The organism is Bacillus sp. LM 4-2 (assembly GCF_000978495.1).
Taxonomy (GTDB): Bacteria; Bacillota; Bacilli; order Bacillales; family Bacillaceae; genus Bacillus; species Bacillus subtilis.
This window is the reverse complement of the sequence record NZ_CP011101.1, coordinates 3,378,529-3,609,214: the sequence shown is the minus strand read 5'-3', so window position 1 is coordinate 3,609,214 and position 230,686 is coordinate 3,378,529. Positions and strand designations below refer to the sequence as shown.

General features: G+C 42.4%; 221 protein-coding genes, 1 tRNA gene and 9 pseudogenes (2 of these 231 running past the window's edge). 168 read left to right on the top strand and 63 right to left on the bottom strand.

What is annotated here, in order from left to right:
* From bslm_RS17930 to bslm_RS17915, 4 genes are all read left to right on the top strand, one after another.
* Positions 1-491: the 3' portion of a hydrolase gene (locus bslm_RS17930; protein ID WP_003227761.1), read on the top strand. Its footprint begins 79 nt before the window's first position; only the last 491 of its 570 coding nucleotides appear in the window; its start codon lies off the left edge, out of view; it ends in the stop codon at positions 489-491.
* Positions 491-1,849 carry an MFS transporter gene (locus bslm_RS17925; RefSeq protein ID WP_046381516.1) on the top strand — a complete coding sequence of 453 codons (1,359 nt, stop codon included), beginning with the start codon at positions 491-493 and terminating at the stop codon, positions 1,847-1,849. The genes bslm_RS17930 and bslm_RS17925 overlap by 1 nt, the downstream gene beginning before the upstream one ends.
* A gap of 180 nt (positions 1,850-2,029) precedes the next feature.
* Positions 2,030-3,502, top strand: a complete 1,473-nt coding sequence (gene pucI, locus bslm_RS17920) for an allantoin permease (RefSeq protein WP_003243156.1) — start codon at positions 2,030-2,032, stop codon at positions 3,500-3,502.
* 105 nt (positions 3,503-3,607) lie between these two features.
* Positions 3,608-5,014: a right-handed parallel beta-helix repeat-containing protein gene (locus bslm_RS17915; protein WP_046381385.1), complete on the top strand. Its 1,407-nt coding sequence runs from the start codon at positions 3,608-3,610 to the stop codon at positions 5,012-5,014.
* Between the two features lie 81 nt (positions 5,015-5,095).
* Here the strand turns inward: bslm_RS17915 and bslm_RS17910 are convergent, their stop codons facing one another.
* Together bslm_RS17910 and bslm_RS17905 are read right to left on the bottom strand one after the other, a co-directional pair.
* A complete protein-coding gene (locus bslm_RS17910; RefSeq protein ID WP_014481151.1) occupies positions 5,096-6,286 on the bottom strand; it encodes an MFS transporter in 1,191 nt (396 codons plus the stop codon).
* Between the two features lie 21 nt (positions 6,287-6,307).
* Entirely contained in the window at positions 6,308-6,721 is a 414-nt protein-coding gene (locus bslm_RS17905) for a MarR family winged helix-turn-helix transcriptional regulator (protein WP_003227771.1), read from the bottom strand.
* A 224-nt stretch (positions 6,722-6,945) separates the two neighbouring features.
* Between bslm_RS17905 and bslm_RS21120 the strand changes: the two genes are divergently transcribed.
* The 5 genes from bslm_RS21120 (at position 6,946) to flhP (ending at position 10,336) form a co-directional block, all read left to right on the top strand.
* Entirely contained in the window at positions 6,946-7,056 is a 111-nt protein-coding gene (locus tag bslm_RS21120) for a protein usd (RefSeq protein WP_010886628.1), read from the top strand.
* A gap of 14 nt (positions 7,057-7,070) precedes the next feature.
* Positions 7,071-7,352, top strand: a complete 282-nt coding sequence (spoIIID, locus tag bslm_RS17900; RefSeq protein ID WP_003221804.1) for a sporulation transcriptional regulator SpoIIID — start codon at positions 7,071-7,073, stop codon at positions 7,350-7,352.
* Positions 7,353-7,517: 165 nt separating this feature from the next.
* Positions 7,518-8,519, top strand: coding sequence for a cell shape-determining protein Mbl (gene mbl / locus bslm_RS17895; protein ID WP_003227776.1), 1,002 nt, complete (start codon positions 7,518-7,520; stop codon positions 8,517-8,519).
* A gap of 162 nt (positions 8,520-8,681) precedes the next feature.
* Entirely contained in the window at positions 8,682-9,494 is an 813-nt protein-coding gene (gene flhO / locus bslm_RS17890; RefSeq protein ID WP_046381384.1) for a flagellar hook-basal body complex protein FlhO, read from the top strand.
* Positions 9,495-9,526: 32 nt separating this feature from the next.
* The gene (gene flhP, locus bslm_RS17885; protein WP_046381383.1) at positions 9,527-10,336 is read left to right on the top strand and encodes a flagellar hook-basal body complex protein FlhP; all 810 of its coding nucleotides are present in this window, start codon (positions 9,527-9,529) and stop codon (positions 10,334-10,336) included.
* Between the two features lie 22 nt (positions 10,337-10,358).
* On the opposite strand, the gene rapD is transcribed toward flhP, so the two are convergent.
* A complete protein-coding gene (gene rapD, locus bslm_RS17880) occupies positions 10,359-11,423 on the bottom strand; it encodes an aspartate phosphatase RapD (protein WP_015251038.1) in 1,065 nt (354 codons plus the stop codon).
* A 191-nt stretch (positions 11,424-11,614) separates the two neighbouring features.
* Here rapD and fabZ point away from each other — a divergent pair, with 191 nt between their 5' ends.
* Positions 11,615-12,040, top strand: coding sequence for a 3-hydroxyacyl-ACP dehydratase FabZ (gene fabZ / locus bslm_RS17875; RefSeq protein WP_003221796.1), 426 nt, complete (start codon positions 11,615-11,617; stop codon positions 12,038-12,040).
* A 72-nt stretch (positions 12,041-12,112) separates the two neighbouring features.
* On the top strand, positions 12,113-12,508 hold the full coding sequence (gene mscL / locus bslm_RS17870) for a large conductance mechanosensitive channel protein MscL (RefSeq protein ID WP_021445844.1): 396 nt from the start codon (positions 12,113-12,115) through the stop codon (positions 12,506-12,508).
* A gap of 46 nt (positions 12,509-12,554) precedes the next feature.
* On the opposite strand, the gene bslm_RS17865 is transcribed toward mscL, so the two are convergent.
* A complete protein-coding gene (locus bslm_RS17865) occupies positions 12,555-13,391 on the bottom strand; it encodes a sensor histidine kinase (RefSeq protein ID WP_046381515.1) in 837 nt (278 codons plus the stop codon).
* A 33-nt stretch (positions 13,392-13,424) separates the two neighbouring features.
* Between bslm_RS17865 and bslm_RS21885 the strand changes: the two are divergent.
* Together bslm_RS21885 and bslm_RS17860 are read left to right on the top strand one after the other, a co-directional pair.
* A pseudogene (locus bslm_RS21885) lies at positions 13,425-13,577 on the top strand (prealbumin-like fold domain-containing protein); the annotation flags it as partial.
* A gap of 83 nt (positions 13,578-13,660) precedes the next feature.
* Positions 13,661-14,035 (top strand): annotated as a pseudogene (locus tag bslm_RS17860) (class A sortase); the annotation flags it as partial.
* 139 nt (positions 14,036-14,174) lie between these two features.
* Here the strand turns inward: bslm_RS17860 and bslm_RS17855 are convergent.
* The gene (locus tag bslm_RS17855; protein WP_003227794.1) at positions 14,175-14,585 is read right to left on the bottom strand and encodes a YwpF-like family protein; all 411 of its coding nucleotides are present in this window, start codon (positions 14,583-14,585) and stop codon (positions 14,175-14,177) included.
* Positions 14,586-14,759: 174 nt separating this feature from the next.
* On the opposite strand from bslm_RS17855, the gene ywpG reads away from it, so the two are divergent.
* The 4 genes from ywpG to ywpJ all read left to right on the top strand — a co-directional run bounded on the left by ywpG (position 14,760) and on the right by ywpJ (position 17,425).
* Positions 14,760-15,143 (top strand): DynA interaction protein YwpG, encoded by a 384-nt coding sequence (ywpG, locus tag bslm_RS17850; RefSeq protein WP_014478204.1) that lies wholly within the window; start codon positions 14,760-14,762, stop codon positions 15,141-15,143.
* A gap of 76 nt (positions 15,144-15,219) precedes the next feature.
* Positions 15,220-15,561 carry a single-stranded DNA-binding protein SsbB gene (ssbB, locus tag bslm_RS17845; protein ID WP_014478203.1) on the top strand — a complete coding sequence of 114 codons (342 nt, stop codon included), beginning with the start codon at positions 15,220-15,222 and terminating at the stop codon, positions 15,559-15,561.
* Positions 15,562-15,785: 224 nt separating this feature from the next.
* Positions 15,786-16,562: a transcriptional regulator GlcR gene (gene glcR / locus bslm_RS17840; protein WP_003244075.1), complete on the top strand. Its 777-nt coding sequence runs from the start codon at positions 15,786-15,788 to the stop codon at positions 16,560-16,562.
* A gap of 5 nt (positions 16,563-16,567) precedes the next feature.
* Entirely contained in the window at positions 16,568-17,425 is an 858-nt protein-coding gene (ywpJ, locus tag bslm_RS17835) for a phosphatase YwpJ (protein ID WP_046381382.1), read from the top strand.
* A 125-nt stretch (positions 17,426-17,550) separates the two neighbouring features.
* On the opposite strand, the gene bslm_RS17830 is transcribed toward ywpJ, so the two are convergent.
* Positions 17,551-20,319 (bottom strand): DEAD/DEAH box helicase, encoded by a 2,769-nt coding sequence (locus bslm_RS17830; RefSeq protein ID WP_046381381.1) that lies wholly within the window; start codon positions 20,317-20,319, stop codon positions 17,551-17,553.
* Positions 20,306-21,916, bottom strand: a complete 1,611-nt coding sequence (locus tag bslm_RS17825) for an SWIM zinc finger family protein (RefSeq protein WP_033885050.1) — start codon at positions 21,914-21,916, stop codon at positions 20,306-20,308. Before bslm_RS17825 ends, bslm_RS17830 begins: the two co-directional genes overlap by 14 nt.
* A 203-nt stretch (positions 21,917-22,119) precedes the next feature.
* Here bslm_RS17825 and bslm_RS21110 point away from each other — a divergent pair, with 203 nt between their 5' ends.
* From bslm_RS21110 to bslm_RS17760, 15 genes and pseudogenes are all read left to right on the top strand, one after another.
* Positions 22,120-22,263 carry a YwzD family small protein gene (locus bslm_RS21110; protein ID WP_003242876.1) on the top strand — a complete coding sequence of 48 codons (144 nt, stop codon included), beginning with the start codon at positions 22,120-22,122 and terminating at the stop codon, positions 22,261-22,263.
* 232 nt (positions 22,264-22,495) lie between these two features.
* Positions 22,496-23,242: a protein-tyrosine kinase activator TkmA gene (gene tkmA, locus bslm_RS17820; RefSeq protein ID WP_003227811.1), complete on the top strand. Its 747-nt coding sequence runs from the start codon at positions 22,496-22,498 to the stop codon at positions 23,240-23,242.
* Positions 23,232-23,945 carry a tyrosine-protein kinase PtkA gene (gene ptkA / locus bslm_RS17815; RefSeq protein ID WP_046381380.1) on the top strand — a complete coding sequence of 238 codons (714 nt, stop codon included), beginning with the start codon at positions 23,232-23,234 and terminating at the stop codon, positions 23,943-23,945. The genes tkmA and ptkA overlap by 11 nt, the downstream gene beginning before the upstream one ends.
* 52 nt (positions 23,946-23,997) lie before the next feature.
* Complete coding sequence (locus bslm_RS17810) at positions 23,998-24,762, top strand: tyrosine-protein phosphatase (protein WP_033885052.1); 765 nt, start codon at positions 23,998-24,000, stop codon at positions 24,760-24,762.
* A gap of 194 nt (positions 24,763-24,956) precedes the next feature.
* Positions 24,957-26,279, top strand: coding sequence for a UDP-glucose 6-dehydrogenase UglF (gene uglF / locus bslm_RS17805; RefSeq protein ID WP_015251054.1), 1,323 nt, complete (start codon positions 24,957-24,959; stop codon positions 26,277-26,279).
* A gap of 200 nt (positions 26,280-26,479) precedes the next feature.
* Entirely contained in the window at positions 26,480-27,265 is a 786-nt protein-coding gene (locus tag bslm_RS17800) for a YwqG family protein (protein ID WP_033885053.1), read from the top strand.
* A gap of 49 nt (positions 27,266-27,314) precedes the next feature.
* A pseudogene (locus tag bslm_RS21460) lies at positions 27,315-27,437 on the top strand (hypothetical protein); the annotation flags it as partial.
* A 219-nt stretch (positions 27,438-27,656) separates the two neighbouring features.
* Positions 27,657-28,079: a YwqH-like family protein gene (locus bslm_RS17795; protein ID WP_010332155.1), complete on the top strand. Its 423-nt coding sequence runs from the start codon at positions 27,657-27,659 to the stop codon at positions 28,077-28,079.
* Between the two features lie 9 nt (positions 28,080-28,088).
* Positions 28,089-28,349, top strand: coding sequence for a YwqI/YxiC family protein (locus tag bslm_RS17790; protein WP_046381379.1), 261 nt, complete (start codon positions 28,089-28,091; stop codon positions 28,347-28,349).
* A gap of 18 nt (positions 28,350-28,367) precedes the next feature.
* The gene (locus tag bslm_RS21810) at positions 28,368-30,179 is read left to right on the top strand and encodes a ribonuclease YeeF family protein (protein WP_046381378.1); all 1,812 of its coding nucleotides are present in this window, start codon (positions 28,368-28,370) and stop codon (positions 30,177-30,179) included.
* A 7-nt stretch (positions 30,180-30,186) separates the two neighbouring features.
* Positions 30,187-30,705 carry a hypothetical protein gene (locus bslm_RS17780; protein ID WP_041334792.1) on the top strand — a complete coding sequence of 173 codons (519 nt, stop codon included), beginning with the start codon at positions 30,187-30,189 and terminating at the stop codon, positions 30,703-30,705.
* 13 nt (positions 30,706-30,718) lie between these two features.
* Positions 30,719-30,928, top strand: coding sequence for a hypothetical protein (locus bslm_RS17775; RefSeq protein WP_021480772.1), 210 nt, complete (start codon positions 30,719-30,721; stop codon positions 30,926-30,928).
* Positions 30,929-31,059: 131 nt separating this feature from the next.
* A pseudogene (locus tag bslm_RS17770) lies at positions 31,060-32,049 on the top strand (T7SS effector LXG polymorphic toxin); the annotation flags it as partial.
* 12 nt (positions 32,050-32,061) lie between these two features.
* Positions 32,062-32,415 carry a hypothetical protein gene (locus tag bslm_RS17765; RefSeq protein WP_014481129.1) on the top strand — a complete coding sequence of 118 codons (354 nt, stop codon included), beginning with the start codon at positions 32,062-32,064 and terminating at the stop codon, positions 32,413-32,415.
* Positions 32,416-32,535: 120 nt separating this feature from the next.
* Positions 32,536-33,249, top strand: coding sequence for an endonuclease V (locus tag bslm_RS17760; RefSeq protein WP_046381377.1), 714 nt, complete (start codon positions 32,536-32,538; stop codon positions 33,247-33,249).
* Between the two features lie 86 nt (positions 33,250-33,335).
* On the opposite strand, the gene bslm_RS17755 is transcribed toward bslm_RS17760, so the two are convergent.
* Positions 33,336-34,217 (bottom strand): LysR family transcriptional regulator, encoded by an 882-nt coding sequence (locus bslm_RS17755; protein WP_014481127.1) that lies wholly within the window; start codon positions 34,215-34,217, stop codon positions 33,336-33,338.
* 122 nt (positions 34,218-34,339) lie between these two features.
* On the opposite strand from bslm_RS17755, the gene bslm_RS17750 reads away from it, so the two are divergent.
* Together bslm_RS17750 and bslm_RS17745 are read left to right on the top strand one after the other, a co-directional pair.
* Entirely contained in the window at positions 34,340-34,885 is a 546-nt protein-coding gene (locus bslm_RS17750) for a flavodoxin family protein (RefSeq protein WP_032722656.1), read from the top strand.
* Positions 34,882-35,103: a hypothetical protein gene (locus tag bslm_RS17745; protein WP_032722655.1), complete on the top strand. Its 222-nt coding sequence runs from the start codon at positions 34,882-34,884 to the stop codon at positions 35,101-35,103. Before bslm_RS17750 ends, bslm_RS17745 begins: the two co-directional genes overlap by 4 nt.
* 26 nt (positions 35,104-35,129) lie before the next feature.
* Here the strand turns inward: bslm_RS17745 and chrA are convergent, their stop codons facing one another.
* The 3 genes from chrA to chrS are packed head-to-tail and all read right to left on the bottom strand — an operon-like array spanning position 35,130 to position 36,746.
* Positions 35,130-35,666, bottom strand: a complete 537-nt coding sequence (chrA, locus tag bslm_RS17740; RefSeq protein WP_014665634.1) for a chromate resistance efflux protein ChrA — start codon at positions 35,664-35,666, stop codon at positions 35,130-35,132.
* Positions 35,663-36,256, bottom strand: a complete 594-nt coding sequence (chrB, locus tag bslm_RS17735; protein ID WP_015251064.1) for a chromate efflux transporter subunit ChrB — start codon at positions 36,254-36,256, stop codon at positions 35,663-35,665. The genes chrA and chrB overlap by 4 nt, the downstream gene beginning before the upstream one ends.
* Positions 36,257-36,269: 13 nt before the next feature.
* Complete coding sequence (gene chrS, locus bslm_RS17730) at positions 36,270-36,746, bottom strand: chromate efflux transcriptional regulator ChrS (protein ID WP_014478181.1); 477 nt, start codon at positions 36,744-36,746, stop codon at positions 36,270-36,272.
* 213 nt (positions 36,747-36,959) lie between these two features.
* Here chrS and ggt point away from each other — a divergent pair, with 213 nt between their 5' ends.
* Positions 36,960-38,537 carry a gamma-glutamyltransferase gene (ggt, locus tag bslm_RS17725; protein WP_046381376.1) on the top strand — a complete coding sequence of 526 codons (1,578 nt, stop codon included), beginning with the start codon at positions 36,960-36,962 and terminating at the stop codon, positions 38,535-38,537.
* 4 nt (positions 38,538-38,541) lie between these two features.
* Here the strand turns inward: ggt and bslm_RS17720 are convergent, their stop codons facing one another.
* The 3 genes from bslm_RS17720 to cotG form a co-directional block, all read right to left on the bottom strand.
* On the bottom strand, positions 38,542-38,877 hold the full coding sequence (locus tag bslm_RS17720) for a DUF4181 domain-containing protein (protein WP_021480762.1): 336 nt from the start codon (positions 38,875-38,877) through the stop codon (positions 38,542-38,544).
* A 176-nt stretch (positions 38,878-39,053) separates the two neighbouring features.
* A complete protein-coding gene (locus bslm_RS17715; RefSeq protein ID WP_003227852.1) occupies positions 39,054-39,671 on the bottom strand; it encodes a flavin reductase family protein in 618 nt (205 codons plus the stop codon).
* A gap of 173 nt (positions 39,672-39,844) precedes the next feature.
* The gene (gene cotG, locus bslm_RS17710) at positions 39,845-40,432 is read right to left on the bottom strand and encodes a CotG/ExsB N-terminal domain-containing protein (RefSeq protein ID WP_072692783.1); all 588 of its coding nucleotides are present in this window, start codon (positions 40,430-40,432) and stop codon (positions 39,845-39,847) included.
* A 140-nt stretch (positions 40,433-40,572) separates the two neighbouring features.
* Here cotG and cotH point away from each other — a divergent pair, with 140 nt between their 5' ends.
* The 3 genes from cotH (at position 40,573) to bslm_RS17695 (ending at position 43,749) form a co-directional block, all read left to right on the top strand.
* On the top strand, positions 40,573-41,661 hold the full coding sequence (gene cotH / locus bslm_RS17705; RefSeq protein WP_015251067.1) for a spore coat protein CotH: 1,089 nt from the start codon (positions 40,573-40,575) through the stop codon (positions 41,659-41,661).
* A gap of 127 nt (positions 41,662-41,788) precedes the next feature.
* Positions 41,789-43,012 (top strand): hypothetical protein, encoded by a 1,224-nt coding sequence (locus bslm_RS17700; RefSeq protein WP_046381375.1) that lies wholly within the window; start codon positions 41,789-41,791, stop codon positions 43,010-43,012.
* A gap of 59 nt (positions 43,013-43,071) precedes the next feature.
* Positions 43,072-43,749: a DUF2642 domain-containing protein gene (locus tag bslm_RS17695; protein ID WP_003227857.1), complete on the top strand. Its 678-nt coding sequence runs from the start codon at positions 43,072-43,074 to the stop codon at positions 43,747-43,749.
* A gap of 56 nt (positions 43,750-43,805) precedes the next feature.
* Here the strand turns inward: bslm_RS17695 and bslm_RS17690 are convergent, their stop codons facing one another.
* Both bslm_RS17690 and alsR read right to left on the bottom strand, forming a co-directional pair.
* On the bottom strand, positions 43,806-45,134 hold the full coding sequence (locus bslm_RS17690) for an arsenic transporter (RefSeq protein WP_029318749.1): 1,329 nt from the start codon (positions 45,132-45,134) through the stop codon (positions 43,806-43,808).
* Between the two features lie 210 nt (positions 45,135-45,344).
* Complete coding sequence (gene alsR, locus bslm_RS17685; RefSeq protein ID WP_003227859.1) at positions 45,345-46,253, bottom strand: acetoin biosynthesis transcriptional regulator AlsR; 909 nt, start codon at positions 46,251-46,253, stop codon at positions 45,345-45,347.
* A gap of 157 nt (positions 46,254-46,410) precedes the next feature.
* Here alsR and alsS point away from each other — a divergent pair, with 157 nt between their 5' ends.
* The 3 genes from alsS (at position 46,411) to bslm_RS17670 (ending at position 49,579) form a co-directional block, all read left to right on the top strand.
* Positions 46,411-48,123 carry an acetolactate synthase AlsS gene (gene alsS / locus bslm_RS17680; protein WP_003244057.1) on the top strand — a complete coding sequence of 571 codons (1,713 nt, stop codon included), beginning with the start codon at positions 46,411-46,413 and terminating at the stop codon, positions 48,121-48,123.
* A gap of 61 nt (positions 48,124-48,184) precedes the next feature.
* Positions 48,185-48,952 carry an acetolactate decarboxylase gene (gene budA / locus bslm_RS17675; RefSeq protein WP_046381374.1) on the top strand — a complete coding sequence of 256 codons (768 nt, stop codon included), beginning with the start codon at positions 48,185-48,187 and terminating at the stop codon, positions 48,950-48,952.
* Between the two features lie 99 nt (positions 48,953-49,051).
* Positions 49,052-49,579, top strand: coding sequence for an NAD(P)H-dependent oxidoreductase (locus tag bslm_RS17670; protein ID WP_003242788.1), 528 nt, complete (start codon positions 49,052-49,054; stop codon positions 49,577-49,579).
* A 39-nt stretch (positions 49,580-49,618) separates the two neighbouring features.
* Here the strand turns inward: bslm_RS17670 and bslm_RS17665 are convergent, their stop codons facing one another.
* The 8 genes from bslm_RS17665 to bslm_RS17630 form a co-directional block, all read right to left on the bottom strand.
* A complete protein-coding gene (locus tag bslm_RS17665; protein ID WP_003227867.1) occupies positions 49,619-49,915 on the bottom strand; it encodes a DUF3892 domain-containing protein in 297 nt (98 codons plus the stop codon).
* A gap of 155 nt (positions 49,916-50,070) precedes the next feature.
* Positions 50,071-50,607 (bottom strand): SH3 domain-containing protein, encoded by a 537-nt coding sequence (locus tag bslm_RS17660; RefSeq protein WP_046381373.1) that lies wholly within the window; start codon positions 50,605-50,607, stop codon positions 50,071-50,073.
* A gap of 81 nt (positions 50,608-50,688) precedes the next feature.
* Positions 50,689-51,606: a ribose ABC transporter substrate-binding protein RbsB gene (gene rbsB, locus bslm_RS17655; protein ID WP_015714825.1), complete on the bottom strand. Its 918-nt coding sequence runs from the start codon at positions 51,604-51,606 to the stop codon at positions 50,689-50,691.
* Between the two features lie 12 nt (positions 51,607-51,618).
* The gene (gene rbsC, locus bslm_RS17650) at positions 51,619-52,587 is read right to left on the bottom strand and encodes a ribose ABC transporter permease RbsC (protein WP_046381372.1); all 969 of its coding nucleotides are present in this window, start codon (positions 52,585-52,587) and stop codon (positions 51,619-51,621) included.
* Position 52,588: 1 nt separating this feature from the next.
* Entirely contained in the window at positions 52,589-54,070 is a 1,482-nt protein-coding gene (gene rbsA, locus bslm_RS17645; protein WP_003244379.1) for a ribose ABC transporter ATP-binding protein RbsA, read from the bottom strand.
* A 15-nt stretch (positions 54,071-54,085) separates the two neighbouring features.
* Positions 54,086-54,481 (bottom strand): D-ribose pyranase, encoded by a 396-nt coding sequence (gene rbsD / locus bslm_RS17640; protein WP_003244175.1) that lies wholly within the window; start codon positions 54,479-54,481, stop codon positions 54,086-54,088.
* Positions 54,478-55,359, bottom strand: a complete 882-nt coding sequence (rbsK, locus tag bslm_RS17635; RefSeq protein WP_009968280.1) for a ribokinase — start codon at positions 55,357-55,359, stop codon at positions 54,478-54,480. Before rbsK ends, rbsD begins: the two co-directional genes overlap by 4 nt.
* Before the next feature lies 1 nt (position 55,360).
* Positions 55,361-56,341: a LacI family DNA-binding transcriptional regulator gene (locus bslm_RS17630; protein ID WP_015714821.1), complete on the bottom strand. Its 981-nt coding sequence runs from the start codon at positions 56,339-56,341 to the stop codon at positions 55,361-55,363.
* Positions 56,342-57,124: 783 nt separating this feature from the next.
* On the opposite strand from bslm_RS17630, the gene pgsB reads away from it, so the two are divergent.
* The 5 genes from pgsB to pgdS all read left to right on the top strand — a co-directional run bounded on the left by pgsB (position 57,125) and on the right by pgdS (position 61,495).
* Positions 57,125-58,306: a poly-gamma-glutamate synthase PgsB gene (gene pgsB, locus bslm_RS17625; RefSeq protein ID WP_003227883.1), complete on the top strand. Its 1,182-nt coding sequence runs from the start codon at positions 57,125-57,127 to the stop codon at positions 58,304-58,306.
* Between the two features lie 14 nt (positions 58,307-58,320).
* Complete coding sequence (pgsC, locus tag bslm_RS17620) at positions 58,321-58,770, top strand: poly-gamma-glutamate biosynthesis protein PgsC (RefSeq protein ID WP_003227889.1); 450 nt, start codon at positions 58,321-58,323, stop codon at positions 58,768-58,770.
* An 18-nt stretch (positions 58,771-58,788) separates the two neighbouring features.
* The gene (gene pgsA, locus bslm_RS17615; RefSeq protein ID WP_003243306.1) at positions 58,789-59,931 is read left to right on the top strand and encodes a capsular polyglutamate synthetase PgsA; all 1,143 of its coding nucleotides are present in this window, start codon (positions 58,789-58,791) and stop codon (positions 59,929-59,931) included.
* A gap of 14 nt (positions 59,932-59,945) precedes the next feature.
* On the top strand, positions 59,946-60,113 hold the full coding sequence (edmS, locus tag bslm_RS21100; protein WP_003227896.1) for an extrachromosomal elements maintenance protein EdmS: 168 nt from the start codon (positions 59,946-59,948) through the stop codon (positions 60,111-60,113).
* A 140-nt stretch (positions 60,114-60,253) separates the two neighbouring features.
* The gene (gene pgdS / locus bslm_RS17610) at positions 60,254-61,495 is read left to right on the top strand and encodes a gamma-DL-glutamyl hydrolase (protein ID WP_003242751.1); all 1,242 of its coding nucleotides are present in this window, start codon (positions 60,254-60,256) and stop codon (positions 61,493-61,495) included.
* A 33-nt stretch (positions 61,496-61,528) separates the two neighbouring features.
* Here pgdS and ywtE read toward each other — a convergent pair whose 3' ends face one another.
* Together ywtE and tagT are read right to left on the bottom strand one after the other, a co-directional pair.
* Complete coding sequence (ywtE, locus tag bslm_RS17605) at positions 61,529-62,389, bottom strand: 5-amino-6-(5-phospho-D-ribitylamino)uracil phosphatase YwtE (RefSeq protein ID WP_003244395.1); 861 nt, start codon at positions 62,387-62,389, stop codon at positions 61,529-61,531.
* A gap of 155 nt (positions 62,390-62,544) precedes the next feature.
* On the bottom strand, positions 62,545-63,513 hold the full coding sequence (tagT, locus tag bslm_RS17600) for a polyisoprenyl-teichoic acid--peptidoglycan teichoic acid transferase TagT (protein ID WP_003243404.1): 969 nt from the start codon (positions 63,511-63,513) through the stop codon (positions 62,545-62,547).
* 332 nt (positions 63,514-63,845) lie between these two features.
* Between tagT and bslm_RS17595 the strand changes: the two genes are divergently transcribed.
* Positions 63,846-65,219, top strand: coding sequence for a sugar porter family MFS transporter (locus tag bslm_RS17595; RefSeq protein ID WP_003243731.1), 1,374 nt, complete (start codon positions 63,846-63,848; stop codon positions 65,217-65,219).
* Between the two features lie 36 nt (positions 65,220-65,255).
* On the opposite strand, the gene gerBC is transcribed toward bslm_RS17595, so the two are convergent.
* The 3 genes from gerBC to gerBA are packed head-to-tail and all read right to left on the bottom strand — an operon-like array spanning position 65,256 to position 68,940.
* The gene (gene gerBC, locus bslm_RS17590) at positions 65,256-66,380 is read right to left on the bottom strand and encodes a spore germination protein GerBC (RefSeq protein WP_046160925.1); all 1,125 of its coding nucleotides are present in this window, start codon (positions 66,378-66,380) and stop codon (positions 65,256-65,258) included.
* Positions 66,377-67,483, bottom strand: a complete 1,107-nt coding sequence (gene gerBB, locus bslm_RS17585) for a spore germination protein GerBB (protein ID WP_046160924.1) — start codon at positions 67,481-67,483, stop codon at positions 66,377-66,379. Before gerBB ends, gerBC begins: the two co-directional genes overlap by 4 nt.
* Positions 67,484-67,488: 5 nt before the next feature.
* Positions 67,489-68,940: a spore germination protein GerBA gene (gene gerBA / locus bslm_RS17580; RefSeq protein WP_046160923.1), complete on the bottom strand. Its 1,452-nt coding sequence runs from the start codon at positions 68,938-68,940 to the stop codon at positions 67,489-67,491.
* Positions 68,941-69,204: 264 nt separating this feature from the next.
* Between gerBA and manA the strand changes: the two genes are divergently transcribed.
* On the top strand, positions 69,205-70,155 hold the full coding sequence (gene manA, locus bslm_RS17575) for a mannose-6-phosphate isomerase, class I (RefSeq protein WP_046381371.1): 951 nt from the start codon (positions 69,205-69,207) through the stop codon (positions 70,153-70,155).
* A 129-nt stretch (positions 70,156-70,284) separates the two neighbouring features.
* Positions 70,285-72,927: a beta-N-acetylglucosaminidase LytD gene (gene lytD / locus bslm_RS17570; protein WP_046381370.1), complete on the top strand. Its 2,643-nt coding sequence runs from the start codon at positions 70,285-70,287 to the stop codon at positions 72,925-72,927.
* Positions 72,928-72,986: 59 nt separating this feature from the next.
* Here lytD and bslm_RS17565 read toward each other — a convergent pair whose 3' ends face one another.
* The 3 genes from bslm_RS17565 to tagA all read right to left on the bottom strand — a co-directional run bounded on the left by bslm_RS17565 (position 72,987) and on the right by tagA (position 76,383).
* Entirely contained in the window at positions 72,987-74,315 is a 1,329-nt protein-coding gene (locus tag bslm_RS17565; RefSeq protein ID WP_033884187.1) for a phage baseplate protein, read from the bottom strand.
* 119 nt (positions 74,316-74,434) lie between these two features.
* The gene (tagB, locus tag bslm_RS17560) at positions 74,435-75,580 is read right to left on the bottom strand and encodes a teichoic acid glycerol-phosphate primase (protein WP_009968271.1); all 1,146 of its coding nucleotides are present in this window, start codon (positions 75,578-75,580) and stop codon (positions 74,435-74,437) included.
* A 32-nt stretch (positions 75,581-75,612) separates the two neighbouring features.
* Positions 75,613-76,383, bottom strand: a complete 771-nt coding sequence (gene tagA / locus bslm_RS17555) for an N-acetylglucosaminyldiphosphoundecaprenol N-acetyl-beta-D- mannosaminyltransferase (protein WP_003227919.1) — start codon at positions 76,381-76,383, stop codon at positions 75,613-75,615.
* 399 nt (positions 76,384-76,782) lie between these two features.
* On the opposite strand from tagA, the gene tagD reads away from it, so the two are divergent.
* From tagD to tagH, 5 genes are all read left to right on the top strand, one after another.
* Positions 76,783-77,172: a glycerol-3-phosphate cytidylyltransferase gene (gene tagD / locus bslm_RS17550; RefSeq protein WP_003227921.1), complete on the top strand. Its 390-nt coding sequence runs from the start codon at positions 76,783-76,785 to the stop codon at positions 77,170-77,172.
* Positions 77,173-77,332: 160 nt separating this feature from the next.
* Entirely contained in the window at positions 77,333-79,354 is a 2,022-nt protein-coding gene (gene tagE / locus bslm_RS17545; protein WP_046381369.1) for a poly(glycerol-phosphate) alpha-glucosyltransferase, read from the top strand.
* An 11-nt stretch (positions 79,355-79,365) separates the two neighbouring features.
* Positions 79,366-81,606, top strand: coding sequence for a teichoic acid poly(glycerol phosphate) polymerase (gene tagF, locus bslm_RS17540; RefSeq protein WP_038429736.1), 2,241 nt, complete (start codon positions 79,366-79,368; stop codon positions 81,604-81,606).
* A gap of 165 nt (positions 81,607-81,771) precedes the next feature.
* A complete protein-coding gene (tagG, locus tag bslm_RS17535) occupies positions 81,772-82,599 on the top strand; it encodes a teichoic acids export ABC transporter permease subunit TagG (RefSeq protein ID WP_046381368.1) in 828 nt (275 codons plus the stop codon).
* 19 nt (positions 82,600-82,618) lie between these two features.
* Complete coding sequence (tagH, locus tag bslm_RS17530) at positions 82,619-84,202, top strand: teichoic acids export ABC transporter ATP-binding subunit TagH (protein WP_046381367.1); 1,584 nt, start codon at positions 82,619-82,621, stop codon at positions 84,200-84,202.
* Between the two features lie 38 nt (positions 84,203-84,240).
* On the opposite strand, the pseudogene bslm_RS17525 reads toward tagH, so the two are convergent.
* Positions 84,241-84,880, bottom strand: a pseudogene (locus bslm_RS17525) (UTP--glucose-1-phosphate uridylyltransferase); the annotation flags it as partial.
* A 520-nt stretch (positions 84,881-85,400) separates the two neighbouring features.
* Here bslm_RS17525 and bslm_RS21455 point away from each other — a divergent pair.
* The 8 genes and pseudogenes from bslm_RS21455 to bslm_RS21880 all read left to right on the top strand — a co-directional run.
* The gene (locus tag bslm_RS21455) at positions 85,401-85,532 is read left to right on the top strand and encodes an adenylyltransferase/cytidyltransferase family protein (protein WP_128484071.1); all 132 of its coding nucleotides are present in this window, start codon (positions 85,401-85,403) and stop codon (positions 85,530-85,532) included.
* A gap of 97 nt (positions 85,533-85,629) precedes the next feature.
* Positions 85,630-85,839, top strand: coding sequence for a CDP-glycerol glycerophosphotransferase family protein (locus bslm_RS21735; RefSeq protein ID WP_306693820.1), 210 nt, complete (start codon positions 85,630-85,632; stop codon positions 85,837-85,839).
* Positions 85,840-86,233: 394 nt separating this feature from the next.
* A complete protein-coding gene (locus bslm_RS21730) occupies positions 86,234-86,611 on the top strand; it encodes a CDP-glycerol glycerophosphotransferase family protein (RefSeq protein ID WP_225510045.1) in 378 nt (125 codons plus the stop codon).
* A 161-nt stretch (positions 86,612-86,772) separates the two neighbouring features.
* A complete protein-coding gene (locus bslm_RS17515; RefSeq protein WP_033884186.1) occupies positions 86,773-88,119 on the top strand; it encodes a glycosyltransferase family 2 protein in 1,347 nt (448 codons plus the stop codon).
* Between the two features lie 43 nt (positions 88,120-88,162).
* Positions 88,163-90,847 (top strand): bifunctional glycosyltransferase/CDP-glycerol:glycerophosphate glycerophosphotransferase, encoded by a 2,685-nt coding sequence (locus bslm_RS17510; protein WP_052728189.1) that lies wholly within the window; start codon positions 88,163-88,165, stop codon positions 90,845-90,847.
* A complete protein-coding gene (locus tag bslm_RS17505; protein ID WP_046381366.1) occupies positions 90,844-91,620 on the top strand; it encodes a DUF6270 domain-containing protein in 777 nt (258 codons plus the stop codon). The genes bslm_RS17510 and bslm_RS17505 overlap by 4 nt, the downstream gene beginning before the upstream one ends.
* A 134-nt stretch (positions 91,621-91,754) precedes the next feature.
* Positions 91,755-91,994: pseudogene (locus tag bslm_RS21725) on the top strand (Teichoic acid translocation permease TagG); the annotation flags it as partial.
* A gap of 3 nt (positions 91,995-91,997) precedes the next feature.
* A pseudogene (locus tag bslm_RS21880) lies at positions 91,998-92,072 on the top strand (hypothetical protein); the annotation flags it as partial.
* A gap of 38 nt (positions 92,073-92,110) precedes the next feature.
* Here bslm_RS21880 and galU read toward each other — a convergent pair.
* Positions 92,111-92,989, bottom strand: coding sequence for a UTP--glucose-1-phosphate uridylyltransferase GalU (gene galU / locus bslm_RS17500; protein ID WP_003227944.1), 879 nt, complete (start codon positions 92,987-92,989; stop codon positions 92,111-92,113).
* A 245-nt stretch (positions 92,990-93,234) separates the two neighbouring features.
* Between galU and wecB the strand changes: the two genes are divergently transcribed.
* The gene (wecB, locus tag bslm_RS17495; RefSeq protein WP_003243178.1) at positions 93,235-94,377 is read left to right on the top strand and encodes a non-hydrolyzing UDP-N-acetylglucosamine 2-epimerase; all 1,143 of its coding nucleotides are present in this window, start codon (positions 93,235-93,237) and stop codon (positions 94,375-94,377) included.
* A gap of 39 nt (positions 94,378-94,416) precedes the next feature.
* Here the strand turns inward: wecB and tagU are convergent, their stop codons facing one another.
* Positions 94,417-95,337, bottom strand: a complete 921-nt coding sequence (gene tagU, locus bslm_RS17490) for a polyisoprenyl-teichoic acid--peptidoglycan teichoic acid transferase TagU (RefSeq protein ID WP_003227949.1) — start codon at positions 95,335-95,337, stop codon at positions 94,417-94,419.
* Positions 95,338-95,520: 183 nt separating this feature from the next.
* Between tagU and lytA the strand changes: the two genes are divergently transcribed.
* The 12 genes from lytA to bslm_RS17430 all read left to right on the top strand — a co-directional run bounded on the left by lytA (position 95,521) and on the right by bslm_RS17430 (position 109,990).
* Entirely contained in the window at positions 95,521-95,829 is a 309-nt protein-coding gene (gene lytA / locus bslm_RS17485; protein WP_003242772.1) for a membrane-bound protein LytA, read from the top strand.
* Positions 95,830-95,852: 23 nt separating this feature from the next.
* Positions 95,853-97,970 carry a SpoIID/LytB domain-containing protein gene (locus bslm_RS17480; protein ID WP_003243620.1) on the top strand — a complete coding sequence of 706 codons (2,118 nt, stop codon included), beginning with the start codon at positions 95,853-95,855 and terminating at the stop codon, positions 97,968-97,970.
* A 38-nt stretch (positions 97,971-98,008) separates the two neighbouring features.
* Positions 98,009-99,499, top strand: coding sequence for an N-acetylmuramoyl-L-alanine amidase LytC (gene lytC, locus bslm_RS17475; RefSeq protein WP_003242758.1), 1,491 nt, complete (start codon positions 98,009-98,011; stop codon positions 99,497-99,499).
* Positions 99,500-99,725: 226 nt separating this feature from the next.
* Positions 99,726-100,385, top strand: a complete 660-nt coding sequence (locus bslm_RS17470; protein WP_046381365.1) for a sugar transferase — start codon at positions 99,726-99,728, stop codon at positions 100,383-100,385.
* Between the two features lie 55 nt (positions 100,386-100,440).
* Positions 100,441-101,892, top strand: coding sequence for a teichuronic acid biosynthesis protein TuaB (gene tuaB / locus bslm_RS17465; protein WP_046381511.1), 1,452 nt, complete (start codon positions 100,441-100,443; stop codon positions 101,890-101,892).
* Positions 101,889-103,058: a teichuronic acid biosynthesis protein TuaC gene (gene tuaC / locus bslm_RS17460; protein WP_038427949.1), complete on the top strand. Its 1,170-nt coding sequence runs from the start codon at positions 101,889-101,891 to the stop codon at positions 103,056-103,058. The genes tuaB and tuaC overlap by 4 nt, the downstream gene beginning before the upstream one ends.
* A 61-nt stretch (positions 103,059-103,119) precedes the next feature.
* Positions 103,120-104,505, top strand: a complete 1,386-nt coding sequence (gene tuaD / locus bslm_RS17455) for a UDP-glucose 6-dehydrogenase TuaD (protein WP_033884207.1) — start codon at positions 103,120-103,122, stop codon at positions 104,503-104,505.
* Positions 104,506-104,589: 84 nt separating this feature from the next.
* Positions 104,590-106,056 carry a teichuronic acid biosynthesis protein TuaE gene (tuaE, locus tag bslm_RS17450; RefSeq protein ID WP_010886625.1) on the top strand — a complete coding sequence of 489 codons (1,467 nt, stop codon included), beginning with the start codon at positions 104,590-104,592 and terminating at the stop codon, positions 106,054-106,056.
* Between the two features lie 28 nt (positions 106,057-106,084).
* Positions 106,085-106,765, top strand: a complete 681-nt coding sequence (gene tuaF, locus bslm_RS17445) for a teichuronic acid biosynthesis protein TuaF (RefSeq protein ID WP_003243110.1) — start codon at positions 106,085-106,087, stop codon at positions 106,763-106,765.
* A 23-nt stretch (positions 106,766-106,788) separates the two neighbouring features.
* A complete protein-coding gene (gene tuaG, locus bslm_RS17440) occupies positions 106,789-107,547 on the top strand; it encodes a teichuronic acid biosynthesis protein TuaG (RefSeq protein ID WP_003242619.1) in 759 nt (252 codons plus the stop codon).
* A 28-nt stretch (positions 107,548-107,575) separates the two neighbouring features.
* On the top strand, positions 107,576-108,769 hold the full coding sequence (gene tuaH, locus bslm_RS17435) for a teichuronic acid biosynthesis protein TuaH (RefSeq protein WP_003243252.1): 1,194 nt from the start codon (positions 107,576-107,578) through the stop codon (positions 108,767-108,769).
* A gap of 144 nt (positions 108,770-108,913) precedes the next feature.
* A complete protein-coding gene (locus tag bslm_RS17430) occupies positions 108,914-109,990 on the top strand; it encodes an MraY family glycosyltransferase (protein ID WP_003227975.1) in 1,077 nt (358 codons plus the stop codon).
* Positions 109,991-110,062: 72 nt separating this feature from the next.
* Here bslm_RS17430 and tagV read toward each other — a convergent pair whose 3' ends face one another.
* Positions 110,063-111,238 carry a polyisoprenyl-teichoic acid--peptidoglycan teichoic acid transferase TagV gene (gene tagV, locus bslm_RS17425; protein ID WP_003244117.1) on the bottom strand — a complete coding sequence of 392 codons (1,176 nt, stop codon included), beginning with the start codon at positions 111,236-111,238 and terminating at the stop codon, positions 110,063-110,065.
* Positions 111,238-111,891, bottom strand: coding sequence for a YigZ family protein (locus tag bslm_RS17420; protein WP_003227979.1), 654 nt, complete (start codon positions 111,889-111,891; stop codon positions 111,238-111,240). Before bslm_RS17420 ends, tagV begins: the two co-directional genes overlap by 1 nt.
* A 216-nt stretch (positions 111,892-112,107) precedes the next feature.
* Between bslm_RS17420 and degS the strand changes: the two genes are divergently transcribed.
* From degS to minJ, 30 genes are all read left to right on the top strand, one after another.
* Positions 112,108-113,265, top strand: a complete 1,158-nt coding sequence (degS, locus tag bslm_RS17415; protein ID WP_003227983.1) for a two-component sensor histidine kinase DegS — start codon at positions 112,108-112,110, stop codon at positions 113,263-113,265.
* A gap of 82 nt (positions 113,266-113,347) precedes the next feature.
* Complete coding sequence (gene degU / locus bslm_RS17410; protein WP_003219701.1) at positions 113,348-114,037, top strand: two-component system response regulator DegU; 690 nt, start codon at positions 113,348-113,350, stop codon at positions 114,035-114,037.
* A 97-nt stretch (positions 114,038-114,134) separates the two neighbouring features.
* Positions 114,135-114,980, top strand: coding sequence for a DegV family protein (locus bslm_RS17405; RefSeq protein ID WP_003244125.1), 846 nt, complete (start codon positions 114,135-114,137; stop codon positions 114,978-114,980).
* A 105-nt stretch (positions 114,981-115,085) separates the two neighbouring features.
* The gene (gene comFA, locus bslm_RS17400) at positions 115,086-116,477 is read left to right on the top strand and encodes an ATP-dependent helicase ComFA (protein ID WP_003243962.1); all 1,392 of its coding nucleotides are present in this window, start codon (positions 115,086-115,088) and stop codon (positions 116,475-116,477) included.
* Positions 116,478-116,536: 59 nt separating this feature from the next.
* On the top strand, positions 116,537-116,833 hold the full coding sequence (comFB, locus tag bslm_RS17395; RefSeq protein ID WP_003227989.1) for a late competence protein ComFB: 297 nt from the start codon (positions 116,537-116,539) through the stop codon (positions 116,831-116,833).
* On the top strand, positions 116,797-117,519 hold the full coding sequence (gene comFC / locus bslm_RS17390; RefSeq protein WP_003227991.1) for a comF operon protein ComFC: 723 nt from the start codon (positions 116,797-116,799) through the stop codon (positions 117,517-117,519). Before comFB ends, comFC begins: the two co-directional genes overlap by 37 nt.
* A gap of 73 nt (positions 117,520-117,592) precedes the next feature.
* A complete protein-coding gene (locus tag bslm_RS17385; RefSeq protein WP_003227995.1) occupies positions 117,593-118,012 on the top strand; it encodes a TIGR03826 family flagellar region protein in 420 nt (139 codons plus the stop codon).
* A gap of 80 nt (positions 118,013-118,092) precedes the next feature.
* Positions 118,093-118,359: a flagellar biosynthesis anti-sigma factor FlgM gene (flgM, locus tag bslm_RS17380; RefSeq protein ID WP_003227997.1), complete on the top strand. Its 267-nt coding sequence runs from the start codon at positions 118,093-118,095 to the stop codon at positions 118,357-118,359.
* Positions 118,360-118,374: 15 nt separating this feature from the next.
* Positions 118,375-118,857, top strand: coding sequence for a flagellar protein FlgN (gene flgN, locus bslm_RS17375; protein ID WP_003227999.1), 483 nt, complete (start codon positions 118,375-118,377; stop codon positions 118,855-118,857).
* A gap of 18 nt (positions 118,858-118,875) precedes the next feature.
* Positions 118,876-120,399, top strand: a complete 1,524-nt coding sequence (gene flgK, locus bslm_RS17370; protein ID WP_003228001.1) for a flagellar hook-associated protein FlgK — start codon at positions 118,876-118,878, stop codon at positions 120,397-120,399.
* Positions 120,400-120,409: 10 nt separating this feature from the next.
* Positions 120,410-121,306, top strand: coding sequence for a flagellar hook-associated protein FlgL (gene flgL / locus bslm_RS17365; protein ID WP_003228004.1), 897 nt, complete (start codon positions 120,410-120,412; stop codon positions 121,304-121,306).
* Between the two features lie 46 nt (positions 121,307-121,352).
* Positions 121,353-121,928, top strand: a complete 576-nt coding sequence (locus bslm_RS17360) for a DUF6470 family protein (protein ID WP_003243053.1) — start codon at positions 121,353-121,355, stop codon at positions 121,926-121,928.
* Positions 121,929-121,948: 20 nt separating this feature from the next.
* Entirely contained in the window at positions 121,949-122,380 is a 432-nt protein-coding gene (gene fliW / locus bslm_RS17355) for a flagellar assembly protein FliW (protein ID WP_003228007.1), read from the top strand.
* Positions 122,374-122,598 (top strand): carbon storage regulator CsrA, encoded by a 225-nt coding sequence (gene csrA, locus bslm_RS17350; protein WP_003219727.1) that lies wholly within the window; start codon positions 122,374-122,376, stop codon positions 122,596-122,598. Before fliW ends, csrA begins: the two co-directional genes overlap by 7 nt.
* 144 nt (positions 122,599-122,742) lie before the next feature.
* Entirely contained in the window at positions 122,743-123,657 is a 915-nt protein-coding gene (gene hag / locus bslm_RS17345) for a flagellin Hag (protein WP_003228021.1), read from the top strand.
* A 232-nt stretch (positions 123,658-123,889) separates the two neighbouring features.
* On the top strand, positions 123,890-124,219 hold the full coding sequence (gene flaG, locus bslm_RS17340; RefSeq protein WP_009968250.1) for a flagellar protein FlaG: 330 nt from the start codon (positions 123,890-123,892) through the stop codon (positions 124,217-124,219).
* Between the two features lie 17 nt (positions 124,220-124,236).
* Positions 124,237-125,733 carry a flagellar hook-associated protein 2 gene (locus bslm_RS17335; RefSeq protein WP_046381364.1) on the top strand — a complete coding sequence of 499 codons (1,497 nt, stop codon included), beginning with the start codon at positions 124,237-124,239 and terminating at the stop codon, positions 125,731-125,733.
* Positions 125,734-125,754: 21 nt separating this feature from the next.
* Positions 125,755-126,156 carry a flagellar export chaperone FliS gene (gene fliS, locus bslm_RS17330; protein WP_003243747.1) on the top strand — a complete coding sequence of 134 codons (402 nt, stop codon included), beginning with the start codon at positions 125,755-125,757 and terminating at the stop codon, positions 126,154-126,156.
* Positions 126,153-126,494 (top strand): flagella biosynthesis regulatory protein FliT, encoded by a 342-nt coding sequence (fliT, locus tag bslm_RS17325; RefSeq protein WP_046381363.1) that lies wholly within the window; start codon positions 126,153-126,155, stop codon positions 126,492-126,494. The genes fliS and fliT overlap by 4 nt, the downstream gene beginning before the upstream one ends.
* A 9-nt stretch (positions 126,495-126,503) precedes the next feature.
* On the top strand, positions 126,504-126,881 hold the full coding sequence (locus bslm_RS17320; RefSeq protein ID WP_003244377.1) for a DUF8042 domain-containing protein: 378 nt from the start codon (positions 126,504-126,506) through the stop codon (positions 126,879-126,881).
* Positions 126,882-127,071: 190 nt separating this feature from the next.
* A complete protein-coding gene (gene hpf / locus bslm_RS17315) occupies positions 127,072-127,641 on the top strand; it encodes a ribosome hibernation promotion factor (protein WP_003228031.1) in 570 nt (189 codons plus the stop codon).
* A gap of 167 nt (positions 127,642-127,808) precedes the next feature.
* Positions 127,809-130,334 (top strand): preprotein translocase subunit SecA, encoded by a 2,526-nt coding sequence (gene secA / locus bslm_RS17310; protein WP_003228033.1) that lies wholly within the window; start codon positions 127,809-127,811, stop codon positions 130,332-130,334.
* A 69-nt stretch (positions 130,335-130,403) separates the two neighbouring features.
* Positions 130,404-131,505, top strand: a protein-coding gene (gene prfB / locus bslm_RS17305; RefSeq protein ID WP_010886623.1) for a peptide chain release factor 2 whose coding sequence is annotated in 2 segments (ribosomal slippage) — positions 130,404-130,475 and positions 130,477-131,505 — 1,101 coding nt in all. Because the reading frame shifts where the segments join, the coding sequence is not laid out codon by codon here.
* 165 nt (positions 131,506-131,670) lie between these two features.
* Positions 131,671-132,516: a YitT family protein gene (locus bslm_RS17300; protein ID WP_003242677.1), complete on the top strand. Its 846-nt coding sequence runs from the start codon at positions 131,671-131,673 to the stop codon at positions 132,514-132,516.
* A 48-nt stretch (positions 132,517-132,564) separates the two neighbouring features.
* Positions 132,565-132,903, top strand: a complete 339-nt coding sequence (gene cccB, locus bslm_RS17295) for a cytochrome c551 (RefSeq protein WP_003242725.1) — start codon at positions 132,565-132,567, stop codon at positions 132,901-132,903.
* Positions 132,904-133,136: 233 nt separating this feature from the next.
* Positions 133,137-133,823 (top strand): cell division ATP-binding protein FtsE, encoded by a 687-nt coding sequence (ftsE, locus tag bslm_RS17290; RefSeq protein WP_003228039.1) that lies wholly within the window; start codon positions 133,137-133,139, stop codon positions 133,821-133,823.
* Positions 133,816-134,706 (top strand): permease-like cell division protein FtsX, encoded by an 891-nt coding sequence (ftsX, locus tag bslm_RS17285; protein ID WP_009968247.1) that lies wholly within the window; start codon positions 133,816-133,818, stop codon positions 134,704-134,706. Before ftsE ends, ftsX begins: the two co-directional genes overlap by 8 nt.
* A gap of 139 nt (positions 134,707-134,845) precedes the next feature.
* Positions 134,846-136,288 carry a carboxy-terminal processing protease CtpB gene (gene ctpB / locus bslm_RS17280; RefSeq protein ID WP_003228041.1) on the top strand — a complete coding sequence of 481 codons (1,443 nt, stop codon included), beginning with the start codon at positions 134,846-134,848 and terminating at the stop codon, positions 136,286-136,288.
* A gap of 383 nt (positions 136,289-136,671) precedes the next feature.
* Positions 136,672-137,025, top strand: a complete 354-nt coding sequence (gene swrA / locus bslm_RS17275) for a swarming motility protein SwrAA (RefSeq protein WP_015251121.1) — start codon at positions 136,672-136,674, stop codon at positions 137,023-137,025.
* A 78-nt stretch (positions 137,026-137,103) separates the two neighbouring features.
* Entirely contained in the window at positions 137,104-138,297 is a 1,194-nt protein-coding gene (gene minJ / locus bslm_RS17270; RefSeq protein ID WP_003242631.1) for a cell division topological determinant MinJ, read from the top strand.
* Positions 138,298-138,344: 47 nt separating this feature from the next.
* Here the strand turns inward: minJ and bslm_RS17265 are convergent, their stop codons facing one another.
* The 3 genes from bslm_RS17265 to bslm_RS17255 all read right to left on the bottom strand — a co-directional run bounded on the left by bslm_RS17265 (position 138,345) and on the right by bslm_RS17255 (position 142,850).
* Complete coding sequence (locus bslm_RS17265; protein WP_003242625.1) at positions 138,345-139,679, bottom strand: MFS transporter; 1,335 nt, start codon at positions 139,677-139,679, stop codon at positions 138,345-138,347.
* A gap of 30 nt (positions 139,680-139,709) precedes the next feature.
* Positions 139,710-140,279, bottom strand: a complete 570-nt coding sequence (locus bslm_RS17260) for a TetR/AcrR family transcriptional regulator (protein WP_003244088.1) — start codon at positions 140,277-140,279, stop codon at positions 139,710-139,712.
* Between the two features lie 75 nt (positions 140,280-140,354).
* The gene (locus bslm_RS17255; protein ID WP_003243243.1) at positions 140,355-142,850 is read right to left on the bottom strand and encodes a PEP/pyruvate-binding domain-containing protein; all 2,496 of its coding nucleotides are present in this window, start codon (positions 142,848-142,850) and stop codon (positions 140,355-140,357) included.
* Between the two features lie 446 nt (positions 142,851-143,296).
* On the opposite strand from bslm_RS17255, the gene bslm_RS17250 reads away from it, so the two are divergent.
* The 4 genes and pseudogenes from bslm_RS17250 to bslm_RS17235 all read left to right on the top strand — a co-directional run.
* Complete coding sequence (locus bslm_RS17250; protein ID WP_003228053.1) at positions 143,297-143,527, top strand: CsbA family protein; 231 nt, start codon at positions 143,297-143,299, stop codon at positions 143,525-143,527.
* A 185-nt stretch (positions 143,528-143,712) separates the two neighbouring features.
* Positions 143,713-145,698 (top strand): excinuclease ABC subunit UvrB, encoded by a 1,986-nt coding sequence (gene uvrB / locus bslm_RS17245; protein WP_003243787.1) that lies wholly within the window; start codon positions 143,713-143,715, stop codon positions 145,696-145,698.
* Between the two features lie 7 nt (positions 145,699-145,705).
* On the top strand, positions 145,706-148,579 hold the full coding sequence (gene uvrA / locus bslm_RS17240; protein ID WP_003228057.1) for an excinuclease ABC subunit UvrA: 2,874 nt from the start codon (positions 145,706-145,708) through the stop codon (positions 148,577-148,579).
* A 92-nt stretch (positions 148,580-148,671) separates the two neighbouring features.
* Positions 148,672-149,223, top strand: a pseudogene (locus bslm_RS17235) (flagellin); the annotation flags it as partial.
* A 198-nt stretch (positions 149,224-149,421) separates the two neighbouring features.
* On the opposite strand, the gene bslm_RS17230 reads toward bslm_RS17235, so the two are convergent.
* Positions 149,422-149,652: a hypothetical protein gene (locus bslm_RS17230; protein WP_003228059.1), complete on the bottom strand. Its 231-nt coding sequence runs from the start codon at positions 149,650-149,652 to the stop codon at positions 149,422-149,424.
* A gap of 217 nt (positions 149,653-149,869) precedes the next feature.
* On the opposite strand from bslm_RS17230, the gene yvlA reads away from it, so the two are divergent.
* The 4 genes from yvlA to bslm_RS17210 are packed head-to-tail and all read left to right on the top strand — an operon-like array spanning position 149,870 to position 151,881.
* Positions 149,870-150,196, top strand: a complete 327-nt coding sequence (gene yvlA / locus bslm_RS17225; protein ID WP_003244375.1) for a protein YvlA — start codon at positions 149,870-149,872, stop codon at positions 150,194-150,196.
* Between the two features lie 24 nt (positions 150,197-150,220).
* Positions 150,221-151,318 (top strand): DUF4097 family beta strand repeat-containing protein, encoded by a 1,098-nt coding sequence (locus bslm_RS17220; protein WP_029725982.1) that lies wholly within the window; start codon positions 150,221-150,223, stop codon positions 151,316-151,318.
* 4 nt (positions 151,319-151,322) lie between these two features.
* Positions 151,323-151,520 (top strand): PspC domain-containing protein, encoded by a 198-nt coding sequence (locus tag bslm_RS17215; RefSeq protein ID WP_003228065.1) that lies wholly within the window; start codon positions 151,323-151,325, stop codon positions 151,518-151,520.
* Position 151,521: 1 nt separating this feature from the next.
* A complete protein-coding gene (locus bslm_RS17210; RefSeq protein WP_003228066.1) occupies positions 151,522-151,881 on the top strand; it encodes a phage holin family protein in 360 nt (119 codons plus the stop codon).
* Between the two features lie 27 nt (positions 151,882-151,908).
* Here the strand turns inward: bslm_RS17210 and bslm_RS17205 are convergent, their stop codons facing one another.
* The gene (locus bslm_RS17205) at positions 151,909-153,120 is read right to left on the bottom strand and encodes an MFS transporter (protein ID WP_046381362.1); all 1,212 of its coding nucleotides are present in this window, start codon (positions 153,118-153,120) and stop codon (positions 151,909-151,911) included.
* Positions 153,121-153,140: 20 nt separating this feature from the next.
* Positions 153,141-153,650 (bottom strand): pulcherriminic acid biosynthesis transcriptional regulator PchR, encoded by a 510-nt coding sequence (gene pchR, locus bslm_RS17200; protein WP_003228073.1) that lies wholly within the window; start codon positions 153,648-153,650, stop codon positions 153,141-153,143.
* A 425-nt stretch (positions 153,651-154,075) separates the two neighbouring features.
* On the opposite strand from pchR, the gene pchC reads away from it, so the two are divergent.
* Together pchC and cypX are read left to right on the top strand one after the other, a co-directional pair.
* The gene (gene pchC / locus bslm_RS17195; protein WP_003242712.1) at positions 154,076-154,822 is read left to right on the top strand and encodes a cyclo(L-leucyl-L-leucyl) synthase; all 747 of its coding nucleotides are present in this window, start codon (positions 154,076-154,078) and stop codon (positions 154,820-154,822) included.
* 15 nt (positions 154,823-154,837) lie between these two features.
* The gene (gene cypX, locus bslm_RS17190; protein WP_003244436.1) at positions 154,838-156,055 is read left to right on the top strand and encodes a pulcherriminic acid synthase; all 1,218 of its coding nucleotides are present in this window, start codon (positions 154,838-154,840) and stop codon (positions 156,053-156,055) included.
* Between the two features lie 40 nt (positions 156,056-156,095).
* Here the strand turns inward: cypX and bslm_RS17185 are convergent, their stop codons facing one another.
* Complete coding sequence (locus bslm_RS17185) at positions 156,096-156,569, bottom strand: MarR family transcriptional regulator (RefSeq protein ID WP_003228083.1); 474 nt, start codon at positions 156,567-156,569, stop codon at positions 156,096-156,098.
* A 164-nt stretch (positions 156,570-156,733) separates the two neighbouring features.
* On the opposite strand from bslm_RS17185, the gene bslm_RS17180 reads away from it, so the two are divergent.
* Positions 156,734-160,603: a lamin tail domain-containing metallophosphoesterase family protein gene (locus tag bslm_RS17180; protein ID WP_003228085.1), complete on the top strand. Its 3,870-nt coding sequence runs from the start codon at positions 156,734-156,736 to the stop codon at positions 160,601-160,603.
* A 19-nt stretch (positions 160,604-160,622) separates the two neighbouring features.
* On the opposite strand, the gene nagR is transcribed toward bslm_RS17180, so the two are convergent.
* Genes nagR through nagA form a run of 3 tightly spaced genes read right to left on the bottom strand, consistent with a single transcriptional unit; the run spans position 160,623 to position 163,287 of the window.
* Positions 160,623-161,354 carry an N-acetylglucosamine utilization transcriptional regulator NagR gene (gene nagR, locus bslm_RS17175; RefSeq protein WP_014478108.1) on the bottom strand — a complete coding sequence of 244 codons (732 nt, stop codon included), beginning with the start codon at positions 161,352-161,354 and terminating at the stop codon, positions 160,623-160,625.
* Between the two features lie 17 nt (positions 161,355-161,371).
* Positions 161,372-162,100 (bottom strand): glucosamine-6-phosphate deaminase, encoded by a 729-nt coding sequence (nagB, locus tag bslm_RS17170; RefSeq protein WP_029318335.1) that lies wholly within the window; start codon positions 162,098-162,100, stop codon positions 161,372-161,374.
* On the bottom strand, positions 162,097-163,287 hold the full coding sequence (nagA, locus tag bslm_RS17165; protein ID WP_014481023.1) for an N-acetylglucosamine-6-phosphate deacetylase: 1,191 nt from the start codon (positions 163,285-163,287) through the stop codon (positions 162,097-162,099). Before nagA ends, nagB begins: the two co-directional genes overlap by 4 nt.
* Positions 163,288-163,468: 181 nt before the next feature.
* Here nagA and hprK point away from each other — a divergent pair, with 181 nt between their 5' ends.
* The 5 genes from hprK to hprF are packed head-to-tail and all read left to right on the top strand — an operon-like array spanning position 163,469 to position 167,355.
* Complete coding sequence (gene hprK / locus bslm_RS17160) at positions 163,469-164,401, top strand: HPr(Ser) kinase/phosphatase (RefSeq protein WP_003228097.1); 933 nt, start codon at positions 163,469-163,471, stop codon at positions 164,399-164,401.
* 13 nt (positions 164,402-164,414) lie between these two features.
* Positions 164,415-165,224, top strand: coding sequence for a prolipoprotein diacylglyceryl transferase (gene lgt, locus bslm_RS17155; protein ID WP_014478105.1), 810 nt, complete (start codon positions 164,415-164,417; stop codon positions 165,222-165,224).
* 23 nt (positions 165,225-165,247) lie between these two features.
* Entirely contained in the window at positions 165,248-166,186 is a 939-nt protein-coding gene (locus bslm_RS17150) for a nucleoside recognition domain-containing protein (protein WP_041333296.1), read from the top strand.
* Positions 166,183-166,833 (top strand): pyrophosphatase PpaX, encoded by a 651-nt coding sequence (ppaX, locus tag bslm_RS17145; RefSeq protein WP_015251133.1) that lies wholly within the window; start codon positions 166,183-166,185, stop codon positions 166,831-166,833. Before bslm_RS17150 ends, ppaX begins: the two co-directional genes overlap by 4 nt.
* 3 nt (positions 166,834-166,836) lie before the next feature.
* Entirely contained in the window at positions 166,837-167,355 is a 519-nt protein-coding gene (gene hprF / locus bslm_RS17140) for a heptaprenylglyceryl phosphate O-acetyltransferase (protein ID WP_046381361.1), read from the top strand.
* Positions 167,356-167,374: 19 nt separating this feature from the next.
* Here the strand turns inward: hprF and pelC are convergent, their stop codons facing one another.
* Positions 167,375-168,040 carry a pectate/pectin lyase PelC gene (gene pelC, locus bslm_RS17135; protein ID WP_015251135.1) on the bottom strand — a complete coding sequence of 222 codons (666 nt, stop codon included), beginning with the start codon at positions 168,038-168,040 and terminating at the stop codon, positions 167,375-167,377.
* 240 nt (positions 168,041-168,280) lie between these two features.
* Entirely contained in the window at positions 168,281-169,033 is a 753-nt protein-coding gene (locus bslm_RS17130) for a C39 family peptidase (RefSeq protein WP_015251136.1), read from the bottom strand.
* Positions 169,034-169,283: 250 nt separating this feature from the next.
* Here bslm_RS17130 and bslm_RS17125 point away from each other — a divergent pair, with 250 nt between their 5' ends.
* From bslm_RS17125 to bslm_RS17025, 21 genes are all read left to right on the top strand, one after another.
* Positions 169,284-170,459, top strand: coding sequence for an ATP phosphoribosyltransferase regulatory subunit (locus bslm_RS17125; protein WP_003228111.1), 1,176 nt, complete (start codon positions 169,284-169,286; stop codon positions 170,457-170,459).
* Positions 170,452-171,093 (top strand): ATP phosphoribosyltransferase, encoded by a 642-nt coding sequence (gene hisG, locus bslm_RS17120; RefSeq protein ID WP_015251138.1) that lies wholly within the window; start codon positions 170,452-170,454, stop codon positions 171,091-171,093. The genes bslm_RS17125 and hisG overlap by 8 nt, the downstream gene beginning before the upstream one ends.
* Positions 171,090-172,373, top strand: coding sequence for a histidinol dehydrogenase (gene hisD / locus bslm_RS17115; RefSeq protein WP_046381360.1), 1,284 nt, complete (start codon positions 171,090-171,092; stop codon positions 172,371-172,373). The genes hisG and hisD overlap by 4 nt, the downstream gene beginning before the upstream one ends.
* Positions 172,370-172,954: an imidazoleglycerol-phosphate dehydratase HisB gene (hisB, locus tag bslm_RS17110; RefSeq protein WP_015714780.1), complete on the top strand. Its 585-nt coding sequence runs from the start codon at positions 172,370-172,372 to the stop codon at positions 172,952-172,954. The genes hisD and hisB overlap by 4 nt, the downstream gene beginning before the upstream one ends.
* Positions 172,955-173,593 carry an imidazole glycerol phosphate synthase subunit HisH gene (gene hisH / locus bslm_RS17105; protein ID WP_046381359.1) on the top strand — a complete coding sequence of 213 codons (639 nt, stop codon included), beginning with the start codon at positions 172,955-172,957 and terminating at the stop codon, positions 173,591-173,593.
* Positions 173,590-174,327 carry a 1-(5-phosphoribosyl)-5-[(5-phosphoribosylamino)methylideneamino]imidazole-4-carboxamide isomerase gene (gene hisA, locus bslm_RS17100; protein ID WP_017695280.1) on the top strand — a complete coding sequence of 246 codons (738 nt, stop codon included), beginning with the start codon at positions 173,590-173,592 and terminating at the stop codon, positions 174,325-174,327. The genes hisH and hisA overlap by 4 nt, the downstream gene beginning before the upstream one ends.
* A complete protein-coding gene (hisF, locus tag bslm_RS17095; protein ID WP_015384749.1) occupies positions 174,324-175,082 on the top strand; it encodes an imidazole glycerol phosphate synthase subunit HisF in 759 nt (252 codons plus the stop codon). Before hisA ends, hisF begins: the two co-directional genes overlap by 4 nt.
* On the top strand, positions 175,079-175,708 hold the full coding sequence (hisIE, locus tag bslm_RS17090; RefSeq protein ID WP_003243045.1) for a bifunctional phosphoribosyl-AMP cyclohydrolase/phosphoribosyl-ATP diphosphatase HisIE: 630 nt from the start codon (positions 175,079-175,081) through the stop codon (positions 175,706-175,708). Before hisF ends, hisIE begins: the two co-directional genes overlap by 4 nt.
* 244 nt (positions 175,709-175,952) lie before the next feature.
* Complete coding sequence (locus bslm_RS17085; protein WP_032722597.1) at positions 175,953-176,669, top strand: hypothetical protein; 717 nt, start codon at positions 175,953-175,955, stop codon at positions 176,667-176,669.
* 1 nt (position 176,670) lies between these two features.
* Complete coding sequence (locus tag bslm_RS17080) at positions 176,671-178,578, top strand: DUF6792 domain-containing protein (RefSeq protein ID WP_032722595.1); 1,908 nt, start codon at positions 176,671-176,673, stop codon at positions 178,576-178,578.
* A gap of 14 nt (positions 178,579-178,592) precedes the next feature.
* Positions 178,593-178,946, top strand: coding sequence for a hypothetical protein (locus tag bslm_RS17075; RefSeq protein WP_032722593.1), 354 nt, complete (start codon positions 178,593-178,595; stop codon positions 178,944-178,946).
* A 164-nt stretch (positions 178,947-179,110) separates the two neighbouring features.
* Positions 179,111-180,880 (top strand): multidrug resistance ABC transporter ATP-binding protein/permease BmrA, encoded by a 1,770-nt coding sequence (gene bmrA / locus bslm_RS17070; RefSeq protein ID WP_032722591.1) that lies wholly within the window; start codon positions 179,111-179,113, stop codon positions 180,878-180,880.
* Positions 180,881-181,005: 125 nt separating this feature from the next.
* Positions 181,006-182,460, top strand: a complete 1,455-nt coding sequence (locus tag bslm_RS17065) for a tetratricopeptide repeat protein (RefSeq protein WP_003242799.1) — start codon at positions 181,006-181,008, stop codon at positions 182,458-182,460.
* 380 nt (positions 182,461-182,840) lie between these two features.
* Complete coding sequence (cwlO, locus tag bslm_RS17060; protein WP_009968231.1) at positions 182,841-184,262, top strand: peptidoglycan DL-endopeptidase CwlO; 1,422 nt, start codon at positions 182,841-182,843, stop codon at positions 184,260-184,262.
* Positions 184,263-184,467: 205 nt separating this feature from the next.
* The gene (trxB, locus tag bslm_RS17055; RefSeq protein ID WP_003243021.1) at positions 184,468-185,418 is read left to right on the top strand and encodes a thioredoxin-disulfide reductase; all 951 of its coding nucleotides are present in this window, start codon (positions 184,468-184,470) and stop codon (positions 185,416-185,418) included.
* Positions 185,419-185,735: 317 nt separating this feature from the next.
* Entirely contained in the window at positions 185,736-186,212 is a 477-nt protein-coding gene (locus bslm_RS17050) for an 8-oxo-dGTP diphosphatase (protein ID WP_010886622.1), read from the top strand.
* Between the two features lie 24 nt (positions 186,213-186,236).
* Positions 186,237-187,124, top strand: a complete 888-nt coding sequence (rapZ, locus tag bslm_RS17045; protein ID WP_003243903.1) for an RNase adapter RapZ — start codon at positions 186,237-186,239, stop codon at positions 187,122-187,124.
* Position 187,125: 1 nt separating this feature from the next.
* Positions 187,126-188,079 carry a gluconeogenesis morphogenetic factor gene (gene mgfK, locus bslm_RS17040; RefSeq protein ID WP_003244450.1) on the top strand — a complete coding sequence of 318 codons (954 nt, stop codon included), beginning with the start codon at positions 187,126-187,128 and terminating at the stop codon, positions 188,077-188,079.
* A 22-nt stretch (positions 188,080-188,101) separates the two neighbouring features.
* Complete coding sequence (gene whiA / locus bslm_RS17035) at positions 188,102-189,052, top strand: DNA-binding protein WhiA (RefSeq protein WP_003243775.1); 951 nt, start codon at positions 188,102-188,104, stop codon at positions 189,050-189,052.
* A 23-nt stretch (positions 189,053-189,075) separates the two neighbouring features.
* Positions 189,076-189,333: an HPr family phosphocarrier protein gene (locus tag bslm_RS17030; RefSeq protein ID WP_003219835.1), complete on the top strand. Its 258-nt coding sequence runs from the start codon at positions 189,076-189,078 to the stop codon at positions 189,331-189,333.
* On the top strand, positions 189,334-190,098 hold the full coding sequence (locus bslm_RS17025; RefSeq protein WP_009968228.1) for an arylamine N-acetyltransferase family protein: 765 nt from the start codon (positions 189,334-189,336) through the stop codon (positions 190,096-190,098). It abuts the gene before it with no gap.
* Positions 190,099-190,133: 35 nt separating this feature from the next.
* On the opposite strand, the gene bslm_RS17020 is transcribed toward bslm_RS17025, so the two are convergent.
* Positions 190,134-190,343: a lipoprotein gene (locus tag bslm_RS17020; RefSeq protein ID WP_003243327.1), complete on the bottom strand. Its 210-nt coding sequence runs from the start codon at positions 190,341-190,343 to the stop codon at positions 190,134-190,136.
* A 146-nt stretch (positions 190,344-190,489) separates the two neighbouring features.
* Here bslm_RS17020 and psdR point away from each other — a divergent pair, with 146 nt between their 5' ends.
* The 4 genes from psdR (at position 190,490) to psdB (ending at position 195,044) form a co-directional block, all read left to right on the top strand.
* On the top strand, positions 190,490-191,203 hold the full coding sequence (gene psdR / locus bslm_RS17015; RefSeq protein WP_003244535.1) for a two-component system response regulator PsdR: 714 nt from the start codon (positions 190,490-190,492) through the stop codon (positions 191,201-191,203).
* The gene (psdS, locus tag bslm_RS17010) at positions 191,197-192,267 is read left to right on the top strand and encodes a two-component sensor histidine kinase PsdS (RefSeq protein ID WP_046381357.1); all 1,071 of its coding nucleotides are present in this window, start codon (positions 191,197-191,199) and stop codon (positions 192,265-192,267) included. Before psdR ends, psdS begins: the two co-directional genes overlap by 7 nt.
* A gap of 82 nt (positions 192,268-192,349) precedes the next feature.
* The gene (psdA, locus tag bslm_RS17005; RefSeq protein WP_003228167.1) at positions 192,350-193,129 is read left to right on the top strand and encodes a lantibiotic ABC transporter ATP-binding protein PsdA; all 780 of its coding nucleotides are present in this window, start codon (positions 192,350-192,352) and stop codon (positions 193,127-193,129) included.
* Positions 193,104-195,044: a lantibiotic ABC transporter permease PsdB gene (psdB, locus tag bslm_RS17000; RefSeq protein WP_029725972.1), complete on the top strand. Its 1,941-nt coding sequence runs from the start codon at positions 193,104-193,106 to the stop codon at positions 195,042-195,044. The genes psdA and psdB overlap by 26 nt, the downstream gene beginning before the upstream one ends.
* Before the next feature lie 37 nt (positions 195,045-195,081).
* On the opposite strand, the gene bslm_RS16995 is transcribed toward psdB, so the two are convergent.
* Positions 195,082-196,059, bottom strand: coding sequence for a 2-hydroxyacid dehydrogenase (locus bslm_RS16995; RefSeq protein ID WP_015251153.1), 978 nt, complete (start codon positions 196,057-196,059; stop codon positions 195,082-195,084).
* A 382-nt stretch (positions 196,060-196,441) separates the two neighbouring features.
* Between bslm_RS16995 and bslm_RS16990 the strand changes: the two genes are divergently transcribed.
* Both bslm_RS16990 and bslm_RS16985 read left to right on the top strand, forming a co-directional pair.
* Positions 196,442-197,035, top strand: coding sequence for a beta-class carbonic anhydrase (locus bslm_RS16990; protein WP_010886620.1), 594 nt, complete (start codon positions 196,442-196,444; stop codon positions 197,033-197,035).
* 18 nt (positions 197,036-197,053) lie between these two features.
* Entirely contained in the window at positions 197,054-198,646 is a 1,593-nt protein-coding gene (locus tag bslm_RS16985; protein ID WP_003228175.1) for a SulP family inorganic anion transporter, read from the top strand.
* Positions 198,647-198,672: 26 nt separating this feature from the next.
* Here the strand turns inward: bslm_RS16985 and bslm_RS16980 are convergent, their stop codons facing one another.
* A complete protein-coding gene (locus bslm_RS16980; RefSeq protein ID WP_015714766.1) occupies positions 198,673-198,993 on the bottom strand; it encodes a MazG nucleotide pyrophosphohydrolase domain-containing protein in 321 nt (106 codons plus the stop codon).
* A gap of 116 nt (positions 198,994-199,109) precedes the next feature.
* Between bslm_RS16980 and bslm_RS16975 the strand changes: the two genes are divergently transcribed.
* From bslm_RS16975 to pgmB, 10 genes are all read left to right on the top strand, one after another.
* Positions 199,110-199,685 (top strand): LOG family protein, encoded by a 576-nt coding sequence (locus bslm_RS16975; RefSeq protein WP_003228180.1) that lies wholly within the window; start codon positions 199,110-199,112, stop codon positions 199,683-199,685.
* Positions 199,686-199,891: 206 nt separating this feature from the next.
* Complete coding sequence (locus bslm_RS16970) at positions 199,892-200,842, top strand: LacI family DNA-binding transcriptional regulator (protein WP_046381356.1); 951 nt, start codon at positions 199,892-199,894, stop codon at positions 200,840-200,842.
* A gap of 112 nt (positions 200,843-200,954) precedes the next feature.
* The gene (gene mdxD, locus bslm_RS16965) at positions 200,955-202,724 is read left to right on the top strand and encodes a maltogenic alpha-amylase (RefSeq protein WP_003228195.1); all 1,770 of its coding nucleotides are present in this window, start codon (positions 200,955-200,957) and stop codon (positions 202,722-202,724) included.
* A gap of 95 nt (positions 202,725-202,819) precedes the next feature.
* Positions 202,820-204,073 (top strand): maltodextrin ABC transporter substrate-binding protein MdxE, encoded by a 1,254-nt coding sequence (mdxE, locus tag bslm_RS16960; protein ID WP_003228199.1) that lies wholly within the window; start codon positions 202,820-202,822, stop codon positions 204,071-204,073.
* Between the two features lie 41 nt (positions 204,074-204,114).
* Entirely contained in the window at positions 204,115-205,422 is a 1,308-nt protein-coding gene (mdxF, locus tag bslm_RS16955; RefSeq protein ID WP_003228201.1) for a maltodextrin ABC transporter permease MdxF, read from the top strand.
* Positions 205,423-206,259 carry a maltodextrin ABC transporter permease MdxG gene (gene mdxG / locus bslm_RS16950; protein WP_003228203.1) on the top strand — a complete coding sequence of 279 codons (837 nt, stop codon included), beginning with the start codon at positions 205,423-205,425 and terminating at the stop codon, positions 206,257-206,259.
* Positions 206,260-206,263: 4 nt separating this feature from the next.
* A complete protein-coding gene (locus bslm_RS16945; protein WP_003228205.1) occupies positions 206,264-207,148 on the top strand; it encodes a DUF1189 domain-containing protein in 885 nt (294 codons plus the stop codon).
* Positions 207,126-209,399: a maltose phosphorylase gene (gene mdxK, locus bslm_RS16940; RefSeq protein WP_019712404.1), complete on the top strand. Its 2,274-nt coding sequence runs from the start codon at positions 207,126-207,128 to the stop codon at positions 209,397-209,399. Before bslm_RS16945 ends, mdxK begins: the two co-directional genes overlap by 23 nt.
* A complete protein-coding gene (malL, locus tag bslm_RS16935) occupies positions 209,392-211,077 on the top strand; it encodes an oligo-1,6-glucosidase (RefSeq protein ID WP_003243333.1) in 1,686 nt (561 codons plus the stop codon). The genes mdxK and malL overlap by 8 nt, the downstream gene beginning before the upstream one ends.
* The gene (pgmB, locus tag bslm_RS16930; RefSeq protein WP_003228210.1) at positions 211,074-211,754 is read left to right on the top strand and encodes a beta-phosphoglucomutase; all 681 of its coding nucleotides are present in this window, start codon (positions 211,074-211,076) and stop codon (positions 211,752-211,754) included. The genes malL and pgmB overlap by 4 nt, the downstream gene beginning before the upstream one ends.
* Positions 211,755-211,800: 46 nt before the next feature.
* On the opposite strand, the gene clpP is transcribed toward pgmB, so the two are convergent.
* On the bottom strand, positions 211,801-212,394 hold the full coding sequence (clpP, locus tag bslm_RS16925; RefSeq protein ID WP_003228214.1) for an ATP-dependent Clp endopeptidase proteolytic subunit ClpP: 594 nt from the start codon (positions 212,392-212,394) through the stop codon (positions 211,801-211,803).
* Between the two features lie 269 nt (positions 212,395-212,663).
* Here clpP and bslm_RS16920 point away from each other — a divergent pair.
* Positions 212,664-212,739, top strand: a tRNA-Arg gene (locus tag bslm_RS16920).
* 283 nt (positions 212,740-213,022) lie between these two features.
* Here the strand turns inward: bslm_RS16920 and cotR are convergent.
* Complete coding sequence (gene cotR / locus bslm_RS16915; RefSeq protein ID WP_015251166.1) at positions 213,023-213,985, bottom strand: sporulation hydrolase CotR; 963 nt, start codon at positions 213,983-213,985, stop codon at positions 213,023-213,025.
* 355 nt (positions 213,986-214,340) lie between these two features.
* Here cotR and bslm_RS16910 point away from each other — a divergent pair, with 355 nt between their 5' ends.
* The gene (locus bslm_RS16910; protein ID WP_003228217.1) at positions 214,341-215,684 is read left to right on the top strand and encodes an FAD-binding oxidoreductase; all 1,344 of its coding nucleotides are present in this window, start codon (positions 214,341-214,343) and stop codon (positions 215,682-215,684) included.
* A gap of 251 nt (positions 215,685-215,935) precedes the next feature.
* A complete protein-coding gene (locus bslm_RS16905) occupies positions 215,936-216,448 on the top strand; it encodes a DUF3231 family protein (RefSeq protein ID WP_003243249.1) in 513 nt (170 codons plus the stop codon).
* A 35-nt stretch (positions 216,449-216,483) separates the two neighbouring features.
* Here the strand turns inward: bslm_RS16905 and bslm_RS16900 are convergent, their stop codons facing one another.
* The 6 genes from bslm_RS16900 to sacB all read right to left on the bottom strand — a co-directional run bounded on the left by bslm_RS16900 (position 216,484) and on the right by sacB (position 222,614).
* A complete protein-coding gene (locus tag bslm_RS16900; RefSeq protein WP_003228222.1) occupies positions 216,484-216,804 on the bottom strand; it encodes a QacE family quaternary ammonium compound efflux SMR transporter in 321 nt (106 codons plus the stop codon).
* The gene (locus bslm_RS16895; RefSeq protein WP_014480966.1) at positions 216,804-217,139 is read right to left on the bottom strand and encodes an SMR family transporter; all 336 of its coding nucleotides are present in this window, start codon (positions 217,137-217,139) and stop codon (positions 216,804-216,806) included. The genes bslm_RS16900 and bslm_RS16895 overlap by 1 nt, the downstream gene beginning before the upstream one ends.
* Before the next feature lie 81 nt (positions 217,140-217,220).
* Complete coding sequence (locus bslm_RS16890) at positions 217,221-217,805, bottom strand: TetR/AcrR family transcriptional regulator (RefSeq protein ID WP_003244443.1); 585 nt, start codon at positions 217,803-217,805, stop codon at positions 217,221-217,223.
* A gap of 94 nt (positions 217,806-217,899) precedes the next feature.
* Entirely contained in the window at positions 217,900-219,462 is a 1,563-nt protein-coding gene (gene aspP, locus bslm_RS16885) for an aspartate/proton symporter AspP (protein WP_046381355.1), read from the bottom strand.
* A gap of 106 nt (positions 219,463-219,568) precedes the next feature.
* Positions 219,569-221,119 (bottom strand): 2,6-beta-fructan 6-levanbiohydrolase, encoded by a 1,551-nt coding sequence (gene levB / locus bslm_RS16880; protein WP_046381354.1) that lies wholly within the window; start codon positions 221,117-221,119, stop codon positions 219,569-219,571.
* Between the two features lie 73 nt (positions 221,120-221,192).
* The gene (gene sacB, locus bslm_RS16875) at positions 221,193-222,614 is read right to left on the bottom strand and encodes a levansucrase (protein ID WP_001022105.1); all 1,422 of its coding nucleotides are present in this window, start codon (positions 222,612-222,614) and stop codon (positions 221,193-221,195) included.
* 537 nt (positions 222,615-223,151) lie between these two features.
* Between sacB and bslm_RS16870 the strand changes: the two genes are divergently transcribed.
* From bslm_RS16870 to padC, 4 genes are all read left to right on the top strand, one after another.
* Complete coding sequence (locus bslm_RS16870) at positions 223,152-224,507, top strand: serine hydrolase (RefSeq protein ID WP_046381353.1); 1,356 nt, start codon at positions 223,152-223,154, stop codon at positions 224,505-224,507.
* Positions 224,508-224,522: 15 nt separating this feature from the next.
* Entirely contained in the window at positions 224,523-225,206 is a 684-nt protein-coding gene (racX, locus tag bslm_RS16865) for a broad specificity amino-acid racemase RacX (protein ID WP_046381352.1), read from the top strand.
* A gap of 132 nt (positions 225,207-225,338) precedes the next feature.
* Entirely contained in the window at positions 225,339-225,794 is a 456-nt protein-coding gene (locus bslm_RS16860) for a DUF3237 domain-containing protein (protein ID WP_046381351.1), read from the top strand.
* A gap of 22 nt (positions 225,795-225,816) precedes the next feature.
* Positions 225,817-226,302, top strand: a complete 486-nt coding sequence (padC, locus tag bslm_RS16855) for a phenolic acid decarboxylase (protein ID WP_003228238.1) — start codon at positions 225,817-225,819, stop codon at positions 226,300-226,302.
* A 26-nt stretch (positions 226,303-226,328) separates the two neighbouring features.
* Here padC and bslm_RS16850 read toward each other — a convergent pair whose 3' ends face one another.
* The 3 genes and pseudogenes from bslm_RS16850 to slrR form a co-directional block, all read right to left on the bottom strand.
* A complete protein-coding gene (locus bslm_RS16850; protein ID WP_003228241.1) occupies positions 226,329-226,520 on the bottom strand; it encodes a hypothetical protein in 192 nt (63 codons plus the stop codon).
* Between the two features lie 2 nt (positions 226,521-226,522).
* Positions 226,523-227,991, bottom strand: a pseudogene (gene pnbA, locus bslm_RS16845) (para-nitrobenzyl esterase).
* 74 nt (positions 227,992-228,065) lie between these two features.
* On the bottom strand, positions 228,066-228,524 hold the full coding sequence (gene slrR / locus bslm_RS16840; RefSeq protein ID WP_003228245.1) for an HTH-type transcriptional regulator SlrR: 459 nt from the start codon (positions 228,522-228,524) through the stop codon (positions 228,066-228,068).
* A 245-nt stretch (positions 228,525-228,769) separates the two neighbouring features.
* On the opposite strand from slrR, the gene bslm_RS16835 reads away from it, so the two are divergent.
* From bslm_RS16835 to bslm_RS16825, 3 genes are all read left to right on the top strand, one after another.
* Positions 228,770-229,474, top strand: coding sequence for a YveK family protein (locus bslm_RS16835; protein WP_003228247.1), 705 nt, complete (start codon positions 228,770-228,772; stop codon positions 229,472-229,474).
* A gap of 5 nt (positions 229,475-229,479) precedes the next feature.
* Positions 229,480-230,163: a protein tyrosine kinase EpsB gene (epsB, locus tag bslm_RS16830; RefSeq protein ID WP_003228249.1), complete on the top strand. Its 684-nt coding sequence runs from the start codon at positions 229,480-229,482 to the stop codon at positions 230,161-230,163.
* Between the two features lie 234 nt (positions 230,164-230,397).
* A protein-coding gene (locus bslm_RS16825; protein ID WP_186302388.1) for a polysaccharide biosynthesis protein crosses the window boundary here: on the top strand, positions 230,398-230,686 show its beginning. The gene runs 1,532 nt beyond the window's last position; the window shows 289 of its 1,821 coding nt (coding positions 1-289); its start codon is at positions 230,398-230,400; the stop codon falls past the right edge of the window.

The following is a 230,686-nucleotide window of genomic DNA, read 5'->3' as shown; positions in this document are numbered from 1 at the left end:
ATCAAAGCGGCCAGGTTGTCCCGAACGCGAAAAAGCTCGTAGATGAATTTCGGAAACATAACGGGTTCATCAGCTTTGTAAATGTAGCCTTTCATGATGGAGCGGACGCCCTGAAGCCGCAAACGGATGAGCCTGCGCAGGGAGGTTCAGGGGAAATGCCGGCGGACTGGGCCGAATTTGTTCCGGAAATCGGTGTGCAGGATGGCGATTATACTGTGACAAAACGGCAATGGGGTGCTTTTTTTGGCACAGATTTAGACTTGCAGCTGAGACGTCGCGGCATTGATACGATTGTATTGTGCGGCATCGCAACGAATATCGGGGTGGAAAGCACAGCACGGGAGGCATTTCAGCTTGGCTATCAGCAGATTTTTATTACAGATGCCATGTCCACATTTAGCGATGAAGAGCATGAAGCCACACTGCGCTTTATTTTCCCGAGAATCGGTAAATCGCGGACAACGGAAGAGTTTCTGGAACAAGTGAAATGATGTTATCGAAAAAAAGCCGAGCTGTTTTTTTAACAGCTGTGGCTTCGGGAACAATGCTGAATCCGCTGAACTCGTCTATGATCTCTCTTGCGCTCCATAGCATCCAGCATGAGTTTCACCTCTCGTTTACAACGGTTTCCTGGCTGATTTCCTCGTTTTACTTGGCGAGTGCCGTAGCGCAGCCCGTAACGGGAAAGCTCGGTGATTTGATTGGGCGGAAACGCTTGTTTTTATTCGGGCTTATTCTTGTTGCGGTTTCTGCCATCGGGGCGCCGTTTGCGCCGACGTTTATGACATTATTGGTCATGCGGCTGTTTCAATCGGTGGGGAGCAGTGCGATTTATCCGTCAGGTGTCGGCTTGATTCGGAATCATATTCATGAGCGCCAAGCTTCAGCCTTGGCTGTACTCTCTATTTTTGCGTCCGCCATGACGGCGCTGGGGCCGACAGCCGGCGGGTTTTTGATTGTATGGGGAGGCTGGCCGGCGATCTTTATCGTTAATTTGCCGTTTATTATCCTCAGCTTCTTATTGGGCCTGTATATGTTCCCGAAAGATCAGAAAAAAGGGGCAGGAATCAAAACCATTATTCGGCAGCTCGATATTCTTGGAATTGTTTTATTTGCCGGGGGAATCATTTTCCTTCTATCCTTTTTGCTGTCGTTCAGCACGTCGCCGCATGCGGTTGAAGGTGTGCTTGGCTTGCTTCTGCTCTGTGCGTTTGTCTGGCGCGAGCTGAAAACGGATAAGCCGTTTATTGATGTCCGTCTGTTTAAAACACAGCGAAACCTGTCAGCCGTGTATGTTCAGTTTATTTTATTGAATGTTTTCTTCTATTGTTTATTTTTTGGTTTGCCAAGTTACTTTCAGGATGAAATGCATCTTTCTGTTCAAACGAGCGGCCTGTTTATGCTGTTTATGTCTGGAATGAGCATCGTTGTGTCACCTCTAACCGGCAAATGGATCGACCGATCTGGTGTCGTCAAGCCGATCTTTGCGGGAGCGCTTTTGATGACGGCTGGAGCCGTGCTCTTAACCATCTTTTTTATCAATGTCCAGACCATCGGTAAAGGCCTCATTCTGTCGCTCTTGGGTATAGGCTACGGACTGGGCAATGTCGCGCTTCAGGCAGCGATGCTGGAAACGAGTCCTTCCAACATGGTAGGAACGACTTCAGGCCTGTTTCAAACCTGCCGTTACCTAGGATCGATTTTGTCTTCGGTGATCCTTGGCATTCTTTTTGGTGAAGAAATCACGGCAGCCCATTTTGATATGATGGGAATCATTATGATCATAGCGGGCGGAGCAAGCCTGTTAATGGCTGTGAGGTTTGCTGCATTAATGAAAACTGCATCTTGAGAAAGAGACGGGCTCTGAGGTCTGTCTCTTTTTCTTGTTTAAGCTGTTCAAATACAAACGGGAAAATTGTATATCATAGCCAGTGTTATTGTCTGACTTTTCAATTATATTAAGTGACATCTAATGTCAAAAAACATAACATGTGACGACATATAGACAATATGGAAAGGGGAGCCGGCTATGAAATTAAAAGAGAGTCAGCAGCAATCCAACAGGCTGAGCAATGAAGATCTGGTGCCTTTGGGACAGGAAAAACGGACATGGAAAGCTATGAACTTTGCCTCCATTTGGATGGGATGTATACATAACATACCGACCTACGCGACGGTGGGGGGATTAATTGCGATCGGCCTTTCGCCTTGGCAGGTGCTGGCGATCATTATTACGGCATCACTTATCCTATTTGGCGCTCTTGCCTTAAACGGCCATGCGGGGACAAAATACGGGCTGCCGTTTCCCGTGATCATTCGGGCTTCTTACGGGATATACGGCGCGAATATCCCCGCGCTTCTAAGGGCGTTTACAGCTATCATGTGGCTTGGCATCCAGACATTTGCGGGTAGCACGGCACTGAACATTTTGCTTTTGAATATGTGGCCAGGCTGGGGAGAAATTGGCGGCGAGTGGAACATTCTCGGCATTCACTTGTCCGGTTTGCTTTCCTTTGTATTCTTTTGGGCAATTCATTTACTTGTATTGCATCACGGCATGGAGTCGATTAAACGTTTTGAGGTGTGGGCAGGGCCTTTAGTGTATCTGGTATTTGGCGGCATGGTATGGTGGGCCGTTGATATTGCTGGAGGATTGGGCCCGATATACTCTCAACCAGGAAAGTTTCATACGTTTTCAGAAACATTCTGGCCGTTTGCTGCCGGAGTTACTGGCATCATCGGCATCTGGGCGACATTGATCTTAAATATACCTGATTTTACACGGTTTGCTGAAACACAAAAAGAGCAAATCAAAGGACAATTTTACGGCTTGCCGGGAACGTTTGCGCTGTTCGCATTCGCCAGTATTACGGTGACCTCCGGCTCGCAGGTCGCGTTCGGAGAGCCGATTTGGGATGTTGTCGATATTTTGGCGCGGTTTGATAACCCTTATGTCATCGTCTTGTCCGTGATCACGCTCTGCATCGCCACGATCTCTGTAAATGTCGCGGCGAACATCGTATCGCCCGCTTATGATATAGCGAATGCCCTGCCGAAATATATCAATTTCAAACGTGGCAGCTTTATCACAGCGTTGCTCGCTTTATTTACGGTTCCATGGAAGCTGATGGAGAGCGCGACAAGCGTGTATGCGTTTCTTGGCTTAATAGGCGGCATGCTTGGACCGGTGGCAGGCGTGATGATGGCCGACTATTTTATCATTCGCAAACGTGAGCTCTCGGTAGATGACCTGTATTCCGAAACAGGACGGTATGTGTATTGGAAGGGCTACAATTACCGTGCGTTTGCAGCCACAATGTTAGGAGCGCTGATTTCGCTGATTGGCATGTATGTTCCTGTATTGAAGAGCTTATACGATATTTCTTGGTTTGTAGGTGTGCTGATTTCCTTTCTTTTCTACATTGTTCTGATGCGTGTTCACCCGCCTGCATCATTGGCAATTGAAACAGTTGAACATGCGCAGGTCCGCCAGGCTGAATAAGATCTATTTAGACGGTATATTTTCATATTTTTGAAATGGTTTTCCATAAATAGAACATTTATAATGGTTTTAGAAATCTATTCTAAAACGAAATGGGAATCGAAAATGAGAAAATGGTATTTTATTCTTTTGGCGGGTGTTTTAACGTCTGTCATCCTCGCTTTCGTTTATGATAAGACAAAAGCGAATGAGGAAGGATCTGGGGATTATCTGTATGTTTCGCCAAATGGCAGTGATCAAAATGAAGGAACAAAAGAAAAGCCGTTTCGTACATTGGCACACGCATCTGAGAAGGCTGCTGCCGGCACAACTGTCATGATTCGGGAGGGCACGTATCATGAGACCCTTGATGTAAAGCACAGCGGTACGGACGGAAAGCCTATCACATTCCGAAACTATGAAAATGAAAACGTCGTGATTAGCGGTGAATCCGTTGCGAACGCTGAATATGAAACACCGCTTATTCGTATTCACGATAAACATGACATTGCCATCAGCGGTTTAACAATTCAAGATCTTTCTGTTTCATCTGAGGAAGCAACTGCTATAGGGATTTATGTATCAGGGTCCAGCAGTCATATCGCCATTAAGGATAATCACATCCGGGGGATTAAGACAACAGCGGATGAAGGAAATGCTCACGGAATCGCAGTTTATGGGACTGGCAGCATGAAAGACATCCGAATCGAGGACAATACAGTTGAGAAACTGACGCTTGGAGCGAGTGAAGCAGTTGTGCTGAACGGTAATATCGACGGCTTCACAGTTGCAGGCAATGTGGTCCGCAACAATAATAACATCGGGATTGATCTAATTGGTTATGAGGGAACCGCGGATAAAAACGATTACGTGCGAAACGGAGTCGTAGAAAACAATACAGTTTATCAAAACTCGACTTACGGCAATCCTGCTTATGGAGATGAATACTCAGCGGGCGGGATTTATGTCGATGGAGGACACGATATCGACATTAAGAACAACACAGTTTACGATAACGATATTGGGATTGAAGCAACGTCTGAACACAAAGGAAAGTATGCAAATGCCATTCAGATCACAGACAACAAAGTGTACAACAATGCGTACACCGGTATTTCAATCGGAGGATATGACAAAAAGCGGGGCGGCACCAGCAATTCTCTGATTGCCCGCAATATTATGTACCGGAATGACACAAAGGGACTGTACGGCGGACAGCTGCTGCTGCAGTACGATACGAAAAACAACACAATTGAAAAGAATATATTGACGGCCGGTGATTCCAGATTATTTATCGGAAACGATTTTACAGAAAATGAAGGAAATACGGTCAATCATAACGTGTACCACAAGGAAGCGGATCAAGACGGCATATGGATGTGGAAAAAGAAAGAATATGATTCATTTTCGTCGTATCGAAAAGCAACAAAAAACGATCAGCAATCCATATATGCCGATCCGATGTTTCGTGATGAAGCGTCCTATGATTTTTCGTTAGATCCTGATTCACCTGCGCGGCCTGTCATTGAATAATTGCTATAAGCGGCGTTCTCTTAGAGAGCGCCGTTTTTTATATGCAAAAAAGACTGCCGGGATTTCCCGGCAGCCTGAAATTTATTCTGCAATAGACACTTTTCCTTCAGCCTCTGCAGTTTTTTTCTGGCTCCACGTATAGAGAAGCAGAGCAATTAAAACGAACAGCCCCGCTGTTAAATAAATGGCAGAGAAGCCGGCAGATGCTACAAACAATCCGAATACATACGATCCTACAGCAATTCCGCTGTCAAAGAAGGTAAAGAACGTTGCCGTTGCAAAACCGGAGCGGTGAGCCGGAGATTTCTGAATCGCCAATGTTTGCATGCAAGGAACGATTGATCCGTAGCCAAGACCGATAACCGCCCCTGAAAGCAGAAGCATTAAGCCGCTATGTGTGAAGGACAGCATGCAGAGTCCAACAGAGAAAATCAGGATTGATGGGTAAATGACAATGCCCGGTCCGACTTTGTCGAACAATTTCCCTGTGAACGGGCGCGCAATCATCATTGTCACCGCAAAGCAAACAAAGAAATATCCGCTGATATCCGAAAGGTCAACTGATTTGGCGAATACAGACAGATATGATGTGACTGTTGAATAACAGAAAGAAATAAACAAACCGACCGTCGCAATTTTGAGTGCGCCCTTTTCAAACATATCCGAGAACGCAAAACGGAATACAGTCGTGCCGCTGTCCTTACTTTGCGGCACTTTTATCAAGAACGAAACAAGTAAGCCCGCAACCATAAACAGCGCAAAGGCTGTAAAGAATACAGGAAAGCTTACCACTCTCATCAAATTCAGGCCAAGGAAAGGCCCGATCGCCATAGCGAGGTTCATAGACATGGCAAAGTATCCAAGCCCTTCACCGCGCCGTTTGGCTGGAATAATATCAGCGGCAATTGCACCTGTAACAGTCGTTAAAATGCTGAACCAAATCCCTTGGAAGAACCGCAATCCGAGCAGCAGGGAAAAGTTATGAATCGGCATATACAGAAAAGATGATAGGGCGAAGAGCGCCATTGATACAATCGCCATTCTTTTCTTCCCGAAACGCTCAACGATGGCTCCGGAGAAAGGCCGTGTAATGATCGCAGACAGAAGGAACAGGCTGATTAAAAGCCCGCCTTGTGATTCTGTGCCGCCAAGCTCTTGCAGCGTATAGATCGGCAATACAGTTAAAAATGTATAAAAGAACACAAACACAAATAAATTGACAAGCAGGACCATAATAAAATCCTTGGTCCATATCGCATCCGCTTTTTTCAAATGTATGTCACTTCCTTATTTTCATTGTTGTAAAAACATGCGGAATAAATGAGAAAAAGCTTCTTTATCTTCATCCCGGAAATCAGCAAGCAGCTCTTCCTCGAATTTCAGCATTTTCACATTGATTTCTTCATATTTTTTCTCGGCTTCTTTTGTGAGGACAACAAGTTTTTCCCGTTTGTCTTCACCTTGCCGTCTCTGAACCCAGCCGTTCTCCTCCAGGCGTTTGATCGTCCGAGTCACAGTCGGCGCTTCTACATTTAAATAGGACCAAATCTCTTTTTGAGTCATTGGTCCGATCGTACGCAAACAATATAAAACTGACCATTGAGATGAATAAAGGCCGAATGGCTCTAGCTGTTCATTGGCTTTCTTGGCAATCAGGCGGGCGCTTTGGTTGATTTGATGAATGAGGTGTCTGTTGACGTAGGACATGTCGGTCTCCTTCTAAAAAACTTACCTAAGTAACTAATTGCTTATTTCATTTTACAGGAGCGATCAATAGTTGTAAAGATGAAAATTTAGTGACGCGAAATAGTTTGCTGAATCTGAAAAAGTTCGTTTCACCCCTTGTCCTTATTGAGTTTTTAGCATATTCCCAAAAGAATGCTAATACACTGTTACAAACCTAACAAAGAGAGTGTTTGAGGTGAGGGATCGTGGGCATATTTCACAAACTTACTTTTAAAACCATACAACGAAGAAGCGGCATAATGAACGACTCTTTACAGAATACGGATCTCATTTCACACTTCTCACATCCATTTTAGGGAGGTCGAGTGGTGTGCACGATTACATCAAAGAGCGAACAATCAAGATAGGGAAGTACATCGTGGAGACAAAGAAAACCGTTCGTGTCATTGCGAAGGAATTTGGTGTTTCCAAAAGTACAGTACACAAGGATTTAACAGAGCGTCTGCCTGAAATTAACCCCGACTTGGCAAACGAAGTGAAAGAAATACTCGATTATCATAAATCCATCAGGCATTTAAGAGGAGGAGAAGCGACAAAGCTCAAATATAAAAAAGATGAAATTCTCGAAGGAGAGCCTGTTCAGCAATCGTAATCACCTGGCATTGCCTTCTTGAAATCGTTCATAAAACATCCGCAAAAAATTGTAAAGAACTTATTGTGCTTCCAACTTTTTTTCTATATTTTATGATAATATATATAATTAGGGCACAATGTGGATATTTACTGTGAAACAGATTTTCAAGGAGGATATAAATAGATGTTTGCAAGGGATATTGGTATTGACCTCGGTACTGCAAATGTACTGATCCATGTTAAAGGTAAAGGAATTGTTCTGAATGAACCTTCCGTTGTTGCACTTGATAAAAACAGCGGCAAAGTGCTGGCGGTTGGCGAAGAGGCAAGACGAATGGTTGGACGTACACCTGGGAATATTGTTGCGATTCGCCCGCTGAAAGACGGAGTTATTGCTGACTTTGAAGTAACAGAAGCAATGCTGAAACATTTTATTAACAAGCTGAATGTAAAAGGCCTGTTCTCAAAGCCGCGCATGCTCATTTGCTGCCCGACGAATATTACATCCGTTGAGCAAAAAGCAATTAAAGAAGCTGCAGAAAAAAGCGGCGGGAAACATGTGTACCTTGAAGAAGAACCTAAAGTTGCCGCTATCGGCGCGGGTATGGAAATATTCCAGCCAAGCGGTAACATGGTTGTAGACATCGGAGGCGGGACGACGGATATCGCGGTTATTTCAATGGGCGATATTGTCACCTCCTCTTCTATTAAAATGGCTGGGGACAAGTTTGACATGGAAATCTTAAATTATATCAAACGCGAGTACAAGCTGCTGATCGGCGAACGTACTGCGGAGGATATTAAGATTAAAGTCGCAACTGTTTTCCCAGACGCACGTCACGAGGAAATTTCCATTCGCGGACGGGACATGGTTTCCGGTCTTCCAAGAACAATTACAGTAAACAGTAAAGAAGTTGAAGAAGCCCTTCGTGAATCTGTCGCTGTTATTGTTCAGGCTGCGAAACAAGTGCTCGAAAGAACACCGCCTGAACTTTCTGCTGATATTATTGACCGCGGCGTTATTATTACCGGCGGAGGCGCGCTCTTAAACGGCCTTGACCAGCTGCTTGCTGAAGAGCTGAAGGTACCGGTCCTCGTTGCTGAAAATCCTATGGATTGCGTAGCCATCGGCACAGGTGTCATGCTTGATAATATGGACAAGCTTCCTAAACGCAAACTAAGCTGATTTCACAAACCTCATTCTGAAAAAGAATGAGGTTTTTTTATGAAAAAGCCTTCACGAAAAGATGTTAAATGACGATAATAGGATAAAATACTGAGTTTTTATTATAGAACGAACGTTCCTATATGACAACTGGAAAAAATGCCATTTTTAGAGGTGGGAAATTTGTTAAAAGGATTATATACAGCAACATCCGCAATGATTGCCCAGCAGCGAAGAACGGAAATGCTTTCAAATAATATTGCTAACGCAAATACATCAGGATATAAAGCTGATCAAGGCTCTATGCGCGCGTTCCCTGAGATGCTGCTTAGCAGAATAGAATCAAAATCTCCGGCCGGGACATCAAGGACGGAAATCGGTTCCGTGAATACCGGAGTATATATGCAGGAGCTCAAGCCTCTCTTTACACAGGGAAGCCTGAAGTCCACAGACCAGCCTACAGACATTGCATTGATCGAAAATCAAGTTCCGATCAATGCGGAAACCAATGAAAAAGCTGCTCTTTTTTATCCGGTTCAAACAGCGGATGGAATTCGTTATTCAAAAAGCAGCACATTTTCACTAAATGAGAACAATCAGCTGACGATCAACGGACGCCCTATTTTATCGACGGATCGCCAGCCAATCACTGTTGATAATGAGAATTTCACTGTGTCTGAAAACGGTACTGTGACAACGAACGGACGCACAGCCGGCCAGATTGATGTCAGAATGGCGGAAGATGTCCGCAATCTCAAACGGGACGGAAATGATTTGTACAGCACGGCGGACGGTAATGATCTGCCAAGCGCAGCCGGAAATAATCAGGTATCCTATTCATTAAAACAAGGCGTCTCAGAGCTTTCAAACGTGGATGTGACAAGCGCCTATACAGAAATGACTGAAGCGTACAGATCGTTTGAGGCGAATCAGAAGGTTATTCAGGCTTACGATAAAAGTATGGATAAAGCAGCAAATGAAATTGGAAAAATTTAAGATAACGGAAGAAAAAACGGGGGACATCAACTATGCTCAGGTCAATGCTAACGGCATCAACAACCTTAAACCAGCTGCAGCAGCAGATTGACACAATCAGCAGCAACCTTTCAAACAGCAACACAACCGGCTATAAGGCAAAAGATACGAATTTTTCTGAGCTTGTCAGACAGCAATTCGATCAGGTTGATGAAAAAAACGAGGAAGTGGCAAAAGCCCGAAAAACGCCGCCCGGCTTGCGCCTTGGCGTCGGAGCGATGATGAATTCACGCCTGGTCTCTGATCAAGGAAGCATTCAGAAGACCGATCGCGATCTGGATATCGCATTTACGTCTCCATACCAGTATCTTCAGGTAAATGTAAATGGAAACCGCCAGTATACGAGAGACGGAGCATTATATTTAACGCCTTCAGCCAATAATGCCAACCAGCTGCAGCTCGTCACTGGAAATGGGTATCCCGTACTTGATGAGAACGGCAATACAGTGAACATCGACAGCTCAATGAAGAATATCACCATCAATAAGAACGGCACCTTAACCGCATCTGACGGAAACGCGGTTCAGCGGTTTAATCTTGGCGTTGTCCAAGTGAATAACCCTCAAGAGCTGAAATCCGAAGGGAATAACCTTTTCTCTATTGATAATGCGGCAGCTTTTGAAGAGCTGAACGGCGCTAATAGACAAAACATCGGCATGCAGCAGGGCTCACTTGAGATGTCCAATGTCGATATTTCAGAACAAATGACAGATTTGATTACGTCCCAGCGTTCATATCAGCTGAACAGCAGAACGATCACAATGGGAGATCAAATGCTCGGTTTAATCAATTCAGTCAGATAATAAGAAAATGGGCGTTTTTCAATCAGCCGCGCATGATAAAAAAAGCGGCTTTTTCGAAATCGTCCTTTTTTTTGTAGTATTCCGTAATATCTTCTAACAGCACTTCTAAATCCACCCACGCCTCGATTTTTTCTAATTCAAGCACATATTCGAGCAGCTGCTCATAGGGATCTTCCACTGAGGTGTAGAGGGCTTCAAGCGTTTTTAATTTTAAATAAATGGTTTGAATGTCTACCTTTTCAGATAATTCTTTTCCTTTTTGAAGGACGGCTTTAGCTTCTGTGATGTTTCCTGTTTTAAAAAGCGCTCTGACAGACTCGTACACACAATGAAGATATGAGACTGGTGAATTCATTTCAAATTCTTGATTCTTTAATACTTTCCTAAAGTAAAGAAGCGCTTCCTGGTCTTTTTTCTCGGTCGCTTTTAAAAAGCCAAGGTTATAATAAGCATGGCATAGCAGGTTTTCGTCATGTAGTTGCTGGGTTTTCTTAATGATTTCTTTGAAAAGCTGTTCAGCTTTTTCATAGCGTTCTTGATCAATATAATTCACGGCGAGCAAAAGTTTACAGGTGATTACCTTTTTGATATAGCCGAATTGGTGCAAATAGATGTGTAATGCTTTTTTGACGTATTGGACGGAAAGCGGCGGTGATTTCATCAAGTAATAGGCGCCGGCGGTTTGATAATATAAATCAGCGGCTTCAAACGTATTGTGAATGGCGGCCAGGTACTGTTCAGCTTTTTTAAAATGATGTACTGCATGTTTCGGAGCTGTTTTTACCATCTCATATAACCCAGAGAAAAAATACAGATAATATTTCAATTCATCATCCATTTTGTCTTCCAGGCCATATAGGTCATCGAACAATGAATCGAGTCCGTTCTGGTTTTCAAAAAGCAGCTGATGGCGGGCCTGAAACAATTGATAACGCATCCAAAGTTTTGTGTTCTTTTTGATCTTCGGAAGGTGCTGGTCAATTTTCTCTTTCAGTGTGCAAACGTGATTCATTTTGCGTTTGCTCATTGCGGAATACCACTCGTCTAACATGTTTAGCATTCTTTTTTCAATAAACTTCGAAATCATTTTCCTACCTCTTTGCTATTGGTAAAATCTATAATTATCATATCATAACTTTTGACGGCTCTCATTGACAGTTGGTTACATTTTAGCGCGGTTGAAAAAGAGATTAATTCATAATATACTTTTCAAATGTACAGATTGGATCTTTGATGATTGCTATACATACTAATGCAGATGAAGGAGATGTCAAGACAATGCTTGATACTCAGCAAATTAAAGAAATTATTCCTCACCGTTATCCGTTTTTGCTTGTGGATCGGATTACGGAAGTTGAAGAGGGCAAACGGGCAAAAGGCTATAAAAATGTAACCGCTAATGAAGAGTTCTTTAACGGACATTTTCCTCAGTACCCGGTTATGCCCGGCGTATTAATCGTAGAAGCACTCGCTCAAGTCGGAGCTGTTGCGATGTTGATTAAAGAAGAAAACCGCGGCAGACTGGCTTTTTTTGCAGGCATTGATAACTGCCGCTTTAAAAAACAAGTCAAGCCTGGTGACCAGCTTCACCTTGAGGTTGAAATCATTCGTGCCCGCGGCACAATCGGGCGCGGAAAAGGCGTTGCCACAGTTGATGGCGAAGTCGTTTGCGAAGTAGAACTGACTTTTGCCCTCGGAGAATAATTGAAAAAAGGCAGATGGCCAGCGGCACATTTGTCTTTTTTTCTTTACAAATATAGAAAAGCAGGTGATTGTATGTGGAATGAATTTAAAGCCTTTGCCATGCGGGGGAATATCGTAGACCTTGCGATTGGTGTTGTGATAGGCGGCGCTTTCGGAAAGATCGTCACATCTCTAGTAAATGATATCATTATGCCTTTGGTCGGTTTGCTGCTGGGAGGGCTTGACTTTTCAGGCCTGTCGTTTACGTTTGGCGATGCTGTAGTGAAGTATGGCAGCTTTATACAGACGATTGTGAACTTCTTAATTATATCGTTCTCCATTTTTATCGTCATTCGGACTTTGAATGGGTTAAGGCGCAAAAAAGAAGCAGCAGAAGAAGAGGCTGCGGAGGAAGCGGTGGATGCGCAGGAGGAGCTGCTGAAAGAAATCAGAGACCTGCTGAAGCAGCAAGCAAAGTCGCCGGAATAAAAAAGATGCCGTTAGAAACGGCGTCTTTTTTTATCTCAATTTTCGTTTAGGTTCGTTCTGTGTCCTTTAGTTCTTTAGGGCTTCCTGTTGTTTCAGCGAGATGAATGAGCATTGAGACAGAGGTGCCTGCATCCGGAGTGCTGCTGATCATCAACTCGCTTCCGCAAAAATGTTTCAGCCGCTGATTGATATTTTTCAATCCGACGCTGCGATCAAAATCCGTTGATAAGAGATCTATTTGTTTTTCCGGAGTTATCCCGGGACCGTTATCCTCTACTTTGATGTGATACTCATTTTTGCTTTGTTTTTTAGCTGTCAGTTTGATCCATCCTCCGCCTCTTTTCTTGCTGACACCATGAAGAACGGCATTTTCCACCAAGGGCTGAATCATTAAAGGCGGAAGGATAAAGTCAATGTCTTCATCTATATCGAAAAGAACCTCAAGCCGATTACCGAATCGCGTCTTTTCTATAGAAAGATAGGAATTGATAATCGAAAGCTCATGTCTGAAGGAACTGATGGCTGATGTATTTTGAAAGTCAAAACTCATTCTTAAATAGTTGGTAAATTCCTCTGTTACCTCCCGGGCCTTTTCAATATCCAAATGAGTGAGAGAAATAATCGTGTTTAATACATTATAAAGAAAATGAGGCTTGATTTGCGACTGGAGAAACGCCATTTCCATTCTAGTTGCTTGATTTGCTGTATGTTTCATCATGATCAGGTTTTGAATACGCACCATAAATTCAGAGTAATGATAAGGTTTTTGCAAAATGTCATTCGCTCCGGCATGAAAAGCCTTGTATTTGTCATGGCCGATAATGGCAGCTGTAATGATCAGAACCGGAAGATCCACCATGCTGAATCGTTCGCGAATTTTCATACAGACTTCGAAACCAGTCATATCCGGCATCATAAAGTCACAGCTTCAGGCCTTGCACCGGGACAATACGCTTTTGTTGAAACGAAAGCGCCAGCCGGTTATGTGCTGAACACTGAGAAAATAGAGTTTGAGATTTCTGATTCCTCTGAAGGAAAGCCTGAAGCTACAGATGCCGGGATCGCCATTAAAGCATTCCAGTCAAGTGGAGAACGTCGAAAGCTCGTGAAATATACTTATTTTTACTTCACAATCAAGGCGGCTGATAACAATTAAAAGTGTCGCTTCCGATCGTAAAAGGCACAACCAATGAAAATCTTTTGATAGGGGCGGCAACAATGCGCCCGGATCAAAAAATGGGTGAGGGAAATTATCCGTTGGCGGGCCATCATTTGAAGCAAAAGAATCTTCTGTTCGGACCTCTGGAAAACATAAAAACAGGTGCCCAAATTGTCATCACGGATTTTAAAAAGGATTATATCTATTCTGTAACATCTAAAGACATCATATCGGAAATGGATGCAGATGTAGTTGAAGAGACAAACAAAAAAGAGATTACGTTAATCACATGTGACAAGGCGGTCAAAACTGAAGGGCGCCTTGTTGTGAAAGGGAAATTGGTTGATTCTTTTGGCCATACAAATTAAATATGCAAGAGAGAAAGCACGAAAAGAAAAGCTGCCGTTCAAAACGGCAGCTTTTTTCATGCAGAACATATCTATTCAAAATGTCTATTGTGATGCTCTTCGGTTCTGTGTCTGTTTTGGGGAACATGCCCCCTCATATTTATAACTTTTGTTTAAATGCCTCAATGAGTTTTGTTCCTGTATAGCCCTCTTTTACAAGGGACTCGAGAATGGTTTCAGTGCCCTGCTGTTTTCTTGTGACCATTTGTCCATAGAGTAAAACCTGGATGCTTTCTTCCAGCTTGACGATATTTTTCACTGCTGCTGTCAGCTGGGCGGGGCGATTGCTTTTTTTCGTGATCGTTACAAATACTTTGGCTTCAGATTGGCTGTTTTGAAGCTGTTCAAAAAAAGACAGATGTTCTTTCTGTACAAGCGCCTCAATCAGCCAGTGATTTTCACCGTCTTCTTTATTTATAATCAGTCCGTCAATAAGGGGAAACTGTTCAATTGATTGTTCTTCCTTGTCCACTCGTTCCACATTTAGGTCAACCAGTTTAAAGGTTTTCATTTCTTCTCACCCCGATTACTTCCAAAGTTTTCTTGCCCTCCATTATAACATAAACGTTTTCGAGGAAAAAATCCTGCAATGCTGGGGCTAAAGAATTTTGTATGAGCGAAACATTTAATAATTTCTATTTTTTCATTATACTGTAACTGACTATGGATTACGGAGAGATGTGGTATGAATCAATTTCGTTTAAAAGAAATTTATATTGACGGCGCTCCTTCTGAAAGCCATTTGATTCAAAAGGAAGTAACATATATGTTAAGCCGTAAAGAAGTGTTTGAGGTTCATCTGAACAAAAAAGGAAGAATAAGTTTTTTATACGAAACACAAGATGGCATGGAGCAGTATAAAATCAAGCTGTCAATGCCGGAAAAAAAATTGAGCTTTCAGTGGTTTGCGTGGGATGGCTCTTCCTATGTGCGCATGAATACGCAAAACTGGCTGACAAAGCAAATCTTTTTCCGTTTTTTAAAAAGTACATATTTCTTCAAAGGAAAAAAGCAAAAGATGTTTTTAGCTGAAGGAAAAATGAAAACGAAAGATAAAAACAGAGGCTGAAAGCCATTTTTAAGCGTTTTTCTTTTCTTGTTGCATCATTTACAATACATACAACCGCAAGGAGAGGAGGAATCGCATGTTCAATCAGGTCATGCTTGTCGGACGTCTTACAAAAGATCCTGATCTTCGCTACACTTCAGCCGGTGCGGCAGTTGCACATGTTACGCTCGCGGTGAACCGCAGCTTCAAGAATGCTTCAGGTGAAATCGAAGCTGATTACGTCAATTGCACACTTTGGAGAAAAACAGCTGAAAACACGGCGTTGTATTGCCAAAAAGGTTCTCTCGTCGGCGTAAGCGGACGGATTCAGACAAGAAGCTATGAAAACGCGGAAGGCGTTAACGTGTATGTAACAGAAGTGTTGGCTGACACTGTTCGTTTTATGGACCCTAAACCCCGGGAAAAAGCTGCTGATTGACACCCCCTGTTCCTCCCGTTATCTATCCATTCACCATTATCCGAATCTTCGCATCATCCCCTCAAAATTGACCAGTCGACCAGACTGGTTCTTTCTTTTTGTCCACTTAGGAAAAATTGGTTCTCTCGACGCATTTTTACTTAAAATCACTTATTAATGTTGAATAAAATTAAACAAAAACTTATAATTACTTATAAATGATTGCTGAGAAAAGGAATGAGGGCGTGTACCAAGAAGAAAGATTAGTAGCGATTTTGGATTTTTTAAAACAGCATAACCGAATTACAACGGAGCAGATCTGTACGCTCCTGCAAGTGTCAAGGGATACAGCGCGACGAGATCTTGTGAAACTTGAGGAACAGAATGCCATCATCCGCACAAGAGGCGGCGCCATTTTGCCGACTGTGCATCAGAAAATTCAAAGCTATTCCGGCCGCCTGAAAACAGTGTCTGAGGAAAAAAATAAGATCGGCAGGCTTGCAGCATCGCTTATTCATGATGGTGACCGGGTGATTTTAGACGCCTCTACAACTGTTCAGGCATGTGCAAAGCACTTGAATGCGGTTGATTGTACGGTAATCACCAATTCGATTAATCTTGCGGATGTGCTGTCCGATAAAGAGGGAATTGAAATTTATCTGCTGGGAGGCAAGCTGGAAAAGGAGCACCGCTTTCTGTACGGGTCCTCTGTGATTGAAAAGCTCTCAAGCTACCATGTTGATAAAGCGCTGATTGGTGTGGTCGGCATTTCCGAACATGGCATTACAATTGCGCATGAAGAGGATGGCATGGTGAAGCGGAAAATGATACAGCAGGCAAAGCAGGTCATCGCGCTTGCAGATCATTCGAAGCTGGGCAGCACCAGTTTTTATCAGTATGCGGAGCTGAATGAAATCGACCTTTTGATTACAGACAGGCTTCCGAATCAGGCATTTTGTGACTTGCTTGACCGAAACGGCGTTGAGCTTCTCGTGACAGAGCAGGATGAAGGAAAGGACTGACAAACGTGAAATTAATTGCGATTGATTTAGATGGAACCTTACTCAACAGCAAGCATCAGGTAAGCTTGGAAAATGAAAACGCACTGCGGCAGGCGCAGCTGGACGGCATTGAAGTGGTGGTGTCAACTGGGCGCGCTCATTTTGACGTCATGTCAATCTTTGAACCGCTGGGGATCAAAACATGGGTCATCAGTGCAAACGGCGCCGTCATTCACGATCCCGACGGCAGGCTTTATCATCACGAAACGATTGATAAGAAACGGGCGTATGACATTCTCTCATGGCTTGAGTCGGAAAACTATTATTATGAGGTATTCACAGGTTCAGCGATTTATACGCCGCAAAACGGCAGAGAACTTCTTGATGTTGAGCTGGACAGATTCAGAAGCGCAAATCCGGAAGCGGATCTTTCTGTCCTTAAGCAGGCGGCCGAGGTGCAATACAGCCAATCGGGCTTTGCTTACATTAACTCTTTTCAAGAGCTGTTTGAAGTCAATCAGCCAATCGATTTTTACAATATTCTCGGCTTTTCTTTCTTCAAAGAAAAGCTTGAGGCAGGCTGGAAAAGATATGAGCATGCCGAAGATTTGACGCTTGTCAGTTCGGCTGAGCACAACTTTGAGCTTTCTTCCCGCAAAGCTTCCAAGGGGCAGGCGCTGAAGAGGCTTGCAAAACAGCTGAATATTCCGCTCGAGGAAACCGCTGCTGTAGGTGACAGTTTAAATGACAAATCGATGCTGGAGGCTGCGGGAAAAGGTGTAGCGATGGGCAATGCCCGGGAAGACATCAAATCGATAGCCGATGCTGTCACCTTAACCAATGACGAACATGGTGTCGCACATATGATGAAACATTTGTTGTAAGTATATGTGCTGCCACAAAAGCGCATCCTGTTGATAACCGGCGTAACGGGTTTTTTGGAAATTCGGCGTGACGGCTATGAACGGAAAAAAGCTGGCTCTTTCAGAGCCAGCTTTTTTAGTCATGATTATTGCGCTGTAGCGCTTAATGTAAACAGTTCTTCGAGCTCCTGTGTGGAAAGCTCGGTAATCCAGTTTTCACTTTGGATAATTTGATCGTTCAGGGTTTGCTTGGATTCAAGCATGACATCAATTTTTTCTTCGATTGTTCCCGTCGTAATCATTTTATGAACGTGGACAAAGCGCTCCTGGCCTATGCGGTATGCACGGTCAGTCGCTTGATTTTCAACCGCCGGGTTCCACCATCTGTCATAATGGATGACGTGATTGGCGGCGGTCAAATTAAGTCCGGTGCCTCCAGCTTTGAGTGAGAGAATCAGTGTCGGATATTCTTTCCTTTGAAATTTCTCAACGAGTGTATCCCGCTCTTGCTTGGAGAGACTCCCATTTAAAAATTGCACAGGTTCCCCGAACGTTTTTTCAAGCAGCCGCTTCATCATGTTCCCCATCTGAATGTATTGCGTGAAAATCAGGCAGCTTTCGTTTTGGGCGCGGATCGCTGTCATCAGTTCCAGCAATTTTTCGAGCTTGACTGATCTGCCGGCCAGCAGCTCGGTTTGCTCTTCCTTTAAATAAAGCGCGGGATGATCGCATATTTGCTTGAGCCGTCCAAGCATGCTGAGGATCAGCGCTTTTCGCTGCATGCCGGTCAGGGATGTCATATGGTCAAAAGTGTCTTTGACGAGCTGCTCATAAAGGGATGCCTGCTCGGCTGACAGCGGGATAAATTCTTTTTCTTCCAGCTTCTCAGGAAGATTAAGCGCGACCTCTTCATCCCGTTTCGTCCGGCGGAGAAGGAATGGCCGGATTAATTGCTGAAGCTGTCCGATTCTCTTTTCGTCCCGGTCTTTTTCGATCGGCAGCACATAGCGTTTATGGAAGCCGGTCAAACTGCCGAGGTAGCCTTTATTCATGAAGTCAAAAATAGACCACAGCTCCGTCAGTCGGTTTTCCATCGGCGTGCCGCTCAGCGCGATATGGTGGAGCCCCTTCAGCTTCCTGATTGCGCGTGATTGCTTCGTATGCGCGTTTTTAATATTTTGCGCTTCATCAAGGCAGATCGTGTTCCATGTCACAGAAGAAAGCTCTTCAGTATCGGCATGTGACAGTCCATATGAAGTGAGCACCACGTCTGCGTTTTCATAATGCGCGGCGAAATCATCACCCTTTGGCCGGCGCGGCCCATAATGGAGCGCGACAGACAGATCAGGGGCAAAGGTTTGAAGCTCCCGCTGCCAGTTGCCAAGTACGGATGTCGGCGCAATAATCAAATGAGGCGTTTTTTGCCGGCCTATTTCCTTCACGTGAAGGAAATAGGCAATCATTTGAATCGTTTTCCCAAGCCCCATATCGTCAGCCAGACAGGCGCCAAAACCGCTTTCCCGCAGAAACAGCAGCCAGTTCATGCCGTATTTCTGATAAGGGCGGAGCGTTCCTTTGAAAGAAGGACTGACTTCGTGCTCCGGCAGGTTTTCCGCGGCAGTGAGCTTTCGAATCAGTGACCTGAGCTGTTTAGACAGATCAAACTGAATGCCGGCGAAAGCGGATGTATCAATCAGATCCGAATCCTCAAGTCCGCCCTCCTGCTGATCCATTAGCTCGCGCGCCAGAATATCAGACATGTGGAGTCCCTCTGATTCTGCTTTTTCCATCAGGCGTTTCATCTGTTTGATAAACTGCGGATCGATTTTAACCCATTGCCCGCGGATATTAACAAGGCGCCTGTTGCTGGCGACAAGCTCATTAAATTCAGCCTCAGTCAGTTCAATTCCATTTGTCGCAAACCGCCAGTTGAAATCAAGCAGTGCATTCATGCCGACAAATGACTCGCCGCGCGGGGAGGACGACACCTTTGCTTTCAGCATCATGTTGCTGTCTCTGACAATCTGCCACCAGGACGGCAGGAGGATTTCTACCCCCATATCGACAAGCGTCTCACTTGCTTCTGACAGGAAGATCCAGGCTTCTTCCTCCGAGATCAGCGTTGTCCCGGAATCAAACGACAGCCACGGAACCGTTCTGTGAAAGCGGTCCTGCTCACGCGCGATTTTATCGCTGTACGCCTGCCACGATTTTTTGAGGCTCTTCAGTCCGTCAAAGAATTCTACAGCACCGCTCTTTTTATCGCGTAAAAACATCTCGATCTTCCATTCGTCTCCGTCAAAGTCCGGTTCATTTAAGCGCAAGCCGACAGTAAATGGAGATTGATCGTCAATCCAGCCAATGCCTTCCAGAAAATCCTCTTCATCAAGAAAATGGCCGCGGAATGTCGTAACCGCAGGCGATTTCTCCTTGATATGTTCCCATTTCTCCCGCAGGTCATCGTCGTACTGGATGTAATCCTGTACGGCAGCGGAAAACCATTCCGCAGTAAAGCCTTCCAGTATATTGTCGCGGTCCTTCCAGCGAAAAACACCGTTTGTCCATGCTTCATAGTCAGGCATAAAATCGCCGTCTGCGATAAATTCATAGATGGTCGATGCCGCCTCGATCAGCGGCTCCGTTTCTTCTGTAAGCTGCACGGAGCTGAATGAGTTGAACGAGTTTTTGCCGAGAAGCTCTACAGTCATCCATGGCGATAGCAGGACAGCAGTCGTCCCGATGAAGCTGACATCCTCTAGAAAGGTCCCGTAAAATGAGGATTCATGCCATTGGAACAAATGTTTTTTCATATGGCTGTAGGGAAGAGGCTGCTCATTTTCATCAAAGGCTGAGAGCGTAAATGACCCATCTTCCATTTGTTCGACGTGGATGAGAATTTCTTTAAGACTCGCCATCAATCAACTTTCCTTTCTGCAGTTCTTCTTGAAGCGCACGCAGGCGCTTGTAATGCGAGCTCAGCAGCTGAATATACCGCTCCCACACCTTTTGCTTTTTCGCTTTTTTGTACAGGGTGCGCAATTTTTTCAAATACCGGGCGGCTTCCTTGTACGAGCTGCGGTTCTTCTGATCAATGAAAAAAGCCACTTCTCTATGGTAAGCCGGTATAAGCGCCTCAGGGTCGCTCGCTGCAATTTCCTTGAGCATCATTTTATCCATTTCATTGATGGAAAAGCCGACAAGGCTATGAATTTCAATCCACTCGGCATAGCGTTTTTTTTCATATAAATGATGGCTGTATTCTGTGAACGTATACGGCAGACAGCCCGCGGCAAAGCGCTCAAACAGCGCTTGATCATTGGTTTGCTGCACATAGGCATTCAACAGAAGGAACAGCTCGCCGATCACATCGCGAATCTCTTTAAACGGCTTATCCAGCTTCGTATAACCCATCGCAATTGGCTCAATTTGCTGGTACCATGTTTTAAGCCGTTTCCAGTCCTTCTTGGCAGTCATTTCACTCAGCCATTGGAACGTATAAGGGAGCGCTTCCGGCGGGAATTGATCCGCTTCCGCAAAAATAACGTCATCATTCTTTTGCAGGAATTCCAAATGCAGGCGCCCGAATTGCAATTCGGGAGAAAAACGCCGTCCTGCTTCTTTTTTCAATATCTCCTGTTCGCGTGCCACCCATTTTGGCCGCGACAGCAGCGCACTCCAAATTTCACCGAAGACGCGGATGCGTTCATATTGGAAAATTTCTTCTTTCAACAGCAAATGTCGGATAACATCCGGTGTTTTATCCAAAAACGGATCAAGCGCAAAAGACAGCGCGTATGTTTTTAATTTATCAATAGAGCTGTAGATTGTATCCATCAGCTGTTCAACGTACGGATTGAGGGAATAAAAATCTTGTTCGGGGTTCAGCTTGCCTGCTTCAATCAATGTGAACATGCGAAGCCAAACCGCAATTGCGGAATGAATTTGGTACAGGCTTTTCAGCTCCGGCTTGTTCGGCGCATGTTTTTTTAATGCGGACAGGTAGCCGTAATAGAGGCCCTGCATGTTTTGGCTGCCTTCTGGCGTACGTGCCTGCCAGAGAGAAAACTCTGAATCAAAAAAAGCAAGCCAGCTTGAAAGCGATTCTTCATTAGGCAGCACCTTTTCCTGAAACTGGCGGCGGACGAGCTCTTTGCTTTCCTCAAGCTTTTCCCTCTCCAGCCAATACTCTGTAAAAGTACCCACTCGCTCGAACATTGCATATACATATAAAAACACAGCCAGCATATGGCGGCAGATTCTTCCGGACGGACATGAACAGCCGCTTTTGACTATGACAAACAAGTTCAATGTGACCCGCACAGGCACAACATCCTGCACGTAAGCCGTAACTTCCGTCGGACTCACTGCTTGTAAACGATAGACTGAATCCTGCCGATATAAAATAAGGGCTTTTTTGATCAGCTGAACATTTTCCTCATTGTAAGGAAGAAGTTCTTTTAACTGTTCAGCAGATGCCAGCACATCGTCTTTGGAAATCATATTCTGAAGCATGATTATCGCTCCTAACCGAGTCACGTAATAAAAAGATCCAATTTCTCTATTATATCGCAACACATCGGCCTTAAAAAGTTTTTCCTAAAAAAGGACATAAAAAATGGGATGTGTCGAATGATGTATTAGAGATTGCAAATTGATAACCAGCATCATATAATAATCGTGTTTTCAACTTAATGGAAGCTGAAAGGAAAAAAAAGATGAGTGAAAAGAAATTGAATCAAGAAGAATTTCTGAAAATTTTGATGCATGCACATGAAATTGGTGAGCAGTCATCTGAGATGACGACGAAGGAAATGCTTGAAAATTTGATTTCTCATATTAAAAATGGATATGCAACATAAAAATCCCGCACGCCTTTAGCGGGATTTTTTTATGCGAGGTTACGTGACTGCACGAATAAGAGAAAATGAGACAGCGCTGTCAACACAGTAAATATAGCGCTTACATAAAAAAGAGTAACATTTCGTTTTGTAAAAAATGTCGAATTATGTCACGTGAAAAGCTGGAGAAATGCGGTTTCAACGTTGTATAATCGTAAATGGAAAAGGATGTTATAAGAGATTTGGAGGTATCATGGGAGAATCTACTAGCTTAAAAGAGATATTATCAACGTTAACAAAACGCATACTTTTGATTATGATTGTAACCGCAGCTGCCACTGCTGCCGGCGGACTCATTAGTTTCTTCGCACTTACACCCATCTATGAAAATTCAACTCAGATTCTGGTCAACCAATCGAAAAATGAACGAAAAGAAGTCCAATTTAACGATGTCCAAACCAATCTTCAGTTAATCAATACGTACAATGTCATCATTAAGAGCCCTGCCATCTTAGATGAAGTCATTAAAGAAATGGGCCTGTCGATGACATCCCAAGAACTGAATGACAAAATTACCGTATCCAGCGAACAGGACTCCCAAGTGGTCAACATATCAGTCAGGGATGAAAACGCGGAAACAGCGGCTCATATTGCCAATACTATAGCATCTGTTTTTCAAGACAAAATCACATCCATTATGAATGTTGACAATGTCAGCATTCTGTCAAAAGCCGAGGTTTCAGAACATCCGTCCCCTGTATCGCCAAAGCCGCTACTAAACATTGCCATCGCGTTTGCGGCCGGATTGGCGGGAAGCATCGGACTGGCCTTCCTGCTTGAGCATTTGGATAATACGATCAAATCGGAAGAGCAGCTCGAATCCTTGCTGGACATACCTGTTTTAGGGACAGTTTCCACCATTGCGAATGAGCAGAAAACAGCAAAGACCTTACAGGGTTTCCAATCTGAAAAAACGGGGAGTGGACATTTTGGCGCTTAGAAAAAGCAGAGACTCGCGGATGCGGAGAAATGTCATTGCAATGACAGAGCCGAAATCCTTGAACTCTGAACAATATCGGACGATTCGCACGAATATAGAATTTGCTTCAGTGGACCGGCAAATGAAATCAGTCATGATTACATCGGCTTGTCCGGGGGAAGGAAAATCAACAACGGCCGCCAACCTGGCTGTCGTATTCGCCCAACAGGGAAAAAAAGTGCTCCTGATTGATGCTGATTTGCGAAAACCAACAGTACATACGGCTTTTTTTCTTGAAAATACGGTTGGCTTAACATCTGTTTTATTAAAGAAAAGCTCTATGGAGCAGGCTGTACAAGCATCGAATGAAAAACATCTTGACGTGCTGACGAGCGGCCCGATCCCGCCAAACCCGGCCGAGCTTCTCTCCTCGAAGTGGATGAAGGAGCTTGCATACGAAGCGTGTGCGGCATATGATATGGTCATTTTTGATACGCCGCCTATTCTTGCCGTAGCAGATGCACAGATTTTAGGCAACGTGGCAGACGGTTCTGTTCTGGTTATTTCAAGCGGGAAAACAGAAAAAGAACAAGCCGCAAAAGCGAAAGAGGCGCTTGAAACGTGCAAAAGCAAGCTCCTTGGGGCGATTATGAACGGCAAAAAGCTTTCGAAGCACTCTGAATACGGATATTACGGAAACAAGGACAATTTCATGCAAAAATAAATAACGTGCATCATGCCCGTTATTTATTTTTGCGAAAAAAGGGGGCTAGGACATGATCGATATTCACTGTCACATTCTTCCCGCAATGGATGACGGGGCAGGTGATTCGGCCGACAGCATAGAAATGGCAAGAGCCGCTGTTCGTCAGGGAATCCGGACGATCATTGCGACACCTCATCATAACAACGGTGTGTATAAAAACGAGCCAGCCGCAGTCAGAGAAGCAGCAGATCAGTTAAACAAACGTTTAATCAAAGAAGACATTCCTTTACATGTGCTTCCGGGACAGGAAATCAGAATCTACGGCGAGGTGGAACAAGACCTTGCCAAACGTCAGCTGCTTTCGCTGAATGATACAAAATACATCTTGATTGAGTTTCCGTTTGATCACGTTCCCCGATATGCGGAGCAGCTTTTTTATGATTTGCAGCTGAAAGGATATATTCCGGTTATCGCCCATCCTGAACGCAACAGGGAAATTCGCGAAAACCCGTCCTTGCTGTATCATCTTGTAGAAAAAGGAGCAGCATCTCAGATTACTTCAGGAAGTCTTGCGGGGACCTTCGGAAAGCAGCTGAAAGCATTTTCTCTCCGGCTAGTTGAAGCCAATTTGATCCATTTCGTAGCCTCAGATGCCCATAATGTGAAAACGAGAAATTTTCACACTCAAGAGGCTCTTTATGTTCTAGAAAAAGAATTCGGCTCGGAACCTCCTTATATGCTGAGGGAAAATGCAGAGCTTCTCCTGCGGAATCAGACCATCTTCAGACAGCCTCCGCAACCGGTCAAAAGAAGAAAATTGTTTGGTCTTTTTTAACAGCCGATTCTCATTTCACCACTTTCTTTTTGAGAGCGATATAATAGTGTATTGTATGATTGAATCACATTTCAGAAATCTGTACAGGCTGTACCCGACAGGCTATGCGGGAGATCATTCGCATTCATGATAGGATGTTCTCATACGATATTACGGAAGCTGCAAAGCAGCAATTTAACTGTTGGAGGGAAACAATGAATATAACAGTCATCGGAACAGGCTATGTCGGTCTTGTGACAGGTGTTTCTCTTTCTGAGATTGGACATCATGTAACCTGCATTGATATTGACGCTCACAAGATTGATGAAATGAGAAAGGGCATTTCCCCCATATTTGAACCAGGTCTTGAAGAGCTGATGAGAAAAAATACAGCTGATGGACGGCTGAACTTTGAAACGAGCTATGAGAAAGGCTTGGCACAGGCAGACATCATTTTTATAGCGGTCGGCACACCACAGAAAAGCGACGGGCACGCCAATCTGGAGCAAATTACAGATGCGGCCAAACGCATCGCAAAGCATGTCAAACGAGATACAGTCGTGGTAACGAAAAGCACAGTGCCCGTTGGGACAAACGATTTGATTAATGGACTGATCACTGAACATCTAGCGGAGCCTGTCAGTATTTCGGTCGCATCCAATCCAGAATTTTTGCGTGAGGGGTCGGCGATCTATGATACCTTTCATGGTGACAGGATCGTGATCGGGACGGCCGATGAGAAAACAGCAAATACGCTGGAGGAGCTTTTCCGTCCTTTTCAAATCCCGATATACCAAACGGATATCAGAAGCGCCGAGATGATCAAATATGCCTCAAATGCTTTTCTGGCCACTAAGATCAGTTTTATAAACGAAATTTCGAATATATGTGAAAAGGTCGGCGCCGATATTGAAGCAGTCGCGTACGGGATGGGACAGGATAAGCGGATCGGGAGCCAGTTTTTGAAAGCGGGCATAGGCTACGGCGGCTCTTGTTTTCCAAAGGACACAAACGCCCTCGTGCAAATTGCCGGCAATGTCGAGCATGATTTTGAACTGCTGAAATCGGTTATCAAAGTCAACAACAATCAGCAGGCGATGCTGGTTGATAAAGCGCTGAACAGGCTCGGCGGGGTGACGGGAAAAACGATTGCCCTTTTAGGCCTGTCATTTAAACCGAATACCGACGATATGAGAGAAGCGCCGTCAATTGTTATTGCAGACCGTCTCGCTGCGCTCGACGCCCGTATCAGAGCCTACGATCCCATTGCAGTTGGTCATGCAAAGCATGTTCTCCCGCAAGCTGTTGAATATAAAGAGACGATCGAGGAAGCTGTCAAAGGTTCTGACGCCGTCATGATTTTAACCGACTGGGCTGACATTAAACAATTTCCGTTAGCGGCTTATCGGGATTTGATGGAATCGCCGCTCATATTTGACGGCAGAAACTGCTACACATTGGATGAAGCTGCGGCTTCAGGAGTGGAGTATTATTCTGTCGGTCGGAAGGCGGTTGTTCCGTCAGGTGCAATTCAATAGATGAAAAAGAAAGGCTGGTTGCGTACCAGTCTTTTTTTTCATCTATTGCGGGGTGCTGAATACATTTGCTACTATTTAACTATTGTTTGGAAAATTATACAGAAGTAGGGCTTCTTTAAACAATCGTTTGAAAAACATTAGAAGAAACGAAGAAAACCAGAAAATAAAACCTTGGAGATGCCGGAAAAGGAGAGAATCTGATGAATCATCTGCCCGAAAAAATGAGACCGTACCGCGACTTGCTGGAGAAATCAGCGAAAGAATACGTGAAACTGAATGTGAGAAAAGGGAAAACAGGACGATATGACAGCAAAATTGCCGGTGATCCCTATTTCCCCAAGCATGAAACATACCCGACTGATGAAAATGGACAGCCGATGAAGCTTCTGGCACAGATTAATTTCTCACACATTCCCCAGCTTGACGGCTACCCTTCTTCAGGTATCCTGCAGTTCTACATTTCTGTTCATGATGACGTCTATGGATTGAATTTTGACGATCGATGTGAACAAAAGAATTTCAGAGTGATCTATTTTGAAAATATCATAGAAAACGAAGACGAGCTTGTTTCTGATTTTTCATTTATCGGCACAGGCGAATGTGATTTTCCGATTTTATCAGAAGCGGCAGTCGAGCCTGTGAAATCTTCGGAATGGGTGCTGCCTACAGATTTTCAATTTGAGCATTATACGGGCATGGAAACAATGGAGTTCTTTGGTCAGTTCGGCGAGGATGAAGAAGACATTTATAATGAACTGGCTGAAAACGGATTTGGCCATAAAATCGGCGGATACGCTTCTTTTACCCAGCATGATCCACGGGAATACGCATATAAAGAACACACCATCATGCTTTTACAAATTGATTCAGACGATGATATCGATTCAATGTGGGGAGACGTCGGCATCGCCAATTTTTTCATCACACCTGACGATCTAAGGAAAAAAGACTTTTCAAACGTTCTGTACAACTGGGACTGCAGCTAATACAAGCTTTTGATCCAAAGGGTCAGAAGCGGGGAATAATAGAAGCCAAATGACAAAATCAGACGTGGCCGACCAGATGAAGAACATAAACATGAACAATAAGCTCAGCGCCGAAAGAGGCAGATCAACAACATCTGCCTCTTTCAAGTGCCTTTATAACTATGACATTAGGTATTTCTATTTGATAAAACGCTTTTATTAACTGTATAACGAACAAAAACAAGATCAAATACCTACATTTCAAGAGCGTTATATGCCTAAATTAAGCCATTTACCCTATTTAAGCCGCCTTCTGGCTATTTTAAAATATAATATATGGAAATAAAGTATGGAAAAGTCTATCTTCATCAGCCCCTCCATACGACTTTTTGAGTATTAAGAGGTGATTCAGATGGGTTATGAAAGTATGCTAGCGGATATCAAAAGTTCGCTCAACGGAAAAATTTCCGACGTGGAAGACAAGATCGAAAAGCTGAAAAAAGCAAAAAAGGACATAGACACGCTGCAAGAAGAGGCAATCACTGAAATCAAAGAAATTGTAAAACCAGAATTGGGCAAGCATTGGACGGGAACAAAAGCCGATGATTTCGACAAGGGAAGAGAAGAGGCGAAATCGGAAGCATCTAAGATTGTGAATGATAAATATAACGAGTATATGGCTTCGATTCAAAGCAAAATATTCTGGCTTGAGACAGAGAAATTTGAGCTTAATTTGACAAAAAGTGCAGCGAATGCCGCAGGCGACCTTCTTGCTAAAGGAGAAGATTTCGTAGAAGAAGCAGGAAGACAAATTAGTAAACTAAAATGGTGGTGATCTTTTTTTATGTCAGAAATTAAGCTGAAGTACGACACAGTCATCAAAACATTAGATTCTGTCAAAGATGCGCTTGCTGACGTATCAATCAGCGCCGCAGGATCCAACGGAAAAAACAGCCTCGATTATACGAAAAAATACCATGAGCGTGAGGAGAACATCAAAACCATGCTCGGAGATTACAAAAAAGCGGTACAGAAAAATATCGAGGATACAAAGGATAACGTAGATTCACTCAAAGAGCAGGACGAGGCGATAGCGGTAAAATAGAACAGAAAGGGCTGTGCGATGAGTAAAGTATTTGAATCAAAATCTTTAATCGAAGAAGCGAAGAGCAGAAAAAAGCAATATGAGACGCTTGAGGAGCAGCTGAATACGCTGAAAAAAGCGTTTCAGGGAGTTGCAGATTTAGGCGATAATTTTAAAGGAAAAGGCGCGGACAATATTAAAGATTTCTTTCAGGGACAGGCGGAAATCGTCGAAAGCTGGCTGACGCTTGTCTCTGCTCAAATTGCATTTTTAAACGGCATTTCAGGCGATATTAAAGATCAAGAACTGAATGATTCATATGTGGAAACTTCATTTTTGGATCATGAGCTGCCCAATGGAGACCTGAAAGCCTCAGAGATAGTCTCCGCTCATAAAGAAGAAATCGATTCTATTTTGTCAGGCATCAGCGATATTATTGATCTCGACATGTACACGCTTGACGAGTATGCAGATAAGATGGGCGATGCCCAAAAAGTCAGACGTGACACGATCACAGCTGTCGATAAGCTTGATGAATCCCTGACCACTGAATATCAAAATTTAGAATCTCTGGACAACGCAGTGCTCACCAAATATTCCGTTCTCATGCAGGCCACCAGCAACGGGAAGAGCGCTTCTCCTATGTACTATGACAAAAAAGCCTTCCACAGCAATGAAGTCTACAAAAGCGTCATTGAAGTAGAAAATCAAGGAACAACCTATATCGATGCAAAAACCCAGCAAGCAGAAGCAAGACGGCTCCAGGAAAAAGCCGAGGAAGAAGCAAACAAACCGTGGTACGAAAAAACATGGGATGGAGTTTGCAACTTTACTGGAGAAGTCACTGGCTATTATGATTATAAAAGAGCAACTGAAGGCGTTGATCCGGTTACCGGAGAAAAACTCTCCACCGCAGAACGTGTGACAGCAGGAGCTATGGCCGCAGCCGGATTTATACCAGTCGTCGGCTGGGCAGGCCGCGCCTTCAAAGGCGGAAAAGCCATCTACAAAACCGGAAAAGCTGCTATCGCGGCTGAACACGCTTTAGATGCCTACAAAACAGGCAAATCCTTAGACATTCTCAAAATGACAGAAATGGGCGCATACGGCCTTGTTGCGTCAAACGGATTCTCAGAAGCCGTCACGGGACGGGATATGTTTGGAAACAAAGTGTCTGAAGAGAAGCGGAAAACGGGTGCGCTGGAAGCGGCATTGAGTTTGGTTGGTGCTGGTGCATTGGCGAAGTCGGTTGACAATACGCTATCGATGGGAAGAAATCTTGATAAGAGTTATTCTTTTTCTAAAATTAAGCAAAGTGGTCATATAAATAAAGAACAGATTGTTACTTCGACTGGCCATACATTTGACTTAAAGCCAGAGAAGAAACAATTATATACGAAGAAAGTAAATAATGATAAGTTACAATCAAGTAAAAAATCTGTCGATCCTGTCGAACAATCAGTAAGTTATTACAGAGTTCAAGGAGGAGGAGCGGGAAATAAAACAAGTCAGTATAGAATTAAAGTAAATAGTGATGGAAGCATTGCTATTCCTATTAAAAATGCTGATTTAAACATAAGTGCTTACAATTTAGAACACGCTAAATATTATCGAGATGTAGCAAGACCAGGCGGAGAAATTGTAGAATTTAAGGTACCTAAAGAGATTGATGATTTAATCAAGGAGACAGTAATTGATCAGTATGGATATACTAAAAACCCTCGTAACCAGGGGAGAACTGCTCCAAAGCTTGTTGATCCTACGACACCGGGAGTTAGTTATGAACTTCCGGCGGAACCATGGATAGAGTGGTTAGAGGAATATGGGCATTCAGCCAAAAAAATAGAATGAGAAAGTGGTGTTTTCGTTGTTATTAAAACCGGAGTATGCCCAAAATATAATAGTCGGGGTAAAGACTTCTTCTCAATTCTCATGGTATCTAACAGAAAGAGATGTTTGGATACTAGATATCATGAAATATAAAGAAGCCTATGAAAAAAACGGGTTTAGTTTTGATATGGACTTTGCTCTTTCTCTAAGAAATAACATTTCAGTTGTAAATGAAGATAATTATCGTCTTTATTTAAAAGAATATACTGACTATATTATCCCGTCTTCAGAATTAAAGAAGTTAGTTGAACATCAGGATTATGAAAGTACTATTCTAGAATTAAGGCCATCATTATATATAGACTTTAATCAAAAAATGCTTCTTTCGCTGTATCCTGAGTTATTACCTTTTGAAAATTATGTTCCTAATAATTGGACAGGGGTTCGGGAAGACTTTACTAGTTATATTCCTGAAGAGGATAGATACTGGATTTTTGATGAAGTAAATTATATAGACAAAGTTTTTAATGAGAAAGAAAGAGAGTAAAGGAGAAAATAAAATGTCAAAAGATGATAGCTTGGTAATAATAAATGAAAGTTTTAAAAAGGAGGGTAGTGAAGAAGATATAGAAGGATTAACAATAATGATTGATGGGGTTATAAAGCAGGTTTTTAATAAAATAAGAAATGAAAGAAATTATAACAGTAATAATGAAGTTATGAGAGATATTATATTTGAAGGAATTAATAGTATTGTTAAAAAATCTTAAGGCATTATTAAAAACAAATAAACGCTTCGAGTTGGTTTGATTTTCTACCTTGATTGGCACTGAAGCCTTTCAAGGTTTTTTTATTAGTTTGTTGTCCACTGTTTTATATAGCGTAAATAAGTATAGGCTTTGAACGCGTCACAGTCGGCACCATGGCAGCCGTGGGATTTATACCAGTCGTCGGCTGGGCAGGCCGCGCCTTCAAAGGCGGAAAAGCCATCTACAAAACCGGAAAAGCTGCTATCGCGGCTGAACACGCTTTAGACGCCTACAAAACAGGCAAATCCTTAGACATTCTCAAAATGACAGAAATGGGTGCATACGGCCTTGTTGCGTCAAACGGATTCTCAGAAGCCGTCACGGGACGGGATATGTTTGGAAACAAAGTGTCTGAGGAGAAGCGGAAGCAGGGGGCGCTGGAAGCTGTGCTGAGTTTGGTTGGAGCCGGTGCACTGGCGAAACATATTGATAAAGGCATCCCGCTTGCAACCCATTCAAAAGTCCAAAAAGCAAACAAAACACTAGAGAAAGTAAAACAATTCAAAGTCCCAACAAACGTCCGCGTGTACGCAGAACGCCCTGTAACTCCGGATGGCTTTACATTCGGAATCCCGACAGTACGTGTCGATGTGGAAAAGACGGCTGTTAAGGATCTTGGGATTGTGAAGATGGTTAGTGATGGCGGTCGTAAGGGAAGCTCTCATAGTCCTAACATTTCTAAAAATCACGATAAAGTAGCACACGATGGATATTATGGTCGTAAAGAATTTAGAACGATGCTTAATAATGCTTCGTTTACTCCGCATGGCCATAAACATGTTAAGGCTAAAACACCTGAAGAAGCAAAACGTTTTAGTATGACAGGTAAAAAAGCTGCTCAGTACTTACCAGATGTGAATAACAAAGCTTTAGAAAAAGAGGCACTTCTAAAAGGTCATATTATTGATAATGGAAATAACAACTATTATTTCATTTATGATGCAGGAAAAACAGTCGGTTATGATCTAGGTACACCAACAAGCTGGATTAGAGCGGAGTTTTCTGGTGGTGAATATCATGGTCATCCGATTGCTGGAAGTCGATTAGATAAGTATTTAAAACAACTTGGTATTGATAAGTAATAGGAGGCTTTTATGAGAAAGATAAAAAAAATGCCAGAAATAAGTTTACAACCCTTAAGGATTCCAAAAGGATGGACCATAAATCAAAACAGTTTTAGAGAAATTGATCCGAAAAACCTAGCACCAGACGATGAAAAATGGTTGTTTTTTTCACAAGATTTAATGCAATTAACATACTCTCGTAAAAATTACTTACTTGATTTAGGTTGGTATCCAGATGCGGATGCTAATGGATTTTATCAACTAGTTATGATGCAAAATGAGGATTGGGATCAACCCATATATGAATTTCAGACAAATAGCCATATTGAAATAGTTAAAAATATAGAATTTATATTAAACAAAGTTACGAATAATGAAATGTAGTTAAACATTTAATTAGAACTATTAATAAAGTTTGCAGAACCTGGAGTTGTAAGTTTTCAAAGTAAAAATGAATACAAAGAAAAACAGACACTAGTTAACAGGAGGTAGGATTGATTTTAGATGCATGTTAAACAAATACATTCTTTCAACCTAAACAGAGAAGAATTTGTAAAAACACAACAATCCCTTATCCATAAAATCAACCTATCCACCTCCATCAACCTAGACTCCATCAACACCTGCGCAGGCGTCGATCTCGCCTATTGGGAGCAGAACGGAGAACCATACGGAGTGTGCAGTATTATCGTGATTGACGCTGATACAAAAGAAGTCATTGAAAAAGTGCATAGTATGGGGAAAATCAGCGTACCGTATGTTTCCGGTTTTCTTGCGTTTCGTGAGCTGCCTTTGATCATCGAGGCGGCGAAAAAGCTGGAGACGGAGCCGGATGTCTTCTTGTTTGATGGCAACGGATATCTGCATTACAACCATATGGGCGTTGCCACCCATGCGGCTTTTTTTCTGGGTAAGCCGACGATTGGGATAGCGAAAACCTATCTCAAAATCAAAGGCTGCGATTTCGTGACGCCTGAAAATGAAGTAGGAGCATACACCGATATTATCATTGACGGTGAGGTATATGGACGGGCGCTGCGGACGCGGCGGGATGTTAAGCCTATTTTCTTGTCTTGCGGAAATAACATTGATTTAGACAGCAGCTATCAGATCACCATGAGCTTGATCAATCAAGAAAGCAGATTGCCAATCCCTGTCCGCCTGGCTGACCTTGAAACGCATGTTTTGCGAACGTTTTATCAGAAAAATCACATGTAACACTTGGGGCTCTAAGTCATCAAGTGTTTTTTTGTATGTGTGTGCTTTCCTGGTCTCAAAAACCTTGTCGTCCTTGTGGAGAGGTTTTATTTGAATGTTTTCCGTGTCAAATCGATAAAAGCCTTTAATGGCGCAGACATCCATTTGTCCTTATGCCATGCTAATTGAGTGAAAACGGGGCAATCACTCTGCCAATTGAGTTCTTTCATCCGGCCTGCTGCAATATCATCTTTTACTGTCATTTCAGGCAAGATTCCAATCCCAAGTCCGGCCATCACGCATTGTTTGATGGCTTCTATGCTGACGAATTCCAATTTGTTAGGATAGACACCGGAGTCATGCAAATTGTTCTCAAAGAGCGTGCGGTACGAGCAGCCGTCCTCTGTCAGCAGAAGAGTTTCGTTTTGAAGATCCTTCAATGTTACTGGTAAATCCGCAGGAAAAGGATGGTCATTAGCAGCCACCATTTTGATCTCATCCTGAATCAAAGATTCAACGTGCAGTGCGTCTTCCATCCGGTTTACATCCAAGATGAAGGTGATATCAAGCTGGCCCTGTAAGAGCTGTTCTTTCGCTTGTTCATTGGAGATATATGGTTTGAATATGAGCTTTACTTGGGGAAAAGCCTGTTTAAATTCTTTTATGATAGGGGGCAGGCGGTATGTGCACTGGCTTTCTGTCGCCCCGATTTTTAAGGTTCCGGTTGTTTCTCTTACTTGATTTGCGGCCATTTTCGCTTCTTCTGTTAACGCAATGATCTTCTGTGCATAAGATTTGAACGTTTTTCCTGCTTCTGTCAAGATAAGCCGCTTGCCGAGCCGTTCAAATAAAGGCGTCCCAATTTCTTCTTCAAGTGATTTGATCTGAGAGGTAACGCTTGATTGTGCATAATTAAGCATTTTGGCGGTTAGGGTGAAGTTTACATGTTCTGCCGCCGTAATAAAGGTGATCAGCTGCTTCAATTCCACTTGTTCTCTTCCTTTCTAAATCGGTTTTAGCGATTGGATTAATCGAAATAATCATCTGTCTTGATTGATGAATCCATTATAAGATGAAGAAAATCATTCGTAAACAAAGGAGCAGATGCATCATGAAAATTGCGGTTATTAACGGCGGAACTCGGTCTGGCGGAAATACGGATGTTCTTGCGGAGAAGGCTGTTCAAGGATTCGATGCGGAGCACATTTATTTGCAGAAATATCGAATTCAGCCAATTGAAGATCTGCGTCACGCCCAAGGCGGCTTTCGTCCTGTTCAAGATGACTACGATTCTATCATTGAACGGATATTGCAGTGCCATATTCTTGTATTCGCCACCCCAATTTATTGGTTTGGCATGTCAGGGACATTAAAGCTGTTTATTGATCGCTGGTCACAGACGTTGAGAGATCCGAGATTTCCTGATTTTAAACAGCAAATGTCAGTGAAACAGGCATATGTAATAGCAGTGGGCGGAGACAATCCAAAAATAAAAGGGCTGCCGCTGATTCAGCAATTCGAACATATTTTTCATTTTATGGGAATGTCCTTTAAAGGCTATGTGCTGGGAGAAGGCAATCGTCCAGGCGATATTCTTCGTGATCATCAGGCGCTGTCCGCTGCGGGCCGCTTACTGAAAAGAAGCGATGCGATATGAAGTTTTTGCTGTCGGTCATTGCTGGCTTGCTGATTCTTGCACTCTATTTATTTTGGAAGGTCCAGCCTCCTGTTTGGATACAAGTTGAAACCAATTCGTCCGAGTTGAAGCAATCTGTGAGAATGGCAGGAACCACGCTGCAAGTCAAGCACATCATCAAGAGTGACGCAGGAGAAGAAACAGCTGTCATATCAAACGGCATTTCTGGGCCAAAATAAAAAAGCACCTGTCCAGGTGCTTTTTTCTATAAATGAGGGATCACAAGGCCCCCATATAAAAACGCCGCGATAATCAAAAATGCCGGATGCATTTTGAATTTTGTCATGGCAAGGAGCGAAATTCCCGCAATCACGATCGATTGGATCCAGCCGATCGCTTTGATGCCATCTGCGCCGATTTGCCAGGTAAGAATGAGCATCATGACCGCGATGACAGGCTGGACGGACAGCGTCATGCCTTTGATGACAGGTGATTGGCGGAAGCGCTGGATGATGCGCAGCAGGACGATCAATGCGAGCGCCGACGGTACGACGGTTGCGATCAGGGCAATTAGGAAGCCGGGCCACCCGCCTGCGCTGTAGCCGACATACGCAGCGATTTTCGTGGCGATCGGGCCCGGCAAAGCGTTCGCAAGTGCGAGCATATTTGAGAATTGATCGTTTGAGAGCCAGCTGTATCTGTTTACAACTTCTTCAAACATTAGCGGGATAGACGCAGGTCCGCCGCCATATCCCAGTAGGTTTGCGATAAAAAACGCCATAAATAAATAGATCGATATCATGAGGCTGACATTCCTTTATCTTTTGAATGTTTATTTGTGATTTTGTCTTTCAGTTTAAAATGAAACGCCCCGTACGCTAAGAAAATGATAATGACCAGGCCGGGATTAATCTGTAAAGTTTGCAGGCCGATAAAAGCGATGATAAAAAACAGGATGCCGGTAACCCAGCCGAAACCTTTAAGCGCTTTTTGGCCAAACTCGTACGCCATGATTCCGAGCATTACCGCAATTACCGGCGTGACGGCACCGATCATACCTGCAACAATTGCTGAATGGCTTAACACATTTACAGCCGCAAACAAGCCCACCATCGCAAGACATGTAGGCAGAATGTGGGCGAGGGTCGCCACAACTGCACCTAATGTGCCTTTTAGCTTAAAGCCCAGATAAGCAGCCATTTTGGTGGCAATCGGTCCGGGAAGCGCATTAGCGATTGCTAATATTTCTCCGAATTCATCATCGTCAATCCATTTATATTTATTGACCGCTTCATGGCGGATCAGCGGAATCACGGAAGGTCCGCCGCCGAACCCTAATATGCCGGTGCGAACCATTGCGGCCGTCATATCCCGATAAGGATGGTTTTTCATTCGTTTCTCTCCTTTACAGCTTCATTCCCATACGGCTTTTGTATCGTTTGATCAGCATCTGGCAATCAACACTGACGACGCCTCGCAATGGATACAGCCGTTTTGTTAAGAATTCTTCCATTTCTTGATCGTTGGCAAAGATCCCATGCATATGCAGCTTGCTCGGGCCTGTCATGTGATAAAGGCTGGTGACCGCAGGCTCTTCCTCAAGCTTAAGAGCGACCTCTTCTAAAAATTGCGGTTCTACCTCGACATTGAAAAACACGGAAACATGAATGCCGATTTTAGCGGGATTGATGACAGCGGTGAATTTTTCAATAACACCGGCTTCAATTAATTGGTTGATACGGGCCTGGACGGCGACCCGTGACAAATCGACTCTTTTGCCAAGATCCGTATAAGAAATTCTGCCTTCTTCATGCAAAATCGTGAGAATTTGTTTATCAGTCTCATCAAGTACAAGGTTGGGGATTTGATATTCATGACTCAATTGCTCCACCTGCTTTCGTAGCCTTTTAGCAATCATTTTATCATAAAAGTTACGTATCGAAATAATAATTTTTTATTTGTTTTCGAAATGAATGCAAAAATATCTTGTTATTTGCGAAAAGTAGAAAGTTCGTCAGTTTTTCTGCCGGATCAGTAGATGTGAAAAATCAGGCTCCCTATACTGAAGAAAATTTCTTAAAAAAGGGGACTTGTGATGAACAAATCTGTCATCGGTACAAAGCAAATGATCGTCAGTCCGCATTACCTCGCTTCTCAAGCCGGAAACCGCATACTGGATAAGGGAGGCAACGCGTTTGACGCCGCTGTTGCGGTGAGTGCTTGTCTTGCGGTTGTGTACCCGCATATGACCGGACTTGGCGGGGATTCCTTTTGGCTGACCTTTCACCAGGAAACAAAGGCAGTAAAAGTCTACAATGGCAGCGGCAGTTCAGGAAAAAACGTAACGAGAGATGTATATAAGGGAAAAAGCGCGATTCCGCTGCGGGGAATTGACAGTGCCATTACCGTGCCGGGAATGGTTGATAGCTGGGATGCGGTCCTGAAGGAGTACGGGCGTCTGTCTCTTGCAGATGTATTGGAGCCCGCACGCGATTATGCCCAAAATGGGTTTCCTGTATCAGCTGATCAGTGTCGTCACACAGAAAAGAATATTGAATTGCTGGCTTCCACGCCTTACACGGCTGACATCTTCACAAGAAGGGGCAAAGCACCTGTCCCGGGAGAGCGGTTTGTGCAAAAAGAGCTTGCAGACAGTCTGAACTTGATTGCTGAAAAAGGAAGAAGCGCATTTTATGAAGGAGATCTCGCTCAGCGGATTGTCTCACATTTACAGAATAACGGCAGTTACATGACAATCGATGATTTTAAAGCGCATCGGGGTGAGTGGGCAGTGCCTGTATCAAGTGATTATCGAGGGTACAGTGTGTATCAGGCGCCGCCAAATTCTCAGGGATTTACCGGTTTATTAACACTGAACATTTTGGAAAACTATGATTTCACCCAAATCGAACACGGTTCATTTGAGTATTATCACGTGCTTGTGGAGGCATTGAAAAAGAGTTTTCTAGATCGGGATGCCGTCCTGACTGATCCGGCGTTTGCAGACATTCCGCTTGAAAGGCTTTTGGACAAACGTTATGCAAAACAATTGGCAGAAGAAATCGGCTATCTCGCAATACCGGCAGAAAGCAGGCCGGTGGGAAGTGATACGGCATATGCGGCCGTAATCGATGCGGATGGCAACGCAGTGTCATTCATTCAAAGCCTGTACTTTGAATTTGGCTCGGCAGTCACTGCCGGTGATACAGGCATATTACTGCAAAACCGCGGATCGTTTTTCTCACTGGATGAAAATCATGTCAACACGCTTGAACCGAGAAAGCGCACCTTCCATACGTTGATGCCGGCTATGGTCTGTAAAGGCGGAAAGCCAAAAATTCTGTACGGCACACAAGGCGGCGAAGGCCAGCCGCAGACTCAGACGGCCATCATTACCCGAATGCTGGACTACGGAATGCATCCACAGCAGGCAATCAGCGAACCGCGCTGGGTATGGGGCAGAACGTGGGGAGAGGAATACGAAGGTCTCAGAGTCGAGGGCAGATTCACAGACAAAACAATCCAAAAACTGAAAGACAGCGGGCATCTCGTGGAGGTTGTCGGTGACTATGATCCGCTGATGGGACAAGCGGCTGCAATCAAAGTTGATGAAGAAGGCTTTCTCCAAGGCGGAGCCGATCCTCGGGGAGACGGAGCGGCTGTGGGGATTTAAATAACTATAGGGTACAAATATAAATCAAAAGCATAAACATAAGGGAGACCTCTACAATGTGGTACATAAACTGTTTATCTTCAGGTCTATAATGCCACTCCATAAAAATTCGTATTGAGTCAATCACAATAAAAAATAAAAGAAGCAAATATTCAACTGGAAAAAAGGAGAGTGAAAACACAAACAAAATAAGTAAAGTGATTTCGATCCATTTGTGTGTATTGCTGACATGCTTATATCGCCAGCCGGATTTATCAATACCGTATTTTTTCTTTATAAAAAATTGAGAGGCGAGACTGATGGTAATAGCGATCAGCATTAAAATCCAAAAGTTTGTCATTCCAATTCCTCCTAATCTACCTATATACGAAGAAAAAGGAAAAACGTTTCATAAAAGAACACCCCGAGCTTACTCTGGGTGTTCTTTTTTTGATATTTTTTCAGTTATTTACAGGCGATATTTTGTAATCATAAGGTCTTTTTGACTAGTTTCTTCTATTTAAATAGTCCTTCTCTTCAGCTGGGACGAATCAGTGTGAATTCTTCCCCCAGCTTGGCATAGTGATTTCCCGCCAATCGTGAGGCAGGCTTTAATTCATCCGTTAAAATATATCCCTTTTCTGCATCATACACCTTTTCATCTAGGTGGAAGCAGACAACTCTTCCGATGAGCAGATCTGCTGTAGTGATGCCTTGATCATTGTCAAAGGTAATATGCCGCTCTAATTTGCACTCAAAGCGAACGCGGGCTTCCTTAATGCCGGGAACTGAAACAGCTTTGCTTTCAACAGGATGAAGCGAGGTGCGTGTAAGCTCGCTTTCATCCGGCCTTAAGCTTGCAGCTGTTTCATTGATATCTTCAATGATGGCTTCATCACTGACATGAACGACAAATTCTCCGTTCTCCACTGCGTTTCGCGCTGTATCTTTTTGGCGTCCTTCCGTCCTGTTAACAGAAATACTGAGAAGCGGAGGATCTGAGCTGACGACGTTATAAAAACTGAAAGGCGCGGCATTGACCGCTCCTCCTGAAGAAAGTGTTGTCACAAATGCAATGGGGCGGGGAATAACGGTACCTGACAATAGCTTGTATGTGTCTTTGGCACTAAGCTGATCAGCTTGAAATATGTACATAGCAACAACCGCCTTTATCGTTAGGATACCTTGATTATAACGAAATGGTTTAAAGGAAACCAAATGATGCGGGTTGCATATGTTATGTCATGACATATATCTAATACAGGGCAAATAAAAAAATAGGCTTCCGTACCTCCGCCGGCAGCCTATTGAAACAATGAAAACTTAGATTATTTGTATTTCTTTTTGACTACCCAGCAATTGCCGTCTTTCCAGTATTCTTTTTTGCTGTCATAATCATCGTGTCTTTTGTAGTCGTCGCAGTGGTGGTACGGTTTTTTGTAGTATTTCTTATGGGAACGATAAGATTTTTTGTGTGTGCGGCATGACTTTTTATAGCTGCGAGATTTTTTCTTGTGAGAACAGTATGACTTTTTGTAGCTGCGAGATTTTTTGTAAGAACGGCAAGATTTTTTATAGCTGCGAGATTTTTTGTAAGAACGGTAAGATTTTTTATAGCTGCGAGATTTTTTGTGAGAACGGTACGATTTTTTGTGGCTGCGAGATTTCTTGTGAGAGCAGTATGATTTTTTGTGGCTGCGAGATTTTTTGTGAGAACAGAATGATTTTTTGTGACTGCGAGATTTTTTGTGAGAGCAGTATGATTTTTTATGGCTGCGAGATTTTTTGTGAGTGCGGTGCGACTTTTTATGACTGCGTTTTTTTCCATGAGGCTCTTGGTATAAATAATCCTTTAAACCTTCTTTTTTTGCGGATTTCACCGCTTCTTCGATGTCAGAATGGGAATAGTGGCCCAATTTGAAATCCTCCTTTTAAAAATATGTTAAGGATGAAGATCCTTACTACCCTCATAGTACGCGCGGTTTTAAAAAGTGTATAAGTGTTCCGCTGAGATCTTATAAAAATAAAAGCCTAAAATTTGTAAGGAGGATTATGGATGAAGAATCAATCCAATTTACCGCTTTATCAGCTGTTTGTTCATCCAAAAGACTTGCGTGAATTAAAAAAGGATATATGGGACGATGATCCGGTGCCAGCTGTGATGAAGGTAAATCAAAAAAGGCTGGATATTGATATCGCTTATCGGGGATCACATATCAGAGACTTCAAAAAGAAGTCATACCATATTTCCTTTTATCAGCCGAAAACATTCCGCGGCGCGCGAGAGATTCACTTAAATGCGGAGTATAAAGACCCTTCCTTGATGAGAAACAAATTGTCTCTGGATTTTTTCTCGGAGCTAGGGACACTGTCTCCAAAGGCAGAGTTTGTGTTTGTAAAGATGAATGGGAAGAATGAAGGGGTTTATCTTGAACTTGAATCCGTAGATGAATATTATTTGGCGAAAAGGAAGCTGGCTGATGGCGCGATTTTTTATGCGGTGGATGATGATGCCAACTTTTCTCTGATGAGCGATTTAGAAAGGGAAACGAAAACATCGCTGGAGCTTGGATATGAAAAGAAAACAGGGACTGAGGAGGATGATTTTTATTTACAGGATATGATTTTTAAAATTAATACGGTCCCTAAAGCTCAGTTTAAGTCAGAAGTGACAAAACACGTGGATGTCGATAAGTATTTGCGCTGGCTTGCTGGTATTGTATTCACCTCGAACTATGACGGGTTTGTCCACAACTACGCATTATACAGAAGCGGGGAAACCGGATTATTTGAGGTGATTCCTTGGGATTATGATGCGACTTGGGGCAGGGATATCCATGGAGAGCGGATGGCTGCCGATTATGTAAGAATTCAAGGATTTAATACACTAACCGCCCGGATATTGGATGAATCCGAGTTTCGCAAGTCCTACAAGCGCCTGTTAGAAAAAACGCTCCAATCTCTTTTTACAATAGAATATATGGAACCGAAAATCATGGCGATGTATGAACGGATTAGGCCGTTTGTCCTCATGGACCCGTATAAAAAGAATGATATTGAGCGTTTTGACCGTGAGCCGGATGTGATCTGCGAGTATATTAAAAACCGTTCACAATACCTCAAAGATCATTTAAGTATTTTATGAATGCGTGAAAATGGGTATTCGCGGAAAAAGCGACAATTAGGCTATTGAATTAGTTCAACAAATAAATGTGACACGTATATATGCAGTATGTTTATCATCTATGTATAAGTGACTAGGAGGAATTTGAATGAGCAAGAGGAGAATGAAATATCATTCAAATAATGAAATATCGTATTATAACTTTTTGCACTCAATGAAAGATAAAATTGTTACTGTATATCGTGGAGGTCCGGAATCTAAAAAAGGAAAATTAACAGCTGTAAAATCAGATTATATAGCTTTACAAGCTGAAAAAAAAATAATTTATTATCAGTTGGAGCATGTGAAAAGTATTACTGAGGATACCAATAATAGCACCACGACAATTGAGACTGAGGAAATGCTCGATGCTGATGATTTTCATAGCTTAATCGGACATTTAATAAACCAATCAGTTCAATTTAACCAAGGGGGTCCGGAATCTAAAAAAGGAAGATTGGTCTGGCTGGGAGATGATTACGCTGCGTTAAACACAAATGAGGATGGGGTAGTGTATTTTAATATCCATCACATCAAAAGTATAAGTAAACACGAGCCTGATTTGAAAATAGAAGAGCAGACGCCAGTTGGAGTTTTGGAAGCTGATGATTTAAGCGAGGTTTTTAAGAGTCTGACTCATAAATGGGTTTCAATTAATCGTGGAGGTCCGGAAGCCATTGAGGGTATCCTTGTAGATAATGCCGACGGCCATTATACTATAGTGAAAAATCAAGAGGTGCTTCGCATCTATCCTTTTCACATAAAAAGCATCAGCTTAGGACCAAAAGGGTCGTACAAAAAAGAGGATCAAAAAAATGAACAAAGCCAGGAAGACAATAATGATAAGGACAGCAATTCGTTCATTTCTTCAAAATCATATAGCTCATCAAAATCATCTAAACGATCACTAAAATCTTCAGATGATCAATCATCCAAATCTGGTCGTTCGTCACGTTCAAAAAGTTCTTCAAAATCATCTAAACGATCACTAAAATCTTCGGATTATCAATCATCCAAATCTGGCCGTTCGTCACGTTCAAAAAGTTCTTCAAAATCATCTAAACGATCACTAAAATCTTCGGATTATCAATCATCCAAATCTGGCCGTTCGTCACGTTCAAAAAGTTCTTCAAAATCATCTAAACGATCATTAAAATCTTCAGATTATCAATCATCAAAATCATCTAAACGATCACCAAGATCATCAGATTATCAATCATCAAGATCACCAGGTTATTCAAGTTCCTTCAAAAGTTCAGAAAAACAAAAGGATGATTATAGCTATGAAACGATTGTCAGAACGATAGACTATCACTGGAAACGTAAATTTTAATAGATAATGGAGGAGCATCAGATTAAGTGATGCCCTTTTTCAGTTAAAGGAGGAGAATCGTGAAAGGTTTGAATCAATTCCTTAACACAGATGTTGAGGTTGTCATTTCAGGAGATACAAGGTTTGTCGGCACCCTCATAGATATCGGACAGGATATTTTTGTTATTTTTGATGGCTGCAATTATCTTTATATTCCCTTGTTGCATCTTCATCAAATGAACAAGGCGAAAATAATGACCAGTACTGAGAAGCCATTTTTGATCAATCCGGAAGATCCAATGATAGAGGCAGAAACTCAAGCTTTTTCATATAGAAATACATTAAACAAGGTCAAAGGCCAGTTTATTGAAGTTTATGTAACTGGGGGTCGATCGATCCATGGGTATGTTACAAATGTTTTAAACGATTATATTGTATTTTTCTCACCCGTATTTAAAATACTTTTTATATCTATGCATCATTTAAAATGGTTTACCCCTTATTCAACTGAACAAACACCGTATACTCTTGACAACTCACAATTGCCGGTCGTGCCTTCCAAAGTTCCTCTTGTGCGTAATTTTGAGGAGCAGATCAAAAAAAATATTGGTGAATTGGTCATATTTGATATGGGAGAGGTGCCAGAAAAAGTTGGTCTATTAAAGGATGTCTCTAATAATATAATTGAGCTTATTAACGCAAGTGGAGAGCCAGTCATTTGGAAGTTAAATCATCTAAAGACAATGCATCTTCCCTAGTGTATACAAAACTGCCCTCTTGAAAAGCAGAAGGCAGTTTTTCGTTTCATACTGTGCTAAAGAAATAACCAACTGATCCAAAAATATAAACATGTTAACGTAAAAAGAACAGTCAGCGGAATGATGATAATGGTCGTTTTTATATATTCGCCCCATGAAATACTTTCATCATGCTGTTTTAATATATGCATCCAAATAAGCGTTGCTAAGGTTCCCATAGGTAATAATAATGAACCGATATCACTGCCGATAATATTTGCCAAGTAGATGATTTTTGTTGTTGAAGGATTCAGGGTCATTTCAGTTAAGGTAAAAGTACTGATCATTAACGCTGGATGGTTGTTAAAGAGATTAGAAAAAACTGAAGTAGAGATACCTGATGCGAAAGTTGCATGGGCGAGGCTTCCAGAAACCACAGGTTCAAAATAATTCACAAGTAACTCTGTGAATCCAATATTATGCAGACCATAAATTAAGACATACATAGTAAAAGCGAATATAAAAATGTGCCAAGGCGATTTATATAACAAGTCTCTTGGGGAGGTTTTGAAATAAATCCATCTCCAGCTCAACAGGATAAAAGATCCGATGACAGCGACTAGAGGAACAGAAATACCGGTATATGATGCTGCAAATAGACTCATTCTGACGAGAAAAACAAATGCAAGCACAAACAACATGATTTTTGTTTGATTTCGTTCTGGTAAAGGAGCTGATGGCGAATGAAGAGGATGGTACCTTCTATGCCGCAGAGACTGAAAATGGCCCGGTATATCTGGCAGGTTCTTGGGAAGACGTTTATAAAAGAACATAAACAGTAGACAAGTCATAAAAATGAGTCCCATCATACTAGGGACAAACATCATGGCGGTGTGAAGATATAGATCCATTCCAATGATTTTGAGAGAAATTAAATTAACAATATTACTTACGCCAATCGGTGCGCTAGAGGCTGTGGCTATTAAAACACCGCTTAATAAATATGGGGCTTTTTGATGTTTTTTTAAACCTAAATATTTTAGTACAAGCAAAAGGATTGGAGTTGTGATCAAAATGCTCCCATCATTATTAAGGAAAATGGTCATGAGAAAGCAGAGCAAATTGGTTAGCCAAAAAAGCTTGATGCCTGAACCCTTGGATTGTTGGAGCAGTTTTGCAGCCACCCAATAAAAGAAACCAAAGCTTTCTAGTGCAATGGCCATAATCATAGTGGCAAGGATTGTAACCGATGCACCCGTGACTTTTGTTCCGATTTCCCCTAAGTCTGCCAATGACACACTTCCGCACAATAAAACCATTAAAGCGCCAAATGTGGCGGGGATAGCTTCATTTAGTCCTTTTGGTCTCCAGAAAATAAAAATCATTGTTACGAAAAAAGCGAGCAATGTGAATATGCCGGTGAACTCAATAATTTACTTCACCTCTCTATCTTTCATTTTTAAAATCAAACTAATGTCCTGCGCTTACTGATGTCCTTGCCAACTATTTGTACTGTATGTATACGTATACTGATATAAAGTTGTACTAAGCGATTATATTAAATTAATAAAAATTCCATAAGAATCCCAAAAGAAAAAAGAGATTGCAAGTATTGTTCATGTACCTGCATCACTCTCTTTAGTTCTTGTCTGCTGACAATTTGAAATATGAATAAAATGCTTTATAAGCGGATTATGATTGTCTTTGCGGTAAGCGATAACCCATTCTGCATTAAGCTGTATTTGGTCCATTTTTCGATAAGTAACATCCAAATTAAATAATTTTTTGGCCGAGGAAGGAACAAATGTCATACCAATTCCGGCACTGACTAAACCAATCACCATTTGATATTCTGTGGCTTCCTGGACAATGTTGGGTCTGAAGCCCGCTTGTTCACAGAACTGAATAAAATCCATGTATAGAGTAGGCCATGCTTCTTTAGCAACAGTAATAATTGGTTCATCTCTTAAATCCTCAATCGTAATTGATTCCTTAGAAGTCAATGGGTGTTGCTTAGGCAAAGCTAAAACACAAGGGCTGCTTTGGGCGGTTTCGATATGTAAAGCTGTATGCTGTAAGGGAGGATGAAGTATACCAATATCAATGTTGCCCTTTAGTAGCTCCTCCTGCTGCCTAGACGAGGATATTTCACGCAGTTCTATTTTCACAGATGGGAATTTTTTACGATATTCCCGGACAATCGGCGGCAGAAATTCATATGTAGCTGATCCGACAAAACCGATTACGAGAAGGCCTTGCTCGCCGCGGGCCGTCCGCTGTGCCAGTTCAATTCCTTGTCCGATTTGCATCAATGCCATGCGGCAATGATTTAAAAAGATTTCTCCTGCTGCGGTAAGCTCGACAAATCGTTTTGTCCTTTTCAGAAGCGTAACTCCGACTTCTTCCTCCAGCTGTTTGATCTGCTGGCTGAGAGGAGGCTGCGTCATGTTCAGCCGCCGGGCAGCCTTTCCGAAATGAAGCTCTTCGGCTACTGCGATAAAGTATTGAAGATGGCGAAGCTCCATTCAATATGCATTCCTTTCCATAGGTTAATAATTCGTATTACATATTAATCATAAGGCGAATCGATATTGGAGGTCAATTTCCAAAGAGTGTATAGTGAAACTTATCACAAGATATTTAAAATTTTACGTTTAAAATGCATAATAAGGAGTGAGGGTGTTGACAAAAGCAACAAAAGAACAAAAATCCCTTGTGAAAAACAGAGGGGCGGAGCTTGTTGTTGATTGCTTAGTGGAGCAAGGTGTCACACATGTATTTGGCATTCCAGGTGCAAAAATTGATGCGGTATTTGACGCTTTACAAGATAAAGGACCTGAAATTATCGTTGCCCGGCACGAACAAAACGCAGCATTCATGGCCCAAGCAGTCGGCCGTTTAACTGGAAAACCGGGAGTCGTGTTAGTCACATCAGGACCGGGTGCCTCTAACTTGGCAACAGGCCTGCTGACAGCGAACACTGAAGGAGACCCTGTCGTTGCGCTTGCTGGAAACGTGATCCGTGCAGATCGTTTAAAACGGACACATCAATCTTTGGATAATGCGGCGCTATTCCAGCCGATTACAAAATACAGTGTAGAAGTTCAAGATGTAAAAAATATACCGGAAGCTGTTACAAATGCATTTAGGATAGCGTCAGCAGGGCAGGCTGGGGCCGCTTTTGTGAGCTTTCCGCAAGATGTTGTGAATGAAGTCACAAATACGAAAAACGTGCGTGCTGTTGCAGCGCCAAAACTCGGTCCTGCAGCAGATGATGCAATCAGTGCGGCCATAGCAAAAATCCAAACAGCAAAACTTCCTGTCGTTTTGGTCGGCATGAAAGGCGGAAGACCGGAAGCAATTAAAGCGGTTCGCAAGCTTTTGAAAAAGGTTCAGCTTCCATTTGTTGAAACATATCAAGCTGCCGGTACCCTTTCTAGAGATTTAGAGGATCAATATTTTGGCCGTATCGGTTTGTTCCGCAACCAGCCTGGCGATTTACTGCTAGAGCAGGCAGATGTTGTTCTGACGATCGGCTATGACCCGATTGAATATGATCCGAAATTCTGGAATATCAATGGAGACCGGACAATTATCCATTTAGACGAGATTATCGCTGACATTGATCATGCTTACCAGCCTGATCTTGAATTGATCGGTGACATTCCGTCCACGATCAATCATATCGAACACGATGCTGTGAAAGTGGAATTTGCAGAGCGTGAGCAGAAAATCCTTTCTGATTTAAAACAATATATGCATGAAGGTGAGCAGGTGCCTGCAGATTGGAAATCAGACAGAGCGCACCCTCTTGAAATCGTTAAAGAGTTGCGTAATGCAGTCGATGATCATGTTACAGTAACTTGCGATATCGGTTCGCACGCCATTTGGATGTCACGTTATTTCCGCAGCTACGAGCCGTTAACATTAATGATCAGTAACGGTATGCAAACACTCGGCGTTGCGCTTCCTTGGGCAATCGGCGCTTCATTGGTGAAACCGGGAGAAAAAGTGGTTTCTGTCTCTGGTGACGGCGGTTTCTTATTCTCAGCAATGGAATTAGAGACAGCGGTTCGACTAAAAGCACCAATTGTACACATTGTATGGAACGACAGCACATATGACATGGTTGCATTCCAGCAATTGAAAAAATATAACCGTACATCTGCGGTCGATTTCGGAAATATCGATATCGTGAAATATGCGGAAAGCTTCGGAGCAACTGGCTTGCGCGTAGAATCACCAGACCAGCTGGCAGATGTTCTGCGTCAAGGCATGAACGCTGAAGGTCCTGTCATCATCGATGTCCCGGTTGACTACAGTGATAACATTAATTTAGCAAGTGACAAGCTTCCGAAAGAATTCGGGGAACTCATGAAAACGAAAGCTCTCTAGCACTCTGCGCATCACGACACTGTTTTATGAACAGCACTAAATAAAAGGAGTGAAGGGAAATATGAAACGAGAAAGCAACATTCAAGTGCTCAGCCGCGGTCAAAAAGATCAGCCTGTGAGCCAGATTTATCAAGTATCAACAATGACTTCTCTATTAGACGGAGTATATGACGGAGATTTTGAACTGTCAGAGATTCCGAAATATGGAGACTTCGGTATCGGAACCTTTAACAAGCTTGACGGAGAGCTGATTGGGTTTGACGGCGAATTTTACCGTCTCCGTTCAGACGGAACTGCGACACCGGTCCAAAACGGGGATCGTTCTCCGTTCTGTTCATTTACGTTCTTTACACCGGACATGACGCACAAAATTGATGCGAAAATGACACGCGAAGACTTTGAAAAAGAGATCAACAGCATGCTGCCAAGCAGAAACTTATTTTATGCAATTCGTATTGACGGATTGTTTAAAAAGGTGCAGACAAGAACGGTAGAACTTCAAGAAAAACCTTACGTGCCAATGGTTGAAGCGGTCAAAACACAGCCGATTTTCAACTTTGACAACGTGAGAGGAACGATCGTAGGTTTCTTGACACCAGCTTACGCAAACGGAATCGCCGTTTCTGGCTATCACCTGCACTTCATTGACGAAGGACGCAATTCAGGCGGACACGTTTTTGACTATGTGCTTGAGGATTGCACGGTTACGATTTCTCAAAAAATGAACATGAATCTCAGACTTCCGAACACAGCGGATTTCTTTAATGCGAATCTGGATAACCCTGATTTTGCGAGAGATATCGAAACAACTGAGGGAAGCCCTGAATAAAAGAAAAAAAGAAAGCCCCTTTTAGCAGGGCTTTCTTTTTATTTGGCTCTTTTCCTGATTTTAGATAAAATAACATCAAAACAGTAAAGGTGTGGTCTGATGAAAATATTGGTTTTGGCAGTGCATCCTCATATGGAGACCTCAGTTGTTAATAAGGCGTGGGCTGAGGAATTGAGTAAACATGACAATATCACAGTACGGGATCTTTATAAGGAATACCCGGATGAAGCGATAGATGTTGCGAAGGAACAGCAGCTGTGCGAGGAATACGATCGGATTGTCTTTCAATTCCCGCTATATTGGTACAGCTCTCCGCCGCTCTTGAAAAAATGGCAGGATCTTGTGCTGACTTACGGCTGGGCTTTTGGTTCAGAAGGAAATGCCTTGCATGGCAAGGAGCTGATGCTGGCTGTATCAACAGGGAGCGAAGCGGAAAAATATCAAGCGGGCGGAGCAAATCATTACTCGATCAGTGAGCTATTGAAACCATTTCAGGCCACGAGTAATCTGATCGGCATGAAGTATCTGCCTCCATATGTGTTCTATGGCGTGAATTATGCAGCTGCAGAGGATATTTCTCACAGTGCAAAACGGTTAGCCGAATACATCCAGCAGCCTTTTGTTTAAAATACAGCCCTGTCCAACATACGGCAGGGCTGTATTTGTTTAAAAATCCGGCAGTTCAGACAGGTTATTTTCCTTGATGCCGTCCGGTTCACTTCGCAAAATGTCACGCCCGTATTTATGGAAGACATCAACATGAGCGAGTTTTCCTGATTTTGCTTCTGACAGCGCAGTAGGGTAGTCGAGCTCTCTTCCTGTATTGGTTTTCACTGCGATAATATTGTCTTCCTCATTTCTTCTAACCGCAATAATTTCTTCTTTTCCAGATGGAACATTTTCTTGATCGACAGTTGTTTGCCGGGCTTTATACGATTCATATGCTGCTTCAAATTGATCCATATTTACACCTCCGCTTTTTAGCGTGAACAAAAATGTCGATGATCATGTAAGGTTTCGACACAGCATACGACAATATTTCCTGAGAAATATCTTGGGAATGTGACAAATCAATTCATAATAAAAGGGATTCCGCATAAATGCGGAATCCCTCTCAGTTATTTTGTCATGTGTAAATCCTTTGTTTTCATATAACCTGTCGCACCGCCGTAATCAACGAATACCCAATCAAAATCAAAACCGCCTTTATTCGTTTTACTCCAGCCTAAAAAAGAAACGCTTGTGTCTGCTGGAAGAGTCTTAATGCGCTTTCCATCAGCGGAAGTATATACTTTTGTTTTTGTTTTGGTTTTTACCGTTGTCGCTGCTTTTACAATGTAATGAGTGGAGACAAATCCTATTTTTCCGTTTTTATACTGAACCTTTGCCCAGTCAGCATTTGAGAAGGAAATCAGCTTTAAGCTATCTCCTAGGTGCAGCGTATCGGCTTTTTGGCTTGATGCGGAAGGCTTCGTTCTGACATTTAGAGCCTCTGCTGATACCAAATAAGAATCAATCGGATAACTGTATAAATCATCAATGCTTACCGTTGTTTCTGGCTGTTGGGCATGGATCGTTCCAGCGCCGCCAGCAGCCGCCGCAGTCATTCCAGCCGCAAGTGCTAATGTTGAAAATAGTTTTGTTGGTTTGTTCATGCCGTTCCTCTCCTCACGTAAGAGAAATAATTCGTTCTATATCTCTATTCACGTTATCGCAGGTTCCTAAACATCAGACAATTATTTTTGTGTTTCTAGTTTGAGAGGCGCGGATATTGTTTTTTGCACTTTTTTTCCGTGCAAAATATCATCTGCTGCTTCTGTAGCCAATTTACCGATTAATTCAGGCTGCTGAGCGACGGTGGCTGACAGCTTTCCGTCTTTAATGGAAGCGAGCGCATCTTTATTGCCGTCAAAACCGATCACCAATATGTCTTTCCCCGAGCTGTTAATTGCCTCGAGAGCACCGAGCGCCATTTCATCGTTGTGAGCAAAAACAGCTTGGATATCAGGATGTCCCTGCAGCAGGTTTTCCATGACAGTCAGGCCTTTCGTGCGGTCAAAGTCAGCTGATTGTTTTGTGACAACATGGAGCTTTTGGTCTGCGATGTTATGGAATCCTGAGCCGCGTTCCCGTGTGGCAGATGCGCCGGGGACGCCTTCAAGCTCTGCCACCTTTGCTCCTTTTCCAAGTTTGTCGGCAATAAACGCCGCGGCCATTTCACCGCCTTTTACATTATCGGAAGCAACGAGGGTTTCAACTTTTCCTTGTTCGGCAGATCGATCGATTGTTACGACGGGCACACCGACTGCGTTTGCAGATTCTACTGCCGTTGAGATCGCCGAAGAATCAGTCGGGTTGATTAATAATGCATCAACACCTTGCTGAATTAAATCTTCCACGTCACTCGTCTGTTTCGATGAATCATTTTGTGCATCAACAATGATTACTTTCATTCCCCGTTTTTTAGCTTCTTTTTCGATACCCTTTTTTAATGAGACAAAAAAAGGATTATTAAGCGTTGAGACGGACAAGCCAATGGTGAATTCCTTTTTGTTCCCCGAGTTTGACGGCTTTGCCCATTGGGGAGGCTCAAGCGAACAGGCAGTTAACAAAAATAATGATAACGTTAAAATGACGGATACAGCCTTTTTCATGTGAAAACCCTCCTAAGCTGACTTCTTGCGGTCTAACAATACCGCAATTAAGATAACAATCCCTTTGACAACCAGCTGATAAAATGATGAGACGCCAAGCAGATTAAGTCCGTTATTAAGTGTGCCGATGATCAGCACCCCGATTAACGTGCCGACAATGCGTCCTCGGCCGCCAGAAAGACTTGTTCCTCCTAAGACGACTGCCGCGATAGCATCAAGTTCGTACGATTCCCCCGCAGTCGGCTGGGCCGAATGCAGGCGGGAAGTCAATATGGCACCTGCAAGAGCGGATAAAAGCCCGGCTAAAGAATAGATCATCACTTTCACGCGCGTCACTTTGATGCCTGAAATGAGCGCGGCTTTTTCGTTGCCGCCGATAGCGTACGTTCGGCGTCCGAATGGTGTTTTATGAAGAAGCACCCAAAGGATGACAAAGGCAAGAACCATCGTAATTGCCGGTACAGGAATGCCTAAAAAGTAACCGCGTCCGAACATCTGAAAAGCGTAGTTTGTGCCAAGTCCGGTAATCGGATTTCCATCTGTATACACTAGCGTCAGTCCGCGAAACACAGTCATGGTCGCAAGCGTGGCGATAAAGGGCGCCATTTTTCCTTTAGTAATCAATAATCCGTTGATCATGCCTAGTACGGCACCAATGATACAGCCAAGGATGATCGCGAGAACCGGATCGACACCGGACACAATCACCCCCGCAACTAAAGCACTGGACAGGGCAAGAATAGCGCCAACAGAAAGATCAATGCCGCCTGTCAAAATGACAAAGGTCATCCCGAACGCGATTAATCCGTTAATGGCGACCTGGCGAAGCAGGTTTAAAATATTCAGCGGTTCAAGAAAGCTTGGATTTAAAATAGATACAATGATAACGAGAATAAATAAACCAAGAAACGGGCCGAGTTTTTGCATGACTCCGTCGAAGTGAATCCGTTTTTGTTCTGTTTGCAGTTGTTCCGTTTTCATATTACCGCCCTCCCGTGGCAAGTGTCATAATTCGTTCTTGTGTTGCTTCTCGCGCATGGATCTCTCCGCTGATTCTGCCTTCATGGACAACGATAATCCGATCGCTCATTCCCAGAATTTCAGGAAGCTCTGATGACACCATGATGATAGCGACGCCGCGTTCGGTCAGCTCATTCATCAGCGTATAAATCTCTCGTTTGGCGCCAACATCCACACCTCTGGTTGGCTCATCCAAGATAAGCACTTTCGGTCCGATGCCGATCCACTTGGCTATCACCACTTTTTGCTGGTTTCCTCCTGATAAATGGCGTGCGTGCGTTTCCGGTGATGCTGTTTTGATAGTGAGGCGCTTGATTAACAGATCGACAAATTCAGCCTCCCGCTTATGATCAATGAGACCCTTTGGTGAGAAGCTGGACAGATTGGGCAGGGCAATATTTTCGCGGATCGAGGTGTCGAGCAGGAGCCCTTCATCCTTGCGATTCTCTGTAATAAAGCCGAGACCTTTTTTCACGGCTTCCTGCGGGTTCTTAATAGCCGTTTTTTTCCCAGCGATCCATATCTCACCCGTGTCCAGCCTGTCAACGCCGAACAGCGCTCTCATCATTTCTGTCCGGCCGGCTCCCATTAATCCTGAAACACCGACGATCTCACCGGAACGCACATAAAAGCTGACGTCCTCAAAACTCCCTTTTACGGAAGCATTTTTCACCTCGAATACTTTGTCACCGAGAGAAGGAGTGCGCTTTGGATATCGTTCAGTCAGCTCCCGTCCGACCATTTTTTTGACGACTTCATCAAAATCAGTTTCTGAGATGTTTGTTGTATCTACCGTTTTTCCGTCACGCATGATGGTAATTCTGTCGCAAATCGCAAAAATTTCTTCCATGCGATGCGAAATATAGACAATGGAGACGCCGTTCTTTTTTAACGCTGTAATGACCTCGAAGAGCTTGCTGATTTCACGTTCAGTCAACGCTGCGGTCGGTTCGTCCATAATGATGACCTCGGCATTTGTCATAAGCGCTTTTGCGATTTCGATCATTTGCTGCTGTCCGACGGAACATTCGCCGGCTTCTTGATCAAGAGAAAGAGAGACGGAGAGTTTGTCAAATTGCTCTTTTGCTAGCGCTTTCATTTTTCTTGTTTGTAAGACGCCCAGCTTGGAGGATATCTCTTTACCGATAAATAGATTCTCAAGAACGGTCATTTCCGGCCAGATATTCAATTCCTGATGGATAAAGGCTATTCCATGCTGTTCCGCTTCTTTCGGATTGGAAAAATACGTTTCGTTTCCGTTTATGCTGATTTGACCTTTATCTGCTTTGTGCAGGCCTGTCAAAATGTTCATAAGCGTGGACTTGCCGGCGCCGTTTTCTCCCATTAATGCGTGAACCTCGCCAGGCATGAGCTGAAAGGAAACGCCTGACAGCACCTGATTTTTTCCGAATGTTTTATGAATGTCTTTCATTTCAATCTGCATGTTTCATCTTCCTTTCTAGAAAAGTACACCTGCCTGCAGGATGCAGTTGGCATATGGTGTGAATTCTCCTGTTCTTATGACTGCCTTTGCATCTTTTGTCAGCAGCTTAAACTCCTCGTGAGAAAGGTATTCAATCTCTTGTTCAGAGAAAAGATTTTCTAGAAATTTCGCATTCTCCTGATTGGATGCTTTTATTTCAGCTGCAGCAATGACTTTTTCGACCGCCATTTCCTCAGCCAGTACTGCCGCTGTATCTTGGAAAGCCGGAAGGCCCGGCTTCAGTGAAAGATCAATTTTCAAAACGCCGTCAGGAACCGGCAGTCCGGCATCCGCGATGACAATTTTATCAGTGTGGCCAAGGTCGGCTAAAATCTTGGCAAGATGGCTGTTCAGTATACCGTGTTTTTTCATGACAGCAGCTCCTCTACTTCATTTCTTGTCGGCATTCCGCCTTGGGCACCGAAGGAGCAGACAGAAAGGGAAGCGGCACGATTGGCAAACCGCAATGCGGCTTCAATGTCTTTTCCCTCAGCCAGGGCCACGGCAAATGCTGCGTTAAACGTATCACCGGCTCCGGTTGTATCAACGGGTTCTACAGGGAAGGACGGGATGAGCACCTCTTTGCTGCCAGCCGAATAGCGGACGCCTTGTTTTCCTTCCGTAATAAAGAGCTTTGCCGGATAAAGCGCCAGAGCTTCGGAAATGGTAAGCTCAGGGAATAAAATCGAAGCCTCGTGTTCATTCGGCGTCAGATAGGTAGCGTGATCAATTGTTTCCTGCTTGAGCGGGCGGGCCGGTGCTGGGTTTAGTATGATCGGGATATCGTGAGAATGGCAGTATTTGCACACCTCATCAACCGTTTCTTCTGGGATTTCCTGCTGAATCAGCACCATATCGACCTTTTCAATCTGTTCGAGCGCGTTTAACGCATACGCTGGGGTGATGTCATCGTTCGCGCCTTTGACAACGACAATGCTGTTGTCGCCTTCAGCAAGCACAATATGAGCGGTTCCGCTTTCCGTATGTGTAACCGGTTCCATATAATCAGTGCGAACGCCGTTAGCTTTGAGATTATTCAAAATAGCTGTTCCATAATGATCGTCTCCAACTTTGCCGACCATAAACACTTGCGCCCCAAGTCTGGCTGCGGCAACGGCCTGATTTGCTCCTTTGCCGCCCGGCACAGTCTGAAATGACGTGCCAAGAACCGTTTCACCGGCTTTTGGGCGTTTGTCCGAGGTGACCACTAAATCCATAGAACAGCTACCAATCACACAAATATTACGCATCTTAATCTTCCTTTCTTGTCGTCTTTCTTCCTATATAGGTGACAGGCATTTGAATTGCCGTTTCTGCCAGCGGCTGTTTTTTGATGATACCCAAAAGCAGTTTGGCAGCTTCTCTCCCCATATCATATGCGGGCTGTTTAATTGTAGAAAGTGGCGGGAACAGAAGTCCGCTTTGCGGAATGTCATCATAGCCGATAATTTGAATGTCCTCCGGCACGTTTTTTCCGCGCCGCAATGCTTCATGTAAAACGGCAGCGGCTTGAATATCATTACTCGCGATCACACCATCTGTCGCTGGATAAGCGGCAAACAGCTCCTTCGCCATCGATTGTGCATCTTTAATTGAAAATGAAGCTGTCTCAATGACCTGAAAATCAACTTCAGCCTGCTTTAAGATTTCCAAAGCGCCGTTAAATCGGTCTTGAGCGGTCGGCAGGTGAGCAGGTCCTCTCAAGAGCGTAATGCGCTGGCTTTTTCCGTGAATGATAGCCTGAGCGGCTAACTTTCCTCCTGTATAGCCGTCACTGGACACAGAAGGAGCCCCTTCAAGTGTTCTGTCCAGAAAAACAACTGGATAATTCATGCCGCTGTATTCCTCGAGATCCGGGTAATTTGTTGCGGCAATAATGCCTGCGACATGATTTTGCTTAAAGGTTTGAAGGTATTCAAGTTCTTTTTTCAATTCCTCGTCACTGTTGCCGAAAATAAGGCGATAGCCTTCCCGGTTCAATTCATCCTCCGCACCGCGGGCAAGCTGGGGGAAGAAAGGGTTTGTGATATCCGGGAGCAAAAGTCCGATCAGTCGGGATTCTCTTTTATATAGAGATCTGGCGACTTCATTCGGGTAATAGTTCAGCTTCGCCATCGCCGCTATGACACGCGTTCGCGTTTCTTCGTGTACATAGCCATTATCATTCAGGACGCGGGAAACCGTCGCAACTGAAACGCCCGCCGCTCCGGCGACATCTTTAATTGTAGCCAAAACAGCTCCTCCTTGTTTATGTAACCGTTTACACAGATAGATTATCATGAACAATCCGAAGTTAGCAATAAAAATATCAAAAGAAATCTACTTGTAAATTGTATATAAAATTGAAAAATTTAAGGTTTTCACTCTTTTTTTGACAAAGTCTTCACAAATATGGATGAAGATTTCTTGAACAAATATTAAGTTTTATTAAAATTGTTTCAAAGTCATGCGTTTAGACCTGTAAATGGTGAGAAACAGAAAAGACTATCATCCCAGAAAATGTTTAATTATGTTAGAGAATTCGGACTCGTATGTTTAGCGTTTTCATCTCGAACCTCCTTAGTCATTTTGGAATGGGCCTCATATTGCTTATTCCATGCAGAAAGGATGACATTATGACCTTGTCCTTAAGAAACAGGATAAAACTATTTTGTGTTCATAAGAACCGGAAACACGCATGATAGCAGGAGATACTTGATAACACAGGCTGAAAAAAAGATTGATTTGAAATGCATATTAAACACAAACACCAGGGTGTGACTATACGTCCAGAAGGATATCAGGGGAAAAATGAAAGCGCATTCTCTTCGATTTTTAAAAAAAGTGATGAGGTATAAGTCCTGCTGTTTTCCAAAAATAGAAAACAGTTTGTAGGTATAAAATCTCTTTCAAAAGAGAAGTTTGGCTTAGTCGATTAGGGAAGATTATGTTACATAATGCCGATTGAGAATTCATAGTGATTCTATATACTGATGAATGAATTTACAACAATATAGAAGGAGATGTCGAAAAGCAATGTGGTTACTCATTATAGCCTGTGCTGTCATACTGGTCATCGGAATATTAGAAAAACGACGACATCAGAAAAACATTGATGCCCTCCCTGTTCGGGTGAATATTAACGGCATCCGCGGAAAATCGACTGTGACAAGGCTGACAACCGGAATATTAATAGAAGCCGGTTACAAGACTGTTGGAAAAACAACAGGAACAGATGCAAGAATGATTTACTGGGACACACCGGAGGAAAAGCCGATTAAACGGAAACCTCAGGGGCCGAATATCGGAGAGCAAAAAGAAGTCATGAGAGAAACAGTAGAAAGAGGGGCTAACGCGATTGTCAGTGAATGCATGGCTGTTAACCCAGATTATCAAATCATCTTTCAGGAAGAACTTCTGCAGGCCAATATCGGCGTCATTGTGAATGTTTTAGAAGACCATATGGATGTCATGGGGCCGACGCTTGATGAAATTGCAGAAGCGTTTACTGCTACAATTCCTTATAATGGCCATCTTGTCATTACAGATAGTGAATATACCGAGTTCTTTAAACAAAAAGCAAAAGAACGAAACACAAAAGTCATCATTGCTGATAACTCAAAAATTACAGATGAGTATTTACGTAAATTTGAATACATGGTATTCCCTGATAACGCTTCTCTGGCGCTGGGTGTGGCTCAAGCACTCGGCATTGACGAAGAAACAGCATTTAAGGGAATGCTGAATGCGCCGCCAGATCCGGGAGCAATGAGAATTCTTCCGCTGATCAGTCCGAGCGAGCCTGGGCACTTTGTTAATGGGTTTGCCGCAAACGACGCTTCTTCTACTTTGAATATATGGAAACGTGTAAAAGAAATCGGTTACCCGACCGATGATCCGATCATCATCATGAACTGCCGCGCAGACCGTGTCGATCGGACACAGCAATTCGCAAATGACGTATTGCCTTATATTGAAGCAAGTGAACTGATCTTAATCGGTGAAACAACAGAACCGATCGTAAAAGCCTACGAAGAAGGCAAAATTCCTGCAGACAAACTGCATGATCTAGAGTATAAGTCAACAGATGAAATTATGGAATTGTTAAAGAAAAGAATGCACAACCGTGTCATATATGGCGTCGGCAATATTCATGGTGCCGCAGAGCCTTTAATTGAAAAAATCCACGAATACAAGGTAAAGCAGCTCGTAAGCTAGGGGGAAATGCAGACATGTTCGGATCAGATTTATACATCGCACTAATTTTAGGTGTACTACTCAGTTTAATTTTTGCGGAAAAAACAGGGATCGTGCCGGCAGGACTTGTTGTACCGGGATATTTAGGACTTGTGTTTAATCAGCCGGTCTTTATTTTACTTGTTTTGCTAGTGAGCTTGCTCACGTATGTCATTGTGAAATACGGTTTATCCAAATTTATGATTTTGTACGGACGCAGAAAATTCGCTGCCATGCTGATAACAGGGATCGTCCTAAAAATCGCGTTTGATTTTCTATACCCGATTGTACCATTTGAAATCGCAGAATTTCGAGGAATCGGCATCATCGTGCCAGGTTTAATTGCCAATACCATTCAGAAACAAGGTTTAACCATTACGTTCGGAAGCACGCTGCTATTGAGCGGAGCGACCTTTGCTATCATGTTTGTTTACTACTTAATTTAATGTAAGGTGTGTCAAACGATGAAAAAAGAACTGAGCTTTCATGAAAAGCTGCTAAAGCTGACAAAACAGCAAAAAAAGAAAACCAATAAGCACGTATTTATTGCCATTCCGATCGTTTTTGTCCTTATGTTCGCTTTCATGTGGGCGGGAAAAGCGGAAACGCCGAAGGTCAAAACGTATTCTGACGACGTACTCTCAGCCTCATTTGTAGGCGATATTATGATGGGACGCTATGTTGAAAAAGTAACGGAGCAAAAAGGGGCAGACAGTATTTTTCAATATGTTGAACCGATCTTTAGAGCCTCGGATTATGTAGCAGGAAACTTTGAAAACCCGGTAACCTATCAAAAGAATTATAAACAAGCAGATAAAGAGATTCATCTGCAGACGAATAAGGAATCAGTGAAAGTCTTGAAGGATATGAATTTCACGGTTCTCAACAGCGCCAACAACCACGCAATGGATTACGGCGTTCAGGGCATGAAAGATACGCTTGGAGAATTTGCGAAGCAAAATCTTGATATCGTTGGAGCGGGATACAGCTTAAGTGATGCGAAAAAGAAAATTTCGTACCAGAAAGTCAACGGGGTAACGATTGCGACGCTTGGCTTTACCGATGTGTCCGGGAAAGGTTTCGCGGCTAAAAAGAATACGCCGGGCGTGCTGCCCGCAGATCCTGAAATCTTCATCCCTATGATTTCAGAAGCGAAAAAACATGCGGACATTGTTGTTGTGCAGTCACACTGGGGACAAGAGTATGACAATGATCCAAATGACCGCCAGCGCCAGCTTGCAAGAGCCATGTCTGATGCGGGAGCTGACATCATCGTCGGCCATCACCCGCACGTCTTAGAACCGATTGAAGTATATAACGGAACCGTCATTTTCTACAGCCTCGGCAACTTTGTCTTTGACCAAGGCTGGACGAGAACAAGAGACAGTGCACTGGTTCAGTATCACCTGAAGAAAAATGGAACAGGACGCTTTGAAGTGACACCGATCGATATCCATGAAGCGACACCTGCGCCTGTGAAAAAAGACAGCCTTAAACAGAAAACCATTATTCGCGAACTGACGAAAGACTCTAATTTCGCTTGGAAAGTAGAAGACGGAAAACTGACGTTTGATATTGATCATAGTGACAAACTAAAATCTAAATAATCGGAGTGATAAAGATGAAATTTGTCAAAGCCATCTGGCCGTTTGTTGCCGTAGCCATCGTGTTCATGTTTATGTCAGCTTTTAAATTCAATGATCAGCTGACAGATCAGGAAAAACAGAAGATTGATATGGAAATGAATAAAATCCAGCAGCAGGAAGAACCGGTAAACGCCAATAAATAATTCAAAAAAGAGAGTGTCTGATGAGACACTCTCTTTTTATTTGCCCAGCATATTCATTCTGTAAAAATATTAAAAAGTCTCTTAACATATTCAAAAAAATACCGATGTTAAAACTGCAAAAAGAGGAGGAGATAATAAAAGTGAACACACTGGCAAACTGGAAGAAGTTTTTGCTTGTGGCGGTTATCATTTGTTTTTTGGTTCCAATTATGACAAAAGCGGAGATTGCGGAAGCTGATACATCATCAGAATTGATTGTCAGCGAAGCAAAAAACCTGCTTGGATATCAGTATAAATATGGCGGGGAAACGCCGAAAGAGGGTTTCGATCCATCAGGATTGATACAATATGTGTTCAGTAAGGCTGATATTCATCTGCCGAGATCTGTAAACGACCAGTATAAAATCGGAACAGCTGTAAAACCGGAAAACCTGAAGCCGGGTGATATTTTGTTTTTCAAGAAAGAGGGAAGCACCGGCACTGTTCCGACACATGACGCCCTTTATATCGGAGACGGCCAAATGGTTCACAGTACACAGTCAAAAGGGGTTATCATCACCAATTACAAAAAAAGCAGCTATTGGAGCGGAACTTATATCGGGGCGAGACGAATCGCTGCCGATCCGGCAACGGCTGATGTTCCTGTCGTTCAGGAGGCCGAAAAATATATCGGTGTCCCATATGTGTTTGGCGGAAGCACGCCGTCAGAGGGCTTTGATTGCTCGGGGCTTGTGCAATATGTGTTTCAACAGGCACTCGGCATTTATCTGCCGCGATCAGCCGAACAGCAGTGGGCAGTGGGCGAGAAGGTAGCCCCTCAGAACATAAAGCCTGGTGATGTCGTCTATTTCAGCAATACGTATAAAACGGGAATTTCACATGCAGGCATTTATGCGGGCGCAGGCAGGTTCATTCAGGCAAGCCGGTCAGAAAAAGTAACCATTTCCTATTTGTCAGAGGATTACTGGAAATCGAAGATGACGGGTATTCGCCGATTTGACAACCTGACAATCCCGAAAGAAAATCCGATTGTTTCCGAAGCGACGCTTTATGTCGGAGAAGTGCCTTACAAACAGGGCGGAGTAACACCTGAGACGGGATTTGATACAGCTGGATTTGTCCAATATGTATACCAGAAAGCAGCCGGTATTTCCCTGCCTCGATACGCAACAAGCCAGTACAATGCCGGAACTAAGATTGAGAAGGCGGACCTGAAGCCGGGAGACATTGTGTTCTTTCAATCAACAAGCTTAAATCCCTCCATCTATATCGGAAACGGACAAGTTGTTCATGTCACATTATCAAACGGCGTGACCATTACCAATATGAACACGAGCACATATTGGAAGGATAAATACGCAGGAAGTATACGGGTGCAATAAAAGAAAAAGACTCCAATCTCTGGAGTCTTTTCTTTATGCATATTGCCCCGAAAGAAGCTGGTCTATAAAGTAGGCCACACCATTTTCGTCATTGCTTTTTGTGACAAAGGTGCTTTTTTCTTTTAATTCATCAATCGCATTTTCCATGGCGATACGGTGTCCGGCGACTTCAAACATGGACAAATCGTTTGGACTATCGCCGATCGCATAGATATCCTGTGTTTCAATTCCGTATATGTCAGCCAGCTTTGTTAACGCGCGTCCTTTTCCTGACGAGGCCGGCAGGATTTCGATAATATGTTTTCCTGAAGAGGTTTGCGCCAGTTTTTTATGATGCTTCAGTTCTTCCTTCGCTTGTTTCAGCTTGTCCATATCAAAGGAGAAGCAAAGAAGCTTATAAATGTTTTCACCGCCGTCAAAAACCGATTCGATATGAGGGATTGGTTTAATGCCAAACTGTTTGAATTGAGTCATGGCTCCTTGCCACAAGTCATCCGTCTGCTCGTTTGGGTTTGCGCTCTTTAGAATGTCAAGCTCCGCGTGCAGCTTAGCTTCGCCGTCAAAAGGAGAAAGCAGATGGTCATCTGTATATACCTCAAAGTAAATGTTTTTTGAAAGTAAGTAATCAGCAATCGCTTTACCGGCTTCCTGATCCATTAATGTCCGGCTGATCAAACGGTAACCCGTGTCGTGGATCGTACCGCCATTAGCTGCAATGATAGGGATGTCCAAGTCATCCAGCAGCGCTTTTACATCAAATGTCGCTCTTCCCGTGCAAATGGTGACGAGGATGCCGGCATCAACGGCCCGCTTGATCGCCTCTCTGTTTTCCGCAGAAATGACGCTTTCTTTATTCAGTAATGTTCCGTCTAGATCAATCGCAATACATTTCATATGTAGGGGAACCTCCTTAAAAATGAAGCTGCTTCGTGTAGTATGTTCAGCTTGCCTGTGAAACATAATCCATATAAATTAAGGCTAAACGTTACTTTGATAATTTTCAACAAGGAAATATGTAAAACGGGATGGCGTAATCGCCATCCCGTTCATTATACACCTAAATCGTTTTGCAGCTCTTTTTTAACTTCCTGCAGCTTTTGCTGATTCAATTTGAAATAATAGACTCCGGCAGGTTCATAATCATAACCCGTCAGCTGAATAGACTCAACTGATTTCAATGAAGTGATGAACGGGAACAGGCCGATGGCATCTTTAAGAGATAAGTTCATTTTTAAATTTTGCCCCATCGTATCCACAATATCATCATAAGCCGGAATTGAGCTCAATGATTTTGATTTATCTATAATGGCGCTCAGCACTTCCATTTGTCTTTGCCCGCGTAAAAGGTCACTGTCCGCTTTACGTGTTCTTACGTAAGCGAGCGCTTCTTCCCCATCAAGCGTATGTGTTCCTTTTTGAAGAACGACTTTACCTTTTGTATCTTTTTTGATTTGCTGAATGACTTTATCGCTTTTTACAGTTACTTTGACGCCATTTAACTCGTTTACGACGTCTTCAAAAGCCGTGAAATTGCTTTCTACGACATAATCGACTGGAATATCCAGCATTTCTTCAACTGTTTTCACAGTTAAGTCAACGCCGCCGTAAGCGTGAGCATGTGTGAATTTATCATACCCGTGGCCTGGGATGTTTACATAGGCGTCACGCGGAATGCTCAGCATTTTAGCTGTTTTTTCTTTCCGATTAAATGTAACCAGCACATTCGCGTCACTTCTTGCCTGATCGACGGTCTCGCCGTTTTTCTCCCTGGCATCAATTCCTAAGAGCAATACAGAAAAAGAATCTTTTCCAGGATCAAATTCTTTGATCCGTTTTACAGATTGTTCTCCGCGTGCAAGGCTGACATGAGCTTCCTTAGAAGCATTGTTCAGCTTTACAAAAGCATAGGCGCCGACAGAGCCTGCCGCAATGACTAAAAAAGCCATTAATCCGGCAACAACTTTCACCCATTTTTTTAGTTTTCTTTTTTTCTTTCTGCGCTGTGATCGTTCTTCCATATATCAATACCTCACGTTTCTTTAATATTTGAAGCGTACCATTCTATTTGCCATGGGGCAACTACTCGAAAGACATTTTTCGATAAATATTCCTATATTTATAAGTTCTTGTTTTTGAAAATTGATAACGATAATGTACTGAATCACCTTATATTGGACGCCGCAGCAGGTAAAATGTTTCGGCGACATTGAAAAAAATACAAGTAAATGATTGGAAAACTTATGATCAGAAAAATAAAAAGGTTTAATGGCCGGAAAAAGAGGCTAAAAGATTTCTAAAAAAATCCCACAGACAATGTCATTGCAGCTGATGGAGAAAGGGAGTCATCTTTATGAAAAAGCAGTCAAATATATGGCTTTATTTTTTCGGAGCTCTTGGAGGCGCGTTATATGGCTATGATACCGGAGTGATTTCCGGAGCTATTTTATTTATGAAAAAGGAGTTAGGCTTAAACGCGTTTACAGAAGGTCTTGTTGTCAGCTCCTTGCTGGTTGGGGCGATATTGGGCTCAGGAGCGGCCGGCAAGCTGACTGACCGTTTCGGAAGAAAAAAAGCAATTATGGCAGCCGCGCTGCTGTTTTGTATAGGCGGTCTTGGTGTGGCACTGGCCCCAAATACAGGAGTCATGGTGCTGTTTCGCATCATTTTGGGACTTGCAGTCGGAACATCGACGACAATCGTACCCCTTTATTTATCTGAACTGGCGCCAAAACATAAACGCGGGGCGCTGTCATCACTGAATCAGCTGATGATCACGGTCGGCATCCTTCTTTCTTACATTGTCAATTACATATTTGCCGATGCCGAAGCGTGGCGCTGGATGCTTGGATTGGCTGCTGTGCCGTCATTGCTCTTGCTTATTGGCATTTTGTTTATGCCGGAGAGCCCGCGCTGGCTGTTCACGAATGGCGAAGAAAGCAAAGCGAAGAAAATTCTTGAAAAATTGCGTGGCACAAAAGATATTGATCAGGAAATACATGATATAAAAGAAGCGGAAAAGCAGGATGAAGGCGGTCTGAAGGAGCTGTTCGATCCATGGGTGCGCCCAGCGCTTATTGCAGGTTTGGGACTCGCTTTTTTGCAGCAATTTATCGGAACGAATACGATCATCTACTATGCGCCAAAGACCTTTACAAACGTCGGATTCGGAAACTCCGCTTCGATTTTAGGCACGGTCGGAATCGGCACAGTCAATGTTCTCATGACATTAGTAGCGATTAAAATCATCGACAAGATTGGAAGAAAGCCGTTACTGCTATTCGGGAATGCGGGCATGGTGATCAGCTTGATCGTTCTCGCTTTAGTAAATCTCTTTTTCGATAACACTCCGGCTGCCTCATGGACGACCGTCATTTGTTTAGGCGTGTTTATCGTTGTCTTTGCGGTCAGCTGGGGACCGGTTGTGTGGGTGATGCTTCCTGAATTGTTCCCGCTTCACGTCAGAGGAATCGGGACCGGTGTTTCGACCTTAATGTTGCACGTTGGGACACTGATTGTTTCATTAACCTATCCAATATTAATGGAAGCGATCGGAATCAGTTATTTATTCCTGATTTATGCCGCGATCGGTATCATGGCGTTCTTATTTGTCCGATTTAAAGTGACAGAGACAAAGGGAAGAAGCCTTGAAGAAATTGAGCAGGATTTACGGGACAAAAACGGACAGGGAGGAGCGGCCGGAAAACAGCAGACTGTCGGAACATAAAAAAGGGTGCGCGATCATGCGCACCCTTTTGATTGCTTACTTTCCCACCGTGCCAAAGTTAATGATTTTAAAAGAAATATCGTACTTAAAATCAGCCTCAGAAAATATTTCATCCCAATGCCCTTTTACTTTATTCCAATAGTCAGGGTGTTGAATCCTTATGTGGTCTGATAAAAAGACCGGATCGGTTTTATACTCGTGCTGCAGTTTATCCATCACCTGCTTTACGTCTCGTTCAAGCTTTTTCTCAAAAATGTTCTCCAGCCTGTGCAAATATCTTTTGCTAAAGGAGTTTTCATTCGGGTTTTGGTCTTCTGTCAGGATGCCCTTCGTTTTAACAGAAATCTGAAAGACAGGCTTTCCGTTTTCAATGACGGGTTTAATTTTCGTTTTCGACTTTTTAATTTCAAACGTAATCGGATGTCCTTTATCTGTCGTTGGCATGACACCGCCTTGGATCGTCCCCATGACCCATGTCAGTGTCTGGGTTTCATCAGCTGAAAGAAACCCAACGAGTTTATTGCTGCCTCTTTTGATAACGCCTGAACCGTCATACTTGGCTTTTCCCTTTTGGTTTTTCACGGCTTGAATAAGATAACTGTACCCGTTCTGAGAGTATATAGATGCTCTGCCGATACGCAGCGGTATCATAATCTTACCGTTATATCCGCTGTGAGTTGTCAAATCAATCAGTTTTTCTGAGGGCATCGGCTGCTGCTGATTGGGGTTTCCTTTTGTGAAAACATCAGCTGCATTCCCTCGGGCTGCCATCAAATAGCTACTTCGCCGCAGCTCATCATCCCGGATAAAGTGGTTGAAGACTTGGTCTACATTTTGATTCCTCATCAGTTTTTCTCCCAAAAGAATCACTTTTAAATGATCGCTATAAACAGGAGGGTCCTTGATGGATACGTCACTGACTGCTTCCAGGATCGTTTTCCCGTAGGACGTCACATTGACAAATTCGGGTTTTCCGGATGCTTGGCTGTCTTCGCTTTGGGGAAGAAGGTTTTGATATGTCAGTTTGTACTGGTGATCATCTGTCTCATCGATCGCCAGCCCTCTGGCGAAGGATAGTTTCTCAATATTTTTGACATCCCAGCACCCGCAGAGAACCTGCAGCATAAGAAACATGACTGCGAGTTTTGTTGCTGTTTTCATTGCAGCTGACCCCTCCCAAGTTTTTTCTGTACCCAGCTTAAAAGCCAGACGAAGAATGGAATTGCAATCACAATTAAGAAAGCATATCCAAGAAGCGTCCCGTAATAAAACACGTCATTCAAGTCCTTGGGATACATCGTTATGAAAAACGTCGCAACCAGCATTGCAGTCAGCAGCCAAGCATTGTTTTTATTTTTTAGATGAAAGATTTCCGTTAACCCGATATGGGCGCCTTTGAAGGATCCGAGCATACAGGTAAATTGCTGAGCAGTCCAGGTCAGCTGTAAAAACAGATCAAATCGTTCAATAAAGATACCCGGAACCTCTAATGCGTGGATGAGGGAAATGGTCGGCCATGTCACCGTTTTTGCCTCAGCCACAGTCATACAGCCAATCACAATGAACAAAGTAATGCTGTAGAACACTGTAGAAGTCCCGATCCCAAAAGCAACAGCCTTTTTCGCTTGCTTCGGATCTCTCATAAATGGGACGAGATAAAAGATGATTTCAAATCCTGAGAAATATAAAAGTGTTTTTGGGAATAAAGAGAAAAAACTTTGATAGCCTCCCTCAAAAACAGGCCGGATAAAATCGAACTGGAACAAGCGAAAGCTGAACATCAGAAGCATCATAAAAATAATAAGGGTTATAGGGAAAATATAAGCGTATACCTTTGCAATTGAATAAACGCCTCCACCCACATGATAGATGGCAACTGCAAGAAATATAAACACCACAACTGCCATTGGCGTGTTTTTCAACAAAAAGAATCCGACAACCTCTCCCAAAATCCGAGCTTGATAGCAAACAATCCCAATGAAATATAGACAGATATATAAATTCAATAGAAAGCCGATGAATGTTCCAGCTACAATGTTGTTGAGCTTAAAAAGAGTTTTTTCGCTGTTTTTTTGAAGGAAAGGCAAAAAAAGCAGAACAATGATAATAAAAATAACGCCCTGCAGCAGTATCATAAGCCATCCGCTCGGACTGCCGGTTTCGGCAGCTGAGCGGGGAAGGGTTAGGACCCCGGCACCGATCAGTGTGCTGCTGATCATAATGAGCGTCTGCATAAATGTCAGTTTATGCTCTGATTTCCTCATAGCCATCACCTTTGTCTGATGTTATCTTCAGGATCGTTTCGTGTCGGTCTTCTTTTTAAAAATATAGTAGGAATGCGGATCACCGTGTCTTTTAAATCTCGTCCAGGAATTGCTAAAATCGGAATAATATAATCCTGTCCGAAGCTTTTCAGGCGCATAAGATGGCCGATCACAAACAGATAAACCATTATAACGCCATACATGCCAAGCGCTGTTGCACTTATCATAACCCCGATCCGAATGATCCGCAGCGGAAAGTTATAGGCGTATGAAGGAACGGTAAAGGATGCCAGTGCTGTGACAGAAACGACAATGACCATAAGCGCACTGACAATTTGTGCCTGAACAGCTGCCTGTCCGATGACGACCCCGCCGATAAGGCCAATTGTCTGTCCAATCGGCTTAGGCAGCCTTAATCCGGCTTCTCGAATCAATTCGATCGTAAAGATCATGATAAAGGCCTCTATAAAAGGCGGGAACGGTACGTTAAGCCTGCTGCCTGCAATGGAAATGGCCATTCTAGTCGGCAATAGCCCGGTGTGAAAAGAAACGAGAGAAATATACAGACCGGGCAAATAAATGGTGATCAGGATGCTGGAATAACGAAGAAGGCGTACAAGTGACATTGGGATCCAGCGCTGGCTGTAATCATCGGGCGAATGAATAAATTCGTCAACCGTAGCCGGTACAATCAAAGCAAACGGCGTACCATCCACTAATATGGACACTCGCCCTTCTAACAGTGCAGCCTCTACACGATCTGGCCGTTCTGTGCTTAATATTGTGGGGAAAATTGAAAATGGTTCGTCTTCAATCAGCTGTTCAAGCGTCCCCGATTCCGGCAAATTATCTATATTGACTGATTTCAGCCTTTTAAACACTTCTTTGACGACATAATCTGGGGCGATATCCTGAATATAAGCGACAGCGATTTTCTTTTTGGTCCTTTTTCCGAGTGTCATTTCTTTGATGACGAGATTAGGATCACTCGTCCGTTCACGTAAAAGCGCCGTGTTTGTCCGCAGTTTTTCAATAAATCCTATTTTAGGGCCGCGTTCCACGACTTCGGAGGAGGGTTCATCAAGACTGCGTGTTGCGACTGACTTTGTGTCGAAAGCTAATCCCCCGCGATAGCCATCAGCGAGCAAAATGGCTTGCCCTGAAAAAACGAGCTGCTCTATTTCTTTCATTGTAGAAACAACGCTGTGGTGAAAGCCGAAAAAAAAGGCGGATAAGTCTTCAATCGAGCTTTCCTTATGGGCTAACGCCTCTTTTTGTAAAGGAGAAATGACGTATTGCGCCAGCATTTTATTCTCTGTCAGACCGTCAATATACAGTAAACACGCCTTTTGTCTGCTATCTCCGAAAGCAAATGTATAAAACATCATATCGTCGTTTTGTCCCAATGTTTTTTTCAGTGTGTCTAAATTGTTCTGGAGATCAGAGTCGATTTGCATAGTTTCTCTCCTTCGTAAACAGATTGACGGTTTTTATTAATTTGTATCAAAAAAGGAGAATTATTCTTATCAAGGAAAAGGCTGAAACAAAGCTTCTTTTCGACGTGATATAATAGATAGGAAGCGTTTTCTTTGAAGGGGTAATGAAAAGATGATGCTTTGTACATATGTTGTCATCGGAAAAAGACAGCTTATACGGGCGTTTGTAAGAGGGGCGCACCGGGAAAATGATGATCAGTTATTTACAGGGGAGGGGTACGGATCATGACGCAATCACCGATTTTTCTAACGCCTGTGTTTAAAGAAAAAATCTGGGGCGGAACCGCTTTACGAGATAGATTTGGATACAGTATTCCTTCAGAAACAACGGGGGAATGCTGGGCCATTTCCGCTCATCCAAAAGGACCGAGCACTGTTGCAAATGGCCCGTATAAAGGAAAGACATTGATCGAGCTTTGGGAAGAGCACCGTGAAGTATTCGGCGGCGTAGAGGGGGATCGGTTCCCGCTTCTGACAAAGCTGCTGGATGTGAAGGAAGATACGTCAATTAAAGTTCACCCTGATGATTACTATGCCGGAGAAAACGAAGAGGGAGAACTCGGCAAGACGGAATGCTGGTACATTATCGACTGTAAGGAAAACGCAGAAATCATTTACGGGCATACGGCCCGCTCAAAAACCGAACTTGTCACAATGATCAACAGCGGTGACTGGGAGGGCCTGCTGCGAAGAATCAAAATTAAACCGGGTGATTTCTATTATGTGCCGAGCGGAACGCTTCATGCATTGTGCAAGGGGGCCCTTGTTTTAGAGACTCAGCAAAATTCAGATGCCACATACCGGGTGTACGATTATGACCGGGTTGATGACAACGGGAAGCCAAGAGAGCTTCATTTTGCCAAAGCGGTCAATGCCGCCACAGCTCCCCATGTGGACGGGTATATAGATGAATCCACAGAATCAAGAAAAGGAATAACCATTAAAACATTTGTCCAAGGGGAATATTTTTCGGTGTATAAATGGGACATCAATGGCGAAGCTGAAATGGCTCAGGATGAATCCTTTCTGATTTGCAGCGTGATAGAAGGAAGCGGTTTGCTCATGTATGAGGACAAAACATGTCCGCTCAAAAAAGGCGATCACTTTATTTTGCCGGCTCACATGCCCGATTTTACGATAAAAGGAACTTGTACCCTTATCGTGTCTCATATTTAAACTTAATCTCACTTCGAGATTAAGTTTTTTTTATTAGAAAATGGAAGTGATTCACCTATAAATGAAGCATGCGCGTGCCGATAAATAAACTAGTTTTATATACTCATAGAATAAGAAAGAGGAGAAGGAATGAAAAAGAGACTAATCGCACCTATGCTTCTATCCGCCGCGTCCCTTGCCTTTTTTGCCATGTCTGGTTCTGCCCAGGCAGCCGCGTATACCGACTACTCACTATATAAAGTAGAGCCGTCGAATACGTTCAGTACAGAAAGCCAAGCCTCACAAGCTGTCGCCAAACTGGAAAAAGATACTGGCTGGGATGCATCCTACCAGGCTTCAGGCACAACAACGACCTACCAAATTTCCGCCTCAGGCTTTCATAGCGAATCAGAAGCGAAAGCAATACTGAGCGGACTCGCCAAACAGACATCGATTACAGGAACGTCAAGTCCTGTTGGAAGCAAACAGCCATATGTCACCATCTCGTCAGGTGCCATCTCCGGAGAAAAACAGGCCAACACTATGCTAGCAAAGCTGAAACAGGAGACGGGAGTGGCTGGCGCTGTAAAAGCTTACGGAGCAGCTCAGCCCTATATGAACGTCATGACATCAGACATTGCTGATGAGACAAAAGTCAAGGCGCTTATCCAGAGCCTGGCTAAGCAAACGGGGATTAAAAGCTCGTATCAGCCCATCACACACACGGTGTCTGTCACAACCATTCAGTCTGGCACAATCGTTGGAGACAGCAGAGCAGCGCAGATCAAAAACGCCTTCCAAAAGGAATCGGGGCTGCAGGCATCATTAAAGGAAACGGTGAAAGGACAAGCCTATTATACGTTCACAACTGCCGCCATTTCAGGTGAAGCGAATGCCAAGACTCTATTGCAGCAGCTGAAACAGAGCACTGGCATCACAGGCAGCTACAAGTCCATCAATCAAAAAACAACCGTTGAGTCATACAATGTCCAATCAGCGTATTTCAAAGGGCTGAGTACAGTAAAGGACGCCATCAGCCAAATCAAGAAAAACACCGGCGTATCCGGCAGTTATCAACAGGTTGGAAAAAGCACATCATATACCGTGAATATGAAGGGTATAACAAAACAGCAGCTCCAAAAAATAGACACTTTCTTTAAAAAGAAAAAATGGCATTACACGTCATCCAGCGTCAAAAAAACGACAACGTCTGCAGCTTATCAAATCACGACGGCAAAGATTTTAGGCGAGCAGCAAGCAAACAAAGCAGCAGCCTTCTTTGCTCAGAAAAAAGTAAAAGCTGCAAAAACAGCAGCTGGATCAACAGCAGAAAATCAATATCAGCTCATCTCAGAAGAAACATCAGATCAAGCAAAAGTCACAAAGGGTTTGAACATATTAAAGAAAAATCAGCTAAGTGCTTCTGCGAAATCCGTCAAAAAACAAATAGCTGACACGTTTAAAATCACAACCGAATCTCTGCTTGATCAAACGAAAGTCAATCAGGCACTCACGTTTTTCAAATCGAATCATATAACAGCAGCAAGCCAGAAAACCGGTCAGACAGCTGCGAGCAGCTATCAAATCACAACTGAAGCTATCATCAGCCAAGAAGAGATTGACCGCACTTTAACATTTTTCAAACAAAATAAAATCCCAGTCACAACATCAAAAACAGGCCAGACTGCATATACACAATACAAAATCGTGACAACACAGCTCAGCAGCAAAACAGCATTGAACAATGGGTTAACCTATCTTAAATCGAAAAGTGTAACCCCGAGCTACACAACGAAAAGCAATACGCTTTATAAAATCATCGTAAATGAGCAGTTCACAGGCAATGATACAGCTGCTGCGGCATCAGCGAAGCTAAAACAATTATACGGATGGACATCATCTATCGTGAAGATCAAAAACGGTCCGCAAATCATGAAAACAAATTACAATCTCTCGCTTCGTGATATGGTCCAAAAACAAATGACAGTAAGTCCGCAAACAGACGGAGCGGCTTACGTATCGCTCACGTACATTAATACAGCAACATCAACCGTTACGGCTGATGTACTAAATATCCGGTCAACGCCGGAAGTCAGTCCGACAAACGTGATCGGCCAATTTAAAAAAGGCGATAAAGTGAAAATCATCGGACAGATAAACGGCTGGGCTAAGATCAATTTGGGCTGGCGAAACGCAAGCAGTGATGAAGTAGTTCAATACGTGGATCCAAATAACTTTACCAGGGACAGCAAATACTACTTCCAATTTCTCAAGCTGTCACAGACAGCGGGCCTCAGCGTTACTGAGGTCAATCAGAAAGTGCTTGCGGGTAAAGGCATCCTGACAGGGAGAGCAAAGGCATTTATCGATGCCGCCAATCAATATAGCATCAACGAACTGTATTTAATCTCACACGCTCTTCTTGAAACAGGAAACGGGACATCCGCCTTAGCAAATGGATTAACCTATAACGGAAAAACCGTATACAACATGTATGGAATTGGAGCATACGACAGCAATCCGAATTACTACGGAGCCAAATATGCGTACGAGCAGGGCTGGTTCACACCAGAAGCGGCCATTATCGGCGGAGCTAAATTCATAGGCTCATCGTATATCCACAACACAGCTTACAATCAAGACACACTGTACAAAATGAGATGGTCAGCTACAGCGACACATCAATACGCAACAGACATCGGCTGGGCGTACAAACAAGTAAACCGCATGTACAGCCTGTATTCATTGCTGGACGGTTATACACTTTATTTTGATGTTCCGGAATATCGATAAAAAACTTAGAAAGTTGCAAATAGGCTGTAGCTATTAAATAGCTACAGCCTATTTGATTATCACACCTCAATCTTGTCCGCAACAATCATAAAAATACTCATTCTTGAAGCATTTGAGATGGCTGCATCATCGGGTCTGATTTTTGTACTCCCTTTCATAAAACCTATTTCAAGCACATTTGATTTTTCTCCGCCGGCAAAATACCAGGATCCCATTCGGATATCCTTTTGTTTTAAGCGGAAATCTCCTTCTATCGATTGATGCAGTAAACTAATATAGCGTTCATTTAATGTGACTTGCAAGTTTCCATCTGCATTGATAGTAATATTTCGGACTAAATTTGATGTGTAAGATGGTAAATAACCTGAAGTCGGAACCATCCATTTTTTGTTTTGAGCATTATACTCTAAAATGAAGGTTTGCATAAATGGTTGAAATCTTTCTGGAGGTGTATCTTGGTGCCCCACGGTTTTTAATAAAGGGGATCGAAGCATAGGTACATGATTCATGAAGTTTTCATAAGAATGGTATGCATAAATTCTGCTTATACGATTTCCTTCTTTTCCACTTGTAATTCCCACCATTAATGATTTTGCCCCAGTTTCAGGATTGGTGTACATACAGATCCCTTCCGGTTCACGGAAGTTATTCTCATATCTGGTGGACAAGTCTTTGCCAACAGTAATTTCTTTTTGCAGCACTATTTTATTATCGGAATCAAATACAGTTATGAGATTCGGATAGCTTTTGCTGTTTGTATCTCCTGTATACCAATATAAATAACCGTCATCTAAAAAGAAACCTTGTAAATAATGAAGTTCGTCAGGAATGTTAATAGTATAAAGAGGATTGTTTTTATTTGCTATTGCATCGTCCAGGTTAAAGATTGTCACCCACTGTTTATTATTATTATTTTTTGTATCGTATTGTCTAATTGCCAACTGTCTATTCTTCATATCAAGAGCAGGTGTAACCCTATGATCGAAAGGCATATTCGAGAATCGCTGAAGTTCTTTAGAATTTTCATCTAAAGTCGCGCCTGCTTTATATGGGAAACAAACTAATTCACTTTTATCTGTTTCGTTTGGTTTATCGTATAGAGACCAAATATAAATGGTGCCATTACGGTTTTCAATTCCAATATTTGTACCATGACCTCCATGTTTCAACAGCATGCTGTCTAATTGTAAACCTTCAAGAGATAGACGAGTTATGCGATAGCTTTGGGTGTTGTCTTTTCCTAATCCACTTGCGACTTGGGTTGTATAAATTTGGTGGTTTTTCTCATCGAAATTGAATGATTGAAGTACGGTTTTGTCTGCTACACGTAGTTCAGTAAATAATTTTGGCGTGATGTTGGTGAAATCAAACAGTTCTTTTTTTCTCATAAATTTACCACCTCTATTATTATTTGCTGCCATAAGCAACTAATTACATTAAAGCAAACATACGTTCGGTATTCAATAGAAAAAAGAACACTTGTTCTGTTTTGAACAAGTGTCATCATTTAGCTTATTAAATTTTCGATGAAATTCAATAAATTTTGGCTTGAATTCCCATCAGAATACTTATTCCATCTATCGGAAAAAACTTTTATTTTGGAATAATTAAATGGGGTTTGAATTTCATTTATTAATGATTCACTGTCATAGCAGGCTCTTCCAGGTATTATGGAAAGATAATTATCAACCAATCCCCGCTTCTGTTGATAAAGTTTTAAATCGTAAGTATAAAAAAGAATGGGTTTATTTAAAATCGAAAATTCAAAGGGAACAGAAGAATAGTCAGTGATTAATATGTCTGCAGCCATGAGTAGATCAAACAAGGCATAGTTAGAAACATCTTTAATATAATCACTGGAATATTTAATATCAATATTGTTCTGAATGGCGGGATGCAGCTTAACAAATAAAACATATTCTTCTTTTAACTGATGAATTAATTGTTCTTCTGTAAAAGGCAATTGAATTGATTGCATATTATAATCTCTAAACGTCGGTGCATAGAGGATTATTTTTTTTCTTTGTATGTTTAGAGTATCTGAAATTTTTTTCTTGTTTTCTCGGTAATAAGGGTCTGTTAAAGGTACACCTATTTTTAATAATTGGTTATCCTTTATTCCAAATGATTTCTTGAAGATATTTGCCATCTCTTCTGAGCCAACAGTTAAATAATCATACGAACTGTATACTTTTTGGAACCTTTTAATATCAGTTTTCGTCCGTTGCATGTTTGTAATGTCTTCCAAACCAAATTTTTTGAGTGAGCCATTTGCGTGCCATACTTGGATACATTTCGTTTGCTTCCGCTTATTTAACACACTTGTTAATAGAAAGTAATTATCTGTTATGATCACTTTACTGTTAAACATTAGGTATACAGCTTTAATGAGATGGATAGGGTTTTTTTCTTGTAATAAATATGCATCTACATTCGGGAAGCTCTCGGCAATAGCAGAGGCCTGCTGGGTATACAGGATGTTAAGTTTATAAGAGTATTGTCCTTGTTCATATTCCTCAAGAATCGCTTTTGCGTTTGCTTCGAATGAGATCAGGAGGGTCACTTTGCTTTCAGGTTTCACCCATTGCAGAAAAAAGGCGATTGCTGATAAAAAATACAAATAGCAATTCGCCAGTAGTGATCTTATTTTCATTTTTATCATCCATTTATTTGAAAGTTTTGTTTTTAAATCTGTTTTGTATGATCTTTTTCAGGCTTTGGATAGAAAGTTTTTTTGTTTTTTTCTTCTTTTAAAACCGTTAAAGCATATTTTGGGATGCTAAGCATTCTTTTCCATCGCCATGGATTCAAGATTAACCGGTAGAACCATTCTAAATTTAAACGTATCATCCAGGAAGGGGCCCGTTTGACATTACCGCTAAATACATCAAAGCTTCCTCCTAGACCTATAGATACGGCTTTAGGGAACAAGTGTCTGTAGTTATGAATGAATTTCTCTTGATGAGGATACCCTAAAGCTACGAATACCATGTCAGGATTTGCTCTTGCAATTTGTTTTGCCACTAGGGTGCGATCTTGAACATAACCGTCTGAATAACCTGCGATTTTAATGTTTGGGTATTCAGAAGAAATTTTGGATACAACACCTTTTATAACATCTTTCTTCGCACCGTACAGAAATATGCGTTTTTTCTTTTTGTTAGCAACGCCCAGAAGTTCTTTAAAAACATCGTAACCTGCGATTCGGGACTGAAGCCTGTTGTTAGTCAAACGTGACATCATGACTACACCGATCCCATCAGGCAAAATGAAGTTTGAAGAAGATAGTACATCAAAGTAGTCCCGATCTTTAATAGCTGCAAATGCAATTTCAGGGTTGACTGTGGAAATGACAGCACCAATCTTTTGATCAATATAATGTTTCTCTAGATAATCGATAAATGATGTTAAGTTACTGTTAACATAAGGAATATTGTGAATAGTCTCTGTTTGCATGTCTGGCTCCTCCTTCCTTTAAGATTCTATTTATATAGTTAAAAACCGAGAGTTTCTAAAAGCAAAATCAAGCTACCTTATATTTTAACATAAATCTTCAACAAAGGATTAACATTATCTTTACATTAAATTTAAATATGTTTCCAATTTTACAATTGAATGAACGAATGAACAACAGACCTTGGTGCCAATGGAGTCTGAGTGTAATTACATATTTTGGAATGTTTTTCTCCTCATGAGTACTTAACCTTTTTTAGGCGGTATGCTATAATTAATGATCAGTGAAGACATACGAGAAATATGTCGATATAAGGAATACAAACAGGTTTTTAGAATTTAATCGCTAACGTCAGTAGTGTTTTTAATAGTGTTTAACATTAGGAAGGAGCGTTTCTTTAAATGAAAAAAGTTATCACATATGGAACTTTTGATTTACTGCATTGGGGTCACATTAAATTGCTTGAGCGTGCAAAGCAGCTTGGTGATTATTTAGTTGTTGCTATTTCAACGGATGAATTCAATTTACAAAAGCAAAAAAAAGCTTATCACAGCTATGAGCACCGTAAATTAATTTTAGAAACCATTCGATATGTGGACGAAGTAATTCCTGAAAAGAATTGGGAGCAAAAAAAGCAAGATATTATTGATCATAATATTGATGTTTTTGTTATGGGGGATGACTGGGAAGGTAAATTTGACTTTCTCAAAGATCAGTGTGAGGTTGTTTACCTCCCAAGAACAGAAGGCATCTCTACAACAAAGATCAAAGAGGAAATTGCTGGTTTATAATTTAGGATCCTGATATCATTGGTTCAATATCTAATTAAAGTACTTCTTATTGAAATAAGAAGTACTTTTTGATGCTTACATTGATTTTTGTGACTAAAGTATCCGGGTAGATATAAATTTCAATGATCATATATTCTAGATGCCGAAAGGGAGTAAAAAATTGTCTTTACATGCGGTGAGTGAATCTAATATAAAACAAATTCCTGACATGGATTATTATTTTATCTCTGGTGGACTGCCAAGTAATTATGGCGGTCTGACGAAATCATTATTATTGCGTTCAAAATTATTTGGAGAAGAGTGTAACCAAAACACCTTTTTCTTAACGTTTCGTTTTGATTTAGAGTTGTCTTCAAAAATTGATGAATTGTACAGCAACGGTAAGATTGATAAAAAATTCACAAGTGTTATTAATCTATTCGATGATTTTTTAAGTGTTAGAACAAATGGGAAAAGATCATACGAAGAAAGGATAGGCCTTGACCAGATAAAAAAGCAAGTTGGAATGGGAAAATTTGCAAAAACTGTGTCGAGATTGTTTGGTAAGAAGAACAATGAAATGTCTGTAATTTACTACGGAGATGGAGAAACTATCCGGTACGTCGACTATTGGAATGATAAAAACCAGCTCATAAAGAGAGAGGAATATACGAAGAACGGAAACTTAGTTCTCGTTACTCATTATGATGTGCAGCTAAACAAGATGTATCTGCAGGAATATATTAATGACCAAAATCAAGTATATTTAGACAAACTCTATGTATGGAACAATGAAGAAAAAGATGTTCAATTATCTCATATTATTTGGTACTCCCTTGAGGGTGAGATAAAAGTAAAAGATGAATCGGAACTGCGTCAATATTGGATAGAATATCTGCAAAAACAAAATGATAAACCTAAGTTGTTTTTAGTGGACAGCAGACCGCAAGACAAACATGTCTTTAAAGTGAAAAAATCACCTTCTTCCTATTATGGAGCAATTATTCATAACAAGCATTACGGCAGCAATAAATATCAAATTAAGGGTCGCTATAAAGAAGTATTTAGTCAGATGTATAATTTGGATGCTGTCTTTTTTATAACTGAGGAGCAGCTAGAAGATTTTAAATTGATTTCAGGGGAACAAGAGACGTTTTTCTTTACTCCGCATACAATTGATAAGCCTCTTGATCCCGCTGTATTGAATGTGCCGAGTGAAAAATACAAAGCTGTCATTATTTCAAGACTTGCATCTATGAAAAATCTGATACATGCAGTAAAAGCATTTAGTTTAGTCGTGAAAGAAATTCCTGAAGCAAAACTTGATATATTCGGATCGGGTGAAGATTTCGAAAAAATAAAAAAAGAAATTGAAGATACCAAACTGCAGAACAATGTCTTTTTGAAAGGCTATACGGATAACCCTGACTCAGAGTTTCAAAAAGCTTGGCTAACCATTTCAACCTCTCATTTTGAAGGGTTCGGTCTATCAAATATGGAGGCACTGAGCAATGGATGTCCAGTTGTAACATACGATTATGATTACGGAGCAAGGAGCTTAGTTACTGACGGAGCAAATGGATATGTCATTGAACAGTATAATATAGAGAAATTGGGTCAAGCTATTATCTCTTTGATGAAAGATGAAAGTACTCATCAAAAATTTTCAGAACAAGCTTTTAAAATGGCTGAAAAATATTCAAGACCCAACTATATTGAAAATTGGGCTTTTGCTCTTAATCAGATGATTGAGGTGCGAATAGAAAGAGAGAAGTTCTCTAAAAAGGTTGGAAAAAAAGATCCTTCTATTAGTTCCTATACTGAGGATTTTGATAAAACTAAAATAGAAATTGACATTGAGAATTTTGATCATAATGATATTAAAAAAATACGTTTAGTGGGCTTGGACAGAAAGAATAAGGCTGAAATTATTTCAACAAACTTACAAAATGATCAACTGTTTGTAATTGATCTCGAAAAAGATGTAAATATTGAAAAGATAGCTGCTAATAAAACCCAAGTTATTGATTTTTATATTGTTTTCAATGCAAATGGCCATATTAAAACAATGCGAAGACTTTCGAGTGAAGAAACAAAATTGTCAGGAAACAGTATAGATACTAATAATGGCTATAGAGTAGAGCCCTATACAACAGTTAAAGGCAATTTCTCTTGGAGGGTCACGGAAATAAAAGAGAGTTAATATTTTGGGTAATGTCCTTAGTAGTTGACACTAATAAAAGGAAGCAAAAAGGAAAGAGCTTTTATACAGAGGAGCAGAAAAAAGTAATGATTGAAAACACTGTGATTAAATGTATTTTGAAAAGCTTGAAAAACAATTTAGGAAGTCTTGAATTGTTAATCTCAATTGATTCAGAACACCAATTTTTAGAGGATTACCAGTTATTTTTAAAGCTGAAAGAGAGACGTTCAGGAACGGAATCTGAATTTCCGCTTCAAAACACTGGCTCATTAGAGTATAAAACTGAGATAAATGCTCATGTTTTGCCTATGCCTGTTGAAATGGGACAAACATATGATTTTTATGTCGAATTTCGAAAAAAATATGAAGATGCGGAGCAGGAACCACTCTTGAAGCGTCTTTCTGCTGAAGTAAATTCAATTGAGCGCGCCTTTCATGTCGATCAAACCACAGAACTTTTGATTTTACCTTATACAACTGATAAAGGCAACTTTTCTATTAAGGTGAAAAGAGAGGCCAAAATCATCAGATTTGATCAAATCGAGATTAGCTCTGAAGAAATAAGCATAACAGGTTATGCGGGATACCTGAGTTCCGAAAATCAATATCGGATAAAAAACTTGAACCTTATTTTAAAAAAGGGTGGAGAAACACCTATTGAGGAAAAATTTCCAATCAAGCTAGATAGAAAAACACATGGCCTTGAAAACATGAGAGCAGATGGTTTTGTTCCGGAACTGTATGATTTTGAAGTGAAAGTGCCTTTGAAAGAAATTCCTTTCTCAAATGAAAAACGTTATGTTTATCGTCTTTTTATGGAGTATATATGCAATGACGATAAAGGAACGGATATTCAGTTCAACAGCACTGCTCTTGTTTTAGGAGATCGAAAAAACAAATTAAAAGGATTAGTAAGTATTATTAAAACAAACAACGCACCAGTTCGTTATGAAGTCTTTAAGAAAAAGAAAAAGCAGACTCTAGGTATCAGAGTAAACGACTATAGCCTGAAAACAAGGATGAAATACTTTATTAAAGGAAAGAAGAAGAGATTAGTATCAAAATTAAAAAAGATCACAAAAATGAGAAACAAGTTAATCACTAAAACATACAAATCTCTATTCATGATGGCTAGCAGAATGCCAGTTAAAAGGAAAACAGTCATTTTTGAAAGTTTTAATGGGAAACAATACAGTTGTAATCCGAGAGCGATTTACGAATATATGCGGGAAAACCACCCTGAGTATAAAATGTATTGGAGTGTAAATAAACAATATTCAGCGCCTTTTGACGAAAAGGGAATTCCTTACATCAATCGCCTCTCATTAAAATGGCTCTTCGCTATGGCAAGAGCTGAGTATTGGGTTGTTAACAGCCGGCTTCCATTATGGATTCCGAAACCTAGTCATACAACATATTTACAAACATGGCATGGCACGCCTTTAAAAAGACTTGCAATGGATATGGAAGAAGTCCATATGCCTGGTACAAACACTAAAAAATATAAAAGGAATTTTATCAAGGAAGCTTCTAATTGGGATTACTTGATTTCCCCAAATGGTTATTCAACTGAGATCTTTACACGGGCGTTCCAGTTTAACAAGACAATGATTGAATCTGGATATCCTAGAAATGATTTTCTTCATAATGATAATAATGAGGAAACAATATCATTGATAAAGAGTAGGTTAAATATTCCTCGTGATAAAAAGGTTATTTTATATGCCCCTACATGGAGAGATGATCAGTTCTATGCAAAAGGGCGTTATAAGTTCGATCTCGATTTAGATTTGCATCAACTTAGACAAGAGCTTGGAAATGAATATATCGTAATCTTAAGAATGCATTATCTGGTAGCTGAGAATTTTGATTTAGGTCCTTTTGAAGGATTTGCATATGATTTTTCTGCTTATGAGGATATTCGAGAATTGTATATGGTTTCTGATTTGCTGATTACTGATTATTCTTCAGTATTCTTTGATTTTGCAAATTTAAAACGGCCAATGCTATTCTTTGTCCCTGACATCGAAACCTACCGGGATAAGTTGCGTGGTTTCTACTTTGATTTTGAAAAAGAAGCTCCTGGTCCTTTGGTAAAAACTACTGAAGAAACGATTGAGGCTATCAAGCAGATCTCATCGCCTGATTATAAGCTTCCGGTTTCTTTTGGTCCTTTCTATGATAAGTTTTGCTATTTAGAGTCAGGACGTTCATCTGAAAAGGTTGTTAATACTGTATTTAAAGCTGAATAATTTAGGTTATTTTATAAAATGTATAGCTGTCGATATTTCGGCAGCTTTTTAGATACTTGTTGAGAAGTGAAAAAAAATGCAGGATCTGTTACAATAATCAGCGGTGCTTTCAAATTTTTAAACAGAAAGATTCCCAAAAACAATTAAGTCTAAGGAAGATAAAAAATGAATGATTTGTTGCGTATACTCAGAGAGCAAATAACGTCATTTCCTTTAATTTTAAGATTGGCGGCTTATGAAACCAAGTCTAAATATCAAATGAATTATTTAGGTGTCTTATGGCAGTTCTTAAATCCGCTTATCCAAATGCTGGCCTACTGGTTCGTATTTGGTATGGGGATTAGAAAGGGCGGTCCTGTGACAACCGGAGCGGGCGAAGTGCCTTTTATTATTTGGATGCTGGCAGGATTAATCCCATGGTTTTTCATCAGTCCAACTATACTTGATGGATCAAATAGTGTATTTAAGCGCATTAATATGGTGGCTAAAATGAACTTCCCGATTAGTTCTCTACCGTCCGTGGCCATTGCATCTAACTTATTTAGTTATATGATCATGATGGTGATTTATATCATTGTACTCCTAGTTAATGGTGTGTTCCCGAGTGTGCATTGGTTACAATATATTTATTACTTCATCTGTATGATTGCTTTTATGTTTTCGTTTAGTTTGTTTAACTCAACGATCAGTGTGCTGATTAGAGATTATCAATTTTTGCTGCAGGCCGTAACAAGACTTTTGTTTTTCTTGTTGCCAATTTTTTGGGATGTTAATGCGAAACTCGGTCAAAGCCACCCCGAATTAGTGCCTGTTCTGAAGTTGAATCCACTATTCTATATTATTGAAGGATTCCGGAACAGCTTCTTAGATGGAGCATGGTTTTTCCATGACATAAAGTACACGCTGTACTTTTGGTTGTTCACATTCCTTTTATTGTTAGTAGGTTCTATCCTGCATATGAAATTCAGAGACAAGTTTGTTGACTTTCTTTAATACGTAAGGAGATTTTACGATGAAACTAAAAGTTTCGTTTCGAAATGTTTCAAAGCAGTATCATTTGTATAAAAAACAATCGGACAAGATTAAAGGATTGTTTTTTCCGGCTAAGGATAATGGTTTTTTTGCTGTGCGGAATGTCTCCTTTGACGTGTATGAAGGGGAGACAATCGGCTTTGTAGGAATAAACGGGTCAGGAAAATCGACCATGTCTAACCTGCTGGCTAAAATTATTCCGCCGACCAGCGGTGAAATTGAAATGAACGGCCAGCCGTCGCTGATTGCGATTTCGGCCGGTTTAAATAACCAATTGACGGGCCGGGACAATGTCCGGCTCAAGTGTTTGATGATGGGGTTAACCAATAAAGAAATTGACGAGATGTATGACAGCATCGTTGAATTTGCTGAGATTGGCGATTTTATTAATCAGCCGGTTAAAAACTATTCCAGCGGGATGAAGTCGCGTCTCGGTTTCGCGATCTCCGTGCATATTGACCCTGACATTTTAATTATTGACGAAGCGCTTTCTGTGGGGGACCAAACGTTTTATCAGAAGTGTGTAGACAGAATAAATGAGTTTAAAAAGCAAGGAAAAACGATTTTCTTTGTCAGCCACTCAATCGGCCAGATTGAAAAGATGTGTGACCGCGTCGCTTGGATGCACTACGGCGAGCTTCGTATGTTTGATGACACAAAAACGGTTGTGAAAGAGTACAAAGCGTTTATTGACTGGTTTAATAAGCTATCGAAAAAAGAAAAAGAGACATATAAAAAGGAGCAAACGGAAGAGCGGAAGAAAGAAGATCCTGAAGCGCTTGACCGTCTCCGAAAAAAAAAGAAAAAGCCAAAATCACTGGCTAATGCTGTTCAAATTGCTATTTTGTCTATTCTGACTGTCTTCATGGCGGGAACGATGTTCTTTAATGCCCCGCTTCGTACAATTGCTTCGTTTGGCGCTATTCCGCAAAATGAAGTGAAGAACCATCATGGCGATGCAAAGGGCAAGTCGGAGGAACGCTTAACCGCAGTCAATAAGCAAGGGTTTATAGCAAATGAAAAAGCGGCTGCTTATAAGGATCAGGGTTTGAAACAGAAGGCTGACGTTACACTGCCATTCGGTACAAAAGTAACGGTAGCTGCAAAAGGCAAACAAGCAGCGAAAATACAGTTTAACGGACAGTCTTATTTTGTGAAAAAGAGTGCTGTTGCAGCTAACATGAAACATGCTGAATTGCGTGCTGCTGCATTTACGTCTTATGTCTCGCAAAACGCAGCATCTTCCTATGAATACTTTCTGAAATTCCTGGGAGACAGCAGAACCAGCATTCAATCCAAATTGAATGGATATACTGAAGGGGATACGGCTGACGGCAGAAAAACGTTAGATTTTGATTATGAAAAAATCAGCTATGTGCTGGAGAATGATAAAGCAACAGAGCTTATTTTTCATAACATTTCTCCTATCAACCCGGCGTCACTATCCTTAAGTGATAGCGATGTATTGTATGACAGCAGCAAGGATCGTTTTCTTGTGAATACAGATGATCAGGTTTTTGCAGTTGATAATGAAGAGCATACACTGACTTTGATGTTGAAATAAAAAAAGGCTATTGGATGAATGTCCAATAGCCTTTTTGTTTAGATTTCTTCTTTGTTTAGTAAACCTTCCATAAATGGCACGAGCTGATCGCGAAGTTCTTTATCCTGCATCGCAAATTCTAGAGTTGTTGTGATAAAGCCGAGCTTTTCACCAACATCATAACGCTTGCCTTCAAAATCGTAAGCAAACACTCTTTGAATTTCATTCAGTTTTTGAATGGCGTCTGTGAGCTGAATTTCTCCGCCAGCGCCAACCTGCTGCTCTTCTAAATACATGAGGATCTCAGGCGTGAATACGTCGGCCTAAGATGGCAAGATTAGAAGGTGCTGTGCCTTTAGGCGGTTTTTCAACGAAGTTTTTCACCTGATAACGGCGGCCTTCACTTGTCAGCGGGGCGATGAAGCCATAACAGTGTGTTTCATCTTCAGGCACTTGCTGAACACCGATAATAGAAGAAAGTGTTCTTTCATATTCATCCGTTAATTGGCGCAACCCTAGTGTGTCAGCCTGAACAATATCGTCTCCAAGCAGAACCGCAAACGGCTCATCGCCGATAAAGTTAGGCGCGAACCAGACAGCATGTCCAAGACCTTTAGGTTCTTTTTGGAGGATATAGTGAATGTCGGCCAGATTAGAAGCTTTTTTCACTTTCTCAAGAAGCTCGGTTTTTTCTTTATCTAATTAATTAATAGGTTTCGTTTGTATCGTATCAACCTTTCTTTCATCTATATGTCTATAAAAACAAGTGTCATTCGTATAGGTTGATTAAAGTCTCTTAGCTTGAAAACATTTTACTCTATCTTACCGCAAAAATCTTTAGGAACTTTTAACATTCGTATTACAATTCCTTCATGTTTTGACGATGTATTAATATGAGAAGGGCGTACAAAATAAATGGTGTTGCAGAAAGAAAACGTTTCACTTAAAAACTCGACAAAAGAATAGATTTTTCCGAAAAAGAAAACTCGTTATAAAGGGTATAGATAAGATATTGGACCTGCAAAAAATATACAACAATACAACGGTGATACAAAAAATGCTGGTGATTAACATTTTTAAAGAGTCTTAACTTTTATAGGAACTTATGCTATTATTGTTCATTATTAATGGTACGTAAAAAATATGTCGAAATGATAAACAACCTGTTAAAGTTTTTGGTTTTTTTCTGGTACTCTCAGTTGGAAGGTGATGTTATCTCATGAAGAAAGTGATAACGTACGGAACATTTGATTTATTTCACTACGGACATATGAAGCTGCTGGAAAGTTTACCTTTCAAGAACAAAAGCCATTTCAACTACCAAATCAAAAAACACATGGCTAGTTTATAGACGCACTAACTAAAAGAGGCTTGAATCATTCAGTTGCTTCTTTTTTTCTTGTTTGCTGAGATAAGTATTTAATTCTTTGATATTTAAAGAGAATAAAATGAAATCAAAGATTTTAATGAAATATAGAAGACTATTGGTCAGTGTATACTCAATTATTTTTAGAATAATTGGGCTTTTGCCCAGAAACGAAAGATTACTCATCTTCGAAAGCTATTCAGGCAAACAATTCAGCTGTAATCCAAGAGCAATTTTCGAGTATCTTGAGGAAAATAAGAATAAATATGAATATGGATATTTTGGAGTGTAGATAAAAGAGACAAAGATTTATTTGATGATTCAGATGAGAATTATTTGAAAAAATCTCTCTCAAATGGCTGTTGTATTTGGCTACATCAAAATATTGGATAACAAACATCCACTTGCCGCTATAGGTTCTAAAACCGAGAAACACTACATATGTGCACACTGGGCACGGAACTCCCCTAAATGCAAATGACATGGATAAAGTACATATGCCCGGCATGAAGACTGAATAATATAAAAGAAACTTTCTTATAGAAGTCAGTAAATGCGGTTATCTCATTTCCCTTAATGCTTACTCTACGAAAATTTTTAAAAATGCGTTTCAGTTTAAAAAGACGTTTATTGAATAGGGCTATCCGAGGAACGATTTTTTATATAAAAAAAATAGCAATGAAGGAATGCTGAAAATAAAAAGAGATAACTCATTTTATGTTAAAGGTAAATATAAATTTAATATGGTGTTGGATTTAGAAAGTCTTAAAGACCAATTAAGTAATGAATATATTGTTATTTTAAGGGTCCACTATCTTGTATCTGAAAATATTAACTTAACTGAATACATGGGTTTTGCTTATGATTTTTCTGATCATAATGATATTAGAGAATTATACTTAATATCAGATATATTAATAACAGACTATTCTTCAGTATTTGCTTATTATGTCGGTTTAAAAAGGCGTTATGTTCCCGATATTAAATTTTATAGAGATAAACTAAGAGATTTTTATTATGATTTTGAAAAGTGTGCTCCGGGACCTCTTTTTAAAACAACATAAAAAGTAAATTGAATCCATACATAAAACAAGAGACTATAAACAGGATGAAAACATTACTTCATTTTATGACCAATTTTGTTAGTTGGAAAAGATGATTCATTCAAAAAAAGTTGTGGAAGACTACTCGGATAAATACTTATTATTTTAAAGGAGCACTTGAGATGTTGTTTTCAATTGTAATGCCTGTTTATAATTCGGGATTATATATAAGAGAGGCCATTGACAGTATTATTGATCAGACAATTAATTTTGAAAAAAACATAGAAATAATATTGATTGAAAATAATAGCATAGATAATTCAAAAAACATATGTGAACAATACGCAACTGCATATCCGAATAATATTAAAATTATTTATCAAGATGAACCGAATGTCAGTATGGCAAGAAATAATGGATTAAAAGTTTGTGATAATAGTAAATATATAGGGTTTATAGATTCTGATGACAAAGTCTCACTAAATGCTATTGCTGAGGTATTAAAGTTTTTTGAAAAGCATACCGATATTAATTTAGCGGTACTGCCGCTATTTTTCTTCGATAATAAAAATGGAGAACACTCACTTAATTATAGATTTAAAAGTGGTGAAAGCATTGTAAACATAACTGATAATTACACTGCTATTCATTATCACATAGGTGGAACATTTTTTCGAAAAAAAGCAATAGAACGTCTTGGTCTTGCTTTTAATGAAAAAATGGATTTTTGGGAAGATGTTTTATTTATTAATACGTTTTTAATTAAAGAACAAAAATATGGCCTTATTCCTGCCGCTAAATATTTCTATAGAAAAAGAAAAAGTGAGGATTCTCTAGTAGACACTTCGTGGTCTAAAAAAAACAGGTATACTTTTTTACTTACAAATGGATATGGTGAAATGGTTAAAAGATCATTAGAAGAGTACAGCGAAGTTATACCTTATGTTCAATGTTTAATTCTTAATCATTTAAAATTATTTATTTTTCAAAAAAACAATAACAAGGTTTATGAAGTGCTAAATAAGATAGAACAGAGTGAGTTTTTTAAGGAATTATTTCACGTTTTGAAATATATAGATGAGAATTTAATTGTAAAACAAAACATGAAAACATATTTAAAAGAGTATCTCATTTCATTTAAACGATGGGGTTATCCTGTCAACAGACTTATTCAATTAGGGAAACTAGAAAATGAAAAAATCGTTATTACTTCATGGAAAGTCAATAAATTTTCAATTGAGCTAATGGTAAGTTTGAGTAATGAAGAGTCTGTGATTAACGATAAAAATAGTGTTTATATCTCTTATGGAAGAAAATTGAGAAAAGCAAAATTAATAAACAAGCAAGAACATAAGAACATAGTTATTTGGGGAACCACAGTTAGGGATAGAAAATATTCTTCATATCAATTAAAACTTCCGATAGGAGTTACTTTTTTTAGGTTTATTGTTGAAAAAGACAACAATTTAATTGATCTTCAAAAAGTTAATGTTTTAACTAGAATATTTCAAAAGTTGATTAGAATCTAATACCCTTGAGTAAAAAGAAATAAATTAAAGGAGATTGAAAAACTTGGAACAAAAGAATTTTTTCTTTTCTATTATAATGGCAATTTACAATGTTGAAGAATTTTTAGATGAAGCAATAACAAGCATAATTGATCAGGCACTTGATTTTGAGCATCATATACAGTTGATTTTAGTCAACGATGGAAGTGTTGATGCATCAGGGGAAATTTGCTTAAAGTATAAAGAAGCGTATCCAGAAAATATAGTCTTTATCGATAAGGAGAATGGCGGAGCAAGTAGTGCGCGTAATGAGGGTTTAAAATATGCCAAAGGTAAATATATTAATTTCTTAGATCCTGATGATACATTGTCCCCTTCAACCCTTTTAAAAGTATATGATTTTTTTGAAAAGAATTATTCTAAAGTCGATGTAGTTTCTATTCCAATGATGATGTTTGGTAAAACAAGTGGTCCACACTTATTAAATTATAAATTTGATAAAACTAGGCTAGTTCATATCTTGAAAGAACATACAGGAATTCAATTATCAGCACCAAGTTCATTCGTGAAAAAAGAAGCTGTTAAAAATCACTTTTTTAATGAAGATATGGCCTACGCTGAAGATAGTGAATGGCTGACTAAAATTATAATGAAGCGCCAAGTATACGGTATTGTGTCAGAAGGACAATATAATTATCGACGAAGAGAAGATGCGTCATCTGCAACTCAAACAGGTAAAAATGATAAAAAATGGTATGTGGATTATTTGAAGAATTTCTCTCGAGAATTAATTAATCATAGTATTACAACTTTAGGATACGTTCCAAGATACATTCAGTATATGATTGCCTATGACTTGCAGTGGAGAATAAATATAGAAGACAGAACTGATGTTTTGACGGATAAGGAAGTTGAAGAGTTTTTTGACTTGCTAGAAAGAATACTTGCATTTATAGATGACGACATAATCTTTGAACAAAAATCTCTAAACTTGCACAGAAAATATTTTTTAATCAAATTGAAATATCGAAATAAAAAAAATGTATTTAAAAAGATCTTTTTGAATCGTAATGTGAATTTATATTTTAAAGAGAAATTAATTAATTCTATGAGATATGAAGCTATAACAATGGAGCTATTAAGCATTGAAAAGGGGATTTTAACCCTTGAAGGTAATTTTGGTTCATTATTTGATGCCGCAGAATTAGAAGTGAAAGCATGTGTCAATGACAAGATATATCATGCCGAAAAAATTGATAGAACAGTACACAACTTATATTGCTTAAATAAGCCAGTTAAAGAGTACCTGGGCTTTAAGGTTGATATCCCAGTTGGTGAGCTTGCAAATAACTCGAATATTGAAATGATGATTTCATCAAATGGAAAACTAATAAAAGTAAAAATTAACTTTGGACGATTATTCCCGCTGGATAAACATATAGTTGATTTCTATACCAAAAATGGTATAGGGATTTATTTCGATCATAAACTTAATAATTTAGTAGTTCTAAAAGATAAAAATCAGATTATTAGAGCAAAAGAAAAGCGGGCTCAAAGACGTTTTAAGACCTTTAATAAAATAGGTGCTGAGAAAGCATCAAATGTAAGAAAGATTATGGAACACCTCTATAAAATAAAGAAAAATAAAAGAGTATGGCTTTTTATGGATAGAATCAACAAGGCAGATGATAATGCTGAAGCATTATTTGAATATGCAATGCAGCAGAATGACGGCATCAAAAAATATTTTATTATCAGTAAAGATAGTCCAGATTATAACAGGCTGAAAAAAATAGGACCAGTTGTTGCATACGGGTCACCTAAGCACAAATTTTTACATTTACTTGCCGATGAAATTATCTCTTCACATGCAGATGATTATGTAGTCAACCCGTTTGTGAATATGAGGAAATATTATAAGGACTTATTTAAATTTAACTTTGTTTTTCTTCAACATGGAATTACGAAAGATGATATTTCGGGATGGCTTAATAAGTATAAGAAAAATATTAGACTATTTATCACAGCCGCTCAACCTGAGTATGAGTCTATAATTAATGGTCATTATAATTATTCAAAAAGAGAAGTAATTCTAACTGGATTTCCTAGATTTGATAAGCTTGTTAATCATAATCATAAAAAGATATTAATTATGCCAACATGGAGAAATCATTTAGTAGGAAAAATAAATCCGCAAACAGGGAAAAGAGATTACTCACCACTCTTTAAAAACTCAGTTTATTTTAATGAACTTAATAATTTATTAAATGATGCTAAACTCATTAATGAGGCTAATGAAAAAGGATACGAGATCGTATTCTTCCCGCATCCAAATATTGTTCAGCAGTTGAAAGATTTCAACAAAAATAGTTCAGTGAGGATTGCGGACATTAATGAAAGTTATCGAGATCATTTCAATAATAGTGCGATTTTAGTTACAGATTATTCATCCGTTGCATTTGACTTTGCTTATCTTAAAAAACCTGTTTTTTACTTCCAATACGAAAAAAATCACTTGGAAAAAGGGTATTTTGATTACAATTCAATGGGGTTTGGAGAAGTAATTGCTGATAAAGATGCTTTAGTTGATAAGCTGATAAATTGTATGGAAAACGATTGTATAATGGATGCCAAATATATTGATAGAGTAAATCAATTTTATAAGTATACGGATAAAGAAAACTGTAAACGTGTTTATCAACAAATTATTAGTCTAGGAACTAATATTAAAGAGGGAATAAAGAAATGAAAAAAGTAGCTGTTTATGGTAGTTGTGTTACACGTGATAACTTTAACTCTCAATTTAATGCTGATTATAAAAATTTTTTTGATTGTGTATTGACCCAAAACCAATCGTCCATTATTTCAACAATGAGTAAACCTAACTACATTGTTATTGATAATGAGAACATGTCTAATCATGAAAAAAACACTTTAAAGACGGATTTTGAGAATAGCTTTCTAACCGAGATTAAATCTGTTCAGCCAGACATTTTGATTTTGGACTTTTTCGCAGATGTGCATTTTGGCTACGTAGAAATTTCAGATAACCAGTTTGTTACAAATAACAGATGGACTCTCCCTAAAACGAATTATTATAAATTTACAATTCAAAATAAAAAACAAAGTTTTAATATAGAAGATCATTTTGAAAATTATTTTGCACTATGGAAACAGAAATTTAATCTTTTCTATAACTACGTCAGATTAAATTGCCCTAAAACCAAAATTATCTTAAATAGTGCAAGAAACGTTCATCACTTTTTTGATAAAGAAGATCAGAAAAAATTGCTTATAAATGGAGGGAACATCAAAGTAATTGATGTTGATTATTATAATAAGATTTGGAATAAATTTGACGCATATGTATTAGATAGCTTCAATGATATCGAGGCGATAGATTTATTTAAAAATAAAAGCTATAATTCCTTTGAAAACCATCCATGGGGCAAATTTTATGTGCATTATACAATGGATTATTACACTGATTTTTTTGACCAGTTTAAAAAAATAAGTCTATAGAGTTAACTCTTCGACGAAGGGTTAAACGTGAAAATTGAGATAATGAACATTTCTGCAAATCATAAAAATGATGGATGGATATATTTGGACATGCCGACCGAATAGAGGAATTTGAGGGCCTGGCTCATAAATTAAAAGGGATTAATATGGTAGCCAAAATGAACTTTCCGACAGTTCACTGCCTTCTGTTGTAATTGCTTCAAATTTATTTAATTATTTTGTAATGCTGGTTGTTTAGTCATTGTTCTTTTAGCAAGTGGTGTTTACTTAGCTTGCATTGAATACAAGATATTTACTATTTAATCTGCATGTTTGTATTTATGTTTTCATTTAGTTTGTTTAACTCTACAATCAGTGTGTTTGTCTGGGATTATTAATTTTTGCGGCAGGCCGTTGATCAGGTCTTCGCAGTTGATAATGAAGAGCATACATTGACTTTGATGTTGAAATAAAAAAAGGCTATTGGATGAATGTCCAATAGCCTTTTTGTTTAGATTTCTTCTTTGTTTAGTAAACCTTCCATAAATGGAACGAGCTGATCGCGAAGCTCTTTATCCTGCATCGCAAATTCAAGAGTTGTTGTGATAAAGCCGAGCTTTTCACCAACATCATAACGCTTGCCTTCAAAATCGTAAGCAAACACTCTTTGAATTTCATTCAGCTTTTGAATGGCGTCTGTGAGCTGAATTTCTCCGCCGGCGCCAACCTGCTGCTCTTCTAAATACATGAAGATCTCAGGCGTGAATACGTAACGGCCTAAGATGGCAAGATTAGAAGGTGCTGTGCCTTTAGGCGGTTTTTCAACGAAGTTTTTCACCTGATAACGGCGGCCTTCACTTGTCAGCGGGTCAATAATGCCGTAGCGGTGTGTTTCTTCTTCGGGCACCTGCTGAACACCGATAATAGAAGAAAGTGTTTTTTCATATTCATCCATTAATTGGCGCAACCCTGGAGTTTCAGCCTGAACAATATCGTCACCAAGCAGTACCGCAAACGGCTCATCGCCGATAAAGTTGCGTGCGCACCAGACAGCATGTCCGAGACCTTTAGGTTCTTTTTGGCGGATATAGTGAATGTCAGCCAGGTTAGAAGCCTTTTTCACTTTTTCAAGCAGCTCAGTTTTTCCTTTTTCTTCTAGGTTTCTTTCAAGCTCAGGAGAGTAATCAAAATGATCCTCAATCGCACGCTTGCTTTTTCCTGTTACGATAATAATATCTTCAATACCGGCTTCAACAGCTTCTTCAATTATGTATTGAATGGTAGGTTTATCAACGATAGGAAGCATTTCTTTCGGCATTGCTTTCGTAGCCGGAAGAAAACGTGTTCCTAAGCCTGCTGCTGGAATTATGGCTTTACGTACTTTTTTCATTTAAAAGGCACCTTCCTTATGATCGAAAAAATTTATGGTTAAACTATTCTCTATTTACCCTTTTCAATATGTTTTTACACATTTTTATGATATCGGATAAACCATTTTTAAACAAGCTTTATCCTTAATATTAAAACTTATATCATTTTATTTGAATCAAGAATGAAATGATTTAAAATGATGCATTTTCATGTAGAATATGTAGTATGAATTTATTTACTATAGCAGAAAACCAGGTGACAAATATGAAAAAACTAAAAGTGATGACCGTTTTCGGGACCAGGCCTGAAGCGATCAAGATGGCACCGCTTGTGCTTGAATTGAAAAAATATCCTGAAATAGATTCCTATGTAACGGTAACTGCACAGCACAGACAGATGCTCGATCAGGTGTTAGATGCGTTTCACATCAAGCCTGACTTCGATTTGAACATTATGAAGGAGCGGCAGACACTGGCAGAGATTACGTCTAACGCACTTGTAAGATTGGATGAGTTGTTTAAAGATATCAAACCCGATATTGTGCTTGTCCATGGTGATACGACGACGACGTTTGCCGGAAGCCTAGCCGCTTTTTACCATCAAATTGCTGTCGGTCATGTGGAGGCGGGGCTCCGTACAGGGAATAAGTATTCCCCGTTTCCGGAAGAGCTCAATCGACAGATGACAGGGGCGATTGCTGATTTGCATTTTGCTCCGACAGGCCAGGCGAAAGACAATTTATTAAAAGAAAACAAAAAGGCCGACTCTATTTTTGTAACGGGCAATACAGCGATTGACGCACTCAACACAACGGTTAGGGATGGTTACTCACATCCTGTTCTCGATCAGGTGGGTGAGGATAAAATGATTCTCTTGACCGCTCACCGCCGGGAAAATTTGGGTGAGCCAATGGAAAACATGTTTAAGGCCATCCGCAGAATTGTAGGGGAATTTGAAGATGTACAAGTCGTTTACCCTGTGCACCTGAATCCTGTTGTCCGGGAAGCGGCTCATAAGCATTTTGGTGATTCTGACAGAGTGCATCTGATTGAACCTTTAGAGGTGATCGATTTCCATAACTTTGCAGCGAAATCGCATTTTATATTGACCGATTCGGGCGGCGTGCAGGAGGAAGCCCCATCTCTCGGGAAACCGGTTCTTGTTCTGCGTGATACGACGGAACGGCCTGAAGGAGTGGAAGCGGGAACGCTGAAACTTGCAGGTACGGATGAGGAAAACATTTATCAGCTTGCAAAACAGCTGTTAACTGATCCTGATGAGTACAAGAAAATGTCCCAGGCTTCTAATCCGTATGGAGATGGAGAGGCTTCCCGCCGGATTGTGGAAGAATTGCTGTTTCATTACGGGTATCGAAAAGAACAACCGGATTCATTTACAGGCAAATAAAAAAGAAGCTTTGCACATTGTGCGAAGCTTCTTTTTGTTTTACTTTTCGAGGCTTTCCTTCAGCTCTTTTGTAATATCGGAAAGGGCGCTTTCATCAGCTTGGTAGTAGTAAATTCCATTGATTTTCGTGCCTGTACCTTTTAGTTCGTGCTGTTTAATATGTTTCCGCGCACCTTTGTAATCGGACTGGATATCCCACATGTTATCGAAGGTCAAGTTCGTTTTCACATTATTTTCAACAACTTTAAACATATCTCCGAATTTCGTGATGGAAGAAATATTAGCGCCTTTATTAATAATACCTTGGATGACTTGGCGCTGGCGGTCCTGGCGTCCGAAGTCGCCTCTCGGATCTTCTTTTCTCATCCGGGTATAAGCGAGCGCTTCTTTTCCGTTCAGCGTGATTTCTCCTTTGCCGAACGAATAACCGTCATAACTGAACGCGAATGTGCTGTTAACTGTAATGCCGCCAAGTGTATCAACAACGTCTCTAAAGCTTTCCATGTTCACTTTCACAAAATAATCAACCGGAACATCGAGGAAGTTCTCAACAGTGTCTACCGTCATCTGTGTGCCGCCGAAAGCGTATGAATGGTTGATTTTATCCATTGTGCCTTTTCCGATAATTTTTGTATACGTGTCACGCGGAATGCTGACCATGTCGGTTGTATTCGTTTTTGGGTTAACGGTCATATAAATGAGCGTATCGGCACGGCCCTTATCGCCGTCGCGTTCATCCACACCCATGATTAAGACGGAAAAAGGATCTTTTTTATTGATACTGACCTCTTTATCCCTCTTTTTAGATTTATCAATGCTTTCATGAATACTTGCCACGGTTGAAGCTGCTTTATGCCATAAGTAGTATGCATAGCCGCCAGTTCCGAGTACAAGAAGTCCGATTATCGTTAAAATTGTCAGTAATAAAGTTTTTTTCTTTTTTCTGCGTTCGTTTCTCATCCTTTGCACCTCGTCTGTTAAATTACTTTCATTATGAGTTAAATTTCCAATAAATACAACTCTATTTAATACAAGAATGAAATCCTAAAATAGTCGTTTTTTATAAAAAAAAGTTTCATTGTTTCTTAATTTTTCTTTAAAATATAAAATAGGTTGACGATAAAATATAATGAGGTGAAAAAAATGAAAAAATTTATTGCTTTACTGTTCTTTATATTGCTTCTTTCGGGTTGCGGGGTTAATAGTCAAAAGAGTCAAGGTGAAGATGTATCGCCAGACAGTAACATTGAAACAAAAGAAGGTACTTATGTAGGGTTAGCTGATACTCATACAATAGAAGTAACAGTAGATAATGAGCCGGTTAGTCTTGATATCACTGAAGAATCGACAAGTGATCTTGATAAGTTTAACAGTGGAGATAAGGTCACGATTACATATGAAAAAAATGATGAGGGTCAGCTTCTGTTAAAAGATATTGAACGTGCCAACTAAGATATAGGGAGGAACCTGAAATTTTGAAATCTTGCAAACAATTGATAGTGTGTTCACTTGCTGCAATCTTATTATTGATTCCATCAGTTTCTTTTGCAGCAGACTCAAACATCTCAGTTAAATTGTTAAATTATATTGGAAATAAATCTAGCATCAGTCTATCGCCAACAGGATTTTATAAAGTAACTGGAGATAATGTTGCTGTTACGGATCGTTTTGCAGGCGCTTCACGATACGAAACTGCGACTCTTGCATCCAACAGCCAGTGGAAAAATCCTAATACAGTGATATTGGTGAACCGAGATATTTTTATTGATGCATTGCCTGTTATTCCATTGGCGAAAAAACTGAACGCACCAGTTTTATTTACTCAGCCTGACACGTTAACAAAAACTACTGAAAGACAAATTGCTAAGTTTAACCCTGATAATATTTTAATCATTGGGGGAGCGCGAAGCATTTCAAAAGACGTAGAAAACAAGCTGAAATCATATGGCGCTGTGAAAAGGATAAGCGGAAAAAATAGATATGTCTTATCAGAAAATATTGCAAAGCAAATGGGCAGCTATGATAAAGCGATCGTTGTAACCGGAAGAGTATTTCAAGACGCTTTAGCCATTGCTCCATATGCAGCAGCACACGGATACCCTATTTTGCTTACAGAGAAAGACAAGCTTCCGGATTATGATTTGCCAAAACAAGTCATCATTATAGGCAGTTCATTTAGCGTCAGTGATAGTGTAGAAAACCAAATTAAAAAAACTTCAACTGTGCAAAGGATTCCTGGATCAACCAGATATGAACTTACGGCAAATATAATTAAGCAACTAAAGTTGAAGGCTGATAAAGTCGTAATGACGAACGGGACAAAATATGCAGACGTATTGATAGGCGCTTCGCTTGCCTCGAAGAAAAACAGCCAAATTTTATTTGTTAAACAAGATAGCGTTCCGGCTGCGGCTAAAAGTATAACGAAAGATAAAGCCACATATGCATACGACTTTATTGGAAGTACCAGTTCAATTTCTGCTGAAGTTGAGAATTCACTTGCTGATGAATTTTATTTAGCTGACGGTGGCACCTATAATCTAAAAATCAACAGCGGAAAATTAAACCTTGAAAACATCAAAACTTACGGAAACTCCCTAAGAATTAAACCAGAAAACTATTCTACTTCAAACAGAATTAGTCTTGATGGAAAGCAGTATCTTGGCACGGTTAATTTCTCTATTGAGTCTACTAAATATATCCGACCGGTAAATGAGAATATTCCATTTGAGGATTACTTAAAAGGAGTAATTCCGAATGAAATGCCTGCTAGCTGGTCACTTGAGGCTCTTAAAGCACAGACTGTCGCTGCAAGAACCTACTCAATAACAAAAACAGGAACTACTGTACCTGATACAACCGCTTTTCAAGTTTATGGTGGCTACAGTTGGAATTCGAATACCAATAAAGCGGTAGAGCAAACGAAGGGGAAAGTTCTGAAATATAATGGATCTCTTATAACTGCAGCTTATTCTTCCAGTAATGGTGGTTACACAGAAGCTAGTAATGAAGTGTGGTCGTCAAGTGTACCTTACTTGATTGCAAAAAAAGATACAAAGGATCCTCAAATAGGCTGGACGCTTACTTTGTCAAAACAACAGCTAGATACGAAATCTTTGGACTTAACGAAGCCTTCTTCTTGGTGGTCTTCAGCGACTGAAACTGATTCTGCAAGACTTTCCGGAGTTAAGAACTGGATCTTGAAAAATAAAGAAACAAGCGCTGATTCTGTCAAAATTGCAAGTATTGACGATTTAAGCTTTAGTGGAACGACACAAGGGCAGCGTGCAAAAACAGCATCGATGAAAGTGAAGTATTTTGTTAAAAGCAGTACTGGCTCCTATAACTTGAGCAAAATTACAACCATTAGTGTACCAACAAGTGAGTTAAGAACAATGATTGGAGCGACTGTATTTAAAAGTACTTATGTGACTGTAAAAAAAGATACTTCAAAGTACACAATCAGCGGTAAAGGATATGGTCACGGGATCGGAATGAGTCAATATGGAGCAAAAGCAAGAGCAGAAGCTGGAGATTCATATAGTTCAATTTTGAAATTTTACTATCCAGGTACAACTCTGACAAGTTATTGATTATTTTAGGATATAACGCCATTTAAGGAGGAAATCAATTGCGTTCTTATATAAAAGTCCTAACAATGTGTTTTCTGGGGCTCATACTTTTTGTGCCAACAGCTTTGGCCGATAACTCAGTGAAAAGAGTTGGGGGAAGCAATAGATACGGCACTGCTGTACAAATATCAAAGCAAATGTATTCAACAGCAAGTACAGCTGTAATTGTTGGTGGGAGTTCCTATGCAGATGCTATTTCAGCAGCACCTCTTGCTTACCAGAAGAATGCGCCATTGCTTTACACTAATTCTGATAAGCTTTCATATGAAACGAAAACAAGATTGAAAGAGATGCAGACTAAAAATGTAATTATTGTAGGCGGAACACCTGCTGTTTCTTCTAACACTGCTAACCAGATTAAAAGCTTGGGGATAAGTATTAAACGAATTGCAGGAAGCAACCGTTATGATACGGCTGCACGGGTGGCAAAAGCGATGGGTGCGACTTCAAAAGCTGTTATTTTGAACGGCTTCTTATATGCAGACGCTCCGGCCGTCATCCCTTATGCAGCGAAAAACGGGTATCCAATTCTTTTTACAAATAAAACATCTATAAATAGTGCGACTACGTCTGTGATAAAAGATAAGGGAATTTCGAGTACCGTTGTTGTAGGAGGCACTGGAAGTATCAGCAATACGGTATACAACAAGTTACCTTCTCCTACAAGAATTAGCGGTTCAAACAGATATGAGCTTGCTGCAAATATCGTACAAAAACTTAATTTATCAACAAGCACCGTATATGTAAGCAATGGATTCAGCTACCCTGACTCTATTGCAGGAGCTACACTGGCAGCTAAGAAGAAGCAATCTCTTATTCTTACAAATGGTGAAAATTTATCTACAGGAGCCCGTAAAATTATTGGAAGTAAAAACATGTCAAACTTTATGATTATCGGAAACACTCCTGCCGTAAGCACAAAGGTTGCTAATCAGCTAAAGAATCCAGTTGTAGGTGAAACAATCTTTATTGATCCGGGTCACGGTGATCAAGATTCAGGAGCAATCGGCAATGGACTCCTTGAGAAAGAAGTCAACCTTGATATAGCGAAAAGAGTCAATACAAAGCTAAATGCTTCAGGTGCTCTTCCAGTACTGTCAAGATCTAATGATACTTTTTATTCTTTACAGGAGAGAGTAAATAAAGCAGCTTCTGCACAAGCAGATTTATTTCTCAGTATACATGCAAATGCTAATGATAGCTCATCACCAAATGGAAGTGAGACGTACTACGATACAACATATCAAGCTGCAAATAGCAAGAGACTGGCTGAACAAATTCAACCAAAGTTAGCGGCTAATCTTGGAACGAGAGACCGGGGAGTAAAAACAGCTGCTTTCTATGTTATTAAATATTCTAAAATGCCGAGTGTTTTAGTTGAAACTGCCTTTATCACTAATGCATCAGATGCAAGTAAATTGAAGCAAGCGGTTTATAAAGATAAAGCTGCACAAGCTATTCATGACGGCACAGTATCTTATTACAGATAATCGAAAGAGACAAATCTAATCACAGATTTGTCTCTTTTTTATATGAAATGATTAAAACAAATAGGACTTGTATATAAAATAGTAAAAGAGTATTAACAACATTTATCAGAAAAAACACGTAATTCACACTTCTTAACATACCATTTACATCCAATTAACATCCGTCTGCTAAACTGACTGGCATAGGTCATCATAACATCCCAAACAAATCGTGAGGTGTGTGTCAGTGAGTGCAGAGAAAAGCATGAATGTGAGTCGTGAATTCTCAGTTCAGCAAATACATTCTTTTACATTATCTGAAAAGACGGCTCGTTATTTGGCAATAAAGCGCGTAATGGATATTTGGTTTGCGCTCATTGGGTTGGCGATTGCGATGCCAATGATTGCGGTATTTTCAATTTTGATTTGTTTGGAGACGCCGGGACCTGCCATTTATACGCAGGAACGCGTAGGGAAAGGCGGGAAACCATTTAAGCTTTATAAGCTTCGTTCCATGAAAATAGATGCCGAGAAGTCTGGAGCGGTTTGGGCACAGAAGCAAGATCCGCGGGTGACAAGGATCGGAGCTTTTATCAGAAGAACGAGAATTGACGAGCTTCCTCAGCTGTTTAATGTGCTGAAAGGCGATATGAGTATGATTGGCCCTCGTCCGGAACGGCCCGTATTTACGGAAAAATTCCAGAATGAGATTCCAGGCTTTACACAGCGTCTGGCTGTTAAACCAGGATTGAGCGGCTGGGCTCAGGTGAACGGCGGTTACGATATGACGCCGAAGGAAAAGCTGATATTTGATTTATATTACATTCGCAATCTGACTTTCACTTTAGAATTAAAAATTATGTTAAAAACTTGTAAAGTAGTTTGGACGGGTGATGGTGCAAGATAAAACGGAATGCCATTATTCACCATCAATCTGAGCTTAAAAAGAAGTAGGGAATATGATGTCAAGTATTACAAAACAAATCATGAGCGGTGCAAAGTGGACAAGTATTTCAACCATGTGTATTACAATCATACAAATTGTTCAGTTTGCCCTGCTTGGAAATATGATGACCTTAACAGAATTTGGGCTTGTCGGCATGATCACAACGGTTACAGTTTTCGCCCAGATTGTGCTCGATATGGGTTTTGGCGCAGCATTAATTCAGAGAGAGGACGCGACGGAGCGCCAGCTGTCAACATTGTATTGGCTTAACATTATGACGGGCGTTTTGCTGTTTGTTCTTTTATATGTGAGCAGTCCTGTCATTGCGGGATTTTATCAAAGAGAAGAGCTGGTGTTTCTGGTTCGGATTCTGGCGATTATGTTTTTGATCGCGCCAATTGGACAGCAATATCAGTATATGCTGCAAAAGCAGCTGCATTTTAATACGTTAAGCAAAATAGAGATTTTTTCAAATGTATTGTCATTCGGATATTTAGCGATAGCGGTTTTTATGATGGATGCGATTTTGGCGTACGTGATTTCTCAAGTCCTGCTGCAGTCCAGTAAAGGGATTTTATATTGGGCTGTATACCGAAAAAAGTGGCATCCTGCTTTTGTTTTTGATTTGAGAGGCATGAAGGATTTCTTTTCTTTTGGAGCCTTTCAGCTTTCATCCCGTCTTGTGAACAGGCTGGGAGCAAATATCGACATGATTTTGATCGGCCGGTTTATTGGTGCTGAAGCATTGGGGATTTATAACCTCGCTTATCAGATTGTCACTATTCCGGTTTTGAAGATCAATCCGATTGTCACACGGGTGGCATTCCCTGTTTTCGCAAAAAACAAATATGAAAACAGCGCGATCAGAGAAGGCTTTCTGAATATGACAAAAATGCTGGCGCTTGTTTCGTTTCCGCTGTTAATCGGGCTCGTGTCTGTGTCAGACGCCTTTATCACAGCGGTTTTCGGAGAAAAGTGGCTTGCTGCTGTTCCGATCCTAAATGTTCTGGCGATTGTCGGAATACTAAGAGTGCTTATGAATCCAAATGGATCTGTGTTGCTGGCTAAAGGAAGAGCTGACTTAGCGTTTTATTGGGATTCTGGCGTGCTGCTGCTGTACGGATTATCACTGTTTGCAGCTGTACAGACGGGAAGCCTGCTGACAGTCGCATGGGTGTATGCCATTATCAGTGTTGTTAATTTCCTGATCGGGCGCTGGCTTTTGGCATATGTCATCAAGCTTAACCTTTCAGCTTATTTCCAGTCGATTATGAAGCCATTTCTGATTACTGCGGCGATGGGCATCATCGCGTTTGGTGTAAGCCTCAGTACCGAACACTTCAGTATGCAGGCAGAAATGCGGCTGGCCATTTCAGTTGCAGCCGGGGCGCTGTGCTATCTCTTTCTTTTGGTAAAAGCGTACCCTCAAACGAAAAGCAAACTACTAAGAAAAGGACGTTTGTCATGAAGATTTTGTGGATCACAAGCGTATATCCGAGCAGTATGAAACCCGGTGAGGGTGTGTTTCATGAGACACAAGTGCAAGAGCTGCAAAAACTCGGGCTTGATATCACTGTGATATGCCCACGGCCTTTTCATTCAGCGCCTGTCCGCATGCTGAAAAAGACATATCGAAAAAAGGATGCCAGACCGGAGTATGAGATTAGAAAGGGAATACCTGTTTACCGGCCTTTCTATCGGGCAGTTCCCGGCCAGCTGAAGTGGGCGCAGCCTCATCGGAGAATCGCATCAGCCGTTTTAAAAACCATGAAACAATGCGACCTATATCCGGATCTGATCCATGCGCATTTTGCCATGCCATCGGGCGGGGCTGCGGCAGTCGTGTCAGAGTCCGCGCAAATTCCTTATGTCCTGACCTTGCATGGCAGTGATGTGAATGTCTATCCGCATTATAGCAAAGGAGCGTTTAAAGCCTTCAAGCGTGCCGTAGGTTCTGCATCAGTTGTTTTAGCAGTCAGCCACAAGCTTCAGGAAGAAGCCAAAAAGCTTTCGGGCTTTGACAGCTCGGTTTTGCCAATCGGCATACAGCTCAGCCGTTTTCAGGAGAATGAGGAGACGAAAGAGGAAATCAGAAAAAGACTCGGACTCCCGCTCGATCAGCGTCTGGCTGTCTATGTCGGCCGGCTGGTCAGAGAGAAAGGCATTTTTGAACTGTCTGAAGCGATCGAATCGCTGCAGGACTCTCCTAAGGCAGTCTTTGTCGGGGATGGTCCCGCAAAATCGATGCTGACACAGAAGGGGCATATTGTCACAGGCCAAGTCCCGAATCATCAGGTAAGAGACTATTTACTTGCGGCAGATCTATTCGTACTTCCTTCTTACAGTGAGGGGATGCCGACTGTTGTGATTGAGGCCCTGGCGCTAAGGGTTCCTGTTATTTGTACGGATGTTGGCGGAGTGTCGTCTTTATTCGGAAAGCACCAACATCTGCTGATTAAACCGAAATCCGCTCAAGCCTTGGCAGAAGCGATCACTCGGTACGAACATGAGCAAATATGGAAGCCGGAAGTAGCAGATGACTTGTATGAAACCGTGCAGGCTCAATTTGACGCAGGAAAAAACGCCAAGGCCTTGCATCATCAGTATCAGACGGTCACGAAAACGTCCGTTTAATCGTAAGAAACTGCGACCAATATAAATAGGAAGATCATTTTACAGGAGAGGGATGAGCGCTGTGAAAAAAATAGCTGTCATTGGAACAGGTTATGTAGGACTCGTATCAGGCACTTGCTTTGCGGAGATCGGCAATAAAGTTGTTTGCTGTGATATCGATGAATCAAAAATCAGAAGTCTGAAAAATGGGGTAATCCCAATCTATGAACCAGGGCTTGCAGACTTAGTTGAAAAAAATGTGCTGGATCAGCGCCTGACCTTTACGAACGATATCCCGTCCGCCATTCGGGCCTCAGATATTATTTATATTGCAGTCGGAACGCCTATGTCCAAAACAGGTGAAGCTGATTTAACGTACGTCAAAGCGGCGGCGAAAACAATCGGTGAGCATCTTAACGGCTACAAAGTGATCGTAAATAAAAGCACAGTCCCGGTTGGAACAGGGAAACTGGTGCAATCTATCGTTCAAAAAGCCTCAAAGGGGAGATACTCATTTGATGTTGTATCTAACCCTGAATTCCTTCGGGAAGGGTCAGCGATTCATGACACGATGAATATGGAGCGTGCCGTGATTGGTTCAACAAGTCATAAAGCCGCTGCCATCATTGAGGAACTTCATCAGCCATTCCATGCTCCTGTCATTAAAACAAACCTAGAAAGTGCAGAAATGATTAAATACGCCGCGAATGCATTTCTGGCGACAAAGATTTCCTTTATCAACGATATCGCAAACATTTGTGAGCGAGTCGGCGCAGACGTTTCAAAAGTTGCTGATGGTGTTGGTCTTGACAGCCGTATCGGCAGAAAGTTCCTTAAAGCGGGTATTGGATTCGGCGGTTCATGTTTTCCAAAGGATACAACCGCGTTGCTTCAAATCGCAAAATCGGCAGGCTATCCATTCAAGCTCATCGAAGCTGTCATTGAAACGAACGAAAAGCAGCGTGTTCATATTGTAGATAAACTTTTGACTGTTATGGGAAGCGTCAAAGGGAGAACCATTTCAGTCCTGGGATTAGCCTTCAAACCGAATACGAACGATGTGAGATCCGCTCCAGCGCTTGATATTATCCCAATGCTGCAGCAGCTGGGCGCCCATGTAAAAGCATACGATCCGATTGCTATTCCTGAAGCTTCAGCGATCCTTGGCGAACAGGTCGAGTATTACACAGATGTGTATGCTGCGATTGAAGACACTGATGCATGCCTGATTTTAACGGATTGGCCGGAAGTAAAAGAAATGGAGCTTGTAAAAGTGAAAAGTCTCTTAAAACAGCCAGTCATCATCGACGGCAGAAATTTATTTTCACTTGAAGAGATGCAGGCAGCCGGATACATTTATCACTCTATCGGCCGTCCCGCTGTTCGGGGAACGGAACCCTCTGACAAGTATTTTCCGGGCTTGCCGCTTGAAGAATTGGCTAAAGACTTGGGAAGCGTCAATTTATAAAAAGAAAAAGTGTTACTTGGTTGAAGCTGCCGGCTGCTAGGCTCGGCCGCCGGCTCCTGAAACATCAGGAAAGGGGTTAAACATGTGAGTATCAAACGATCAGCGGTCCATACGCTAGCGTTACTGGCCGCTGCTATATTTGGAGTCGTCCTATTGCTGGGAGCCATCCATAAAGATATAGGTTTCATGCAGATGGCTGCTGTGCTTGCGGTGTTGGCAATTGGCCTGTTTTTACTGACGCTTGCAACCGCATTTACAACAAAAGAACGGCTCTTTATGGCTGTAATCTATATTTTGATCGCCTGCACTTTTTTAAATAATGCATTTTTTGCCATTCATCTTGGATTTTTCAGTTTGTTCCTTTACCGGCTTCTGCTCATTGCAGCGGGTTGCCTTCATATTTTCGGCATGGTTCGGAATCGAACCCATATTGAAAGATGGCATGGGCTGCAAGTAAAAGGGATTTTACTCTTTTTCGCCTTTTGGTTTATATATGGCCTTGTTTCTCTGCTGTGGGCCAAGTCGGTAACAGTTGGCCTCAAGTATTTAGCCTTATTGGCAATGGGGATCTTCTTCATTTATCTTATTGTCATGTACGTGCAAAAAATGGAGCGGCTGATGATTGTTTATGCCATTTGGCTGGTGATGACGGTATTTCTGATGATCATTGGTTTTTACAATCATATCACCCACCATCATCTTGCGAGTTCCACATTGTACAGCGGACCGGAGTACAAGCAGCATTATCCGACATCGGTCTTTTTTAATCAAAATGACTTTGCGACCTTTTTATCCATCAGCTTCTTTTTTTACATCACGATGATGAAAAACATTAAGAATGGATACATCAAGGCAATTGGCCTTGTGCTCTCGCTCTGTGCGTTGTATTTAATTTTTGCCACTGGTTCAAGAGCCAGCCTTCTGGGCATTTTTGCAGGTATTGCTGTCTACATCTTCATTGTATTGCCGCCTGTTTTAAAGAGAATGGCTATATGGCTGTCGGCGGCGGGAATTGCTCTTTTCGCAGTTCTTTTCGCCAGCAAAATCTATTCAAAGTTTTGGGAGCTGTTTCTGGCCCCGCAGACGCTGCATTCATTTCATGACAGGCTTCCATCAAATGTGGCTCGGGCAAATCTGCTGAAAAACGCTTGGCATTTTTTCCTTGATTCATACGGATTCGGAGTCGGGGCAGGAAATGTATCCTATTATCTTGAGCATTATGCTGTATATGATACTGACAATGTGGCAGAGGTGCATAACTGGCTTGTTGAAATTCTTGCTAATTTTGGTTTGTTCATCATGCTGGGATATTTGTCCGTTTATGCCTACCTCATATGGGTGCTTTACAAGTTTTATGAAAGAAAATTAGAAAATCAGTCAAAACTGATCACAGAAGGACTTATTACCGCTATGGTCAGTTTCCTGGTATCAAGTATCAGCCCAAGCTCTGTTTCAAATTTATTTTTCCATTGGGTGTTTATGGCGCTCGTCATCGCCGCCGTGAATGTGTTAAGGCGATCCAGACAAATGCCTGAGCCGATGTACAGATAAACAGACTACAAAAAGCAGGGAGACTTATATGAACGATATATTGATAAGAATAGCCCGTCGCATAAAAAAAAATATCATTTGGATCATAGCGGTGCCAATTATATTAGGTGCGGCGGGGTATATCCTGCCGTCACAGATCGCTGATCAAAAGAGCTATACAGCTGAAGATACTTTGGCTGTGGGGAGCTATGATCATCCGGTTTATAACAGCACAGAAGAGATTCCGCTTCTATTAAAGAGCGACTCCTTTTTGAAGGAGGCGCTTCCTGATGAAAAGGATGAAGATGTAGCAGAGATCAAAGAGAAGCTTACAATCAATACGGAATCCAAATCGTTACTGACTTTAAGCTATAGTGACGAGGATAAGGATAGAACGGAATCTGTCTTAAACGCCATATCCTCCACCTTCCTCAAAAACGATCAAAAGCTGTATGCAGAAAGAGAAGCCGTCATCCGCAGCAGCATAGACGCGCTTGAAGGCGAGTCGGTGAGCGAGGATTCCAAAGTGGATAAAGAGAGATTTTTATATGAACTCAAAAACACACAGCTTAACCTGAAAGCGGCAAGTGTTACTGATTCCGAAACCGTAAGTGAGACAGCAGGCGGCGGTATGTCTCCGAAAAAGAAAGCAGTTCTCGGCGTTATGATTGGCCTTACGATTGCCTTTATGTTCGTTGTCATTCCTGAATTTTTCAGAGAATCCTTTTAAAATCATACGATGGAGATGTGATCATGACCAATTGGAAACCTCTCGTATCTGTCATTACACCTTCCTATAATGCGCGTGACTATATTGAAGACACGGTTCATTCGGTATTAGATCAGAGCCATCCTCATTGGGAAATGATTATCGTGGATGATTGCTCAACGGATGGGACCCGCGACATTTTACAGCAGTATGAAAAAATAGACGAAAGAATTCATGTGGTGTATCTGGAAGAGAACTCCGGAGCTGCGGTTGCTCGCAACAAAGCGTTGGAACGCGCTCAAGGGCGCTACGTAGCATTTTTGGACAGTGATGACAAATGGAAAAAAGACAAACTGGAAAAGCAGCTTGAGTTTATGATGGAGCGCTCCTGTGCGTTCTCTTTCACGGGCTACAGCTTAATGGCGCAGGACGGGACCCCGCTCGATAAATTTATTCATGCGCCGGAAAGCCTGACGTACGATGACGCCCTGAAAAATACAATTATCGGCTGCTTGACGGTGATGATTGACAGGGAGCAAACGGGACAGATCCAAATGCCGAATATCAGAACGAGACAGGACTTAGCCACATGGCTGTCTCTTTTAAAAAAAGGATTTACTGCCTATGGAATGAATGAATGCCTGGCTGAATATCGGCTTGTCAATAATTCAATTTCCAGCAACAAATGGAAGGCTGCGAAAAAAACGTGGTTTGTCTACAGGGAGATCGAACGGCTTCATTTTATGAAAGCAACATGGTGTTTTGTTCAATATGCAAAAAACGCGGTGAAAAAAAGATTATAGCTGCAAACAGAGAGAAAAGGTGATGAAGGTGGAAACAAAAGAAGCAATCATTCATGTCATCGTTGCCACTGCTGAATGGGGAAAAGACCAATTGAGATACAGAAGGCACCGGCTGGCAGAATTTTTAGCTGCTCAGGAGGAAACGAAGGAAGTTATTTGGGTATGTCCGGCTCCGCGTGCCCAAGGGAAAGAGTTTCAGGAAGTCCATTCTGGCATCAGGCAATTCGCTGTCAAAGACCTGCTGCAGAAAAAAATGTTTCGTTTCGGACGATATACAGATGTCTTTTACAGACATAAGCTCTCCCCATTACTCGATGAGCTTACACCTGCTTCTGCAAACGGTGAACGCTGCTGTTTATGGTACACGTTTCCCGGATTCCCGCTGCTGTCTTCGCTGTATTCTTGGGATCAGGTCATTTATGACTGCAGTGACCTATGGGCTGCGCCGATCAGCGGCCGATCAAATCTGCTGTCTGAATTCCGGCGAAAAGTCATTAAATCGGCAGAGCTGAGAATTATACAACGAGCAGATTCAATAACCTGTTCATCAGATTATCTTCACAAGGAAGTAGACAAAAAACTGACTGCAGGACGAGAAAAGGTTCATACTGTGGAAAACGGTGTGGAGTATGAGCTGTTTTCTGCAAATAAACAAGCTCCCGATCGCAGTATACTGCAGGGGAGAGAAGGAATAGTGTTAGGTTTTATTGGCGGGATTAAACCGAAGCTCGATTTTAAAATGATTAAAGAAGCGGCACTGCAAAAGCCTGATTGGACATTTTTATGGGTTGGCCCGGATGCCACCAATGGTGATGTTTCGTTTCAAGAGCTGCTGAGGCTTCCCAATGTCATATGGACCGGTCCGGCAGATCCAAAAGAAGTGCCTCATTATATGGAGCTTATCGACATTGGCATTATGCCATATAAACAATCACCGTATAATCAAGCTGTGTTTCCGCTGAAACTATTTGAATTTTTAGCGGCAGGAAAACCTGTTGTAGGCACTAATCTTCCGTCAACCTCAAAAATGCAAAAGCCGTATGTATACGAATATGTAGAGGGCGATCATCCGATTGATTTTATAGCCGCTTGTGAAAAAGTTCTCGGTCAAAACGGAGACGAGACCTATAAAGAAATGCGCCGAAACATCGCCCGGACACAAGATTGGAATTGCTTATTTAGACAAATTATGAAATATACAGGGATTCAAAAACATGCGTAGTCCTATAAATTGGGATGCGCGTTTTTTGATTATACGTGTTTCTTTTTGATGAAGCTTGTTATAATAACTAAGGAGAAGGTATAATGGAAGGAACGGTTCTCTATATAAATAAAGACTTCATTTAATTCCAAAGGAGACTTCTTTATGCTTGACGAACGCATGATTCGCATTGTTGTTGCGTTTATTGTCTCGCTGCTGACAGTTTTAATCATAACCCCAATCGTAAAAAGGATTGCGATTAAAATAGGTGCAGTTGACCAGCCCAGCAATCGAAAAGTACATGACAAAATCATGCCCCGCATGGGCGGGCTGGCCATATTTATCGGGGTGGTTGCAGGCGTGCTTGCATCCGGTATTTACACAGAAACAAGGATGACGGCAATTACAGTCGGAGCATTCATCATTATTGTGTTAGGTATTCTTGACGATAAATATCAATTAAGTGCAAAAGTTAAGTTTTTGATTCAATTAGGTGTAGCCATTATGATTGTAAGCACTGGCTTAAAAATGGACTTTTTCTCAGTACCTTTTTTAACAGAACGATTTGAGTTAGGATGGATGGCTTATCCGCTGACGGTATTATGGATTGTCGGCATCACGAACGCAATTAACCTGATTGATGGATTGGATGGCCTTGCTGCCGGTCTTTCTGTTATCGGCCTGTCAACGATTGCTGTCATGGCGCTATCCGGCGGAAAAGTGCTCATTCTGTCACTCTCATTAGTCGTTATTGCCAGCACGCTGGGGTTTTTGTTTTACAACTTCCATCCGGCAAAAATCTTTATGGGAGATACGGGATCACTGTTTTTAGGGTATAGTATCTCGATTCTTTCATTATTAGGCCTGTATAAAAGTGTCACATTGTTCAGTATCGTTATCCCGATTATTATATTAGGCGTACCGATTTTTGATACAACATTTGCTATCATCAGAAGAATATTAAACAAACAGCCGATTTCAGCGCCTGATAAGTCGCATATTCACCATAGACTGATGGCCTTTGGCCTTTCACATCGGATGTCGGTCTTAGTTATTTATTTAATTGGATTTATTTTCAGTATCAGTGCGATTGTACTTAAAAGTGCCACAATTTGGCTTTCTTTGTTTATTATCTTCATTTTGATTATTTTTATGCAAATCATAGCAGAAGTGACAGGACTCGTGAATGAAAAATTTAAGCCGTTTACAAAGTTTTATAAACGGCTGGTGAAAAGGAATTAAAAACTCCGGCTTATGTGCCGGAGTTTTTTTCTGCGCAAAAATGCCCGATCCTCTAAAAGGACCGGGCATTTTTTAATAGGATGAATCAGTTGTTGAATTCGTTGTACTGTTGTTTGAGCTTGTGCTGCTGTCATTCGAATAGCTGCTTCCGTTCGTCGTCCCGTCAGTTGTTGTGCCAGTGCTGCCAGTGCTGCCAGAACTGCTTGAGCTGTCAGTCCCGTCTTCGGTACCGGAAGTGCCAGTGCTTGTATCAGGAGTATAATCTAAATGCTCTTGAAGCGTTTTTCTGACTTTCTCGAGATTTGTAGCATCAGGTTCAAAGTAATATGTGTTGTTAGGCCCTAAATACAAATCAGAACCTGTAATGCTCAATGTGTCGATTTTTTTGCTGGTAAAGCCGCTGTAAATCTGCTGAAGCGCTAAACCTTCAGTAATGCGAATATTGGTTTCAACGTTTTCGCTGGCTTTTTCTGCGATTTTATCAATTTTAGCAATGTTGCTTGCACTTGACATGCGGTCAATCAGCGCGTTTAAGATTTGTTTTTGTCTGTCATTACGGCCAAAGTCTCCGCGTTTATCCTGTTTTCTCATCCGGGCATATGCTAAGGCTTCTTCGCCGTTCAAATGCATCTCGCCTTTTTTGAAGTAAATCCGTTTGCTTTCGTCTACATCACTTTTTTCATCGAAATCGAAAGGCACGTCAACATCAATACCGCCGACTTCATTAATCACATCTTTAAATCCGTCAAAATCAACTGTGACATATTTATCGATCGGGATTTGCAAGAAGTTTTCAACAGTTTCAACTGTTTCATCTTTACCGCCTTTGCTGTAAGCGGCATTGATCTTCGTCTTGCTTCCCGTTGTGTCACCAGCTAATTGCACACGTGTGTCACGCGGAATGCTCAGCATTTTCATGGTTTTATTTTTGGGATCCAGGGTAACAACAATAAGAGAGTCTGATCTCCCTTTTTGTCCTTTAGTCGCGTAATCCTCTATTCCCATAAATAAAATAGAAAATGGTTTTTTCTTCATGTCTACAACTTCGTTGCGAAGATTTGATTTATTCCCGCGGGATAGGGCATCGTACGATTCATCCGCAGCGTTAATGGTTTTATAAAGTTTATACCCGCCAAGCCCTACAACTACCAATAGTGCAAGGGCGAACAATAACATTATTCTTTTTAAAATTTTCCTACGTTTGCTCTTTTTCTTTTTTCGCACACGCACTCTAACGCGTTCAGCCATTATTCAGTCTCCTTTATGTGATTGACGGCTTTTTCAAGATACGTCAACTCTCCCTCTTTAATATCACTCTTTCCATTTGTCAGTTCTGTCATCCATTCAGAAAAAGCGTTGGTTTCTTTTTCTTCCACGTATGTTTCGAATTCAACATTTTCTGAATAATGGATTTCCTTTAACAGAAATTGTGACTCCCTTAATTCATTTTCAATCTTGCCAAGCCATGTGTAATCTGCAGAAGTATGCATGATTCGCATAAGCTTCCGTTCTACAACACCTATATGATTTAATCCTTCAGACACTGATTTCCCATAAGCGCGAATTAATCCGCCAGCACCAAGCTTAATGCCTCCGAAGTAGCGTGTAACGACGGCGCAAGTATCCTTCAGCCTGCGTTTTTTTAAAACCTCGAGCATCGGCACTCCCGCTGTACCGCTTGGTTCCCCGTCATCATTGGCTTTTTGGATATGATCATTCTCGCCAATAACATAAGCCGAGCAATTATGAGTCGCATTCCAGTGCTGTTTCTTTATTTTCTGTATAAATTCCTGTGCCTCTTGTTCGGTAGAAACACGGCTTAAATGACAGATAAAACGCGATTTTTCTATAACAATCTCGTGTTCTCCCGCTTCTTTCACAGTAAAATAGCTGTGCAGCATGCTAGCTGACCCTCCTGCTAAGCATAAAAGACTGCCTATACAAATTCGTACAGTCTTTAGAATTTTTGTGCGTATTTTGGTATCATAAAGAGTAGATAGTATATAAAAATGTTTTTTTCTAGAATATACGCATTCTTTCATTATAATTCGACATAATTTGCAGATCAATTACATTTATAATAAAAATATATGACAACGCCGTGACGGAGGGAAATTATGAATAAAACAAAGATGGATTCCAAAGTGCTGGATTCTATTTTGATGAAGATGCTGAAAACCGTTGACGGGAGCAAGGACGAGGTTTTTCAAATCGGGGAGCAGTCACGCCAGCAGTATGAACAGCTGGTCGAAGAACTGAAACAAATTAAACAGCAGGTGTATGAAGTGATTGAGCTTGGCGATAAACTTGAAGTGCAAACTCGCCATGCGAGAAACCGTTTATCCGAGGTCAGCCGTAATTTTCATAGATTCAGTGAAGAGGAAATCCGCAATGCTTATGAAAAAGCCCATAAGCTGCAGGTAGAATTGACGATGATCCAGCAGCGTGAGAAGCAATTGCGCGAACGGCGGGACGATTTGGAGCGCAGATTGCTAGGGCTTCAGGAAATCATTGAGCGGTCAGAATCATTAGTAAGCCAAATTACAGTTGTGCTCAACTACTTGAATCAGGATTTGCGCGAAGTTGGACTGCTTCTTGCTGATGCTCAGGCAAAACAGGATTTCGGCTTAAGAATTATTGAGGCGCAGGAAGAAGAGCGAAAAAGAGTCTCAAGAGAAATCCATGACGGACCCGCTCAAATGCTGGCGAATGTTATGATGAGATCGGAATTAATCGAGCGGATTTTCCGTGACCGGGGCGCAGAGGACGGATTCCAAGAAATTAAAAATCTCCGCCAAAATGTTCGGAATGCCCTTTACGAAGTGAGAAGGATTATATATGATTTAAGACCGATGGCCCTTGATGACCTAGGCCTGATTCCAACTTTAAGAAAATATCTATATACAACCGAGGAATATAACGGGAAGGTCAAAATACATTTTCAGTGCATTGGAGAAACAGAGGATCAGAGGCTAGCGCCTCAGTTTGAGGTTGCGCTCTTCAGGCTCGCACAGGAAGCTGTGTCTAATGCGCTAAAGCATTCTGAATCTGAAGAAATTACAGTCAAAGTTGAGATCACAAAGGATTTTGTGATTTTAATGATAAAAGATAACGGTAAAGGGTTCGACCTGAAGGAAGCGAAAGAGAAGAAAAACAAATCATTCGGCTTGCTGGGCATGAAAGAAAGAGTAGATTTATTGGAAGGAACGATGACAATAGATTCGAAAATAGGTCTTGGGACATTTATTATGATTAAGGTTCCGTTATCTCTTTGACTATGATTTGTAAAATAGAGCCAAAAGGCATATTGACCGAATGCTAGAGTATATAGAACAATAATACAAGGAGGCGTGGCTTGTGACTAAAGTAAACATTGTTATTATCGACGACCATCAGTTATTTCGTGAAGGTGTTAAACGGATATTGGATTTTGAACCTACCTTTGAAGTGGTAGCCGAAGGTGATGACGGGGACGAAGCGGCTCGTATTGTTGAGCACTATCATCCTGATGTTGTGATCATGGATATCAATATGCCAAACGTAAATGGTGTGGAAGCTACAAAACAGCTTGTAGAGCTGTATCCTGAATCTAAAGTAATTATTCTATCAATTCACGATGACGAAAATTATGTAACACATGCCCTGAAAACAGGTGCAAGAGGTTATCTGCTGAAAGAGATGGATGCTGATACATTAATTGAAGCGGTTAAAGTAGTGGCTGAGGGCGGATCTTACCTCCATCCGAAGGTTACTCACAACCTCGTTAACGAATTCCGCCGCCTTGCAACAAGCGGAGTTTCTGCACACCCTCAACATGAGGTTTACCCTGAAATCCGCAGACCATTACATATTTTAACTAGGCGGGAATGTGAAGTGCTGCAGATGCTTGCAGACGGAAAAAGCAACCGCGGTATTGGTGAATCATTGTTTATCAGTGAGAAAACCGTTAAAAACCATGTCAGCAATATTTTACAAAAAATGAATGTAAACGACCGGACGCAAGCCGTTGTGGTCGCCATTAAAAATGGCTGGGTAGAAATGAGATAGTATAATAGGAGACTTGCCTTTTACTAGGCAGGTCTTTTTTTAGGCTGCCGTTTCCCTTACAATAGAGTTATAAAGCAATAAGGCAGGTATCGAAGCTATGAATATTGCAGTCGTAACAGACAGCACGGCATATATTCCGAAAGAAATGCGTGAACAACATCAGATACATATGATCCCTCTCCAGGTTGTTTTTAGGGAGGAGACTTACCGTGAAGAAATTGAGTTGGACTGGAAAAGCTTTTATGAAGAAGTGAAAAAACATAATGAGCTCCCGACGACTTCTCAGCCGCCAATCGGCGAGCTGGTTGCGTTGTATGAAGAGCTTGGCAAGTCTTATGATGCGGTTATCAGTATCCATCTTTCCAGCGGGATCAGCGGAACATTCAGCAGTGCAGCAGCGGCTGATTCGATGGTCGACAATATTGATGTGTATCCATTTGACTCAGAGATCAGCTGCTTGGCTCAAGGCTTTTATGCCCTTAAAGCTGCTGAATTAATCAAAAACGGAGCATCATCGCCGGAAGATATTATAAAAGAACTGGAAGAAATGAAAAAAACAGTTCGAGCTTATTTTATGGTAGATGACTTAGCCCATCTTCAGCGCGGCGGGCGATTAAGCAGCGCCCAAGCCTTCATTGGTAGTCTTCTAAAGGTAAAGCCTATCCTTCATTTTGACAATAAGGTAATTGTGCCTTTTGAGAAGATTCGCACACGTAAAAAAGCAATTTCGCGAATTTATGAGCTTTTAGACGAAGATGCGAGTAAAGGGTTGCCTATGCGAGCTGCTGTTATCCACGCTAATCGAGAGGAAGAAGCAGCGAAAATCATTGAAGAGCTTTCTGCAAAATATCCTCATGTTGAATTTTATAACAGCTATTTTGGCGCGGTAATCGGCACTCATTTGGGTGAAGGTGCGTTAGGAATTTGCTGGTGTTTTAAATAAGGCCAAATCTCCGTTTTTAGAGCGGAGATTTTTTTATATTCTTATTTTAATAGTTGGACAGAAAATATTCATTCAGGCATACTGTTTCGAAAGGAGGCGTGCTATGTGAATGTGCCAGTTGAAAAAAACAGTTCCTTTTCAAAAGAATTGCAGCAGACGCTTCGAAGCCGTCATTTGCTCAGGACTGAGCTCTCATTTTCCGATGAGATGATTGAATGGCATATCAAGAATGGATATATCACTGCTGAAAATTCTATATCCATAAATAAACGGAGATATAGATGTAATAGGTGCGGACAAACTGATCAGCGGTATTTTTCTTTTTATCACTCATCTGGAAAGAATAAGCTGTATTGCCGTTCCTGTGTCATGATGGGCAGAGTGAGTGAGGAGGTTCCTTTATATTCATGGAAAGAGGAAAATGAATCAAACTGGAAGTCTATTAAGCTGACATGGGATGGCAAGCTTTCAAGCGGACAGCAAAAAGCCGCCAATGTTTTAATTGAAGCAATATCAAAAAAAGAAGAGCTCCTCATCTGGGCGGTTTGCGGCGCTGGCAAAACAGAAATGCTGTTTCCTGGTATAGAATCAGCGTTAAATCAAGGACTGCGTGTATGTATTGCAACACCTCGCACCGATGTTGTATTAGAGCTTGCTCCAAGACTCAAGGCTGCCTTTCAGGGTGCTGACATTTCAGCGCTTTACGGAGGAAGCGATGACAAAGGGCGGCTATCTCCGCTTATGATTTCCACTACGCATCAGCTTTTGCGATATAAAGATGCAATCGATGTTATGATCATTGATGAAGTTGACGCTTTTCCATATTCTGCTGATCAAACCCTTCAATTCGCTGTTCAAAAAGCAAGAAAGAAAAACAGCACCCTCGTTTATTTAAGTGCAACACCTCCTAAAGAATTAAAAAGAAAAGCACTGAACGGACAGTTACATTCAGTTCGCATCCCCGCAAGACACCACCGGAAACCTTTACCCGAACCGCGCTTTGTATGGTGTGGAAACTGGAAGAAGAAATTAAACCGAAATAAAATTCCGCCAGCGGTGAAAAGATGGATAGAGTTTCATGTAAAAGAAGGGAGGCCTGTTTTTTTATTCGTTCCTTCCGTTTCTATTCTGGAAAAGGCTGCTGCGTGCTTTAAAGGTGTTCATTGCCGAACCGCATCTGTGCACGCGGAAGACAAGCATAGAAAGGAGAAAGTGCAGCAATTCAGAGATGGTCAGCTCGATCTATTAATCACAACAACAATACTGGAAAGAGGCGTCACAGTCCCCAAGGTGCAAACGGGTGTACTAGGAGCGGAATCGTCTATCTTTACGGAAAGCGCACTTGTTCAAATTGCAGGAAGAACCGGCCGGCATAAAGAATATGCGGACGGCGATGTCATTTACTTTCACTTCGGCAAAACAAAGAGTATGCTCGATGCAAGAAAGCATATAAAAGAAATGAATGAATTGGCAGCAAAAGTTGAATGTACAGACTAGCCATTATTTGAAAACGTGGTACAGTATACTCATATAACCGATGATGAGGAGCTGTAAAAATGCTTGTCAATTCAAAAGAAATCGTAATGAAAGAACTGCTCGACCGATATATGGACCAGCTTCATATGGCCTGTACTTGCCAAGTATGCCAAAACGATGTATTGGCACTTTCTTTAAACAAAGTGAGTCCATCCTACGTTACTGATTTTAAAAAGATCGCATATACGAAAGCTGAGCTGGTAGATAAACAAAAAAACACAGCAATGCTTGTCATTTTGGCTGAATCTGCTGCAGTAGTTTCAGAGAGTCCAAGCGATTTATGTCAAACGAAGCAGGAGGAGGCATTCATAAACTGATCTGTTTATTATGTGATTCGCAATTTTCTCAAGATGTTACATGGAGAGCCCTTTTTTTACTAAAGCCTGATGAAAAGGTTTGTTATTCTTGCAGAAGCAAATTAAAGAAAATCACAGGACATATCTGCCCCCTGTGCGGCAGACCTCAATCTGTTCATGCCGTATGCAGGGATTGCGAGGTGTGGAGAACAAGGATCAGAGACAGTTTGCTATTGCGTCAAAACCGTTCAGTTTACACATATAATGATATGATGAAAGAAACGCTCTCCCGTTTTAAATTTAGAGGAGATGCAGAAATCATAAATGCATTTAAAAGTGATTTTTCTTCAACCTTTTCTAAGGTTTACCCCGATAAGCATTTTGTTCTTGTACCTATTCCGCTGAGCAAGGAACGGGAAGAAGAGCGCGGATTTAACCAGGCACATCTCTTGGCAGAATGTTTAGACCGGCCTTCCCACCATCCCCTCATTCGCCTGAATAATGAGAAACAGTCAAAGAAAAAGAAAACAGAACGCCTGCTGTCAGAGTGCATTTTTGATACAAAAAATAATTCAGCAGAAGGTATGAATATCATTTTAATAGACGATCTTTATACAACAGGCGCCACCTTGCACTTCGCAGCCCGCTGCTTATTAGAAAAAGGAAAAGCCGCTTCAGTGTCATCTTTTACCTTGATCAGAAGCTAAATGATTCTGTTTTTATGCCGATATAATCACTAGAAATTGACACAGGCATATTATCTAATAAGGAGAAAAAAAGATGGGAGAACTGGCTAATTGTCCGAAATGCAATGCTTTATTTTTAAAAACAAAGCTGCAAACCGTATGTCAGGCGTGTATTAAGGAAGAAGAAAAATCATTTGAGACTGTCTATAAATTTTTAAGAAAACAGGAAAACCGGCAATCAACTTTGAGCCGGATAACTGAGGAAACAGGTGTGGAAGAAGAGCTGATATTGAAATTCATCAGGCAGAAGCGAATTCAGATCACTCATCTTCCTAATTTGGCATACCCTTGTGAAAGGTGCGGGACATCGATTAGAGAAGGCAAGTTCTGCAAGGCTTGCCAGTCTGATATTAAGGATCAAATGGATCATTTGAACCACGAGGATGCTCTGAAAATCGAGAAAGAAAATAGTAAAAAAGACACATACTATGCCTATAATACCAAAAACAGCTGATTCCCTAAACTAACTGAAAACGCAGTCGATAAAAGGGTTAAGATTGTTTAAAGACTGCAACGGAAAGCGAGAGGAATCCTATGAAAATCAATCAATTTGGAACACAATCCGTTAATCCATATCAAAAAAATTATGATAAGCAAGCGGTGCAAAAAACTGTTGCACAGCCTCAAGATAAAATTGAAATTTCATCACAGGCTAAAGAAATGCAACATGCATCCGACGCAGTCACTGGTTCACGACAGGAAAAAATTGCGCAGCTTAAAGCGCAAATTGAAAACGGGTCATACAAAGTAGACGCAAATCATATTGCGAAAAATATGATTAATTTTTATAAAAAGCAATAAAAAAGGAGAAAGCCCATGTCAGCGAAGGCAATTATTGAACAATTGAAGCGACTTTGCGTTCTGCATGAGCACCTGCTCACGCTGTCTGAAGAAAAGACGGAAGCGCTCAAAGCCGGCAAAACAAAAGAGCTTTCTAACATTTTGACAAAAGAGCAAAAATATATTCAAGCAATCACGCAGACAGAAGATGACCGGATCAAAACAACTTCGGCCTTTCTCGGATATAGCGAAAATAATACTATTTCCGCATGTATCGCCAAAACCTCAGGCAGTGAAAAGGAAGAGCTGGAACAACTATACGAATCTCTTTCTCAAGTTCTCGGACGTCTGAAAAAAGTAAATGAGATGAATAGGCAGCTGACAAGAGACGCGCTGCAATTCATCTCTATTTCGTACGATATGCTGGTTCCTAAGGAAAATAACTTCAATTACAGCAAATCAATTAAAGCTGAGCTGCCGAAAAGTAGCAAAATGAAACTGTTTGATTCAAAAGCTTAGCAGAAAGGAATTCAGAAAATGACATCTACCTTTATGGGGCTTGAAACTGCAAGGCGGGCGTTAAGCGCTCAGCAGGCAGCGTTAAGCACTACTGCAAATAACGTGGCAAATGCCAATACTGATGGTTATACAAGACAGCGGGTCTCATTGGAGGCAACTGACTATTTCCCTGCTGTATCTAAAAATGCAGAAAAAACAGCGGGACAAATGGGTACGGGCGTTCAAGGAAAATCAGTTGAGAGAATAAGAGATATCTTTCTTGACTACCAATACCGTCTTCAAAACAACAGTGCCGGATACTATGACACGAAGGCAAAAGCGCTGTCCCAAATGGAAGGCGTTTTAAATGAAACGGATGACAGCGGCTTGAACAGTGTGCTCAATTCGTTTTGGAATTCCCTGCAGGAATTATCGAATAATACAAATGAAGAAAGTGCACGTTCTGTTGTTGCTCGAAAAGGACAAGCTGTAGCTGAAACGTTTAATTATATTTCTGAATCACTTACAAATGTCCAATCGAATTTAAAAGCAGAGCTAAATACAACTGTGTTGGATGTCAATTCTCTGCTTTCTCAGTTAAACAGTTTAAATAAGCAAATTGCACAAGTAGAGCCGGTCGGGCTCCTTCCGAATGGCTTATATGACCAGCGAGATTTGCTGATCGATAAATTATCCTCAATGGTTGATATCAAAGTCAGCTACAACAAATCAGGCGGGAATGCACTTGCATCTGCTGAAGGAACTGTATCAATTGAAATCCTTGATAAAAATAAACAGTCGCTAGGAACTGTTTTGGACGGTAAAAATTACGAGGTTTCAGAACTTGCAGCCAACTATGATAATGAAACTGGGTTAGTATCAAGTATTTCAATCGGGGATACAGCTGTGCAGGCGGAGTCCTTTAGCAGCAAGGGATCCCTTTTAGGATTTATAGAGTCTTACGGTTATATAACAGCAGACGGCCAAGAAAAGGGCGTATACCCGGAAATGCTTTCTGATCTTGACAATATGGCGCTTGAATTCGCGAAAGCTTTCAATGAAGTGCACAGAAATGGTGTGACCAAGAGCGGTGAACAAGGCGGAGACTTTTTTGATTTTACTGGCGGTGAAACTGAACCTGCCAAGGGCGCGGCGGGCAAGATCAAAGTGGCTGACAGCATAATAGATTCAAAAGGCGCAAACATTGCTTTCTCACTGACTGGTGCAGCCAACGATAACGCAAATGCTACAAAATTAGCAAATGTTTTAACCGGTAAAATAACCATTAACGGTAAAGAAACTAGTGTTTTAGATTATTATGCGGGTCTGATTGGCGAGCTAGGGATCGAAGCTCAAGAGGCTAATCGACTGGCGTCTAATACAGAAACACAGCTGAATGATGCTGACATAAACCGTCAGCAAATGAGCGCAGTTTCTTTAGACGAAGAAATGACGAATATGATTCAATTCCAACACGCATACAATGCAGCTGCAAGAATGGTGACTTTACAAGACGAATTGCTTGATAAAGTGATCAACGGCATGGGTGTTGGAGGAAGGTAGGTAGAGTCACATGAGAGTAACACAAGGCATGATACAGCAAAACTCACTGAGATATATCGGTTCAAGCTACTCGAAGCTGGATAAACTCCAGTCGCAGATTTCTTCAGGAAAAAAAATCTCAAAAGCTTCCGACGATCCTGTAGTAGCAATGAAAAGCTTAAAGTATAATACGCAACTGTCTCAAGTGCAGCAGTACAAAAGCAATGCTTCTCAAGCCTTTACCTGGCTCGAAAACACAGAAACAAACATTACAGAAGGAATTGACATCTTGTCAAAGGTCAGAGAATTAGCGGTTGAAGCTCAAAATGATACAAACGGCGAGCCGGAGCGGCAAGCGATTGGCGTAGAGGTAAAGCAGTTAAAGGAACAGCTTTTAAATATTGCGAATACACAAGTGAACGGCAGATATATCTTTAATGGCACAAATTCAGATAAGCCTCCGGTTACAGATAACGGAGACGGAACTTATACAATTTCTGATACAGCTGATGTCGTAGTCAATATATCAAATAATATGTCATTGAAAGTGAATTCAGATCCAAAGTCAGCTTTTGGAGGCACTTCTGAAAGCGGGCAGAATGTATTTGAAATGCTTGATTCTTTTGAGAAAGCACTAAATTCTGGTTCGCTAGATGGCATGGACAGTGTTTTAAATGATATTGATCATTTTTCTGACGGCATGAGCGCTGAACGATCTGATCTTGGAGCGAGATATAATCGTCTTGAACTGGTTAATACAAGACTGTCAGCGCAAGAAGAAACAGCTACCAAAGTGTTATCAGACAATGAAGATGTAGAACTGGAAGAAGTAATAACTGAATTTATTGCGCAGCAAAGTGTGCACAGGGCTACTCTGGCCGTTAATGCGCAAATTGTTCAGCCTACATTGATTGACTTTTTAAAGTAAGCGGCTCTTAGGAGTTCGCTTTTTTTATAGTTCAGGAGGTAGAGTGATGCAGATTCCCAGATTGATTATGCATAGTGTTCAAGGAAAAATTGGTTTAACAACGACGCCTGCCAGCTTAAAAATGGAGCAGCCTCAAGCTGATCTAGAGATCGAACAGCCGAGTGCGGAAATGGAAATATCGGTGACACCTGGAAAACTCACGATTGACCAGACACAAGCATGGGAAGAATTAGACAGAAAGCATGTTTTCAAGAGAATTGAAGAAGCCGCCCAACAAGGGCATGAGGATGTAATGGAGGGAATAGCACGCACTGCAGAAGAAGGCGACGAGCTTATGAAGATTGAAAATAAGGGGAACCCAATCGCTTCACAAGCAAGGAGGAACTCTGAAATGCACCAAATTCAATTAGGCGAAAATTATGCTCCTTCTCTTTCGAGGGTGAAAATACAATATACTCCGTCACAGCTTGATGTGCAGATTACGCCGCGAAAGCCTGTTATTCAGGCTGAGCCGCATAAGCCAATTGTTGAATATACGCCAGGAAATGTTAAGGTTGACATGCTTCAATACCCTGATTTAAATATAGATGTAGAATACCCGAAAGAATCACCCGAAAAGTAAAAAGAAAAGGATCGTGAACAATGATCATTCATACGAAGTACCATGGCCAAATGAACATAAAAGAAGAACAAATCATTCTTTTTGAAAGCGGGATTCCAGGCTTTTTAGAAGAAAAACAGTTCGTCATACTTCCGCTTTCAGAAGACTCTCCATTCGTGGCACTGCAGTCCGTCACTTCAGAAAATCTTGCGTTTATCGTCGTAAGTCCGTTTATCTTTTTTAAGAATTATGAATTTGATCTTGATGAATCAACTGCTGAACTTTTGGATATCGATAATATTCAAGACGTAGAAGTCATGACAATATTGACTATGGCAGAGCCATTTGAAAAGTCTACTGCGAATTTATTGGCTCCCATTATTGTGAATCGCAAGAACATGATGGCTAAGCAAGTCGTTTTACACGACTCCTCATATACGACAAAGCATCCGATTGGAGGAGAATCATGCTAGTTTTATCGCGGAAAATAAACGAAGCGATTCAAATAGGTGCTGATATTGAAGTAAAAGTGATTGCGGTTGAAGGGGATCAAGTGAAGCTTGGAATTGACGCCCCAAAGCATATTGATATTCACAGGAAAGAAATTTACTTGACCATTCAGGAAGAAAATAACCGTGCAGCAGCGTTATCCAGCGATGTGATCTCCGCATTATCCTCACAAAAAAAGTGAGGATTTTTTTATTTTTGTATTAACAAAATCAGAGACAATCCGATATTAATGATGTAGCCGGGAGGAGGCGCAAAAGACTCAGCCAGTTACAAAATAAGGGCACAAGGACGTGCCTTAACAACATATTCAGGGAGGAACAAAACAATGAGAATTAACCACAATATTGCAGCGCTTAACACACTGAACCGTTTGTCTTCAAACAACAGTGCGAGCCAAAAGAACATGGAGAAACTTTCTTCAGGTCTTCGCATCAACCGTGCGGGAGATGACGCAGCAGGTCTTGCGATCTCTGAAAAAATGAGAGGACAAATCAGAGGTCTTGAAATGGCTTCTAAAAACTCTCAAGACGGAATCTCTCTTATCCAAACAGCTGAGGGTGCATTAACTGAAACTCATGCGATCCTTCAACGTGTTCGTGAGCTAGTTGTTCAAGCTGGAAACACTGGAACTCAGGACAAAGCAACTGATTTGCAATCTATTCAAGATGAAATTTCAGCTTTAACAGATGAAATCGATGGTATTTCAAATCGTACAGAATTCAATGGTAAGAAATTGCTCGATGGCACTTACAAAGTTGACACAGCTACTCCTGCAAATCAAAAGAACTTGGTATTCCAAATCGGAGCAAATGCTACACAGCAAATCTCTGTAAATATTGAGGATATGGGTGCTGACGCTCTTGGAATTAAAGAAGCTGATGGTTCAATTGCAGCTCTTCATTCAGTTAATGATCTTGACGTAACAAAATTCGCAGATAATGCAGCAGATACTGCTGATATCGGTTTCGATGCTCAATTGAAAGTTGTTGATGAAGCGATCAACCAAGTTTCTTCTCAACGTGCTAAGCTTGGTGCGGTACAAAATCGTCTAGAGCACACAATTAACAACTTAAGCGCTTCTGGTGAAAACTTGACAGCTGCTGAGTCTCGTATCCGTGACGTTGACATGGCTAAAGAGATGAGCGAATTCACAAAGAACAACATTCTTTCTCAGGCTTCTCAAGCTATGCTTGCTCAAGCAAACCAACAGCCGCAAAACGTACTTCAATTATTACGTTAATTTTAAAAAAGACCTTGGCGTTGCCAGGGTCTTTTAATTTAAATTTCTATCTCCTAATCATTCCTCATCCTGTCACTAACTCATGATATAATAACCGGATTCTCCACTAACTTTTTATAAATGTATTTCCATACAAGAAATCTAAAACAGAAGATTTTTTTCCAAAAATATGTGTAATCTTATCTCGACTTAGTCGATATAAACGATAGATTGGGGCATAGGGGATGATCAATTGAACATTGAAAGGCTCACTACGTTACAACCTGTTTGGGATCGTTATGATACTCAAATACATAATCAGAAAGATAATGATAACGAGGTTCCTGTTCATCAAGTTTCATATACCAATCTTGCTGAAATGGTGGGGGAAATGAACAAGCTTTTGGAACCTTCGCAAGTTCATCTGAAGTTCGAGCTTCATGACAAGTTAAATGAATACTATGTAAAGGTAATAGAGGACTCTACAAATGAAGTGATCCGCGAAATTCCACCAAAACGGTGGCTTGATTTTTATGCGGCTATGACTGAATTTCTTGGGTTATTTGTAGATGAAAAAAAGTAGAATAGGAGTGGTTTGAGATGGTCACAAGAATAACAGGTCTGGCGTCAGGAATGGATATAGATGATATCGTATCAAAGCTGATGCAGACAGAAAGAGCGCCGCTTGATAAGCTGACACAAAAAAAGCAGACTCTTGAATGGCAGCGTGACAGCTATCGTGAAGTAAACTCAAAAATAAAAGAATTGCAAGATTATATGTCTAAAAATACGTTGACATATCCGAGCACGTATCAGAGCAAAACTGTGACAAGCTCTAATGAGTCTGTGTTAACTGCTACAGGAAGCGCAAGTGCACCAAACTCTTCTTCTACTGTTGAAGTGGCGAGCTTGGCAACCGCAGCAACGTATAAGGCAAACAATTATACGGGATACACTCAAGGCGATTACAATTTGGCATTTAACGTTGTTGCGCCTGGCGAAACAACGGCAAAAACAGTGAACATTAGTGTGACGAGCGCCGATACGATTGATAATGTAATTTCTAAACTTAACAGCTCAGATCTAGGAGTATCAGCTTTTAAAGATAAAATTTGGAATGGTACAGAGTACGTAGAAACAATTGCGTTTTCTTCTAAAGCAACAGGTGCAGGGGGCAGTATACAGGCAGCAGACTCTGCTACAGCTGACTTTATGTCCGGTCAGCTTGGTTTTTCTTTGGATGCTGATAATAAGCTCACTGCTTACAAAGAAGGCACAAATGCCAAAGTCACAATCAACGGCTTTGAAATGGAGAAGCTGACAAACAATTTCACGGTGAATGGTGTTACTTACTCGATTAAAAATACAACTGCAGCCACAGGCCCTGTTACCACATCTGTTTCTACTGATGTTGACGGGATTTATAACCAAATCAAAGAGTTTGTAGATAAATACAATGAAATGGTTGACAGCCTGAATGAAAAGCTGAAAGAAGAAAAATACCGAGACTATACTCCGTTGACAAGTGAACAAAAAGAAGCCATGTCCGATAAAGAGGTAGAGCTCTGGGAGGAGAAGGCGAAAAGCGGATTGCTGAGAAACGATTCAAGCATCAGCACTGGCACGAACCAAATGCGGACTGACTTTTATACTCAAGTGAATGCGGATGGGAAAACCTATCAATTAACTGAATTTGGCATCACAACTTCAAGTGCTTACCAACTGCGAGGGCACTTAGAGATTAACGAAGAGAAATTGAAAGCAAAAATAGCAGAAGATCCTCAAGGAGTTGCTAATCTTTTTACAAGTGGAACAAATGATAGTAACTATAGCGATAAAGGTATTATGAAGCGGATTACTAATACACTTAGAAGTACTGTGAAAAGTATTGAAGCTAAAGCTGGGAACTCGACAATGGGAGCTAGTAGCTATTCCATTGGAAAAAATTTAAACTCGATAAGTACTGAAATAACTGATATGCAGGACAGATTGAATACCATAGAAAACCGCTATTATTCAAAATTCAGTGCAATGGATTCTGCGATTCAAAAAATGAACGAACAAGCGTCCTATTTATCACAGCTTCTTGTACAATAAATGTAATTTGGAGGATGACACATGGCGATCCAAAATCCATATACAGCCTATCAGCAAAATTCAGTGAATACGGCTACACCCGGGGAGCTGACGCTTATGCTGTATAATGGCTGTTTGAAATTTATAAGACTTGCCGCTCAGGCCATTGAGAATGATGATATGGAACGTAAAAATGAAAATCTGATTAAAGCGCAAAATATTATTCAGGAATTAAATTTTACACTTAACCGTAACATAGAGCTTTCCGCTTCTATGGGTGCGATGTACGATTATATGTATCGCAGATTGGTACAGGCAAATATCAAAAATGATACGGGCATGCTGGCTGAGGTTGAAGGTTATGTAACAGATTTTCGCGATGCTTGGAAACAAGCCATTCAAAGTGAGCGGAAGGACCGGCACGGATCAGGCGGGATCGCATGAATAATATAGATCAACTATACACTGAGACGAAGAGTATGCTGTCACACATACAAAATACGCCGGAAAGCGATGAACTTTTAAAGCAAATTGAAGACTTTGTGGCTACACGGTCTGAACTGATTCAGGAGATATCTCTGCCGCTTTCAGAAGAAGAGCGAAAGCAGATGAAACTTATTTTGACATGGGATCAGCTGATTGTGAAGGAAATGGAAAGACTGAAGCAGTCAATCGCAACAGAACTTCAGCAGATAAAAAGAAAACGTGTGATGCATACGACGTATTTAAACCCTTATAACAACATTACGATTGACGGCACATATTATGACAAGCGTAAATAGGTGAGTGCCTTGAAGAGCATTGAAGATTATACGCTTTTATCAGCTTATTATCATCTTCTTTTTACCATCGAAGAGGGGTTGTGTTATTTGATAGAGGCTGAAGAGAATTTATCAAAAACAGAAGGGGATCGGATCTACCAAGATCTGATCCAAGCCTTTTTTTATTTGGATTCAACACATTCAACACTTCTCTTCATTATGGATTCGCGGTGTGCTGAAATTTGTGTGAAAGCATTTGACCAAATTTTTGCGGAGTTTGATCAATTGGTCTCTTTCTCTTTTCCCTCTCATGAGTTCTGTGAGTATTTAAAGGAACATTTTCTGATTCATTATAGAAAATGGATGCTGTCTATTCATCAATGTATGGAACCCTTTTTAATCAATTAGGCGTGTGTGAGGTATTTGTTTCGTTCAATCAGCATATACATATACCTCCGAACCGCCAATAACAGAGCAAATACAAACAAAATTCGACAAAGTTCACTGAATTTTCACAAAAGATTTATGTTTCAGCAGGAATTGTAAAGGGTAAAAGAGAAATAGATACATATCCTTAATAAAAGGGAGGCGTTCTTTGATGAACTATAACATCAGAGGAGAAAATATTGAAGTGACACCCGCGTTAAAGGATCATGTCGAGAGGAAGATCGGCAAGCTGGAGCGCTATTTTGACCATAGCGTGGATGCTGATGTGAACGTCAACTTGAAGTTTTACAATGACAAGGAGTCTAAGGTTGAGGTTACGATTCCGATGACAGATCTGGCGCTTCGGTCCGAGGTGCATAACGAGGATATGTACAACGCAATTGATCTCGCAACAAACAAACTGGAACGTCAAATCCGTAAGCATAAAACGAAAGTAAACCGTAAATTCCGTGAGCAGGGCTCTCCAAAATATTTATTGGCAAACGGTCTTGGCTCTGATACAGATATTGCGGTTCAGGATGACATAGAAGAGGAGGAGAGCTTGGACATCGTCCGTCAGAAACGCTTTAATTTAAAGCCGATGGATAGTGAAGAAGCGATCTTGCAAATGAATATGCTCGGCCATAATTTCTTTGTTTTCACAAATGCGGAAACAAACCTTACAAATGTCGTGTACCGCAGAAATGACGGGAAATATGGCTTAATTGAACCGACTGAATAATGAAGAGAAGCCTTCCGTGATGTCCGCGGAAGGTTTTTGTTTTTCTTATTTGCAAATTCTTTGGAAATAACAAAAGGTATGATATGATAATGAGAGGTATACATGGACTAGTAAATTATTTATACATGCCTCTAAAATAGGCGTGTGATGATAGAGGAGCGTTATAAATGCTTGGAATTTTAAATAAAATGTTTGATCCAACAAAACGTACGCTGAATAGATACGAAAAAATTGCTAACGATATTGATGCGATTCGCGGAGACTATGAAAATCTCTCTGACGACGCATTGAAACATAAAACAATTGAATTTAAAGAGCGTCTTGAAAAAGGGGCGACAACGGATGATCTTCTTGTTGAAGCTTTCGCTGTTGTTCGAGAAGCTTCACGCCGCGTAACAGGCATGTTTCCGTTTAAAGTCCAGCTCATGGGGGGCGTGGCGCTTCATGACGGAAATATAGCGGAAATGAAAACAGGGGAAGGGAAAACATTAACGTCTACCCTGCCTGTTTATTTAAATGCGTTAACCGGTAAAGGCGTACACGTCGTGACTGTCAACGAATACTTGGCAAGCCGTGACGCTGAGCAAATGGGGAAAATTTTCGAGTTTCTCGGTTTGACTGTCGGTTTGAATTTAAACTCAATGTCAAAAGACGAAAAACGGGAAGCTTATGCCGCTGATATTACTTACTCCACAAACAACGAGCTTGGCTTCGACTATTTGCGTGACAATATGGTTCTTTATAAAGAGCAGATGGTTCAGCGCCCGCTTCATTTTGCGGTAATAGATGAAGTTGACTCTATTTTAATTGATGAAGCAAGAACACCGCTTATCATTTCTGGACAAGCTGCAAAATCCACTAAGCTGTACGTACAGGCAAATGCTTTTGTCCGCACGTTAAAAGCGGAGAAGGATTACACGTACGATATCAAAACAAAAGCTGTACAGCTTACTGAAGAAGGAATGACGAAGGCGGAAAAAGCATTCGGCATCGATAACCTCTTTGATGTGAAGCATGTCGCGCTCAACCACCATATCAACCAGGCCTTAAAAGCTCACGTTGCGATGCAAAAGGACGTTGACTATGTAGTGGAAGACGGACAGGTTGTTATTGTTGATTCCTTCACGGGACGTCTGATGAAAGGCCGCCGCTACAGTGAGGGGCTTCACCAAGCGATTGAAGCAAAGGAAGGGCTTGAGATTCAAAACGAAAGCATGACCTTGGCGACGATTACGTTCCAAAACTACTTCCGAATGTACGAAAAACTTGCCGGTATGACGGGTACAGCTAAGACAGAGGAAGAAGAATTCCGCAACATCTACAACATGCAGGTTGTCACGATCCCTACCAACAGGCCTGTTGTCCGTGATGACCGCCCGGATTTAATTTACCGCACGATGGAAGGAAAGTTTAAGGCAGTTGCGGAGGATGTCGCACAGCGTTACATGACGGGACAGCCTGTTCTAGTCGGTACGGTTGCCGTTGAAACATCTGAATTGATTTCTAAGCTGCTTAAAAACAAAGGAATTCCGCATCAAGTGTTAAATGCCAAAAACCATGAACGTGAAGCGCAGATCATTGAAGAGGCCGGCCAAAAAGGCGCAGTTACGATTGCGACTAACATGGCGGGGCGCGGAACGGACATTAAGCTTGGCGAAGGTGTAAAAGAGCTTGGCGGGCTCGCTGTAGTCGGAACAGAACGACATGAATCACGCCGGATTGACAATCAGCTTCGAGGTCGTTCCGGACGTCAGGGAGACCCGGGGATTACTCAATTTTATCTTTCTATGGAAGATGAATTGATGCGCAGATTCGGAGCTGAGCGGACAATGGCGATGCTTGACCGCTTCGGCATGGACGACTCTACTCCAATCCAAAGCAAAATGGTATCTCGCGCGGTTGAATCGTCTCAAAAACGCGTCGAAGGCAATAACTTCGATTCGCGTAAACAGCTTCTGCAATATGATGATGTTCTCCGCCAGCAGCGTGAGGTCATTTATAAGCAGCGCTTTGAAGTCATTGACTCTGAAAACCTGCGTGAAATCGTTGAAAATATGATCAAGTCTTCTCTCGAACGCGCAATTGCAGCCTATACGCCAAGAGAAGAGCTTCCTGAGGAGTGGAAGCTTGACGGTCTAGTTGATCTTATCAACACAACTTATCTTGATGAAGGTGCACTTGAGAAGAGCGATATCTTCGGCAAAGAACCGGATGAAATGCTTGAGCTCATTATGGATCGCATCATCACAAAATATAATGAGAAGGAAGAGCAATTCGGCAAAGAGCAAATGCGCGAATTCGAAAAAGTTATCGTTCTTCGTGCCGTTGATTCTAAATGGATGGATCATATTGATGCGATGGATCAGCTCCGCCAAGGGATTCACCTTCGTGCTTACGCGCAGACGAACCCGCTTCGTGAGTATCAAATGGAAGGTTTTGCGATGTTTGAGCATATGATTGAATCAATTGAGGACGAAGTCGCAAAATTTGTGATGAAAGCTGAGATTGAAAACAATCTGGAGCGTGAAGAGGTTGTACAAGGTCAAACAACAGCTCATCAGCCGCAAGAAGGCGACGATAACAAAAAAGCAAAGAAAGCACCGGTTCGCAAAGTGGTTGATATCGGACGAAATGCCCCATGCCACTGCGGAAGCGGGAAAAAATATAAAAATTGCTGCGGCCGTACTGAATAGTTCGCCCCGGCAAGTTTACTGACCGCGGCGCCTGCAGGCGCCTGCGGATCTTTTAATGAGGTGAATGAAATGGAATTATCAGAAATTAGAGCAGAGCTCGAAAATATGGCTTCTCGTTTAGCGGACTTTAGGGGGTCTCTTTGACCTCGAATCAAAGGAGGCCCGCATTGCTGAGCTAGATGAACAAATGGCTGATCCGGAATTCTGGAATGATCAGCAAAAAGCTCAAACGGTTATAAATGAAGCAAACGGTTTAAAGGATTATGTCAATTCGTATAAAAAATTGAATGAATCCCACGAAGAATTACAAATGACTCATGATCTTTTGAAAGAAGAGCCGGACACTGATCTCCAGCTTGAGCTTGAAAAAGAACTAAAGTCATTAACAAAAGAGTTCAATGAGTTTGAGCTTCAGCTTCTTCTCAGCGAGCCGTATGATAAAAATAACGCGATTTTAGAACTGCACCCTGGTGCTGGCGGTACAGAGTCACAGGACTGGGGCTCTATGCTTCTTAGAATGTATACAAGATGGGGAGAGCGCCGCGGCTTTAAAGTAGAGACTCTCGATTACCTTCCAGGTGACGAGGCGGGAATCAAGTCAGTGACATTGCTCATCAAAGGACACAACGCTTACGGGTATCTCAAAGCAGAAAAAGGTGTTCATCGTCTTGTGCGGATCTCACCATTTGATTCATCAGGCCGCCGCCACACATCTTTCGTTTCATGTGAAGTCATGCCTGAATTTAACGATGAAATTGATATTGATATTCGTACGGAGGATATTAAAGTTGACACGTACCGTGCAAGCGGCGCGGGCGGACAGCACGTCAATACGACGGATTCAGCCGTTCGGATTACTCACTTGCCGACGAACGTAGTTGTGACATGCCAAACGGAGCGCTCACAAATTAAAAACCGTGAAAGAGCCATGAAAATGCTGAAGGCCAAGCTGTATCAGCGCAGAATTGAAGAGCAGCAGGCAGAGCTGGATGAAATTCGCGGTGAACAAAAAGAAATCGGCTGGGGCAGCCAAATCCGTTCTTATGTATTCCATCCGTATTCCATGGTAAAAGACCATCGGACCAATACAGAAATGGGGAACGTTCAAGCTGTAATGGATGGTGACATTGATACGTTTATTGATGCCTACCTGCGTTCTAAGCTTTCATAAGCTGAAAAACACACCTGATGCATACGGGTGTGTTTTTTTATTTCTTATATCCTTGATTTCACTGCTGCTTTAGCATATTACCACTGTATTTGGGTGTTATTTACATCTAATCAGGGAAGGATTAAAATGCTATCGGAGAGCATTGGAAGAAACGGAGGATATATGATGGACGTACGGAATAAAACATTGTGGATTTTGCGGGATTATGTATACATATTGATAGGAGCAGCGATTACGGCCGTGTCCTTTAATGTATTTTTGCTTCCGAATAAGATTGCCGCCGGCGGGGTCAGCGGGATCAGTACGATTTTACAATCATATGGTTTTGAAGCAGCGTATGTACAGTGGATTATTAATATCCCTTTATTTATTGCTGGCGTCATTTTGCTCGGCGGGAAATTTGGACTAAAGACGCTTGCAGGTTCTGTGTTTTTGCCGCTAGTAGTGTTTCTGACAAGGGATATTCAGCCCGCCACTCATCATGAACTCCTGGCGGCGATTTTTGGCGGTGTCGGGATAGGTATCGGAATTGGTATTGTGTACTTAGGGAAAGGTTCGACGGGAGGTACAGCCTTGGCTGCACAGATCATTCATAAGTACTCCGGTCTGTCATTGGGGAAGTGTCTCGCCATCATTGACGGAATGATCGTTGTTACGGCTATGATTGTATTTAATATTGAGCAAGGCTTATATGCCATGCTTGGCGTCTATGTGTCCAGCAAAACCATTGATGTTGTGCAAGTCGGCTTTAATCGTTCAAAAATGGCGCTCATCATTACAAAGCAGGAGCAGGCTGTCAAGGAGGCTGTCTTACAGAAGATTGACAGAGGCGTGACAAAAATTTCTGCAGTCGGCGGATATACTGACGATGACCGTCCGATTTTAATGTGCGTGGTTGGGCAAACTGAATTCACCAAATTGAAACAAATCGTCAAACAGATTGATGAGTCAGCTTTTGTAATTGTAGCAGACGCGAGCGAGGTGCTGGGCGAGGGTTTCAAACGCGCTTAAACGAGGTTATAATATGGAAGAGATCGTAAAGGAGTTGTGCTTCTCAACATGAAATCAAAGTTATCGATACTAATGATTGGATTTGCGCTTTCTGTTCTGTTGGCTGCCTGCGGATCAAACGATGCAAAAGAAGAGAAGACAGACACTGGCAGCAAGACGGAAGCCACTGCATCTGAAGGGGAAGAATTATATCAGCAAAGCTGCGTAGGCTGCCACGGCAAGGATTTAGAAGGTGTGTCAGGGCCTAATCTCCAAGAGGTCGGAGGCAAATACGATGAACACAAAATTGAAAGCATTATTAAAAACGGCCGCGGCAATATGCCAAAGGGGCTTGTAGATGATAACGAAGCCGCTGTTATTGCCAAATGGCTGTCAGAAAAAAAGTAAGATAAAAACATCCTTGCCGAGTGCTGGCAAGGATGTTTTTATGCCTTGACAATATGAATGAAAAGAAACTGTAATAGTATTATGTCTAAATTTGACGTATAATGAAGTGTATTGAAAAAGGGAACTTTCAGATTTTTCATCTTTTTACAAATGAATGGGTCATAAATTGTCGAATGCATTCGAAGAGTATGACCGTGTGATAGATAAAATGATATAAAAGATTAGGTGATTTCATGATAGAGATGAAGGAAGTATATAAAGCCTATCCGAACGGCGTAAAAGCACTCAATGGGATTTCTGTTACCATTCATCCCGGCGAGTTTGTGTATGTTGTTGGTCCGAGCGGAGCAGGTAAATCTACTTTTATTAAAATGATTTACAGAGAAGAAAAACCGACAAAAGGACAAATTTTAATCAATCATAAAGATCTCGCGACAATTAAAGAAAAAGAGATTCCTTTCGTGCGCCGCAAAATAGGTGTTGTCTTTCAGGATTTCAAGCTTCTTCCGAAACTTACTGTTTTTGAAAATGTGGCATTTGCCCTTGAAGTGATTGGAGAACAGCCGTCTGTCATTAAGAAACGGGTGCTTGAAGTGCTTGATCTCGTGCAGCTGAAGCATAAAGCGCGACAATTTCCTGACCAGCTTTCAGGCGGGGAGCAGCAGCGTGTATCTATTGCCAGATCAATTGTGAACAACCCTGATGTTGTCATTGCTGATGAACCGACAGGAAACCTTGATCCGGATACGTCCTGGGAAGTCATGAAGACGCTGGAGGAAATTAACAACCGCGGGACAACAGTCGTGATGGCGACACATAATAAAGAAATCGTAAACACCATGAAGAAACGTGTCATTGCAATCGAAGATGGTATCATTGTGCGTGATGAGTCAAGAGGGGAGTATGGTTCATATGATTAAAATTCTCGGGCGCCACTTGCGTGAGAGTTTTAAATCTCTCGGGAGAAACACATGGATGACATTTGCATCCATTAGTGCTGTAACCGTTACGCTGATTTTAGTCGGCGTGTTTTTAGTGATTATGCTGAATTTGAATAACATGGCCACGAATGCAGAAAAACAAGTCGAAATCAAAGTGCTGATTGATCTGACTGCAGATCAGAAGGCACAGGACAAGCTTCAGAACGATATTAAGGAACTGAAGGGCATTCAGAGTGTCACTTTTTCATCTAAAGAAAAAGAGCTTGACCAGCTGGTTGACAGTTTTGGTGACAGCGGAAAATCCCTGACAATGAAGGATCAGGAAAACCCGCTTAATGATGCGTTTGTCGTCAAAACGACAGATCCGCATGATACGCCGAACGTGGCGAAAAAGATCGAAAAAATGGATCATGTTTATAAAGTCACTTATGGAAAAGAAGAGGTCAGCCGTTTGTTTAAAGTGGTCGGCGTTTCCCGCAACATCGGAATCGCGTTAATTATCGGCCTGGTATTTACGGCGATGTTCTTAATTTCCAACACCATTAAAATTACAATTTTCGCAAGAAGAAAAGAAATTGAAATCATGAAGCTTGTCGGCGCGACAAACTGGTTTATCCGCTGGCCGTTTTTCCTTGAAGGATTGCTGCTAGGCGTATTCGGTTCTGTGATTCCGATTGCACTGGTGCTGAGCACTTACCAATACGTCATCGGATGGGTCGTTCCAAAGGTTCAAGGATCATTTGTCTCTCTTCTTCCTTATAATCCATTTGTATTCCAAGTTTCGCTAGTGCTGATTGCAATCGGCGCAGTAATTGGAGTATGGGGAAGTCTGACTTCCATCCGCAAGTTTCTGCGAGTATAAAGTGAAAAAGCCGTTCCGTTTTCGGGACGGCTTTTCATTTGCCTTCTTTTTCTTCTATGATTACATGAAATCTCCATCCTTTACATATACTATCTCTAGGTTTTGGTAAAGACAGTCTGGCATACAGGAGGAGTAAAGGATGAATCAAAAAATAATGGCTGTGATAGCAGCAGGGAGCATGCTGTTCGGAGGCGCCGGTGTATATGCGGGAATCAACCTGCTTGAGATGGATAAGCCCCAGACTGCAGCAGTTCCCGCGACGGCACAAGCTGACTCTGAACGGGATAAAGCTATGGACAAAATCGAAAAAGCGTATGAGTTAATTTCGAATGAGTACGTAGAAAAAGTAGATAGAGAAAAGCTGCTCGAGGGAGCCATCCAGGGAATGCTGTCTACGCTAAATGATCCTTATTCTGTTTACATGGACAAGCAGACAGCTAAGCAATTTTCTGATTCTCTTGATTCCTCATTTGAAGGCATCGGGGCTGAGGTTGGAATGGAAGACGGCAAAATTATTATTGTTTCTCCATTCAAGAAATCGCCAGCGGAAAAAGCCGGGTTGAAGCCTAATGATGAAATTATCAGCATCAATGGAGAATCGATGGCCGGCAAGGATTTAAACCACGCTGTGTTAAAAATAAGAGGAAAAAAAGGGTCCAGCGTTTCAATGAAGATTCAGCGGCCTGGAACGAAGAAGCAGTTGTCATTCCGGATCAAGAGAGCTGAGATTCCGCTCGAAACGGTTTTTGCATCAGAGAAAAAAGTACAGGGGCATTCTGTCGGATATATTGCCATCTCTACTTTTTCTGAGCACACCGCAGAGGATTTTGCAAAAGCGCTGAGGGAGCTTGAGAAAAAAGAAATAGAAGGACTTGTCATTGATGTACGCGGCAACCCGGGTGGATATCTTCAAAGTGTGGAAGAAATTCTTAAGCATTTCGTTACAAAGGATCAGCCGTATATTCAGATTGCTGAACGCAATGGAGATAAAAAACGTTATTTTTCAACATTGACCCATAAAAAAGCGTACCCTGTCAATGTGATTACGGATAAAGGAAGTGCCTCTGCATCAGAAATTCTTGCCGGCGCATTAAAGGAAGCTGGCCATTATGATGTTGTAGGCGATACGTCTTTTGGAAAGGGAACGGTTCAACAGGCTGTGCCAATGGGGGACGGCAGCAACATCAAATTAACGCTTTACAAGTGGCTGACGCCAAATGGAAACTGGATTCATAAGAAAGGAATTGAACCGACCATTGCGATTAAGCAGCCCGATTATTTTTCCGCCGGGCCCTTACAGCTGAAAGAGCCGCTTAAAGTGGACATGAACAATGAAGACGTCAAGCATGCGCAGGTATTGTTAAAAGGTCTCAGCTTTGATCCGGGACGTGAGGATGGCTATTTCAGCAAAGACATGAAAAAAGCGGTTATGGCTTTTCAGGATCAAAACAAGCTGAATAAAACCGGTGTGATCGACACTCGCACTGCAGAGACATTAAATCAGCAGATAGAAAAGAAAAAATCAGATGAAAAAAATGATTTGCAGCTTCAAACAGCATTGAAATCATTATTTGTCAATTAAAGGAGATGGTATTCCATCTCCTGTTTCTTTGTGCTTAAAGAGATTATGGATCATAAGTCACATAAAAAATGAGTTTTTGACAAGAAATTAAAAAAATTTTCACAAATAAACATTTATAAAGGACTGTTATTACCCGATATCAATATATGAGAGAGACTTTCTAACGAGTTAATATGCATTTAAAATGAAACTTTTGCAAGTTGCCTAGTCTTTGTTTACTTCATACAATATAAGAAGGTTCTAAAAAGAACAGTAATCAGGTTAATGGCAGCTGAACGACAGGTATTTAAAGAGTAACGTTAGCGAGAATGCTTGTTAGCACTCCAGTACTGCTGCTTATACTGGCCCGTGCTTATCTGTATAAAGAAAATGGGGGTTCACAATTGAAGAGGGCAAGTATTGTGCGTGAAAAAAAATATTATGAATTAGTGGAACAATTAAAAGACAGAACACAAGACGTAACATTTTCAGCTACAAAAGCACTAAGTCTTCTTATGCTGTTCAGCAGATATTTGGTCAATTACACCAATGTCGAATCAGTAAATGACATTAATGAGGAATGCGCCAAACATTATTTTAACTACTTAATGAAAAACCATAAGCGATTAGGAATTAATCTGACAGATATAAAAAGGTCGATGCATCTAATCAGCGGGTTATTGGATGTGGATGTAAACCACTATTTAAAGGATTTTTCACTATCGAATGTCACGCTGTGGATGACGCAAGAGAGATAAACTCTCCTGAGGATATCCAAGCCATTTAATATTTGATAGAATATGAGTAACATGTTTGGCTTGAGGCGGTGAGAGATAGTGTCTGTTCAATGGGGAATTGAACTGTTAAAAAGCGCGGGCTTGTTCTTCTTACACCCGCTTTTCTGGTTTTTTATCATCATAACCTTGGCTTTCGGCTATGTAAGAATCAAACGGGAACGAAAAACCTTTCATACAAGAATAGCAGATATTTATGATGATCTGAAATTTACATATACAAAGGGACTGATTCCAGGTCTTCTTTTGTCAGTTATTTTAGGTGGACTCGGAATATCGATTCCTCTCGGTTTACTTGCGATTATTGCCGTTATCACTGCAGCGGCAGCGTTCACTCTTCGCGCAAACTGGATGTCTGCTGCATATATCGTCAGTGTGAGTATGCTGATAGGTTTTGGACTGCAAATATATCAGGCGGAGCCCTTTCTGGAGAGATTTCCGCAAGGATTTGCAGTTGTTTGGCCGGCTGTGGCTGTGTTTCTAGGTTTGCTGATTATCACTGAAGGAGCGGTTGCTTATCGTTCTGCGCATGTGAGAACATCACCGGCACTTGTCGTAAGCAGCCGCGGTTTGCCGATCGGACAGCAGCTGGCAAACCGGGTTTGGCTTTTGCCGCTGTTCCTTCTCGTGCCCGGTAATGGTTTAGAATCGCACCTTAGCTGGTGGCCCGTGTTTACGGTTCCCGGCGGCTCATTCCATTTTCTATGGATTCCTTACTTTGTCGGATTTGGACAAAGGGTACAGGGATCGCTGCCTGAAACGAGTATAAGGATCACAGCGAAACGCGTTTGTATTCTCGGTCTTGCCGTCGCAGTTCTCGGTGCAGCGAGCTTACTGTGGACGCCGCTTGCGGGTGCAGCGGTCTGTACCGCTTTGTTAGGGCGTATTTTTCTGTCCATAAAGCAAAGAGTGAATGATAACGCGGCTCCGTTTTATTTCTCGAAAAGGGATCAGGGCTTAATGGTGCTTGGGATTATCCCCAATACGCCGGCTGAGGATCTGGAATTGAAAATCGGGGAAATCATAACGAAAGTCAATGGCATACCGGTTAAGAACGTTTCTGATTTCTATGAAGCGCTTCAGCATAACCGTGCATATGTAAAGCTTGAAATTATCGGTTTGAATGGAGAAATTCGTTTTGACCAGCGAGCTTCTTATGAAGGAGAACATCATGAATTGGGCATCCTCTTCGTAAAGGATGACCGTGAAGACGAAGCAGTCGCTTCGGGATCATAAAAGGCAGCCCGGCACCGCAGGATGATGCGATGCCGGGCTGTTTTGTGTTACGCTGAGTTTTTTTCTATCCGTGCCGTTTCATCAGATTTGATGCCCAATGAAACAAAAACGCCGATGATGGATACAGCAAAGAGAATCATAAATAGGGTGTGATATCCCGAAATCAGGCCAATTAAGGCTGATGAAATGATGCTTCCGAAATAACGGAAGGTCGAGAAAATCCCAGATGCCACTCCTGACATACCGGGGTCTACTGTGGCAAGGGATGAAACCTGCATGCTGGTCAGACCGACTCCGGAAGCGAGCCCGCCAAGGATAAGAGAGAGCATGAGGAACAAGACAGAATGCGAGCTGCTTAACAGCAAAAATAATAGATTCGCACCAGCCATCATGGCAAATGAAAGAAAAATGATTTTTTTGGCTCCCCATTTGTGATGGAGCTGCGCGCCCACCCAGTTGCTGGCTGACATGAAGATCGAAAATACAGAAAGCGCCATCCCGCTGTTAGATGTATTAAGCCCAAATTGGTTCGTCATAAATAACGGCATAATCAATAAGACGGCATACATCATCAAATTGCTTAACAAGACTGATAGATTCGCATTTGTAAAGGTTGAGCTTTTAAACAGTGCAAAGTCAATGATGGGGTGCTGGGTACGTTTTTCTCTTCTGAAAAAAAGCGGAACAAAAAGAAGTATCAATACACTGTATACAGTATATCCCCATGGAGCCTCATTTTTCGTCAGCAGGATAATGGAAACGATGCTGCCTGCAAGCAAGAGAGAGCCGATGATATCCAGCGGCGCGTCAGATTTATTTTCTTTATATTGAGGAAACATCGTTAATGCCGTAAATAAAGCAATGGCGAGGAACGGGATGTTGACCCAAAAAATCGAATGCCAGCTGAAGCTGTCAATCAGTATAGAGCCGATAAAAGGCCCGAGTGCTGCACCAAGTCCCGCGCCCAGTCCGAAAAATCCAAACACTTTCGGTAGGCGTTTTTCAGAAACAACATGCCGGATAATGGCAATGCTGTTTGGCGTAAGCAATGCCCCGCCGACAGCCTGCAATGCCCGAAAGACAATTAACAGGAGCAGACTCGGTGAAAGGGCGCAGCCTAGAGATGCGATTAGAAAAAGGCCGACTCCCCATAAGTACATTGTTTTATTGCCGTACATGTCACCGAGCTTTCCTGCAATCGGCTGTGTGACTGCCATCACGATTAAATAAACGGTAACCACCCAAGTGATGCTTGCGATGGACTCGTTATACGTATGGGAAATAGATGAGAGCGCGACCGCGATCATCGTTGAGTTAATGGGAACCAGAATGGCCCCCAATAATAGCGAGACGATCAGCGCCCATTCTTTTCTTGAGCTCATTGGGATCCTCCTTTTTATTATGCCAAGGAGTTAATCAGCAGAAATTCCTTTGACAAATAGAGCTGTGCTATGCTCCAGCATTTTTTCCTGGGGCATTGATATGACCCGGTCTCCTAAGTGGAGACGGTGAATGAAATAACCGAAGATAATCGACATGAACACGTCGGCATGTTCCGCTTCATTTCCTGTCTGAATAACCCCTTTCTCACCCATCGTTTTGAGATAATCAACCAATAGCTGTTTCATAGATTGGGGATATTCAGTGACGTGGTTAATGACATCCTGAAACATGGCCGGTTCACGAAAGCTGATTTTAATGATATCTTTTCTATGTTCGAGCTCCTCCAAGAGACAGGTTCCGATATGAAGCAGGTCTTTGTACAAATCCCCTTCTGTTTGTTCCAAAATGCTGCCTCTGTTTGAAGAATGCTGAGAAAGCAAAGCCTCAACTAGTCCTTGTTTGTTTTTAAAGTTCCTGAAAATCGTCGCTTCACTTACATTTGCTTTTTCTGCAATTTCTTTTGTAGTCGTTGCGCGATATCCTTTTTTGACGAGCAGCTGCATGGCAGCATCAAGGATTCTCTTGTTTGTCGGTCTCAATACGTTTCACCTCACGAATATACTGGCAGGACAAGTATACACCCGCCCCGCTTGTATAAGAAAGAGGGGGACGCATCAGGACCGGCTGACAACTGTGATTTTGCCGCTGCTTCCGTCAACAGTGATGATGTCACCGTCTCGCAGTCTTTCGGTTGCCGTGCGTGTGCCGAGAACGGCTGGAATGCCGTATTCACGGGCAATAATCGCAGCGTGAGACAAAATGCCGCCTGTGTCTGTAATAATCGCTTTGGCGTCTTGAAACAGGCTGGTCCATAGCGGTGTGGTCATCTTGCAAACGAGTACGTCTCCAGGCGCGAATTGAGAAAATTCATTGGCGTCCCGAATGATTTTCACCGGACCTGTCGCAATGCCGCTTGATGCCGCAATGCCAAAAATATGATTCTCTGTGTTTTTTTCATCCTCTATCACAGCGCCGACAATTTCTTCAGCTGCTTTGAGCTGTTCTTTTGTCGGGGTGCCGAGGTAGGCCGGGGCTTGGGCCAGCTCATACTCATGAAAAATCTGTCTGCGTTTTTCAGCCTTTTCTTGCAGGGATACAGGGTGAAGAAGCGCTTGTTCCACTTCGTCGTCATATAAGAACCAAAGGTCCTCCCGATCTTGAATGACACCGTTTTCCGCCAGCAATTCACCTATCTTCAGCAGAAAGATTCTCGCCTTGGCATCCAGCATGGCGTCAATATAAAAGTGGTGATCATCTTTTATATTTGCAGAGTTCAGTGTCCATTGATAATAGCGGTCAAATTCGGTGCGTAAACCGGGATCTTCTATGCTTTCCAAGAATTCATTGTATAATTTCTCTCGTTTTTCTTTTGTTTTCTGAAATTCATTGTCAAAATGATAGCCATTACGGACATAATTTTGAATATTGGCCAGAGCGAAATACGGATTTTCCACCCAGATTTGTTCAATCAGATCATGACTTTTAACAGATCTCCATCCGTATTCTTGCAAGAATTCATGGACGTTCTTCAGGAAGTGTCTTCCCTCATCTGTTTGTTCCAATTTCTCCTGGAGCTGTTCAGGCTTGTTGTTTTCAAAAATGGCCAGAAGGTTCGGGTTCTCCTGAACTTCCACAGAAAATAGCCATAAGCAACGGTCCGTTTCCAGTGATTTGTTCATTTTTCCTGTCAGCATCTCGTAAAAATGAGCGTTTTCGGACTCTCCTTGAATGTCCTGATACATCGCTTGCAGTTTGTTTGTTAAAAGGATTTGCGGGAAAACGATATTAAAGTGCTCTTCATAAGCCGTGAGATAAAAGGCCTTTAGTTTTTGAAAAGCTTCCAGTGCGCTTTCTGCGGTATGCTCAGTTTGTGCGAGCTGGTCCAGTGTCCGGTAAAAAGGGAGGTATGTGTGATTGATGATGTCATACATATGCTCCGATAAAATCGGGAAAAGCTCTTTGCCGCAGTCTTCAGAAGGAGGCTGCTGTCCGCCTTGGTTTTTGGAATAAATATGTCCGCGATAAAGTTTTACTTCATCAACAACTACACCAATCGGAAACTTTTGCATGCTCTTCTTCAAGCCATATTCCAATGCCGGCACGATGAAGGATGAAAATAACGGACTCACCGGACCTTCAATATTAGACTCCATGTTAAGCCAGAAATCATTCATATCAGTGTCGGTAATCATGAAGCTGCGTTTTTCTTCTGCCGCTTTTTTGTCCTGATCAATGGTTGTAATCGGGCGAGCTTGCAGAAGGTATATTTGATGATCAGCAATTCCAAATTCTATATCAACAGGATATCCGTACAGGTCTTCGGTTTTTTTTGTGATTTCAGCCAATTCAATCACTTGTTCATCTGTAAGGCAAAAACGGCTGCGCATGTCTTCACTCGTTTCTTTTTCAGCAATTCCTTCTGCCGCAGACTCCATGTAGATTTCCTTTGCACCTATTTCTTTCTGAATCTCAAACGAAGATTTATTAACAATGAACGTGTCTGGGGTAACATTTCCTGAAACAACAGCTTCACCCAACCCGTAGCTGGCGCTGATTAAAAGCTCTCTATCATCATGGGTAACAGGGTTGCGGCTGAAGATAACACCTGACATTTCTGAATCGATCAGCCCCTGAACGACTATTCCCATTAACGGCTCTGCGATTTGATTGTTCATTTTTTTCTTATAGCTGCTGACCCGCCCAGAAAAAAATGAGGCCCAGCATTCTTTCACTTTAGCCAGAAACTCTTCCTCTGTTTTGATATTTAAGTAGGTTTCATATTGACCCGCGAATGAGGCGCCTTCTAAATCTTCCGAAGCAGACGAAGAACGCACGGCTACGGATCGATATGATTCTCTAAGCTTATAAAAGGAACTAGTCAGCTCATCTTTCAGCTCATCCGAAAATGTTCCGGAAATGATCCCGCCTTCGACGTTTTCACTAGTCTCTTGAAGCTGGTTGTCCTCCATAAAACGTGCGAGCGCATTCGTTTGAATAATAAACCCGTCCGGAACAGGAAGACCGTGTTTGGTCAATTTAATCAAATTCATTCCTTTTGCTCCAGCCAGCTGGCTGGACTCTTCTGCCTGGCGAAATAAAACAGAATACATATTTGAAACCCCTCTTTTCTTCATTCATTTTGTTTTTCTCTCTAGTCTTTTTATTGCGGAGCCTGTGTTTAAAAAATGATAGTAAACACTATCATTTAATTGTAGGTTTTCAGGAAAATGCTGTCAAACGCAGAAAGTCCTAAATAAAATGAATAGTTAAGTTGGTTATATTATCCTGAAAAATGCGGCCGTACTGGTACTGTATGCCTATTTTCTTTTATTCTCGGAATCTGGCGGCGGACTTGATGATGTAATAAAAAAAGTGCCGCTGATTAGAACAGCGGCACCATGGAATAAGTTTTGACCGGCACCAAAATGCAAATATGGTGATTGATTTTGGCTGAAAAGGGGTATGGTGTAAGTAGAGGGAGCGAATGCACGATTGTCCGATTCTTCATTTTTTACTATAATCAGATCAGATGAAGAATCCCTGAGGAGGGTTTTTGTTGATTACAAAAGCCGTTTTTGCATTGTTTTTCCCTTTTATGCTTGTTGTTCTATTTACTAGAGTCACCTTTAATCATTATGTGGCGATCGCTTTAACAGCTGCATTGCTGTTTGCCTCTTATTTAAAAGGCTATACAGAAACGTATTTTATTGTAGGATTGGATGTTGTGTCTCTTGTGGCTGGCGGACTGTATATGGCCAAAAAAGCTGCAGAGAAAAAAGAAGAATAAATCGGACATAATGAATATAAAGACTGAATACCTGCTTTTACGTTTTAAAAGCAGGTTTTTTATACACAAAAACAGCTGGAAATAAAAAACCACCGAACTTTAGTTCGTATTTTTAGTGATTTTGCTTTCCATTGTGTTACTATATCTATAGGAAGATTTCGTTAAAGAAACGGAGGCTTATTTTTGTGAAAGATCGCTTTGAGTTAGTCTCGAAATATCAGCCCCAGGGAGATCAGCCGAAAGCCATTGAAAAGCTTGTGAAAGGAATTCAGGAGGGCAAGAAGCATCAGACTCTGCTGGGTGCAACAGGAACTGGGAAAACATTTACGGTGTCCAATTTGATTAAAGAAGTCAATAAGCCGACTCTCGTGATTGCCCATAACAAAACCCTTGCTGGACAGCTTTACAGTGAGTTCAAGGAATTTTTTCCGAACAATGCTGTCGAGTATTTTGTCAGCTACTATGATTATTATCAGCCGGAGGCGTATGTGCCTCAAACGGATACATTTATAGAGAAAGACGCTAGTATTAATGATGAAATTGATAAACTGAGACACTCCGCCACATCAGCTTTGTTTGAGCGCAGAGATGTCATTATTATTGCGAGTGTGTCTTGTATATACGGCCTCGGTTCGCCTGAGGAATACCGGGAAATGGTCGTGTCACTGCGGACTGAAATGGAAATTGAGCGCAACGAGCTGCTCAGAAAACTTGTAGACATCCAATATGCCCGCAACGATATCGACTTTCAGCGCGGTACATTTCGTGTGCGCGGGGATGTAGTGGAAATCTTTCCGGCATCCCGTGATGAGCATTGTGTCAGAGTTGAATTTTTCGGTGACGAAATCGAACGGATTCGGGAAGTAGATGCGCTGACAGGAGAAATTCTCGGCGACCGAGATCATGTTGCGATTTTCCCGGCATCCCACTTCGTAACGCGGGCCGAGAAAATGGAGAAGGCGATTCAAAATATCGAGAAGGAGCTTGAGGAGCAGCTGAAGGTCATGCATGAAAACGGAAAGCTCCTTGAAGCGCAGCGTTTAGAGCAGCGGACAAGATATGATCTTGAAATGATGCGTGAAATGGGTTTCTGCTCCGGCATCGAGAACTATTCAAGACATTTGACTCTGCGGCCTCCAGGTTCAACGCCGTATACGCTTCTTGATTATTTCCCAGACGATTTTATGATCGTGGTGGATGAGTCGCATGTGACAATTCCTCAGGTGCGCGGCATGTTTAACGGAGACCAGGCGCGGAAACAGGTGCTCGTGGATCACGGCTTCCGGCTTCCATCAGCGCTTGATAACCGTCCGCTTCGTTTTGAGGAATTTGAAAAGCATATGCACAATATCGTGTATGTATCAGCAACACCAGGGCCGTACGAGATTGAACATACAGATGAAATGGTCGAACAGATCATTCGTCCGACGGGGCTTCTTGACCCGCTTATTGACGTCCGTCCAATCGAAGGTCAGATTGACGACTTGATCGGCGAAATTCAAGCAAGAATCGAGCGGAATGAACGGGTGCTTGTGACAACTTTGACGAAGAAGATGTCAGAGGATCTGACCGATTATTTAAAGGAAATCGGCATTAAAGTAAACTATCTGCATTCTGAGATCAAGACGCTTGAACGGATTGAAATTATCCGCGACCTGCGCCTTGGCAAGTACGATGTGCTTGTCGGCATCAACCTGCTGAGGGAAGGTTTGGACATTCCCGAAGTATCCCTTGTTGCGATTTTGGATGCGGATAAGGAAGGTTTCCTTCGTTCGGAGCGGTCGCTGATCCAGACCATCGGACGGGCAGCGAGAAATGCGGAAGGCCGCGTCATTATGTACGCCGATAAAATAACGAAGTCTATGGAAATTGCGATTAATGAAACAAAACGCCGCCGCGAGCAGCAGGAGCGGTTTAACGAAGAGCACGGCATTACGCCGAAAACGATAAATAAAGAAATTCGCGATGTCATTCGTGCCACAGTAGCAGCTGAGGATAAAGCGGAATACAAAACAAAAGCCGCGCCGAAGCTGTCGAAAATGACGAAGAAAGAACGCCAGAAAGTCGTTGAACAGATGGAGCATGAAATGAAGGAAGCCGCCAAGGCGCTTGACTTTGAGAGAGCCGCGGAGCTTCGCGATTTACTTTTAGAGCTAAAAGCGGAAGGATGATGAACAAATGGCTATGGATCGGATAGAGGTGAAGGGAGCCAGGGCGCATAACCTGAAAAATATAGATGTAACGATTCCGAGAGATCAGCTTGTCGTTGTCACGGGTTTGTCCGGATCAGGTAAATCCTCCCTTGCCTTTGACACGATATATGCTGAAGGACAGAGACGGTATGTCGAGTCGCTGTCTGCCTATGCCCGCCAGTTTTTAGGGCAAATGGATAAGCCGGATGTGGATGCAATTGAGGGGCTCTCTCCCGCCATCAGCATTGATCAGAAAACAACGAGCCGCAATCCGAGGTCTACTGTCGGTACGGTAACTGAGATTTATGATTATCTGCGTCTTTTATATGCGAGAGTAGGGAAGCCTCATTGTCCGGAACACGGAATTGAGATTACATCCCAGACCATCGAGCAAATGGTGGACAGAATTCTGGAATACCCGGAACGGACGAAGCTTCAGGTGCTGGCGCCGATTGTCTCGGGCCGAAAAGGCGCTCATGTCAAAGTGCTTGAACAGATTAGGAAACAAGGCTATGTCAGAGTCAGAATTGACGGCGAGATGGCTGAGCTTTCCGACGATATCGAATTAGAAAAGAACAAGAAGCATTCCATTGAGGTAGTCATTGACCGGATTGTCGTGAAAGAAGGCGTGGCAGCCCGGCTGTCAGATTCATTGGAAACGGCGCTTCGTTTAGGTGAAGGACGGGTTATGATCGATGTCATCGGTGAGGAAGAGCTGATGTTCAGCGAGCATCATGCCTGTCCGCACTGCGGATTTTCAATTGGTGAGCTTGAGCCGCGTCTGTTTTCGTTTAACAGTCCGTTCGGGGCGTGTCCGACGTGTGACGGTCTCGGAATGAAGCTTGAAGTGGATGCCGATCTTGTCATCCCCAATCAAGATTTGTCATTGAAGGAGAATGCGGTCGCCCCTTGGACACCGATCAGCTCACAATATTATCCTCAGCTGCTTGAGGCAGTCTGCACCCACTACGGGATTGATATGGATGTGCCGGTCAAAGATTTGCCGAAGCATCAACTGGATAAAGTGCTGTACGGCAGCGGGGATGACCTGATTTATTTCCGATATGAAAATGATTTTGGACAAATCCGCGAAGGTGAAATTCAATTTGAAGGCGTATTGCGCAACATTGAAAGACGCTATAAGGAGACAGGCTCCGATTTCATACGTGAGCAAATGGAGCAGTATATGTCTCAGAAGTCTTGTCCGACGTGCAAAGGCTATCGGTTAAAGAAAGAGGCGCTTGCCGTACTGATTGACGGCCGCCACATTGGGAAAATTACCGAGCTGTCTGTCGCCGACGCACTTGCCTTCTTTAAAGATCTTACCCTTTCTGAGAAGGATATGCAGATCGCCAATTTGATTTTGCGCGAAATTGTGGAGCGCTTAAGCTTTCTGGACAAAGTCGGCCTCGATTACCTGACATTGAGCAGGGCAGCGGGTACATTGTCCGGAGGAGAGGCGCAGCGCATCAGGCTGGCGACTCAAATTGGCTCGCGTTTATCCGGTGTGCTTTATATTTTAGATGAGCCGTCTATCGGTCTGCATCAGCGTGATAACGACCGCTTGATCAGCGCTCTGAAAAATATGAGAGACCTCGGGAACACGCTGATTGTTGTCGAACATGATGAGGACACGATGATGGCAGCAGATTATTTAATAGATATTGGACCGGGAGCCGGCATTCACGGCGGACAGGTGATATCTGCGGGTACGCCGGAAGAAGTGATGGAAGATCCAAATTCATTAACGGGCAGCTATTTATCAGGGAAAAAGTTTATCCCATTGCCTCCTGAAAGAAGAAAGCCGGACGGACGTTACATTGAAATTAAAGGTGCATCAGAAAACAACCTGAAAAAAGTGAATGCCAAGTTCCCGCTTGGGACGTTTACAGCAGTTACAGGTGTTTCCGGTTCAGGAAAGAGTACACTCGTTAATGAAATTTTGCATAAGGCGCTGGCGCAAAAGCTTCATAAAGCGAAAGCGAAGCCCGGCAGCCATAAAGAGATTAAAGGTTTGGATCATTTAGATAAAGTCATTGACATTGACCAGGCGCCAATCGGAAGAACGCCGAGATCCAACCCTGCGACATACACCGGTGTATTTGATGACATTCGTGATGTATTCGCGCAGACAAATGAAGCGAAGGTCCGCGGCTATAAAAAAGGCCGTTTCAGCTTCAACGTGAAGGGCGGACGATGTGAAGCCTGCCGCGGAGACGGGATTATTAAAATTGAAATGCACTTCCTTCCTGACGTATACGTTCCATGCGAGGTGTGTCACGGCAAACGCTATAACCGTGAAACGCTTGAAGTGACGTACAAAGGAAAAAGCATCTCTGATGTGCTTGATATGACGGTTGAAGATGCTCTTTCTTTCTTTGAAAATATCCCGAAAATCAAACGCAAGCTCCAAACCCTTTATGATGTTGGTTTAGGTTATATTACGCTCGGCCAGCCGGCGACGACCTTGTCAGGCGGAGAAGCGCAGCGCGTGAAGCTCGCGTCAGAGCTGCACAAACGCTCAACCGGACGTACGCTCTACATTTTAGATGAGCCGACGACAGGTTTGCATGTCGACGATATCGCCAGGCTTCTTGTCGTGCTGCAACGGTTGGTAGACAACGGAGACACTGTACTGGTTATTGAGCACAATCTTGATATCATTAAGACGGCCGATTACATTGTGGATTTGGGCCCGGAAGGCGGAGCCGGAGGCGGAACCATTGTCGCGTCTGGAACGCCTGAGGAAATCACTGAAGTTGAAGAATCGTATACAGGCCGTTATTTAAAGCCTGTTATCGAACGTGACAAAACACGCATGAAATCGCTCTTGAAAGCAAAAGAAACAGCTACATCTTAAAACCCTCTGTTAAGAGGGGACAGCTTGTCAGCAAGTCCATCCTTGGGCTTAGCAGGCAAGCTTTTTCTTTACGGCATAATAGGTTTAGAAGTGAACTTACTGTTCAAGCAGGAAACACAGGTACACAACAAGCAGAAGATCTTGGTGCAATTAAAGATGAAATGGATGCGCTTATTGAGGAAGTTGATGGCATTTCAAATCGTACTGAATTCAACGGCAAAAAGTTATTAGATGGTACTGAAACTGATGGTTTCACTTTCCAAATTGGAGCAAATGCTGGCCAGCAGCTTACAGTTAACATTGACAGCATGTCATCAACTGCTTTAGGAGTAAACGCACTTAATGTAACAGATTTTGCTAATACTCCTTTTGATACACAACTTGAAAGTATTGATACTGCAATCAACAATGTTTCAAACCAACGTGCTAAACTTGGTGCGGTACAAAACCGTCTAGAGCACACAATCAACAACCTTGGTGCTTCTTCTGAAAACTTAACAGCTGCTGAGTCTCGCATCCGTGACGTTGACATGGCGAAAGAAATGAGCGATTTCACAAAGAACAACATTCTTTCTCAAGCTTCTCAAGCGATGCTTGCTCAAGCAAACCAACAGCCGCAAAACGTGCTTCAATTGTTACGTTAATTTTGAACGGCTATCTCTTTCTGATAGTTACAGCTTGCCGACAGAGTCCATTAACTGGATGTGCCGGCAGGCTTTTTTTGTTACAATCATTTTGTGACAGCCAGGGAATCACTTGTTTTTTCAAAACAAAAAAGGCAAGATATTGTCATCTAACCTTTAGCTTTGTTTCAGTTATAATGAATGATATGTTTTCCGCAATTACAAAGTCTTCTTATACAGCTGCTTACTTACACTCATTAAATCTTGAACAATATGTGTGTTGCTGCTGTCGAGCAGCACTTTTATATATTGGATATCGTGAGAGATCGGGAAGGGTCCGTGAATCTGCTCAAGCTCGGTGATCATTTCACGATTCATTCTTTTTTGTTCCTGAATCAGCTTTAACACTGATTCTTGTGTTACTGTATAGTCACTGGGATCTTTCTCCATTGCTTGTCCAGCCTCCTTGGTTGCCGTAAGCTTTTTACATATTGTAATCGGTATAGCCGGAAGATTCTACTTCTAAAACTTTTTAAAATCCAATTTCCGTAAATCGGAGCATGTCTAAAGAATGAATTTGAAACCTGAAGAGATTTTAAACGTATAAATAAGTAAAACGTCCCTGATCTTTTGTCATGGACAATTCACAATAGGAGTGTGGAATGAATTGAACCGTAATCAAGCTATTATTGCATCACTTTGTTATTTCAGTGTGTTCATTGCGCCAATCATTGTGCCGATTGTCGCATATTTTGTTGTAAATGAGAAAGAAACAAAACGCCATGCGATACGCTCTCTTATTTCTCACATTGTTCCGTTTGTCGGCTGGCTGTTCCTTTTTATTGCTTTACTTGGCGGAGCCGTTGCGATTGATGGAGACAGCTTGCTTCCTGTATTTGTAATCATCGGGGGAGCGGTTATTTATTTCTTAGTTGTCATTGGCATTATCATTTGGAATGTGATTCAGGGCATTAAGGTCCTGCGTGCAGCATAAGTAGACAATGGGGAGGAGATCGTAATGAAGCAAGAAAAGGAACGAATCCTTAAGCTTGTTGAGGAAGGAAAGCTTACAGCACAAGAAGCTTTGACACTGATTGAAAAGCTTGACAGCGACTACAAGGAAAAAGAAGAGAAAATCACAGCGCTCTCAGTTCACGTTCATGACGAGGAAGAGCCATTTACAACGGCAAAAAAAGAAAGCGGTAAACCGTCTTTAGGAGCCAAGCTGTTTGACTGGATTGATTCTGCTGTGAAAAAGGTCAAGGAAGTTGACCTTGATTTAAACTTTGGCCATGCGTATGATGTTCAGCACATTTTTCAATTTAAAGATACTGACTTTTCCAGTGTTGAGCTGCAAATTGCCAATGGCAGCGTAAATATCGTCCCTTGGGAAGATGACGATATCAGAGCGGAATGCCAGGCGAAGGTATATCGCGCTGACAACCAGGATGCGGCGAGACACGCATTTCTTCAGCATATTGAATGTGAAATCAAAGGTAATAAGTTTTTTATCCGTACTGAGAAAAAGACGATGAAAACGAATGTCACTTTGTATATTCCTCAGAAGGAGTATGATAAGATTCGGGTGAAGCTGTTTAACGGTCCGGTCAGAGGGGAACATTTACATGTAAAAGAGTTCTCAGCGAAAACGACAAACGGCGTGCTGTCGTTCTCGTATTTAACAGCCGAAAAAGCCATAGCTGAAACGGCCAACGGGCAAATTAAGCTCGCAAGCCACAGCTGCGGTACGATAGAAGCGGAAACCATTAACGGATTGATCGATCTCCGAGGGAAAAGCGAATCCATTGACGTTCAAAGCTTTAACGGAAATATTGCGATTAACGTAACAGAATCAGACTGCCGCTCCATTTATGCAAAAACAACGACTGGAAATGTAGAGCTTGCAATTCCGGACGATCTCGCAGTGAAGGCAGAGCTGAAAAGCAATCTTGGTACGCTGTCCCATGAATTAATGGATGTAGAGATGCTGAAGGAAAAAAATGATACGATTCAAAAAGAAATGATGTTCACTTCAAATCAGGCACATGATCAAAACATCACCGTCTTCTCAGAATCACTAACAGGCGCCATCAAACTAAAGTACTCACAGAGGTGATCGAATGAATAAGCTTTATCGCTCAGAAAAAAATAAGAAAATCGCCGGTGTTATCGGAGGTCTCGCGGAATATTTCAATTGGGACGCATCACTCCTCAGAGTCATAACTGTCATCTTAGCCATTATGACAAGTGTCTTGCCGGTTTTGCTCATTTATATCATTTGGATTTTTATCGTCCCGTCAGAAAGGGATATGAAATGACATGGTAAAATGGGCAGTCAGCATTTTAGTCAATGCATTGTTATTAATCGTCATTGATGGATATATTGACTCCATCCATATCAGCAGCATTGGGGCAGCGATTATCGCCAGCCTCATTTTATCGATCTTAAACGTGCTGATTAAACCGCTTTTAATTATATTTACACTGCCGGTCACGATGGTGACGCTTGGACTCTTCTTGTTTGTGATTAACGCCATCACGCTTATGATGACCGCGTCCATTATGGGTGACAGCTTTCAAATCGACGGCTTCGGCACAGCGATATGGGCCTCCGTTATCCTGTCGGTCTTCCATTTGCTGATTCAAAAAGGCATTTTAGAGCCGCTTAGAAAAAAATAAAAAAAGCTGCCCGCAAAGGCAGCTTTTTTACATGTGGTGCTTTTTTTGTTTCGTGCGCTTCTGCGGCGAAAACATTGGCGGAAGAAGGCAAAAGCTCAATGCGGCAAATCCAAGGCCTAGGAGGCTAAAGGAAATGGCAGACGGCATCATTGTGAGCAAGTAGGCAGATACCATCGGACCTGCTGCCATGCCTGTATATCGGATAAAGTTAAACATTCCGATTGCACTCCCTCTGTTGTGCTCAAATTCATTAGTAATCATTGTAGAGTACAAGGGAGGAATAACCCCCATCGAGATGCCAAACAGTGCCAGCGTCAGAGCCATGAGAACGAGAGAAACGGAATGTGTAACAGCAAATAAAATGATGCTGCAGGCGGCAATCACATTGCTTCCGATAAACAAGGTGTGTAGCCCGATTTTTGCCTGTATTCTTTTAAACAGAAACGTACCTGCAATCGTGCTCAGCGCCAGCGGCAAATATAACAGTCCTGCTATACCCACATCTATATGGTAATGCTCTGTCAGCAATATTGGGAGGTAGACAATTACTGCAAAATAAATGAAAAAGAGAACAAAACTTAAAGTCAAAATGACGTTCCCTGTTCGATTTGTAAATATTGATTTATAATGAGCGAACACATTGCCTTTGGCTTGCTGCATAGATTCAGTTGGAGAATCTTTAGGAAAGGTGATGCTGTTTGTCACCAGCAAAACGATCGAGATGGCCGCAAGTATCCAAAAAATCCCTTCGTATCCGGCTGCTCCGCCTATGAATCCTCCTAGAACTGGGGCAATAGCCGGTGCGACAGACAGGAGCATTTGATACGTTCCCATTGCACTCCCGCGTTCATTGCCTGTAAACAGCTGTCCGATCGTTGTGGCAGCAATAAGAGGCAGTGCTGCGGAACCGGCTGCCTGTATCATTCTGAATATCAGAAACAAAGTAAAGTCAGTAGTCACCGCACAGCCGATGCTGGCTGCTGCCGTTGCCAGAATACCGGTAATCAAGACGATCCGAGCGCCTTTAAAATCAATGATCGCTCCTAATATAATTTGCATTATTGCTGTCACAATCATAAAAACTGAGACTGACAGGTTCACCATAGCTGTGGAAACATGGAATGATTCTTTAATGATCGGAAGAATAGGTGAATAAATGTTCTGGCTTAAAGATGCAAAAAATGCACTGAAGCAAACAGTGTATAAGATCAATACTGCCTTTGATTTTGTATGAGCCAAAGTGTACACCGCCTTTTTGTTTACTTTACAGGTTTGTCTGGAGTCCCATCGGTTTGTTCTGCTTCAAGTGTTGACGTCAACTGCTCTAGAAACTTCAATACAGCCTTTTGTTCTTCTTGTGAAAATGAATCGAGGAATTGGTAAAAAGCCAGCTCCTTTTTTTTATGCAGTTTCTCATGTAAGTCGAAAATCCGTCTGCCTTTACGGGTTAATTTAAAATAAACTTCTTTTTTGTTATCTGTCAGCTGATAGCTGTTAATGAATTCTTCCTTGATCAGTTTTGTGCTGATTTTCGTTACATTCGCTTTCGATAAGTTCATTTTTCTGGCAATTCCGGCATTATTAATGGGTTCATGCTGGCCGATGCAGTCAATGACGTGAATGCTTGTCATATTTTTGGGAATTTCAGCCACATCCTCTTCTGCGGCCTCCTTAAAAAATTGCTGAAGTGAAGTGTTCGCTTTTTGTTCATTAAGGTGCAGCAGTCTCACGTATATGTCGTATATCATCTGTTTTGTCAAATCAGACATAGGCTACCTTCTTTCTTAGGAATAATAGTTTACGATGAAACAATAAAACAAATCGTTTACTGGTGAACAATTTTATTTTATCTTTTCTTGTTTTCGTTGTCAATTGTTGGTGTTTAGACTATTTGTTGATATGTCATGCTGAATATGCGTGTAAAAAGTGTGTGGAAAATGTGATGTTTACATTTATTTTCAAATATTTGGGCACAGATCATATTGACGTTTGGAAGGAAAAGGGATAAAATGACTAATGTTTACTAGTAAACATTTATCATGATATGGGTATTGAAAATGATTATTAAAATCTTAAAAAACATTTGGAAACTTTAAGTGATGCCTGCCATTCGTCTTGTTCAGTTGTTCTAGCTATTCCATCTTGTATTTGAGGGTGATGACTTAAAGCGGGATAAGTTTTAGGGGTGAATGAGATGACCGGAATGGTAACGGAAAGAAGGTCTGTGCATTTTATTGCTGAGGCATTAACAGAAAACTGCAGAGAAATATTTGAACGGCGCAGGCATGTTTTGGTGGGGATCAGCCCATTTAACAGCAGGTTTTCAGAGGATTATATTTACAGATTAATTGGATGGGCGAAAGCTCAATTTAAAAGCGTTTCAGTTTTACTTGCAGGGCATGAGGCGGCTAATCTTCTAGAAGCGCTTGGAACTCCGAGAGGAAAGGCTGAACGAAAAGTAAGGAAAGAGGTATCACGAAACAGGAGATTTGCAGAAAGAGCCCTTGTGGCTCATGGCGGGGATCCGAAGGCGATTCATACATTTTCTGATTTTATAGATAACAAAGCCTACCAGCTGTTGAGACAAGAAGTTGAACATGCATTTTTTGAGCAGCCTCATTTTCGACATGCTTGTTTGGACATGTCTCGTGAAGCGATAATCGGGCGTGCGCGGGGCGTCAGTTTGATGATGGAAGAAGTCAGTGAGGATATGCTGAATTTGGCTGTGGAATATGTCATAGCTGAGCTGCCGTTTTTTATCGGAGCTCCGGATATTTTAGAGGTGGAAGAGACACTCCTTGCTTATCATCGTCCGTGGAAGCTGGGTGAGAAGATCAGTAACCATGAATTTTCTATTTGTATGCGGCCGAATCAAGGGTATCTCATTGTACAGGAAATGGCGCAGATGCTTTCTGAGAAACGGATCACATCTGAAGGATGATAGGGGGAGTAAAACATGAGCCAATCGATTAAATTGTTTAGTGTGCTTTCTGATCAATTTCAAAACAATCCATATGCTTATTTTTCACAACTGCGGGAGGAAGATCCGGTTCATTATGAAGAGTCGATAGACAGTTATTTTATCAGCCGCTATCATGATGTCCGCTATATCCTTCAGCATCCGGATATCTTCACGACGAAATCACTTGTTGAGCGTGCCGAACCAGTCATGCGAGGCCCTGTGCTGGCCCAAATGCATGGAAAAGAACACTCTGCCAAAAGAAGAATTGTAGTGAGAAGCTTTATCGGTGACGCACTGGATCATCTGTCTCCATTGATTAAACAAAATGCAGAAAACTTGTTAGCGCCTTATCTTGAAAGAGGGAAAAGTGATCTCGTCAATGATTTTGGAAAGACGTTTGCGGTGTGCGTCACGATGGACATGCTCGGGCTGGATAAAAGAGACCATGAAAAAATCTCTGAGTGGCACAGCGGAGTTGCCGATTTTATCACGAGTATCTCTCAATCTCCTGAAGCGCGGGCACATTCGTTATGGTGCAGCGAACAGCTTTCCCAATACTTGATGCCGGTCATTAAAGAACGTCGCGTCAATCCGGGATCAGATTTAATTTCGATCCTATGTACTTCTGAATATGAAGGCATGGCGCTGTCGGACAAGGATATACTCGCACTGATTCTTAATGTGCTGTTAGCCGCAACGGAACCGGCTGATAAGACGCTGGCACTGATGATCTACCATTTGCTCAACAATCCTGAGCAGATGAATGATGTTTTGGCTGACCGTTCGTTAGTTCCGAGAGCCATTGCGGAGACATTGCGTTATAAACCGCCGGTTCAGCTGATTCCGCGGCAGCTGTCCCAAGATACAGTGGTCGGCGGTATGGAAATCAAAAAAGATACGATTGTTTTTTGTATGATCGGTGCGGCTAACCGGGACCCTGAAGCATTTGAACAGCCTGACGTGTTTAATATTCATCGGGAAGATCTTGGTATCAAGAGCGCTTTTAGCGGCGCCGCCCGGCATCTCGCTTTCGGATCCGGCATTCATAACTGTGTAGGAGCAGCTTTTGCCAAAAACGAAATCGAAATTGTAGCTAATATTGTGCTGGATAAGATGCGGAATATCAGATTAGAGGAAGATTTTTGTTATGCTGAGTCCGGTCTGTATACACGCGGACCTGTTTCACTTCTCGTTGCGTTTGACGGGGCATAATAGAATTCCAAAGGTCTCTCCCATGCGGGTGAGACTCTTTTTACATATATTTGATCCACAAGTTGAAAAACGCAGTCACTGTTTTTAAATCATCAATTGAAAATTCATTGAAAAGCTGTTTATATTGCTCCTTTGCTTTCTCATGAAGCTGTTCATGTAATGCCGCCAATTTTCTGCCGCTATCAGTTAGCGTATAAAAAATTTCTTTTTTGTTGCCAGGCTTTTTTGTCACTGTAATGATATTGTGTTTCAACAAAGCATGAACCGCTTTTGAAACAGCGGCTTTTGAGATGTGTAAACGGGATGCTAAGAAGCTGTTGTTCACATTTTGGCTGGTATGTATGCAGGAAACAATGTGAAGCTGGGTCAAAGTCCAGTCTTTTTTGAGGTGATCGTGATGTTGTGAGGATATGCCAATGGATGGTATCTGCACCTTTTGCCAGACGCGTTTATCCCTTTTTAATGCGAATTGTTGTATAGCTTGAAATAATTCATCATGAATGCTGTTGTCCATCAATTTGCCTCTCTGATTTAATTGTTAACTGGTTAACTATCCTTAGTTTACTGGGTAATAGTGGAATTTTCAAGAGACAGACGTTTTTTTGTTCTTTATGCACAAAAATGAACTCATAAGCTTCCCTGTTCAGACGCAAAATACATGAAAAGGGAGGTGCTTTGATGAGGAAATACACGGTTATTGCTTCTATATTACTGTCTTTTCTTTCCGTTTTGTCTGGCGGCCATCATGAATCGAAAGCTTTTCCTGTTGTACAGCAGGAACTATTTCAAACGCCTCATTACATACCCTTGCTTGAAAATCCTCCTCAAATTGATGTGAAAGCTGAAATGAGAAGCAATCTAATGATTGAGGCTCAAGTTCGCGATAATTCGTATCAAGCATTTTCCGCCTTTCTTTTTTATAAACAAAGTAATGAGCTGGGCTACAAAATGGTGCCGATGGACCCGACCCCCGGAGCGGTCCGCAAGTTTTTGGCACAAATTCCGAAACGTTTGATTTGGAACAGCGAGCTTGAGTATTACATTGTGATGTCGAATGGGAAGCAGCGGGTTGAGTCGGAGACGAAGAAACTGAAGCTTGAAGGATACCAGGCTGACCTTGCCCATATTCCGGAGCTTCTGATCACAGAGCTGGCGGTTGATACGAAGAATATAGGACGCGCAGACGGTTATGAATTTATTGAGATTTTTAATACGACTGACAGAACGATTGATTTTAAAGACTACCATATCCGTTACCGCTACCCAAAAGAAGGGCCTGACTCCGATCTGATTTGGAGACCTGATGAAAGGATCTTGATACCATCCGGCGAAACGTTTGTCGTCTGGCTGAAGCCTGCCGGGCATCCAGAATTGACGTCAGCGGATTTCAATCGTTATTATCAGACACAACTAAAAGAAGGAAAAAATCTTGCGGTGATAGACGAGACAGAGGGTATGGCCAATACGAGGCCGCGGGCCGTTGTGATATCAACGAATACAGGAAAGGACATTTCGGTTGCGCATTATCGGAAACATGCGCTGCGCCGGCTGTCATCAGTGCTTTATAAGTATCCACTGAACGGAACAGCAGAACTTCTGAACATTTCAATCGGGGAAAAGAATCCGTCTCCCGGAACCGTATTACAGGCACAGGTGCCCGACCAGAAACGGAAAATCAAGCTCGATAAAGAAAAGCCGGTCATTGAGGATTTGACTGACCGCAAGCCTGTCCGCCCTGCTGAAAGCATTGAGCTGCGGGCTGACATACGGGACCGAAGCCTAGTGAAAACAGTGGCCTTTTACTACCGGACGGATGAGAACAAACCGTTTAAGCGAATTCTTGCTGAAAAAGACCGCAACGATAATCTCTTCCATTATATTGTGTATTCGCCTGAATTGATCGGGAAGGATCAGCTAGAGTATTATGTGGCGGCCGGGGACGGGATCAATGAAGCGAGAACGCCGGTCAAAATGATTGATATTAAACAAACAAGCAAGGCGCACGGTCTGCGGATGAATATTGAAAACAGAGACACGCTGTCGGGAACTCAATTTCTCAAAGCCACGACAGAAGGGCGAGCTGACAGCATTAAGCTATGGATTGACGGGAAAAAACAAGTGACAGAGCCCGCGATGGAAAAAGAAGTATATTTTGCATTCGATACGAGGAAAACGAACCTTTATTTTAAAAACGCGGTAACGATGGAAGGCAAAGTGCTGAAGGTGTTCGATGATACAACAAATAAATACCGCACCTATTCTGTTCCATTGCCAGAGACACTGCTTCGGAAAGGGAAGCAGCTGCAGCGTATTACGATACGTTCAGGTTCGAAGGTGTCTCCGTTTGATACGGCTGAAAACCGTGATGACTTCTTAGTCAAAAACGCCCGATTGGTGTTATCGGATGGAACGGTGATCAGAGATCAGAGGGTGTCTCCTGAGAAGGAACTCTTTATTGGCGATAATCAGCGCTCGAATAAAAGCTGGCAATTTCAGTTCAATCTGCCTGACGGACTATTTACATCACAGCTGCTGGAGTGGGATACATCAAAGCTTTCTGAAGGCGCTCACCATATTCAAGCAAGCGACGGGAAGGAAAATGTCAGCCTGGTTGTACGGGTAGATAATTCAGGACCTCACATTGAGCCGAATATCACCGAGGGGCAAACGTATAAAGGAAACCTTATCCTGCAGGCGGATATGTATGATAAATGGAGCAGAATTGAGGAAGCGGAGGCGTCGTTAGATGGAGAAAGCATTACACTCCCATATCATACGTCATCTTCTGACCTTTTGCCGGGAAAACATTCTCTAAAAGTGACAGCAACGGATCTCGCGGGCAATAAAACAGTGATTGAGAGGATATTTAAAACCGAACGAGAGCATCCGGACCAGCCGGAGGTTATAGACAGCGAAGCCGACACGCATAAGGCCAAGCTTTCTGTACGGGTGAAAGATCCGACGAATGATGCCATGGATGTTGGTTTTTATAGGGGATTTCAATATACAGCGCGCAATCATGTGAAAATATTTAAGCACGCGTCACTGACTGAACCGCCGAAAAGCTTTGTGCCGGAAAGGGAGACCCCATTTACGAATAAAGAATTGGAGCGGGTATCAGCTGCTGATGGAAAAACAGTATCGACAGAAAACAAAGAGCTTTTCCCTTATCATCGCTTTGAAGTGACGGTTGATCCATCAATTGATGAGAATGATCTGGCAGAATCAGTCTGGAAGGGCAGTTCTTTGCCGGGGAGAAAGGTGACGATGTATGCTTGGAATTATCGGACAAACGAATGGCAGCCTGTTGACAGCTTCGTCGCGAAGGATGACAAACCGTTTACGCTGAAAGCGTCTGTGATTGCCGCCGATTTTGTACGGGAGTCGAAAATGAATGTGATTGTACAGGATGAAATTCCTCCTGCGAAGGATATGTACACATTTGTCTGGATGTCTGATACACAGTATTACGCCGAAAGCTATCCGCATATTTTTGATAAACAGACCGAATGGATAAAAGATAATCAAAAGCAGCTCAATATCAAATATGTGTTCCACACGGGTGATATTGTAGATGATTCCGCCGATATCAGACAGTGGAAAAACGCTGATCGGTCAATGTCCGTTCTGGATAAGAGCGGAATTCCTTACGGCGTGCTGGCCGGCAATCACGATGTCGGACATAAGGACGGCTCCTACAGGGCGTTTGGCAAATATTTTGGCAGCGATCGTTTTGATAAAAAATTTCATTATGGCGGTTCCTATAAAAATAACCGCGGACATTATGACCTGATTTCTAGCAACGGCAATGATTATATCATGCTGTACATGGGATGGGGCATTACGGATGAAGACATCGCGTGGATGAATCAGGTGCTGAAGAAGCATCCTGACCGGATGGCCATTTTAGCTTTTCATGAGTATTTGCTGGTCAGCGGAAACAGAAGCCCAATCGGAGAGAAAATATTCAAAGAAATCGTAAAGCCGAACCCGAATGTCGTGATGGTGTTGAGCGGGCATTATCATAGTGCGATGAGAAAAACAGATGAGCTGGATGATGATGGTGATGGGAAACCGGATCGTCTTGTGCATCAAATGCTGGCCGATTATCAGGGCGGGCCAGAAGGCGGCCAAGGGTATTTGCGTTTGCTTCAATTTGACCAAGCCAATGACATGGTGCACGTATCGACGTACTCTCCGTATGTAAAGGATAAGAACTACTATGATACGGATACCTATGGCAACAAGGATGAATTTTCCCTTTCGCTTGATTTGAAGCCAAGAATCAAAAAGGTGGAAACCGATTATTTTGAATGTAACGTATATACCAATGAAGAGCTCGGAAAACGGGAGCAAGTGAAGAGCGGGGACACAGCTGAATTCCGCTGGGATCATCTTGAACCGCAGTCTGTTTATTATTGGTACATTATAGTGGAAGACAGTTTTAACGGCAAAACGAAATCACCGATCTGGAAGTTCAAGACGAAAAAAGAAACATATCGTCCGGCACCAGACCAGTTTGATTTTCGCCATGTCTCCAATCCTTAAAAAGGGTTGGAGGCTTTTTTTATGAAAGACGATCCATATAGTGGACAAATGTATAACGGTCGCCTCTGTATACGGATTTTGCATGCTCAAAAGCAGTTCCGTTCTGCAGATATGTTGTTCGTTTAATTAATAGGACCGGCGCTCCCTTTTGAATACCAAGAATGTTCGCTTCTTCAGTGGTGGCAGCGCTTGGCTCAAGCTCCTGTTTTGCACGGGAAATCGGTATGCTGTTGTACCTTTCAATATGATCATAGATCGACGACTGAAAATGCGATTCGTTTAATTCACCCGCAAGCTCAAACGGAATATGTGAGGACTCAATCGCCATCGGAATATCATTTGCCAGCCGCACCCGAGTGATTTTATGGATAGAGGAGGGGTGCCCGCAGCCTAATATAGCCGCGAGTTCCTCAGTCGAATCAATAAGCTGATAATCAATGAGCCTGCTGCCCGGTGTCATCCCGCGGCTTTTCATATCCTCGGTAAAGCTTGTCAGCCCTTGAAGTGCTTGTTCCATTTTTGGCTTGCTGACAAAGGTGCCCCGCCCCTTCAGGCGATAGAGCAAGCCTTCATTAACTAAATTAGAAAGCGCCTGGCGAACTGTCATCCGGCTGATCCCGAATTGTTCGGCATATTCGCGCTCAGAAGGAAGAGGCATATCCGGCTGCAGTTCTCCGCTCTTAATTTGGGTTTTTAATTGCTCCATAATCTGATAATAAATCGGAATAGGCGATTGTTTATTGATATTCATAAGTCAGCATGTTCCTTTCAAGGTCTTAATGACGCGGCTTCACGATCAATCAAAACCGTGACATCGGAATGCAGGTGCAAAGCAGATGCGGGAAAATCTTCGCTGATGTTTCCTTCTAACAGCTTACGAACAGCTTCCGCTTTGCTTTTTCCAGAAATAAGCAGCAGAATGCGCTTGCTTGAGAGTATCGTTTGAATTCCCATTGTCAATGCTTTTTTTGGCACGCTGTCTATGGAGGGAAAATATCTGGCATTTGCCTGGCGAGTTTGTTCATTTAAAGTCACAACATGAGTTCGCGACTTGAAAGACGTTCCCGGTTCGTTAAAGCCGATGTGTCCGTTTCGGCCGATGCCGAGAAGCTGAATGTCAGTGCCGCCGAGGGACTCGACTAGCTGTTCATACCGTCTGCATTCGTCCTCCAAATCGTCTGCATTTCCATTCGGAATAAAATGCCGGCTAGGCTTGCTGTCGATATGCTGAAATAAACGGTCATTCATATAGAAGTGATAGCTGTTCGGGTCATTGCTTGAAAGTCTGGCGTACTCATCCAAATTAACTGTAGTGACGTTTTGAAATGAGAGATTCTCAGTTTGGTGCAGGCGGATCAGCTCGCGATACGTGCCTTCCGGTGTGCCGCCCGTCGCTAACCCGAGAACGGCATCAGGTTTTTCTTTGATTGTATCTGCCGTTATTCTGGCTGCTTTTTGGCTTAGCTCTTCATACGTTTGACATTCCATTACTTTCATATCTGGTCAGCCTCCTTGGATATAAATGCAATGTTTCCGCGGCAAATGGTGAGAATCACCTCGCAATCACTGCTGACAATCACCAAATCTGCATCTTTTCCCACAGTCACACTGCCTTTTCGGTCAAAGATGCCCAGCTGTTTGGCCGCGTTTGCAGAAGTTATATTAGCTATATCCGTCCAAGAGCAATTTGTAAACTCACGCATATGCCGTGCGCCTTCGTTCATTTTGAGGATCGAACCGGCAAGGGTTCCGTCTGAAAGAAGAGCTGTTCGTCCTCTTACCGTCACACTTTGGCCGCCGAACTCATATACGCCGTCTTTCAGGCCTTTTGCCCTCATGGAATCGGTAATTAAAATGAGCTTGCTGCTGCCTTTCGCCAAAAAAGCAAGCTTTGCAGCTAAAGGGTGGGAGTGAATGCCATCGGCGATAAGCTCTGTCACAAACCCATCATGGGCCAGCGCCGTTCCGATCACTCCGGGCTCTCGGTGATGAAACGGGCTCATCGCGTTGTACAGATGGGTCATATGGCTCGCCCCTGCTTTTGCGGCATCCGACAGCAATGCGGAATCGGCATCCGTGTGCCCCATGGATGCGATAATCGATTCGTCTTTCAAATGGCGGATCAGTTCAAAATGCTGATCCTCCTCCGGCGCAAGTGTAACAATTTTGATCAGTCCGCCCGCCTCCTGCTGCCACTTTTTGAAAAGCGCAACATCCGAAGGCCTAATCCACTCCTTTGGCTGCGCTCCGGCTCTTTTAGGCGAAACAAAGGGGCCCTCTAAATGAATGCCGAGCAGTTCTGCACCTAATAAAGAGGACTCTTCAGCCGCTTTCCACTCTCTTGCGTTCACCAAAGCTTGAGAAATGTTCCCATGCTCTTGGGTAATCGTTGTGGCTAAAAAGCTCGTCGTGCCTTCTTCGGGCAGTCTTGACGACATGATGTCGAGCGTGGAAAAGCTAGCATCCATCGTATCTGCGCCATAGCCGCCGTGGATATGAATGTCAATCATGCCGGGAAGCAAAACGGAATCCGCAGGTGCTTGAATCTCTTTTGAATATGACTCCTTGGGCCGTTCTGTTGAGACTGTGCTGATTTTTCCGTCATTGATTCCGACATAGCCGTTTTTGATTACTTCATTTTCTGTCACGATCGCAATGTCTTTGATAAGAAGACTCTCTGCCATAGATGATCCGCCTTTCTGGAATTTGAATACCTTTATTTTACTCTTTTTCAGACTAGTGATCTAGACCAGCTGAGGTGTTTTCCCGCCTTTTATAAAATCTGTTTTAGGTTCAAGCCTGAAAGTGATAAAATGAAAGTATTGTGAGCAAGCTCGGGGCAGCCCGGAACAGGAGGAACATATCGTGGCAAAGGTTCGCACAAAAGACGTAATGGAACAGTTCAATTTGGAATTAATCAGCGGAGAAGAAGGAATTAACCGCCCGATTACAATGAGTGACCTATCAAGACCAGGCATTGAAATTGCCGGATATTTTACATATTACCCGAGAGAGCGCGTGCAGCTTCTCGGAAAAACAGAGCTTTCTTTCTTTGAACAGCTTCCTGAAGAGGAGAAAAAACAGCGAATGGATTCTCTGTGCACTGATGTAACACCAGCTATTATTCTTTCTAGAGATATGCCCATCCCGCAGGAGCTGATTGACGCCTCCGAGAAAAATGGGGTGCCTGTCCTCAGATCGCCGCTGAAAACGACAAGACTGTCAAGCCGTTTAACCAACTTCCTTGAGAGCAGGCTGGCGCCTACCACAGCAATTCATGGCGTTCTTGTCGATATATATGGTGTCGGCGTGCTGATCACAGGAAAGAGCGGCGTCGGAAAAAGCGAAACAGCGCTGGAGCTTGTGAAAAGAGGGCATCGCCTTGTTGCCGATGATTGCGTTGAAATACGGCAGGAGGATCAGGATACTCTTGTGGGAAACGCTCCGGAATTAATTGAGCACCTTCTTGAGATCAGGGGCCTTGGCATTATCAATGTGATGACGCTATTTGGCGCTGGCGCGGTCAGAAGCAATAAACGAATCACGATTGTCATGAATCTTGAACTCTGGGAGCAGGGCAAGCAATACGACCGGCTCGGACTTGAGGAAGAGACCATGAAAATCATTGATACAGAAATTACAAAACTGACGATTCCCGTCCGCCCAGGCCGAAATCTTGCAGTCATCATCGAAGTGGCAGCAATGAACTTCAGATTGAAGCGGATGGGGCTGAATGCCGCTGAACAATTTACCAACAAGCTGGCGGACGTCATTGAAGACGGTGAACAAGAAGAATAGGAGTTGGCGTTAAATGAATGAAGCGATAGAACCACTCAATCCGATAGCATTTCAGCTGGGGCCGTTAGCCGTCCATTGGTACGGAATCATTATCGGTCTCGGTGCTTTGCTCGGGCTGTGGATTGCGATGAGGGAAAGTGAAAAACGGGGGCTGCAGAAAGATACGTTTATTGATCTTGTCCTGTTTGCCATTCCAATTGCGATTATTTGCGCACGAATTTATTACGTTGCCTTTGAATGGGACTATTATGCGGCACATCCGGGAGAAATCATTAAGATTTGGAAGGGCGGCATTGCCATTCATGGCGGATTAATCGGCGCCATTTTAACGGGTTATGTGTTTTCGAGAGTGAAAAACCTTTCGTTCTGGAAGCTTGCGGATATTGCCGCGCCCAGCATTTTGCTCGGCCAGGCGATCGGCCGCTGGGGGAACTTCATGAATCAGGAAGCGCACGGCGAGGCTGTCAGCAGAGCCTTTTTAGAAAACCTGCACTTGCCTGAATTTATCATCAATCAAATGTACATCAATGGGCAATATTATCATCCTACTTTTTTATATGAATCACTATGGAGTTTTGTCGGCGTCATTGTTTTACTGTTCCTGCGCAGAGCGAATTTGCGTAGAGGCGAGATGTTCTTGATCTATATCATTTGGTATTCAATCGGAAGATACTTTATTGAAGGAATGCGGACTGACAGCTTAATGCTGACTGATTCACTTCGCATCGCTCAGGTGATTTCAATCGTATTGATTGTTTTGGCTGTGGCAGCCATCATCTTCAGACGCGTCAAGGGATATTCGAAGGAGCGGTACGCGGAGTAGACGTCAACAAAGGGGGATGAGGGATGAAGAAGATCTTTCTGGCCGGTCTTGCGGCAGGTCTTCAAACAACATGGACACTCGGTAAAGTGATTTTCCCGGTAACGCTATTGGTCACTTTGCTTCAGCATACCCCTGTCATGGATTGGCTTGTACGGCTGATCACACCGGTAATGGGTCTCTTCGGGCTTTCTGGTGAAGCGGCCATTCCGCTTGTACTGGGAAATATGCTGAATCTGTATGCGGGAATTGCCGGGATTTTAACATTGGATTTATCTGTGAAAGAAGTCTTTATTTTAGCTGTTATGCTTTCTTTCTGTCATAACTTGATTATCGAATCGACAGTTGCCGCAAAGGTTGGTATCAGAATTGGCGTCATATTGGCCGTGCGCATCGGTTTGGCCGCTGTGTCAGCCATCGTCATCAACCTCATTTGGCATGGCGGAAAGGAAACGGCGCAGTACGGTTTTATCGCTGCGAAGAGCGCCGCGCCAGACAGCTGGCTAGGAATGTTGGCAGAAGCATTAACGAAAGCCGGACTTGGTGTTTTGCAGCTGGCGGCAATTGTCATACCGCTGATGATCATCATCCAGTTTTTAAGAGATTTAGGCTGGCTGCATCGGTTCTCCAGGTGGCTGTCTCCGTTTACGCAGCTGCTTGGCATGAATAAAAATACGTCTATGACAATGGTGGCGGGACTGACAATTGGTCTGGCCTACGGAGCGGGTGTCATGATCAAAGCTGTCGAGGATGACGGCGTGAGCAAGCGGGACATGACATTGGCATTTATATTTCTCGTTGCCTGCCACGCGGTCGTGGAAGATACACTTGTCTTTATTCCGCTTGGCATACCGGTCTGGCCGCTTCTTTTGATTCGTGTCACCACAGCAGTTCTGCTGACAATGGCTATTGCGCACACGTGGAAAAAATGGAAACCCTCAGCGGTTGGAAAGGAAGCAATATGAGTGACAAACAAGTAACGACGATTCTGTTTGATTTAGACGGAACGCTTATTAATACGAATGAATTAATTATCGCGTCCTTTTTGCATACACTGGAGCATTATTATCCGAGCAAGTATAAACGAGAAGATGTCCTTGCATTTATCGGGCCGTCTCTTTTTGATACGTTCTCTTCGATGGACCCTGATAAATGTGAGGATATGATCGCTATGTACAGAGCGTACAATCATGACATGCATGATTCACTCGTGACTGAATATGAAACGGTATATGAGACCCTGGATGCATTAAAAAAAGCCGGCTTTACATTAGGAATTGTGACAACAAAATTAAGAGATACTGTCAATATGGGCCTCAAGCTCACGGGAATCGGCGAATTCTTTGAAACAGTTGTCACCCTTGATGATGTGACGAATGCAAAGCCTGATCCCGAGCCTGTGCTGTTAGCGCTGAAACAGTTAGGAAGCAAGTCCGAGGAAGCCATTATGGTCGGAGATAATTACCACGATGTGCTGGCAGGCAAAAACGCCGGTACAAAAACGGCAGGAGTCGCATGGACGATTAAAGGGCCGGAAATGCTGGCGAAGCATGAGCCGGATTTTATGCTTGAGAAAATGAGTGATCTATTACAAATCGTTGGAGTGAAGTAATCTGTGAGAAAAACAGATCGTCATCCGGTCTCGGGGGCCAACTCACTGTGGCATGTCTATCAAACGGTACCTTTTTTAAAGGTCGTCAAAAATTTCATTGTCATTCAAATTGCGAGATATACGCCGTTTATAGGGATGAAAAACTGGCTGTACCGTACATTTCTGCGGATGAAGGTTGGAAAACAGACATCCTTTGCCCTCATGGTGATGCCAGATATCATGTTTCCGGAAAAGATCTTAGTCGGAACAAATACAATCATCGGGTACAATACGACCATTCTGGCCCATGAGTATTTGATTCACGAATACCGGATCGGCACAGTTCTGATCGGAGACGAAGTGATGATTGGTGCCAACACGACCATTCTGCCCGGGGTGAAAATAGGAGATGGCGCAGTTGTGTCCGCCGGAACGCTTGTCCATAAGGATGTGCCTGACGGGGCATTTGTCGGCGGAAATCCGATGAGGATCATCTATACGAAGGAAGAAATGCAAGAAAGATTGAAAAAGTCCGCTGAATAACATCAGCGGACTTTTTTTGTTAAAATTGAGTGTTGTTGTTTTCGTAAATATGCTGAACACCAATCCATTTTTGACCGACATTAGAGTAGCGTGTATTTGTCATTCTGACCGTGCTTGTTTTGCTGTCCGTCCGGAATATCGCTTCCTTCATGTTTGTGATGGTGCACTTATCGATGATCACATCAACGTGGAAGGTTGAACCGCCAAGCTGTCTTATGAACTTTCCGCCATTGTCTGCCGTGAAGTTTTTCACTGTGAATGTACTGGCTTTATTGATTTGGAATATCTTATCTGACGCTTTTTGAGCAGAACCGCCGTCGATCGTCACTTTTCCTTCCTTCTTCACCGTTAACGCATCCTCACCAACATCTTCCCATTTCACATTCTGAATGTTAACGTTTCCATAAGTGTGTACGCCATCAGCGGCAGGGGCGCCAAGCACCACATTTTTCAGGGTTGCACCATCCTCCACACGAAAAACAGGGTCTTGGTTTTCTGACTGGCTTCCGTCGCCTAATTCTTTCCCTGCCACAAACCGCTGTCCTTTCCCGTCATATGTTGTATTTTTTGGTACGATAATTGTTTCGTGCACCACTTTGTCTGCTGCAAAAGCGGTTGATGATTGAAACTGGCTGAACCCCATAACCAAACCGAACATAAATAGGATAGACACGAATTTTTTCAATGATAAATCCTCCCCGGATATCTTTCATTTTTTGCAAGAGAAGCGTCAGCGACTTGCACCGGCTTCTCTCACATAGATCGGGGCAAGGCTGAATCTGCTTTAATCATAAAAACAGACAGCCTGAAAGTAAAGACAATTTTGGATGATAAATGGAAAATGAATCGATCTTACCGATTGAAACAAAAAGCATGAATATTGTCGTATTTGCTCAGGATAGAGCATAGTGCGGCTTTCAGGTGTTTACTTTTGAATAACCACGGCCTGGCTGCCCATTTGTTTCCACGCTTTTTCAAAGCTTGTTCTATCGGTTTTTCTGTTTTTATAGCCATACGGATCATTGAGATACACATATTTATCATCATATCCCGTAACGGCGACGCTGTGTTCGCTGTACGTAATCTCTATCGTTCCGTTTGGCGTTTTCCATGTCTGCATGTTGTCAACTGGCGTAAAGTTGGCTGTCGTAATAACCCAAACTGGATTGCCTTTTTCAAGCTGTTCATAAACAGCAGAAATGCTTTTTCCAGTCAGGTCAAACACTTTGTCTCCTGCATAGGTTTTCGCCAGCTGATAGATCGGTCGATGGTAGACACCGAGACCAGGGCCATTCGCCATATCCCCGACAAATCCGTCATTCGGATCACCCTTTAATCCGCTGCTGTATGTCAAAGGCACTGTGGCAACCTGATTTGCCAGGGTGTTTTTTGTCACGTCGTATCCCGCGTAATTCAGCACCATTGCAAGGCTTGTTACTTCACAGCCGTTATAGAGCCGGGGTGCGTCCATTTGATTGTAAAGGATGACATCCAGCGGTTTTGCGCTTCCCTTCAGCTCCTTTTTGCTATTCGCAGCTGAGTCTGTATCGCTATCAGAAACCACTTTTTTAAGGCTGTTCAAAAAAGGAATATCTATATCTTTTGCATCTATTTTAAGTCCGAAAAAAATAACGCCTGAAAGAATCATCAGGACACATAGAGTTCGCAGTGTTTTCATCTTTATCTCCTTGTTCTCTATTTGATTTGTATTATAGCATGCCAAACATAAAGAATTTGAGATATTACGTACCTTTAATACATTATTCATGATTTTTTCATAATGAGGAGAAGGATATTTGAACTAAAAATATCCTTACTGAAGTTAAGCGTTGATTTTCATTCTTTCATCTGCTAACATATTATCATATTAGCGAACTAAAGGATTCGGAATTTTCCTTCATAAGATAACAGCGGAGGTGCTCGGGTTGATGTTTATGTTTGAAAAACCGCACGGCATGAGAGATACACTGCCCGGTTTATACGAAACGAAAAAAAAGGTGAGACGATCGTTAACCGATTTGATTGATAAATGGGGATATCAATTTATGGAAACGCCGACACTGGAGTTTTACGATACCGTTGGCGTCCAGTCAGCAATTGAAGAGCAGCAGCTGTTTAAGCTACTTGATCAGGACGGCAAGACATTGGTGCTTCGCCCGGATATGACGGGGCCGATTGCAAGGGTAGCGGCATCGAAGCTTCTGAAACACGGTCATCCGCTAAGAGTCGGCTATGCGGCAAATGTATTCAGGGCTCAGGAGCGTGAAGGCGGACGTCCGGCTGAGTTCGAGCAGGTCGGAGTGGAGTTAATCGGTGACGGCACGACGAGCGCGGATGCGGAGGTCATTGCTTTAGTCGTCGGGGCATTAAAAAACGCTGGGCTGGCATCCTTTAAAATTGCCATCGGCCATGCCGGCATTGCGGATGCTTTGTTTGTTGAGGTGCTCGGAAACGTTGAACGAGCTGATGTGCTGCGGAGGTTCTTATATGAAAAGAACTACGTCGGCTACAGAGAGCATGTCAAGTCTCTCCCGCTTTCCTCCATTGATAAAAGCAGACTGCTTGAGCTCCTCGAATTGCGGGGCGGCATAGAAGTATGCGGACGTGCCGAGGAAATCGTCGATTCTGCGCAAGGAAAAAGCGTGGTTGATGAGCTGAAGGCGCTGTGGGGCATTCTTGAGGATTACGGATGTACGGAAAATGTCCGCCTGGATCTGAATATGGTCAGCCACATGAGCTATTACACAGGGATTTTATTTGAAGTGTTCGCCGAGAATGTCGGTTTTGTCATTGGAAGCGGCGGCCGTTACAACAAGCTGCTGGGCCATTTTGATTCACCTGCACCGGCAACAGGCTTCGGGCTTCGGATCGACCGGCTGATTGAAGCCCTTCATATGAAAGAAGAACCTTGTGATATAGACGCTGTTATTTTCAGCAAAGAGCAGCGGGCGCAAGCCATCGCTTATGCGAATGAAGAACGCATGAAAGGGAACAAAGTGGTTCTTCAAGATTTATCGGGAATAGAAAATATCGACCAGATGACAAAATCTTTTGTAAACGTCACTTATTTTATCGGTGCCAGAAAGGAAGAGCAAAATGGGTAAGTTACTCACAATGGCGATGCCAAAGGGCCGGATATTTGAAGAAGCGGCAGGGCTGCTGAGGCAGGCAGGCTACAGGCTCCCTGAGGAGTTTGAAGATTCGAGAAAACTGATCATCGATGTGCCGGAGGAAAATCTTCGTTTCATATTAGCGAAGCCGATGGACGTAACTACGTATGTGGAGCATGGCGTGGCAGACGTCGGAATTGCGGGCAAGGATGTCATGCTGGAGGAGGAACGCGACGTGTATGAGGTACTGGATTTAAAAATCAGCAAATGCCACTTAGCTGTCGCCGGACTTCCGAATACAGACTGGAGCGGAGTAGCGCCAAGAATCGCGACAAAGTATCCGAATGTGGCTTCCAGTTATTTCAGAGAGCAGGGAGAACAAGTCGAGATTATTAAGCTCAACGGTTCAATTGAACTGGCTCCGCTCATTGGGCTTGCAGATCGGATAGTGGACATTGTTTCCACAGGACAGACGCTGAAAGAAAATGGGCTTGTTGAAACGGAGCACATTTGTGACATTACCTCTCGCTTTATTGTCAACCCGGTAAGCTATCGCATGAAAGACGATGTGATTGACGAAATGGCATCCCGCCTATCTCTCGTTGTGGAAGGAGAGACGGCAAAATGAAGATCAAAACCATCAGCGGAGCGGAACGGCTTTCTCTCAAGCGTTCCATCGATGCCGGAACGGAAGAGCAAAGAAAGACGGTCCGGTCCATTATAGAAGATGTTAAAGCAAACGGTGATCAGGCGGTTCGCAGCTACACGGCGAAATTTGACGGCATCGAAATAGACAGTCCGCTGGTCACAAAAGAAGAATTTGAGGAGGCATACACCTCACTGGATTCACGTCTTCTTCAGGTGATTAGGCAGGCAATCGAAAATATTAGGGAATATCACGAAAGACAGCTGCAATCCTCCTGGTTTTATCACAGAAAGGACGGCACAATGCTGGGGCAGAAAGTGACGGCGCTGGATTCCGCCGGTGTATATGTGCCGGGGGGAACGGCCGCATATCCTTCATCTGTTTTGATGAATGTGATTCCGGCGCTCGTAGCGGGCGTTGAAAGAATCGTTCTCGTCACGCCTCCGGGAAAAGACGGTCTGCTGTCTCCTGGAGTTTTGGTTGCAGCAGCCGAGCTGGGCATAAAAGATGTTTACAAAATGGGCGGCGCTCAGGCGATTGCGGCGTTAGCATACGGAACAGAAACCATTGAGCCGGTGGATAAAATCACGGGTCCGGGCAACATTTATGTCGCGCTTGCCAAACGAGAAGTGTTCGGCGATGTTGATATCGATATGATTGCCGGACCGAGTGAAATCGTCGTGCTGGCTGATGAAACAGCGATTCCGAGCGAAATTGCAGCCGATCTGCTGTCACAGGCGGAACACGATAAGCTCAGCTCATGTGTGTTTGTCACAGATTCCATGGCGCTGGCCGAGGCGGTTTCAGCCGAGGTGAGTAAGCAGCTGAAAACCTTGCCGCGAAGAGAAATAGCGGAAGCTTCAGTGAGAGATTACGGTTGTATATATGTGGCGGAAACAATGGTGGAAGCGATTAATACTGTCAATACACTCGCGCCAGAGCATTTAGAAATCATAACACAGTCTCCGGAAGCTTTGCTTGGCAGTATCAAACATGCGGGTGCAATTTTCTTAGGCAGATACAGCCCTGAGCCTGTCGGTGATTATTTTGCCGGACCGAACCATGTGCTTCCGACAAACGGAACAGCCAGATTTTCAAGTCCATTAAACGTAACTGATTTTCAAAAGAAATCGAGCATTATTTCTTACAGTCAATCAGCCTTTGAAGAACATGCCGAAAGCATCGCGGCTTTTGCCAGACTGGAAGGGTTAGAAGCCCATGCCAGATCAATTGATGCGAGAGAACGGAGGATTTCTAAATGAGAAAAGCGGAACGCGTCAGGAAAACAAACGAAACAGATATTGAACTGGCATTTACAATAGACGGCGGGGGACAAGCGGATATCAAAACAGATGTGCCGTTTATGACACATATGTTGGATTTATTCACGAAACACGGCCAATTCGATCTTTCCATTAACGCAAAAGGCGATGTTGATATAGATGATCACCACACGACTGAAGATATCGGCATCTGCTTAGGGCAGGCGCTGCTCAAAGCGTTGGGCGATAAAAAAGGAATCAAACGCTACGGATCGGCGTTTGTGCCGATGGATGAGGCACTTGCTCAAGTTGTGATTGATTTAAGCAACCGGCCGCACTTAGAAATGCGCGCTGATTTCCCGGCTGCTAAAGTCGGAACTTTCGATACGGAGCTTGTACATGAATTTTTGTGGAAGCTGGCGCTCGAAGCTCGAATGAACCTGCACGTCATCGTTCATTATGGCACAAATACCCACCACATGATTGAAGCCGTTTTTAAAGCACTGGGACGTGCGCTTGATGAAGCGACAACGATCGATCCGCGAGTTAAAGGAATACCGTCAACGAAAGGGATGCTGTAAATGATCGGCGTGATAGATTACGGAATGGGGAATTTATACAGTGTCTCAAAGGCGCTTGAACGTGTCGGCGTGCCGTATTTTGTTTCTGAAAAGCCGGAGGAGCTGAAAGAAGCTGATGCCTTCATTTTGCCGGGAGTCGGTTCATTTGGAGACGCGATGGACAATTTGCGCTACACGAAGCTTGATCAATTGATTTACGATATGGTCTCAGAGGGAAGGCTGCTTCTCGGGATCTGCCTCGGCATGCAGCTTTTATTTGAAGAAAGCGAAGAAAACGGCACCGCTTCAGGACTCGGGCTGTTAAAAGGAAAAGCAGTCAGGCTGAAAGCAGAAGATGAAAAAGGAAACAAGCTGAAGGTTCCGCATATGGGCTGGAATCGTCTTTCCTTTCATAATGAATCTCCGCTGCTGACTAAAACAGAACAGGGCTACGCTTATTTCGTTCATTCCTATTACATTGACGGGATGGAGGAGAACGCGCTTCTGGCAAGCGCCGATTATGGTGTACGAGTGCCTGCTGTAGTCGGAAAAAGAAACGTCTTCGGCGCCCAATTTCATCCGGAAAAAAGCAGCACGGTCGGAATGTCTATTTTAACTCAATTTACGAAAATGGCAGCAGAACAGAAGGTGAAAAAATGAGTGCTTTTACATTATATCCGGCAATTGATATGAGAAACGGCAAATGTGTCCGCCTTGTTCAAGGGGATTACAATAAGGAAACGATATATGGCGATTCACCGTACGACATGGCTGAGTTATTTGCGAAAGAGGGTGCCGAATGGATCCATCTCGTTGATCTCGACGGGGCCAAAGAAGGGAAAAGAGTGAATGACCGCCATGTGATTGAGATTACGCAAAAGCTGAACCTGAAAGTCGAAATCGGTGGCGGGATCCGTTCCGAAAATGATGTCTATGAATATTTATCAGCAGGAGTCGATCGGGTGATCCTGGGAAGCTCAGCAGTTTCTAACCCTCCGTTTGTCAAAAAAATGCTGAAACAATATGGCGAGAAAATTGCAATCGGACTGGATGCGAGAAACGGTTTTGTTTCAACAGAGGGATGGCTGGAAACATCAACCCTTAAGGCAACTGAACTGGGCAAAGAGCTAGCCAATGAAGGTGCGGAAGTCTTTATTTTTACTGACATCGCGACAGACGGAATGCTGTCAGGCCCCAATGTTAAAAGCACGGTCGAGCTTGCTAAGGAAACGGGGAAATCGGTGATCGCTTCCGGCGGAGTCAGCTCCGTCGCGGATCTCGAAGCTCTCGCCCGCTATGAGGCGGACGGCGTCTCTGGAGCGATCATCGGAAAAGCGCTGTATACCAATCAGTTTACGCTGTGTGAGGCGCTTGAAAGGGTGAAGCGCAAATGATCACAAAACGGATTATTCCATGCCTTGATGTCAAAGAAGGACGCGTTGTCAAAGGAATTCAATTTCTCGAATTGAAGGATGCCGGTGACCCAGTTGAACTGGCGGAAGTGTACGACCGGGAAGGCGCGGATGAACTCGTTTTTCTTGATATTTCTGCCTCGCATGAAGGACGCAAAACGATGGTTGACGTTGTGGAGCAGGTTGCCGCGAAGCTTGCCATTCCGTTTACAGTCGGCGGCGGCATCAATCAGCTCAGTGATATGAAAACGATACTGCGTGCCGGAGCGGACAAAGTGTCGGTGAACACGGCAGCTGTTCTCCGCCCTGAGCTGATTGCAGAAGGAGCCGAGTTTTTCGGTTCGCAATGCATCGTTCTTGCCATTGATGCCAAGTATGACAAAGAATCTGACACATATAAGGTCTATACGCACGGCGGCAGAAAGAAAACAGATTGGGAGGTCACCGCGTGGGCAAAAGAAGGCGTCAAACGCGGGGCAGGAGAAATATTGCTGACAAGCATGGACTCTGACGGTGAGAAAAAAGGCTTCGACCACACGCTGACAAAGCTTGTTTCCGAAGCTGTCCCCGTCCCTGTTATCGCCTCGGGAGGCGCGGGAAACGCACAGCATATGCTTGAGGCTTTTACAAAAGGAGAAGCCGACGCCGCGCTGGCCGCCTCAATTTTTCATTATAAAGAAACATCGATTAAAGAAGTGAAATCATACTTGAAAGAGTACGGGGTGAATGTGAGATGAAACAGGCAGATGAACTGCGTTTTAACGAGGACGGATTAATTCCTGCTATCGTGCAGGATGCGGCAAGCAAAGAAGTGCTGACACTTGCGTATATGAACAAGGAATCGTACGAAAAAACGCTGGAAACGAAGGAAACATGGTTTTACAGCCGCTCACGCCAAGCGCTATGGCATAAAGGAGAAACCTCAGGGAACACGCAAGCCGTCAAAGGTATCCGGTATGACTGCGATCAAGACGCGCTGCTCGTACTCGTAGAACCGTCAGGCCCGGCATGCCACACTGGCAGCTACAGCTGTTTTACAAAGGAACAAACAGAAGAACAGGCCGCGGACCGATTCGGCATCATGAACGAACTGGAGCGGGTGATCGCGGAACGCCAAGCGGAAATGCCTGAAGGAGCTTACACTACGTACCTCTTCCGTGAAGGCGTCGATAAGATTTTGAAAAAAGTAGGAGAAGAAGCATCCGAAGTCATCATCGCCGCGAAAAACCGGGATCATGAGGAACTCAAATGGGAAGCGGCAGACCTGCTGTATCACCTGCTTGTCCTGCTCAGAGAACAATCCCTGCCGCTGGATGATGTGCTTGACGTATTGAAAAAACGCCATTCTGAGATTGAAGAGTAAAGAGCCGTATGATACGGCTCTTTTTGTTTTGTGAAAAAGGTAATAGGTATTTAGATTTATATTAGGTGTTATATATGATTAGTTAATAAAAGGAGATCAAAACCGAGTCCGATTTCCTATTTATCCAAATTCAGCCATGATGTAACATGAAAAAGGATAAAATAATCATTTCTTAAGCAGGTCAATAGAATTATTTTAGTATGAAAATAGAATTCTATTCTCACAAAAACCGTGGAGGTTCGTAATGAAAAAGATCATCTTTATTTGCTTCAGCTTATTACTTGCCCTGACAGGAGGATGCAGTATGAATGACAATGATAAAAACAGCACAAATGACAATAAAACAGAAGCGGTAAAGCCAAAAGACATGGATCCCAAAGACCTGCCTCAAGTACCTGCGTTTCAGGACGAGAAAACGAGAGAGTACATGGTGTCAACAAAAGAAGAGGAACCAGGATATTATTTGCTGGAATCTAAGCTGAAAGGGTTTAGGATGTTGTTTCCGGAGGATGGAAAGTATTCAAGTTATTTGTCTAGCCATGATGAAAATGAAGAAATCATAGCATTTGATAGCTATAAAAAAACAAAAAATAAAATGCTAAATGCACAAATAGAGTATTATCAAGGAGTAACTTTTATTAACAATCCTGAGACAATGTTAGACCAAATTAGTAGTGAAAATGGCTATAATGGTAATTTTGAAAAACTAGAGAGCGAAGGTAAAGATATTTATATTGCTCACAAGAAAAATAATTTTGAAAATGATAAAAATAAATATAATTTTTCGTACAGATACTTCGGTTATATTAAATCTACTGAGAAAGACCAAATAGGTATTGTGTTTTCGTTTATGTTTAGATGCCCAAATAATGATAAGCCTTGTACGTTAGATAAAGATAACTTAGGAGATCAGGTTAAAAAGCTCGTAAAATCCATCACCTTTTTAAATAAGGAGGGGTAAGATGGCTAACTATAATATATTTTCAAATGAAAATGTAAAACTGCGGTTAATAAATTTAGAGTATGATTATAAAAAAAAGTTTGCATCAAACAATCCTAAAGAAATAAAGGAAGCAAAAGCAGAATTTGAAGCGGAAGTCCGCAGGATCTATAAAGAAGAAACTAATCAAAATCTTCCTAAGGATATTGAGATATATACATCTAAAGAACTGATTAAGAAAAATAACCAAAAAGATAAGTCAATAAAAGAATCGGGTTATGATGGTACGGCAATATATATAAAAGATAGTGAAAATCAAATAGACCAACTTCATATTATTTCAGAAGGTAGTGCTGATAACGAGGATTGGTCTTATAATTTTTTTGGCCTCTTCTTAGGGATCGACAATAGCCAATACAGAGCAACGAGAGAATTTACTAAGGAAGCAAAGAAAAGAGCTGGAAATTCTGATGAGTTACATACTTATGCTCTTGGGCATTCACTTGCAAATAACAACCAGTTAATGGTTCAGTTAATAGATGGAGAATTTGATGAAGTATATGGGGTAAACGGTGCTCAGGTTAGTGTAAATCATTTGTTACAGGCTGATAAAGATTTACTTGATGCTATGATCAATAAATTTAATGTTCTGAATACTGATGAACTTGAAAACGTCCGCAAAGAAGACCTTAAAAAAGCAATCACCCAATACTACAATGACAAAGGCGTCACAGCAAAGATCACCCAGCGTATTTCTAAAGATGACCCGCTTTATGGCGTCAGCGGAAAGGCCGATTTTATTACATTTGGCAATGTAAAGATGAAAGATACAAATACAGATGTCAAAGGAATTAGAAGTATTATAGATAAGATTCCTGATGAGGAAGTCCGTTCTATCCAAACTTTTTTACGAAAGTATTCGGATGAATATAAAAAAGGCGGGCTAAACGGATTTGTCATGGCTTCGACCGGGATAGATGCAGAGCTTGTCGGCAGTATAATTAGTGCTGATGGAAATGTGGCGAAAGGGAAAATAGTGAAAGACCGGTTTGGTGATATACAGGTAATGGTTAAAAATATCGGGGAAAAAATGCCGGCCTTTATCAAATTCTTTCATACTATCTTGAATAATAGCGGAACAGTTGTGGATCAGCTTGAAGAGAATGGGTATATTGATGAGACGCAAAGGAAGAGTATCAAAAAACAGTTAAAAATTGTTAATAGTAAGATAGGCGATATAGAAATTCAATATCAACAGTTAAAATACGCACTTTCTACTAATAATGTAGTTGCAATTGTTTATTATGTCTGTGAGTTAATAGGCAGTGTTAATGAATTAAAAGATGCATTTGAAACACTCGACACAGAAACAAAAGACGCACTAAAACTTATCGTCGACGGCCACAGTATCGTTCAAATGCTCAACGCCTTGTCAAAGGAAAAAGGCTTCAGCTATAAAGGCTCCGATATTTATTTTACAGGGAAGAGCGGCTCGGGAGAAACGATTCAAGTCAATCTCTCATCCGCTGTCAGAATCTATCAAAACGGTATGAAAATCGTTGAAGATATGGAAGATGCGATTTCTAAGTACCAGAAGGTTTACAGTCAGGAAATCGATGAAGATTTCATAGACAAAAAGCAGGCGATCATCACGGCTATTCATCATATGGAAGAAAACCCTTCGCATTATGCCTTCGATCTTCAATTCCGGCTTGCAGCTGGTTTCAGCCACACATTCGATAAATTGGAGAAAATCTCTGTTCATGAATCATTCCACACAGGTGCGCTTCCTGCAAATGATGGAATTGTTGCTGAATTAAAAAAACAGACAACAGAAAAAAGAGATTTTATCAAAAATATCCGCGAGAGTATTGAAAAGCTGTTTGAAAAAGAAGAAATGATTTCTCAGTTATTTGATTTTCAGCCTTAGGAGGAATATGAAGAGTGACTTCCTTATTTTCAGAAAGTGAAACAGAAATTGTATCAACGACCTATATGTTTCTTACCCAAGATGAAATGAAGGGGAAAGCGGGCACCCTCAATCAACCGATCAACGACTTTCTCAGCCTGACAAAGAAATTTGAGTCTTCATTAAAAGAGGAAATCAAAGGGCAAAAAGGGTTGATTGTAAAAAAAATAAAAAAAGAGCTTGAGTCGAAAAGCGAAAAACGAAAAGCTGCCCTTCAGATGATAAAAGAAGAACATACCGCAAAAGTTGATCGGTACAAAATGATCATTGAAGACTTGCGGCAGCAGGATGTAACATTGACTTACAGAAAAAAGAAGCCAGTGCTCTAACATAAAAATCTCCTATTCAAACAATGAGTGGGAGATTTTTATTTTGATCACGGCAAAAATATACTGAAAAAGTCTTTCTCCATTGATATGATTGAGAAAGAGTAAAAATCATCCTTTTGCTATGACTTTTCACCTTTCTGAACGCTGAAACAGGAGGAAAATATATGCCAACCAAGAAACAAAAATCTAAAAGTAAATTGAAACCCTTTTTTGCCTTAGTAAGACGGACCAATCCTTCTTATGGAAAGCTTGCCTTTGCGCTTGTCCTCAGTGTTGTAACCACGCTGGTCAGCCTGCTCATTCCATTATTAACGAAGCAGCTTGTCGATGGTTTTTCTATGTCAAATCTGTCAGGCACGCAAATCGGTTTGATCGCGCTGGTGTTTTTCGTTCAGGCGGGTTTAAGCGCTTATGCCACCTATGCCCTTAACTATAATGGTCAAAAAATCATCTCTGGGCTGCGGGATTTATTATGGAAGAAATTAATTAAGCTTCCTGTCTCTTATTTTGATACAAATGCTTCCGGAGAAACAGTCAGCCGTGTAACGAATGATACGATGGTGGTCAAAGAACTGATTACAACCCATATCAGCGGGTTTATTACAGGCATCATTTCTGTCATTGGATCATTGACAATCTTGTTTATTATGAACTGGAAGCTGACACTGCTTGTGTTAGTGGTCGTTCCGCTGGCCGCTCTTATTTTGGTGCCGATTGGACGGAAAATGTTCTCCATTTCACGGGAAACGCAAGATGAAACGGCTCGTTTTACAGGCCTGCTGAATCAAATTCTCCCGGAAATCAGACTTGTTAAGGCTTCAAATGCGGAGGATGTCGAATATGGGCGCGGGAAGATGGGGATTTCCTCATTATTTAAGCTTGGCGTTCGTGAAGCCAAGGTTCAATCGCTTGTCGGCCCGCTTATTTCACTCGTGTTAATGGCAGCGCTTGTCGCAGTGATCGGATATGGCGGCATGCAGGTCTCATCAGGCGAGCTCACAGCCGGAGCGCTCGTGGCTTTTATTTTATATTTGTTTCAAATTATTATGCCGATGGGCCAGATTACAACGTTTTTCACACAGCTGCAAAAATCAATCGGTGCAACAGAACGAATGATTGAGATTTTGGCAGAGGAAGAGGAAGATACAGTGACAGGAAAACAAATTGAAAATGCACATCTGCCTATCCAGCTTGATCGCGTGTCTTTTGGATATAAGCCTGATCAGCTGATCTTAAAAGAGGTCAGCGCCGTCATTGAAGCAGGGAAAGTGACAGCGATCGTCGGTCCGAGCGGCGGGGGAAAAACGACGCTGTTTAAGCTGCTTGAACGCTTTTATTCTCCGACTGCAGGGACCATTCGGCTGGGGGACGAGCCGGTCGATACTTACTCGCTTGAATCGTGGAGGGAGCATATCGGGTATGTATCACAGGAAAGCCCGTTAATGTCCGGGACAATCAGAGAAAATATTTGCTACGGGTTAGAACGAGATGTGACGGATGCTGAGATCGAAAAAGCCGCGGAGATGGCATATGCGCTCAATTTTATAAAGGAGCTGCCGAATCAGTTTGATACAGAAGTGGGCGAACGCGGCATTATGCTGTCAGGCGGACAAAGGCAAAGAATCGCGATTGCGAGAGCGCTTCTCCGTAACCCAAGCATTCTTATGCTCGATGAAGCTACCTCAAGTCTCGACAGCCAATCTGAAAAATCAGTTCAGCAGGCGCTGGAGGTGCTGATGGAGGGCCGCACAACGATTGTTATCGCTCACCGCCTATCTACCGTTGTAGATGCGGACCAGCTTTTGTTTGTTGAAAAAGGGGAAATTACCGGTCGTGGAACACACCATGAGTTAATGGCTTCCCATGGCCTTTACCGGGATTTTGCTGAACAGCAGCTGAAAATGAATGCGGACTTAGAAAACAAAGCCGGGTAAATTTTGGTCGAATCAGCCAATAAAAAAGAGGAGGGATTTTCCCAATCCTTCCTTTTGAACTATTGAGGGGCTTACGATTTATGGTATACTACTGACGGTAATATTGTATAAAACGGAGGGTAGTTGTGGGAAAACACACTTCTGAACATAAAAATCACGCACAAATTGTCCAGCTGCTTCAAGATGGACAATATTTTTTTCATAAAGGCTTGAAAGCGTATAAAGAGCGCAATCTAAAACGGGCAAGCAAACTGATTCAGCGCGCGGTTCATTTGGAGCCGGAGGATTCAGAGATGCTTTCACAGCTTGCGGTCATTTATTCGGAAATGGGCCAGTATCAAGAGTCGAACGATCTTCTTGACTATATCATGGCAAATCTGGAGGCCGAAATGCCGGAGTGCCATTACTTTAAAGCGAATAACTTTGCCCATCTGGGGCTCTTCCAGGAAGCTTATAAAGAAGCGGCCGCTTATTCTGATGCGGACCCGGATGGTGAATTCGCCGAAGAAAACGATAGTCTGCTTGATTTGCTCGATTTAGGAGACGACGGCATTGAGGATTCGTTGTATGATCAGGATGAACTGCTGGTGAAACAGGATCGGGCAAAGTCATTGCTGGAAAGCGGCCAGCTTGCTGAAGCGGTTGCGGCGCTTGAGGAAATCACAACTGAATATCCGGAGCTTTGGTCAGCATACAACAATCTCGCGCTTGCCTATTTCTATTCAGGAAACGTTGTAAAAGCGAAGCAAACCGCTTATGAAGTGCTTTCTCATAATGAAGGAAATCTTCACGCCTTATGCAATCTTCTCGTTTTCTACTATTATGAAAGAGAAGACGAAAAAGTGGCGGAATTGAGTGATCAGCTCTCCAATGTCTATCCGATGCTATTGGAGCAGCGTTATAAATTGGGTGCTACTTTGGCGCTTGTCGGCCGCTACGAGATCGGATATAAATGGCTCAAATCATTATATAAAACCGGCTTTGAGGGTGACGACACCTTCTTTTACTGGCTTTCCTGCTCTGCTTATTTTACGGGACATACCGACTTTGCCGAGACGATCTGGAGAAAAGTCGAGTCGCAATATCCCGGCGAAGACCGCCCGGCGCCTTGGATTGAGCGGAGGGAAGCTCTTCCTTCATCTGTGGAGCAGCGACTCGCAGCCTATTATATCAGCAGCACAAAGGGAGAAACAGAGCATCTTGAAGCGGTGATACGCTCAAAGAGAATTACCGCTCCTTTTGAAACTCATTTTGTAAAGCTGCTTCTGAATGGAGATTCTGCGGCTGCTGACGTTTCAGAGGATGCACTTTTCGCTTATCAAACGGTCAAACTATTAGAGCAAGCTGAAAAAGAAGAGATGAAAACAGAAGTCATGAGCTGCTGGGTTTTTCATGTCATCCAGCAAATTCGTGCAGCTGCTCCGTTGAAGAATGAGAAAGGCTGGGCAGCAGCCATCTGTTATATTTGGAAAGAAGCCCATGGCAAGCAAGACACGAAAAAAGACACAGCGGCCCGATTCGGCATCTCTCCGGCAACTTTGACGAAATATATGAAATATATTGATGATATTCTAGAATAGTAAATTTTAAAGAGTTGATTTATTTAATCGACTCTTTTTTTGTTAGATAGATTATATTAAGAAAATAATATCGACAGTTTTTTTACACGCTTAAGAAAAATGACAAATGATGTGTGACTTGACATCTGTTTGAAACATAAATGTAATAAAATTTATCGCTAATTTGTCGAAACTTGATGGTATAATGATTCTCGTACATAAGGAATTAGTGTTTTTTACATATGATGTGAAATAAACGCTATACAACCAGAATAAGAGATGCACAGAATAATTAACCATAAACAACCATCATTCCTCGTAGAGTATGAGGAACGAAACTTGATGTTCAAAATACGATTCCAAATGAGGACAGGTTCACAGTAAAAGGGAGGATATAAAAAGTGAGAAAGAGTTTAATTACACTTGGTTTGGCTTCCGTCATCGGGACAAGCAGTTTTTTGATCCCATTTACAAGTAAAACTGCATCGGCGGAAACATTAGATGAAAAGAAACAAAAAATCGAAAGCAAGCAATCTGAGGTTGCTTCCAGCATTGAAGCGAAGGAAAAAGAATTAACCGAGCTTCAGGAAAATCAATCAAAGATTGAAAAAGAACTGAAAGACATTAACGATAAGGCGCTTGATACAAGCAACAAGATTGAAGATAAAAAAGAAGAAAACGATAAAACAAAAGAAGAAATCAAAAAACTGAAAAAAGAGATTAAAGAAACTGAAGCACGCATCGAAAAACGCAATGAAATCCTGAAAAAACGCGTTCGTTCTTTACAGGAAAGCGGCGGATCTCAAGGATACATAGATGTTCTTTTAGGATCAACAAGCTTTGGTGACTTTATCTCTCGTGCGACTGCGGTTTCATCTATTGTGGACGCAGACAAAGATTTAATCAAACAGCAAGAGCAGGATAAAGCGAAGCTCGAAGATTCTGAAGCGGATTTGAATGACAAGCTGAAAGAAGTTCAAGCTGCCTTGGCTAAATTAGAAACAATGCAAAAAGACCTTGATAAACAGCTTAATGAAAAAGACAAGCTTTTCGACGAAGCAAAAGCAAGCCAAAAGAAAACGGCTAAAGCGATTTCTGAATTAAAATCAGAGGCGTCTGAACTTGCAAATCAAAAAGCAAATACTGAAGCTGAACAAGCACGCATCAAAAAAGAACAAGAAGCAGCGGCTGCTTTGATCAAAAAGCAGGAAGAAGCACAAAAAGCATCTGATGAAACACAAACAGATGACAGTCAAACGGCGACAACTGAATCATCAAAAGCAAGCTCATCTGATGATTCTTCAGACAATTCTTCAGACAATTCTTCTAACGGTTCATCAAACAGTTCGTCAAACGGCTCATCTTCTAAGAAGAGCAGCGGCTCAAACAGCAATTCAGGCGGCACTGTTATCAGCAACTCTGGCGGAATTGAAGGCGCGATCAGCGTTGGTTCAAGCATTGTAGGACAATCTCCGTACAAGTTTGGCGGCGGACGCACTCAGTCTGATATCAACAACCGTATTTTTGACTGCTCATCATTCGTACGCTGGGCATACGCTTCTGCAGGTGTTAACCTTGGACCTGTAGGCGGAACAACAACTGATACGTTAGTTGGCAGAGGACAAGCTGTCAGCGCGTCTGAAATGAAACGCGGAGACCTTGTGTTCTTTGACACTTACAAAACAAATGGACACGTAGGAATCTACTTAGGAAACGGTACTTTCCTAAACGACAATACATCTCATGGCGTATCTGTTGACTCTATGAGCAATCCTTACTGGAAAGCAGCATTTAAAGGTGTTGTAAGACGTGTTGTTCAATAATAAATATGACAAGGGCCTTCTATAAACAGAAGGCTCTTTCTTTATTAACATATACCCTTTTCGAATACATTTAATCGTGTTGAGCAAAAAAATAGCGTATCACCATGAGATTTTATAGGATATGGGTAAGGAATACGTTTGATGGGGATTCTTATCTTATAAGAAAGAGCCCAAACTTGAAAAGATGGTTTAAGGAGTGAATAGTGTGTCAGAAGAAAAAATTTATGACGTGATTATAATCGGCGCGGGCCCTGCTGGGATGACGGCCGCTGTATACACATCAAGAGCGAATTTATCGACATTAATGATTGAAAGAGGAATTCCTGGCGGACAAATGGCCAATACGGAAGATGTAGAAAACTATCCTGGATTCGAAAGTATCCTTGGGCCTGAGCTTTCTAACAAAATGTTTGAACACGCGAAAAAATTCGGCGCTGAATACGCTTATGGCGATATTAAAGAGGTCATTGACGGCAAAGAGTACAAAGTAGTCAAAGCTGGTTCAAAGGAATATAAAGCCCGTGCTGTCATCATTGCTGCAGGTGCGGAATATAAAAAAATCGGCGTGCCTGGCGAAAAAGAATTGGGCGGACGCGGTGTATCTTATTGTGCAGTATGTGACGGCGCTTTCTTTAAAGGCAAAGAACTTGTCGTTGTTGGCGGCGGAGATTCCGCGGTTGAAGAAGGCGTATATCTGACTCGTTTCGCTTCAAAAGTAACGATTGTTCACAGACGTGATAAACTCCGTGCTCAAAGTATTCTTCAAGCGAGAGCATTTGATAATGAAAAAGTTGACTTCCTATGGAACAAAACTGTGAAGGAAATTCATGAGGAAAACGGCAAAGTCGGTAACGTAACGCTTGTCGATACGGTAACCGGTGAAGAAAGTGAATTCAAAACAGACGGCGTATTCATTTACATCGGCATGCTTCCTCTGTCTAAACCGTTTGAAAACCTGGGCATTACGAATGAAGAAGGCTATATCGAAACAAACGACCGCATGGAAACTAAGGTTGAAGGGATTTTCGCTGCCGGAGACATCCGCGAAAAATCACTGCGCCAAATCGTAACGGCTACAGGAGACGGAAGCATTGCGGCACAAAGCGTACAACATTATGTCGAAGAGCTCCAAGAAACGCTGAAAACCTTAAAATAAAAAGGGCTGTCATACGAGTTTCACATTACGTTACTGGGTTTTAATTCCGCTGTAACACATGTGTAATGCTTTTCGGTTATGATTAATAAAGTAATTGACCCCCTTTTTATAATGAATACACTTTTTTGGCACGGATTCTCCAGTTATCCGTGTCCTTTTTTTGTCCATAAATAAAAGAGAATTCCAGTTACAGCAAAATCATCTGAATTAAGGAATGAATATGCTGTAAAATAGAAGAAAAGATTGTCAATGTCTCTTCATTGTGGGAGGCATCTTGAAGCGGTATAATAAAGAGACGATGACAGGACGAAGGTTAGGTGACGTACTTGCAAAGAGTGACAAATTGTGTGCTTCAGACGGATGACAAAGTTCTTCTGCTTCAAAAGCCGAGACGCGGATGGTGGGTCGCGCCGGGAGGCAAGATGGAGAGCGGAGAATCAGTCAGAGACTCCGTCATCAGAGAGTACAGAGAAGAGACTGGTATCTATATCATAAATCCTCAATTAAAAGGCGTTTTTACCTTTATTATTAAAGACGGTGACCACATTGTCTCCGAGTGGATGATGTTTACGTTTGTCGCTGATTCATATACAGGACAAAATGTATCAGAATCAGAGGAAGGCAAACTGCAGTGGCACGATGTCAATGACATTCAGAACCTGCCTATGGCCCCTGGAGACGGCCATATCCTTGATTTTATGATGAAGGGACAAGGGCTGCTGCACGGCACATTTACGTATACACCGGAATTTGAGCTGCTCAGTTATCGTTTAGACCCGCAGCACATCAAATAGAAAGACAAGTCAGGGGGGAGAAAGATGAGTGTTAGTGAATCACATGATATTCAGCTTGTCATTATAACTGGAATGTCGGGAGCGGGGAAAACTGTCGCGATCCAAAGCTTTGAAGATCTCGGCTATTTCTGCGTCGATAATCTTCCGCCTTCATTGCTTCCGAAGTTTTTAGAGCTGATGAAGGAATCAAATTCGAAAATGAGCAAAGTTGCGCTCGTGATGGATTTGCGCGGCCGCGAATTTTTTGACCGGCTGATTGAAGCGCTGGATGAAATGGCCGAAAATCCGTGGATCACACCGCGAATTTTATTCCTGGACGCGAAGGATTCCATTCTCGTCACAAGATATAAAGAAACGAGACGCTCGCATCCGCTGGCAGCGACTGGCCTGCCGCTTGAAGGCATCGCGCTAGAACGAGAGCTGCTTGAGGAATTAAAAGGCCGCTCTCAAATCATTTACGATACGTCTGACATGAAGCCGCGTGATTTGCGTGAAAAAATCGTGAAGCACTTTGCGACAAACCAAGGAGAGACATTTACCGTAAATGTGATGTCATTTGGTTTTAAATACGGTATTCCAATTGATGCAGATCTCGTCTTTGATGTCAGATTTTTGCCGAATCCGTACTATATCGAAAGCATGCGGCCGCTGACTGGCAAGGATAAAGAGGTTTCCTCTTACGTCATGAAGTGGAATGAAACGCAAAAGTTCAATGAGAAATTAATTGATCTGCTGAGCTTTATGCTTCCATCTTACAAAAGAGAAGGAAAAAGCCAGGTTGTCATTGCGATCGGCTGCACAGGGGGCCAGCACCGCTCTGTGACATTAGCCGAGAATTTAGCTGATTATTTCAAAAAGGATTACTATACTCATGTTACTCACCGGGACATTGAAAAGAGAAGCCGGAAATAAGATGGGACAAAAGCCGAAAATCGCAATCTTTGGCGGCGGTACAGGTCTTTCTGTATTGCTTCGGGGCCTAAAGCATAAACCCGTTGACATCACGGCCATTGTAACAGTTGCCGATGATGGGGGGAGCTCTGGCCGTCTGCGGAATGAACTGAAAATTCCGCCTCCCGGAGACATCAGAAATGTGCTTGCCGCTTTATCCGATGTGGAGCCGCTTGTTGAAGATCTTTTTCAGCACCGCTTCAATAAAGGGAATGACTTAACAGGCCATTCTCTCGGGAATTTGATTTTGGCAGCGATGACAAATATAACCGGTGATTTTTTTCACGCTGTCACAGAAATGAGCAAGGTGCTGAATGTAAGAGGAAAGGTTTTGCCGGCTGCCAATGCCAGTGTCGTTTTGCATGCTGAGATGGAAGATGGCCGCGTGGTCTCAGGCGAGTCAACGATCCCAGAATACGGACAGCGCATTAAGCGTGTTTTTCTCACGCCTGAACAGATTGATCCGCTGCCGGAAACAATAGACGTAATCAGGGAAGCGGATTTGATTATTATCGGCCCGGGAAGCCTCTATACCAGCATTCTTCCCAATTTGCTCGTCCCAAAAATCGGGGAAGAAGTGATAAAGGCGCCGGCGAAAAAAGTATACATTTGCAACGTGATGACTCAGCCCGGCGAAACGCTCCATTACACCGCTGCTGATCATGTGAAAGCGCTCAATCAGCATATGGGCTGTGGTTTTATTGATACGATATTAGTGAACAGTGAAGACATTCCCGACGAAATAAAACGTAAGTACGAAATGGAATCGGCGCGTCCTGTTGATTTTGATATCGAAGAGCTGAAAGCGATGGGGCTTGAAGTCATCAGAGATCAAATTGTAACGTATAAAAATGACGTAATACGTCACGATACACATAAAGTGGCCTCTCTTCTTGTTGATTTACTGAAAGAATGAAGCCTTGAAATGAGGTGGCTATATGTCATTTGCATCAGAAACAAAAAAAGAATTAACGAATCTGGAAGTGAAGGACTGCTGCATTAATGCCGAGCTGTCTGCACTCATTCGGATGAATGGAGCTTTATCATTTACAAACCGCCATCTCGTACTCGATGTTCAAACCGAAAACGCGGCGATTGCCCGCCGCATCTATACATTGCTGAAAAAACAATATGATGTGTCGGTCGAGCTGCTGGTCAGAAAGAAAATGCGGCTGAAAAAGAATAACGTCTATATTGTGCGTTTTTCAGAAAATGCAAAAGCGATCTTAGAGGATTTAAAAATACTCGGGGAGAATTTTGTGTTTGAACGAAGTATTTCGAAAGAGCTGGTCAAAAAGAGATGCTGCAAGCGTTCTTATATGAGAGGAGCATTTTTGGCAGGAGGTTCGGTCAATAACCCGGAAACCTCCTCGTATCATTTAGAAATCTTCTCTCTTTATAAGGAGCATAACGATTCATTATGTGACCTGTTAAATGAGTTTCAGTTAAACAGCAAAACGCTTGAACGGAAAAAAGGCTATATTACCTATTTAAAAGAGGCTGAAAAGATTACAGAGTTTCTGAACGTAATTGGCGCTCACAATTCGCTTCTGCGATTTGAGGATGTCAGAATCGTTCGGGACATGAGAAATTCGGTCAACCGCCTCGTCAATTGTGAAACAGCCAACTTAAACAAAACGATCGGCGCATCGCTGAGACAGGTGGAAAATATTAAATACATCGATGAAAGAATCGGCCTGGAGGCGCTGCCTGAAAAACTTCGGGAAATTGCGCAGCTGCGGATTGATTATCAGGAAGTGACGCTGAAAGAGCTAGGGGAAATGGTAGCAAGCGGGAAAATCAGCAAATCAGGGATCAATCACAGGCTGAGAAAACTTGACGAAATCGCAGAACAGCTGCGGACAGGGCAAACCGTCACTTTAAAATAACCGTAAAGAAAAGGGGAGATCTTATGGTTCAACAGAAAGTGGAAGTTCGATTAAAGACAGGACTGCAAGCACGTCCTGCTGCTTTGTTTGTACAAGAAGCAAACCGGTTTACGTCAGATGTGTTTCTTGAGAAGGATGGGAAAAAAGTAAACGCCAAAAGCATCATGGGGCTGATGAGCCTTGCGGTAAGCACAGGCACTGAGGTTACCTTGATTGCCCAGGGAGAAGATGAACAAGAGGCGCTGGAGAAGCTGGCTGCTTACGTTCAAGAAGAAGTTTAGGTGATAAAAATGAGTGACTTTCTAAAAGACTGCTTTCAGAAAATCGGCTGGGAGAAAGACCATGTCAGCTTCGGCGATCTTCCCCTTTTTCTTAAAGCAATGGCATACCGTTTTCCATTCGAAAACCGTGCCGTACTTGCAAAAGAGAATTATAAGATCACAAAAGAAGAGCTATGGCGACGTCTGCTCAAAGATCAGCACGGCGGCCTATGCTACGATCTAAATGGTTTCCTTTATTTTGTCTTGCGTGAGGCCGGGTTTCATGTGAAGCTCATTCGAGGAACGGTTTATGCAGGCGATCAAGAGGGATGGGCACTAGAAGGGACGCATGCTGCTGTATGGCTGTCTGCGGAAAACGGCGATTACCTCGTTGATATCGGCTTCGGCATCAACCTGGCGCTCCAGCCGATACCGCTTTCCGGAGAAACGGTACAGTCACCAGTCGGGTCATTCCGAATCAAAAAGGAAGAGACAGAAAAGGGCAGCTATGTTCTGCTGATGGACAAAGGAGAAGGCTGGCAAATTGGGTACGCCTTTACCCTTGAAGAGAGTGATCTCGGTGATTTAGATAACATGAAGGACATCATTCACTCTCATGAAAAATCTCCTTTTAACAAATCCCTGCTTGCCTCAAAGCTGACGCCGAGCGGAAGGATGGTCATGTCAGAGCGCCATTTTACGATTTATGAAAACGGCGGTAACATTCAAAAAAGCGACATCGGCCCTTCAGGATTTGAAGAGAAATTAAATACTCATTTTTTGTAACGTGAAAAGCTTGCAGGTTATCTGCAAGCTTTTTCTTATGAACAAGTGTAGATTGCTGTATCAAATGCGTCTTCTGGGATATACAGTTTTCCCTTTTCGTATTTATAAGGAATTTCATTCTCTTTAAAGCACTCTTTGGTATAGTCAGTTAGTGTATCCCCAATTTCTATGTATTTCCCGGTATAGTTGGGCTGACATGCTGAAAGAATTGACGTCATTGCCAGAAACAGCATGATTTTCTTCATCACGACACCTGCCTATTATGAAAATTTTACCTTTATCATTCTATCATAACAAAAAGAAAAAGACCGATTTACTATTCCGCACATGCTATAATAATTTTGGAATCTTCTAGAAAAATCATCGTGATGTACATATAAGGGGGATCAACGTGTATCGGATTTTGCTTGTGGAAGATGATGAGCGGATTGCTTCTTTGCTGGGCGGTCATCTTCAAAAATACGGATATGAAGTGAAAATTGCTGAACAGCTGAATGATATAAAATTGGAATTTGCAGAAATGAAGCCTGATCTTGTGCTGCTTGATATCAACCTGCCTTTTTTTGACGGGTTTTATTGGTGCAGGCAAATCCGTACCATTTCCAATGCGCCGATTATCTTTATATCGGCACGGACCGATGAGCTGAATCAGGTAATGGCGATTGAAAATGGCGGCGATGATTATATCACAAAGCCGTTCCATCTAGAGGTAGTGATGGCCAAAATCAAAAGCGTCCTGCGCCGCACATATGGTGAATATTCGCCCTCTTTGCCGCAGGAATCTAGAATAGTGGAGCTTGGCGGGCTGACGATTTATCCTGATCAGAATGAGGCCGAATGGAACAGCGTCCGGATTTTGTTTTCCCAAAAAGAATTCCAGCTTCTCTCGATTTTTGTGAGGGAGCATAAAAAAATTGTCTCTCGTGATGAACTATTGGAGGCGTTATGGGATGACGTTGATTTTGTCGATGACAATACGTTAACGGTCAATGTCAATCGGCTGCGGAGAAAACTGGAGAATGCAGGACTGACAGATTGCATTTCCACAATCAGAGGACAAGGTTATCAATTTCAAGTCAATCGGAAGGATGAAGCGGAATGTTAAAGACTTATCTCATCGACCGCTTAGCCATTATTCTATTTTCATTATTAGGGATAGGGTCCGCCATGCTGATTGCGTATTTAAGCATTGTAGAGAGCGGCGCAGAACCTTCCAAAGAAAATATGATGTACATATGGATTTTGCCCGGTACTCTTTTAGCCGCAGGTTTTGCTGCTGATTATGTTCGGCAATTTTCCTTTCTCACATATGTTAAAAAGCTTGCAGAACAAGCCTCTTCTTCGAATGACATCGGACAGTCTTTGAAAGCCAGAAAGCCAAGAACAGGAGAGCAAGCGCTTTGGACGAAGATGATCAACGCACTCGGGCAGCAATACGAAAGCAGGCTCTCACAATATATCAATCAGCAAAAACAGCATTACACCTTCACCAACCAATGGGTCCACCATATGAAAACACCGGTATCTGTCATATCCTTAATGATTCAGGAAGGAAAAAACGGAACCTCATCCTCTTTTCCGACGTTCTTAGAGGAGCTGGAGGATGAGAATGAGAGATTTCGTTACGGTCTTGATATGATGCTGCAAACGGCTCGGCTGGAGGAATTTGCATTTGATGTAAAGCCGCAAACCTTTGATTTGGCAGAAATGGTTCGTTCACTGATCAATCAGGAAAAACGTCAGTTTATTAAACGGCGCCTTTTTCCAACATTACATGTGCCGCCAAATGCCGTTCAGATTTCCAGTGATCAAAAGTGGCTTTCCTTTGTTGTCGAGCAAATCCTTTTCAACGCCTTAAAATATTCAAAGCAAGGTGTGGGAGACCCTATTACAATCCGGATTGAAACACAGGGACATGAGACGCGATTGTCGGTTGCCGACGAAGGAATCGGCATACCGCCACAGGATCTGCCGCGGATTTTTGACGCGTTTTTTACCGGAGAAAACGGACGAACCATGAAAGAGGCAACTGGAATGGGCCTTTATTTAGCAAAACAGGTGTGCAGCCGTCTCGGCCATAAGCTGTATGCGGAATCAAAAGAAGGGGCTGGCACTGTGATGACCATCGTGTTTTCAAGTGACACCCTCGTGAATGTGACAGCATTGTAAGGTTGGGGAGCGGAATTGCAAGAAAGTTCGATGGGAGGATGCTGACTTCCTTTTTATAATAAAGAAAAAGGAGGAGCAGAACATGAACGTGTTGCAAACAACGAACCTATCGAAAACGTACTATTCAAATAAAGGAACAATATCATACCAAGCGCTCAGCGCCTTTGATCTCAGTGTGTCAAAAGGGGAATTTGTCGGGATTATGGGGCCGTCGGGAAGCGGAAAAACCACGCTTTTGAATTTGCTGGCTACCATTGATAAGCCGACCCAGGGCGAGATGATGATCAACGGCATTCAGCCGAAAACGTTAAAGGACCAAGAGCTGGCTTTGTTTCGCAGAAGAGAACTCGGCTTCGTCTTTCAGGATTTTAATCTGCTTGATACGCTGACGATTCGTGAAAATATTCTCTTGCCGCTCGCATTGGATAAGGTAAAGCTGAGAGAAATGGAAGCCCGATTGGATGAACTGGCGGATACGCTGCAAATCAAGCACATTCTCGATCATCGCACATATGAGGTTTCGGGCGGACAGCAGCAGCGGGCAGCCTGTGCCAGAGCGATTATTCACAATCCGGCGCTCATCCTTGCCGATGAACCGACAGGAAACCTCGACTCAAAATCGGCAAAGCAAGTGATGAACACACTGGCTCAGCTGAATGAGGAAAAGGAAGCGACGATTCTGTTGGTTACGCATGATGCCACAGCAGCAAGTTTCTGTAAACGAATTGTTTTTATTAAAGACGGACGTTTCTTTTCAGAGATTCACAGAGGAACAAACAGGCAGGTGTTTTATCAAAGTATATTGGATACCTTGAGTGTGTTGGGAGGCGATTTTCATGAATTTGAGAACTATCGCCCGTAAAAACATTCTTGGGAATCTGCAACGGTATGTGGCCTACTTTTTAAGCTGTGTGTTTGCCGTTTCGGTGTTTTTTGTCTTCACATCATTTATTTTTCATCCTGATGTCAATGAAGACAATATATATGGCGGAAGCCTTGTCAAAACATGCTTGAGCGCAGCTCTTGTCGTCATCATTGTGTTTTGTATATTTTTCATCACATATTCCAATTCAGCGTTTTTGCAGGCAAGAAAGAAAGAGTTTGGGCTGCTGACACTGTTTGGCACATCAAAGCAGCAGCTTCGCAAGATGATTTATTATGAGCAGTCACTTATTTCTCTTGCGGCGATTGCGGCCGGCATTGGAGCAGGCCTGTTATTTTCAAAACTGTTTTTTATGATTATGACATGGATGCTCAGCGTGAAGGTGCCGATTTCGTTTGCCATTGTGCCGAAAGCGTTTGTGATGACAATTGCCGGCTTTCTCATCCTGTTTCAGACGCTGCTCATTTTATCACTGGGACGGATTCGGAAGCTGGAAATCATTGAACTGATTAAATCGGCCAAAAAGCCGAAAAGTTTGCCGGTTTATTCGAAATGGCTCACTGTATTGTCTTTGCTATGTCTTGGCAGCGGTTATTATCTATCTGCAACAGCCAATGCCATTGACATGATGTTTCGGGTATTTCCAATTTTGATTTTAGTGTTAGTTGGCACGTATTTCTTTTTTACACAAAGCAGTGTGGCGTTTTTCCGCATGCTGTACCGAAAGAAACACAGCTTCTACAAAGGCACGAATATCATTGTGCGTTCCAACATGATATTCAGGCTGAAGGATCATGCACGCATGCTGTTTTTAACCTCTGTCATTACAGCGGTCATACTAACAGCTACAGGTGTCATCTATATGTTTTATTCCGATTTACAAAGGCAGGAGGAGCAAAGCATTCCTCAGTCTGTTTCCTGGGTGGAAAAGGATGCTTCCCGCTTTCAGGTCATGAAGCCTGAGACAGCTGAGAATACATTGAAAAAAGCTCATGCTGTTATCAAGTATAAGGTGGATGCCACAGGGATTCCTGTCACTTTTCAGTCAGACTTGCCGTATGGAAATAAGAAGATGGAAGCTGAAGCTTTGCTGATTTCAGAAAAAGTCTATAATCAAGTCGCAAAGGAAAAAGGGTTCCCAGTTATTCATTTACAAGAAAATGAAGCATTTATTAATGTTTCTTTTCAAATGATGGTGAAAGACACATTTGGAGAAGGGGAAACAGCAGCATTTCATATGAAGTCAGGAAAAACCCTTTCCTATGTCATGAAAAAGCAGCAAAACAAAGGGATATTGATGTCTGTCGATGGAGTCAGCCGTTTATTGGTTGTCAGCGAAAAGAGCTTTGACAGTCTGTCACAGGATGTGCCGCTGAAGGAACAGATGAGAATGGTAGGTTATGAGCTTGAGCATTGGCAGGAGACGGTGGATGTCTCTGAAAAGCTTGAAAACATGGTGCCGAAAGAACATACATCTGATTTTCAAACACGTGCTCCTAGTTATCAAATTGTGAAGCAGGGAGTTGCATTAATGCTGTTTATTGGTCTGTTTGTCAGCGTGCTGTTTTTTATCGTGCAAGGAAGCATGCTGTATTTGCGGATGTTTACGGAAATAGAAGATACGAGAGTGCAGGTGTTAGCGTTAAAGAGGATAGGGGTTACGGACAAAGAGATTCACTCGATCCTTGGAAAGCAAATAGGATTTTTATTCTTCATCCCATTTATCGCAGGTACGATTCACGCGGGCTTTGCGTATGCAGCGTTAAGTAATATGCTGAATTCCAATTTATTTCTTGAGGCCGTAATTGTCATCTTCATTTATTTTGTATTCCAGGCTCTTTATTATATCGTCACCCGTCATATTTATAAGCGTGCTGTTCTTCAGCGTATGTAATATGAAATCCGGTCTGTTATCAGACCGGATTTTTGATTTATTGAAATTCTCTTGTAAGATTTTTCGGTGTTTGCCCTTGGATCGCTGCGAGCATATTTTCGGCGGCCTGTTTGCACATGTTGAAGCGCACTTTAGCTGTTGCTGAACCGATATGAGGAAGCAGCGTGACATTATCCAGCTGCAGGAGCGGATTATCTTGGGTGACAGGCTCTTTTTCGTATACATCTAAGCCGGCTCCCCTGATCCAGCCTTCCTGAAGAGCGCGAATCAGTGCTTTTTCATCAACTGTCTTTCCCCGGGAAATATTGACGAAAATTGCTGAATCCTTCATCAACTTAAATTCGCGTTCTCCTATCATGTGATAGGTTTCATCAGTCAGCGGCGTAATGAGAAGAATAAAATCAGATTGCTCCAGCAATGTATCAAGCTCTGCATACTTAACGCCGATGCTGTCTTCTGTTTCTTGTTTGCGATGTCGGTTATGATAAAGCACTTCCATATCAAAACCAAATTTGGCGCGTCTCGCTGCTTGTTCTCCAATTCTGCCCATGCCGATAATGCCTAACGTTTGATGATGAACATCAATTCCGAAAAGCGCTTCCTCTTCCACGGTTCCCCATTTTCCTGCTCTGACAAAACGGTCCAGTTCGGCAACACGTCTGGCGGAAGACAGAATCAGTGAAAAAGCCAGATCTGCAACTGTGTCATCCAGTGTATAAGGTGTATGAGTCCCGACGACTCCTCTTTCTTTCATTGCTTCTATATCGAAGTTATCGTAGCCTACTGATTGGTTGCTGACCACTTTGAGCTTAGGCGCGTGTTCCAGCAACTCACGATTGATTGACGGCCCGGACGTCCCTGATGTTAAAAGTCCCTCCGCTTCTTTTAATTTTTCAAATAGCACGTCACTCGGAAGCGTATCCTCCTGCCATACTTCATAACGGCAATGTTCACCGATGAATGCTTCAATCTCTTCAGGAATCGGTTTTGTGATAAATACAAATGGTTTCAACAAGGCTCCCCCTTTATGGCTGTTGTCTATTTCATTATATCGAAAATAAATAGGTGTTAAAAATATAGCTGCGTTTTTTTAGTTTCTGGTTCTTTTGAACTTAAAATGAAGATCGAACAGCTATATCTGCTTAAAAAAGTTTTTTAATTATCAGAATTCACCCATATTTTTTGTCAGACAAATCATCAATATGCGAGCTGCAGCCGGATTATAGGATTCATTAAATATAAATTTTATTATCTTTGAAAGATATAAATGTTTATGTTTTGATTCTACAGTCCAATTATAGTGTCTTTTTTTGAAAGCCTTTTCTTGGCTTATTCCTATGCTATAATTCCTTACTGTAAGCTGGGTAAGAAGGCTTGCAAAATCATATGGATGGGAGATGAATCAAATGGTTTCTTTAACATCAATTTTGGAACACAATCAGCGGTTTGTCAGTGAGAAGAAGTATGAACCGTACAAAACGACAAAGTTTCCTTCGAAAAAGCTCGTCATTGTCACCTGTATGGATACAAGGCTTACAGAACTTCTTCCGCAAGCAATGGGGCTTAAAAACGGTGATGCTAAAATTGTAAAAAACGCGGGAGCCATCGTTTCTCACCCATTTGGAAGCGTGATGCGAAGCATACTGGTCGCGATTTATGAATTGCAGGCTGAAGAGGTATGCATTGTCGGCCATCATGAATGCGGAATGTCAGGGCTGAATGCGTCCTCGATTCTTGAGAAAGCAAAGGAACGCGGGGTGGAGGATAGCTGCCTGAATTTGCTGACGAGTGCCGGACTCGATTTGAAAACGTGGCTGACTGGTTTTCACAGCGTGGAAGAAAGCGTTTCCCACAGTGTGAACATGATTAAGAACCATCCGCTGCTTCCGAAAAAAGTGCCGGTTCACGGACTTGTCATTCACCCTGAAACAGGAAAACTTGATGTGGTCATTAACGGTTATGAAACTGAGCTAATAAACAATCACTCATAAGGGAGGTTATAACAAAATATGCGATTCTCAGGGAGATTCAAGGGATACAATTTACAGAAATTTCAGAAAGACTTAATTGCAGGTATCGTAGTAGGTGTCGTGGCAATTCCTTTAGGAATGGCGTTTGCCATTGCCTCGGGAGTCGAGCCCGAATACGGGCTGTACACTGTTGTTATAGCAGGGATTTGTATTTCTTTGTTTGGGGGATCAAAATATCAGATTGGCGGTCCGACGGGCGCCTTTGTCCCGATTTTATTCGGCATTATCATGCAGTACGGCTTGGAAAATCTGCTGATTGCGGGGTTTATGGCAGGGGTAATGCTGGTGCTGTTTGGGCTGTTTAAGCTCGGAAAAATAATGAAATTCGTGCCTAAACCCGTTATCGTCGGTTTTACAGCCGGAATTGCCGTGCTGATCTTTACGGAACAAATCGCTAATTTTCTCGGATTGAGAAATGTTGAAAAACATGAGAACTTTCACCACAACATGTTTGAAATTGTACAGCAGCTCGGCACCTTTAACGTGTATGCCATTTTGACAGCTGTGATCGGGCTCGTCATTTTGCTTGTATCCGCCAAGGTGATGCCTAAAGTGCCGGGCGCTTTGTTGGCGCTTCTTATTTCCACAGTGGTCGCGGTTGTCTTTTTCCCTGACCGCATGGCAACGATTGGGTCAACTTATGGAGAAATCCCCCGCCATTTGCCGGAATTTCAGTTTCCTGAGCTTACTTTGGATAAAATGGTTATGCTGTTTCCGGCTGCGCTTGTCATCGCGCTTCTTGGAGGACTTGAGTCGATTTTGTCCGCAATGGTCGCTGATAACATGAAGGGCTCAAAGCATGACAGCAACAAGGAGCTTGTCGGCCAGGGGATTGCGAATATGGCAGCGCCCCTGTTTGGCGGAATCCCGGCTACAGGAGCGATTGCGAGAACGGCGACCAATATAAAAAACGGAGCGGTTTCCCCTGTTTCCGGCGTCGTTCACGGCGTAGTCGTTCTCCTTGTCCTGCTTGTATTTGCGCCTTATGCGTCCCATGTGCCGCTTGCCAGTATGGCACCGATTCTCATGGTGGTCGCATGGAATATGAGTGAGCGCAAGGAAGTCGCAAACATGCTGAGACTGAAAAATGCTGATTCCTTTATTTTGGCGGCGACCTTCGCCCTTACGGTTCTTTTTGACTTAATCATCGGTGTGGCAACCGGATTGCTGCTTGCATTTGTGTTCTTTATCAGAAGAATGAGCGAAGCGACCCGCATCCACAATCAGGAATCGCATCCTGTTCTGGCGAAGAGAGAAGATCCATCTGTCAGCATGTATGCCATAGAAGGGCCGCTGTTTTTCGGATCAATTGATTCCCTTGAATCGTCATTGCTGGAGCATGTACAGAAAAAACCGAAAACCCTCATTCTGCTCATGAATAAGGTGCACTATATGGATACGTCAGCTGAAGCGGTGCTTGGGAACATTATGAATCGAATTAAACGCCACAATGGAAAGCTGATGATTGTAGGATTGCAATCGCAGCCAAAGGAGCTGCTGCATAAAACAGGCCTTTTTCACAAAATAGGAAAGCAGCATTTCTTTGATCACCATGATGAAATCACAGGTTAAAAAAAGCGGCCATCGCGGCCGCTTTTTTATGCATGTTCAAATCGTTTTGTCAGTTTTTCTTGGTGTGCCTTCATGATGTCTTCTAAAGAGACACCATACATATCAGCAAGAATGGCGATATTTCCGATGACATCTCCCATTTCTTCAATCAATTCTTGTTTTTGCTCAGCGCGTGACGATTCTTTCTCATCCGGCCGGTCTCTGCCGATTTCATACGCCCTGACAGCCCGGGCCAGTTCTCCGGCTTCCTCCATTAAAAAGCCGACGCGAATAAAAGGTCCGTATTCTGTCCAGCCTCTTTTTTCGTAAAACTCTTTCATCCATTTTTCTGCATCAGCCAGCTCCAACCTCATCACTCCTGCATTCTTTATGTATTTCATATTGATATTATCACATGAAGATGGGACAATATATAGTGTGTTTTTGAATATTTAACACGATATATAGATGCGGAGATGACAAGATGAAAACCATTTGTGTATTTGCGGGATCAAACCCTGGGGGAAATGAAGCGTATAAAAGAAAAGCGGCAGAGCTTGGCGTGTATATGGCTGAGCAGGGAATCGGCCTTGTCTATGGGGGCTCCCGCGTAGGCTTGATGGGCACGATTGCTGACGCGATTATGGAAAACGGCGGAACTGCAATCGGGGTCATGCCGAGCGGTTTGTTCAGCGGGGAGGTTGTCCATCAGAATCTGACTGAGCTGATTGAAGTAAACGGGATGCATGAACGAAAGGCTAAAATGAGCGAGCTGGCGGACGGCTTTATCTCGATGCCGGGCGGCTTCGGTACATATGAAGAATTATTTGAAGTGCTGTGCTGGGCACAGATCGGCATCCACCAAAAGCCAATCGGACTGTACAATGTAAACGGATATTTTGAACCAATGATGAAAATGGTGAAATACAGCATTCAAGAAGGGTTTTCTAACGAATCGCACCTAAAACTGATTCACAGCTCGTCACGGCCGGATGAGTTAATTGAGCAAATGCAAAATTATTCTTATCCGATTTTAGAAAAAAAGTGGACAGAAATTTAAAAAAGAGACTTTCTCATGGAAGTGGAGAGAATGAGTCTGCCACCTAGCGTATGAATCCATGAAAAATCGAGTGTTTTTAACAAAGTGAGGTTTTCCTTAAGGGAAATCTCTTTTTTATTTCTCTTTTGCCTGCATCGTATATTTAACAGTAATAGAGGACTTTATCACTAGTTTGGATAATAAGCACAGATAAGGAGGGGATGAAAATGGCAACATTGTCAGATGTGGCGAAAAAAGCAAATGTTTCGAAAATGACGGTATCACGAGTGATCAATCACCCTGAGACGGTGACAGATGAATTGAAAAAGCTTGTTCATTCTGCGATGAGAGAGCTGAATTACATCCCTAATTATGCGGCGAGAGCGCTCGTGCAAAACAGAACACAGGTTGTGAAACTATTGATACTTGAGGAAATGGATACGACAGAACCATATTACATGAACCTGCTGACAGGAATCAGCAGGGAGCTGGATCGCAATCACTATGCTCTCCAGCTTGTGACAAGAAATTCTCTTAATATTGGCCAATGTGACGGCATTATTGCCACCGGCTTGAGAAAGAACGATTTTGAAGGTGTAATAAAAGCGTTTGAGAAGCCGCTCGTCGTATTTGGACAAAATGAAATGGGCTATGACTTTATCGATGTGAATAACGAGAAAGGCACTTTTATGGCAACCCGCCATGTTATGGGGCTGGGGGAGCGGGAAGTTGTCTTTTTTGGCATTGATTTAGATGAGCCTTTCGAACGTGCAAGAGAACAGGGGTATATACGGGCGATGAATAAAAGCTTTAAAAAATCGAATATGTTTCGGATCGACAACAGTTCTAAGAAAAGTGAGGGCCTTGCAAGAGAACTGCTGAAATCCATGGACAATCAAGCCGCATTTGTCTGCGCATCTGATCGAATCGCGCTCGGCGTCATTCGTGCGGCGCAATCCCTTGGAAAGAGAATTCCGGAAGACGTTGCGGTTACCGGGAATGACGGTGTGTTTCTTGATCGCATCTCCTCGCCGCGCTTGACTACGGTCAGACAGCCTGTTGTTGAAATGGGGGAAGCCTGTGCGAAAATGTTGCTGAAAAAAATGAATGAAGACGGTGCTGCACAAGGAAGTCTATTTTTTGAACCAGAGTTAATTGTACGAGAATCAACGCTGTAAGCGCCTTATTCTGTTATCGGTAACAGGGTGAAAAGGATTGTTCCCACAATTTCATCATGATACTTTCAAACTATGAGCCGGCTTCAATAAAACGGAAATCAAAGGGGGAAACATGATGGAATATGCAGCGATTCATCACCAGCCATTCAGCACAGATGCTTATTCTTATGATGGGCGGACTGTGCATATCAAGATTCGGACGAAAAAAGGTGATGCAGATCACATTCGATTCATTTGGGGTGATCCCTATGAGTACAACGACGGCAAATGGTCGGCAAACGAGCAGCCGATGAGGAAAATTGCTGCTACAGAAATGCATGACTATTGGTTTGCTGAAGTGGTGCCGCCATTTAGGCGTTTACAATATGCGTTTGTTGTAACAGACGATCATGAAGACATCTTTTTCGGAAGTTCGGGTGTATGCCCTTATAACGAAAAAACACTGGAAACGATTCATTATTACTTTAAATTTCCGTTTGTTCACGAGGCTGATACATTTCAAGCGCCTGAATGGGTCAAGTCAACGGTTTGGTATCAAATTTTTCCGGAGCGTTTTGCAAATGGAAGAGAAGACTTGTCACCGAAGAATGCATTGCCGTGGGGGAGCAAGGACCCGGACGTCAATGATTTTTTTGGAGGGGATTTACAAGGAATTGTTGACAAGCTTGATTATTTAGAGGATTTAGGGGTGAACGGCATTTATCTGACACCGATCTTTTCCGCGCCTTCTAATCATAAATACGACACGCTGGATTACTTTTCTATTGATCCGCATTTCGGGGATCCTGAGCTTTTTCGTACATTGGTCAGCCAGCTGCATCAGCGGGGGATGAGAATTATGCTTGATGCGGTTTTTAACCATATAGGAAGCGCGTCTCCGCAATGGCAGGATGTCGTCAAAAACGGAGATCAATCCCGCTATAAGGACTGGTTCCATATTCACTCTTTTCCCGTCACAGACGACAATTATGACAGATTTGCTTTTACAGCTGATATGCCGAAGCTAAACACGGCTAATCCCGAGGTGCAGAAATATTTGCTTGATATTGCTTTGTACTGGATTCGCGAATTTGACATTGACGGCTGGCGTTTGGATGTCGCAAATGAAGTGGATCACGTTTTTTGGAAGACATTTAGGCAGGCTGTATCTACTGAAAAGCCTGATGTTTATATTTTAGGTGAGATCTGGCATTCTGCCGAACCCTGGCTTAGAGGGGATGAATTTCATGCGGCGATGAATTACCCTTTTACAGAGCCTATGATTGAATACTTTGCTGACCAGACGATCTCAGCTTCACGTATGGCTCACCGTGTCAATGCACATTTGATGAATGGAATGAAGCAGGCCAATGAGGTGATGTTTAATTTACTGGATAGCCATGATACAAAGCGCCTTTTGACCAGATGCCGCAATGATGAGAAGAAAGCACGCGCGTTGCTGGCCTTTATGTTTGCCCAGACAGGCTCACCATGCATTTATTACGGAACGGAAATCGGGCTGAACGGCGAAAATGATCCATTATGCCGGAAATGTATGGTTTGGGAAAAAGAGAAGCAAAACCAAGACATGCTGCAATTTATGAAACGGTTAATTGCTTTACGCAAGCAGGAAAACACTTTATTGACTGAAGGACATCTTGAGTGGAATCTGCTGGACGACAAAAATGATTTCATTAGCTTTTCGCGGACTCTTGATGAAAAAATACTGATTTATTTCTTTAATCAAGGGAATGTGGTTCAACACGTCAGTTTACGAGAGTTGAATATTGATAGGAATAAGAAAATCTGTGATGCATGGACAGAGCAGCCGCTTCATTATCACGATGTCATTGCCGTTCAGCCGGGAGAATTTTTGATTTTGAGTGCTGCCGCCCCTGTATAACATTCTGTTATCGGTAACAAATCAAAAGTTGTTGTAACCGCTTTCTATAGGACAATACAATTGTTATAGTTTCGTAAATAGAAGGGGGAAAAGAGATGGTTCTTTTTAAAAAGGGGTTCGCCATATTGGCGGCATCATTTCTGGCAATCGGCCTTGCCGCCTGCTCAAGTTCAAAAAATCCAGCAAGCTCTGATGGCAAAAAGGTGCTGACTGTGTCTGTCGAAGAAACGTATAAAGAATACATTGAAAGCATAAAAACAAAGTTCGAAAAAGAGAATGATGTCACAGTAAAAATTGTTGAAAAGCAAATGTTCGAACAGTTAGAAGCGCTTCCTCTTGATGGCCCGGCGGGTAATGCGCCTGATGTTATGCTTGCTGCATATGACCGGATCGGCGGTTTGGGACAGCAAGGACATTTGCTTGACATTAAGCCATCTCATACAAAAAGCTTTGGTGATAAAGAAATGCAGCAGGTGACAGTTGACGGCAAAGTGTACGGAATGCCGCTAGTCATTGAGACACTTATTTTGTATTACAACAAAGATCTTTTAAAAACAGCGCCAAAAACATTTAAAGACCTTGAAAAGTTAACGGAAGATCCTCGATTCGCGTTTGTTTCGGAAAAAGGAAAATCAACCGGATTTTTAGCAAAATGGACTGACTTTTATATGTCGTACGGCTTATTGGCTGGATACGGCGGATATGTGTTTGGAAAAAACGGCACAGATTCCGGGGACATCGGCCTGAACAATAAAGGAGCTGTAGAAGCGGTGAAATATGCGGAGAAATGGTTTGAAACATATTGGCCGAAAGGAATGCAAGACAATTCAAGCGCAGACGACTTTATTCAGCAGATGTTTTTAGAAGGCAAAGCGGCTGCGATCATTGGCGGTCCTTGGTCAGCTGCCAATTATAAAGAGGCTAAATTGAACTACGGAGCGGCTCCCATTCCGACATTGCCCAATGGAGAAGAATATGCCCCTTTTGCGGGCGGGAAGGGCTGGGTAGCTTCAAAATATACAAAAGAGCCCGAGCTGGCTGAAAAATGGCTTGAGTATGCTGCAAATGATGCCAATGCTTACGCTTTTTATCAGAATACAAACGAAGTTCCGGCCAACACTGCCGCAAGGAAGAAAGCCGATGAGCAAAAGAATGAACTGACGTCAGCTGTGATTAAACAATATGAAACAGCGACGCCGACTCCAAATATTCCGGAAATGGCTGAAGTATGGACAGGAGCGGAAAGTTTAATTTTTGATGCAGCTTCAGGAAAAAAATCGACACAAACATCAGCGAATGATGCTGTAAACGTCATAAAGGAAAATATTAAAGAAAAGTATGTGAAATAAAACGGCGGGATAGCGTCCGGAAGAATAGAGGGCGGAAAAAAATGAATAAACATCACACACTTGCAAAGCAAAAACGAAAGGCAGGGCTTTTATCGATCATTCCAGGACTTGGGCAGATTGCGAATCAGCAATTGTCAAAGGGGCTCTTATTTCTTGCCATCACAGGCTTGTTTGCTTTTGAATTATGCGTTTTCGGTATACAGGCGCTAACCGGATTGATGACATTGGGAAGTGTTCCCGGTGAAGATCACTCGCTGTTTATGCTGATTGAAGGCACGCTGCAATTGATCGTGACAATGATTTTCCTCATGTTCTATATCTTTAATATTCATGATTCGCGTAAGACCGCCGCTATGAAAGCGGCGGGTTTGGAAGTCAATACAACAGCCAAGGATATGATCTGTCATGCGGGCGATAAAGGGTTTCCATATCTATTTACACTGCCGGCATATATCATGATGGTGTTTGTGATTATCTTTCCGGTTTTGGTGACTCTGTTTGTTGCATGTACAAACTATGATTTTTATCATATTCCGCCTAATCGTCTGATTGACTGGGTCGGGTTTAAAAATTTCTTGAATATTTTTTTCCTTGGCTCCTATCGTGAAACATTTGTGAATGTACTGGGCTGGACGGTTATCTGGACAATCTGTGCAACAACGCTGCAAATCATTTTAGGTATTGTGACGGCACTTTTCGTCAATCAGGATTTTATAAAAGGCAAGCGGATATTTCGAATGATTTTCTTATTTCCATGGGCTGTTCCGGCTTTTATTACAATCATGAGTTTTTCCAACATGTTTAACGACAGCATAGGAGCGGTGAATGCACAGGTGATACCATTATTCAATCACCTGCCGTTTGTCGAGCTGCCTGCGATCGCGTGGAAGACCGATCCTTTCTGGACAAAGACAGCCCTCATTATGATTCAAACGTGGCTCGGCTTTCCATATATATATGTCATGGTAACGGGAGTGCTCCAGGCGATTCCAGGTGAATTGTATGAAGCGGCAAAGATTGACGGGGCCACTTTTATTCAGCGTTTTCGGCATATTACATTCCCGATGATTTTATTTGCCACAGCACCCGTGATGATTACTCAGTATACGTTTAATTTCAATAATTTCTCGATCATCTATTTATTTAATGAGGGAGGGCCAGGCAGTGTGGGAGCCGGGGCCGGATCGACCGATATCTTAATTTCGTGGATTTATAAACTGACAACAGGCACATCACCCCAATATTCCGTTGCGGCAGCTGTGACACTGTTAATTTCTTTCATTGTCATTGGAATTTCACTGATTGCTTTCAAAAAATCGAATGCTTTTGGCAATGAGGAGGTTATGTAGGTGAACGCGAGCACTGCCAGAATGCTTAATAAAATCTGTACGTATTTATTTTTGACGCTTTTAAGTATTGTCATTATATATCCGTTGCTGATTACGGCATCATCAGCCTTCCGTGTGGGGAATTCGGCGGCTTTTCAGCTCGATTTTTCGGGTTCTTGGACATTGGATCATTTTAAGCGGCTATTTGACGAAACGCTTTATCTCAATTGGTACAGCAATACACTTGTCATCGCGCTATCGGTCATGGTTTTGCAGGTTACGATTGTGACACTTGCCGGGTACTCGTACAGCCGCTATCGGTTTGCAGGCAGAAAAAAGAGCCTGATATTCTTTTTAATCATTCAAATGGTGCCGACAATGGCGGCGCTGACTGCTTTTTATGTCTTGGCGATGCTAATAGGCGCACTCGATCAATACTGGTTTTTAACAGCGATCTATATCGGCGGCGGAATTCCGATGAACACGTGGCTGATGAAAGGTTATTTTGATACTGTGCCGAGAGAAATTGATGAAGCCGCGCGAATTGACGGAGCGGGACATCTGAGGATTTTCGCTTCAATTGTTCTGCCGCTTGTTAAGCCAATGCTCGCGGTGCAAGCGCTTTGGGCATTTATGGCACCGTTTGGCGATTATTTGCTGGCAAAGTTTTTGCTTCGCTCACCGGAAAGGCTGACCATCGCTGTAGGATTACAATCCTTTATTTCTAATCCGCAGCAGCAAAAAGTAGCTCTATTTGCGGCTGGTGCCAGCCTTGCCGCACTGCCGATATGCGTTCTATTCTTTTTTCTCCAAAAGAACTTTGTGTCCGGTTTGACAGCCGGCGGAACAAAGGGGTAATTCAATGAAGAATCTGGAGAATAAAAGCTTTATCATCCGCTGCCTGAAAGCGGCTGCATCTCCATCAGGTGTTTGCAGCTATGGGAATACCTTCAGCTGGCTGCAGCTCTCTTTTCTCTTTATGTTTTTAACGGCCTGCTTAATGGCGCCGTTAGCGGTTTCGTTTGTGAAAATGGATCGCTTCAGCGTTGCATCTTTTATGCCGTCAGCGATTCAAGGGGTTAATGATCAATTTGCTGATCAATTACAGGGTTTTCAAATCAGGAACGGAAAACTAACAGGCGGGAAGAGCTCTGAGAGGATTGAAGATGGGCAGAATGTGATGGCAGTCGATATGAAGCATGAATATGAGACAAGCGGTGAAAATGGGCGATTGAAAGTAACTGGATTTGAAAACGCCATCATATTTCAGCCTGATCAACTGGTGATCACCGATCAAAACGAAACGGGGTTTTCTGTTGGCTATGCGAAAATGGACGTTAAGCTCGAGAAACCAAACGCCCATGATGTAGAGGTTTTGATCGATACATTATGGTTGGCACAGTATAAGCCGATGATCATGATGCTGGCATATGCGGTAATCTTTATGATCCAGCTTTTGTTAACGTTTGTTCTTGCAGGTGGCCTCTGGATCACAAAAATATCAAACATGATCTCTATTGCGTCATTCAAGGAAGCAGTATCTACGGCGATTTGCGCCTCGGCACTGCCGGCATTTGCGGCAGCTGCTATCGGCATGGTTCATTTTGATTTGATTACTGTATTGATGATCCATTCGTGTGGCGTTACTTTGATGATTTCTTTTGCATTTAGATATTTGACCAAAACCCGCCGTGATAATGGAAACTTACATTCGGGAGGAAATGATGATAAATCAGCGGTTATTTGAGATTGATGAATGGAAAATCAAAACAAATACATTTAATAAGGAGCATACACGGCTGCTGGAAAGCCTGACGTCTCTTGCCAATGGCTATATGGGGGTCAGAGGGAATTTTGAAGAAGGCTATTCAGGCGACAGTCACCAAGGCACATATATTGCAGGCGTGTGGTTCCCCGACAAAACGCGAGTAGGCTGGTGGAAAAACGGGTATCCAGAATATTTCGGAAAAGTGATCAATGCGATGAACTTTATAGGCATAGGCCTATATGTTGACGGTGAAAAAATCGATCTCCATCAAAACCCAATCGAATCATTTGAGGTAGAACTCAATATGAAAGAGGGGATTCTGCGGCGAAGCGCTGTTGTCCGCATTCAGGATAAATCCGTCAGAATCAGGTCAGAGCGGTTTCTTAGCCTTGCTGTAAAAGAACTCTGTGCGATTCATTATGAAGCGGAGTGCCTGACGGGAGATGCTGTCATTACGCTTGTTCCTTACCTGGATGGAAATGTGGCAAATAAAGATTCTAACTACCAAGAACAGTTTTGGCAGGAGGAAGCGAAAGGTGCTGATTCTCACAGCGGCCATTTAGCGGCAAAAACGATCGAAAATCCATTTGGAACACCGCGCTTCACGGTTTTAGCCGCAATGGCAAACGAGACGGAGGGTTTTGTCAATGAAAGCTTTAAAACGACTGAAATGTATGCCGAGAATCGCTACAGTTATCAAACGAAGGCATCATTGAAAAAGTTTGTGATTGTCACGACTTCACGTGATTTTCGTGAGGAAGAGCTTTTATCAAAAGCCAAGGAGCTTTTGGCGGATGTGGTTGAGTACGGCTATGAAAAAGCAAAACGGAGGCACACTGATCGATGGAAGGAAAGATGGGCAAAAGCGGACATTGAGATTAAAGGAGATGAGGAGCTTCAACAAGGAATACGCTACAACATCTTTCAGTTATTCTCGACATATTACGGGGGCGATGCCCGTTTGAATATCGGGCCGAAAGGATTTACTGGCGAGAAATATGGAGGTGCCGCATATTGGGATACTGAGGCGTACGCCGTTCCGATGTATTTGGCGACAGCCGAGCCGGAGGTGACGAAAAACCTGCTTTTGTATCGCTTTCATCAGTTGGAGGCTGCCAAACGAAACGCTGCAAAATTGGGGATGAAGGGGGCACTTTATCCGATGGTGACGTTCACCGGTGATGAATGCCACAACGAATGGGAAATCACCTTTGAAGAAATTCACCGCAATGGCGCGATCTGTTATGCGATCTACAATTATATCAATTATACAGGCGACCGAGACTATATGGAAGAATACGGGATAGACGTACTTGTGGCAGTCAGCAGATTTTGGGCCGACCGTGTTCACTTCTCGAAACGAAAAAATAAGTATATGATCCATGGCGTCACAGGGCCGAATGAATACGAAAACAACGTTAACAACAATTGGTATACGAATGTCATTGCGGCTTGGACGTTGGAGTATACTCTACAAAGTCTCGAAAGTATCTCAGCGGAGAAACGCCGCCATCTGGATGTGCAGGAAGTAGAATTGAAAGTCTGGAGAGAAATCATCCAGCACATGTACTATCCATTTAGTGAAGAACTGCAAATTTTCGTTCAGCATGACACGTTCTTGGACAAAGACCTGCAAACAATTGACGAATTAGATCCAGCGGAACGGCCTCTTTACCAGAATTGGTCATGGGACAAGATTCTCCGCTCCAATTTTATTAAGCAGGCAGATGTTCTCCAAGGCATTTATCTTTTTAATGACCGTTTTACAATGGAAGAAAAACGGCGAAATTTTGAATTTTATGAGCCGATGACTGTTCATGAATCAAGCCTATCGCCCTCTGTCCATGCGATTCTCGCAGCCGAACTCAAGCTGGAAAAGAAAGCGCTCGAATTATATAAGCGCACAGCAAGGCTTGATCTTGATAATTACAATCATGATACGGAAGAAGGCTTGCATATTACTTCAATGACGGGTAGCTGGCTGGCAATCGTTCACGGTTTTGCGGGCATGCGCACCGCGAATGAGACGCTGTCCTTTGCTCCGTTTTTGCCGAAAGAATGGGACGAATATTCATTCAACATCAATTATCGAAACCGATTAATCAATGTGACGGTTGACGAAAAGCGCGTTATTTTTGAGCTTGTAAAAGGCGAGCCGCTGCACATGAACGTTTATGAGGAACCGGTTGTCCTACAGGGACGATGTGAAAGGAGAACGCCTAATGAGTGAATGGTGGAAAGAAGCTGTCGTTTATCAAATTTACCCGCGCAGTTTTTATGATGCCAATGGAGATGGATTCGGAGATTTGCAAGGTGTGATTCAAAAGCTGGATTACATCAAAAACCTCGGGGCGGATGTCATCTGGCTCTCCCCGGTATTTGATTCCCCGCAGGATGACAACGGATATGATATCAGCGATTACAAAAACATGTACGAAAAGTTTGGGACAAATGAAGATATGTTTCAGCTGATTGATGAAGTCCATAAACGCGGAATGAAAATCGTCATGGATTTGGTCGTGAACCACACATCAGATGAGCATGCTTGGTTTGCTGAAAGCCGCAAGTCGAAGGACAATCCTTACCGGGATTATTATCTTTGGAAAGATCCTAAACCGGACGGCTCAGAGCCGAATAATTGGGGATCGATCTTTTCAGGCTCAGCGTGGACATACGATGAAGGAACAGGGCAGTATTATTTGCACTACTTTTCGAAAAAACAGCCTGATTTAAATTGGGAAAACGAAGCCGTTCGCCGGGAAGTTTATGATGTAATGAGATTCTGGATGGATAGAGGCGTTGACGGCTGGCGGATGGATGTGATTGGCTCTATTTCTAAATACACCGATTTTCCGGACTACGAAACGGATCACAGCCGCAGCTATATTGTCGGCCGTTATCACTCTAACGGCCCACGTCTTCATGAGTTTATTCAAGAGATGAACAGGGAAGTGCTTTCTCATTACGACTGCATGACAGTCGGAGAGGCAAACGGCTCTGATATTGAAGAGGCGAAAAAGTACACAGATGCAAGCAGGCAAGAGCTGAATATGATCTTTACATTTGAACATATGGATATTGATAAAGAACAAAACTCGCCAAATGGGAAATGGCAGATCAAGCCGTTTGATTTGATTGCTTTAAAAAAGACGATGACAAGGTGGCAGACCGGGTTAATGAATGTCGGCTGGAATACCCTTTATTTTGAGAACCATGACCAGCCGAGGGTTATTTCCCGCTGGGGCAATGACAGGAAACTGCGTAAGGAATGTGCGAAGGCATTTGCAACGGTTCTGCACGGCATGAAAGGAACGCCGTTTATTTACCAGGGAGAAGAAATCGGCATGGTCAACAGCGATATGCCGCTGGAGATGTATGATGATCTTGAAATAAAGAATGCATATCGTGAACTAGTCGTCGAAAACAAAACGATGTCAGAAAAAGAGTTTGTCAAAGCCGTGATGATAAAAGGAAGGGATCATGCGAGAACACCGATGCAGTGGGATGCCGGAAAACATGCGGGATTCACAGCCGGAGACCCGTGGATACCGGTAAATTCCCGCTATCAAGATATCAATGTGAAAGAGTCTTTGGAAGATCAAGATTCGATTTTCTTTTACTATCAGAAGCTCATTCAATTACGAAAGCAATATAAGATTATGATATATGGCGATTATCAGCTGTTGCAGGAGAATGATCCGCAGGTCTTTTCTTACCTTCGAGAATATCGAGGGGAAAAGCTTCTTGTCGTTGTGAATTTATCGGAAGAAAAGGCTCTGTTCGAAGCGCCTCCAGAACTGATTCATGAGCGTTGGAAAGTGCTAATTTCAAACTATCCGCAGGAGCGGGCTGACTTAAAGAGTATTAGCCTCAAACCTTATGAAGCTGTGATGGGCATTAGTATATGAAAGCGGTCATTTTTGATTTAGACGGAGTGATAACAGATACTGCTGAATATCATTTTCTCGCTTGGAAGCACATCGCAGAACAAATCGATATCCCTTTTGACAGAGACATGAATGAAAGGCTAAAAGGAATCAGCAGAGAAGAGTCACTTGAAAGCATATTGATCTTTGGCGGGGCGGAAACAAAGTATACAAATGCGGAGAAACAAGAGCTTATGCATCGGAAAAATCGCGATTATCAAATGCTGATCAGCAAATTGACGCCGGAAGATCTTTTACCGGGGATTGGCAGGCTTCTATGTCAATTGAAAAACGAAAATATAAAAATCGGGTTAGCATCTTCAAGTCGCAATGCTCCTAAGATTTTAAGACGCTTGGCAATTATCGATGATTTTCATGCCATTGTTGATCCGACGACTCTTGCGAAGGGGAAGCCTGATCCTGACATCTTTTTAACAGCTGCAGCGATGCTCGATGTTTCCCCTGCTGATTGCGCGGCAATAGAAGACGCAGAAGCAGGCATTTCTGCAATCAAATCTGCGGGGATGTTTGCGGTTGGTGTCGGTCAAGGACAGCCGATGCTTGGTGCTGATCTGGTTGTGAGGCAGACGAGTGATTTGACGCTTGAGCTGTTACATGAGGAATGGGAGCAGTATAGAATAAGGGAGTCAATTCCTTGAAATGAAAAAAACCTGCAAGAGACGCAGCTCTTGCAGGTTTTGTTGATTATTTTTTGTCTTCTGTGTGAGTCAAAATTTTGTCAATCAGGCCGTATTCAAGCGCTTCTTCAGCAGACTTGAAGTTATCACGGTCTGTGTCGCGTTCGATCACTTCAAGCGGCTGGCCAGTACGTTCAGCAAGGACTTTGTTTAATTTGTCGCGAAGCAAGAGAATGCGTTTCGCGGCAATTTCAATTTCTGTCGCCTGACCTTGCGCACCGCCAAGAGGCTGGTGAATCATGACTTCACTGTTTGGAAGCGCATAGCGTTTGCCTTTTTCGCCGGCTGCAAGCAGGAACGCGCCCATTGACGCAGCCATACCGATACAAATTGTAGATACCTTCGGCTTAATAAACTGCATGGTATCATAGATCGCCATACCGGCTGTAATAGAGCCGCCCGGGCTGTTGATGTAAAGAGAAATTTCTTTTTCAGGGTCTTCTGCTGCTAAGAATAAAAGCTGTGACACGATGGAGTTCGCAACGTTGTCATCAATCGCAGATCCAAGCATGATGATTCGATCCTTTAATAGACGAGAATAAATGTCATACGCTCTTTCCCCGCGGTTCGTTTGTTCAATGACTGTAGGTATTAAATTCATAATGCTCCTCCTTCACCTTTTAGGTAAGTATGTAGTTACATGATACATTTTTGGTCAATAAAGGTCAAACAAAAAGCTGGCCTGATATGCAAAGTCGTCTCTTTTTCCCATTTTCCCCAAAAATACAGGGGTTCAAACCATCGTATGTCAGATTGCCAATTAAGATGCTTTGTCTATTTAAAAAACGGCCTCTCGAAATAGAGGGTTGTTATTTGAATGGAATTATCGTATAATTAGTTGTGCTGACGTTCTCATAACGCAGTCATTCTGCGCTCGTAGCTCAGTTGGATAGAGCGGTGGTTTCCGGTACCACGTCTGTCGGGGGTTCGAATCCCTCCGAGCGCGTCCAATAGAACAACAGGAAAGACAAGGGTTTGGCGATTTGCCGCTCTTGTCTTTTTTGTGTGAAAAAGGGAATTGCATACCTTAGAGTAACATTTCAATTATATTCTTTAGTTTGAACCCTCACTTTCAAAAGAAGAAGTATGAATTGAGTTTTTCATTCATCTTATTAGCTTGTGATTAACAAACCTTTAAAAAAATCCGGTTCTACCCATTGCCTGTATTTATTTTGAGAATCTTCTCTCGGACAAAATTGGATAAGCGAGAATAGTTTTAAAATAAAAATTTATTTGCTTCCCCAGTTCTTCTCTATAAATTGAATTGCAGGCTGTAAGTTGGTTTTGTTCGCAATTTCAATGACAGCGGGAACGACGGCAGGGTCCGTTTTGGAGAAGTTCGGAATCCGCGGATCTAACCGGAAAAAACGATCTCCCAGAAGATTCGCACTGACCATGGATTCATAGTACCCATTACCGCCAGCAATCATCTGAAGAAATGGCAGTAAAGGTTCATTAGGCGACCTGTCCAAAAGGACTCCCCAATTTGGAGGAAGGTTCTTCAGATTTTCGGGACGTATGTTATCTGCACTTACCATTCCCCATCCCCTCGTATCTCTTCTTAACCGAGTCGGGGCTTCACCTGTTCCGATGGACAATACCGCAATTTGATCCAATGGCACGTTGGCTTTACCAACTGCAAACGCGATACTGGCTGTACTGGGATTCGTTGCTACTACATATCCGTCCACATAGTTTTGATAGGCGCGTTGCGTCGCGGGAGCACCGCTGCTCCGCAGTATGACATCACTCACTTTTTCATTTAAATAGGGAGAGCCGGGAAAATTGTGAAATAAGACAGGAGTCCAACGGTCCAGTTTTTGAGAGTATAATTTGAATGATGGGACAACAATTCGTTTTCTTAAATCTATAAGTTGAAGATCTGCTGGGAAAAAATTTCTTACCGCTTTAATAAAACCGGAATAGGGTAATTGTTGGTTGAAAACAGGTCCGCCTGGCCGGGAAATGCTGAATGCGGGTAGGATTTCATCCTCAAAATACTGAAGTGTTTCCCTCGGAGATCTTCCGCTTGCTAATGCAAGGGCAGTAAATGAACCGATTGAATTTCCCGAAAATACATGGGTTCGACTAATTAACTTCGGGTTTTGCCTAGCCAATCTGTTTAATAGTTGTAAACTTAAAGCACCTAAGGTACCGCCGCCGTCAAAGGTCATAATCCGATATTTTGCCAAAGCTGATGTCTCCTTTCTACATACATTCAGTATATGATGATCTAGAGTCTGTTGTATGGATGTATACCTCTGGTACTAAACACTTCTTCATCTCTCTTTTCTTTTGGCCTAAACGAATATTCACTCCGAAAAAAACTGGACGCTGCTCCTAAAAACGATAAGAAAAAACGCTTGTTGGAGGATTGGACAGGAAGTTTGCTCAAAATTGTTTGAAAAATGTTTCTCAGCAGACCTCACCGACGAAAAAGGCCTTAGCGTATTATATTTATAGTTCGTAGATCATTTGTCTATGCGATTATCCAGCTCCTGCATATTTTAGTATCTGAATCGAATTTCTTTGGGAGTGAAATAATATATGGGATCAACACAGTTGACAGGGCGTGTAATCTTCAAAGGAGACCCCGGCTATACAGAGGCTATTAAGAATTGGAACCCTTATGTGGATGTCTATCCTCTTGTCTTTGTTTTTGCGCAAAATTCATACGATGTAAGTAATGCCATTAAATGGGCTCGTGAGAATAAAGTGCCCTTACGTGTCAGAAGCGGTCGCCATGCTTTAGATAAGAACCTTTCAGTAGTAAGTGGAGGAATTGTTATTGATGTGAGTGACATGAATAAAGTTTTCTTAGATGAAGAAAACGCGATTGCAACCGTTCAAACTGGTATTCCCGTTGGCCCGCTTGTAAAGGGATTAGCTCGAGACGGTTTTATGGCTCCGTTTGGAGATAGCCCAACAGTTGGAATCGGGGGAATTACGATGGGCGGCGGATTTGGTGTACTCTCACGATCGATTGGCCTTATAAGTGATAACCTTCTCGCGCTGAAAACGGTAGATGCAAAAGGAAGGATTATTCACGCAGATCAATCTCACAATGAGGATTTGCTATGGGCTTCTAGAGGCGGAGGAGGAGGTAACTTTGGATATAATACCCAATATACATTCAAAGTTCATCGTGCCCCTAAAACTGCAACCGTCTTCAATATTATCTGGCCGTGGGAACAATTAGAAACGGTATTTAAAGCTTGGCAGAAATGGGCTCCGTTTGTAGATGAACGATTAGGATGCTACCTTGAAATTTACAGCAAAATAAATGGTTTGTGTCATGCAGAAGGAATTTTCCTCGGTTCGAAAACTGAATTGATTCGATTATTAAAACCTTTATTACATGCGGGAACTCCAACAGAAGCAGATATCAAAACATTATACTATCCAGATGCTATAGATTTCTTAGACCCTGACGAACCCATCCCTGGCAGAAATGATCAGAGTGTTAAATTCTCCTCGGCATGGGGTCATGATTTTTGGTCTGACGAACCCATTTCAATCATGAGAAAATTTTTGGAAGATGCTACTGGAACAGAAGCCAATTTCTTTTTTATCAATTGGGGTGGTGCTATAAGCAGAGTCCCTAAAGACGAAACTGCCTTTTTTTGGCGCCATCCATTATTTTATACGGAATGGACGGCTAGTTGGAAAAATAAATCACAAGAAGATTCAAATCTTGCATCAGTTGAAAGAGTGCGTCAGCTGATGCAACCATATGTAGCAGGTTCATATGTTAATGTTCCAGATCAAAACATTGAAAACTTCGGAAAAGAATATTATGGCGCAAACTTTGCGCGGCTTCGAGAAATAAAGGCGAAATATGACCCCGAAAATGTATTTCGTTTTCCGCAAAGCATCCCGCCATCTCGTTAAAGTTTATTAAAGACAGAATCAATGACTCATACTAAAAAGCACTTGAATGGTTTCCGGTATCTTGTCTGTCGGGGTGCGAATCCCTTCAGTGCGTCCAATCAAACAACAGGAAAGACAATGGTTTGGCAACTTGCCACTCTTGTCTTTTTTGTTTTGTTTCATTTCATAAATCTTTTCCGCTGAAACATAAATGTTCCTCCGCTTGGGCACGTTATGAAATGTGCAATATTGAATATGGGAGGAGAATGAGCATGGGTATTTTAAGCGGAAATCCGCAGGATGAACCGATGCATTACGGTGAGGTATTCGGCTTGTGGAGTTATGTGATGGCGGGCAATAAAATGGTCGGCAATTACCAAATGCTATTGAATCATGTCGGTGATGACGACCTGAAGAAGCTGCTTCGTGAGTCTATTGAGAAATGCCAAGATGAAATCAAACAGGTCAGCACGATCCTGAAAGAAAACGGGGTGGCGCTGCCGCCGGCTTCTCCTGAACCGCCGACAGCAGATCTTAACGATATTCCGCCTGGTGCACGGTTTCTCGATCCGGATGTGGCGGCTTCCGCGGCAGCAGAAAATGCTGCAGGTCTTGTGACATGCAGCAAAATGATGGGGCAATCGATTCGTGAGGATATTGCCATGATGTTTGGGCAATTTCATATGTCGAAAGCGGCAACCGGCGCAAAATACTTAAGGTTGCTAAAAAACAAAGGCTGGCTCATCCCGCCGCCGCTTCATCTTCAAAAACATCACGAAGCTTAATGGCAAAGGCATATACAGCTGTATATGCCTTGATTTTATGAAGATGACGTAAGACGCAGGCCGATGACGCCGGCTAGGATAAGGCAAAGTGAAATCACCTGTGAAAGCTGAAACCGCTCCTTAAACCAGATGAGCCCGACCGCCGAAACACCAATGCTTCCAATGCCAGTCCAGACGGCATATGCGACTCCGGCAGGCAGGACGATCATCGCTTGGGACAGGCAGTAAAAGGATAAGCCGAATCCAACAGTCATCACAATGATTGGCCATTTTTTTCTTGTTCCGTCTATATATTTCATGGCAATGGCAGCTATAATTTCTTCTATGCCGGCAATCACTAATAAAAACCATGCCATTATTGTTCACCTCCCGGCTGAGATTTGCTTTCTTTCGTAAATAATTTCATTCCTAAAATGCCAGCCAGCAATAAAGCTAAAAAGAACATTTGGGCTGCTGAGAAGGATTCGCCCAGAACAATTCCAGTCAGATATGTTCCGACGGTTCCGATTCCCACAAACACAGTGTACGCCGCGGCCATCGGGATTTTTTGATAAGAGCGGATCAACAGGATAAAGCTGACCGCGATTAAGATAAAAATGATGATCCAATCCAAAAGCGAATCGGCATGTTTGAGGGAAGAGGCCCAAACAACCTCTAAAAGCCCTGCAATAAAAACAAGAACCCAATTCAAATGAAACACCTCTCTATTTTATGAATGAACGTCAGTCATTTTTAGGGCATTAAAAAATGAGCGGTGTTACCCAGTCATTTTTTAAGCAGTACCTAAGCTCCGTTTTAAGAAAGTAAAGATTTCTTTTTTATACACTTCAACATTTTCATCTTGTTCAAATCCGATATAGAATCGTTCTGCAGTATTCTCGACCAAGTTGATAATCGTTCTGGCCGTCCATTTTGAATTGATTCCTTCCGTTACCTCATGGTTTGCAATGGCCTTGTTGATGATTTTTTCAAGCCAGGAATAATAAGGCTGATAGATCGTCTCCCATTTTTCCATGGAGTGGTCGATCGCAAGCCCGGAATAACAGAGGACAATAATATCCTTATGGCGTTCTGTAATGAGAAAAGTCTCATCAATTAATATATCTAAAACGGTCCAAAAATCCTCGTCCCCATGCAGCCTACCTTTGATTTGATCAAGTGTATGGGTGAGAAGATTTTCTGCAATGGCCGGTATGAGGGCATTTTTAGATGAAAAATACAAATAGAATGTTCCTTGGGCAGTGCCGGCCTTTTTGACAATATCAGAAATAGAAGCTTTGTCGAGGCCTTTTTCAGAAATGACTTCTATGGCAGCCTGCAAAATTTTTTCATATTTGCCCGATGTTTGTTTTGGCATGAGGAACACCTCCAATAATGACTGACTCTCATTCATTTTATCGCGTGTATGTATGTTTGTAAAGAATAAAGAAGCAAGAAAACCTCTTGCTTCTTTATTTATCATAATCAATGGCGGCTTTTGGGAGCCCGGTATACTTTGCCCAGTAATAAATCGCAAGTGAGCCGATCGCGACTAAAATGAGGTCGAGGGGATTGCTGATAATCCCTAAACCATGTCCGAAAGAACCGATGTAGGAAAAGATCAGCATCATAATATAAAACCCGATAAGCCACCAGGCTGATTTCAGCTGCTGAGCAAGGCTGACATCTTCTTTAGGCGTATATTTGCTGAAACAGAGATAGATCAAAAACATCACGAGCTGTGAACCGAGCAGCCAGGAGACTGTTTTCCATCCTGACCAGTACACGATAAAAGCTGTAAATATAAAGGAAAGCGGCCCGATAATGCTCATTCCCTTTAAATAAAACGGCCTGTTTAAGTCCTTCGCGTTGACCCTCAGCGCAGCTGAAGAAATGGGTGCAATCGCATATGAAAGAATGAGCGCGACTGAACAGACATTGACGAGTGCGTTCCACGAAGGAAAGGGAAGTGTCCAGAAAATGGACAGGGCAAACGAAAGCCAAAGCGAAGCGCGGGGTGTCCCCGTATCTTTATTGACCTTTGAGAATATGCCAAATAATGTGCCGTTACGCGCCCAGGCGTAAACAAGGCGGGATGTCGTATTCATAAAGATATTCCCGTTTCCTCCGGGAGACAGAATGGCGTCTAAAATGACAAGCGTTGCAAGCCAGCCTAATCCGAGCATGACCGCAATATCCTTAAACGGCAATGAGAACTCCCGGCCAATTGCGGGCCAGCCATGTTTCAGTGTTTCTGTCGGGATTGCACCAATAAAGGTGACCTGCAAAACAGTATAAATGATGGTTGAAACGATGATGCAAATGATTAAAGCGATCGGGATATTGCGTTTTGGATTTTGGACTTCACCTGCTACAGATACAATCGGGTGCAGGCCGAGATACGCAAACATGACGCCGCCTGTCGAGATGGCAGCCTGAATACCTGTAAATCCAAACGGTGCAAATCCTTGAACGGATAAATTCTCCGGCTGAAAATGAAAGATCAGCACAATAATGATGGTAATCGGCACAATATATTTAAAAATCGATATGATGAAATTCGCCTTAGCGAAGGTTTTGACGCTCCAATAATTCAGCAGGAAAAACAAGCATAATAGGGCAAACTGCAAGATCCAGCCGGAAATGGTCGGCGAATCAGACCCTTTAATGGTCAGGCCGGGAAACCAATAGGCCACATACTGGCGCACAGCTGTCACTTCAATTGAAATCAAGCTTGTATAAGCGACAATCGTGACAAACGAAATTAAGTAGCCGACAAGGTGGCCATGTGAATAAACGGGGTATCGAATGATGCCTCCGGTACGGGGCAGAGCGGCTCCGAGCTCCGCATATACGAGCCCGATTAACAAAATAATGGCTCCTCCGAGGATCCAGGAAAAAGCGCCGGAGGGCCCTGCTTTTGAAGCGACATTACTGACAGCGAACAGCCACGCTGATCCAAAGATGGCTCCCATCCCAATCAAAATCAGATCAAACAGCGACATTGATTTTTGAAAATTTCCTTGTTTAGACATTCGCTTCCTCCTTTGAAACCAGCCTTATATTTCTTACAATGCCCAATATGTAACAGAGAATACCGCTCCTAATAAAAAAACAGGGCAGCCTGCGCTGCCCCTGTTTTTATTCATGAATCGAATCAAAATGTTTCACTGTTATATTTTTGAAGGAGACTGTGCCGCCATCAGAAAAAAGGGTAATGCCTTTATCTTCAGGCTTTGGGAAGACTTCATTTGAAAAAACGGTTTTCCCATCTCCAACAAATACTTCTATCGTTGTTTTATCGACAAGTATTTTCAAATGCACCTTACGTTTGCTTACATCATAAGGAGCTTTGCTTTCGACATAGGTATTGCTTTTGTCAGGCTGATTTGTGGCTGCTCTATTGACATAAGCATAGCCGCCTTCAGCGAAAATACCGACATCAATATGGCGTTTTTGGTCTTCTGATTCTCTGAGCCTGACGCCTGCATTCTTTAGCTCTGACCAAGAAAGATCCGTATCAAGCTGGTACGTATCACCTGTTATCGACAATGTTTTTGATCCGTTCACATCCTGATCCTCTATTTCGTCAGTTGAAACAGTCAGCTGCTCCAAAGCTTCAATCGGCTGTGAGACGAGGCTGTATGTTCCATCCTGCTCCTTCAGCCGGAGTTCGCGTATGACAGAATCTGTGCCGTTAAAGCCGTTCTTCATTGTCGGGGTGTTGTTGGCATAATCCCAATTGTTCATCCAGGCAAGCGCATACCGCTTTTCTAATGGATCTGTGCTTTTGCTGTCTTCGAACGTCACACCGCCATACCAGTCGAAGCCATAGTCAAGCCATTGGGCTTCAGTCTGATCCGCTTTGAATTCTTTTCCGTCGAAGCTTCCGGTCCAGTAGGCGTACGTATTTGGTTTGCCCCACGGTTTGCCATTCGCGCTGGCACCGAGAACCCACTTATTCGTTCCGTCGCTTGCCCGCATCATGTAGAGGTCGGGACATTCCACCATTCCCGCCTGTTCTGGGAAGAATCCGCTTGTGTAATGCCAGTCCTTAAGATTATCGGATTCATAAAAGCCGATTTTTGATCCTTCAGCCATGACCATGACCCATTTGTTATCCTGGTCATCCCATATGACTTTCGGATCTCTGAAATCGTCTGTACCCGGATTAGGCATAACGGGGTTGCCACTGTAGAATTTGAATGATTTTCCCTTATCTGTGCTGTACCACAAATATTGTTCCTGTTTTTTGTCTTTGGCTGAGGGCTGTGTCACAATCGCGACAAGCGCATTTTTCCCAAAGCCGGCTGTGTTCTCTTTATCAACCACGACGGAACCGGTCCAAATGTCACCGTCCGGGTTTGTATATTTCGGAATCGCCACGCCTTCATCGGTCCAGTGCACCAAATCCTCTGAGACGGCATGGCGCCATTCTGTGCCGTTGCCTTTTGGGTAATCCCGGTTATATAGATAGAAATAATGATACTTGCCATCAAAATAGATCGGTTTTTGAGGGTCATTTTTCCATTTATCCGGAGTCGTAAAATGATATGCCGCCCGGTAGTCCGGCTTCTGTTTTGATTTTGTTTTTTGGTCATGTCCTTCTTTTGGAAATAAGTCGATAAACAGCAATATTCCTAAAAAGGTTAGGAATACGGTTAGCCATTTGCCTGCTTTTATATAGTTCATATGGGATTCACCTTTATGTTGATAAGAAATAAAAGAAAATGCCAATAGGATATCGGAATTTTCTTTTGCGTTTTTATTTGTTAACTGTTAATTGTCCTTGTTCAAGGATGCTGTCTTTGACAACAGATGTTTTCTTGCCTTTGATGTTCAGCAGGAAGCTTGGCGCAAACGTTGATTGTTTGTCTGCGTAGAATCCTCTGTTTGTCATATAGCTTGTAATCACGACATTGTTTCCTTTCGCTTGAGGTACAGCGAAGTGTGAGTAAGTAAAGGTTACATCGTTAGGATCAAGATCCATTTTTAACACAAGGCCAGTTTTGTTCAGCGGCTTGTATGGGCCAGTTAAAGAATTAGAAACATAGCCAAGCATGTAAATATCGTTAGACGTAATGCCGTCAATCGTCATTTTTGACCCGCGGGAGTCAGTGAACAGATACCATTTGCCGTTCATTTTAAAGACGTTCGCGCGTTCAATTTCATCTGTTACTGTGTTAGATGCAATCAGCGGTTTCATCACTTTTTTCAGTGTGTAATCATCGTTTAGCTCAATCATGCCGAGAGCGCCGTTTGCTAACTCAGCCGTGCGTTTTTTATCGCTTTGCAGAAGCTTTTGACTTTCTTGACGGAAGAATGATGTGCTTTTGCCATAGTATGCTTTGTTAAATAAAGATTCTTCGCCTTGGTAGCCATCTTCAGTTCCAGTGTTTGCTTCAAATACTAAGTATTTGTGGCCTTTATCTTCTACGTAGTGAGGATCTCTCAGCGTATGGTTGTCGCCTGAGCTGTAGTTGCCTTCATCGATGAACTGCTGTACATTTTGATACGTTTTGCCGTCACCGTCAAAGATTGATTTATAATCCTCTACACCGTTGATGTTCAGAGAGCTGTCTGATGCTGATACGTTAACCTGTGCAGTTGTCAGTGTTTGTTTGCCGTAATGTTTACCGGAGAAATCAGTGTAGAATAAACGGATTTTTCCGTCAGATGTAAATGTGGCTGAACCTGACCATTCTTGCGTTTGGTCTTTTAGGATAGAATCATTTGCATCGAATTTGTCGCTGTCTTTAAAGACGCGGCCAGCGTTTTTCCAGCTGTCAATAGAAGTTTCGCCGACTTTTTGATAGAACATGTAAATCGATGTGTCATCCGCATTTTTAGGATCTCCGGCTAATGCAAAGACGATGTGGTAGCCGTGATAGTTTGCGACAGTGCCGTCAGCGTTTTGTAATGGCCAGCTGTCCCAAACGTCCAGGCCTTTTGCAGAAGAGATATTTTTAATTGTGGACGAATCGAATTCAGGAACTTGATATTTTTCATTTTTTTGCTGTTCAGGGATTTGCAGCATATCATGGCGTGTAATATGGGAAATGCCGTATGTTTCCTTATATGGCTTTTGGTTCGTTTCTTTCGCAAACGCTTGAGTTGCGCCTCCTGCCAGCAGTGCGGTAGTAAAGGTTAATACTGTTGCTTGTTTTGCAAACTTTTTGATGTTCATCGTTCATGTCTCCTTTTTTATGTACTGTGTTAGCGGTCTGCTTCTTCCAGCCCTCCTGTTTGAAGATGGCAAGTTAGTTACGCACAATAAAAAAAGACCTAAAATATGTAAGGGGTGACGCCAAAGTATACACTTTGCCCTTTACACATTTTAGGTCTTGCCTGCTTTATCAGTAACAAACCCGCTCGATTTACTTTTCGACCTCATTCTATTAGACTCTCGTTTGGATTGCAACTGGTCTATTTTCCTCTTTTGTTGATAGAAAATCATAAAAGGATTTACGGACTACAGGCCTAAAGAACTAAAAAATCTAACTGTTTCTTTTCGTTCTCTGTATTTTTTATAGTTTCTGTTGCATGGGCATAAAGTTGCCTTTTTAATCACAATTCAGAAAATATCATAATATCTCATTTCACTAAATAATAGTGAACGGCAGGTATATGTGATGGGTTAAAAAGGATCTCTAACTGAAGTATTTTTCAAAATATTTGAAACATTAGTAGGTTAGTAACGTACAGAGATATGGGAGGTGGAGGAATGAAGCAGAATAAAAGAAAGCATCTTCAGACGTTATTTGAGACATTAGGCGAAAAACATCAGTTTAACGGGACGGTTCTGGCTGCGGAGGGTGGCGATATTTTATATCACCACTCTTTTGGCTATGCGGAAATGACGGAAAAATGCCCGTTGAAAACCAACTCTTTGTTTGAGTTAGCGTCTTTGTCAAAGCCTTTTACAGCATTGGGAATCATCTTGCTGGAGGAGAAGGGGATTCTTGGCTATGAGGATAAAGTGGATCGCTGGCTGCCCGGTTTTCCGTATCAGGGCGTAACGATTCGGCATTTATTGAACCATACGTCAGGGCTTCCTGATTATATGGGATGGTTTTTTGCCAATTGGGATTCACACAAGATTGCGGTGAATCAGGATATTGTCGATATGCTGATGAATGAGGGGCTATCTGGTTATTTTGAACCGAATGAAGGCTGGATGTACAGCAATACGGGGTATGTGCTGCTGGCGGTTATCATTGAAAAAGCATCTGGCATGAGCTATGCGGATTTTATGAAAACAAGTATTTTTTTACCGGCAGGCATGAATGAAACAAGAGTGTATAACAGGAGGCTTTCGCCTGAGCGAATTGATCATTATGCATATGGATATGTGTATGATGTACATTCCGAAACATACGTCCTCCCTGATGAGCTGGAGGAAACGAACTATGTTGTGTATCTCGATGGCATACAGGGAGATGGGACGGTGAACTCTGTCACAAGCGATTTGTTTCGATTTGATCAGGCTTTATATCAGGACGATTTCATCAGCAAGGCTTCTAAGGAATCCGCGTTTTCTCCAGTGCGCCTCAACAATGGAGAAACAATTGATTATGGCTTTGGCTGGGTACTGCAAAACAGTCCTGAAAAAGGGCGGATTGTCAGCCACAGCGGAGGATGGCCCGGCTATTCGACGATGATGATCCGATATATCGATCATCGTAAAACGCTGATCTATTTGAGTAATAAGGAAGAGGATACTGAATATGAACAAGCGATTCTGAAGGCGGCGGAACATATTCTATTTGGCCAGCCATATGAGGTCCCGGAACGTCCTGTTGATAAAAAGAAAAAAGCAATTGATACGGCGATATACAGCCGCTATGTTGGCAGCTACCTGTTGCAGGATGGAACGGCTGCACAGGTGACAGCCGAGAATGAACGGCTTTATTTGGAGATCGCCGGACAGCTGAGACTGGAGTTATTTCCTTCCTCGGAAACCCGTTTCTTTCTGCGAGCATTGTCTGTTGAAGTCGAGTTTACATTAGGTGAGGATGCTGCGAAAAGCTTTATCCTCTATGAGGATGGCTCAGAGGAAGAAGCGGTCCGTACGAAGTAGAAAGGAATGAATTTGATGATCGGAATATTAGCCGGAATGGGGCCGAAATCGACCTCGCCGTTTATTGATAAGGTGATTGATTACTGTCAGAAGCTGTATGGGGCTTCAAACGATATTGACTACCCGCACATGATGATCTATTCATGCCCGACGCCCTTCTATGCAGATCGTCCAATTGACCATGACGAGATGAAAAAAGCGATTATCGACGGAGCGGTAAAGCTCGAGAAAACAGGCGTGGATTTCATTGCGCTGCCTTGTAATACGGCGCATGTCTACTATGAAGAGATTCAGCAGGCATTGTCGGTTCCTATGTTGCATATCGTTGAGGAAACGATAAAAGAGATTCCGCATCCCGCAAAAAAAGCGGTGGTTTTAGGAACAGAGCCAACCATCCAATCCGCCATCTACCAAAAAGTTCTGAAGGCAAATGGACAAGAAGTTATTCACAAGGACCATTGGCAGCAGGCTGTGAACCAGCTTATCGCCGCAATCAAACAGCCAAATCATATGCAGCATACACAAGCATTGTGGCAGACGCTATATGAAGAAATCAGTCAGCATGCAGACATCATCATTTCAGCCTGCACGGATTTAAATGCGGTGTTAGATCATATTCAAAGTGAGATTCCGATTATAGATTCCTCTGCCTGTCTTGCCAAAAGCACTGTCAGCACATATCTTGCTTATCAAAGCTAGCTTCAGACAAGGACTGTCTTCAAACAGTCCTTGTTTTTTTATGTTCCTATTGTTTGACAGTTAACTTGCACTGGTGTTAAAGTAAACATGTAAATAGTTACATGATTTTTTTCTGAAGGTGAGGTGGTTCTCGTGAAGAAGCCGGTTTTAAAACCATTCGCCTCTTTAGAAATCAAGGTTGATCCGCCTATCACGATTGGTGAGACAGGCCTGGGACTGAGACGATTCATTCCGATTCGTTCGGGAACAATAACCGGGGAAGTAAAGGGACGTATTTTGCCGAGCGGTGCCGATTCGCAAATGATTCGCGCTGACGGCAGAACCGATTTATCTGCCAGGTATGTGATCGAAACAGCAGATCATGAACTGATTTACATTGAAAACAATGGAATACGGCAAGTCAGCGAGCCGTTTCGAAAACAAGCGGCAGCCGGGGAAATCATTGATCCGGAGCATGTTTATTTTCGTACGGTACCGACGTTTGAAACAGGCAGTGAAGTCTATCAATGGCTCCATGACCGCTTGTTTATCGGTTCCGCAGAAAGAACCCCTGATTACGTTCTACTAGACATTTATGAAGTGCAGTAAAAGACTAAGGAGAGTGTGAAAAATGGAAAACTTTATCGGAAGCCACATGATTTATACGTATGAAAACGGATGGGAATACGAGATTTATATTAAAAACGACCATACAATTGATTATAGAATTCATAGCGGAATGGTTGCCGGGCGCTGGGTTCGGGATCAGGAAGTGAATATTGTCAAACTGACAGAAGGCGTATATAAAGTGTCTTGGACAGAGCCGACTGGCACGGATGTTTCATTAAACTTTATGCCAAATGAAAAACGCATGCACGGCATTATTTTCTTCCCGAAATGGGTGCATGAACATCCTGAAATTACGGTTTGCTACCAAAATGACCACATTGATTTGATGGAAGAATCCCGCGAAAAATATGAAACGTATCCAAAATACGTTGTACCTGAATTTGCGGAAATTACATTTCTGAAAAATGAAGGAGTCGACAACGAAGAAGTGATTTCGAAGGCTCCTTATGAGGGAATGACAGACGATATTCGCGCGGGAAGATTATAATAAACATAAAAACCCGGAAAAGAGAATTACTTCTCTTTTCCGGGTTTTCTTTTTGCTGAGTATGCGGGAACCATCACAATTCCCGCGAAAAACAGTATGATGCCAGTCCAGCGCATAGGCTGGTAATAGACTGTGTCCCGTAAACATACCACGGCCGACAAAATAATGATACAAGCTGCCACAACAATGGCAGCACCAATGTATCCTGTTTTCCCCATATTTATTCTCCTTTTGAAGGGAATAGCTTCTGCCTTTTTTCAGATTCGGGATCGTTTTCGATCGTAATCTCTGAGTCTAAAATCAGCGTCTCTCTCGTTTCTTCATGATACGCAGGCCAATTCACAGCTTCGGTGCTTGGGTTTCCTGTTTTAGTGAACGTGATCCACGCTGATTGTATCGTGTGAGAAAGCTGTTTCACCTCATCCGTAATCTCCGCTTTTGCCATTCGTTCCAATCCGTCCAGATTTCCAAAGACAAAAGGAAGCTCTAATGCGTGAAACGCTTTATTGTACGGCGGCTTCTTCGGGTGCCAATCGAACCTGTACATCCAGACAGGGGCGTAATGAGACTGTGCGGATGCATAGGCGACGGCAGGGCGCCAAAATAATAAATCAGTCATCATATGAATTTGGCTTTCCAGAGAATGCGGATACAAATCGGCAGCTTTCTCTGCCAGCGGCTTCCCTAGTAAATACTCGAGCGCTGCATCAAGCGTTTCCTGAGAATGAACGTCTGAATCCGGGGTGAAAAATAAATATCCTTCATCACGGGTTGTTCCGATTAATAGCGGGATGCCGGAAGCAGCCCCTTCTGCGATCGCTTTTTCTGGTTCTTCAGGCAGCGTTTTCGGATCAAGGGCGGGCTGGAAGAACAGCTGAAAGATATTTTCTTTTTCTGCAATCCGAAGCTGATCGGCCGCTTTAAGCAAATCTTCCGCTGCTACAGTATGCAATCTGTCCAGCTGGCTCTCATTAATCCCAAGGACCTGTAAAAAGGCAGCCGCAGTGCTTGCCGCTTGTTCTTTTGTCATTGTTCGGGAAGCGCCGCTTTCCATGATTGCTTTCTGGAACAGGCCTTTTGCCGTAGGCATAGCAAGCAGCGCGGCAATGCTCATGCCGCCGGCGGATTCTCCAAATACTGTTACGTTATCGGGATCACCGCCAAACGCTGAGATATTCTCTCGCACCCATTTCAGTGCGGCGGCTCGGTCTAAAAGCCCAAGGTTATCGGAATACGCCTCATCAAATGAAGACAAGTGCAAAAAGCCAAACGCCCCAGCCGATAGTTCAGTGTAACGACAATGACCTCTCCCTACGCCGCAAGTTTTGATCCGTCATACAATGGCTCACTGCCCGCGCCGAGATAAAAAGCGCCTCCGTGAATCCAAACCATGACAGGCAGGTTTTGGATTGGAGTGTCAGGCGCAAATACATTGACAAACAAGCAATCCTCGGACTGGCGGGGCAGCTCAGTATACGAAAGTGACAGCAAATCAGACGGCTGCGGGCAAATAGGGCCGTACGCTGTGGCATCAAGGACATCTTCCCACACTTCAGGCGGCTCAGGTGCTTTAAAACGCCATTGTCCGACAGGCGGCTTGGCATAGGGGATGCCTTTCCACTTATGTACGCCGTTTTCCGTTGTGCCTTTTACTTTGCCGTATTGAGTCGTTACTATTTGATGAGTCATTGTGCTCTCTCCCTTTTTCACCCATTATAAACAGATTTACCCTATAGATGCGAACGTTAGCCCTTAACCGATCATCATCTTCCCATTGTTTTTAAAAAGGATTTGACTTCATGGACAGTCAGACCTATTTCTCTTGCTTCCGCCATCAGCGCTTTCCATTCTTCTATATTGGATTCCGTCAGTTTGCGGTTGCGGTAAGAGGCAGTTTCGGGCTGTTCTTTCTTGAGTCTGTTCGTAAAAGTGAACAATTCTTCCTTTTCCATCCCGGCTTGTACGGCTTGCACTAAATGTACGCGCCATTCTTCTTCACCGCCGCTGATTTTTTCATACATCATTGTTTCTGCGTCAAATAATTCTGTTAATTCAACTTCCAGTGTGGCAGAAACTTTTTTTAAAAATTGAACGGACGGATTCGTGTGAACGCCTCTTTCAATCTTGCTTAAATAGGATTTGGATACGCCTGACTCAACAGCCAGCTGATTAATAGAATAGCCTTTTCTTTTACGGTACAAACGGATAATTCTTCCAATCATAATATGAAATTCTCCTCTATTCCTGTCGTTATTTCGTTCATTATAAGGAATTTTTCGTTCTTTATAAAATTTAAAATAATAAGGGAAGTGCAGTAAATTAGAGGAAAATCATGATTTTGTTCTCTAAAGAGAACTTATTGGCTTATTTTGCAATTTTTAAATAATAACGTTTTCTTTTATAATCCAATCATTAACAGAAAGGGGCGCGGGAAGCCAGCCGCGGGAAGGCTGAAGGCTATGAATACATGAATGAGAATATGAGTTTCAAAGAATTATATGCGATTGTCAGACACAGATTCGTGCTGATTCTGCTCATCACAATCGGCGTCACCCTTATTATGGGTTTTGTGCAATTTAAGGTCATTTCACCGACCTACCAGGCGTCGACACAGGTGCTGGTTCATGAATCAGACGGTGAAGAAAACTCGAATCTCAGTGACATCCAGCGAAATCTTCAGTATAGCAGCACGTTCCAATCGATTATGAAAAGCACTGCCTTGATGGAAGAAGTTAAGGCGGAATTGCACCTATCTGAATCGGCTTCCTCGCTGAAAGGAAAAGTGGTTACCAGCAGTGAAAATGAATCAGAAATAATCAACGTTGCCGTTCAGGATCACGATCCGGCGAAAGCAGCTGAGATTGCGAACACGTTAGTGAACAAGTTTGAAAAAGAAGTAGATGAAAGAATGAATGTACAAGGCGTACATATATTATCAGAGGCGAAGGCTTCGGAAAGCCCGATGATCAAGCCGGCCAGGCTGCGAAATATGGTCATGGCTTTTGGCGCTGCTGTCATGGGCGGCATTACACTGGCATTTTTTCTGCATTTTCTCGATGATACATGCAAAAGCGCACGGCAGCTCAGCGAGAGAACCGGATTGCCATGCTTAGGCTCCGTTCCTGATGTCCACAAAGGGCGGAATCGCGGGATAAAACATTTCGGGGAGTGAAGCGAGTGATCTTTAGAAAAAAGAAAGCAAGGCGAGGTTTGGCTCAAATATCTGTTTTACACAATAAATCAGTTGTTGCGGAACAATATCGCACCATTCGGACAAACATTGAGTTCTCATCTGTCCAGACCAACTTGCGATCTATCCTCGTCACCTCCTCTGTGCCTGGTGAAGGTAAATCGTTCAGTGCAGCGAATCTTGCGGCTGTCTTTGCGCAGCAGCAGGAAAAGAAAGTACTGCTGGTGGATGCCGATTTAAGAAAGCCGACCATCAATCAAACGTTTCAGGTTGATAATGTAACCGGGCTGACAAATGTGCTGGTCGGCAATGCTTCACTCAGTGAGACGGTGCAAAAGACGCCGATCGATAACTTATATGTACTGACAAGCGGGCCGACCCCGCCAAACCCGGCAGAACTGCTGTCTTCAAAAGCAATGGGAGATTTAATATCTGAGATCTATGAACAATTCAGCCTCGTCATCTTTGATTCCCCTCCGCTTTTGGCTGTTGCAGATGCTCAGATTCTAGCAAATCAGACAGACGGCAGCGTGCTCGTCGTTTTAAGCGGAAAAACAAAAACCGATACCGTTCTGAAAGCAAAAGATGCACTGGAACAATCCAATGCGAAGCTGTTAGGCGCTCTTTTAAACAAAAAGAAAATGAAAAAATCGGAACACTATTCCTACTAGTTTTTGTAAAGGTGATGTCTCCTGACCTGTATCAATGGAGGCACTCGGCTCTGCTGTGGGCAGCTGAAGTTGCTGCCTTAGATGCTGGTCGTCGCTGGCGGGGCGTGAGGATGGGTTAAATGCCCACTTATCTGATATATACATAGGACGTGTTGTCGGTTTAGCTGCTGCCGATTTTTTGGAGAGACGAAAACCGCCGCAGCTAAACCGATAAAAGAATTAGGGGGGAAAAGGTTGAGTTACCGGAGAAGACTGTCAATGATTATTGCGCTGGATACTTACCTCGTTTTAAATTCAGTTATTGCAGGATATCAATTTTTAAAAGATTCCTATCAATTTTATGACTCCGGAGCATTACTGCTTACCGCTGTCAGCTTGCTCCTCAGCTATCATGTGTGTGCTGTCCTGTTCAATCAGTATAAACAGGTGTGGACATACACCGGGCTTGGCGAGCTGATTGTCCTGCTTAAGGGCATTACGCTTTCAGCCGCTGTGACCGGCGTCATTCAGTATGCTGTGTATC

Excerpts from the sequence above, each read along its gene's own strand:
- bslm_RS17925 (WP_046381516.1), top strand. The coding sequence starts at position 491 with ATGTTATCGAAAAAAAGCCGAGCTGTTTTTTTAACAGCTGTGGCTTCG.
- pucI (WP_003243156.1), top strand. The coding sequence starts at position 2,030 with ATGAAATTAAAAGAGAGTCAGCAGCAATCCAACAGGCTGAGCAATGAA.
- bslm_RS17915 (WP_046381385.1), top strand. The coding sequence starts at position 3,608 with ATGAGAAAATGGTATTTTATTCTTTTGGCGGGTGTTTTAACGTCTGTC.
- bslm_RS17905 (WP_003227771.1), bottom strand. The coding sequence starts at position 6,721 with ATGTCCTACGTCAACAGACACCTCATTCATCAAATCAACCAAAGCGCC.
- mbl (WP_003227776.1), top strand. The coding sequence starts at position 7,518 with ATGTTTGCAAGGGATATTGGTATTGACCTCGGTACTGCAAATGTACTG.
- flhP (WP_046381383.1), top strand. The coding sequence starts at position 9,527 with ATGCTCAGGTCAATGCTAACGGCATCAACAACCTTAAACCAGCTGCAG.
- rapD (WP_015251038.1), bottom strand. The coding sequence starts at position 11,423 with ATGATTTCGAAGTTTATTGAAAAAAGAATGCTAAACATGTTAGACGAG.
- fabZ (WP_003221796.1), top strand. The coding sequence starts at position 11,615 with ATGCTTGATACTCAGCAAATTAAAGAAATTATTCCTCACCGTTATCCG.
- mscL (WP_021445844.1), top strand. The coding sequence starts at position 12,113 with ATGTGGAATGAATTTAAAGCCTTTGCCATGCGGGGGAATATCGTAGAC.
- bslm_RS17865 (WP_046381515.1), bottom strand. The coding sequence starts at position 13,391 with ATGAAAATTCGCGAACGATTCAGCATGGTGGATCTTCCGGTTCTGATC.
- bslm_RS17855 (WP_003227794.1), bottom strand. The coding sequence starts at position 14,585 with ATGAAAACCTTTAAACTGGTTGACCTAAATGTGGAACGAGTGGACAAG.
- ywpG (WP_014478204.1), top strand. The coding sequence starts at position 14,760 with ATGAATCAATTTCGTTTAAAAGAAATTTATATTGACGGCGCTCCTTCT.
- ssbB (WP_014478203.1), top strand. The coding sequence starts at position 15,220 with ATGTTCAATCAGGTCATGCTTGTCGGACGTCTTACAAAAGATCCTGAT.
- bslm_RS17830 (WP_046381381.1), bottom strand. The coding sequence starts at position 20,319 with ATGGCGAGTCTTAAAGAAATTCTCATCCACGTCGAACAAATGGAAGAT.
- bslm_RS17825 (WP_033885050.1), bottom strand. The coding sequence starts at position 21,916 with ATGCTTCAGAATATGATTTCCAAAGACGATGTGCTGGCATCTGCTGAA.
- bslm_RS21110 (WP_003242876.1), top strand. The coding sequence starts at position 22,120 with ATGAGTGAAAAGAAATTGAATCAAGAAGAATTTCTGAAAATTTTGATG.
- tkmA (WP_003227811.1), top strand. The coding sequence starts at position 22,496 with ATGGGAGAATCTACTAGCTTAAAAGAGATATTATCAACGTTAACAAAA.
- bslm_RS17810 (WP_033885052.1), top strand. The coding sequence starts at position 23,998 with ATGATCGATATTCACTGTCACATTCTTCCCGCAATGGATGACGGGGCA.
- uglF (WP_015251054.1), top strand. The coding sequence starts at position 24,957 with ATGAATATAACAGTCATCGGAACAGGCTATGTCGGTCTTGTGACAGGT.
- bslm_RS17800 (WP_033885053.1), top strand. The coding sequence starts at position 26,480 with ATGAATCATCTGCCCGAAAAAATGAGACCGTACCGCGACTTGCTGGAG.
- bslm_RS17795 (WP_010332155.1), top strand. The coding sequence starts at position 27,657 with ATGGGTTATGAAAGTATGCTAGCGGATATCAAAAGTTCGCTCAACGGA.
- bslm_RS17790 (WP_046381379.1), top strand. The coding sequence starts at position 28,089 with ATGTCAGAAATTAAGCTGAAGTACGACACAGTCATCAAAACATTAGAT.
- bslm_RS21810 (WP_046381378.1), top strand. The coding sequence starts at position 28,368 with ATGAGTAAAGTATTTGAATCAAAATCTTTAATCGAAGAAGCGAAGAGC.
- bslm_RS17775 (WP_021480772.1), top strand. The coding sequence starts at position 30,719 with ATGTCAAAAGATGATAGCTTGGTAATAATAAATGAAAGTTTTAAAAAG.
- bslm_RS17765 (WP_014481129.1), top strand. The coding sequence starts at position 32,062 with ATGAGAAAGATAAAAAAAATGCCAGAAATAAGTTTACAACCCTTAAGG.
- bslm_RS17760 (WP_046381377.1), top strand. The coding sequence starts at position 32,536 with ATGCATGTTAAACAAATACATTCTTTCAACCTAAACAGAGAAGAATTT.
- bslm_RS17750 (WP_032722656.1), top strand. The coding sequence starts at position 34,340 with ATGAAAATTGCGGTTATTAACGGCGGAACTCGGTCTGGCGGAAATACG.
- bslm_RS17745 (WP_032722655.1), top strand. The coding sequence starts at position 34,882 with ATGAAGTTTTTGCTGTCGGTCATTGCTGGCTTGCTGATTCTTGCACTC.
- chrA (WP_014665634.1), bottom strand. The coding sequence starts at position 35,666 with ATGATATCGATCTATTTATTTATGGCGTTTTTTATCGCAAACCTACTG.
- chrB (WP_015251064.1), bottom strand. The coding sequence starts at position 36,256 with ATGAAAAACCATCCTTATCGGGATATGACGGCCGCAATGGTTCGCACC.
- ggt (WP_046381376.1), top strand. The coding sequence starts at position 36,960 with ATGAACAAATCTGTCATCGGTACAAAGCAAATGATCGTCAGTCCGCAT.
- bslm_RS17720 (WP_021480762.1), bottom strand. The coding sequence starts at position 38,877 with ATGACAAACTTTTGGATTTTAATGCTGATCGCTATTACCATCAGTCTC.
- bslm_RS17715 (WP_003227852.1), bottom strand. The coding sequence starts at position 39,671 with ATGTACATATTTCAAGCTGATCAGCTTAGTGCCAAAGACACATACAAG.
- cotH (WP_015251067.1), top strand. The coding sequence starts at position 40,573 with ATGAAGAATCAATCCAATTTACCGCTTTATCAGCTGTTTGTTCATCCA.
- bslm_RS17700 (WP_046381375.1), top strand. The coding sequence starts at position 41,789 with ATGAGCAAGAGGAGAATGAAATATCATTCAAATAATGAAATATCGTAT.
- alsR (WP_003227859.1), bottom strand. The coding sequence starts at position 46,253 with ATGGAGCTTCGCCATCTTCAATACTTTATCGCAGTAGCCGAAGAGCTT.
- budA (WP_046381374.1), top strand. The coding sequence starts at position 48,185 with ATGAAACGAGAAAGCAACATTCAAGTGCTCAGCCGCGGTCAAAAAGAT.
- bslm_RS17670 (WP_003242788.1), top strand. The coding sequence starts at position 49,052 with ATGAAAATATTGGTTTTGGCAGTGCATCCTCATATGGAGACCTCAGTT.
- bslm_RS17665 (WP_003227867.1), bottom strand. The coding sequence starts at position 49,915 with ATGGATCAATTTGAAGCAGCATATGAATCGTATAAAGCCCGGCAAACA.
- bslm_RS17660 (WP_046381373.1), bottom strand. The coding sequence starts at position 50,607 with ATGAACAAACCAACAAAACTATTTTCAACATTAGCACTTGCGGCTGGA.
- rbsB (WP_015714825.1), bottom strand. The coding sequence starts at position 51,606 with ATGAAAAAGGCTGTATCCGTCATTTTAACGTTATCATTATTTTTGTTA.
- rbsC (WP_046381372.1), bottom strand. The coding sequence starts at position 52,587 with ATGAAAACGGAACAACTGCAAACAGAACAAAAACGGATTCACTTCGAC.
- rbsA (WP_003244379.1), bottom strand. The coding sequence starts at position 54,070 with ATGCAGATTGAAATGAAAGACATTCATAAAACATTCGGAAAAAATCAG.
- rbsD (WP_003244175.1), bottom strand. The coding sequence starts at position 54,481 with ATGAAAAAACACGGTATACTGAACAGCCATCTTGCCAAGATTTTAGCC.
- rbsK (WP_009968280.1), bottom strand. The coding sequence starts at position 55,359 with ATGCGTAATATTTGTGTGATTGGTAGCTGTTCTATGGATTTAGTGGTC.
- pgsB (WP_003227883.1), top strand. The coding sequence starts at position 57,125 with ATGTGGTTACTCATTATAGCCTGTGCTGTCATACTGGTCATCGGAATA.
- pgsC (WP_003227889.1), top strand. The coding sequence starts at position 58,321 with ATGTTCGGATCAGATTTATACATCGCACTAATTTTAGGTGTACTACTC.
- pgsA (WP_003243306.1), top strand. The coding sequence starts at position 58,789 with ATGAAAAAAGAACTGAGCTTTCATGAAAAGCTGCTAAAGCTGACAAAA.
- edmS (WP_003227896.1), top strand. The coding sequence starts at position 59,946 with ATGAAATTTGTCAAAGCCATCTGGCCGTTTGTTGCCGTAGCCATCGTG.
- ywtE (WP_003244395.1), bottom strand. The coding sequence starts at position 62,389 with ATGAAATGTATTGCGATTGATCTAGACGGAACATTACTGAATAAAGAA.
- tagT (WP_003243404.1), bottom strand. The coding sequence starts at position 63,513 with ATGGAAGAACGATCACAGCGCAGAAAGAAAAAAAGAAAACTAAAAAAA.
- bslm_RS17595 (WP_003243731.1), top strand. The coding sequence starts at position 63,846 with ATGAAAAAGCAGTCAAATATATGGCTTTATTTTTTCGGAGCTCTTGGA.
- gerBC (WP_046160925.1), bottom strand. The coding sequence starts at position 66,380 with ATGAAAACAGCAACAAAACTCGCAGTCATGTTTCTTATGCTGCAGGTT.
- gerBB (WP_046160924.1), bottom strand. The coding sequence starts at position 67,483 with ATGAGGAAATCAGAGCATAAACTGACATTTATGCAGACGCTCATTATG.
- gerBA (WP_046160923.1), bottom strand. The coding sequence starts at position 68,940 with ATGCAAATCGACTCTGATCTCCAGAACAATTTAGACACACTGAAAAAA.
- manA (WP_046381371.1), top strand. The coding sequence starts at position 69,205 with ATGACGCAATCACCGATTTTTCTAACGCCTGTGTTTAAAGAAAAAATC.
- lytD (WP_046381370.1), top strand. The coding sequence starts at position 70,285 with ATGAAAAAGAGACTAATCGCACCTATGCTTCTATCCGCCGCGTCCCTT.
- bslm_RS17565 (WP_033884187.1), bottom strand. The coding sequence starts at position 74,315 with ATGAGAAAAAAAGAACTGTTTGATTTCACCAACATCACGCCAAAATTA.
- tagB (WP_009968271.1), bottom strand. The coding sequence starts at position 75,580 with ATGAAAATAAGATCACTACTGGCGAATTGCTATTTGTATTTTTTATCA.
- tagA (WP_003227919.1), bottom strand. The coding sequence starts at position 76,383 with ATGCAAACAGAGACTATTCACAATATTCCTTATGTTAACAGTAACTTA.
- tagD (WP_003227921.1), top strand. The coding sequence starts at position 76,783 with ATGAAAAAAGTTATCACATATGGAACTTTTGATTTACTGCATTGGGGT.
- tagF (WP_038429736.1), top strand. The coding sequence starts at position 79,366 with ATGTCCTTAGTAGTTGACACTAATAAAAGGAAGCAAAAAGGAAAGAGC.
- tagG (WP_046381368.1), top strand. The coding sequence starts at position 81,772 with ATGAATGATTTGTTGCGTATACTCAGAGAGCAAATAACGTCATTTCCT.
- tagH (WP_046381367.1), top strand. The coding sequence starts at position 82,619 with ATGAAACTAAAAGTTTCGTTTCGAAATGTTTCAAAGCAGTATCATTTG.
- bslm_RS21455 (WP_128484071.1), top strand. The coding sequence starts at position 85,401 with ATGAAGAAAGTGATAACGTACGGAACATTTGATTTATTTCACTACGGA.
- bslm_RS21735 (WP_306693820.1), top strand. The coding sequence starts at position 85,630 with ATGAAATCAAAGATTTTAATGAAATATAGAAGACTATTGGTCAGTGTA.
- bslm_RS21730 (WP_225510045.1), top strand. The coding sequence starts at position 86,234 with ATGCTGAAAATAAAAAGAGATAACTCATTTTATGTTAAAGGTAAATAT.
- bslm_RS17515 (WP_033884186.1), top strand. The coding sequence starts at position 86,773 with ATGTTGTTTTCAATTGTAATGCCTGTTTATAATTCGGGATTATATATA.
- bslm_RS17505 (WP_046381366.1), top strand. The coding sequence starts at position 90,844 with ATGAAAAAAGTAGCTGTTTATGGTAGTTGTGTTACACGTGATAACTTT.
- galU (WP_003227944.1), bottom strand. The coding sequence starts at position 92,989 with ATGAAAAAAGTACGTAAAGCCATAATTCCAGCAGCAGGCTTAGGAACA.
- wecB (WP_003243178.1), top strand. The coding sequence starts at position 93,235 with ATGAAAAAACTAAAAGTGATGACCGTTTTCGGGACCAGGCCTGAAGCG.
- tagU (WP_003227949.1), bottom strand. The coding sequence starts at position 95,337 with ATGAGAAACGAACGCAGAAAAAAGAAAAAAACTTTATTACTGACAATT.
- lytA (WP_003242772.1), top strand. The coding sequence starts at position 95,521 with ATGAAAAAATTTATTGCTTTACTGTTCTTTATATTGCTTCTTTCGGGT.
- tuaB (WP_046381511.1), top strand. The coding sequence starts at position 100,441 with ATGTCAAGTATTACAAAACAAATCATGAGCGGTGCAAAGTGGACAAGT.
- tuaC (WP_038427949.1), top strand. The coding sequence starts at position 101,889 with ATGAAGATTTTGTGGATCACAAGCGTATATCCGAGCAGTATGAAACCC.
- tuaF (WP_003243110.1), top strand. The coding sequence starts at position 106,085 with ATGAACGATATATTGATAAGAATAGCCCGTCGCATAAAAAAAAATATC.
- tuaG (WP_003242619.1), top strand. The coding sequence starts at position 106,789 with ATGACCAATTGGAAACCTCTCGTATCTGTCATTACACCTTCCTATAAT.
- bslm_RS17430 (WP_003227975.1), top strand. The coding sequence starts at position 108,914 with ATGCTTGACGAACGCATGATTCGCATTGTTGTTGCGTTTATTGTCTCG.
- tagV (WP_003244117.1), bottom strand. The coding sequence starts at position 111,238 with ATGGCTGAACGCGTTAGAGTGCGTGTGCGAAAAAAGAAAAAGAGCAAA.
- bslm_RS17420 (WP_003227979.1), bottom strand. The coding sequence starts at position 111,891 with ATGCTGCACAGCTATTTTACTGTGAAAGAAGCGGGAGAACACGAGATT.
- degS (WP_003227983.1), top strand. The coding sequence starts at position 112,108 with ATGAATAAAACAAAGATGGATTCCAAAGTGCTGGATTCTATTTTGATG.
- bslm_RS17405 (WP_003244125.1), top strand. The coding sequence starts at position 114,135 with ATGAATATTGCAGTCGTAACAGACAGCACGGCATATATTCCGAAAGAA.
- comFB (WP_003227989.1), top strand. The coding sequence starts at position 116,537 with ATGCTTGTCAATTCAAAAGAAATCGTAATGAAAGAACTGCTCGACCGA.
- comFC (WP_003227991.1), top strand. The coding sequence starts at position 116,797 with ATGTCAAACGAAGCAGGAGGAGGCATTCATAAACTGATCTGTTTATTA.
- bslm_RS17385 (WP_003227995.1), top strand. The coding sequence starts at position 117,593 with ATGGGAGAACTGGCTAATTGTCCGAAATGCAATGCTTTATTTTTAAAA.
- flgM (WP_003227997.1), top strand. The coding sequence starts at position 118,093 with ATGAAAATCAATCAATTTGGAACACAATCCGTTAATCCATATCAAAAA.
- flgN (WP_003227999.1), top strand. The coding sequence starts at position 118,375 with ATGTCAGCGAAGGCAATTATTGAACAATTGAAGCGACTTTGCGTTCTG.
- flgK (WP_003228001.1), top strand. The coding sequence starts at position 118,876 with ATGACATCTACCTTTATGGGGCTTGAAACTGCAAGGCGGGCGTTAAGC.
- flgL (WP_003228004.1), top strand. The coding sequence starts at position 120,410 with ATGAGAGTAACACAAGGCATGATACAGCAAAACTCACTGAGATATATC.
- bslm_RS17360 (WP_003243053.1), top strand. The coding sequence starts at position 121,353 with ATGCAGATTCCCAGATTGATTATGCATAGTGTTCAAGGAAAAATTGGT.
- fliW (WP_003228007.1), top strand. The coding sequence starts at position 121,949 with ATGATCATTCATACGAAGTACCATGGCCAAATGAACATAAAAGAAGAA.
- csrA (WP_003219727.1), top strand. The coding sequence starts at position 122,374 with ATGCTAGTTTTATCGCGGAAAATAAACGAAGCGATTCAAATAGGTGCT.
- hag (WP_003228021.1), top strand. The coding sequence starts at position 122,743 with ATGAGAATTAACCACAATATTGCAGCGCTTAACACACTGAACCGTTTG.
- bslm_RS17335 (WP_046381364.1), top strand. The coding sequence starts at position 124,237 with ATGGTCACAAGAATAACAGGTCTGGCGTCAGGAATGGATATAGATGAT.
- fliS (WP_003243747.1), top strand. The coding sequence starts at position 125,755 with ATGGCGATCCAAAATCCATATACAGCCTATCAGCAAAATTCAGTGAAT.
- fliT (WP_046381363.1), top strand. The coding sequence starts at position 126,153 with ATGAATAATATAGATCAACTATACACTGAGACGAAGAGTATGCTGTCA.
- hpf (WP_003228031.1), top strand. The coding sequence starts at position 127,072 with ATGAACTATAACATCAGAGGAGAAAATATTGAAGTGACACCCGCGTTA.
- secA (WP_003228033.1), top strand. The coding sequence starts at position 127,809 with ATGCTTGGAATTTTAAATAAAATGTTTGATCCAACAAAACGTACGCTG.
- bslm_RS17300 (WP_003242677.1), top strand. The coding sequence starts at position 131,671 with ATGGACGTACGGAATAAAACATTGTGGATTTTGCGGGATTATGTATAC.
- cccB (WP_003242725.1), top strand. The coding sequence starts at position 132,565 with ATGAAATCAAAGTTATCGATACTAATGATTGGATTTGCGCTTTCTGTT.
- ftsE (WP_003228039.1), top strand. The coding sequence starts at position 133,137 with ATGATAGAGATGAAGGAAGTATATAAAGCCTATCCGAACGGCGTAAAA.
- ftsX (WP_009968247.1), top strand. The coding sequence starts at position 133,816 with ATGATTAAAATTCTCGGGCGCCACTTGCGTGAGAGTTTTAAATCTCTC.
- ctpB (WP_003228041.1), top strand. The coding sequence starts at position 134,846 with ATGAATCAAAAAATAATGGCTGTGATAGCAGCAGGGAGCATGCTGTTC.
- bslm_RS17265 (WP_003242625.1), bottom strand. The coding sequence starts at position 139,679 with ATGAGCTCAAGAAAAGAATGGGCGCTGATCGTCTCGCTATTATTGGGG.
- bslm_RS17255 (WP_003243243.1), bottom strand. The coding sequence starts at position 142,850 with ATGTATTCTGTTTTATTTCGCCAGGCAGAAGAGTCCAGCCAGCTGGCT.
- uvrA (WP_003228057.1), top strand. The coding sequence starts at position 145,706 with ATGGCTATGGATCGGATAGAGGTGAAGGGAGCCAGGGCGCATAACCTG.
- bslm_RS17230 (WP_003228059.1), bottom strand. The coding sequence starts at position 149,652 with ATGGAGAAAGATCCCAGTGACTATACAGTAACACAAGAATCAGTGTTA.
- bslm_RS17220 (WP_029725982.1), top strand. The coding sequence starts at position 150,221 with ATGAAGCAAGAAAAGGAACGAATCCTTAAGCTTGTTGAGGAAGGAAAG.
- bslm_RS17215 (WP_003228065.1), top strand. The coding sequence starts at position 151,323 with ATGAATAAGCTTTATCGCTCAGAAAAAAATAAGAAAATCGCCGGTGTT.
- bslm_RS17210 (WP_003228066.1), top strand. The coding sequence starts at position 151,522 with ATGGTAAAATGGGCAGTCAGCATTTTAGTCAATGCATTGTTATTAATC.
- pchR (WP_003228073.1), bottom strand. The coding sequence starts at position 153,650 with ATGTCTGATTTGACAAAACAGATGATATACGACATATACGTGAGACTG.
- pchC (WP_003242712.1), top strand. The coding sequence starts at position 154,076 with ATGACCGGAATGGTAACGGAAAGAAGGTCTGTGCATTTTATTGCTGAG.
- cypX (WP_003244436.1), top strand. The coding sequence starts at position 154,838 with ATGAGCCAATCGATTAAATTGTTTAGTGTGCTTTCTGATCAATTTCAA.
- bslm_RS17185 (WP_003228083.1), bottom strand. The coding sequence starts at position 156,569 with ATGGACAACAGCATTCATGATGAATTATTTCAAGCTATACAACAATTC.
- bslm_RS17180 (WP_003228085.1), top strand. The coding sequence starts at position 156,734 with ATGAGGAAATACACGGTTATTGCTTCTATATTACTGTCTTTTCTTTCC.
- nagR (WP_014478108.1), bottom strand. The coding sequence starts at position 161,354 with ATGAATATCAATAAACAATCGCCTATTCCGATTTATTATCAGATTATG.
- nagB (WP_029318335.1), bottom strand. The coding sequence starts at position 162,100 with ATGAAAGTAATGGAATGTCAAACGTATGAAGAGCTAAGCCAAAAAGCA.
- nagA (WP_014481023.1), bottom strand. The coding sequence starts at position 163,287 with ATGGCAGAGAGTCTTCTTATCAAAGACATTGCGATCGTGACAGAAAAT.
- lgt (WP_014478105.1), top strand. The coding sequence starts at position 164,415 with ATGAATGAAGCGATAGAACCACTCAATCCGATAGCATTTCAGCTGGGG.
- bslm_RS17150 (WP_041333296.1), top strand. The coding sequence starts at position 165,248 with ATGAAGAAGATCTTTCTGGCCGGTCTTGCGGCAGGTCTTCAAACAACA.
- ppaX (WP_015251133.1), top strand. The coding sequence starts at position 166,183 with ATGAGTGACAAACAAGTAACGACGATTCTGTTTGATTTAGACGGAACG.
- bslm_RS17130 (WP_015251136.1), bottom strand. The coding sequence starts at position 169,033 with ATGAAAACACTGCGAACTCTATGTGTCCTGATGATTCTTTCAGGCGTT.
- bslm_RS17125 (WP_003228111.1), top strand. The coding sequence starts at position 169,284 with ATGTTTATGTTTGAAAAACCGCACGGCATGAGAGATACACTGCCCGGT.
- hisG (WP_015251138.1), top strand. The coding sequence starts at position 170,452 with ATGGGTAAGTTACTCACAATGGCGATGCCAAAGGGCCGGATATTTGAA.
- hisD (WP_046381360.1), top strand. The coding sequence starts at position 171,090 with ATGAAGATCAAAACCATCAGCGGAGCGGAACGGCTTTCTCTCAAGCGT.
- hisB (WP_015714780.1), top strand. The coding sequence starts at position 172,370 with ATGAGAAAAGCGGAACGCGTCAGGAAAACAAACGAAACAGATATTGAA.
- hisH (WP_046381359.1), top strand. The coding sequence starts at position 172,955 with ATGATCGGCGTGATAGATTACGGAATGGGGAATTTATACAGTGTCTCA.
- hisA (WP_017695280.1), top strand. The coding sequence starts at position 173,590 with ATGAGTGCTTTTACATTATATCCGGCAATTGATATGAGAAACGGCAAA.
- hisF (WP_015384749.1), top strand. The coding sequence starts at position 174,324 with ATGATCACAAAACGGATTATTCCATGCCTTGATGTCAAAGAAGGACGC.
- hisIE (WP_003243045.1), top strand. The coding sequence starts at position 175,079 with ATGAAACAGGCAGATGAACTGCGTTTTAACGAGGACGGATTAATTCCT.
- bslm_RS17085 (WP_032722597.1), top strand. The coding sequence starts at position 175,953 with ATGAAAAAGATCATCTTTATTTGCTTCAGCTTATTACTTGCCCTGACA.
- bslm_RS17080 (WP_032722595.1), top strand. The coding sequence starts at position 176,671 with ATGGCTAACTATAATATATTTTCAAATGAAAATGTAAAACTGCGGTTA.
- bmrA (WP_032722591.1), top strand. The coding sequence starts at position 179,111 with ATGCCAACCAAGAAACAAAAATCTAAAAGTAAATTGAAACCCTTTTTT.
- rapZ (WP_003243903.1), top strand. The coding sequence starts at position 186,237 with ATGAGTGTTAGTGAATCACATGATATTCAGCTTGTCATTATAACTGGA.
- mgfK (WP_003244450.1), top strand. The coding sequence starts at position 187,126 with ATGGGACAAAAGCCGAAAATCGCAATCTTTGGCGGCGGTACAGGTCTT.
- whiA (WP_003243775.1), top strand. The coding sequence starts at position 188,102 with ATGTCATTTGCATCAGAAACAAAAAAAGAATTAACGAATCTGGAAGTG.
- bslm_RS17030 (WP_003219835.1), top strand. The coding sequence starts at position 189,076 with ATGGTTCAACAGAAAGTGGAAGTTCGATTAAAGACAGGACTGCAAGCA.
- bslm_RS17020 (WP_003243327.1), bottom strand. The coding sequence starts at position 190,343 with ATGAAGAAAATCATGCTGTTTCTGGCAATGACGTCAATTCTTTCAGCA.
- psdS (WP_046381357.1), top strand. The coding sequence starts at position 191,197 with ATGTTAAAGACTTATCTCATCGACCGCTTAGCCATTATTCTATTTTCA.
- psdA (WP_003228167.1), top strand. The coding sequence starts at position 192,350 with ATGAACGTGTTGCAAACAACGAACCTATCGAAAACGTACTATTCAAAT.
- psdB (WP_029725972.1), top strand. The coding sequence starts at position 193,104 with ATGAATTTGAGAACTATCGCCCGTAAAAACATTCTTGGGAATCTGCAA.
- bslm_RS16990 (WP_010886620.1), top strand. The coding sequence starts at position 196,442 with ATGAATCAAATGGTTTCTTTAACATCAATTTTGGAACACAATCAGCGG.
- bslm_RS16985 (WP_003228175.1), top strand. The coding sequence starts at position 197,054 with ATGCGATTCTCAGGGAGATTCAAGGGATACAATTTACAGAAATTTCAG.
- bslm_RS16975 (WP_003228180.1), top strand. The coding sequence starts at position 199,110 with ATGAAAACCATTTGTGTATTTGCGGGATCAAACCCTGGGGGAAATGAA.
- bslm_RS16970 (WP_046381356.1), top strand. The coding sequence starts at position 199,892 with ATGGCAACATTGTCAGATGTGGCGAAAAAAGCAAATGTTTCGAAAATG.
- mdxD (WP_003228195.1), top strand. The coding sequence starts at position 200,955 with ATGATGGAATATGCAGCGATTCATCACCAGCCATTCAGCACAGATGCT.
- mdxE (WP_003228199.1), top strand. The coding sequence starts at position 202,820 with ATGGTTCTTTTTAAAAAGGGGTTCGCCATATTGGCGGCATCATTTCTG.
- mdxF (WP_003228201.1), top strand. The coding sequence starts at position 204,115 with ATGAATAAACATCACACACTTGCAAAGCAAAAACGAAAGGCAGGGCTT.
- bslm_RS16945 (WP_003228205.1), top strand. The coding sequence starts at position 206,264 with ATGAAGAATCTGGAGAATAAAAGCTTTATCATCCGCTGCCTGAAAGCG.
- mdxK (WP_019712404.1), top strand. The coding sequence starts at position 207,126 with ATGATAAATCAGCGGTTATTTGAGATTGATGAATGGAAAATCAAAACA.
- malL (WP_003243333.1), top strand. The coding sequence starts at position 209,392 with ATGAGTGAATGGTGGAAAGAAGCTGTCGTTTATCAAATTTACCCGCGC.
- pgmB (WP_003228210.1), top strand. The coding sequence starts at position 211,074 with ATGAAAGCGGTCATTTTTGATTTAGACGGAGTGATAACAGATACTGCT.
- clpP (WP_003228214.1), bottom strand. The coding sequence starts at position 212,394 with ATGAATTTAATACCTACAGTCATTGAACAAACGAACCGCGGGGAAAGA.
- bslm_RS16910 (WP_003228217.1), top strand. The coding sequence starts at position 214,341 with ATGGGATCAACACAGTTGACAGGGCGTGTAATCTTCAAAGGAGACCCC.
- bslm_RS16905 (WP_003243249.1), top strand. The coding sequence starts at position 215,936 with ATGGGTATTTTAAGCGGAAATCCGCAGGATGAACCGATGCATTACGGT.
- bslm_RS16900 (WP_003228222.1), bottom strand. The coding sequence starts at position 216,804 with ATGGCATGGTTTTTATTAGTGATTGCCGGCATAGAAGAAATTATAGCT.
- bslm_RS16890 (WP_003244443.1), bottom strand. The coding sequence starts at position 217,805 with ATGCCAAAACAAACATCGGGCAAATATGAAAAAATTTTGCAGGCTGCC.
- aspP (WP_046381355.1), bottom strand. The coding sequence starts at position 219,462 with ATGTCTAAACAAGGAAATTTTCAAAAATCAATGTCGCTGTTTGATCTG.
- levB (WP_046381354.1), bottom strand. The coding sequence starts at position 221,119 with ATGAACTATATAAAAGCAGGCAAATGGCTAACCGTATTCCTAACCTTT.
- sacB (WP_001022105.1), bottom strand. The coding sequence starts at position 222,614 with ATGAACATCAAAAAGTTTGCAAAACAAGCAACAGTATTAACCTTTACT.
- bslm_RS16870 (WP_046381353.1), top strand. The coding sequence starts at position 223,152 with ATGAAGCAGAATAAAAGAAAGCATCTTCAGACGTTATTTGAGACATTA.
- racX (WP_046381352.1), top strand. The coding sequence starts at position 224,523 with ATGATCGGAATATTAGCCGGAATGGGGCCGAAATCGACCTCGCCGTTT.
- padC (WP_003228238.1), top strand. The coding sequence starts at position 225,817 with ATGGAAAACTTTATCGGAAGCCACATGATTTATACGTATGAAAACGGA.
- bslm_RS16850 (WP_003228241.1), bottom strand. The coding sequence starts at position 226,520 with ATGGGGAAAACAGGATACATTGGTGCTGCCATTGTTGTGGCAGCTTGT.
- slrR (WP_003228245.1), bottom strand. The coding sequence starts at position 228,524 with ATGATTGGAAGAATTATCCGTTTGTACCGTAAAAGAAAAGGCTATTCT.
- bslm_RS16835 (WP_003228247.1), top strand. The coding sequence starts at position 228,770 with ATGAATGAGAATATGAGTTTCAAAGAATTATATGCGATTGTCAGACAC.